Annotated in this window: 226 protein-coding genes and 2 riboswitches (1 of these 228 cut by a window edge); of the genes, 36 read left to right on the top strand and 190 right to left on the bottom strand. The window is 46.4% G+C overall.

Translation table 11 applies throughout. The annotated features are described in order from the left end of the window. On the top strand, nt 1-498 hold the end of the coding sequence (locus MHI42_RS01130; RefSeq protein ID WP_342424664.1) for an amidohydrolase family protein. The gene continues 813 nt to the left of window position 1, outside the view; the window shows 498 of its 1,311 coding nt (coding positions 814-1,311); the start codon falls outside the window, past its left edge; it ends in the stop codon at nt 496-498. A 225-nt stretch (nt 499-723) separates the two neighbouring features. On the opposite strand, the gene MHI42_RS01125 is transcribed toward MHI42_RS01130, so the two are convergent. The 5 genes from MHI42_RS01125 to MHI42_RS01105 all read right to left on the bottom strand — a co-directional run bounded on the left by MHI42_RS01125 (nt 724) and on the right by MHI42_RS01105 (nt 8,427). Next, nucleotides 724-2,925 carry a DEAD/DEAH box helicase gene (locus MHI42_RS01125; protein ID WP_342422433.1) on the bottom strand — a complete coding sequence of 734 codons (2,202 nt, stop codon included), beginning with the start codon at nt 2,923-2,925 and terminating at the stop codon, nt 724-726. Next, on the bottom strand, nt 2,922-4,241 hold the full coding sequence (locus MHI42_RS01120; RefSeq protein ID WP_342422432.1) for an ATP-binding protein: 1,320 nt from the start codon (nt 4,239-4,241) through the stop codon (nt 2,922-2,924). The genes MHI42_RS01125 and MHI42_RS01120 overlap by 4 nt, the downstream gene beginning before the upstream one ends. Nucleotides 4,242-4,249: 8 nt before the next feature. Next, complete coding sequence (locus MHI42_RS01115) at nt 4,250-5,881, bottom strand: TerB N-terminal domain-containing protein (RefSeq protein WP_342422431.1); 1,632 nt, start codon at nt 5,879-5,881, stop codon at nt 4,250-4,252. Nucleotides 5,882-6,371: 490 nt separating this feature from the next. Then, nucleotides 6,372-7,583, bottom strand: a complete 1,212-nt coding sequence (locus MHI42_RS01110; protein ID WP_039299274.1) for an MFS transporter — start codon at nt 7,581-7,583, stop codon at nt 6,372-6,374. A gap of 82 nt (nt 7,584-7,665) precedes the next feature. Beyond that, a complete protein-coding gene (locus MHI42_RS01105; RefSeq protein ID WP_342422430.1) occupies nt 7,666-8,427 on the bottom strand; it encodes a DUF1836 domain-containing protein in 762 nt (253 codons plus the stop codon). Nucleotides 8,428-8,542: 115 nt separating this feature from the next. On the opposite strand from MHI42_RS01105, the gene MHI42_RS01100 reads away from it, so the two are divergent. Continuing rightward, nucleotides 8,543-9,865, top strand: coding sequence for a hemolysin family protein (locus tag MHI42_RS01100; RefSeq protein WP_171715872.1), 1,323 nt, complete (start codon nt 8,543-8,545; stop codon nt 9,863-9,865). 110 nt (nt 9,866-9,975) lie between these two features. On the opposite strand, the gene MHI42_RS01095 is transcribed toward MHI42_RS01100, so the two are convergent. Genes MHI42_RS01095 through MHI42_RS01085 form a run of 3 tightly spaced genes read right to left on the bottom strand, consistent with a single transcriptional unit; the run spans nt 9,976 to nt 11,351 of the window. Beyond that, nucleotides 9,976-10,494 carry a GNAT family N-acetyltransferase gene (locus MHI42_RS01095; protein ID WP_342422429.1) on the bottom strand — a complete coding sequence of 173 codons (519 nt, stop codon included), beginning with the start codon at nt 10,492-10,494 and terminating at the stop codon, nt 9,976-9,978. Between the two features lie 16 nt (nt 10,495-10,510). After that, nucleotides 10,511-10,933 (bottom strand): GNAT family N-acetyltransferase, encoded by a 423-nt coding sequence (locus MHI42_RS01090; protein WP_342422428.1) that lies wholly within the window; start codon nt 10,931-10,933, stop codon nt 10,511-10,513. Between the two features lie 58 nt (nt 10,934-10,991). Next, the gene (locus MHI42_RS01085; RefSeq protein WP_342422427.1) at nt 10,992-11,351 is read right to left on the bottom strand and encodes a VOC family protein; all 360 of its coding nucleotides are present in this window, start codon (nt 11,349-11,351) and stop codon (nt 10,992-10,994) included. Nucleotides 11,352-11,501: 150 nt separating this feature from the next. Between MHI42_RS01085 and MHI42_RS01080 the strand changes: the two genes are divergently transcribed. Further along, nucleotides 11,502-12,848: a TrkH family potassium uptake protein gene (locus MHI42_RS01080; RefSeq protein WP_042236724.1), complete on the top strand. Its 1,347-nt coding sequence runs from the start codon at nt 11,502-11,504 to the stop codon at nt 12,846-12,848. A gap of 133 nt (nt 12,849-12,981) precedes the next feature. Here the strand turns inward: MHI42_RS01080 and MHI42_RS01075 are convergent, their stop codons facing one another. After that, on the bottom strand, nt 12,982-13,263 hold the full coding sequence (locus MHI42_RS01075) for a hypothetical protein (RefSeq protein ID WP_039298880.1): 282 nt from the start codon (nt 13,261-13,263) through the stop codon (nt 12,982-12,984). A gap of 166 nt (nt 13,264-13,429) precedes the next feature. Between MHI42_RS01075 and MHI42_RS01070 the strand changes: the two genes are divergently transcribed. The 3 genes from MHI42_RS01070 (at nt 13,430) to MHI42_RS01060 (ending at nt 16,553) form a co-directional block, all read left to right on the top strand. Continuing rightward, the gene (locus tag MHI42_RS01070) at nt 13,430-14,668 is read left to right on the top strand and encodes an aminopeptidase (RefSeq protein ID WP_171715874.1); all 1,239 of its coding nucleotides are present in this window, start codon (nt 13,430-13,432) and stop codon (nt 14,666-14,668) included. Nucleotides 14,669-14,721: 53 nt separating this feature from the next. Further along, a complete protein-coding gene (locus MHI42_RS01065; RefSeq protein WP_342422426.1) occupies nt 14,722-15,951 on the top strand; it encodes an aminopeptidase in 1,230 nt (409 codons plus the stop codon). Between the two features lie 428 nt (nt 15,952-16,379). Further along, nucleotides 16,380-16,553 carry a hypothetical protein gene (locus tag MHI42_RS01060; RefSeq protein WP_156118649.1) on the top strand — a complete coding sequence of 58 codons (174 nt, stop codon included), beginning with the start codon at nt 16,380-16,382 and terminating at the stop codon, nt 16,551-16,553. 179 nt (nt 16,554-16,732) lie between these two features. Here the strand turns inward: MHI42_RS01060 and MHI42_RS01055 are convergent, their stop codons facing one another. From MHI42_RS01055 to MHI42_RS01025, 7 genes are all read right to left on the bottom strand, one after another. Further along, entirely contained in the window at nt 16,733-17,425 is a 693-nt protein-coding gene (locus MHI42_RS01055; RefSeq protein WP_342422425.1) for a hypothetical protein, read from the bottom strand. Between the two features lie 24 nt (nt 17,426-17,449). Then, nucleotides 17,450-18,034, bottom strand: a complete 585-nt coding sequence (locus MHI42_RS01050) for a TetR/AcrR family transcriptional regulator (protein ID WP_042236728.1) — start codon at nt 18,032-18,034, stop codon at nt 17,450-17,452. Continuing rightward, complete coding sequence (locus MHI42_RS01045) at nt 18,027-18,755, bottom strand: MBL fold metallo-hydrolase (protein ID WP_342422424.1); 729 nt, start codon at nt 18,753-18,755, stop codon at nt 18,027-18,029. The genes MHI42_RS01050 and MHI42_RS01045 overlap by 8 nt, the downstream gene beginning before the upstream one ends. Nucleotides 18,756-19,015: 260 nt before the next feature. Next, the gene (pstB, locus tag MHI42_RS01040; protein WP_039298903.1) at nt 19,016-19,792 is read right to left on the bottom strand and encodes a phosphate ABC transporter ATP-binding protein PstB; all 777 of its coding nucleotides are present in this window, start codon (nt 19,790-19,792) and stop codon (nt 19,016-19,018) included. Between the two features lie 95 nt (nt 19,793-19,887). Continuing rightward, on the bottom strand, nt 19,888-20,784 hold the full coding sequence (gene pstA / locus MHI42_RS01035) for a phosphate ABC transporter permease PstA (protein WP_042137714.1): 897 nt from the start codon (nt 20,782-20,784) through the stop codon (nt 19,888-19,890). Next, on the bottom strand, nt 20,781-21,614 hold the full coding sequence (pstC, locus tag MHI42_RS01030) for a phosphate ABC transporter permease subunit PstC (protein WP_231637670.1): 834 nt from the start codon (nt 21,612-21,614) through the stop codon (nt 20,781-20,783). Before pstC ends, pstA begins: the two co-directional genes overlap by 4 nt. 168 nt (nt 21,615-21,782) lie before the next feature. After that, on the bottom strand, nt 21,783-22,706 hold the full coding sequence (locus MHI42_RS01025; RefSeq protein ID WP_256703775.1) for a phosphate ABC transporter substrate-binding protein: 924 nt from the start codon (nt 22,704-22,706) through the stop codon (nt 21,783-21,785). Nucleotides 22,707-22,991: 285 nt separating this feature from the next. Between MHI42_RS01025 and MHI42_RS01020 the strand changes: the two genes are divergently transcribed. Further along, complete coding sequence (locus tag MHI42_RS01020) at nt 22,992-23,921, top strand: LysR family transcriptional regulator (RefSeq protein WP_342422423.1); 930 nt, start codon at nt 22,992-22,994, stop codon at nt 23,919-23,921. Between the two features lie 464 nt (nt 23,922-24,385). Here MHI42_RS01020 and MHI42_RS01015 read toward each other — a convergent pair whose 3' ends face one another. From MHI42_RS01015 to MHI42_RS00965, 11 genes are all read right to left on the bottom strand, one after another. Next, the gene (locus tag MHI42_RS01015) at nt 24,386-25,222 is read right to left on the bottom strand and encodes a methyltransferase domain-containing protein (RefSeq protein ID WP_342422422.1); all 837 of its coding nucleotides are present in this window, start codon (nt 25,220-25,222) and stop codon (nt 24,386-24,388) included. Nucleotides 25,223-25,287: 65 nt separating this feature from the next. Then, the gene (locus tag MHI42_RS01010; protein WP_342422421.1) at nt 25,288-26,202 is read right to left on the bottom strand and encodes a DMT family transporter; all 915 of its coding nucleotides are present in this window, start codon (nt 26,200-26,202) and stop codon (nt 25,288-25,290) included. Nucleotides 26,203-26,359: 157 nt separating this feature from the next. Then, the gene (locus tag MHI42_RS01005; protein ID WP_171715884.1) at nt 26,360-27,496 is read right to left on the bottom strand and encodes a zinc-dependent alcohol dehydrogenase; all 1,137 of its coding nucleotides are present in this window, start codon (nt 27,494-27,496) and stop codon (nt 26,360-26,362) included. Between the two features lie 89 nt (nt 27,497-27,585). After that, entirely contained in the window at nt 27,586-28,404 is an 819-nt protein-coding gene (locus tag MHI42_RS01000) for a VanW family protein (RefSeq protein ID WP_342422420.1), read from the bottom strand. Next, nucleotides 28,401-28,928 (bottom strand): cysteine hydrolase family protein, encoded by a 528-nt coding sequence (locus MHI42_RS00995; protein WP_342422419.1) that lies wholly within the window; start codon nt 28,926-28,928, stop codon nt 28,401-28,403. The genes MHI42_RS01000 and MHI42_RS00995 overlap by 4 nt, the downstream gene beginning before the upstream one ends. Before the next feature lie 86 nt (nt 28,929-29,014). Beyond that, a complete protein-coding gene (locus MHI42_RS00990; protein WP_167549552.1) occupies nt 29,015-29,176 on the bottom strand; it encodes a hypothetical protein in 162 nt (53 codons plus the stop codon). A 216-nt stretch (nt 29,177-29,392) separates the two neighbouring features. Continuing rightward, entirely contained in the window at nt 29,393-30,115 is a 723-nt protein-coding gene (gene queE, locus MHI42_RS00985; protein ID WP_342422418.1) for a 7-carboxy-7-deazaguanine synthase QueE, read from the bottom strand. Beyond that, the gene (gene queD / locus MHI42_RS00980; RefSeq protein ID WP_342422417.1) at nt 30,108-30,590 is read right to left on the bottom strand and encodes a 6-carboxytetrahydropterin synthase QueD; all 483 of its coding nucleotides are present in this window, start codon (nt 30,588-30,590) and stop codon (nt 30,108-30,110) included. The genes queE and queD overlap by 8 nt, the downstream gene beginning before the upstream one ends. Continuing rightward, nucleotides 30,590-31,252, bottom strand: coding sequence for a 7-cyano-7-deazaguanine synthase QueC (queC, locus tag MHI42_RS00975; protein WP_342422416.1), 663 nt, complete (start codon nt 31,250-31,252; stop codon nt 30,590-30,592). Before queC ends, queD begins: the two co-directional genes overlap by 1 nt. Before the next feature lie 40 nt (nt 31,253-31,292). Continuing rightward, entirely contained in the window at nt 31,293-31,793 is a 501-nt protein-coding gene (gene queF, locus MHI42_RS00970; RefSeq protein ID WP_342422415.1) for a preQ(1) synthase, read from the bottom strand. 175 nt (nt 31,794-31,968) lie between these two features. Beyond that, nucleotides 31,969-32,012: riboswitch (PreQ1 riboswitch) on the bottom strand. Nucleotides 32,013-32,102: 90 nt separating this feature from the next. Further along, nucleotides 32,103-32,843 carry a ZIP family metal transporter gene (locus tag MHI42_RS00965; protein ID WP_342422414.1) on the bottom strand — a complete coding sequence of 247 codons (741 nt, stop codon included), beginning with the start codon at nt 32,841-32,843 and terminating at the stop codon, nt 32,103-32,105. A gap of 244 nt (nt 32,844-33,087) precedes the next feature. Between MHI42_RS00965 and MHI42_RS00960 the strand changes: the two genes are divergently transcribed. Further along, complete coding sequence (locus MHI42_RS00960; protein WP_171715890.1) at nt 33,088-33,423, top strand: hypothetical protein; 336 nt, start codon at nt 33,088-33,090, stop codon at nt 33,421-33,423. A gap of 137 nt (nt 33,424-33,560) precedes the next feature. Here the strand turns inward: MHI42_RS00960 and murB are convergent, their stop codons facing one another. The 17 genes from murB to MHI42_RS00875 form a co-directional block, all read right to left on the bottom strand. Next, complete coding sequence (murB, locus tag MHI42_RS00955) at nt 33,561-34,475, bottom strand: UDP-N-acetylmuramate dehydrogenase (RefSeq protein ID WP_171715891.1); 915 nt, start codon at nt 34,473-34,475, stop codon at nt 33,561-33,563. Nucleotides 34,476-34,644: 169 nt separating this feature from the next. Beyond that, nucleotides 34,645-35,454, bottom strand: a complete 810-nt coding sequence (locus tag MHI42_RS00950; RefSeq protein WP_342422413.1) for a (2Fe-2S)-binding protein — start codon at nt 35,452-35,454, stop codon at nt 34,645-34,647. A 42-nt stretch (nt 35,455-35,496) separates the two neighbouring features. Beyond that, nucleotides 35,497-36,303, bottom strand: coding sequence for an ABC transporter ATP-binding protein (locus MHI42_RS00945; protein ID WP_039298947.1), 807 nt, complete (start codon nt 36,301-36,303; stop codon nt 35,497-35,499). 57 nt (nt 36,304-36,360) lie between these two features. Then, nucleotides 36,361-37,395: an iron ABC transporter permease gene (locus tag MHI42_RS00940; RefSeq protein WP_340986812.1), complete on the bottom strand. Its 1,035-nt coding sequence runs from the start codon at nt 37,393-37,395 to the stop codon at nt 36,361-36,363. After that, complete coding sequence (locus tag MHI42_RS00935) at nt 37,395-38,453, bottom strand: iron ABC transporter permease (RefSeq protein WP_342422412.1); 1,059 nt, start codon at nt 38,451-38,453, stop codon at nt 37,395-37,397. The genes MHI42_RS00940 and MHI42_RS00935 overlap by 1 nt, the downstream gene beginning before the upstream one ends. 231 nt (nt 38,454-38,684) lie before the next feature. Next, a complete protein-coding gene (locus MHI42_RS00930) occupies nt 38,685-39,707 on the bottom strand; it encodes an iron-hydroxamate ABC transporter substrate-binding protein (RefSeq protein ID WP_342422411.1) in 1,023 nt (340 codons plus the stop codon). Nucleotides 39,708-39,905: 198 nt separating this feature from the next. After that, nucleotides 39,906-41,723 carry an APC family permease gene (locus MHI42_RS00925; RefSeq protein WP_042137741.1) on the bottom strand — a complete coding sequence of 606 codons (1,818 nt, stop codon included), beginning with the start codon at nt 41,721-41,723 and terminating at the stop codon, nt 39,906-39,908. A 128-nt stretch (nt 41,724-41,851) separates the two neighbouring features. Next, a riboswitch (cyclic di-AMP (ydaO/yuaA leader) is annotated at nt 41,852-42,011 on the bottom strand. Nucleotides 42,012-42,237: 226 nt separating this feature from the next. Continuing rightward, nucleotides 42,238-42,672 carry a disulfide oxidoreductase gene (locus tag MHI42_RS00920; RefSeq protein WP_039298958.1) on the bottom strand — a complete coding sequence of 145 codons (435 nt, stop codon included), beginning with the start codon at nt 42,670-42,672 and terminating at the stop codon, nt 42,238-42,240. After that, nucleotides 42,669-43,424 carry a DsbA family protein gene (locus tag MHI42_RS00915; protein ID WP_171715895.1) on the bottom strand — a complete coding sequence of 252 codons (756 nt, stop codon included), beginning with the start codon at nt 43,422-43,424 and terminating at the stop codon, nt 42,669-42,671. The genes MHI42_RS00920 and MHI42_RS00915 overlap by 4 nt, the downstream gene beginning before the upstream one ends. Before the next feature lie 93 nt (nt 43,425-43,517). Beyond that, complete coding sequence (locus tag MHI42_RS00910) at nt 43,518-45,437, bottom strand: ATP-binding protein (protein WP_342422410.1); 1,920 nt, start codon at nt 45,435-45,437, stop codon at nt 43,518-43,520. 201 nt (nt 45,438-45,638) lie between these two features. Then, the gene (locus MHI42_RS00905) at nt 45,639-46,955 is read right to left on the bottom strand and encodes a hemolysin family protein (RefSeq protein ID WP_171715897.1); all 1,317 of its coding nucleotides are present in this window, start codon (nt 46,953-46,955) and stop codon (nt 45,639-45,641) included. Nucleotides 46,956-47,268: 313 nt separating this feature from the next. Next, nucleotides 47,269-47,682 carry a spore coat protein GerQ gene (gene gerQ / locus MHI42_RS00900; RefSeq protein WP_246354154.1) on the bottom strand — a complete coding sequence of 138 codons (414 nt, stop codon included), beginning with the start codon at nt 47,680-47,682 and terminating at the stop codon, nt 47,269-47,271. A 188-nt stretch (nt 47,683-47,870) separates the two neighbouring features. After that, nucleotides 47,871-48,293 carry a cell wall hydrolase gene (locus MHI42_RS00895; RefSeq protein WP_042137747.1) on the bottom strand — a complete coding sequence of 141 codons (423 nt, stop codon included), beginning with the start codon at nt 48,291-48,293 and terminating at the stop codon, nt 47,871-47,873. Between the two features lie 286 nt (nt 48,294-48,579). Further along, nucleotides 48,580-48,972 (bottom strand): DUF2500 domain-containing protein, encoded by a 393-nt coding sequence (locus tag MHI42_RS00890; RefSeq protein ID WP_042137749.1) that lies wholly within the window; start codon nt 48,970-48,972, stop codon nt 48,580-48,582. A 225-nt stretch (nt 48,973-49,197) separates the two neighbouring features. Beyond that, entirely contained in the window at nt 49,198-49,374 is a 177-nt protein-coding gene (locus MHI42_RS00885) for a hypothetical protein (protein ID WP_171715899.1), read from the bottom strand. 215 nt (nt 49,375-49,589) lie between these two features. Further along, nucleotides 49,590-50,882, bottom strand: coding sequence for a YCF48-related protein (locus tag MHI42_RS00880; RefSeq protein WP_042137750.1), 1,293 nt, complete (start codon nt 50,880-50,882; stop codon nt 49,590-49,592). A gap of 28 nt (nt 50,883-50,910) precedes the next feature. Next, nucleotides 50,911-52,296, bottom strand: coding sequence for an amino acid permease (locus MHI42_RS00875; protein ID WP_171715901.1), 1,386 nt, complete (start codon nt 52,294-52,296; stop codon nt 50,911-50,913). 267 nt (nt 52,297-52,563) lie between these two features. On the opposite strand from MHI42_RS00875, the gene MHI42_RS00870 reads away from it, so the two are divergent. Then, nucleotides 52,564-53,487 carry an L-lactate dehydrogenase gene (locus tag MHI42_RS00870; RefSeq protein ID WP_342422409.1) on the top strand — a complete coding sequence of 308 codons (924 nt, stop codon included), beginning with the start codon at nt 52,564-52,566 and terminating at the stop codon, nt 53,485-53,487. Nucleotides 53,488-53,857: 370 nt separating this feature from the next. Here MHI42_RS00870 and MHI42_RS00865 read toward each other — a convergent pair whose 3' ends face one another. Then, a complete protein-coding gene (locus tag MHI42_RS00865) occupies nt 53,858-54,790 on the bottom strand; it encodes a tyrosine-type recombinase/integrase (RefSeq protein ID WP_342422407.1) in 933 nt (310 codons plus the stop codon). Continuing rightward, on the bottom strand, nt 54,787-55,701 hold the full coding sequence (locus tag MHI42_RS00860; protein ID WP_342422406.1) for a LysR family transcriptional regulator: 915 nt from the start codon (nt 55,699-55,701) through the stop codon (nt 54,787-54,789). Before MHI42_RS00860 ends, MHI42_RS00865 begins: the two co-directional genes overlap by 4 nt. A gap of 117 nt (nt 55,702-55,818) precedes the next feature. On the opposite strand from MHI42_RS00860, the gene MHI42_RS00855 reads away from it, so the two are divergent. Together MHI42_RS00855 and MHI42_RS00850 are read left to right on the top strand one after the other, a co-directional pair. Then, nucleotides 55,819-57,135, top strand: a complete 1,317-nt coding sequence (locus tag MHI42_RS00855) for an amino acid permease (protein ID WP_342422405.1) — start codon at nt 55,819-55,821, stop codon at nt 57,133-57,135. Between the two features lie 189 nt (nt 57,136-57,324). Then, nucleotides 57,325-58,275: an alpha/beta hydrolase gene (locus tag MHI42_RS00850; RefSeq protein ID WP_171715905.1), complete on the top strand. Its 951-nt coding sequence runs from the start codon at nt 57,325-57,327 to the stop codon at nt 58,273-58,275. Nucleotides 58,276-58,402: 127 nt separating this feature from the next. Here the strand turns inward: MHI42_RS00850 and MHI42_RS00845 are convergent, their stop codons facing one another. Further along, a complete protein-coding gene (locus MHI42_RS00845; protein WP_342422404.1) occupies nt 58,403-58,759 on the bottom strand; it encodes a hypothetical protein in 357 nt (118 codons plus the stop codon). Nucleotides 58,760-58,994: 235 nt separating this feature from the next. Between MHI42_RS00845 and MHI42_RS00840 the strand changes: the two genes are divergently transcribed. After that, nucleotides 58,995-60,323 (top strand): PQQ-binding-like beta-propeller repeat protein, encoded by a 1,329-nt coding sequence (locus tag MHI42_RS00840; protein WP_342422403.1) that lies wholly within the window; start codon nt 58,995-58,997, stop codon nt 60,321-60,323. Between the two features lie 12 nt (nt 60,324-60,335). On the opposite strand, the gene MHI42_RS00835 is transcribed toward MHI42_RS00840, so the two are convergent. After that, nucleotides 60,336-61,556, bottom strand: a complete 1,221-nt coding sequence (locus MHI42_RS00835; RefSeq protein WP_342422402.1) for an aminotransferase class I/II-fold pyridoxal phosphate-dependent enzyme — start codon at nt 61,554-61,556, stop codon at nt 60,336-60,338. A 353-nt stretch (nt 61,557-61,909) separates the two neighbouring features. On the opposite strand from MHI42_RS00835, the gene MHI42_RS00830 reads away from it, so the two are divergent. Then, a complete protein-coding gene (locus tag MHI42_RS00830) occupies nt 61,910-62,083 on the top strand; it encodes a hypothetical protein (protein ID WP_342422401.1) in 174 nt (57 codons plus the stop codon). A gap of 106 nt (nt 62,084-62,189) precedes the next feature. Here the strand turns inward: MHI42_RS00830 and MHI42_RS00825 are convergent, their stop codons facing one another. Beyond that, nucleotides 62,190-63,176, bottom strand: coding sequence for a cation diffusion facilitator family transporter (locus MHI42_RS00825; RefSeq protein ID WP_171715910.1), 987 nt, complete (start codon nt 63,174-63,176; stop codon nt 62,190-62,192). A gap of 142 nt (nt 63,177-63,318) precedes the next feature. After that, nucleotides 63,319-65,094: an ABC transporter substrate-binding protein gene (locus MHI42_RS00820; RefSeq protein ID WP_342422400.1), complete on the bottom strand. Its 1,776-nt coding sequence runs from the start codon at nt 65,092-65,094 to the stop codon at nt 63,319-63,321. A 142-nt stretch (nt 65,095-65,236) separates the two neighbouring features. Here MHI42_RS00820 and MHI42_RS00815 point away from each other — a divergent pair, with 142 nt between their 5' ends. Further along, nucleotides 65,237-66,478, top strand: a complete 1,242-nt coding sequence (locus MHI42_RS00815) for an MFS transporter (RefSeq protein WP_342422399.1) — start codon at nt 65,237-65,239, stop codon at nt 66,476-66,478. 180 nt (nt 66,479-66,658) lie between these two features. Here the strand turns inward: MHI42_RS00815 and MHI42_RS00810 are convergent, their stop codons facing one another. Continuing rightward, entirely contained in the window at nt 66,659-67,615 is a 957-nt protein-coding gene (locus MHI42_RS00810; RefSeq protein WP_342422398.1) for a WYL domain-containing protein, read from the bottom strand. Nucleotides 67,616-67,733: 118 nt separating this feature from the next. Here MHI42_RS00810 and MHI42_RS00805 point away from each other — a divergent pair, with 118 nt between their 5' ends. Then, nucleotides 67,734-68,669, top strand: a complete 936-nt coding sequence (locus MHI42_RS00805) for a Gfo/Idh/MocA family oxidoreductase (RefSeq protein WP_342422397.1) — start codon at nt 67,734-67,736, stop codon at nt 68,667-68,669. A gap of 379 nt (nt 68,670-69,048) precedes the next feature. Here MHI42_RS00805 and MHI42_RS00800 read toward each other — a convergent pair whose 3' ends face one another. The 66 genes from MHI42_RS00800 to MHI42_RS00475 all read right to left on the bottom strand — a co-directional run bounded on the left by MHI42_RS00800 (nt 69,049) and on the right by MHI42_RS00475 (nt 135,932). After that, nucleotides 69,049-69,534, bottom strand: a complete 486-nt coding sequence (locus tag MHI42_RS00800) for a flavodoxin domain-containing protein (protein WP_342422396.1) — start codon at nt 69,532-69,534, stop codon at nt 69,049-69,051. 41 nt (nt 69,535-69,575) lie between these two features. Then, nucleotides 69,576-70,355: a hypothetical protein gene (locus tag MHI42_RS00795; RefSeq protein WP_342422395.1), complete on the bottom strand. Its 780-nt coding sequence runs from the start codon at nt 70,353-70,355 to the stop codon at nt 69,576-69,578. A gap of 134 nt (nt 70,356-70,489) precedes the next feature. Then, nucleotides 70,490-71,119 carry a helix-turn-helix domain-containing protein gene (locus MHI42_RS00790; protein ID WP_342422394.1) on the bottom strand — a complete coding sequence of 210 codons (630 nt, stop codon included), beginning with the start codon at nt 71,117-71,119 and terminating at the stop codon, nt 70,490-70,492. A 287-nt stretch (nt 71,120-71,406) separates the two neighbouring features. After that, on the bottom strand, nt 71,407-72,498 hold the full coding sequence (locus MHI42_RS00785) for an AbrB family transcriptional regulator (protein ID WP_342422393.1): 1,092 nt from the start codon (nt 72,496-72,498) through the stop codon (nt 71,407-71,409). Between the two features lie 39 nt (nt 72,499-72,537). Further along, nucleotides 72,538-73,191 carry an MBL fold metallo-hydrolase gene (locus MHI42_RS00780; protein WP_342422392.1) on the bottom strand — a complete coding sequence of 218 codons (654 nt, stop codon included), beginning with the start codon at nt 73,189-73,191 and terminating at the stop codon, nt 72,538-72,540. 105 nt (nt 73,192-73,296) lie between these two features. Further along, entirely contained in the window at nt 73,297-73,698 is a 402-nt protein-coding gene (locus MHI42_RS00775; RefSeq protein WP_340986789.1) for an Rrf2 family transcriptional regulator, read from the bottom strand. A gap of 81 nt (nt 73,699-73,779) precedes the next feature. Continuing rightward, nucleotides 73,780-74,826 carry a hypothetical protein gene (locus MHI42_RS00770; protein WP_342422391.1) on the bottom strand — a complete coding sequence of 349 codons (1,047 nt, stop codon included), beginning with the start codon at nt 74,824-74,826 and terminating at the stop codon, nt 73,780-73,782. Nucleotides 74,827-74,932: 106 nt separating this feature from the next. Next, a complete protein-coding gene (locus tag MHI42_RS00765; RefSeq protein WP_039299018.1) occupies nt 74,933-75,442 on the bottom strand; it encodes a GNAT family N-acetyltransferase in 510 nt (169 codons plus the stop codon). 120 nt (nt 75,443-75,562) lie between these two features. Next, nucleotides 75,563-76,678, bottom strand: a complete 1,116-nt coding sequence (locus tag MHI42_RS00760; RefSeq protein WP_342422390.1) for a site-specific integrase — start codon at nt 76,676-76,678, stop codon at nt 75,563-75,565. A 114-nt stretch (nt 76,679-76,792) separates the two neighbouring features. After that, nucleotides 76,793-76,984 (bottom strand): helix-turn-helix domain-containing protein, encoded by a 192-nt coding sequence (locus MHI42_RS00755; protein ID WP_342422389.1) that lies wholly within the window; start codon nt 76,982-76,984, stop codon nt 76,793-76,795. 72 nt (nt 76,985-77,056) lie between these two features. Further along, nucleotides 77,057-77,758: a hypothetical protein gene (locus tag MHI42_RS00750; protein WP_342422388.1), complete on the bottom strand. Its 702-nt coding sequence runs from the start codon at nt 77,756-77,758 to the stop codon at nt 77,057-77,059. A gap of 31 nt (nt 77,759-77,789) precedes the next feature. Then, nucleotides 77,790-78,380, bottom strand: a complete 591-nt coding sequence (locus MHI42_RS00745; protein WP_342422387.1) for a hypothetical protein — start codon at nt 78,378-78,380, stop codon at nt 77,790-77,792. Between the two features lie 40 nt (nt 78,381-78,420). Next, nucleotides 78,421-78,618, bottom strand: a complete 198-nt coding sequence (locus MHI42_RS00740; protein ID WP_342422386.1) for a hypothetical protein — start codon at nt 78,616-78,618, stop codon at nt 78,421-78,423. A gap of 205 nt (nt 78,619-78,823) precedes the next feature. After that, nucleotides 78,824-79,159 (bottom strand): hypothetical protein, encoded by a 336-nt coding sequence (locus MHI42_RS00735; protein ID WP_342422385.1) that lies wholly within the window; start codon nt 79,157-79,159, stop codon nt 78,824-78,826. A gap of 80 nt (nt 79,160-79,239) precedes the next feature. Then, entirely contained in the window at nt 79,240-79,614 is a 375-nt protein-coding gene (locus MHI42_RS00730; RefSeq protein WP_342422384.1) for a type II toxin-antitoxin system PemK/MazF family toxin, read from the bottom strand. Between the two features lie 428 nt (nt 79,615-80,042). Beyond that, on the bottom strand, nt 80,043-80,237 hold the full coding sequence (locus MHI42_RS00725) for a hypothetical protein (RefSeq protein ID WP_342422383.1): 195 nt from the start codon (nt 80,235-80,237) through the stop codon (nt 80,043-80,045). A 27-nt stretch (nt 80,238-80,264) separates the two neighbouring features. Beyond that, complete coding sequence (locus MHI42_RS00720) at nt 80,265-80,660, bottom strand: hypothetical protein (protein ID WP_342422382.1); 396 nt, start codon at nt 80,658-80,660, stop codon at nt 80,265-80,267. Nucleotides 80,661-80,715: 55 nt separating this feature from the next. Continuing rightward, a complete protein-coding gene (locus MHI42_RS00715) occupies nt 80,716-81,537 on the bottom strand; it encodes a peptidoglycan recognition family protein (protein WP_342422381.1) in 822 nt (273 codons plus the stop codon). A gap of 83 nt (nt 81,538-81,620) precedes the next feature. Then, nucleotides 81,621-82,088: a phage holin family protein gene (locus tag MHI42_RS00710; protein WP_342422380.1), complete on the bottom strand. Its 468-nt coding sequence runs from the start codon at nt 82,086-82,088 to the stop codon at nt 81,621-81,623. A 68-nt stretch (nt 82,089-82,156) separates the two neighbouring features. Then, the gene (locus MHI42_RS00705; RefSeq protein ID WP_342422379.1) at nt 82,157-84,085 is read right to left on the bottom strand and encodes a DNRLRE domain-containing protein; all 1,929 of its coding nucleotides are present in this window, start codon (nt 84,083-84,085) and stop codon (nt 82,157-82,159) included. 37 nt (nt 84,086-84,122) lie between these two features. After that, a complete protein-coding gene (locus tag MHI42_RS00700) occupies nt 84,123-86,351 on the bottom strand; it encodes a LamG-like jellyroll fold domain-containing protein (RefSeq protein ID WP_342422378.1) in 2,229 nt (742 codons plus the stop codon). Between the two features lie 54 nt (nt 86,352-86,405). After that, entirely contained in the window at nt 86,406-87,623 is a 1,218-nt protein-coding gene (locus MHI42_RS00695; protein WP_342422377.1) for a hypothetical protein, read from the bottom strand. 109 nt (nt 87,624-87,732) lie between these two features. Beyond that, nucleotides 87,733-88,440 carry a discoidin domain-containing protein gene (locus tag MHI42_RS00690; protein WP_342422376.1) on the bottom strand — a complete coding sequence of 236 codons (708 nt, stop codon included), beginning with the start codon at nt 88,438-88,440 and terminating at the stop codon, nt 87,733-87,735. A 29-nt stretch (nt 88,441-88,469) separates the two neighbouring features. Next, nucleotides 88,470-90,362, bottom strand: a complete 1,893-nt coding sequence (locus MHI42_RS00685) for a hypothetical protein (RefSeq protein ID WP_342422375.1) — start codon at nt 90,360-90,362, stop codon at nt 88,470-88,472. Nucleotides 90,363-90,364: 2 nt separating this feature from the next. Then, nucleotides 90,365-91,909 carry a discoidin domain-containing protein gene (locus tag MHI42_RS00680; RefSeq protein ID WP_342422374.1) on the bottom strand — a complete coding sequence of 515 codons (1,545 nt, stop codon included), beginning with the start codon at nt 91,907-91,909 and terminating at the stop codon, nt 90,365-90,367. 13 nt (nt 91,910-91,922) lie between these two features. Beyond that, complete coding sequence (locus MHI42_RS00675; protein ID WP_342422373.1) at nt 91,923-92,492, bottom strand: hypothetical protein; 570 nt, start codon at nt 92,490-92,492, stop codon at nt 91,923-91,925. Nucleotides 92,493-92,505: 13 nt separating this feature from the next. Further along, nucleotides 92,506-92,856, bottom strand: a complete 351-nt coding sequence (locus MHI42_RS00670) for a hypothetical protein (RefSeq protein WP_342422372.1) — start codon at nt 92,854-92,856, stop codon at nt 92,506-92,508. An 18-nt stretch (nt 92,857-92,874) separates the two neighbouring features. Next, nucleotides 92,875-93,498 carry a hypothetical protein gene (locus tag MHI42_RS00665; protein WP_342422371.1) on the bottom strand — a complete coding sequence of 208 codons (624 nt, stop codon included), beginning with the start codon at nt 93,496-93,498 and terminating at the stop codon, nt 92,875-92,877. A gap of 407 nt (nt 93,499-93,905) precedes the next feature. Then, entirely contained in the window at nt 93,906-94,481 is a 576-nt protein-coding gene (locus tag MHI42_RS00660) for a hypothetical protein (RefSeq protein ID WP_342422370.1), read from the bottom strand. Between the two features lie 16 nt (nt 94,482-94,497). Further along, nucleotides 94,498-95,649, bottom strand: coding sequence for a hypothetical protein (locus MHI42_RS00655; RefSeq protein ID WP_342422369.1), 1,152 nt, complete (start codon nt 95,647-95,649; stop codon nt 94,498-94,500). A gap of 12 nt (nt 95,650-95,661) precedes the next feature. Continuing rightward, on the bottom strand, nt 95,662-96,303 hold the full coding sequence (locus MHI42_RS00650; RefSeq protein WP_342422368.1) for a hypothetical protein: 642 nt from the start codon (nt 96,301-96,303) through the stop codon (nt 95,662-95,664). A gap of 8 nt (nt 96,304-96,311) precedes the next feature. Further along, on the bottom strand, nt 96,312-96,947 hold the full coding sequence (locus tag MHI42_RS00645) for a hypothetical protein (RefSeq protein ID WP_342422367.1): 636 nt from the start codon (nt 96,945-96,947) through the stop codon (nt 96,312-96,314). A 17-nt stretch (nt 96,948-96,964) separates the two neighbouring features. After that, nucleotides 96,965-97,567 carry a phage tail domain-containing protein gene (locus MHI42_RS00640; protein ID WP_342424874.1) on the bottom strand — a complete coding sequence of 201 codons (603 nt, stop codon included), beginning with the start codon at nt 97,565-97,567 and terminating at the stop codon, nt 96,965-96,967. 20 nt (nt 97,568-97,587) lie between these two features. Beyond that, on the bottom strand, nt 97,588-98,043 hold the full coding sequence (locus MHI42_RS00635; protein ID WP_342422366.1) for a hypothetical protein: 456 nt from the start codon (nt 98,041-98,043) through the stop codon (nt 97,588-97,590). 103 nt (nt 98,044-98,146) lie between these two features. After that, entirely contained in the window at nt 98,147-99,523 is a 1,377-nt protein-coding gene (locus MHI42_RS00630) for a restriction endonuclease (protein WP_342422365.1), read from the bottom strand. A 239-nt stretch (nt 99,524-99,762) separates the two neighbouring features. Next, entirely contained in the window at nt 99,763-100,440 is a 678-nt protein-coding gene (locus tag MHI42_RS00625) for a stalk domain-containing protein (protein WP_342422364.1), read from the bottom strand. Between the two features lie 72 nt (nt 100,441-100,512). After that, a complete protein-coding gene (locus MHI42_RS00620; RefSeq protein WP_342422363.1) occupies nt 100,513-104,973 on the bottom strand; it encodes a phage tail spike protein in 4,461 nt (1,486 codons plus the stop codon). Nucleotides 104,974-105,025: 52 nt separating this feature from the next. Beyond that, entirely contained in the window at nt 105,026-112,153 is a 7,128-nt protein-coding gene (locus tag MHI42_RS00615) for a phage tail tape measure protein (protein WP_342422362.1), read from the bottom strand. Between the two features lie 75 nt (nt 112,154-112,228). After that, nucleotides 112,229-112,645, bottom strand: a complete 417-nt coding sequence (locus MHI42_RS00610; protein WP_342422361.1) for a hypothetical protein — start codon at nt 112,643-112,645, stop codon at nt 112,229-112,231. Between the two features lie 30 nt (nt 112,646-112,675). Further along, nucleotides 112,676-113,122 (bottom strand): hypothetical protein, encoded by a 447-nt coding sequence (locus tag MHI42_RS00605; RefSeq protein ID WP_342422360.1) that lies wholly within the window; start codon nt 113,120-113,122, stop codon nt 112,676-112,678. Next, nucleotides 113,112-113,597, bottom strand: a complete 486-nt coding sequence (locus MHI42_RS00600) for a hypothetical protein (RefSeq protein ID WP_342422359.1) — start codon at nt 113,595-113,597, stop codon at nt 113,112-113,114. Before MHI42_RS00600 ends, MHI42_RS00605 begins: the two co-directional genes overlap by 11 nt. 85 nt (nt 113,598-113,682) lie before the next feature. After that, nucleotides 113,683-114,477 carry a hypothetical protein gene (locus MHI42_RS00595; RefSeq protein ID WP_342422358.1) on the bottom strand — a complete coding sequence of 265 codons (795 nt, stop codon included), beginning with the start codon at nt 114,475-114,477 and terminating at the stop codon, nt 113,683-113,685. Between the two features lie 15 nt (nt 114,478-114,492). After that, nucleotides 114,493-115,212 carry a hypothetical protein gene (locus MHI42_RS00590; protein WP_342422357.1) on the bottom strand — a complete coding sequence of 240 codons (720 nt, stop codon included), beginning with the start codon at nt 115,210-115,212 and terminating at the stop codon, nt 114,493-114,495. Then, nucleotides 115,212-115,685 carry a hypothetical protein gene (locus tag MHI42_RS00585; RefSeq protein ID WP_342422356.1) on the bottom strand — a complete coding sequence of 158 codons (474 nt, stop codon included), beginning with the start codon at nt 115,683-115,685 and terminating at the stop codon, nt 115,212-115,214. The genes MHI42_RS00590 and MHI42_RS00585 overlap by 1 nt, the downstream gene beginning before the upstream one ends. Before the next feature lie 19 nt (nt 115,686-115,704). Next, complete coding sequence (locus MHI42_RS00580) at nt 115,705-116,871, bottom strand: hypothetical protein (RefSeq protein WP_342422355.1); 1,167 nt, start codon at nt 116,869-116,871, stop codon at nt 115,705-115,707. Beyond that, nucleotides 116,872-117,330, bottom strand: a complete 459-nt coding sequence (locus MHI42_RS00575) for a hypothetical protein (RefSeq protein ID WP_342421907.1) — start codon at nt 117,328-117,330, stop codon at nt 116,872-116,874. Between the two features lie 16 nt (nt 117,331-117,346). Then, a complete protein-coding gene (locus MHI42_RS00570; protein ID WP_342421906.1) occupies nt 117,347-117,808 on the bottom strand; it encodes a hypothetical protein in 462 nt (153 codons plus the stop codon). Between the two features lie 55 nt (nt 117,809-117,863). Beyond that, nucleotides 117,864-118,856: a hypothetical protein gene (locus tag MHI42_RS00565; RefSeq protein WP_342422354.1), complete on the bottom strand. Its 993-nt coding sequence runs from the start codon at nt 118,854-118,856 to the stop codon at nt 117,864-117,866. A gap of 32 nt (nt 118,857-118,888) precedes the next feature. Next, entirely contained in the window at nt 118,889-119,425 is a 537-nt protein-coding gene (locus tag MHI42_RS00560) for a hypothetical protein (protein WP_342422353.1), read from the bottom strand. Nucleotides 119,426-119,447: 22 nt separating this feature from the next. Continuing rightward, the gene (locus tag MHI42_RS00555; RefSeq protein ID WP_342422352.1) at nt 119,448-120,947 is read right to left on the bottom strand and encodes a hypothetical protein; all 1,500 of its coding nucleotides are present in this window, start codon (nt 120,945-120,947) and stop codon (nt 119,448-119,450) included. 32 nt (nt 120,948-120,979) lie between these two features. Continuing rightward, complete coding sequence (locus MHI42_RS00550; RefSeq protein WP_342422351.1) at nt 120,980-122,464, bottom strand: hypothetical protein; 1,485 nt, start codon at nt 122,462-122,464, stop codon at nt 120,980-120,982. A 15-nt stretch (nt 122,465-122,479) separates the two neighbouring features. Further along, nucleotides 122,480-124,102, bottom strand: a complete 1,623-nt coding sequence (locus MHI42_RS00545) for a terminase (protein WP_342422350.1) — start codon at nt 124,100-124,102, stop codon at nt 122,480-122,482. Between the two features lie 243 nt (nt 124,103-124,345). After that, entirely contained in the window at nt 124,346-125,446 is a 1,101-nt protein-coding gene (locus MHI42_RS00540; RefSeq protein ID WP_342422349.1) for a hypothetical protein, read from the bottom strand. 119 nt (nt 125,447-125,565) lie between these two features. Continuing rightward, the gene (locus MHI42_RS00535; protein WP_342422348.1) at nt 125,566-126,780 is read right to left on the bottom strand and encodes a metallophosphoesterase; all 1,215 of its coding nucleotides are present in this window, start codon (nt 126,778-126,780) and stop codon (nt 125,566-125,568) included. 3 nt (nt 126,781-126,783) lie between these two features. Beyond that, complete coding sequence (locus MHI42_RS00530; protein WP_342422347.1) at nt 126,784-126,966, bottom strand: YonK family protein; 183 nt, start codon at nt 126,964-126,966, stop codon at nt 126,784-126,786. Nucleotides 126,967-127,152: 186 nt separating this feature from the next. Beyond that, nucleotides 127,153-127,314, bottom strand: a complete 162-nt coding sequence (locus MHI42_RS00525; protein ID WP_342422346.1) for a hypothetical protein — start codon at nt 127,312-127,314, stop codon at nt 127,153-127,155. Between the two features lie 365 nt (nt 127,315-127,679). Further along, nucleotides 127,680-128,000 carry an HU family DNA-binding protein gene (locus MHI42_RS00520; protein WP_342422345.1) on the bottom strand — a complete coding sequence of 107 codons (321 nt, stop codon included), beginning with the start codon at nt 127,998-128,000 and terminating at the stop codon, nt 127,680-127,682. A 300-nt stretch (nt 128,001-128,300) separates the two neighbouring features. After that, nucleotides 128,301-128,762, bottom strand: a complete 462-nt coding sequence (locus tag MHI42_RS00515) for a hypothetical protein (protein WP_342422344.1) — start codon at nt 128,760-128,762, stop codon at nt 128,301-128,303. A gap of 127 nt (nt 128,763-128,889) precedes the next feature. Further along, nucleotides 128,890-129,849 carry a DUF3102 domain-containing protein gene (locus MHI42_RS00510; RefSeq protein ID WP_342422343.1) on the bottom strand — a complete coding sequence of 320 codons (960 nt, stop codon included), beginning with the start codon at nt 129,847-129,849 and terminating at the stop codon, nt 128,890-128,892. A gap of 81 nt (nt 129,850-129,930) precedes the next feature. Then, nucleotides 129,931-130,272 carry a hypothetical protein gene (locus tag MHI42_RS00505; RefSeq protein WP_342422342.1) on the bottom strand — a complete coding sequence of 114 codons (342 nt, stop codon included), beginning with the start codon at nt 130,270-130,272 and terminating at the stop codon, nt 129,931-129,933. 464 nt (nt 130,273-130,736) lie between these two features. Then, nucleotides 130,737-131,069, bottom strand: a complete 333-nt coding sequence (locus tag MHI42_RS00500) for an ArsR family transcriptional regulator (protein ID WP_342422341.1) — start codon at nt 131,067-131,069, stop codon at nt 130,737-130,739. Nucleotides 131,070-132,899: 1,830 nt separating this feature from the next. Next, nucleotides 132,900-133,091 carry a hypothetical protein gene (locus MHI42_RS00495; protein ID WP_342422340.1) on the bottom strand — a complete coding sequence of 64 codons (192 nt, stop codon included), beginning with the start codon at nt 133,089-133,091 and terminating at the stop codon, nt 132,900-132,902. 446 nt (nt 133,092-133,537) lie between these two features. Beyond that, on the bottom strand, nt 133,538-134,200 hold the full coding sequence (locus MHI42_RS00490; protein WP_342422339.1) for a helix-turn-helix domain-containing protein: 663 nt from the start codon (nt 134,198-134,200) through the stop codon (nt 133,538-133,540). Nucleotides 134,201-134,226: 26 nt separating this feature from the next. Beyond that, entirely contained in the window at nt 134,227-134,397 is a 171-nt protein-coding gene (locus MHI42_RS00485) for a hypothetical protein (RefSeq protein ID WP_342422338.1), read from the bottom strand. Next, nucleotides 134,394-134,930, bottom strand: coding sequence for a hypothetical protein (locus tag MHI42_RS00480; RefSeq protein WP_342422337.1), 537 nt, complete (start codon nt 134,928-134,930; stop codon nt 134,394-134,396). Before MHI42_RS00480 ends, MHI42_RS00485 begins: the two co-directional genes overlap by 4 nt. Nucleotides 134,931-135,047: 117 nt before the next feature. Then, a complete protein-coding gene (locus MHI42_RS00475; RefSeq protein WP_342422336.1) occupies nt 135,048-135,932 on the bottom strand; it encodes a hypothetical protein in 885 nt (294 codons plus the stop codon). Between the two features lie 896 nt (nt 135,933-136,828). Here MHI42_RS00475 and MHI42_RS00470 point away from each other — a divergent pair. Further along, a complete protein-coding gene (locus MHI42_RS00470) occupies nt 136,829-136,999 on the top strand; it encodes a hypothetical protein (protein ID WP_342422335.1) in 171 nt (56 codons plus the stop codon). A 461-nt stretch (nt 137,000-137,460) separates the two neighbouring features. Here MHI42_RS00470 and MHI42_RS00465 read toward each other — a convergent pair whose 3' ends face one another. Continuing rightward, the gene (locus tag MHI42_RS00465; protein WP_342422334.1) at nt 137,461-138,372 is read right to left on the bottom strand and encodes an LPD29 domain-containing protein; all 912 of its coding nucleotides are present in this window, start codon (nt 138,370-138,372) and stop codon (nt 137,461-137,463) included. Nucleotides 138,373-138,466: 94 nt separating this feature from the next. Here MHI42_RS00465 and MHI42_RS00460 point away from each other — a divergent pair, with 94 nt between their 5' ends. Beyond that, nucleotides 138,467-138,700 carry a helix-turn-helix transcriptional regulator gene (locus MHI42_RS00460; protein WP_342422333.1) on the top strand — a complete coding sequence of 78 codons (234 nt, stop codon included), beginning with the start codon at nt 138,467-138,469 and terminating at the stop codon, nt 138,698-138,700. 42 nt (nt 138,701-138,742) lie between these two features. On the opposite strand, the gene MHI42_RS00455 is transcribed toward MHI42_RS00460, so the two are convergent. The 5 genes from MHI42_RS00455 to MHI42_RS00435 all read right to left on the bottom strand — a co-directional run bounded on the left by MHI42_RS00455 (nt 138,743) and on the right by MHI42_RS00435 (nt 141,420). Beyond that, nucleotides 138,743-139,189 (bottom strand): hypothetical protein, encoded by a 447-nt coding sequence (locus MHI42_RS00455; RefSeq protein WP_342422332.1) that lies wholly within the window; start codon nt 139,187-139,189, stop codon nt 138,743-138,745. A gap of 81 nt (nt 139,190-139,270) precedes the next feature. Further along, entirely contained in the window at nt 139,271-140,320 is a 1,050-nt protein-coding gene (locus MHI42_RS00450) for a site-specific integrase (RefSeq protein ID WP_342422331.1), read from the bottom strand. Beyond that, the gene (locus tag MHI42_RS00445) at nt 140,304-140,441 is read right to left on the bottom strand and encodes a hypothetical protein (protein ID WP_342422330.1); all 138 of its coding nucleotides are present in this window, start codon (nt 140,439-140,441) and stop codon (nt 140,304-140,306) included. The genes MHI42_RS00450 and MHI42_RS00445 overlap by 17 nt, the downstream gene beginning before the upstream one ends. 70 nt (nt 140,442-140,511) lie before the next feature. Next, nucleotides 140,512-140,766: a hypothetical protein gene (locus tag MHI42_RS00440; RefSeq protein WP_342422329.1), complete on the bottom strand. Its 255-nt coding sequence runs from the start codon at nt 140,764-140,766 to the stop codon at nt 140,512-140,514. A 114-nt stretch (nt 140,767-140,880) separates the two neighbouring features. Beyond that, complete coding sequence (locus MHI42_RS00435; protein WP_342422328.1) at nt 140,881-141,420, bottom strand: hypothetical protein; 540 nt, start codon at nt 141,418-141,420, stop codon at nt 140,881-140,883. Nucleotides 141,421-141,884: 464 nt separating this feature from the next. Here MHI42_RS00435 and MHI42_RS00430 point away from each other — a divergent pair, with 464 nt between their 5' ends. Together MHI42_RS00430 and MHI42_RS00425 are read left to right on the top strand one after the other, a co-directional pair. Then, on the top strand, nt 141,885-142,094 hold the full coding sequence (locus MHI42_RS00430) for a helix-turn-helix transcriptional regulator (protein WP_342422327.1): 210 nt from the start codon (nt 141,885-141,887) through the stop codon (nt 142,092-142,094). Between the two features lie 334 nt (nt 142,095-142,428). Next, nucleotides 142,429-143,121, top strand: coding sequence for a helix-turn-helix transcriptional regulator (locus MHI42_RS00425; RefSeq protein ID WP_342422326.1), 693 nt, complete (start codon nt 142,429-142,431; stop codon nt 143,119-143,121). A 375-nt stretch (nt 143,122-143,496) separates the two neighbouring features. On the opposite strand, the gene MHI42_RS00420 is transcribed toward MHI42_RS00425, so the two are convergent. From MHI42_RS00420 to MHI42_RS00410, 3 genes are read right to left on the bottom strand one after another with little or no spacing between them, the layout of a single operon-like run. Beyond that, nucleotides 143,497-144,903 (bottom strand): HEPN domain-containing protein, encoded by a 1,407-nt coding sequence (locus MHI42_RS00420; RefSeq protein WP_342422325.1) that lies wholly within the window; start codon nt 144,901-144,903, stop codon nt 143,497-143,499. Between the two features lie 18 nt (nt 144,904-144,921). Next, entirely contained in the window at nt 144,922-145,467 is a 546-nt protein-coding gene (locus MHI42_RS00415) for a hypothetical protein (protein WP_342422324.1), read from the bottom strand. Between the two features lie 34 nt (nt 145,468-145,501). Then, nucleotides 145,502-146,002 (bottom strand): hypothetical protein, encoded by a 501-nt coding sequence (locus MHI42_RS00410; RefSeq protein ID WP_342422323.1) that lies wholly within the window; start codon nt 146,000-146,002, stop codon nt 145,502-145,504. A gap of 639 nt (nt 146,003-146,641) precedes the next feature. Between MHI42_RS00410 and xerS the strand changes: the two genes are divergently transcribed. Both xerS and MHI42_RS00400 read left to right on the top strand, forming a co-directional pair. Further along, nucleotides 146,642-147,736, top strand: coding sequence for a tyrosine recombinase XerS (xerS, locus tag MHI42_RS00405; protein WP_171716268.1), 1,095 nt, complete (start codon nt 146,642-146,644; stop codon nt 147,734-147,736). A 60-nt stretch (nt 147,737-147,796) separates the two neighbouring features. Further along, nucleotides 147,797-148,675, top strand: a complete 879-nt coding sequence (locus tag MHI42_RS00400) for a pentapeptide repeat-containing protein (RefSeq protein ID WP_342422322.1) — start codon at nt 147,797-147,799, stop codon at nt 148,673-148,675. Nucleotides 148,676-148,916: 241 nt separating this feature from the next. Here MHI42_RS00400 and MHI42_RS00395 read toward each other — a convergent pair whose 3' ends face one another. From MHI42_RS00395 to MHI42_RS00355, 9 genes are all read right to left on the bottom strand, one after another. Next, nucleotides 148,917-149,390 carry a hypothetical protein gene (locus MHI42_RS00395; RefSeq protein ID WP_342422321.1) on the bottom strand — a complete coding sequence of 158 codons (474 nt, stop codon included), beginning with the start codon at nt 149,388-149,390 and terminating at the stop codon, nt 148,917-148,919. 583 nt (nt 149,391-149,973) lie between these two features. Next, the gene (gene glp / locus MHI42_RS00390) at nt 149,974-151,266 is read right to left on the bottom strand and encodes a gephyrin-like molybdotransferase Glp (RefSeq protein ID WP_342422320.1); all 1,293 of its coding nucleotides are present in this window, start codon (nt 151,264-151,266) and stop codon (nt 149,974-149,976) included. A 211-nt stretch (nt 151,267-151,477) separates the two neighbouring features. Beyond that, on the bottom strand, nt 151,478-151,984 hold the full coding sequence (locus MHI42_RS00385; protein ID WP_039299317.1) for a DUF4178 domain-containing protein: 507 nt from the start codon (nt 151,982-151,984) through the stop codon (nt 151,478-151,480). A gap of 103 nt (nt 151,985-152,087) precedes the next feature. Further along, entirely contained in the window at nt 152,088-152,498 is a 411-nt protein-coding gene (locus MHI42_RS00380) for a DUF350 domain-containing protein (protein WP_042137790.1), read from the bottom strand. 126 nt (nt 152,499-152,624) lie between these two features. After that, nucleotides 152,625-153,293, bottom strand: coding sequence for a PspA/IM30 family protein (locus MHI42_RS00375; RefSeq protein WP_039299055.1), 669 nt, complete (start codon nt 153,291-153,293; stop codon nt 152,625-152,627). A gap of 80 nt (nt 153,294-153,373) precedes the next feature. Further along, nucleotides 153,374-153,712, bottom strand: coding sequence for a hypothetical protein (locus MHI42_RS00370; protein WP_342422319.1), 339 nt, complete (start codon nt 153,710-153,712; stop codon nt 153,374-153,376). 97 nt (nt 153,713-153,809) lie between these two features. Then, nucleotides 153,810-154,742 (bottom strand): dihydroorotate dehydrogenase, encoded by a 933-nt coding sequence (locus MHI42_RS00365; RefSeq protein WP_042137792.1) that lies wholly within the window; start codon nt 154,740-154,742, stop codon nt 153,810-153,812. Next, a complete protein-coding gene (locus MHI42_RS00360; protein ID WP_342422318.1) occupies nt 154,735-155,439 on the bottom strand; it encodes a dihydroorotate dehydrogenase electron transfer subunit in 705 nt (234 codons plus the stop codon). Before MHI42_RS00360 ends, MHI42_RS00365 begins: the two co-directional genes overlap by 8 nt. 86 nt (nt 155,440-155,525) lie before the next feature. Further along, on the bottom strand, nt 155,526-156,566 hold the full coding sequence (locus tag MHI42_RS00355; protein WP_342422317.1) for an NADH:flavin oxidoreductase/NADH oxidase: 1,041 nt from the start codon (nt 156,564-156,566) through the stop codon (nt 155,526-155,528). Between the two features lie 193 nt (nt 156,567-156,759). On the opposite strand from MHI42_RS00355, the gene MHI42_RS00350 reads away from it, so the two are divergent. Beyond that, nucleotides 156,760-157,629 (top strand): polysaccharide deacetylase family protein, encoded by an 870-nt coding sequence (locus tag MHI42_RS00350; RefSeq protein ID WP_342422316.1) that lies wholly within the window; start codon nt 156,760-156,762, stop codon nt 157,627-157,629. A gap of 157 nt (nt 157,630-157,786) precedes the next feature. Here the strand turns inward: MHI42_RS00350 and MHI42_RS00345 are convergent, their stop codons facing one another. Further along, nucleotides 157,787-158,464 (bottom strand): 3D domain-containing protein, encoded by a 678-nt coding sequence (locus MHI42_RS00345; protein WP_039299072.1) that lies wholly within the window; start codon nt 158,462-158,464, stop codon nt 157,787-157,789. A 391-nt stretch (nt 158,465-158,855) separates the two neighbouring features. Here MHI42_RS00345 and ppk1 point away from each other — a divergent pair, with 391 nt between their 5' ends. Beyond that, nucleotides 158,856-160,976 carry a polyphosphate kinase 1 gene (ppk1, locus tag MHI42_RS00340; RefSeq protein ID WP_042137801.1) on the top strand — a complete coding sequence of 707 codons (2,121 nt, stop codon included), beginning with the start codon at nt 158,856-158,858 and terminating at the stop codon, nt 160,974-160,976. On the opposite strand, the gene MHI42_RS00335 is transcribed toward ppk1, so the two are convergent. From MHI42_RS00335 to MHI42_RS00320, 4 genes are all read right to left on the bottom strand, one after another. Next, complete coding sequence (locus MHI42_RS00335; RefSeq protein ID WP_342422315.1) at nt 160,924-162,450, bottom strand: Ppx/GppA phosphatase family protein; 1,527 nt, start codon at nt 162,448-162,450, stop codon at nt 160,924-160,926. The two genes, ppk1 and MHI42_RS00335, sit on opposite strands and share 53 nt — an antisense overlap. A gap of 128 nt (nt 162,451-162,578) precedes the next feature. Continuing rightward, nucleotides 162,579-163,301 (bottom strand): amino acid ABC transporter ATP-binding protein, encoded by a 723-nt coding sequence (locus tag MHI42_RS00330; RefSeq protein WP_039299084.1) that lies wholly within the window; start codon nt 163,299-163,301, stop codon nt 162,579-162,581. Further along, nucleotides 163,288-163,947, bottom strand: a complete 660-nt coding sequence (locus MHI42_RS00325) for an amino acid ABC transporter permease (protein ID WP_342422314.1) — start codon at nt 163,945-163,947, stop codon at nt 163,288-163,290. The genes MHI42_RS00330 and MHI42_RS00325 overlap by 14 nt, the downstream gene beginning before the upstream one ends. A gap of 136 nt (nt 163,948-164,083) precedes the next feature. Then, nucleotides 164,084-164,899 carry a transporter substrate-binding domain-containing protein gene (locus tag MHI42_RS00320; RefSeq protein WP_342422313.1) on the bottom strand — a complete coding sequence of 272 codons (816 nt, stop codon included), beginning with the start codon at nt 164,897-164,899 and terminating at the stop codon, nt 164,084-164,086. A gap of 369 nt (nt 164,900-165,268) precedes the next feature. On the opposite strand from MHI42_RS00320, the gene MHI42_RS00315 reads away from it, so the two are divergent. Both MHI42_RS00315 and MHI42_RS00310 read left to right on the top strand, forming a co-directional pair. Continuing rightward, the gene (locus MHI42_RS00315; RefSeq protein ID WP_342422312.1) at nt 165,269-167,014 is read left to right on the top strand and encodes an alpha-glycosidase; all 1,746 of its coding nucleotides are present in this window, start codon (nt 165,269-165,271) and stop codon (nt 167,012-167,014) included. 161 nt (nt 167,015-167,175) lie between these two features. After that, entirely contained in the window at nt 167,176-167,463 is a 288-nt protein-coding gene (locus tag MHI42_RS00310; protein ID WP_342422311.1) for a hypothetical protein, read from the top strand. A gap of 57 nt (nt 167,464-167,520) precedes the next feature. Here MHI42_RS00310 and glgA read toward each other — a convergent pair whose 3' ends face one another. Both glgA and glgB read right to left on the bottom strand, forming a co-directional pair. After that, entirely contained in the window at nt 167,521-168,957 is a 1,437-nt protein-coding gene (gene glgA, locus MHI42_RS00305; RefSeq protein ID WP_171715932.1) for a glycogen synthase GlgA, read from the bottom strand. Nucleotides 168,958-168,987: 30 nt separating this feature from the next. Continuing rightward, on the bottom strand, nt 168,988-170,907 hold the full coding sequence (glgB, locus tag MHI42_RS00300) for a 1,4-alpha-glucan branching protein GlgB (RefSeq protein WP_342422310.1): 1,920 nt from the start codon (nt 170,905-170,907) through the stop codon (nt 168,988-168,990). A 218-nt stretch (nt 170,908-171,125) separates the two neighbouring features. Between glgB and MHI42_RS00295 the strand changes: the two genes are divergently transcribed. Continuing rightward, complete coding sequence (locus MHI42_RS00295; RefSeq protein ID WP_342422309.1) at nt 171,126-172,349, top strand: glucose-1-phosphate adenylyltransferase; 1,224 nt, start codon at nt 171,126-171,128, stop codon at nt 172,347-172,349. A 92-nt stretch (nt 172,350-172,441) separates the two neighbouring features. Here MHI42_RS00295 and MHI42_RS00290 read toward each other — a convergent pair whose 3' ends face one another. From MHI42_RS00290 to MHI42_RS00265, 6 genes are all read right to left on the bottom strand, one after another. Continuing rightward, the gene (locus MHI42_RS00290; RefSeq protein WP_342422308.1) at nt 172,442-173,527 is read right to left on the bottom strand and encodes a GNAT family N-acetyltransferase; all 1,086 of its coding nucleotides are present in this window, start codon (nt 173,525-173,527) and stop codon (nt 172,442-172,444) included. Then, nucleotides 173,524-174,930 carry a HAMP domain-containing sensor histidine kinase gene (locus MHI42_RS00285; protein WP_342424873.1) on the bottom strand — a complete coding sequence of 469 codons (1,407 nt, stop codon included), beginning with the start codon at nt 174,928-174,930 and terminating at the stop codon, nt 173,524-173,526. The genes MHI42_RS00290 and MHI42_RS00285 overlap by 4 nt, the downstream gene beginning before the upstream one ends. Beyond that, nucleotides 174,927-175,625: a response regulator transcription factor gene (locus tag MHI42_RS00280; protein WP_039299112.1), complete on the bottom strand. Its 699-nt coding sequence runs from the start codon at nt 175,623-175,625 to the stop codon at nt 174,927-174,929. The genes MHI42_RS00285 and MHI42_RS00280 overlap by 4 nt, the downstream gene beginning before the upstream one ends. Beyond that, nucleotides 175,618-176,904, bottom strand: coding sequence for a hypothetical protein (locus MHI42_RS00275; RefSeq protein ID WP_216626424.1), 1,287 nt, complete (start codon nt 176,902-176,904; stop codon nt 175,618-175,620). The genes MHI42_RS00280 and MHI42_RS00275 overlap by 8 nt, the downstream gene beginning before the upstream one ends. A 36-nt stretch (nt 176,905-176,940) precedes the next feature. After that, nucleotides 176,941-177,666: an ATP-binding cassette domain-containing protein gene (locus MHI42_RS00270; RefSeq protein ID WP_039299118.1), complete on the bottom strand. Its 726-nt coding sequence runs from the start codon at nt 177,664-177,666 to the stop codon at nt 176,941-176,943. A gap of 89 nt (nt 177,667-177,755) precedes the next feature. Continuing rightward, the gene (locus MHI42_RS00265) at nt 177,756-178,892 is read right to left on the bottom strand and encodes an MFS transporter (RefSeq protein ID WP_342424872.1); all 1,137 of its coding nucleotides are present in this window, start codon (nt 178,890-178,892) and stop codon (nt 177,756-177,758) included. 182 nt (nt 178,893-179,074) lie between these two features. Here MHI42_RS00265 and MHI42_RS00260 point away from each other — a divergent pair, with 182 nt between their 5' ends. The 3 genes from MHI42_RS00260 (at nt 179,075) to MHI42_RS00250 (ending at nt 181,697) form a co-directional block, all read left to right on the top strand. After that, nucleotides 179,075-179,992 carry a helix-turn-helix domain-containing protein gene (locus MHI42_RS00260; RefSeq protein WP_342424871.1) on the top strand — a complete coding sequence of 306 codons (918 nt, stop codon included), beginning with the start codon at nt 179,075-179,077 and terminating at the stop codon, nt 179,990-179,992. 123 nt (nt 179,993-180,115) lie between these two features. Then, complete coding sequence (locus MHI42_RS00255; RefSeq protein ID WP_042137820.1) at nt 180,116-180,868, top strand: HAD family hydrolase; 753 nt, start codon at nt 180,116-180,118, stop codon at nt 180,866-180,868. A gap of 85 nt (nt 180,869-180,953) precedes the next feature. Further along, a complete protein-coding gene (locus MHI42_RS00250; RefSeq protein ID WP_171715936.1) occupies nt 180,954-181,697 on the top strand; it encodes a DsbA family protein in 744 nt (247 codons plus the stop codon). Nucleotides 181,698-181,774: 77 nt separating this feature from the next. On the opposite strand, the gene MHI42_RS00245 is transcribed toward MHI42_RS00250, so the two are convergent. The 3 genes from MHI42_RS00245 to MHI42_RS00235 all read right to left on the bottom strand — a co-directional run bounded on the left by MHI42_RS00245 (nt 181,775) and on the right by MHI42_RS00235 (nt 186,873). After that, a complete protein-coding gene (locus tag MHI42_RS00245) occupies nt 181,775-184,042 on the bottom strand; it encodes a DNA topoisomerase 3 (protein ID WP_342422307.1) in 2,268 nt (755 codons plus the stop codon). Nucleotides 184,043-184,795: 753 nt separating this feature from the next. Next, nucleotides 184,796-186,499 (bottom strand): proline--tRNA ligase, encoded by a 1,704-nt coding sequence (locus MHI42_RS00240; protein ID WP_342422306.1) that lies wholly within the window; start codon nt 186,497-186,499, stop codon nt 184,796-184,798. 101 nt (nt 186,500-186,600) lie between these two features. After that, nucleotides 186,601-186,873, bottom strand: coding sequence for a hypothetical protein (locus tag MHI42_RS00235; protein WP_342422305.1), 273 nt, complete (start codon nt 186,871-186,873; stop codon nt 186,601-186,603). 204 nt (nt 186,874-187,077) lie between these two features. Between MHI42_RS00235 and MHI42_RS00230 the strand changes: the two genes are divergently transcribed. Further along, nucleotides 187,078-189,078, top strand: a complete 2,001-nt coding sequence (locus tag MHI42_RS00230) for a methyl-accepting chemotaxis protein (RefSeq protein WP_342422304.1) — start codon at nt 187,078-187,080, stop codon at nt 189,076-189,078. Between the two features lie 109 nt (nt 189,079-189,187). On the opposite strand, the gene MHI42_RS00225 is transcribed toward MHI42_RS00230, so the two are convergent. From MHI42_RS00225 to pdhA, 7 genes are all read right to left on the bottom strand, one after another. Continuing rightward, nucleotides 189,188-190,675 (bottom strand): glutamate synthase subunit beta, encoded by a 1,488-nt coding sequence (locus MHI42_RS00225; RefSeq protein WP_042137832.1) that lies wholly within the window; start codon nt 190,673-190,675, stop codon nt 189,188-189,190. A 236-nt stretch (nt 190,676-190,911) separates the two neighbouring features. Then, nucleotides 190,912-191,403, bottom strand: coding sequence for a dihydrofolate reductase (locus MHI42_RS00220; RefSeq protein WP_342422303.1), 492 nt, complete (start codon nt 191,401-191,403; stop codon nt 190,912-190,914). Between the two features lie 49 nt (nt 191,404-191,452). Further along, a complete protein-coding gene (gene thyA / locus MHI42_RS00215) occupies nt 191,453-192,247 on the bottom strand; it encodes a thymidylate synthase (RefSeq protein WP_039299138.1) in 795 nt (264 codons plus the stop codon). A 206-nt stretch (nt 192,248-192,453) separates the two neighbouring features. After that, entirely contained in the window at nt 192,454-193,866 is a 1,413-nt protein-coding gene (lpdA, locus tag MHI42_RS00210; protein WP_039299144.1) for a dihydrolipoyl dehydrogenase, read from the bottom strand. A 3-nt stretch (nt 193,867-193,869) separates the two neighbouring features. Next, nucleotides 193,870-195,522, bottom strand: coding sequence for a 2-oxo acid dehydrogenase subunit E2 (locus tag MHI42_RS00205; protein ID WP_342422302.1), 1,653 nt, complete (start codon nt 195,520-195,522; stop codon nt 193,870-193,872). A gap of 108 nt (nt 195,523-195,630) precedes the next feature. Continuing rightward, nucleotides 195,631-196,608, bottom strand: coding sequence for an alpha-ketoacid dehydrogenase subunit beta (locus MHI42_RS00200; RefSeq protein WP_042137842.1), 978 nt, complete (start codon nt 196,606-196,608; stop codon nt 195,631-195,633). A 15-nt stretch (nt 196,609-196,623) separates the two neighbouring features. Continuing rightward, nucleotides 196,624-197,691, bottom strand: a complete 1,068-nt coding sequence (gene pdhA, locus MHI42_RS00195) for a pyruvate dehydrogenase (acetyl-transferring) E1 component subunit alpha (protein ID WP_039299153.1) — start codon at nt 197,689-197,691, stop codon at nt 196,624-196,626. A gap of 265 nt (nt 197,692-197,956) precedes the next feature. On the opposite strand from pdhA, the gene MHI42_RS00190 reads away from it, so the two are divergent. Further along, a complete protein-coding gene (locus MHI42_RS00190; RefSeq protein WP_042137844.1) occupies nt 197,957-198,688 on the top strand; it encodes an alpha/beta hydrolase-fold protein in 732 nt (243 codons plus the stop codon). Nucleotides 198,689-198,823: 135 nt separating this feature from the next. On the opposite strand, the gene MHI42_RS00185 is transcribed toward MHI42_RS00190, so the two are convergent. Next, nucleotides 198,824-199,297 carry a low molecular weight protein-tyrosine-phosphatase gene (locus MHI42_RS00185; protein WP_342424870.1) on the bottom strand — a complete coding sequence of 158 codons (474 nt, stop codon included), beginning with the start codon at nt 199,295-199,297 and terminating at the stop codon, nt 198,824-198,826. A 168-nt stretch (nt 199,298-199,465) separates the two neighbouring features. Between MHI42_RS00185 and MHI42_RS00180 the strand changes: the two genes are divergently transcribed. Both MHI42_RS00180 and MHI42_RS00175 read left to right on the top strand, forming a co-directional pair. Then, the gene (locus tag MHI42_RS00180) at nt 199,466-200,107 is read left to right on the top strand and encodes a thiamine diphosphokinase (protein ID WP_342422301.1); all 642 of its coding nucleotides are present in this window, start codon (nt 199,466-199,468) and stop codon (nt 200,105-200,107) included. Nucleotides 200,108-200,388: 281 nt separating this feature from the next. Continuing rightward, nucleotides 200,389-200,928 carry a C40 family peptidase gene (locus MHI42_RS00175; RefSeq protein ID WP_171715943.1) on the top strand — a complete coding sequence of 180 codons (540 nt, stop codon included), beginning with the start codon at nt 200,389-200,391 and terminating at the stop codon, nt 200,926-200,928. Between the two features lie 110 nt (nt 200,929-201,038). Here MHI42_RS00175 and MHI42_RS00170 read toward each other — a convergent pair whose 3' ends face one another. The 19 genes from MHI42_RS00170 to MHI42_RS00080 form a co-directional block, all read right to left on the bottom strand. After that, on the bottom strand, nt 201,039-201,797 hold the full coding sequence (locus MHI42_RS00170; protein ID WP_342422300.1) for a response regulator transcription factor: 759 nt from the start codon (nt 201,795-201,797) through the stop codon (nt 201,039-201,041). A 129-nt stretch (nt 201,798-201,926) separates the two neighbouring features. Then, a complete protein-coding gene (locus tag MHI42_RS00165; RefSeq protein WP_342422299.1) occupies nt 201,927-202,229 on the bottom strand; it encodes a Dabb family protein in 303 nt (100 codons plus the stop codon). Between the two features lie 15 nt (nt 202,230-202,244). Then, nucleotides 202,245-203,315 carry a ThiF family adenylyltransferase gene (locus MHI42_RS00160; RefSeq protein ID WP_342422298.1) on the bottom strand — a complete coding sequence of 357 codons (1,071 nt, stop codon included), beginning with the start codon at nt 203,313-203,315 and terminating at the stop codon, nt 202,245-202,247. A 114-nt stretch (nt 203,316-203,429) separates the two neighbouring features. Beyond that, complete coding sequence (locus tag MHI42_RS00155) at nt 203,430-204,986, bottom strand: ABC-F family ATP-binding cassette domain-containing protein (RefSeq protein WP_039299166.1); 1,557 nt, start codon at nt 204,984-204,986, stop codon at nt 203,430-203,432. A 145-nt stretch (nt 204,987-205,131) separates the two neighbouring features. After that, nucleotides 205,132-206,661 carry a serine/threonine-protein kinase gene (locus MHI42_RS00150; protein ID WP_342422297.1) on the bottom strand — a complete coding sequence of 510 codons (1,530 nt, stop codon included), beginning with the start codon at nt 206,659-206,661 and terminating at the stop codon, nt 205,132-205,134. Between the two features lie 117 nt (nt 206,662-206,778). After that, nucleotides 206,779-207,846: an SAM-dependent methyltransferase gene (locus MHI42_RS00145; protein WP_342422296.1), complete on the bottom strand. Its 1,068-nt coding sequence runs from the start codon at nt 207,844-207,846 to the stop codon at nt 206,779-206,781. After that, nucleotides 207,843-208,625: an ATP-binding cassette domain-containing protein gene (locus MHI42_RS00140; protein WP_171715949.1), complete on the bottom strand. Its 783-nt coding sequence runs from the start codon at nt 208,623-208,625 to the stop codon at nt 207,843-207,845. Before MHI42_RS00140 ends, MHI42_RS00145 begins: the two co-directional genes overlap by 4 nt. Further along, nucleotides 208,625-208,948, bottom strand: coding sequence for a thioredoxin family protein (locus MHI42_RS00135; RefSeq protein WP_171715950.1), 324 nt, complete (start codon nt 208,946-208,948; stop codon nt 208,625-208,627). Before MHI42_RS00135 ends, MHI42_RS00140 begins: the two co-directional genes overlap by 1 nt. After that, nucleotides 208,945-209,286: a cyclic-phosphate processing receiver domain-containing protein gene (locus tag MHI42_RS00130; protein WP_342424869.1), complete on the bottom strand. Its 342-nt coding sequence runs from the start codon at nt 209,284-209,286 to the stop codon at nt 208,945-208,947. The genes MHI42_RS00135 and MHI42_RS00130 overlap by 4 nt, the downstream gene beginning before the upstream one ends. Then, nucleotides 209,286-210,143, bottom strand: coding sequence for a deoxyribonuclease IV (locus tag MHI42_RS00125; RefSeq protein WP_342422295.1), 858 nt, complete (start codon nt 210,141-210,143; stop codon nt 209,286-209,288). The genes MHI42_RS00130 and MHI42_RS00125 overlap by 1 nt, the downstream gene beginning before the upstream one ends. Further along, nucleotides 210,133-210,948: a DNA-formamidopyrimidine glycosylase family protein gene (locus tag MHI42_RS00120; RefSeq protein WP_039299180.1), complete on the bottom strand. Its 816-nt coding sequence runs from the start codon at nt 210,946-210,948 to the stop codon at nt 210,133-210,135. Before MHI42_RS00120 ends, MHI42_RS00125 begins: the two co-directional genes overlap by 11 nt. Before the next feature lie 45 nt (nt 210,949-210,993). Then, nucleotides 210,994-211,782: a TIGR01457 family HAD-type hydrolase gene (locus MHI42_RS00115; RefSeq protein ID WP_342422294.1), complete on the bottom strand. Its 789-nt coding sequence runs from the start codon at nt 211,780-211,782 to the stop codon at nt 210,994-210,996. A 294-nt stretch (nt 211,783-212,076) separates the two neighbouring features. Then, entirely contained in the window at nt 212,077-213,027 is a 951-nt protein-coding gene (gene rnz / locus MHI42_RS00110) for a ribonuclease Z (protein WP_342422293.1), read from the bottom strand. Between the two features lie 223 nt (nt 213,028-213,250). Beyond that, the gene (metH, locus tag MHI42_RS00105; RefSeq protein WP_342422292.1) at nt 213,251-216,688 is read right to left on the bottom strand and encodes a methionine synthase; all 3,438 of its coding nucleotides are present in this window, start codon (nt 216,686-216,688) and stop codon (nt 213,251-213,253) included. 118 nt (nt 216,689-216,806) lie between these two features. Beyond that, nucleotides 216,807-217,229: a FixH family protein gene (locus MHI42_RS00100; protein ID WP_342422291.1), complete on the bottom strand. Its 423-nt coding sequence runs from the start codon at nt 217,227-217,229 to the stop codon at nt 216,807-216,809. A 226-nt stretch (nt 217,230-217,455) separates the two neighbouring features. Beyond that, nucleotides 217,456-218,241 carry an HAD-IA family hydrolase gene (locus MHI42_RS00095; protein WP_342422290.1) on the bottom strand — a complete coding sequence of 262 codons (786 nt, stop codon included), beginning with the start codon at nt 218,239-218,241 and terminating at the stop codon, nt 217,456-217,458. 34 nt (nt 218,242-218,275) lie between these two features. Then, nucleotides 218,276-218,803 (bottom strand): hypothetical protein, encoded by a 528-nt coding sequence (locus tag MHI42_RS00090; protein ID WP_342422289.1) that lies wholly within the window; start codon nt 218,801-218,803, stop codon nt 218,276-218,278. 47 nt (nt 218,804-218,850) lie between these two features. Beyond that, entirely contained in the window at nt 218,851-219,060 is a 210-nt protein-coding gene (locus tag MHI42_RS00085; RefSeq protein ID WP_171715959.1) for a DUF896 domain-containing protein, read from the bottom strand. Between the two features lie 110 nt (nt 219,061-219,170). After that, a complete protein-coding gene (locus MHI42_RS00080) occupies nt 219,171-219,584 on the bottom strand; it encodes a LysM peptidoglycan-binding domain-containing protein (RefSeq protein ID WP_342422288.1) in 414 nt (137 codons plus the stop codon). Nucleotides 219,585-219,780: 196 nt separating this feature from the next. On the opposite strand from MHI42_RS00080, the gene lexA reads away from it, so the two are divergent. Further along, a complete protein-coding gene (gene lexA / locus MHI42_RS00075) occupies nt 219,781-220,407 on the top strand; it encodes a transcriptional repressor LexA (protein WP_039299199.1) in 627 nt (208 codons plus the stop codon). A 194-nt stretch (nt 220,408-220,601) separates the two neighbouring features. Continuing rightward, nucleotides 220,602-220,940, top strand: a complete 339-nt coding sequence (locus MHI42_RS00070; protein ID WP_039299202.1) for a L,D-transpeptidase — start codon at nt 220,602-220,604, stop codon at nt 220,938-220,940. 86 nt (nt 220,941-221,026) lie between these two features. On the opposite strand, the gene MHI42_RS00065 is transcribed toward MHI42_RS00070, so the two are convergent. The 8 genes from MHI42_RS00065 to MHI42_RS00030 form a co-directional block, all read right to left on the bottom strand. Continuing rightward, a complete protein-coding gene (locus MHI42_RS00065) occupies nt 221,027-221,584 on the bottom strand; it encodes a hypothetical protein (protein WP_171715961.1) in 558 nt (185 codons plus the stop codon). Nucleotides 221,585-221,756: 172 nt separating this feature from the next. After that, the gene (ltrA, locus tag MHI42_RS00060; RefSeq protein ID WP_342422287.1) at nt 221,757-223,082 is read right to left on the bottom strand and encodes a group II intron reverse transcriptase/maturase; all 1,326 of its coding nucleotides are present in this window, start codon (nt 223,080-223,082) and stop codon (nt 221,757-221,759) included. Nucleotides 223,083-223,779: 697 nt separating this feature from the next. Then, nucleotides 223,780-224,001, bottom strand: coding sequence for a hypothetical protein (locus tag MHI42_RS00055; RefSeq protein WP_144026006.1), 222 nt, complete (start codon nt 223,999-224,001; stop codon nt 223,780-223,782). An 80-nt stretch (nt 224,002-224,081) separates the two neighbouring features. Continuing rightward, nucleotides 224,082-224,267, bottom strand: coding sequence for a hypothetical protein (locus tag MHI42_RS00050; protein WP_039299211.1), 186 nt, complete (start codon nt 224,265-224,267; stop codon nt 224,082-224,084). Between the two features lie 53 nt (nt 224,268-224,320). After that, complete coding sequence (locus tag MHI42_RS00045) at nt 224,321-224,545, bottom strand: hypothetical protein (RefSeq protein ID WP_305954185.1); 225 nt, start codon at nt 224,543-224,545, stop codon at nt 224,321-224,323. Between the two features lie 104 nt (nt 224,546-224,649). Beyond that, on the bottom strand, nt 224,650-225,009 hold the full coding sequence (locus MHI42_RS00040) for a hypothetical protein (RefSeq protein WP_342422286.1): 360 nt from the start codon (nt 225,007-225,009) through the stop codon (nt 224,650-224,652). A 15-nt stretch (nt 225,010-225,024) separates the two neighbouring features. Then, on the bottom strand, nt 225,025-225,201 hold the full coding sequence (locus MHI42_RS00035) for a hypothetical protein (protein ID WP_171715963.1): 177 nt from the start codon (nt 225,199-225,201) through the stop codon (nt 225,025-225,027). A 740-nt stretch (nt 225,202-225,941) separates the two neighbouring features. Beyond that, on the bottom strand, nt 225,942-226,157 hold the full coding sequence (locus MHI42_RS00030; protein WP_342422285.1) for a hypothetical protein: 216 nt from the start codon (nt 226,155-226,157) through the stop codon (nt 225,942-225,944). 261 nt (nt 226,158-226,418) lie between these two features. On the opposite strand from MHI42_RS00030, the gene MHI42_RS00025 reads away from it, so the two are divergent. After that, complete coding sequence (locus MHI42_RS00025) at nt 226,419-226,763, top strand: hypothetical protein (RefSeq protein ID WP_342422284.1); 345 nt, start codon at nt 226,419-226,421, stop codon at nt 226,761-226,763. Between the two features lie 325 nt (nt 226,764-227,088). On the opposite strand, the gene MHI42_RS00020 is transcribed toward MHI42_RS00025, so the two are convergent. From MHI42_RS00020 to MHI42_RS00005, 4 genes are all read right to left on the bottom strand, one after another. After that, complete coding sequence (locus MHI42_RS00020; RefSeq protein ID WP_342422283.1) at nt 227,089-227,592, bottom strand: hypothetical protein; 504 nt, start codon at nt 227,590-227,592, stop codon at nt 227,089-227,091. A gap of 929 nt (nt 227,593-228,521) precedes the next feature. Then, on the bottom strand, nt 228,522-229,094 hold the full coding sequence (locus MHI42_RS00015) for a hypothetical protein (protein ID WP_342422282.1): 573 nt from the start codon (nt 229,092-229,094) through the stop codon (nt 228,522-228,524). Nucleotides 229,095-229,151: 57 nt separating this feature from the next. Next, complete coding sequence (locus MHI42_RS00010; RefSeq protein WP_342422281.1) at nt 229,152-229,664, bottom strand: hypothetical protein; 513 nt, start codon at nt 229,662-229,664, stop codon at nt 229,152-229,154. A 440-nt stretch (nt 229,665-230,104) separates the two neighbouring features. Further along, on the bottom strand, nt 230,105-230,620 hold the full coding sequence (locus MHI42_RS00005) for a group II intron maturase-specific domain-containing protein (protein WP_342422280.1): 516 nt from the start codon (nt 230,618-230,620) through the stop codon (nt 230,105-230,107). Between the last annotated feature and the right edge of the window lie 66 nt (nt 230,621-230,686).

The following is a 230,686-nucleotide window of genomic DNA, read 5'->3' as shown; positions in this document are numbered from 1 at the left end:
GCTTTTGTTACACCGTGCTTGGTGTTGAATTCATCTATCCTTGGAAATCCGGCATCGGAATTGGCGAATGATCCGCGTGTTCATTCCAAGTTAAGTTCGGATTGGATCGATATCTTGAACTCAAGCTTCAATACGTTTCCGCAAGGCAATATGGAGAACAGCTTTAAAAATGTGATGGACCTTCACCGTGCCGGAGTTGATATTCTGGTAGGGACGGATGTCGCGCCGGTTCCTGTTCCGAATCTTGGCGGCCTTGCTCATGGAGCCAGCGTCCATCATGAAATGCAATTGCTGGTGAAGGCCGGGTTCACTCCGATAGAAGCGCTTCAGTCAGCTACCGCAAAACCGGCCCGTTGCTTTGGTCTTAACGATCGCGGTCGTATTGCCGAAGGCGCACGCGCTGACCTTATTTTAGTAACCGGTGATCCGACAACCAACATCTCGGATACCTTGTCGATCAAATCCGTGTGGTTCAAAGGTGTGCAACAACGATATTAATCAGAGCCAATATCTCCGTACTATGTTGTCAGAGCGATTACTTATTGTAAACGAAATAATTACACGGCCGCCCTACAAACATTTAAAACATTCTGATCGTTGGGTCCATGAGTTTCATTGGAGCATCCCGTTGAAAGCAAGCATTACTTTTCGCCACTAATTATTCAAAAGAAGCAGCCGATCACGTTAGAATCGGCTGCTTCTTGTTATATATTACTATATCAATTATGCTGGCGGCTGCTTCCACTGTTTAATCACGCTGAGCAATCCCGGAACATCCAGCCCGTCGAGCGAAAAAGCTTTGCGCAGCAGATCATGCGGAATGAATTCATCGTATTTGCCGAGGTAAGGCGCCTCATCCGGTCCGAGCAGGGAAATAGCATCCGTAGCTGCGGCGGTTTCGGCAATGATCTCTTCCTCCAGCGTCTCTGCATCCGCCTTGCCGGCGACAACCATATAATAAGGTTCCATCGGCACGACGGACCGCAGACCGAGCGGTCCCTTCAGATTGTTCTTCAGCAGACGCTCCAGCGTACGGAACTGCCGGCTGCCCGCCCATGGAAGGATGAACATGGAGTCTCCTCCGGCAGGCAGGACAGAACGCGTCAAGAGTCCGCTCTCTTTGGCAAGCCTGCGGGCCCGCTCCAGTCTGGCGGCCGCGCTTGGCGCAAGATACGGATACAAGGCTGTCGATCCGAGCACTTCGCGGATCTTCGTCATGATCCGGGTGTGGACATCCCCTCCGGCTCCAAGCCATAAGGTGTCTACCTTGCCGCGTGATCCTTTGACATAAACCGCTTTGTGGCGGTTGTCGACCTCTTCCACCTTCCACAGCTTGCCGGCCAGGGTGAAGCAGTAGCCCGGCGGCGGCACTGTAGTAATTGAACCGATTTCCTCGGTGCCATTATAGACGACATGCTCTTCATCGTCTTTGAATACCGCATAGAAACGGAAGTTATTGACGATCTTCTCCCCCGCCATCCCGATCAGCAGACTGCCCTCATCCATCTTCTCAATATGGCCCATGCCCTGCATGTATTCCATGAAGGCGTCATAATCAGCGGGATCAATGCTGCGGAAGGACGGCAGGCTCAGCACCGCCTCCTTCAGATCCTCCGGCTCCGCTTCCCCCATACTCTTCAGGATGCTCATCGTCTGATGATACAGCAGCCCGACCGGCAGCTGGCGCACGACCAGCGGCTCGACCCATTTCTCGCGCACGTACAGCTCGATTACGGCAATGGCCCGCAGCAGCGTCCACGGCATCCGCGCAGGCAGCTGCGCCTCCTCGTCCTCCTCCTCGGGCGTGACGAAGATCATCTCGGAGGCGGCGTCCCCGCGCCTGCCCGAGCGGCCCAGCCGCTGCACGAAGCTCGCGCAGCTGTAAGGCGCGCCGAGCTGCAGCACCCGCTCCAGCTCGCCCAGGTCAATCCCCAGCTCCAGCGTCAGCGTCGCTGCAGCCACTGCCGGCCCCGCACCCTGGCGGAGCGCGGCCTCTGTCTCCTCGCGCAGCATAGCGGAGATGCTTCCATGATGCACATGGAAGACATCCCGCTCGCCGCGCTTAGCGGCAATTCGCCGCATCTCCAGTATCGCCTCCTCGGCGTCCGTGCGGCTGTTCGTGAAGATCAAGGCCTTCTTCACATGCGTATGGTCGTAGATGAAGCCGTAATAAGCCTGTCGCGCCCGCTCCAGGTGTTCGGCTTCTTCCTCATTCCGCGCATCCGGGAAAGAAAAGTGCTCCACGCTCAGGCGCAGCTTGCGCCCGCCCTGCGGTGCACTGACCTCCACGCTCTCCCGCGTGCCCGCCGCCAGCCACTCCGTGACGGAGGCGTAGTCGCTCAGCGTTGCGGACAGACCCACCCGCCGCGGATGACAGCCGGCCATCCGCGAGATCCGGGCCAGCTGGCTCAGCACCTGAATGCCGCGGTCCGCCCCCATGAAGGCATGCACTTCATCGATTACGATGAAGCGCAGATCATGGAATAGCGCCGGGATGGCATTCGGGCGGTTCATCAGCAGGCCTTCCAGTGATTCGGGTGTAATCTGCAGCACCCCGGAAGGGTTCTGCATCAGCTTCGTCTTATCCGCCTGCGGCACATCGCCATGCCAGTGCCAGACCGGAATATTCCCTTCGCGGAGCAAATCATTTAACCGGGTGAACTGATCATTGATCAGCGCCTTCAGCGGAGCGATATACAGAATACCTACAGATGCGGACGGACGCTCATACAGCTCCGTAAGCGCGGGGAAAAAAGCCGCCTCTGTCTTACCCGAAGCGGTCCCGGAAGCGATAAGCAGATGATGCGGCGTGTCAAACAGCACACGGCAGGCATCTACCTGAGCCTCACGCAGCGTATCCCAGCGGTTCTTGTAGATGAATTCTTTAATGAACGGAGCCAGCCGGTAGAACGGGTTATCACTCATAGGTCAAACTCCGCCAGGAATCCGTCCAGTTCATTCTGCCCGGTCTCGGCAGGCCGCGGAGTCCGCTCCCCGACCAGCTTCTCGAACGACATTTCCGGATGCTGGTTCAGCGTATGCAGCAGATCCATGAAGTCGCGCACGACCTCACGCGCGGTAAGCAGCTCCTCTGCCCCCAGCCGGTTCACAGCCTCTTCCATGAAATGCACCAGCTGCCCCTGCGTCAGTCTGGCTTCATACCCGTAGTGCAGCGCGTGAATGTCCCGCAGCTTCTGCAGCAGAATCAGAATCTCCTCATGGGAGAGCATATCCAGCGCGATGATCGGCCCGGTGAAGTTGTTCAGTCCGGCACCGGCATACCGCCCGGCTACCAGCCTGGAACGGAGTGCCTCATAGCTGAATAAGCCGCGCCGGTGGTCTTCAACGAACTGCGGCGTGCCGCCGACGAAGATCCCCAGCCGTTCTGCCTTACCCTGCATCGTATCGTTGAACATAGTCAGCAGCTTCTCATAATTGCTCTGGCGGGAGATGCTGTTCGTTATCTTGTAGAGGTTCACTCCCTCATCGATGAACAGCAGCAACCCCTTATAGCCGATGGCTCCGGTGAATTCCGCCCATAGCTTCATATAATCATACCAGTTGTCATCATCGATAATAACGCCCACACCCAGCGCCTTGCGCGCTTCCGTGCGGGTCGCGAACTCGCCGCGCAGCCAGCGCAGCGAATCCTGCTTCAGTGCGTCATCAGCCAGCTTATGCCCGTTCCAGTAAGAGGCCAGCACCTTCGCGAAGTCGAAGCCATGCACAAGCCCGCGCATCTCGGAGGCAACCGCATAGATCCGCTGCTCCACTTCTTCACCAAGCTCCAGCGCATCCGGCCCATAGCCCTTCTCTTGCATGACGGCCTGCTGCAGAGACATAATCCACTTCTGCAGCATAATCTCCAGTGCCCCGCCATCGGGACGCGTCCGGGTTGACAGATGGCTCATCAGCTCGCGGTAGGTGGCAAGCCCCTGCCCCTTCGTACCCACGAGACGCCGCTCCGGCGACAGGTCGGCATCCGCGACCACGAAGTCCCGGTCCATCGCGTAATTGCGGATAATCTGCAGCAGGAAGCTTTTGCCGCTGCCGAATTTGCCCGTAATCAGCTTGAAGGCGGCTCCGCCCTCGGCGATATTATCCATATCGCGGAGAATGGCTTCAACCTCCGGCCGGCGGCCGACGGCAATATATTCAAGACCGATACGCGGCACAACTCCCGCTGTCAGCGAGTTGACGAGCGCGGTGGTCATCCGCTTCGGTATTTTGAGTGGGTTCATTCCTGATTTCACCTCTTTATATAGTGCAGCATGGATATACATTCTTCGGTCAGCTCTTCACCGTCAATGACGAGATCCCCCAGACTATCCATAGCAAGTTCATTAATCTCATCGAACAGCAGCTCTGCCATGGTCCCGCCGCCCGCTGCCAGCCTGTTCACCTTCAGCAGGCCGTCATCCTCTGCCAGCGCAAGCAGCACATCCCGCTGCAGCAGACTCAGTTCAGAAGCGAAGAGCGTCCAGCTGTCCGCTTCGCCATCAATAATTGGCAGCGGAGAATCTGCTTGTCCTTGCACAGCAGGTTCTTCAACAATAAGGTCCAGCTGCTCTTCGTTACTTTCTCTAACCGCTGGCTCCTCTGACCTGGGACCAGCCGCAAACGCAGCACTTCCAGGTTCATCTTCATCCACTGCCTCATTATCCCAATCCGTTTCATCATCCTTCTCCAGCGCTTCCTCCACCGTGAGCAGCGAACGCACCACCTCGGAGTCATTCTTCAGCTGTTCCAGCTTCCGCTGATCAATTACAACTGCCGGACCCTTCTCCTCCTGCTCCGCCTTGCGGAATTCACGCTGCAGGAACCTGGTCACCAAGTCCTCCATGTCGGCATCAACCTTGACATCCTTGAGCCGTCCGCGATAACCCATAAGCGCCCGCAGTTTGTTCTCGGTCAGCCGGAATAAGCGTGTAATCAGGCTGCGCAGCGGCGGCGATTTGCTGATTCGTACGACAGGTATAAGAACAGAGTAGCCATAGAGTGAGATATCATATACTGCGCTGCGGAACAAATACCGCTCACGGACAACCGGCGGACCGGGCGGGAACATCGTGATCAGATTCGAGCCGTGCTTCCGCGCGACATACGTATCAATTAGAGCCACTACTTGGGGGATGTACTTTTCCGCAGCAGTTTTACCTTCGCCTGTATAGAATTTCGATTTGCTGATATCATAATCCGACATCACACTCAGCACCTCGATGCTAAGCTGCTCCGGGGCAGCAGACAGGCAGCGTACAAGCTCAAGCTCTGCCAAGTCCCCGGCAAGCCCGCGTGTACGGATAACAATCTCCGAGAGCGGGATATCCAGCTTATGCACGAATGAGAAATCTGCAATCCACCCGCTAAGGTATTGATCCAGACGTTTATACTTGTCACGGTAGGCTTCCCAGAGCAAGCCGAGCTGACGGCATCCATCCTGCGGCTCATCCCAGCCCACGCCGTTAATCAGCTCATATATATGCAGAAAAATATAGGAGAGATCGGTCTTCGGGTATCTCCCTTGCCGGACTTCATCCCGCCAGAAGAAATACCACCGGCTCTGCGCACCTGTCATATGGCCGTAAGTCGGCCAATAGCTCTTAAAGGGAACAAATAAAGCCGCAGGCTCCTTATGATCCGCAAGCTCCCGGGCCCGCTGGACAAACTGGCTTTCCGTAGTGGTTACCGGCTCCTGTGTCTCTTCCATATCCCATAACTGGAGCTGTACTGTATCATATTGGGACGTTTTCTTCTTGCCCGGACCATCCGGAGGCTTCGGTATAACCGCTTCTGCAGAACTCCGCGGCGGAATCGCCATATTCTGCTCCGTGCTCTCCCAGACCAGCTCCGTGAAATGCAGGCCCTGCCTGTCTTTAGCCATACTTACCCGCTCCATTAGTGTGCCATAATAATTTTTACCATTATACCATATGCCTTATGAGGTGATGCAGCGGTCTCCAGTCCTGTACTGAACAGCCCCCTAGACTCCCTGAATTTCCCAAGCAATAGTCAGAAACTACTTCTCCTCGCTATAAAAGATGCCAACCGCCGTTTCGGCAGGCGTAAACATATCCATGCTGGCGTATATTTCAAAAAAGACCTTGAGAGACTGGCCCCTCAAGATCCTAGATTAGAGTGTCTGTCACCGCACATTGCCGGACAATGAGAACGTTCGTTTGTGTCTTCCTTAAGAATATACTATATTCCCCCTGTGGGCTGCAATAGCGGAGGCTTCCCTCTACCGCTATGCGGGTGGTTTTTTGTATTGCGCATTTCACGCACTCAACTGGCTAAAGCCACAACAAAGGCCAGCCGGAAGCTCCGGCTGACCTTTGTTGGAGTATAACTCCTGATGATTGTTCCAATTATGCTTATAGCAGCTCTGTACCCTTCGTTTCCTTCCCCAGGAACAGCACGGCCAGCGCACCAATGATAATCGTTACGAAGAACAGCATGAAGATCGTGCTGATCGCGACCGAATTCCCCACCATCACGCCGACCAGTGTAGGTGCAATAATACCCCCGATCCGTCCGAAAGAGGTCGCAAGTCCGGCACCCGTCGAACGGATGGTAGTCGGATATAGCTCCGGTGTATAAGCATACATCCCGCCCCATGCCCCCAGGTTGAAGAAGGACAGGCAGATCCCGGCGGCCATCAGCATGCCTTCGGTCGTGGAATTCCCGAACCAGGCCGCGCTGACCGCTGTCAGCAGCAGATAGATCACGAGCACGAACTTCCGGCCGAATTTCTCGATGAAATAAGCGGCGGTGAAATATCCCGGAAGCTGGGCGAGCGTCATGATCAGCACATACTCGAAGCTTTTGACCAGACTGAAGCCCTTAAGCACCATAACTGTCGGCAGCCACAAGAACATACCGTAGTAGGAGAAAACAACCGTAAACCACAGAATCCACAGCATAATCGTCGAACGGCGGTATTCCGCAGACCAGACTGCCGTTATCCGGTTCCGCAGGGATACCGGAGCCTTCTTAATCTCGGCGAATTTCGGCGAGTCATCAATCGCCTTACGCAGGTAGAGCGCATAGAGCGCCGGGACTGCGCCAATCGCGAAGGCAATCCGCCAGCCGTAATCCGGAATAACGAAATAAGCGATCAGCGCGGACAGAATCCAGCCAAGCGCCCAGAAGCTCTCCAGCAGTACGACGGCCCGTCCTCTTTCTTTGACCGGCATGCTCTCGGACACCAGTGTCGAGGCAACCGGCAATTCACCGCCCAGCCCGAAGCCGGCAATGAAGCGCAGCACACACAGCATTACATACCCTGCGGCGAATGCTGACAGGCCGCTTGCTATCGAGAAGATCAGCAGCGTCCACAGCAATACGGATTTGCGGCCGAACCGGTCCGCGAGAATCCCGGCCGCAGCCGCTCCCACCGCCATACCCACCGAGTTAATACTGGTTAAATATCCGATCTTCTCCGGTCCCAGCGACCATTCCTTGGCCAGCGCAGCCACCACAAAAGATATCATCCCCACATCCATCGCATCGAACATCCAGCTGAGTCCTGCACTGAAGAGCAGTTTTCTTTGCTTCGGATTCTGCAGCAGCGACATTTGATTCATCATAACAAGCACCCTCTTCCCTGATTCCCGCTAAGTCTCGGAGTAAGACTAGTTTCACTTACACATTCTAGAATCGGACGGTTCAAAAATCAAGGAATAACACCGCATTGAAATATTGCCGGGCCATCGCCTGAAAATAACAGGTCTGAACCGATATGGCGGCGATCAGGAGCATATTCTGCACGGCATCCCGCTGTGATCTGGTCAGATGGCTGAGCCGCTTCATCATTCCGTCCATCGCCGATTTGAGCGCACTGTCGGATTTCAACAAATACTCTTTGGGGTTACCAGGCTGAGCCTGCCCCTGCACCGGGGAACGGGTCTTAATCTCCTCGAACAGCTCTGCATACCCGTGATACAGCTGTGCCGGCTCGACCAGGTCGTCATCATCACGCTCAGGCGCCAGGAACAGCATACGGAAGAGCTGGCGGATGCTCTCGAAATCGAGTGCAGCCTTGAGATCATCAATTATAAATAGAAGCGCAGCCTGATTAATGGAGTATTTCTTCCCTTCGCGCGGCGCCCCGAGATATTCCTTGAAGTCACGCTTTACCCAGTTCTGCATAGCCGTAACAGATAATGTGGAATACTCAATCAGACTGCCGAGCGAGGCAATTTCACCAAGGGATAACCCTTTGATGCCGCTGCCTTTGATCAATTTCTGCAGAATCGGGGGAATGTCCGTAGAGAGAAAAGCCGGCAGTGACGTCCCCTCCCGCACCTCTTCACGGTGGAATTTGGTCCAGGCTTCCTGAAGAATATGGAGCGGCTTCCGCTCCGAGTTTTCGCTTAGAGACAGTAATAGTCCGGACATCTCTATCCGGCTAAGTGTAAATGCTTCCATAGATGGCAACCCTCCACCATTTGATATTTCATTGAAAAGTTCGTACAATAGGTTCATATGAACTCATAATATGAGTATAACCTATTTTAGGGACGAAAGGGATGGTAAAGATTATATGGGTATAGGACTTAGTTTGACGCTCGTGGCAATTTTGATTATTTTAACCGCATTTTTTGTAGCAACGGAGTTTGCAGTAGTGAGATTAAGAGGAAGCCAGGTCAGCCAGATGGTACTCGACGGGAAGAAGAATGCGCTAGCGGTACAGCGGGTATCTGCTAACCTCGACGGATATCTGTCTGCTTGCCAGCTTGGAATCACCATTACTGCACTCGGGATCGGGGCGTTGGCAGAGCCTGCATTTGAGCAGCTGCTGATGCCATTGTTCGACCTTACGAACCTGAGTCACAGCGTTAGCGAGCCTATTGCTTTTGCATTGGCCTTCATTATCGCCACATTCCTGCATGTCGTTGTCGGTGAACTTGCACCGAAGACGGCCGCTATAAACATTCCGGAGAAAATCGGTCAGATTACCGCACCGCTGATTATTTGGTTCTACAGAGTATTGTACCCTTTGATTTGGATCATGAACGGTTCCGCCAACCTGCTCGTCCGTATGTTCGGAATGAAGCCGGCCAGTGAACATGGCGATGCCCACAGTGAAGACGAGATCCGCCTGATCTTGTCCGAGAGCTATGAGAGCGGCAAAATCAACAAAGCGGAATACGGTTATGTGAACCGGATCTTCACCTTTGATGAAATGCTGGCCAAAGAAATCATGGTTCCCCGGACAGATATGGTATGTCTGTTCACCGACCATTCGCTGCTGGAGAATATCGCTATTATCCGCAAGGAGCAGTATACGCGTTTCCCTGTAGCAGACGGCAGCAAAGACAATATCATCGGTATGATTAATACCAAGCAGCTGTACCTGCAATATGACAACAACCCTGATTTTGATTTCAAAAGCCTGATTCTGCCGATTCTAACCGTATCGGAAGTAACGCCGGTGAAGACGCTGCTGACCCGTATGCAGAAGGAGCGTGTGCATATCGCCCTGCTGCTGGATGAATACGGCGGAACCTCCGGCCTCATTACGATTGAAGACATCCTGGAAGAGATTGTCGGTGAGATCCGCGACGAATTCGACGGGGACGAACGCAGAAATGTAGAGATGCTGAGCGAGACCCATTATCTGTTTGACGGCAATGTGTCTCTGCTGGAGATCAAAGATCTTACAGGTCTTGATTTCCACGACGACGAAGTGACTACGATCGGCGGATGGCTGTATAGCCACCTGGAAGAACCGGTTGTCGGCAAAAGCCATGTGTATGAGCATGTCACTCTAACTGTGCGTGAGATGAACCGCCACCGTATCCGTAAGGTTGAGATCAAGATTGATCTTCCGGTCACCGAAGATTCCGCAGTACACAGCGACTAAAGCGGATAGATACGCTGCAGTAATACAGAAAGGCGCTTCCTCAGGGAAGCGCCTTTCTTGCATAATTTGGTGAGTACTAAAGTAATCACGCCTATAATTAATTCCATTAACTATATAGAGGCGGGGTTAAATATTTTACTCATATAATATTCGTCTACCCATTCCCCATCCACCAGCAGCGACTTTTTCTTCACGCCTTCAATCTCAAAACCATACCTCGTATACAGCGCAACAGCCCGCTCATTATGCTTCATTACCGTAAGCTCCAGACGCACAATGCCGCTCCGGTTCGCCCACAAGTCCATCTCGTGGAACAATGCACTGCCGATTCCCATGCCCTGATATTGCTTCAGGATACCGATGACTATATAGGCACTGTGTTTATTGCGGCTGACGCTTCCTCCCCTGACTGACAGGTATCCCGCCAGCTCACCGTCAGCTTCGGCTCCGATCAGGATAGAGGTTTGAGCATTCCCGAAGCTTGCGATCATTTCTTCCACCTGCAGAATTCCGGTCTGCCTCTCTCCGGGTGCAAGCAGCATATACGAAGTTTCCTGATCCAGCCGGTGCTGCAGACTTAAGAGTGCGGCGGCGTCTTCAGGAATCAGTTCCCTTAGTATGATATCCATTTCATTCCTCCTGCATTTAGACCGGTATGTATTTTTTGAAAAGCTTGCTTCCCTCTCTGTCGTACCCCAGACGCTCGTAGAAGCGGTGGGCATCCGTGCGGCAGCTCTTGCTGGACAGCATCACCTTAAGGGCGCCTCTGGCCGCTGCTGCCTCTTCTGCGAATTGCATCAGTGAGGCTCCTATTCCCTTGCCGCACAGCTGCGGGTCAGTTACAACCCCGAACGGGCGGTCACCGCTAAGCGCATCCATGCACAAGTGCAGATGTAACGTACCCGCTACCTCCCCGTCTTCTTCGTATACGATCAGCAGGCTGTCAGGATTACTGGCAATTTGGCTGATTCTTTGCGGCGATACTTGGATATCCGTGTGCTCCGGCAACAGAATCCGGTACAGCTTCTCTAAGCCGGAGGCATCCTCCGGTGTGGCTTCTCTTATCATTCGCAATACTCCCTGTATTATAATTAACAACATTAATTAATATAGTTAATGCGATTAATTAGTTGCTTGAACGGCAAATCATCAGCACATTCCCGTCCGGATCTTTGAAATTAAACCAGTGATCATGTTCAATATCTGTGAGAATTTCAGCTCCGGTAGCTTTGACATAATCATAGGCAGCATCAATGTCGTCGGTAAGCAGATGGAAGGAAGGCACCTTCAGCACAGCCTCGGCTGTAAAAATTCTGCTGTCGAGCACGATTCCCGGACCCTGCATCGGCACGTCATACAGATGCCCGAACAAAATTTCACCGTCAAGCGGCAGTCCAAGCAAGCTGCAATACCAGTTTTTGGACCTTTCGATATCACTAACCGGGATGAAGACAGCGCCAACCTGATTCCGTATGGGACTTGTCACAGCAAGTAGAGCCTCCTCTAAAAGTACAGTAGTAGGTGGAGCCTTTAATCATTTCGATAAAATATGTCAATTTCCTGCCTCTTTGGTGACGGGAATATAAGTTATGCTATAATCTTGTCAGATCCTATCCAGATGTCAGGAGAATGAGACTTGGCTAACCTATCCTTTGGGTATCTCAGGCTGACGCCGCCCAAAATACTATCACTGGGCTTTGTAATACTAATCGCGGCCGGCACCCTGCTTCTGTGTCTCCCTGCTGCTTCTACCGGCGGAAGAATCTCTTTCATTGATGCACTGTTCATGGCCACCTCAGCGACCTGTGTAACCGGACTCGCTGTCATTGACACAGGAACGCAGCTGACGGCTTTTGGACAGATTGTACTCCTCGTGCTTTTCCAGTTCGGCGGTCTCGGGTTCGTTACAATGGCGACGCTGATCACGCTGGTGCTGAACAAGCGGATCTCACTGAAGGAGCGTCTGCTGCTGCAGGAATCCATGAATCAGAATTCCATGCAGGGAATTGTGAAGCTGATCCGCCGGGTGCTGATCTACTCGCTGGTGATTCAGCTGACCGGGGCCATTCTTCTTGCCGCAAGATTTATGATGGACATGCCTTTTGGCAAAGCAGCGTATTACGGAGTATTCCATAGTATATCCATCTTCAACAATGCCGGTTTTGATCTGTTCGGGGATGTTCACGGGCCCTTCAGCGGTTTAACCCGCTATGTTGAAGATCCGATTGTGAATATTACCTCCATGCTGCTGATCTTCCTCGGCGGTATCGGCTTTATTGTATTATCTGATGTAATCGACTTTCCGAAACGTAAGCGGCTGACTCTCCATTCCAAGGTTGTCCTTGCCACTTCTGCTGCTCTCATTGTGATTGGCGCGGCTATTTTCTTCTGGCTGGAGCTGAATTCCACGCTGAAGCCGCTGCATGCCGGAGGTAAGATTATGGCTTCCTTCCTGCAGGCGATTACGCCACGCTCCGGTGGGGTGACGACGATCGAGATCCCGCTGCTGCGTGAATCCACGCAATTCCTGATGATTCTGCTGATGTTTATCGGAGCAGCTCCCGGCTCCACCGGCGGCGGGATTAAGATTACCACCTTTGCAATTCTGGCCAGCACAGCCTATGCCAAGCTCCGGGGCAAAGAAGATATCGTGATGTTCCGCCACCGGATCTCGAAGGAGAATGTCTACAGGGCGATTACCATGACTCTGCTGTCACTGATGCTGGTGGTCATCTCGACCATGCTGCTGTCCGTGACGGAGAGTGCGGATTTTCTGACCGTGCTGTTCGAGGCAGTCTCCGCTTTCGGTACTTCCGGTATAACAATGGGACTGACTACAGAGCTGACAACAATCGGTAAGGTGCTGGTGATCATTCTGATGTTTGTCGGCCGGACAGGACCGCTTACACTTGCTTATGCACTCAAACCGAAGAATAGTAAGGAACTCTACCGGTACCCTGAAGGCAATATTACCATCGGCTAAACTCTGCGTTACCTGTGAAATGTGAAATGCGACCCTGTGCGGCAAGATTATTCTGCCGGAACGGAGTCGCATTTTTAAATAACAGCTTGTACATAGAAAGTCTATTGTATGACAAGGCTATCCGGGATGGATCTTAGGCTTCTTCTTCCGGAATCTCCTGAGTGTCGAGTGCCGCGTCCAGCAGCTGATTGTATACATCGTCATCATTCTCCAGCAGGGCATCCACCTCAAGGAACTGCTCTTCACTTCCCGGTTCACCGGCGAAGCTCAGGCTGTAATCCCATTCGGTTCCCCGTGAACTGAAGAAAGTGATCTCATAAGGGGAGCTGTGATTCTCCAGTGTAAACACCGTTCTCCCGACAAAACTTCTATCCTCTACGCGTTTCATTTCTGCTTTGGTGATTTCTAGGTTCATACTCTTTCCTTCCTTTCATCTGATCATGCCCACAATATTCAGTATAACATTGATATGTAAGCAATTCCTTTCCTTTTGCGCTGTAATTGACTTTTTTCATCCGGCGGTTAATAATTTAGTACAATGCTTATTCCGAGCTAAAATTATGGTAATGGAGGAAATCGCAATGACTCAAACAGAGCTTCAATCCAAGCTAAGTAAATATGCTGATCTGGCTGTGCAGATCGGTGTAAATGTTCAGCCGGGGCAAATCCTGGTCGTGAACGCTCCGATTTCCGCAGCCGAGTTCGTCCACCTGATTACCGCCAAAGCATATGCCATCGGCGCAAGCCAGGTCAAGGTTAACTGGAGTGACGAGTTCATTACGCGCCAGCAGTTCGAGCATGCCGCACCGGAAGTGTTCACCAAGGCTCCAACCTGGTACGCGGGTGAAGTGACCGAATTCGCCGAGAACGGCGCTGCATTTCTGAACGTTATTGCCGAGAATCCGGACGCACTCAAAGGTATTGATCCTGAGCGGATCGCCAATTTCCAGAAGACCCGGGGAGCTGCACTTACGAAATACCGCGAAATGCAGATGTCCGATAAAGTCAGCTGGAGCATTGTAGCCATCCCGTCCCAGCCTTGGGCAGACAAGGTATTCCCTGACGTGCCTGAAGAAGAGCGCGTAGATAAACTCTGGGAGGCAATCTTCCACACCGTACGCCTGGACCGCGAAGACCCTGTAGCCGCATGGCAGGAGCATCTGGATACGCTGGAGCAGAAAGCGGATGTTCTCAATGCTAAGAAATACAAAAGCCTGCATTACATAGCACCTGGAACCGACCTTAGTATCGAGCTGCCTGAAGGCCATATTTGGGCGCAGGGCGACAGCATCAATGCTAAAGGTCATTCTTTTGTCGCCAACATGCCAACTGAAGAAGTGTTCACGGCTCCGAAGAAAACCGGCGTTAACGGTACTGTCAGAAGCACGAAGCCGCTCAGCTACGGCGGGAATATTATTGACGGCTTCTCGATTACCTTTGAACAGGGCCGGATTACCAGCGTAAGCGCCGAGCAAGGCCAGGAAGCCCTGGAATATCTGATCAGTCTCGATGAAGGCGCCAAGTACCTGGGTGAAGTCGCACTCGTGCCGCACAACTCGCCGATCTCTGATTCCAATATCCTGTATTTCAACACCTTGTTTGACGAGAATGCGTCCAACCATCTGGCGATTGGCACTGCATATGCCTTCTGCCTCGAAGGCGGCAAAGAAATGAACCAGGATGAGCTGATCGCCCATGGTCTCAATACCAGCGTAACCCATGTCGATTTCATGATCGGCTCAGCAGAGATGGATATTTATGGTATCACGGCTGACGGTACGCGTGAGCCTGTATTCCTGAAAGGCAACTGGGCATTCTAATGCCTTTTCTACTCCATATTACAAAATAGAAGATCGTGAAAGGAGCTGAAATCATGCTGGATTTCAAGCAAAAGCTCGAAAATTACGCCCTGCTCGCTGTAAAGATCGGAGTCAACATTCAGCCCGGTCAAACGCTTGTAGTCAATGCGGATATCGTCTCCGCAGAGCTGGTACGGCTCATTGTACGCCAAGCCTATGAAGCAGGAGCAAAGCTGGTAAAGGTTAATTATACCGATGAATTCGTTACACGGACACGTTATGATCTCGCTCCATCCGAGAGCTTCCTCGAGCCGCCCAAGTGGCAGGCGGATGAGCTGGAGGATCTCGCGCGTAATGGCGCTGCGTTCCTGACCATTATCTCGGCTAATCCGGATTTGCTAAACGGGGTAGAACCAAGCCGGATCTCTGATAACCAGAAGACTGCCGGCCAGGCCATGGCTCCTTACCGGGAGATGATGATGGCTAACCATGTCAGCTGGAGCGGCATCGCCTTCCCTTCTCCTTCATGGGCCGCCAAGGTATTCCCGGACGCTGCGCCTGAGCAGCAGATTGAACTGCTATGGGATGCAATCTTCAAGGCTGTACGCGCAGACCAGGAGAACCCGGTTGCAGCCTGGAGCAGCCATCTGAGCGGCCTCAAGCAGCGCTGCGATCTGCTGAACGCCAAAAAGTACCGCAAGCTTCACTACACAGCACCAGGCACCGATCTGACGATCGAGCTGCCCGAAGGCCATATCTGGTGTCAGGCCGGTGCGGTGAACAGCCGCGGCATGTCCTTCCTGGCCAACATTCCGACCGAGGAAGTATTCACGGCTCCGCTGAAGTCCGGTGCTAACGGCAAGGTCAGCAGCACCAAGCCGCTTAGCTACGGCGGCAACATCATTGACCGCTTCACCTTGACCCTGGAGAACGGCAAGGTCACAGACTTTACGGCAGAGATCGGCCAGGAGGCCTTGGCTTCCCTGCTGGCTATGGATGAAGGAGCGGCCTACTTCGGCGAAGTGGCTCTAGTGCCTTTCCACTCTCCGATCTCGGAGAGCGGCATTCTCTACTACACCACGCTGTATGACGAGAATGCTTCCTGTCACCTAGCGCTGGGTGCTGCTTATGCTTTCACGCTGCAGGACGGCATTAGTATGACGAAGGAACAGCTCGCTGAAAGAGGCATGAACCAGAGTCTGACACATGTAGACTTTATGATGGGCTCCCCGGAGATGAGCATCGACGGAATTGCCGATGACGGCTCTGTTGACCCTATCTTCCGTAACGGAGATTGGGCTTAAGCTTTTGCCTATAGATTGTAGCTTGAGGATTGTGGTTTGACGTTTGTTAATGAATTGTGGTGGCCCCGCCGTTCCCCTTATGGGAGAATGGCGGGGTCTTTTTGTATAAGAGAGCTATGGAGTTAGTGTATCGAGAATTTTCCGACTCAGATTCCGCTAAGTAACCTTGGTAGGGTGTGCTCCCATCGTACAGCTTAGAACTAGAATCGTTAGTTTCCTTCTTGTTCATTCCTCCAATAGCCCAAATTTGAAGATAAGTTCAAAGAATATTCACAATATTGTTGAATTTAATTCACAAATATGTCACAATACAATTAAGGATGGTATTTACAAGTTCCGCATCCAAAGTTACCTCGAAGCTTCTGATGCCAGAATTGCGAAGTGATGCTGGAAGTTTATGCTTACCAAACACTTAGGAGGGAATCCTGATGAAAGAATCTTTTAACCAAGAAGTGGATTCGACTGAACCGGAACGTCTGGAAGTCCAGGCCCCCAAAGACTTAAGTATCGTAGCCTCCGATGCAATCAAGTACACAGCCTATATCATGCTGCTGTTCGGGTTCTTGTACTTTCTGATTGCATACCTCGCCCCTATGCTATAAGGCAGCTTCAATATATACGTTTTCCCGTAAGCGCTTACGGCCGGTCTGTTCCTGCGGGAAATGGATTAGCCGTTTTATTTTGCAGACAGGGGTTCTAGAATCAGCCTCTCTCTAATCTGGCAACTACGGCTATACAAAAAAAGTAGTCCCCGCTAATCTCGAGGACTACCTTGATATGCTTATTTCCAGCCTAACGCTTTGAAGATCCAGGCTATCGCTTCCGGCTTCCAGCTCCCGTCCATTCTCGAACGCAGCCACGCCACCGCCTCTTCTCTCGTTCCTTCAAAAGATTCAATTCCCGCTTCATTCATCCAGTGGCCCGAGGTTTCAAAAGAGGTACTGTTCCACCCGTTCGGCTCACCGTCCACATTCAGCCGTTGCTTAACTCCGGAGATTACAATATCCAGAGTGCCCTGAAGCTCGGTTACGGCGTTGTCAAAAGCCGTTTTCTTCTCTTTGGCCTTCATATCAGCCATAGAACGGAGCTGGCGTGTCTCTATGCCTTCGTGCTCCCGGATAATCTGCAATAACGTTAGCGCTTCTCTGGTAGCAAGACCGCTGTCAAACCGCTCCTCCAGGGAACGCGGACTTCCTGCCGCCGCCAGATAAGCGGGAAGCCACTCACGGGATACCAGAACGGCTTTTTTCTTGATAAACTTTCCGTAACCGGCCAATCCTTCTCCCGGAAATCTCACCCGCCAGCCCCAGGGGTCCAGCTCGGAACCGGTATGCCAGTTCTCCGCCAGGGTCAGCCCGTTTACAGAAGGATGCCCAGGGATCAACGGGGCCAGCGGTACGATCCCCAGCTTGGCCACAACCTCAGCCATCTCCTCAAATGTTGTAATACTCTCTATGCTTTCTACACTACCCACTCATTCCGCCTCCTCGATGTAAATTCATTCAAGCTCATCTGCTCCCTCACCCATGCAGCGGATTCCGGCAATATAAGCGCGGATCAGCCGCGTAAGACTGACATTCAAGTCCAGCGGCATTCCGAAGCCGCCTTGATTCTCAAGGGCAGAGAACCCGTGCAGTATGCTGCGCAATCCCCGGACGGCGTGCAGGTTCCCTTCCTCATCCAGCCCAAAGCAGGACAGGACTTGAATAATCAGTGACAGGACCTTCCCGCCCGCAGCCTCCAGTGCGGTATCGCCCTGCTCAGGTGCTCTCAATGTTGTTTCGTACAGCCCCGGATGTTGTCTGGCAAATCCGATGTAAGCCTGACTCAGCGCATGAACGGCCTGTTCGCCCCGTGCGCCTTCCGCTGCCGCTGACATGGCGTCATAAAGCTGCTCTAGCCCATGAATCGCCAGCAGTGTCCGCAGACCCGCGAGTCCGTTAATGTGATTATACAACGACGGCGGGCGAACGCCCAGCTTGGCCGCCAGTGCGGCCAGCGTCACCTCCTGAACACCCTGTGCGTCAGCCAGCTCTGCTGCTGCCAGCACAAGAGTATGTGTGTCCAAACCGGCTCTAGCCATGTACTTTCCCTCCATTCACCAATACCTTGCCCGCCTCTGCTGCCGCATGTCTCATGGCTTCTACCGGGTGCCTCACCAGATTTCCGTGTCCTACAGCCAGCACTGAAGGGGCTAGATCAATCAGCTTATAGGCACTGCCCAGCGCCTGCTCCAGACTCCATGTTGCCATAGCCGGAAAAGGAAACAATGGTACCTTCTTGCCGGACACAGCGGTCGCCCGGAAGGTCTGGAACGCATCCCCTACAATCAGTGCGCCACTGCGCTGATCCCGGAAAGACATAGATCCCGGAGTATGCCCGGGCGTACTTATGGCCGTCAATGAACCGATGGTATCCCCTTCGTACAGCAGCACGTCAGGCTTCGTTGCTATCTTGGCAGGTACACTGCCCTTAATCGGCGTCTGAAGCTCACCTGCTCTTAGCGAGCGGTCACCGGCCAGCAGCGCCGCATCCCGTTCCGAGATATAGACCTTGGCCTCTGGAACAAGCTTCTTGAGCGCATCCAGCGCCCCGACATGATCCATATGGCCATGGGTTAGCACGATCCGGGTAAGCGGCTTCTGAAGCCTGGCGGACTGTTGTAGAATACCTTGTAAACTATATGGCATGCCTGCATCTATTAGAGTAAGCTCCTCTTCTTCTTCGACCAGATAACAGTTAACGGGAAATAAGCGCGGCAGCCAGGTTAGCTGGTGCAGATACCCTTCTTGAGTTACTCTCATAAGGACCCTCCTCGAAACTAATGTGATTAGTTAAATAATAAACTAATATGATTAGTTTTACAAGTGGCACCTGTATTTTCTACATATTGCCGGCATTTTTATTGGACCGCTTCATCATTAGCCACTGCAGCGCGGTAATTCCTAAGAAGATAACCATTATGTACATTATATATTGCATTTAGGATATAAAATAAACACCATCCGCAAGGAATGGTGCCTATGGCTTCTGTAACTATTGCAATGCCTGTAATGCCTGTCCGTCAGCCGAAACGGCCCATAATATATTCCTGGGTCATCTGGTTCTCCGGATTGCTGAAGACCTTCTCGGTCTTGTCATATTCCACAAGCGAGCCCAGATAGAAGTAGGCTGTATAATCCGAGATCCGCGCTGCCTGCTGCATGTTATGGGTAACAATTACGATCCGCAGTTCTTCCTTCAGTTCCTTAATCAGCTCCTCCACCTTGCCTGTCGATACAGGATCAAGTGCTGAAGCCGGCTCATCAAGCAGTAGGATCTGCGGGTTAACCGACAATGCCCGGGCAATACACAGACGCTGCTGCTGTCCGCCGGACAATGCCAGTGCAGAGTCCTTCAAGCGGTCTTTGACCTCATCCCACAGGGCGGCGCGGCGCAGGCTGCTCTCCACGATTTCATCCAGTGCTTTTTTGCCCTTAATTCCATGATACTTAGGACCAAAGGCAATATTGTCATAGATGGATTTGTAAAAAGGGTTCGGCTTCTGCCAGACCATGCCGATTTTTTGCCGCAGCTTAATGACATCTGTTCCGGAAGCATTGATATCTATACCGTCAATCCAGATGCTGCCCTTGGTAGTCGAGCCGGAGATATCATCATTCATCCGGTTAAGAGAACGGAGAAAGGTTGATTTCCCGCAGCCGGAAGGGCCGATCAATGCTGTTACCGTATTCTGGGCGAAGGGAAGACTAATTCCTTTAACCGCCTCATAAGTGCCATAAAAAATACTCAGATCCTCAGTTTGAAATGATTCGCGTACCACCGGTTCCGCTATGCCCATCTCTTACTCCTCCTAAAAGTTTGGTCAGCATCCGCTTTCTGAGTCTTCTACGCAAAACTCGCTTCGAAAGCGTAAACTCTGTTTGTCTTATTAGCCTAGTTCATTCTCTTGGAAGCGGTAAGCTTGCGGTAGATGAATCTGCCGAAGTAACGGGCAGCCAGGTTGAAAATTAATACGGTCAGCACCAGCACTGCCGAAGCACCTGCTGCGATCTGCAGCGCATCCGGCGCCAGACCTTCGCTGTTGACCTTCCAGATATGAACCGCCAGTGTTTCTGCCGGACGGAACGGGTTAAGCGGTGAAGAAGGACTAAGCGGATTCCAGTTGCTGAAGTCCAGACGCGGACTGCTCATGCCCGCTGTGAACATCAATGCCGCCGCTTCACCGAAGACGCGTCCGGCGGACAGGATCGTTCCCGTAATGATTGTTGGCAGAGCTACCGGGAGCAGTACCGAAGTCACAATCTTCCACTTGGATAAACCAAGCGCGAAGCCTGCTTCCTTCTGCTGCTTAGGTACCGTGCGGAAAGCCTGCTCGGTGATACGAACCATCAGCGGAAGGTTGAAGAAGGTAAGCGCGAGTGCTCCCGAGATCAGCGAGAATCCGAGATTGAAGGTATTGACGATCAATAAGAGACCGAACAGACCGACGATGATGGACGGGAAGGAAGATAATACTTCCACAACCAGACGGATGAAGTTAGTCAGTCTGCCGGGACGGGCATATTCTGCCATGAAGATCCCCGCTCCAAGTCCAAGCGGTATAGTAATAATCAGGGTCAGCACCAGCAGGAACAGGGAGTTGAAGAGCTGAGGTCCTACACCGCCTCCTGCACGGATCTTCTGTGGTGCCGATGTCAGGAAGTCCCAGCTGATATGACTCATCCCGCGGATGAGGATATATCCAAGCAGGCCAACCAGAATAGCTACGATAAGCAAAGCGAACGTTACAATGATAGCAGTGGCAATTTTGTCTGCTGTTCTCGGCTTCAAATTTTATTTCTCCTTTCGAGCATTCTAACAAGCAATACGAATACAAATGTCATCAGCATAAGCACGAGAGCCATGCTCCATAGCGCGTTGTTCTGCGGTGAACCCATCGTCGTGTTCCCCATACCCAGCGTAATAACACTGGTCAGCGTGGACGCGGATTCGAACAGCGAACGCGGCACAAAAGGTGCATTACCGATAACCATCTGTACAGCAAGTGCTTCACCGAATGCACGGGCCATCCCCAGTACCACCCCTGTCATAATAGCCGGGAAGGTCGTCGGGAGAATGACACGGGAGATCGTCTGCCAGCGAGTGGCACCGAGCGCAAAGGAGGATTCTTTCAAGTTTTGCGGCAAAGAAGCAAGCGCGTCTGCAGCCACGCTGGTAATGGTCGGCAGGATCATCACCGACAGTACTAGCGCGCCTGCAGCAACCCCGATGCCCTGTCCGGGCAATGTATTCCGCAGAAAAGGCACTATGACACTTAAGCCAACGAATCCGTATACGACAGACGGAATACCTGACAACAGCTCGATAACGGGCTGCAGCAGTTTTTTGCCCCAGCCAGGGACGATTTCAGTCATAAATAATGCGGCGCAGATGCTAAGCGGACTTGCGATAAGCGCGGCAAGCAGGGTTACCAGGAAGGAACCGGCTATAAACGGAAAAGCTCCATAAGAAGGCGTATCCGCTTCAGGCGACCACTTCGTGCCGAACAGGAAATCGGAAACCTTAACCTCACCGCTTACAAAGTTCGCAATTCCTTTAGAGGCTACAAAATAAACCATCGATACAATGATTACAATCAATAGCAGTACACAAAAGGACATATAAGCGCGTCCGATAAAATTCTCTATATGATGTTTTTCAAACCGCGTTTTCTTTGGTTTTACCCTCAAGATGCTCCCTCTTTCTAAAGTGAAAAGAGAGGCAGAAGAAATCCGCCTCTAATCACATGAAGTTCTAATGGATGATACCTGTGAATGAATCTGTAGTACTTACTTAGTTGTTACAGTTCCTGCTACATCGCGGGATACCTGCATCTGCGAAGCCGGGATGTAACCAAGCTCTACTACGTCACCTGTCTGTACTTCGTCAGTCATCATGAAGTCCAGGAATGCTTTTACTGTTTCATTCGGCTCACCGTTAGTGTACATGTGCTCGTAAGCCCATACCGGATATTTACCGGAAATTACGTTGTCTACAGAAGGTTCAACACCGTCATAGCTCAAGGTTTTAACGGAATCATCCAGGTAGGACAGAGCCAGGTAACCGATAGCTCCCGGTGTTTCGCCGATAATTTTCTTAACAGTACCGGAGGAATCCTCTTGAATAGATCCTGGCAGATCATCCGTTTTGGTGCCAAGCGCGAAGCTCTCGAAGGTTGCGCGTGTACCTGAGCTTGCAGGACGGTTGATGATCTGAATCGCCTGGTCAGCGCCGCCGACTTCGCTCCAGTTCTTGATTTTGCCAGTGAAGATGTCGACCAGCTGCTGCTTAGTCAGTGTATCTACGCCTGCATCCGGATTGCTTACTGCTGCGATAGCTACAACGGCTACCTGATGATCAACGAGTGCTGCCGCTTTCTCAGCATCAGCATCTTTCAATTTCTCTTCTGCGAATACGTCGGAGTTACCGATATCCACTTGCTTCTCAGCCACTTGTGTCAAGCCTGTTCCGCTTCCGCCGCCTTGAACCTGAATATCCACGCCTGCATTGGCATCCATGAATTTCTCTGCTGCCTGCTCTACGAGCGGCTGAAGTGCTGTGGAGCCCGAAGCCAGGATAGATCCGCTTAGTTCGGCGCCGCTGCTGTTTTGTGTATTTGTTGCAGCTGCATTGCCTCCGTTATTGGTTGCCGCATTATTTCCCCCGTTGCCACATGCCGAAAGTGCTACTACGCTTGTTAAAGCCAAAGCCATGATCCAAGATTTTCTGAATTGCATTGTTTTTTTTTCCTCCTAAAGGTTTTGTGAGTGTCTGCTTCATTGGTCTGCTTCGTACAAAACTCACTTTGGAAGCATTGTCTGTGCTCATGTCAGCTTCTCTTCTGACTCTTCTTATTCTAGAGCTCGTTCGTTATGTAAAAGTACTGAGTTTGTAAAGCGGAAGATAAAAGTTATAATAGATTTTGAATAATGCCATAGATATAATCTATATATAAGCAACAATCGTTAATTTATCGTCATCAAACCGGAGGAATCAGCATGAATCTTGTGAAATTACAAATCGTAGTCCTGATTGAAAAATATAAAAAGGTAACGGACGTAGCCGCCGAGATGGGACTTAAGCAGCCGACCGTTTCCTTCCATATGAAGAGTCTCGAGAGTGAGCTTGGCGCTTCACTGTTCCAGTTCCGGAGCGGCCGGGTGCTGCTGACCGATGCCGGACGCGCCTTGTATCAATATGCTGTGCGGATTGTATCGCTGACGGCAGAAGCTGAGCGGACAGTTAAGCAGTTTACCTCTCTGGCCTCGGGGAATCTGGAGCTTACAGCAAGCGACATCCCCGGTAATTATCTTGTGCCTAAACTGCTGTCCCAATTCACTGGCCTGCATGATGGAATTGATGTGTTCCTGTCCATACTGCCGGATGATGCTGTCAGGGAGCGTCTGCGGAGCCGGGAGATTCAGCTGGCCGTGCTGCACAGCGCGGACGGACAGGATGATTCCTTCCATACACAAGTGATTGCCAGAGATGAAACGGTGCTGGTTTTTGCGCCCGGCCATCCTTTTGCCGGAGCGCAGGAAATTACGGTAGAAACGGCAGCAAGAGAACCCTGGGTGCAGCATGAAGCCGCCTCCTTCCTGCGCGGAATCTCCGACAAGTGGACGCAGCTCAATCATGTGAAAGTGTGGAACCATGCCGTACTCGGCTCGCCGGAGGCGGTCAAACGTATGATTAGCGGCGGCGGGATGGTCGGAGTATTCTCCAAATCAGGGATTGAGGCCGAGGTGGCGGCCGGAAGTCTGGCCTATGCCCCGCTGCCGGGACTTCATCCCGGCGATGGTGCATTTGTGCTGGCCTGGCGCAAAGACTACACCCTCTCCCCGTTACAGAAGGCTTTTGCCGGAATGGCAGGTGGTGGCGGCTTACAGGAGGAGGACCAGCGCGAAGATCCGGTACCCAGTGAATAGCTGGACTTCCGGGCGGCGGATGGACGTCGTTGTAGGAATTCCCAGATCATCCGCTCTCAAGAGTATAAATCCGGTAACTTTATATAAAATCCTGCCCATAATGCAACAATTCCCTCATTATATTGACCCGAAACTAAAATTGTTGTAAAAAAGGCAGCATTTCACCTTTTCCAAGCGGCTGAGCAGGATTATTCTTGTATTTCATACAACAATCCTTCTAAACACCTGGCTATCCATACATCAAAGTTGTAAAACGTACAACACTTATGTCTACAGTGCGCTTTATTTACATTTACATAACAAAAACGGTATCCCTTAGCGCACGAACGTAACCGTGCTTCAAGAGATACCCTTTGTTTGAAACATATGACTTCTTAGGTTTCACACTATAAATTACTGCTATTCCCCGCTGAAACGGCTTTGCTTTCTTTAAAAGGACGGCAAAGCCGTTTCCACTTCGTTTATTATCTTTTTCCCGCCACCAAAGTGAAGGTCTTGGGAATCCCCTTGTCATATACATCCGACGACAGGTTGGGCTCTTCCACCAGCTCCTGAATAACAAGCCCGCTGGCCGCAGCAGCCGTTACAATCTCGCCGAGTGTCCAGCGCCGCCAATAGACTACATTAGGTCTGTCTTCCATCGCTGCTTTTTCGGAAGAAGGCATATACTTGGAATAGGACACCTGCTTCTCTTCCAGTGCCGTATCGAAATAATCACCGCTCACTTTATGCTTGCGCACCTTGGCGGTTGAACCCTTGGAGGAGATTAGCTTGGTCGTTACCGGGTGGAAATCCCGCAGTACGAACTTCCCGCCGGGTGCCAGCAGCCGGTATGCCGTAGTCATAAACGGAGCCAGGTCGGTGAAATAGTGGACAATTCCCATTTCCGCAAACACCAGGTCATACGAGCCGTCCAGCACAGCTTCAGGCAGTCCCAGCACATCTGAGACGATATAATCCAGCTTCACTCCGGCTTCCTGCGCCAGTTCAGTAGCATAACGCCCATTCGCCTCCGAGAAATCAGCAACCGTCACTTCCGCCCCCATCAGCCCCAGCGCTACTGCCTTCATGCCGTTCGAACCCATCAGGTTCATAATCTTACGGCCCTGCACATCGCCCATATAAGCATTCAGCGGGAACAGCTTCCCTGCCGGATCTTTGGCCAGCTTCTCTGCTGCCTCGGCTGGTGATCCGAACCGGCTTGTCCATGCCGCATAGGTATCCTCATTCCACAACTCTTCACTGGAAGGAGCAGCCCCGCCGTTTAGACCTGAAGGTTCGTTCTGATCTTGTTCATTCATTACATTCGTTACCCCTTTATATATGTTCTGTGAAAAAAATGTCCTCGCTCCACCGTTCTAACGCATTATGACGCATTAGGCATAGCTTCCTGAAGCTTGAGCGCCTTCCTGCGTCCGGAATACAGATAGACTCCGAGGCCGGCCATGACCAGCACGCCTCCTGCCCATTGTAAACCGCTCAGCTGTTCACCCAGCAGCAGGAAAGCAAGAATGCTCGCGCCGACAGGCTCTCCCAGAATATTCATCGATACTGTAGTCGCAGAGGCATACTGCAGCAGCCAATTAAACAGAATATGGCCGAATACGGTTGGCACCACCGCCAGCAGGACAAAGATGCCCCATTCCCGGGCCGGATAAGCGAAGAAAGGTGTACTTGTTACCAGATTGTAAACAGCAAAAACGAAGGCCGCAGAGATGAATACAATCAGGCTGTACAAATAGGAAGGCATACGCGCCACCAGCTTCTGACCGATCAGCAAATGTGCGGCTACTGCTACGGTTCCGCCAACCGACAGCATGTCACCCTTCAGGTTCTCGGCGGATAGTCCGATATCGCCCCAGCCGATAAAGACAACTCCAAAGATAGCAATAGCCATACCCAGCATAGCTGAGGCGCTGTTTCGCTCTTTATACAGTATGTACGCACCGAGCATAATGAATAACGGCTCCAGAGCCATGATCATCGTCGAGCTGGCCACTGACGTGTAATTCAATGAGCCCATCCAGAGCAGAAAATGAAGGGCCAGCATAACACCGGAAGCGCCCAGCAGCATCCAGTCTTTCAGGCGCAGCGCCCAAGCTGCTCCGCTATAGCGGCGGGCGAACGGCAGCATCAGCAGTGAGGTGAACAGCAGCCGGTACATCCCCTGAACCGACACCGGAGCAGACGACCATTTAATGAAGATAGAAGAAAAGGATATGGCCACAATTCCGATCACCATCAGCAGCGGTACGGGAACGGGCGGTTTTTTGGGATTCATACGTAGTCGCCCCTTCGTGTTTTGTAAGACTCATTATGTTAATTTAACGCAAATTGCAGAAAAAAGCAGCATTTTTCATTAAAAGAGACATAGAATCCGTCTTTCAGCGGGTTCCATGCCTCATACGAGCTATACCAATGCTGATAAGCATCTCTATCTATGGCTTAAGCACAACCTTGATGCAGTCCTCTTCCTTCTCCTGAAATACCTGGTACCCATGCTCCGCTCGGCTGATCGGCAGCCGGTGGGTGATGATATCTGTGGGATCGAACTTATTCTCCTTAATCATCTTGTAGAGCGCAGGCATATAATGAATGACCGGGGCTTGTCCCATCTTCAGCGTAATATTGCGCTCAAACAGATGACCGAGCGGGAACATATTATAGTTCAGCCCATACACCCCTACAAGCTGAATCGTACCGAACTTGCGGACCACCTCTGATGCGGTACGGAACGCCCCTAGTGAACCGCCCTGCAGCATCAAGGCTGTTTCTACCTTTTCTACAACCGTCTTCTTGGCATCGAGACCTACACAATCAATGACCACATCCGCTCCGCCGCGCGTAATCTCCTTCATGTGCTTCTCAAACTCTTTAATTTTCTCAAAATTAAAAATTTCCACGTTATTCGTCAGCTTCGCATGCTGCAGCCGGTATGGGATATGATCGACGGCAATGACCCGGGATGCGCCTTTCATCCAGGCGAATTTCTGTGTCAGCAGACCCACCGGCCCGCATCCGAGCACAATTACGGTATCTCCGGGCTTCACGCCGGCATTCTCAACCCCCCACCAGGCGGTAGGTACAATGTCCGAGAGGAACAGCAGCTTCTCGTCTTCCATTTCAGCATCCTCCGGAACGACAAAGGGGCCGAAGTTGCCGTACGGTACACGCAGCAGCTCGGCCTGCCCTCCGGCGAAGCCGCCGTAAGTATCCGAATAGCCCAGATAGCCGCCGGTATCCTTGGCTTCATTCGCGTGGTCACATTGGCTCTCCATCTCGTGCTGGCAGAAGAAGCATTGCCCGCAGGCTACATTAAAAGGAATAATGACACGGTCACCCTTCTTGACCTTGGTAACCTCCGGTCCCACATCTTCCACAATTCCCATGGGCTCATGCCCGATAATGTAATCATCATGCATGCCGGGGATTTCGCCATTATAGATATGCAGATCCGATCCGCAAATGGCGGTTGAGGTAATGCGGACAATGATATCATCCTTCTTTTCAAGCCGCGCATCAGCGACTTCCTTAACCTCGACTTTCTTCTTGCCCTGATAGGTTACTGCCTTCATGTTGAGCGTCACTCCTTCAGAAGTAAGGTATGGACATAGCAGGCTGTAAATTCACGCTACACTATGTTATAACCCCAAATCCTCCGGCTTTATCCGTGCAGCAGCGGAGAATACATCATCAGCGCATGGTTCTCGGCGACAGCCTCATCACCCGCCAGCTCTCCTGTAAGCGTAAGCACCCTGCGGCGGATAGCGTTACTTCGTACATATCCTCCCCACGGCTCCAGGCTGATCACATGGCCGTCTTCATAGACCTCATAATTGTAGAGCTGCCGGCTGTCACTACGCCACTCCCCGTGCAGATGGGTTTCATCCAGGTAAAGCTTCAGCTGGTAGGTGTACTCCGTATCATTTCTAAGCTGCAAATCCAGATAGTTATAGGAACAGGTGGCCCCGCTGCCAAAAGGCTGTGTCCGCTGCTCATCGGGAAAAACATCATAGCTGTGCCGGTGCCGTTCAGTAACCGTGAGCGGTGTATGCAGCGCCATCCAGTAGATCAGATTCGACAACTGGCAGAGACCGCCTCCCGTTCCGGACCGGAAGCCGCCATAATGCAGAACCATTCCATCCAGATAACCCTTCCTGCGGGTCGGCTTGCCGATACTCCGCCAATAGGAGAAAGTCTCGCCGGGACGGATGACGAGTCCGTCAAGCTTGGCAACAGCCAGGCGCAAATTCGTTATTTTATTATACTGCAGCTGCATATCGACATTACGCAGGCTCCGAAGCAGAGGTGTGGCATGGCTGGCCGCCTCATAAGGCAGAGCTTCCGGGCGAAGTTCCTTGGCGAGCCTGCCCCGTGCTGTGATCCATTTCCAATATCTTTTCCAGATAAAAAAGCGCTTGCCGGCAAATAATCTCAGCCTGGAGCGGCGGATGGGCTTCATTGCGGTAATTACCGGATTCATCGGAAGGTTACTTCCTGTTCCGAGCGCAGCGCAGCAATTCCGGAGCCAAGCGCATCATTATGCTGCTTCACGATTTCTTCACCTGTGAGATGGTTATCATCGAAGGTACTATGTGCATCCTTGACCAGTACGCTGGAATACCCAAGGCTATGTGCGCGTCTGCTGGTCGCATTCACACAGTAATCTGTCTGCATCCCGCAGATGACCAGCTCCGTCACTCCAAGCCGTTCAAGCTCTTCCTGAAGCCCGGTGAGATGGAAGGAATCCGGAGTTGTCTTCTCGATTACCTTCTCCCCTGCCTGCGGTGCAATGCGGCTGCTGATCTCCCAGGTAGGGATGCCCTTCACAAATTCCCCCTCTTCTTCGGTATGCTGGATGTAAATCACCGGAACCCCGGCTAAGCGGGCCTTGTCCAGCAGCGAGCTGATCCGTTCCAGAACTCCTTCTTCGTCATACAGCTTCATATCAGGATAAGCAAACATCGCCTCTTGAACATCAATGATCAGTAATGCGGTTGACATCATCAATTCCTCCCCGGACTGTTATTCTCCTGCTGCAGACTTTCTCCTGCATACCAGCACTAATACTCCCTAATATTATAACTGATAATTCACTCTGGTAGCTTATCCGAGATCACCAGGATAAAGGTAGCCAGCGGTCCCAGCAGCAATGACAGCAGAAACCAGTTTAATCCGCTCCGATTTTTCCCCTGGGCAATTCCCGCATTAATCAGTGCCAGCGTTCCCCAGCCTGCGTAGTATCCGTTCTCCATTTCAATTCCCCCTCATACATGATCATCCATCAAGTATATTACGCCTGTAATGGGTGATGCACCTCCGCTTGTTACATTAATCCTAATAATTACATTAAAAGGTATTGGGTACCGGCACCCCAAAGGAAGAGCAGGCGGACCGGGGGACTATAACACAAAGACCGGACCTCCGCATCGCAGAGGTTCGGTCTTCATTCAATATATAATGTGCAAGCCTTACTTGCCCCGCTTATTATGCCAGATGAGTGCGTGAAGCTGCGGCAGCACCCGCGCCTTGTTCATCTGCGGGTCGGCAATTACCAGATTAAACAGCCATTCCAGCCGGCCCAGCAGGCGGCCTGAAATGTCGCCTTCCTCGGTGACATTATCATTCCCCGGCTGAAGGAACAGCGGGACCTCCGGGTACCTGAAATGTACCTTCCGGGCATATTCATAATCCTCCCGGCTAAAAACAACCACCTTCAGGCTATGGGCAGCCTTTCCGTTACTGCCGACTCTAAGCATAATCTCATCCAGCTTGTCCCAATCCGTCTTCATCCCGGAGCTTGGCGGCTTGGGGCTGATCGTCAGCACATCGACATCACTGAACCAATCCTGCCAGCGGCTGCCCTGTGTCTCGATGGCCGCCTGGATACCGCGTTCGTGGAGCAGGGTGATGAATTCACCCATGGCTTCCCCGATCAGCGCCGGATTGCCTCCGGAGATGGTTACGCAATTGAAATTTTCTCCTGCCAGCTCAAGCAGCCCGGCGAGAATCTCCTGCGGCTCCATCATAGTTACTTTATCTTTCGCCGAGCCATCCCAGGTGAAGGCGGAGTCACACCAGCTGCAGCGGTAATCGCAGCCGTAGGTGCGGACGAACATCGTTTTGACGCCAATGACTGCCCCTTCCCCCTGGATGGTCGGGCCGAACATTTCAATAACAGGTATTTTACTCATGGTCGCAGCCTCCGTACCGACGATAAGACGGTCCCTCTTCCGGAATATCTGCAGCCAGCACCTCCGCCCAGGAGGTCGGAGTTTCCCACAGCTTAACCGAATAGACAGGCAGAGCAGCCCGCTTCAGCTCATAAGCGATGTATGCTGACATGTTCTCCGCCGTCGTACGGAACGACAGCAGTGCTACCTTGGAGCCTGTAGCCGTAAGTGTCTCCAGTACAGGCTCATTGCCCATGGCCAGAAAAGCATGATCCAGCCGGTCCACTACAAGCTGCTTCACGGTCGCTTTGATATCGCTGAAATCGACAACAAACCCCTCGTCCGATTTACCTTGTTCCACAGAAGGTACACCCTTCAGCACAACTTCAAGCTTGTACGTATGCCCGTGCAGATTGCTGCATTTCCCCTTGTGCCCAATCAGCTGATGGGCGGCGTCGAAGGTGAAGATTTTGCAGACAGATACTTCGCCCAGCATTATAGTCCAGCCCCCTGGCGCTCCGCCTCATATTGCTCAAGGCCGCGCTGGCGCAGCAGACATGCCGGGCAGGTGCCGCAGCCGCTGCCGATAATCCCGTTGTAGCAGGTAAGCGTCTGCTCACGGATATAGTCGAAATAGCCAAGCTCGTCGGCCATTTTCCAGGTTTCTTTTTTGTCCAGCCACATCAGCGGGGTATGAATCACGAACTCAACATCCATCGACAGATTGAGTGTGACATTCAGTGATTTCACGAACACATCCCGGCAATCCGGATATCCGCTGAAGTCCGTCTGGCAGACACCGGTGATGATATGGCTATAGCCCAGCTGTTTGGCCAGAATCGCTGCAAAGGACAGGAACAGCAGGTTCCGTCCGTCTACAAATGTACTCGGAAGCTCCTCGCCCTCCCCGGCAGCGATTTCGATATCGTCCCGGGTTAGCGCGTTCGGGGCCAGCTGATTCAGCAGTCCCAGATCGAGAATATGCTGCTTCACCCCAAACTTAGCGGCAATCTCCTTGGCAACCTCAATCTCAGCGGCGTGCCGCTGATTATAATTAAAAGTAACAACCTGAACCTCCTGGAACTGCTGCAAAGCCCATACCAGACAGGTGGTGCTGTCTTGGCCGCCGCTGAAGACGACCAGTGCTTTTTTATTCATTGTAAGTTCACTCCTCCTTATTGTTCTGTGTGCTGAGGGATTAACGGTTATCCACTTTCTCGGGATACAGGTCGTGGTTCATCAGCCGGTGCTCGGCAATGGCCTCATATTTCGTTCCCGGACGCCCCCAGTTGCAGTAAGGATCGATGGAAATGCCGCCGCGAGGCGTGAACTTGCCCCAGACCTCAATGTAGCGGGGCTCCATCAGCGAGATCAGATCATTCATAATAATGTTGACACAGTCTTCATGGAAATCCCCGTGATTGCGGAAGCTGAACAGATAGAGCTTCAGGGATTTGGATTCAACCATTTTGATATCCGGAATATACGAGATGTACATCACGCCGAAATCCGGCTGTCCGGTAACGGGACACAGGCTGGTGAACTCCGGGCAGTTGAATTTGACAAAATAATCACGGCCGGGATGCTTGTTATCGAACGCCTCCAGAATTTCCGGAGCATAGCCGAAATTATACTTCGTACCTTGATTACCCAGCAGGGTAACCTCCTGCATTTCCTCTTTCAGTCTGCCTTCTGACATGACAAAAAACCCCTCTCTTTTCCCTAGGCTCACGGCCTGAACTGGAAAGAAGAACGAGATTTCGAAAACCTGGCTCTACTAAGATGAGACACGCGCGGCATAACAAGAAATAAGTACAGGCAAATGCCCGTACTCTTTAAGCCCCCGGATATCCGGAAAGCTGCTCATGCCTGTAGCGGTCTTAGTTTTTTATAGAGGGAGTTTGCGAACCTCTCCTGCGCTTGCGCGCGCAGATTCCTTCTTTGTGCTTATGACTATACATAGGGTGCGTCTTGAACTATACCATGATTGCCGGAGGCTTGACAACCCTCACAGCTGATCCAGAATCAACGAGCACAGCAGCCCCATCGCAGCGATGAATCCCGTTAGCGGTCCACCGTCCTCATAAGCTTCTGGCATCATGCTGGAGGAGACCATCGCGATAATCCCGCCCCCGGCAAAAGAAGCAATCATCGCCTCCGTATACCCGCTTGCATGATCCATAAATGTATAGCCAGCACCTGAAGCCAGGGTGGAGATTACCAGTACGCCGAGCCAGAGCAGCATGATTTTTCTTTTGCCGTAGCCGTCCTGCTTCAGCCCGGCCGTGCTCGACAGCCCTTCCGGAATATTGCTGATAAAAATAGCGATAACCAGCAAGAGACTTACACCTTGGCCGGCAATCAGACTGGCCCCGATCATGATTGACTCAGGAATAGCATCCAGTACCGTTCCGGCAAAAATAGCCATGCCGCTCCCGCCTTTAGCTTCCGTTTTCCCTGAAGCTCTGGCTGAGCGTTTGCGGCCGGCTCCGCCTTTTCGCGAGATATACCAGTCAAACAGCGTGAACACCAGTGCTCCTGCGGTAAAACCGATGATCGTCGGGGTCAGCCCGCCGTCACTCGCGGAATCCTCCAGCAGTTCATAAGCAGCTGCTCCGATAAGTACGCCTGTCCCGAAAGCCATAATGAAGCCGATTAGCTTGTTTGGAATGGACAGGAACAGAGCGAGCAACGCCCCGAGTAATACAGCTGAGCCGGAAATGGCGCCCCACATCAATGCACCCCACATTATGCTCACCTTCCCCGTTTATGTATTGTTAATAGAAATGCATAGATGTAGTTTACACCCTAATGGGCAACGGCAAACAATGCATCTTCCGGCGTGCACCTAATCGGGATCTATTCTTTTACGCTTATATTTTTATTTATGATGTTAATCATTAATATCATTAATAAATACGATGGATTCATTTGCCCGGAAAAGGGTAACTTAGAATTATCAATCTCTTACTAACCAAAGGATGGGATCCTATATGGAACAAAACGTACAGAAGCTTATCGATTGGCTGGAGGCGCAGGAGCATCCAACCCTGGTGATCAAGAAGCAGGAGCTGGATGATCTGGATACAGTTCACTTTAATCTGGACACCGTAGACTACCGCAATGCTGAGGATGTCCTTGATGAATACCTGGGCAGTGCACTGATTCTGCGGGGAACGGGAAATACACTCAATGCAGACGGTGAGCTTGTGCCGCTTCCGCAGCCTAATTATGAGATCGCGGTCAGCGGGCTGAAGCTGAATACAGTAGCTGAGGATAATGTCGAGCTGGAGACGGACAGAGCGAAATATTCCTTAGCCTTAAGCTGAATGATCTAGTATTACAGGAAAGTTGTGCGCGTCATGTTTATTTCCCCTCTACTTGAGACACATACAGGCCATGGGTGAAACACACCCATGGCCTTACACACGTCTATTGATTCAGATACAAGAATTTATTAGCTGATTTATGCTTCTTCCCCGAGAATCTCAACTTCCGTCTCCAGCTCGACATCGAATTTATCCTTCACCGTTGAACGCACATGCTGAATCAGTCCGATGTAGTCACTGGCTGTCGCATTATCCGCATTGACGATGAATCCGGCATGCTTGCGCGATACCTCCGCTCCGCCGATGCGGGTTCCCTGCAGGCCGCTCTCCTGAATCAGCTGGCCGGCATAGCGGCCCGGCGGCCGCTTGAACACACTGCCGCAGGAAGGATATTCCAGCGGCTGTTTGGATTCGCGGAGATAGGTCAGCTCATCCATGGAGGACTTGATCGCAGCAGGATCACCCGGCTGAAGCGCAAATCTGGCCTCCAGCACAATATACTCTCCGCTGGCAAAGATACTTTTGCGGTATCCCCACTGAAGCTGGTCACCCTGCATAGTAATAAGCTGTCCGTCCTTGTCGATCACAAGTGCACTTTGCAGCACGTCCTTAACCTCACCGCCGTAAGCTCCGGCATTCATATACAGCGCCCCGCCTACCGTTCCGGGAATGCCGCAGGCGAACTCCAGACCCGTCAGCTCCTGCTCCAGCGCATACCTTGAAGCATCAATAATCTTCGCCCCGCACTGCGCGTAGAGCAGTCCGTCCCGGATGCCCATTTCCGTCATGTCGGAGGTCTGAAGCACAATACCGCGGATGCCCCCGTCCCGGATGATGACATTCGAGCCGTTTCCGAGTACAGTAAGCGGAATATCATGATCATGCGCATATGTAGATATTCTCTGAATTTCATCGTAGGTTGCCGGAGCAGCCCAAATATCCGCTTCCCCGCCCATCCGGGTATACACCAGATGCTTAAGACTCTCGTGGCGCTTCAGCGAGCCTGCTGTGACCAGCTGCTGCAGGTCCTTATATATGTTGTCGATATTCATACTTCATGCTCCTAACTCTATGAAAATGATGACCGTGATCATCTGCCTGCCTCAACTGTGCATCGCGGCAACCACAACTTTAACAACGAACAGGCTCCCTTGTCAATGACAGGAGCCTGTTTGGAAGCTGCATACAGCATTATTATGTTTCATCATTCCCTTTTATAACCTAACTCCCGGCCGCAGCACGCTCTGAACGGAATTCTTCCCTTCTTGCTGCACGTTCCTCTTCTTTCATCCGGGGGCAGGTATAACATAGACGGCCGCCTTCTGTCCGGTAATACATACAGCAGCGGTTGCGCATCTGTACAGTCTGCTCCTGGTCAACGAGCGATTCAATTCTCCGTACCTTCACATGAAACGGATTCCGGGGCATCTGGAATACTTCAGCAGGCAGTTCATCTTTCAGATAGCTGTAATCTGCTTCAATCCGCTTAAGCACTGCAGGATCGGTAATTCCGGCTGCAAAGGACTCCACATAATAATTGAATTTGGACGGCATCTGTCCCCATATCTCACCAAGTGATAAACCGCTCACCTGTGAAATACAGCGTACCAGCGGCCCGGCAGTCTCTTGATAAAAGCGGGCAAACACATCATTTCGCCACGCGTCCCTGCTCTGCTGTTCCTCAGGAGCCTGCTCAGTCTTCCACGCGTGAAGGGAGAAGGCAATCCGGCAATATCCGTCTGCCGGAATGAGATGAATCCCCAGATTCGCTAGGCTGAACTCAGGAACGAAGGAGAATCCTGTGACTGAATACTGGACAGCAAGCGCCAGATTGGACAGATAGCCGCCGAAATATGCAGCAACCGCTTTATCGTCCAGTGCTTTCATTAACGGCCCATAAGTGTCTACAAATGCCTTCATCCCCTGCTCATGCACCAGTTCAGCCGCAGCGAAGGAGTGCAGAGCTCCCTCCGGTACCGCAGGATGCAGGTCAAACTTGGTGGTGAATTCCTTAATCAATAGTTCGTTCATTGCGCTGCCCCTCTCCGCTCCACTAGCCTGTCCAGCTCGCGCTTATAGTCCAGCTGCCTTGTATGCAGCCAGCTCGTAAGGAAGGCACAGCGGCACTCCGGTACGCGGATCAGGCACAATATCGGCTTCAATGCCGAATACCTCGCGCAGAACTACCGGTGTCATTACATCAACCGGCGCCCCTTCACTGATCACATTGCCGGATTTGATCGCTACCATATGCTGTGCATAACGGGATGCATGGTTCAGATCATGTACCACCATGATAATCGTCCGGCCTTCTTCTTCATTCAGCTTCTGCAGCAGCTGCAGCACCTCCAGCTGATGGGCCATATCCAGGAATGTCGTCGGTTCGTCAAGGAACAGAATATCTGTCTGCTGCGCCAAAGCCATGGCAATCCAGGCCCGCTGACGCTGTCCGCCGGAGAGCCGGTCAATCGGACGGTCATGGAACTCCGTCATACCGGTAACTTCGATTGCATTAGCAATGATGCTGCGGTCTTCTGGCGTCATGGTGCCGAAGCCCTTCTGATGCGGGTAGCGGCCGTAACCCACAAGCTCGGATACAGTCAGACCGTCAGGCGCAGTAGGATTCTGCGGCAGAATCGCCAGCTGCTTGGCCACCTCTTTGGTGGACAGGTTATGAATGGATTTGCCGTCGAGCATGACGCTGCCGCTCTTCGGCTTCATGATGCGTGCCATCGTCTTCAGAATGGTCGATTTACCTGAGCCGTTCGCTCCAACCAGCGCTGTAATCTTCCCTGTCGGAAGTGACAGGTTCAGCCCCTTTACAATCATCGCCTCTGCGTATCCGATACTCAGCTGTTCTGTATTCAAACGTTCCGACATGATACTCACTCCTTAGAATTTTAATTTTTCATGATAATTCGCCTATGAATGCCTATGTTAAGCCTTAGATTTTGCCAAAAGATATAAAAAGTACGGGGCTCCGATGATCGCCACCACGATACCTGTAGGTATCTCTGTAGGCTGCAGAATCCAGCGCCCGATGGTGTCTGCGGTGAGCAGCAGCAGCGCGCCTATCAGAGCGGCTGCAGGCAGCATGATCTGATGACGCGGGCCCACAAGTCTGCGGGCAAGATGCGGTGCAATCAGTCCGACAAAGCCGATGCCTCCGCTGACCGAGACGCAGGCGCCTGCGAGAGCCACAGCAGCAGCCAAGAGCAGCAGACGTTCCCGCTCCAGCGGCAGCCCAAGTCCCTTGGAGGTTTCATCCCCCAGGTTCAGTACGTTAAGCACCCGGGCTTTGTAGAACGCGAACGGCAGCAGAATCAATATCCAGGGGAGCAATGCCAGCACAAAGCGCCAGTCTCCGCCCCAGATTTTGCCGGCCAGCCAGATGGCTACGAACTGATAATTCTGCGGGTCCAGTCTTAACGACAGGATCAGCTGAAAAGCGTAAATGCCGGCACCTACGGCAATTCCGATCAGGATCAGCCGTGTCGGCGAGAGTCCGTCGGCTCTCCGGTAGGAGAGAAAATAGATCAGCGTGGCCGTAAGCGCTGCACCTGCCAGCGCCAGCAGCGGAAGAACAAAGATGGGCCCCGCTGTGGTTGCCGGGACAAATGAAATGAAGATCAGCACTGCGAATCCCGCTCCGGCGTTGATCCCTAAGGTAGAGGGTTCAGCAAGAGCATTGCGCGACAAGCCTTGCAGAATAGATCCGGATACTGCGAAACCCGCCCCGATGAGCAGTGAGATCACTATACGCGGCAGCCGGAAATCAAACAGAATCAGCTTCTGCTGTTTGGTTCCTTCACCGAGCAGAGTATGTAGAACATCAAGTGGTGATAAGCGCATGAAGCCGGTATTCATACTGACAATAAAAATAATGATGATAAGTGCAGCAAGCAGCGTTAGAATACCGGCTTCTCTGGTGCGGCGCGATTTCACTGAGGGTACAGACATGGTCCTGTTCATTACAGCTCCCCCTTGCGCTTGCTGGCCAGATAGATGAAGAACGGTACGCCGAATACTGCAATCAGGGCACCTATCGGTGTTTCATAAGGCGCATTAATCATTCTCGCAGCAATATCGGCAAAGAGGATCAGCACGCTCCCGAGTACTGCCGAGCAAGGAATGATCCAGCGGTAATCCACCCCCACCAGATAACGGGTAATATGCGGAATCATTAATCCGACAAAAGCAATCGGCCCCACCGTCGAGACCGCCGCTCCGGCAAGAATGACCACAATGATCATCCCTGCGGTCTGTACCAGCCGTGTGCGCTGCCCCAGTCCTGCGGCAACATCCCTTCCCAGGCTTAACAGCGTGATGGAACGCGAGAGCACCAGCGACCCGATAAGCGCACCTGCAACCCAGGGGGACATAATCTTGAGCTGTGTCCAGTTCGCTCCGCCAATCCCGCCTGCCATCCAGAACGCAATATCCTGGGAGAGGTGATACAGAATGGCGATGCCTTGGCTGACCGCCAGCAGCATGGCACTGACCGCCGCACCCGCTAAGGTCAGGCGTAGCGGTGTCAGCCCGCTATGGGACAGCGAACCGATGCCGAAGACTAAGAGCGATGCCACAGCCGCTCCAATGAAGCAGTAGATCATGATATACATGAAAGACAGCGAAGGCGCAAAGGCGAAAGCCAATGCCAGGCCGACACCAGCTCCGGCGTTGAGTCCCAGCAGCCCCGAATCCGCCAGCGGATTCCGGGTCATCCCCTGCATGATCGCGCCGGCGACAGCAAAACATGCACCCACCAGCGCTCCAGCCAAAGCCCGGGGGATCCGCAGCTCCCGGATGACCTGATGCTGTCCCAGCTCCGGATTGAAGCGGAAGACAGCTTCCCATACAGTAGCCAGCCGGATATCTGCCGCTCCTACCGATACAGACAGCATCAGCCCGAAGATGATGGCGGCTATTCCGAGCAGCAGGATCGTAGCTGCAGCTACCGGCCGCGACTTGATGGGTTTATCCTCTGCGGCCTTAGAAGGATTGAGGTTAGAACGTGTGGATGAAACCATAAGCCGTCTCCTTAACAGGATTATTACTTGCTTATTACTTGCTTCTAATTGATTATCATTCTCATTATCGCAAATATATGAATATTGTACAAGCAGATAACGCGTAATCTATACTGAACGCCCTCATCTATCGCTCCATTTAAAAAAAGGTGCAGATCATCGTATCCGGGGATACAAGGACCTGCACACTCGCTACCGGCAAAGGCTGATCACCGGCATTTTGAACGCTGCTTATTTTACAAGACTGCTCAGAGCATCATCAATTGTTTTGGAGTTAGCTATAGGACCGCTGTACAGCCAGCTGGTTGCTCTGCCAAACTCATGAACATTCCCCGCCTTAACAGCCGGAATCCCCTTCCAGATCGCGCCATCCGTAACTTCAGCAGCATCCGCCCCGTCACTGTTCACAAGGATGATATGATCTGCAGTCAGCTCAGACAATTTCTCAAGTGAAATCGGATTCCACGTTGCTCTGGACTCAGCAGGAATTTCGGTAACCAGATTCGGAAGCTTCAGTCCAAGATCTCCATACAATACCGCTCCGCTGCTGCGGGTTTCGTCTACAATGAAGAAGCTCTTGGAGACCAGCCAGAGAATGGCAACGGACTCATCGCCGATGGCAGCAGAGATTTTGGCTTTTGCATCAGCAGCTTTTTGATCGTACGCTGTAATTGCTGCTTCAGCTTCAGGCGTTTTGTTCAACAGCTCGCCGATCTTGAGCAGCGATTTGCGCCAGTCCTTGCTGACTTCGTCGCCGAGTACATACGTTGGTGCAATTTTGTTCAGCTGGTCATACAGACCGTTCTGGACAGTACCTTCCGATTGTACAATAGTGAAGTCCGGTGCGAAGCTGGTTACAGCTTCGAGTGGAAGGTCATAGCTGATGGTTGGAATGTCCTTAAGCTCAGCTGCAAGGTAATCCTGAGTGCCGTTTGTCACGGACCATTGGGCAACCGGAGTCACGCCAAGTGCGACCAGATAGTCTTCCAGATAAGAAGCAAGCACACGCTGCGGGTTCGCAGGGACAGTGACTTTATGTCCCATGGCATCCGTTACTGTTTGCTCTACCGCTGGAGCTGTTGTTTCTGCCGGTGCAGTAGTGGCTTCTGCAGTTGCTGCAGGTGCCGTAGTTGCCGCAGCCCCGTTATTGGCTGCATTGTTATTTCCGCATGCGGATAATAACAACGTCGTGGTCATGAGTCCGGCCATAGCCAGCTTCATGCTTGTTGATCTTTGCAGGTTGAACGAAAACATTAATTACCCCTCCTGTATATACATTCATTATTGGTCAAAGGTGATTGCGGCCTTCGCCTCACATAAACTGATGATATTGATTCTCATTCTCTCTGTCAACTAAATTATCTGGTTCCATGTACACTCACCCTGCGCTTAACAAAAAACGGCTGTTCCCGCAACCTGCGGAAACAGCCGTTTTACATATAAAGGGTATGTCTATTTGTGCAAATGATACGGTACAGTTGCTATAACGATATCCTTCTGATTCATCAGATAAGAACGGATGAACAAGCTGGTCTGATTATGCAGAATCGCCTGCCACCAATGCTTCGTAACAAATTGCGGAATGAGTACAGTAATATGGTCTGTAGAAGCGGTTTTCCACTCCACCGTATCGATGAATTTCACCAGCGGGCGGATGATGCTGCGGTAACGCGAGCGGAGTACAATCAGGCGCACCCCAGGGTTCCACTCTTCCCACTTCTGTTCCATTTTGTGAATCTCTTCTTCATCGAATCCGACATATACAGCCACTACATTCTCAGTCAATGACTTCGCATAGCTGATCGAATGCAGCACCGCACGGGTAACACCGGCAACGGGAACCACTACTGTACTTCCTTTAATACAAGGTTTATCCGTCGCCGGACAAATGCGCAGCTGATCGGCAATATTCATATAATGGCGGTGAATCCGGTGGAACACGATGATTACAAGCGGCAGGAAGATGAAGGCCATCCATACACTCGAGAATTTAGTAATAATGAAGATGAGTGTTATGGTTAAGGTTGTGAGCATGCCTACTGTATTCACAGCGAATTTGCTCTGCCAGCCCTTAGGCTTAGTTCTGTACCACTGGACCATCATGCCAAGCTGTGAAAGGGTAAACGGAATGAATACCCCAACGGCGTATAATGGAATCAACCCTTCGGTATTTCCGTGAAAAGCAGCTACAAGCACAGCCGACATTACGCCGAGGAAAATAATGCCGTTGGAGAATCCCAGCCGGTCTCCGCGCACCATGAAGGCATGGGGTAAATATTTGTCCTTGGCGAACATGAAAGCCAGCAGCGGGAAGGCCGAATACGCTGTATTCGCCGCCAGGAACAAGATTACTGCAGTGATACCTTGGATGAAGAAGTACAAACCGCCGCGGCCAAAGGTAGACTCGGTAATCTGCGACACAACCGTCGCTTTCTCATCCGGCATGATGCCGTACCAATAAGCCAGAAGCGTAATCCCCGTGAACATAGCCCCGAGAATCAGACCCATCAGCATCAGCGTTTTAGCCGCATTTTTCTCAGCCGGTGCTTTGAAGTTAGGGATCGCATTGGAGACCGCTTCTACCCCGGTCAGTGCCGAACAGCCGGAGCTGAAGGCCTTAAGCAGAAGGAACATACTTACGTTCGATACCGCTGAGCCGATCTCAGGAACCTGGGCATGAGCACCGCCGGTTGCATACTTGAAGACTCCGGCGATAATCAGTACAAAGATGGAGACGACGAACAGATATACCGGAATGGCTATGAAGGAAGCTGATTCAGTAACACCCCGCAGATTGACAATCGTTAAGAGCAGAATGACAGTAACCGCTATGAGTACACTATGATTATGAAGACCCGGGAACGCTGAAGTGATCGCATCCGTTCCCGCCGAGGCGCTTACCGCCACCGTTAGAATATAATCGACCAGCAAAGAGCCACCGGCAAGCAATCCGGTATGAACCCCTAGATTGGTTTTGGCAACAATGTAGGCGCCCCCGCCCTGCGGATAAGCAAAAATGGTCTGCCGATAAGACAGGATTAAGATGGCCAGCAGGCCCAATACGGCTAATGCAATTGGCAATGAGTACCAGATAGCTGTGAAACCTGCGGCCACAAGTACGATTAGGATTTGTTCTGTTCCGTAGGCTACAGACGAGAGCGCATCAGAAGACAGGACAGCCAGTGCTTTCACCTTGGATAACTTTTCATGATCGAGTTCGTTCGACTTCATCGGACGCCCGATCAATAGTCGTTTTACCTTGCTTACCATTGTAGTAACAGTTCCTCTCTTTGTTAAGTTGAAACGGCAGTACCGCGCGCTGTTTTCATAAGTGGATTTCATAAATGCAGGCACAAAAATAAGCATACGGAAATGATCCGCATGCCTTGAGTGCATGGTCATTATCCCACTATTGCTTACGAGGTTAGCTGGCGGATTCGGGCTGTGGTAGCCCTACGGTTTTCGAGTCTGCTGACCCGCTTCCGATTCACCCCGTTGGCACTCGGCCAAGTTTGGTTCCCCCGTTTTTCCTTCCGGAAAATTCAGCGCATATTCAACTTCTCACAAGGACTAATAATAATCTACAATGCCTCTTCCGTAAAGCGTTGAAACAAATGAAAAAAGAATGAAAAACAACCAAAACAACCAAATCCATGATCCGGTATGTCTTGCTCTTTCATTCTCTTTCATTATCCCTTTATCGCGTGATTTTACAGCATTTCTGCTTAATAATTTACACTCAATTTAAGGGAAATAGTTACTCTTCATTCTGCCTGACGGCTTCTTACTCACCTGCATCCTCTTTACGCCCTGTCCATAGCAGAATTGTGATTAATGCGAACGCAATGAGTGCCAGCAGCGGGATGGTGATGAATCCGAAATAATTCAGATAATCCGTGTTACACGGCACACCAATTGTACATGGAAGCACCTTGCTGAGTGCCGGAATTTTCTGCTCCGCGTAATGATAGATCGAAATGCTTCCGCCAATCAAACTTAAGGGAAGAACATAAGGGATAATGCGCTTATCCCCCCGGTAAGTGGCGATTCCGAGCAAAATCAGCTGCGGGTACATAAATATCCGCTGAAACCAGCATAGCTTGCAGGGCTCATATTTCAGCACTTCACTGAGATACAGACTGCCTGCTACAGCAACAACCGAGACGAACCAGGCCAAGTAGAGACAATTCCGGCGGCAGAATGCAGAGAATTTATTCATTGTGCAGCCACAGCTTCCGCAGCTACCTGGATTTGAGCATCAATTTCCTCCATATTAAAAGGTTCATTCACCTTGACTCCATTGACATACAGTGATGGCGTGTTGGTTACGCCTGTGTCTGTGCCAAGCTGGATATCTCTCTCCAGTTCGCTTTCGTAGGTCTTGTCTTCAATATCCTTACGCAGCAAATCGAAGTCAATGGGCAGTTCTAATTGCTGTGCCAGACTTACCAGGAAGTCCGGGGTTGCCCACTCTACCTTTTCTTCACCCTGGTTAGCATAGATAGCATCGAAGAATTTCCAGAAGGCCTCTTGATTCTGATGGTACACGGAGAGTGCCGCAAGTGAGGCTGTTCTCGAATCCGTACCGATAAAGGCCAGGTTGACGAAGTAAAAGGCTGCTTTATCCTGATTAACATACTCCTGAACGATTTGCGGTTTAATCACTCCGGTGAACTGGGCGCAAGCCGGACATTTGTAATCGCCGAATTCAACGATTTTGACGGGTGCATCTTCTTTGCCCAGCCGTGCCATTTCACTGTAGTTGAAGTCAACGGGAGCCGCAGCAGATCCTGTAGTTGAGTCGTCCTTCGAGGCCAGCATGAATAATCCTACAAAAATAATAACAACTAAAGCCACTGTACTCACGATCAGAATTCTCGTTTTCTGCTTCTGCTGCTCCTGCTCTGCCCGGCGTTTCTCCTGCTTGCTCATCTGGGGAAGCGCGACATTGTTCTTTTTTGATTTGCTCAAAGAGAGTTCCTTTCTGTCCATAGGACTGTCGTGATAAAAGATAAGTTACTTTAAAATTATATAATTAAAGTTCTCTCCTTGGCAAACCCTACATTATACAGCTTTTGTTGCCGGAGGCACTCCGCTGTCTTCATTTTCTTGGTTGTAAATCAGCTCCGGCGATGAATCCAGCGACTGTAGCACAATTCTGAAAAAGAACTGGGTCCCGCCGCCCGGCGCCGGTTCCGCCCATATTTCTCCCTGCATAAGCTCCACCAGCTTCTTGCAAATGGCCAAACCCAGACCAGTACCGGGATATTTACGCGTGTGGGAAGCATCCACCTGGGAAAAGGATTGGAACAGCAGCTGCAGCTTATCCGGCGGAATGCCAATACCCGTATCCTGCACTTTGAATTGCAGCGTCTGAGAGGCTCCCATCAGGCCGCAGGATTCAACAGTAACTGTAACCGCTCCCGAAGGAGTGAATTTCACCGCATTGCCGATTAAATTAACCAGGATCTGACGGATCCGCGCAATGTCTCCCACGAACTTGCCGGGAAGCCCCTCTTCTACCGACAGCACAAACGACAATTGCTTGTCTCTTGTGATCACTTCGAACAGCTCCATACACTCCTGCAGCAGCACAGTCAGCTGAAACGGCTCCTGGTTCAACACGAGACCATCTGCTTCCAGGCGGGATATATCGAGAACATCACTCATTACATGAAGCAATGCCTGGCTGCTGGTACTCTGCAGCTTCAGCAGCTCCAGATGCTCGGGTTTGCTGATTTCTTCGGCCAGCAGCTGATTGATGCCGATAATTCCGTTCAGCGGCGTGCGGATTTCATGGCTCATCGTCGCCAGAAACTCGCTTTTCATCCTGGCAGCACTCTCTGCCGCATCCCGGGCCTGAATCAGTTCATGCTGGTACTGCATCAGGGCAGTGACATCCTCGGCAACGATATAGACCAGCTGTTCCTTATTATGAAGCAATGGAAATACCGTTACGCTGCAGATCATCTGCTGGCCGTCCCTGGTGATAACCTTCAGCTCCAGCTTGGAGGACTTCCCTTGGGAGGCATTGCGCACAGCTTCCTTGACCGCGGCTTCATCCCTTTCACTGTACAGGATGTTCTTGAATTCCCCCAGTTCTTCTCTTCCATATCCGGTGGTATACCGCAGGGCAGGATTGGCACTGATGATCTTCTTAAGGGCCGGATCAATACACAGCACCATATCCGGGTTATGCTCGAACAAGGCCATATAACGCTGCTCATTAAACGCTGCAAAGCGGAGCACATGCTGCCGGTCCCTATAGAGCAGGCCAAGCACAATCGTCACAATGAACAAGAAGGAACCTCCCAGAATGATGCCCAGCAGTGAATCATCCAAGAGCGGAGCGCGCCCTGTATACAAGAATGAGTCTACTACTGTGAAGGAAGCGCCGGCCATTGCAGAATAATGTATACCTGTGAACGCTCCGGTCAGAGTTAACACGAGCAGCAGTTTTTTGACACTGAACATGTTGTAGGCATTCTCCAGCCATTTCGGGTCGTAGGATGCGGTAATAACAGGGACAACCAGGGCGAACAGGATGGACAGGATAATGGAAAAGAACCCTTGTTCATACGTTGCTGAGAGCTTCATCGCCAGAATGCCGCTGAAATGCATGATCAGGATTCCGCTGCTGAACAGCATGCCGCCAAGACCCAGATAGACACGGCTGCGGGTATGGGGGTTGCCAAGCATTACGAACAGCATATAAGAAGCGGCCACAGGAATGATCAGCGAGAACACAAGCAGCAGCAGATCATACGATACCGGAACTCCCATATCCATCGCCCGCATTCCAATAAAATGCATACTCCACATCCCTGTACCCAGCACTACAGAGATAAGCAGAATATAGAGATTCCCCTTGCGGCCACGGAGAAGCCGTTCCGCCAGATCCAGGGCTGTGAAACACGATAGAAATGCTATAGCAACAGATAAGAGGACAAGCAGATCATTGTAATGATTCGGATGATGCTCCATAGCCTCTCTCCTTCCTTGATTTCACAATATTGCACTGCACCTATTTACACTACCTTACCCTTGGTGAATCCAGTCGAATCGTGGATTTTGCCTTATGGGACAAGCAGTTTTTGCCTAAGGAGAGCACTGCAAAAACCGGAGCCCCTGAATGCAAAAAAAAGCACAGCGCTGTAACAGCGCCATGCTCTTGTCTTCTTGTAATTACGCTCCGGCTTCCTCCGTCAAAAACTGCACCTTCAGCAGCTTAATCCGGGAAATCCGCTTATTGTCCGTCTCTTCTACCACGAATAAATGATTGTCAAACTCCACCGTCTGGCCTTTTTGCGGAGGATTGACCTCCAGCTTGGAATACAGCCAGCCGCCTATCGTATCGTAATCATCCGTCTCCATATGGATTCCGAGCGTATCATTGATCTCCTCAATCAGCATCAGGCCGTCGATAGAGAACTCATCCTCCCCCAGCTTCTCGATGCCGGGACGTTCCTCGTCGAACTCATCCTGAATCTCTCCGACAATCTCTTCCATAATATCCTCCAGAGTAACCATTCCCGAGGTACCGCCATACTCATCAATCAGGATAGCGATTTGGGTCTTGGCACGCTGCATGACCTTGAGGAGGCTGCTAATCTGAATCGATTCCGGTACAGTTAATATCGGACGGATCAATTCGTTATACTTGGGCGCATTATCACGGATCATATCCTTGATATGAATGAAGCCGAGAATATGGTCCTTGTCTCCGTCGCAGACCGGATAACGGGTTCTCATTCCGTCAAAGGCAATTTCAAGATTCTCGTCCGTCTCCAGATGCGTGTTAAGACAGATCATTTCCGTGCGCGGAATCATAATCTCCCTGGCCATCGTGTCGGCAAATTCGAAGATATTATCCACCAGGGTCATTTCCGTGTTGTCGATCAATCCGCTTTTGTTGCTCTCCTGCATCAGAATGCGTATTTCTTCCTCCGTATGGGCTGTAGCCAGCTCCGATGCCGGCGTCAGACGGAAGATACGCAGCAGCCCCCGTGCCAGGCCGTTAACCACCCAGATGAAGGGATACATGATCCGGTAAAAGACATTCATCGGACCTGCAGCAAGCAGAAGTACTGCCTCGGCTTTATTCACCGCAATGGTCTTCGGGGCAAGCTCGCCAAGTACAATATGCAGAACAGTGATGAACATAAACGCAATGATAAGCGAGACCACAAAAACAGTTGTTTCTCCGAAGCCGAGGTTCGTAATAACCGGCCCTACAATCGTAGCAATCGCCGGTTCTCCTAGCCAGCCTAGCGCAAGCGAGGCAAGTGTTATGCCAAGCTGACAGGCCGACAGATAACCATCCAGATTATGAACAATCTTTCTTGCTGCAGGGGCTCGCTTGCTGCCTTCCTCAATCAGTGAATCAATGCGCCCGCTGCGCACCTTCACCATCGCATACTCAACCGAAACAAAAAAACCGTTAAGCAGCACAATCAAAATAATAAGACCTACATTTAATATACCGGGTAAAGGGTCGCTCAATTTATACTCCTATCCGCCGTTTCCTGTGCGGGCGGATAGGCCCACCTCCTTCGTTTGTTCAAAATGTCAGACTGGATCATGCCAGCTGTTCCTTTCCGTATCAATTTCCCAATGCCTTCATCTCCAGTACATAAATCACGGATTATAAATAATACTTTTATTATATAAATATATTAGGTGAAACAGCAAGCATGCGTGTCCCCTCGAAAAATACAGCATATGTGCGTACGGTAGCAAAAGAAACGGCTGACCGCCTTTAAACAAAGGTGGACAGCCGTTTTTGCGTTATTCTATGGATAAATGGCCAGAAAGCTTATCGGCAGCTCCGTACAACCGCCGGATTTCCGATAACTCCCGGATATTGATAGACAAGCGGCTCTTCAAAGGTGGCATAATCGAAATTTACCATCAGCAGCACAACCCGCTGTCCGGTCGCCCGGTCGCTGATAATCAGATGGTCGCGGCCGGCAGCTTCAAGCACACCGGTATAGACCTTGGCGTTCCAGTCTTTGTTGTTCTCGTAGGTGAAGTAGAAGGTGCCGACCTTGCCAAGGTTGAGGCGGAAGATGTTCTCCACATAAGACTGTTCGAACACCGGTGCAGTTGTTGAGACCACGGTTCCGGCAGGCGTCATGGGGCTGCCGCTGGTGACCTGCGGCGGCATGCTGCTCATAGTACCCATGGTACCCATGGTGCCCATGTTTCCAATGTTCCCCTTGTTGCTCATGGCACCCATAGTATTCATCGGGCCCATGCCGTTCATGTTGTTCATATTGTTCATGTTGTTCATGTTGTTCATGTTGCTCATGCCACCTGCTGGGTTGCTGCCCATCATATAATTAACGGGACGATAGGGTTGAACGATCATTTACGAATAACCTCCTTGAATTTGAATTAGCATTCACTTAAGCGTACCTAGAATAATGACGGGCAATCCACCTGGGTCGGAGTGAAGAAGCAGTGCGCCTTGTAGCGGCCGGTGTTCTGCTGGTTATACCAGTTGGCCGGACAAGCCCCGACAGGCCGGAAGAACCACAGTGCATTTGATGCTGGCCAGGTTCTTTCCCCGGCGATAGCGCGTTTTGCCAAACGGATGTCGGCCTCCCGTGCACGCTGATAGAAGTACCCCTTCTGCGGGGCTTCAAAGCCGCCCGGGCTCTGGTACACCATATCATTCACACTGCGGATGTTGTTGAAGTCCAGACAGTTGCCGAGGATCCGGTTGACCCCGACATTACCGACCATCAGCATGCCTGACTCCCCATCCTCTTCGGCCTCGGCCCGCATCAGCCGCGCAAGCACCCTTACATCCTCCGAATTCGTTTTGATGACGGCCACGCGTTCTCCTCCTTGTAATCACTTCATTGACAGTTATGGAACAAAGCTGTAACGCCAAGCATCCGTTGTTCTTTACTGCTCGCTGTATTGTATGTGCATTCGCCTAAGTGGTGACAGTCCCCGCCCAATTTCCTGCAGTCTGCAGCAATACTTTATACCATGAAAAACCTGCCTTTGAGCCGAGGCAAGCACAACCCAAATACCCCCTTGCACCGCTGACGGTTACAAGGGGGCTGCTGAACACTTTTCAAATAAACATCACACTATCCATGAACAAGCCTGTTCACTATTCCGCTGTGGAGTAATGCGGGCGCCGCTGAAAGCCATGATATCTTGTACCCTGATATGTCAGCACCCCTCTGTCCCCTTCAGCACTCATGCCATATTCATGGCCATCCACCTTGAACTCTCTGCGGACACCATCCTCCGCTTCATACGTCAGGTAGTAGGTTGTGCTGGTGCGGCTGCTCTCATCCTGTGCCTGCTGCTGGCGGACTTCGCTGCGCTTGCTGACAATGCGGGCGGGTATGGACTGCAGGGGGGCATTATTGTTCCGGCTCCACTGAAGCAGTCCTCTGCCTGCAGACACAGCGATAATCCCCACGACTACAGCGAGGAATATCGGCAATACCGTTCCTGTAAAATCAAACATCCAGGATGGATCCGGTCCCGTTCCCATGGTCTCTTCCCCCTTGTTCCCATCTGGTTAGATTCCCTGCCCTGCAGGTCTTCTCTACATGTATATGCCTCTTCCCTTCAAGACAGCATAACAAATGTGTAACAACCCCGGCTGCTCCGAGAGAATCTTCACTTGGGGTGATGACAGCACGCCAAAAAGACCACCTAAATCCCCCTATATCCGGGAACCTAAATGGTCTTCATTATACCAAAAGAGGTGATCACATTAAGCATGTACGAGATCTAGCAATTGTCTGGTTTCGCTTGTTTCTTCCGGCAGCATACCGTTGTCCGCCCAGCAAGCTCTGCATTGTTCTTCCGTTTCACACAGGTGAGCATCGTCACAGTTGTAGCACAATTGCAGCAGGTTTCTTGTCATATAATCCGTTTCAAATGTTTTCATAATAATCTCTCCTATTCGGGATGAAAGTTTGTGAAAAAATGAACTTGTTCTCTATGTGTTAAATATATCACAGGAGTGAAAGTTTGTCATGTGATTTTTTTCACATTTTTAAAGAAAATTTTAAATAAGATTTTTCCTTATATTAAGAGGGCTTTGCGGCCTTATTATCCAAAAGAAAAGGCTGCCCGCCAATGCGGACAACCTCTTAATTACCTTTACATAACCCGCCAGCTCACTCCGCCATTCGTAGTCTGCAGCAGGATAGATCTGCGGTCCTCTTCTTTCTGGATCAGCAGCCAGCCTACATCATCCGAGATGAATTGCAGCTTCACTACTTCCGGGTATTCCAGCAGCTTGGACTGCAGTACACTGCTGGCCGGAAGTGCCGTCCAGGTCTGTCCCTGATTCATCGTCTTGTACAGCAGGTTCCCCTCTAAAGACCAGCCCGCCTGCGAACTGAGGAATTCAGGTGCCACATGCCGGTTAATTCCCGTCAACGCCGGCCGGCTGAAGCTGATAAACTTCCAGTTCTCTCCCCCGTTTGCAGTGAAATAGCCGTTGTAGGTCATGCTGGCCTCTTTTTCTTTTTGACACCCTACAGACAGCCATCCGCTTGTATGATCCGTACCGAAGAATTCAGGTTCACCGGCAATGACCCGGTCACAGCCTCCAAAGCTCTCGTTGACCAGAAATTCAGAGCCTGCCGCCCAGGTTGCTCCGCCGTCTTTGGTGACATAGATCTTAGGCAGTGCCCCGGTCTGCAGCGTTACGAATCCGCGGCTCCCGTCCTTAAATATCATTCCGGTCGTAACGCCCGGCAGGGGAATTGTATTGTTTGGCAGATTCGGATTATACTGTTCATTCTGCATGACCAAGGCCCAGGTTGCCCCGCCGTCCTGCGTAGCATACAAGGCTTTGCTCTCTTTGGTGGAGCTGGCATCCCAGGAAGTCATCAGCCATCCATGGGACGGTGAACTGAAGTAGAACGAGGACAAGGTGTTGGTGTCAGGAAAAGCAGAAACTTTCCAGGTATGTCCCCCATCTGTTGTGCGCAGCACCACGGTCTCGGTCGTGCCGAAAGAGCTTCGTATAATCCAGCCGTTGCTGGGATCGGTGAAGAAAATCTCTTTGCCATACACCGGGTTGCTCAGAAACTGCACAGTCGTAGCCGGCGAGATATTGGCCCAGGTTTTGCCGTTATCAAGGGTCATATACATGCGCAGCTCATTTTTGGTGACACCCCAGGCTATTCCCGCTGACGGGTTAAGCAGCCTGAAGTCTGTCAGCCGGGTCTGAATCTGATATTTCGGGGCATTCTCATTATCGACGTTCTTGGCATCCGGTGTGATGACCGTAATCATCTGCCCTTCTTCCGGCGCTTCCGTCGGCTGCGGGGGCTGGGAAGGCTCGGGAGCGGGAGCAGAAGAACAAGCCGAGAGAATAAGTAAGGTCAGGAGAAGCAGCAGCACCCTTCTCAGAACCTTGTAACCTGAAGCTGTGGATGACAATGCTCTCTCTCCTCTTCCCGTTAATCCGTTATTTCTTCGTATTTAAATTACTGCGTTTGTATCCGTACAGACCATAGATTAGCAGTCCTACTGCAAGCCAGATCAGGAAGCCCATCCAGGTTTCTCTTCCCAGATTATACATTAGATAACCGCAGGCTGCCGCACTAAGGAGCGGAATGAACGGAACCCAAGGAACCTTGAAGCCTCTTCTGAGATCCGTTTTCGTACGGCGGAGCACAATAACACCCAGCGAAACCACCAGGAAGGCGAATAAGGTTCCGATACTGGTCAGATTGGCCAGCCGGTCAAGCGGGACGAAGCCGGTAAGAACGGCAATCAGTCCGCCGACCATCCATGTGCTGCGCACCGGCGTATGTGTTTTGGGGCTGACCTTGGACAAGCTCTGCGGCAGCAATCCGTCACGGGAAATGGCAAACAGCAGACGGGTCTGTCCGAACAGCATTACCAGCAGCACGGTAGTCATCCCGGCAATCGCACCTACAGAGATCAGACCGGCGATCATATTCTGGTCAACGAACCGCAGGGCGAACGATACCGGATCACTTACATTGAGGTTCTGATAAGGCACGATCCCCGTAAGTACCAGGGATACAGCGATATAGAGCACGGTACAGATCGCAAGCGACGAGATAATACCGATCGGCAGATCTCGCTGCGGACGCTTTACTTCTTCGGCAGCAGTCGAAATGGCATCAAATCCGATATAGGCAAAAAATACGGTTGCCGCACCATTCACTACACCATGGAAACCAAACGGCAGGAATGGCGTCCAATTCTCCGGCTTCACATAGAATATACCGGTGACGATAAACAGCAGCACCACCGAGATTTTGATCACAACCATCACTGCATTGAAACGGGCGGTTTCCTTAACCCCGCGTGTCAGCAGGTAAGAGATCAGCAGAATAATGACAACTGCAGGTAAATTAATAATGGTTCCTTTATCTGCATTATACGCCCCTGACAAAGCGGTGGGCAAATGAATGCCGAAGCCTTCCAGCAGTCCCTGGAAATAACCGGACCACCCGCTGCTTACCGCCGCTGCGGCTACACCGTATTCTAGCACCAGATCCCATCCGAGAATCCAGGCCAGCAGTTCCCCGAAGGCGACATAGCTGTATGCATAAGCGCTGCCCGATACGGGCAGTGTGGAAGCAAATTCGGAGTAACACAGTGCGGATAACACACAGGCAAAGCCGGCGATGATGAAGGACAGCACAAGTCCCGGTCCGGCATGCTCCGCAGCAGCCACTCCCGTCATTACAAAAATTCCGGTGCCGATAATGGCCCCTACACCGAGCATGGTCAGATCCATTGCACCCAGTGTCTTGCTAAGTTTCTCCGCTCCGGTATTCTGGGGAATAGCCAGCGGTTTTTTGCGGAATAAATCCATTCTGAAATTCGCTCCTGTCAAGTGGTTGAGTGGATAATAAGAAATACATTGTTAGCATGCCCGTTTTGGGGTAATGGATTAAAAGCGGACAGCTTGAAAACACTATCCCTAGAGATTATGATGGATAAGATTGGACCGCAAGTGGAAACGGCTCTGCCTTCCTTCTATAGGACGGTACCGTTTCAGCGAGAAATATAAGGATGAATGATGGTGTTTAACTTATACACCCTTATATTTCAAAATTCGAAAGCTGGAGGAGATCTAACAATGGCCCCATTTAAGCCCAATCGTGTCGTAGTGATCGGCACCGGTGCAGTCGGAACCACGACGGCCTATACGCTGCTGCTGCGTAAGCGCATGCCCGAACTAGTACTCATCGATGTTAACCATCAGAAGGCGCTTGGTGAAGCGCTGGATATGAACCATGGCATGCCATTTGTCGGCGGTGTGAAGCTGTGGGCCGGCACCTATGAGGACTGCAAGGAAGCCGACATCATCATCGTCACTGCCGGAGCCTCCCAGAAGCCTGGTGAAACCCGGATCGACCTGCTGCGCAAGAACATCTCGATCTTCAAAGATATCATCCAAAAAATCACGAAATACAATCATCACGCTATCCTGCTGATTGCCACAAATCCGGTCGATATTCTGTCGTATGCCACCTTGAAGATCAGCGGCTTCGACCGCAGACGGGTTATCGGTTCCGGTACTGTACTGGACAGCGCCCGCTTCCGTTACCTGATTGGGCTTCATAAGGAAATCGATCCGCGCAGTATTCATGGACAAATCATCGGTGAACATGGCGATTCCGAGCTGCCGGTCTGGAGTCTCGCCAATGTCGCGGGAATTGATCTGGGCTTCGATGAAGCGGAACGTGATGAGATCTTCGAGGACACCAAGAATGCCGCCTACGAGATCATAGATGCCAAGGGCTCTACCTCCTATGCCATCGCACTGGCACTGGACCGGATTGTTGCGTCCATTCTGAACAATGAAGGCTCCGTCCTGAATGTCTCCACACTGCTGAACAACTACAACGGCGTGTCAGATGTATTCCTCGGCGCTCCGTGTGTCGTAGACCGTTCCGGCGTGCGTGAAGTACTTGATCTTCCGCTCAGTGACGAAGAACAGCTTCTGTTCCAGCAATCCGCCGATAAGCTCAAAAATGAGATTGCCAAGCTGGAGCTATAGTCTCCGCGCATGGACAAGCCTGCCGCCAACCCACAGGGGATTGGCGGCTATTTTTACTTATAGGAAGAGATTCAAGATTCAGACTCTGCTTCTTCTTCAGCCCGCCTTACCATCAGACGCGCGAAGACGCGTTAACCGATTAAAGTCAGAATTGCTGTCCAGCTTATCAATTTCTTTCATCCATGGTCTAATCGTTGTGTCTACGACTTCGAGGCTTGTCCCTCTCCGCCTTCTACCCTGAATAATAACCCCTTATCATGTTAGCAATTCACGGCGGTGTTGTCATTATAAAAATGCACATTCCATGTGATTTATGCGTTATGTTTTGAACAAAAGTTCATAGTGTGTATTGACGCTGTTAGCTCCAGGTTCACGAGTCACCGCTGCCTGTCTTATACGGCATGCCGATCTGCAGTCTGGACATAGCTTCTTCCTTCTCACGGCTCGTAATATGTGTGTACACAGTGGTCGTCTGGATCGAGGAATGGCCCAGCAGCTCCTGCACCGTGCGCAGATCCGCTCCTTTGCGCAGCAGCATGGTGGCAAAGGAGTGCCGCAGCTTATGGCTGGAGTACGGCCGGCGCTGGGACGAAGGCACATCACTCTGGAAGCGGCTGAATGTATCCGCAGCAATCCCTTGGATGCCGCGGATGGAGAGCCGGCGGCCTTTTTGCGAGATGAACATCGCCTCCTCCTTGCTGTGCCAAGGATTAAGACGGTCCGTCAGCGCCTGGTCAAGATACGGGGCAATATCCTCAGGAACCGGGACATTGCGCCATTTGCGTCCTTTGCCGAAGACACGCAGTGAACGTCTCTCTACATTATAATCACTCTGATTCAGCGTATGTACTTCCCCTACCCGCAGCCCCATATACGACATCAGCAAAAAAACAGCCAGATTGCGGCTTCTGTACTTGCCGTCTACCGCTGACAGAAACCGCTGCAGGTCTTGTTCATCCAGATAGAGGGGCTCGCGGTTTTTTTCGGTTTTGGACTTCTTGATTCCGGCGGCCGGGTTGATATTCAGCAGCTCCAGCTCCGTCAGTGCCTTGAAGAGGCAGCTTATTGAGGCATGCTTACGGTTACGTGTCGCATCACTTACCCCGCGTTCCCGCACAGAAGTCAGATAGGAGACAACCTGCAGTTTTTTAACAGTACCCAGCTCCCGCCCGTTCAGACTGCCCAGAAATTCCCGTGCATCAGCAAGATAAGATTTCTGTGTATATGCTGTGTAGCCGGCGTCCTTCATCCAGATCAGAAAGGCATCCAGCTCTTCTTCATATTCATGCTCCGGCTCATTCATGCCCCGTGCTCCTCCTCTTCCCTCCACATTACAGCATGCTTCTGCACCGTTCCAAGAAACTCACTTAACGCTGGGGATTTCCACTTTTTGCTGTGATAGGCAATTTGGGTCGCCACCCGCTGGGATTCATCATTCCAGTTCAGCCGGCCCAGCTTGCCTTCCGCCAATTCCCTGCGGACCGTAATCATCGGCAGGAATGAGATACCGAGTCCAGCCATTACGCACTGCTTGATCGCTTCAATGCTCCAGAACTCCAGATTCGGATCGGGGAATACTCCATGACTGTTCAAATGGCGCTCGAACAAAGTGCGGTAAGTGCAGCCTGTTTCGGTATGCAGAATCGTTACATTTTTAAGATGCAGCGGTTCTACTTCTTCCAATTCCAGCAGCGGGTGATCCAGTGGAGCGACCAGCGCCATTGCTTCATGGATCAGCGTGTCACAGTACATCTCCTTATACTCCGTCTCCGGTTGGAGAAGAAAGGCTAGATCAAGCTCTCCTGAGCGGACGAATTCCGTCAGCTCCCAGCAGGCTCCCGGCTTCAGCGTAATCTGCACCTGCGGATGCCGGCTACGGAATTCCTTAATAATCCCCGGGAGGCGGAAGGCCGCCAAAGATTCAGGTGCACCAATCCGCAGCGAACCGGATATTTCCGTCTCCGACCGCAGGGCGTTCTCGGCCATCGTGTGCATCTTGGAGATTTCCTGGGCATACGGCAGGAGGCGGCGGCCGGCATCGGTGAGAATGATCTTTTTGCTGATCCGGTCAAACAGGGGCTGCTCCAGTTCTGCCTCCAGCGCCTGAATCTGTGCGGTAATGCTGGACTGGGCGTAATCAAGCTTCTGGGCTGCGCGGGTAAAGCTGCCGGTCTCAACTACAACGAGAAAGGTGAACAGATGCTTAGACTCCATAGTACCTCCTTCAACCTATCGGTTATTCGAATGGATTCCATTCGATAATTCCGTTTTTCCAATGGATCTATTATCTGATACTCTATATTTAAATACAAGGAAAGCGGGACTATTTATATGAAGGAAAATAAATCATTACAACGGAATATCGGGATGCCGCAGGCTATTGCCCTGTACATAGGAGCCGTCCTCGGCTCAGGTGTGTTAATCGTACCCGGACTGGCAGCGGAGATGGCTGGACCCGCTTCGCTGCTGGCCTGGGGATTCATGACCCTGCTGATTCTCCCGCTTGCGCTGTCCATGGGTCTGCTCTCGGCCAAATTCCCTAATGCCGGCGGGGTATCCCATTTCGTCACCCTGGCCTTCGGCCCGAAGGCAGGCGCACTGGTCGGCTGGTTCTTCCTCATGTCCGTGCCGATTGGCGGTCCTGTCGCTGCACTGACCGGAGCGGGCTATATGACAGCCGCCATGGGCTGGGGCGATCCGGCCAGAATTGCCATCGCTGCAGGAATGCTGGCCATTGGCCTGATTGTCAACTGGATCGGCATGAAGGTTGCCGGTAAAGTGCAGATCGCCGTGGTTATCGCGATTGTTGCCGTGCTGGTCTTCTCATTTGCTGCGGCTCTGCCAAGAATGGAGAGTGTCCACTTCACACCGTTTGTTCCGCATGGCTGGATGAGTGTCGGGCAGGCGGCGGCGATCCTCTTCTGGTGCTTCATCGGCTGGGAGGCCGTCTCACATCTGTCTGAAGAATTCAAGGACCCGCAGCGCGCTGCGGTCAAGGGTGTGACCATCGCTGCGGTCATTGTCGGAGTCCTCTATTTCCTCTCGGCACTCGCTACAGTCGGTACGCAGAGCTATCTCCGCGGAGGAGCCGACTCTTCACTGGTCTGGATCATCAGTCAGCCACTTGGAGCCTGGGGCGGATTCATTGCCGGACTCACCGGACTCTTCATCTGTACGGCGACGATCATCGCCTACTCAAGCGCTGCATCACGCGTAGCATATGCCTTATCACGGCAGGGATATGCCCCGAAATGGATGGGCCGCTTATCAGACCGCTATCAGACACCTGTGGGAGCGATCGGCTTCCTGACCCTCTGCTTCACAGCAGTGTTATCGCTGTATGGCAGCGGCCTGCTCTCGATTACGACACTGATTAAATTTCCCAATGCCACCTTCATCCTCACCTATATTGGCGGTTGTGCTGCAGGAATCCGCCTTTTGCGGGGCAGCCGGACAGGCGTGATGATCAGCTGGATTTCTTTTGCCGCTACGGTAGCCGTGTTTCCGTTTACAGGCTGGGCGATCATGTATCCACTGCTGATTACACTGTTGTTTGTTCTGGTGGATTATTTAAGACAGGGACGTAAACGTGCAGGAAATATTCCTGTAGCTAGTGATGCTGAAGAGATTTCCCGGCGCGCACTATAAAAGCGCTTATAAGAAACAGGCTGCACTCCTCCTTATTTGAGGATGCAGCCTGTTTATCTATATATAAGCGGCGGAGTTTCCAGCCCTTGACCAGAGCTTCCGTTCGCTTTACGTTTCAGAAAAGTGTCAGATGGTTATGGATGAAGGAGAGCCTGACCTAAATCAGAACTAAGAAGGAGACTGTAAACCATGCCAGAAGACAAGAAGATTGTTCTCGAGCCTGCAGCCCAGAAATTCGCTGATGACAACTCCGAGCCTCCCTTTCTGCCCGACCTTGGGCCTGAGAAAGGCCGCGAAACGGTAAATACAGTCCAATCCAGTGAAATATTCAAGCCCGAAGCCGATATCCAGGATCTGACGGTATCCGGCGGACCTGGTGGTGAGGTGAAGGTACGAATTGTCCGTCCTATCGGCTCCGCTTCTACTTCTCTTCCAGTCATACTCTATATTCATGGAGCCGGCTGGGTATTCGGCAACAGCCATACGCATGACCGCTTAATCCGCGAGTTGGCCGTCGGTGCCGAAGCTGCCGTCGTTTTCCCGGAGTACAGCCTCTCTCCCGAAGCCAAATACCCTACAGCCATTGAAGAAATCTACGCTGTACTGGAATGGATTGCCCAAGAAGGCTCCACTTACGGGCTGGATGCGTCCAAGCTTAGCGTTGCCGGAGACAGTGTTGGCGGCAATATGACTGCGGCCATCACACTGATGGCCAAGGAACGTAGTGGCCCGGCAATCTCCAAGCAGCTGCTGTTCTATCCGGTAACCGATGCTGCCTTCGATACAGAATCATATCACCTGTTCGCCGAAGGATATTTCCTGCAGCGCACCGGCATGAAATGGTTCTGGGATCAATATACCACTGATCCGGAGGAGCGGGCACAGATTACCGCTTCCCCGCTGCGGGCCAGCCTGGAGCAGCTGAGCGGTCTGCCGGAAGCCTTAATCATCACCGGCGAAGCGGATGTGCTGCGGGATGAAGGCGAAGCCTACGCGGCCAAACTCCGCGAAGCAGGAGTGCCGGTTACGGCAGTGCGGTTCCAGGGCATCATCCACGACTTCGTGATGCTTAACGCCCTGGCAGAGACCCATGCCAAAAAAGGGGCCCTGCTGCTGGCAACGGCCTGGCTCAAGCAATAAAGATTACGTTAAAATACGAAATCACATAATGAAAACAGCGGCAGCCATGGATGATATACATCCGGAGCTGCCGCTGTTTTATTGAATCAGACTGGTTCCCAGTGGTCAAATGATGGAGATAAACGCGCTACTTCCGCTGGGAATAGAACTCCGCCGCTTTGACCAGCATGTCCTTCAGTGAGCTGAAGGAGGTAGTTTTCGTGACATGCTCGTTCAGCTGATCATGCGGCAGCGACTTCAGCTCCTCTGCTGATCCGGCAGAGAATCCCCCGCTTTGCAGAAGCTCCGTCAATGATTCGAACGGAGTGAACTGTTGCAGAAAAGAACCCGACAACAGTTGATCCAGCGGCAGCTTCTCCAGCAATTGATCGACAGGCAGCTGATCTAGCGGAAGCTTTTGCAGCAGCTCACCGACTCCGCCCTCTTTGAACGTATCCACTAATCCTTGTATTTTATCGCCAAAGCCTCCGAAATTGAATCCCATAAAGGCAACCTCCTGATAACTGTAGTTGCTCCTTATTACCCTAAATACCGCTCAGCGAATTACCTAGTTTACATAATGTTTATTATGTTACGTTATTGTTATGATTGTAGTTATGATTATGGTTATAGTTGTGGCTGTACCTACGGTTACAATATTGTCTTCCTTATTTTAGCAACCAATCCTTGCTCCCGGCGTCTTACTATTTAGTACAAGACACATCAAGGAGATGACTCAGATGCTGCCAATGAAACCCATCCTCACCAGCTTACTCGCCCTTTCCCTGCTCTCATCCCTCACCGCTCTCTCTTCAGCTGACCTCTTGCCGGGTACAGCATACGCTGCTTCCGCGAACAATGCAGTCATTGCGGTCTCCAAAGACAAGCTGCTGCCGCTGAAGTGGCAAGTAGCCACGGATGGCATGGGCATGTATGACAGCAAGCCGCCTATTATGAACGGAATTCTCTACTACTCAGACATCAACAAGACGCTCTACGCCAAAAATATAGCCTCCGGCAAAGTTCAGTGGTCCTATAAACAGGGGGCACATCCGCAAATCGTCACGAATAACTCCGTATTCTTCATCGACAATCAGGAACAGCTCGTCAAAGTGTCCGCTGCCACCGGAAAGCTGATCTGGAAGGTTAAGGTGTCGGAGCGGCCTATAGAGATTGGGGCACAGGCCCGCCTGATTAACGGAAAAGTCTATTTTGCCAATGAGTACGGCGTTGTCGCGGCCTATAACCCGGTTACAGGAAAGAGAATATGGGAGAACAAGGATATTCCTATGTATGCAGGGACCATCTATGGAGAATATTCAGGTGTGTTTGTCGTTTCCAGCACGGTCGATAACATCCGCACCCAATTCTACGGCCTTGATCCGGCTACCGGGAAGCGGCTGTGGAGAATTGAGGGGTTATATAGTTATGTAACTTATCAGAATGGACAACTATTACTCCGTGAGCAGGCAAAGACTGCAGCGGGGAATACGGCAACGGCCGTGCCGGGTTACCAGCTGACTCTGGTACAGCTGAATCCCGCTACAGGCAAGATCTCCGGCCGGGAAAACTATAATCTGCTGGACGACATCTCCAGATTGGGGAGTGCTGCTACCTCCATCCAGAACTCTTATGTTTATACGGCAGACGGCAATCTCGACCAGGATGGATATACTCTTACGCGCTTTAAGCGTGGAGCGGATACCAATACGGCCCCCACAAGCTATGCTAGCTTCGGCAAATGGCTGGCCGGTCCCGCGGACGGAATGGCCTTCTTCCAGCATGAGACACAGATTAGCGGAATCAATATTGCGAACGGCAATGTCGTTGCGTTCGATCATCCGGCAGACAAGGTGGAGCACCTGCAGCACGTTGGCAAGGCTGTATTCGCCATTTACAAGAATGGCTATATCTCGATCAACCATTCCGATACCGGCGCACTGCTGGGGATGATCAACAGCGGTTCAAAGTATCCATACTTCGGCAATATAACCATCGATCATGGAACCGCACTGATTCCTACTGAACACCATATCTTAGCCGTTGCCCTGCCACAAGAATATCAGTAACATACGCGAAGTTTAAACATTCGTACGCAGAAACTCCCCTATCCTCCGGGCGGCTTCCAGAAGCCGCTCTTCATCCTCAACCAGCGCTATTCTGACGAAACCCTCTCCCTGACTCCCAAAAGCACTTCCGGGAATTACCGCTACCCCGGTCTTCAGTAGCAGTTCATGAGCGAAGCTCTGTGATCTTCCGGCTTCACCGTTCACTCCATAGTTCTCCGGCAGCCTCGCCCAGATAAACATCGTTGCTTCCGGCAATGGCACACTCCAGCCTTCATGTGCCAAGGCTTCCACAAAAACATTCCTGCGGCATTCATACAGCGCAGCCACTCCCTGCTCCGGTCCGGTAGTCATCGCCTGCTCCAGCGCTGCGACTGCCGCTTCCTGGATGGGATCGAAGACACCGTAATCCACATTGCTCTTCAGCTCCCGCAGCGCTCCGACGGCCTGAGCATTGCCCGTCATGAAGCCGATGCGGCAGCCGGCCATATTGAAGCTTTTGGAGAAGGAATGAAATTCAACCGCCGTATCCAGCGCTCCAGGGACCTGAAGGATACTGACGGGCCGGTAGCCATCGAAGCCCATCTCCGAATAGGCCAGGTCATGAATGATCAGCACGTCCCATTTAAGAGCAAGCTCCACTAACCGCTCCATATAAGCCAGATCTACCGTGACAGATATCGGATTGCCGGGAAAGCTGAGTAATATAAATACCGCTTCACGCCATACCTCATCAGGGATGCTCTCCAGATCGGGCCGGAACGCATTCTCTTCCAGCAGCGGCAGCGGCCAGGCTCTAACGCCGGCTATAGCCAGTGATCCTGAATAGATCGGATAGCCGGGGTCCGGCACAATCGCCAGATCCCCAGGATTGCAGACCGCGAGTGCGAGATGTGCCAGTCCGTCCTGCGAACCCATCAGGGCTACGATTTCTTCATCCGAATCAACTTCAGCATCGAAACGCCACTTCATCCATTTGGCCGCTTGCTTGCGGAACGCATCGCTTCCTTTGGAAGCCGGATACGAATAACTGTCCTCCCGCAGCACTGCTTCGCTTAAGGCATGACGGATTTCAGACAGAGGCGCCCGGTCCGGACTGCCAATCCCGAGATCAATGACCTCCAGTCCGGATTTTCGTGCTTCCTCCTTCCAGGCGGCCACCTCAGCAAAAATTGACGACCCCAGATGAGACAGCTTGTCCGATCTCCATTTATGTTTCGGGCTGCTATGTATCAATACAATACCTCCAGCATTTGTTTTCCAATTATTATAGCATGCGTTCAGAGCGCAGAAACCATGAAAGCCTGAGCAAATTTCGAGAATGGGATTATATTACATTAATATATTATTATTCTACTAAATTGACTCTATTTGAGCTGATCACTAGTGCCAGAACTCATATAAAAGTCTCTCAGAACCGAAACAGCGTATAATTTATGTTATACGCTGTTTTTTCGGGGCATATTTCGGCCAATTTAGCTCCTTTTTCAACGGACGCCCTTTCCCTTCAAATGATTTCAGCTCCGGCAGAACCGTAGGTTCCCTCTGGGCATAGGATAGGGGTATACATTACAAAGGTGGGACGTATCATGGCCAAAAACAAGCGCGGCAAAGCACTCTGGCGCACCCCTTCCAGAGCAAGAGGTACCTGCCCGATCTGCGGGAGCACACGTATCAAGCTGTTGTACTTCGGCAAAAGTCTGGCGGGCGATAAGCTCACCGTCTGCAAGAAATGTGACGGCAAGCAGCAGGCAGCGGTCTGAGGTAATCCCCGCTTCGCCTGCACAAAGAAACGGCCTGCTTGTCCCCTAGGGGCAGCAGCCGTTTCTTCAAGTTAACCCTCTCTCCTGTTCCAGCTTAAGCAGAGACTCATTGCAGCTCATGCTGCGGTACCCAGTTCTGAATTCCATTATCCTCGAGTATGCCGAGCGTCACATCCGAAATATGCGGGTCTGCAAGCAGCTTGTCCCTTACCTTGAACTTAATGTCGTCGGCATCGGCAAGCGTCAATCCCCGTTTCAGCTCGATGAGTCCTTCGACGTGGTAATAACGTCCCTCTTGCAGAATCCGCATCTGATAAATATCCGTCACCCACGGGTCATCAAAAATAATCTTTGCCACCCGCTCCTCAATCTCCGGCGGTGCAGCCACACCGATCAACCCGACCATGTTGTCGTAGCCTACACGGAAGGCCACCCCGATCATCATGAAGGCAATCAGAATACTGCTCACACCATCCAGCAGCTTGAAGTTTGTAAAAGCGGTAACCAGAATGGCAATCATGGCGAGCAGCCCGCCGCTGGTTGCGACCAGATCCTCATAGTAGACAAGCCGGGTAGGCGGGGCGGCTCTTTTTACATTTTTGAGGGAAGCCGTGAACTTGCCCAGCCCCTTGGCCTCAACCCTTGATTCATGCAGCACCTCGTTCATCGCCTTCACCCAGACGAACCCGTCTGCCGCGATCGACAGCACAAGTACCAGCACATTGATCCAGTAGCCTTGCGAATCCGTAGCCGGATGCTTCAGCAGATGGAAGCCTTCATGCATTGTCTCGTACGCCATGATGGTCACGACAATTACGGCCACCATACAGAATAGATTAATCACCCGGCCGAAACCGTCCGGGAAGCGGCGTGTCGGTTTTTTCTCAGCCAGCACACTGCCTGTAAATACAAACATCTGATTCACGGCATCGGCAATCGAATGCATCATTGTGGCAAACATTGAACCGCTGCCTGTCAGTGCAAAAGCGATTCCCTTAACGATGGCAATCCCTGTATTGCCGATAGCAGCCGAGCCTGAGGATTTATTGCCCTTTTTGATTAAGCTTCTTATGCTTTCGTTTGTCTGCTCCATTATCCGGCAGCCTCCTTAAGCTCATATACCGAAATCCGGCAAACGCCTGCGCAGCTGATTTCGTACGGCTCCCGCCGTGGTCTATGTATCTATATACCCCATGCGGCAATTTTCTATCAGCTGCGGTGAGTTGGAGGTCGAATTACTGGAATCCCGATTTAACCCATAGCTTCGAAATATCCAGAAATCCGAAAGAGCCGGTCTGCAGTCCGAACAGGTTTTGGCTAAGCTGCGCTTTTTTGTTCATATGGCAGCCATAGAGCACCCAGCAGTTGTCGCGCAATTGGTCTTCCGCCAGATCCAGCAGCTCCGCCCGCTCTTCAGCAGGCAGACGGGAGAAATGCTCCAGTACCCGCTGCAGCTTTGATTTCTGACGATCCAGCAGCAGATCATGCAGATAGTTCGACTCATTGCGGAAATAATTGATCATCCCCCACTGCCAGTCATCCTCCAGCACCTCTTCGGCAATCAGCAAGTCAGCATAGCCCATGATATCTGCGAGATCGTATTCGGTCAAAGGATGCAGCTGGAGCTTAAGTCCGATCCTCCCGCCGCGTTCCTGCAGCCATAAAGCCTCCTCCTGATCCTCCTTCCGGCTCCGGTAGGCAATCGTCAGCACTTCTCCCCCATAGCCGCCAGCCTGAAGCAGCGCTTTTGCTTCCTCAAGCAATGGCTCTCTGAACTCCTGCTGATTACTCTTCCAGGGCAAAAAGCTATCCGCCGGCATAATCCGGTTGCCCCCGAGTTCCCGGATCATGGCCGGCTGATTGTACAATATCCGTAACGCTTGCCGTACAGCCTGCTGATGGTGAAGTCCTTCTCTTCTAAAGTTAAACAGGATATAGCGGCAACCCAAGGCCGGGTAATCAATGCTATGGCCCTGCTCATCCCCGGCAGGAAGCGGGTTGTGCCCGGCATCCGTAAGCTGATACTGGCGGACACTCGATCCCAAATGCGGTAAATACCAGATTTCTACCCGGTCCAGCAGCGGGCGGATTCCGTAATAGAGGTCATATGCGCCTAGCACCAGTACATCCTCATTCAGATCCAGTACCTGATATGGCCCCGTCCCTACCGGATTAGCGGCGAAATCCACATCATAAGGCAGAATAGACATATAGATTGAACTGAACAGATGCAGAAAAAAGGTATTGGGCTGCACGAGGTCAAACCGGATACGATAATCACTTTCCAGCTCGACATGACAGATATCCTTAAAATGGCTGATCGCCGGACTATTCAGATCGGTCAGACGCTGCAAAGTCTCTTTGACATCCCGTGAAATCATCCCTCGTCCGTGATGAAACCTTACCCCCTTACGCAAATAGAACAGATAACTTGTACTGTCCGGATTGGCCTCCCAAGTATGCGCCAGCCCAGGCAGAAAGCTGCCATTCTCTGCATCATAGGTAATTAATGTACTGCAAATATGCCCCAACAAATAGGTTTCAAAAGCTGTGTACACCATCGCCGGGTCCAGCTTCTCCATCGGGCGGTTACGGGAAATCCGCAGCACCTCCTGCCCGGATGTGGAGTCCGGCTCACTCCAGAAGCCCATTTGTTTGTCGAGTACTGCCAGCAGACGTTCCTTAAGCGGCTCGTTCACCTGATATTGGCTAATTAACTCGATCGCCGGTTTAATCCGGCCTTTATGGACCATGTCCTGAAACTTCTCCTCCAGCACCTCGTCCACACTGCGCAGGAACGTCAGCTGCGAATAATTCCCTCTGCCTCTGCCGGGTATCCATGTGATCAATTGCTGTTCCTCAAGCTTCCGCAGAATAAACTTTACATTGCGCGGCGTGCAGCACAGGATGCCGGTTAGTTGCTCAATAGTGACCGGAATGGGCTGCTGTACAATAAAAGCCGGGTCTAAAGCTGCGGCCAAACAGAGATAATTCATGCTGCTATTGTCCATATATCCAGGCTCCTTTAAAGGTGAAAAGTCACATGAAATCCTTACACTTTTATTTCATCCTTTTATCTATACAATTATACTTAATACAGCATCAAGAAGCATTCGCCAAATTCAATCACCCGATTAGGAGACATCTGATTCTATGAAACAGCATCTGCGGCACATTCATCCTCTGGCTTGGACCATTATCATCGGAACGATGTTTGGCCGGCTGGTCACCTCCATGAGTATCCCTTTTCTATCGATTTACCTGACACAAGTCCTGGGCGCTACTGCCACCCAAACAGGATTTACGGTAGCCGTCAGCTCTCTGGCGGGTGTTCTGATCAGCTTCTACGGCGGTTACATATCTGACGTGATCGGCCGCAAAATCGTTATGCTGGTCTCCGTGTTCGGCTGGGCCTGCGTATTCTTCGGCTTCTCAGCCGCGCAGCATTTATGGGTCTTTTTCCTCGTCAATACGCTAAATGGGCTATGCCGTGCAGTATTCGAACCGACCTCGCGGGCTTTACTCTCGGATATTACACCTCCGGATCACAAGCTGCTGGTCTTCAATCTGCGGTATGCAGCGGTGAATCTGGGGGTTGTCTTCGGGCCGATCATTGGCCTGCAGCTGGGCTCAGCCAAATCCACATTCCCGTTCATGATCGCCGGTATCGTCTACATCGCCTATGGACTTGTACTGTTCCTGCAATTCTCTGTACACCGTGCCAACCTGCCGGTTCACGGCGAAGCCCGGACACCGAAGCTGCTTGAAGCGCTGTCTACCACCGGAAGGGATAAGGTCTTCCTGCCCGTTCTGCTCGGTACAATCTTCTGCGTGCTGGGATATGGGCACTTCAGTTCAACACTGGCGCAATATCTGGCGAACAACCCCCACTTCAGTAATGGCAGACAGCTCTTCTCCTACATGCTGTCTCTGAATGCGATAACGGTGCTGATTGTGCAGTATCCGATCGTCCGCACAGCGAGTAAATTCCCGCCAATCATTCCTCTAATCCTGGGAAATAGCTGCGTCGCTCTCAGTCTGCTGCTGTTCGGTATGCCTGGCGGAGTCGCTCTGTTGATGTTCAGTGTTGTCTTATTCACGATCGGGGAAGTACTGCTCTTCACAATGATGGATATGCTCATAGACCGGATTGCACGTCCGGAGTGGAAAGGTACTTATTTCGGTACGATCGGCTTCAATAATCTCGGCAATGTAATGGCCCCAATTCTGGGAGGCCTGCTGCTTGATCAATTCGGCACGGCGAATGGTCCGGCCGTATTCGTGCCGCTGGCTTTGACAACGGCTCTTGGCCTTCCTTTCCTGATTACGGCACACAAAAGGCTCCGGAGCAGAGAGCTTGCCGAAGCTGGCGATAAGGATAACATAAGTGCCTAAGACATTAATAATCCCCAGACTTGGCTGAGAAGCTTAGGTCTGGGGATTATTTTGTTTACCTGGCTTTATAACAATAACACGCTGCCATAAATTCACTCTCGAGCTATTGCTTAACAACCACTTGTCTTCAATTAGTTAACATAATATTAATTATGTTACCCTATTTCAACAATATCAATCTTAACAATACATTTTATTCCATATACGCACCTGACTGCTAATGTATTCCCGAAGCTCTGCCGGTTCCATAATTTCAGCTTGGACAAGCAAGGGCAGCACTTTCTCACACGCAGTCTCATAGTCGTACATATTCGCAGTGATGATCTGGAATTCACCCTCTGGTTCCATATTCATAACTTCTAACCTCTTACTGATCCCCTGATTATGCACAGGCATGCGGATGACTACGGGGTAGATTTCCCGTGCTTTGCTGGCATTAATGAAGGCAAGCTCTCCTACTTTCCAGTATTCCTGCAGGGAGAAGTGTTCTGGGATAGTATAGGTCCCCTCTATTAACGACACCGCGGCAAACCGCTCGCATTTAAACGTACGAACAGCCTCTGCTCCCTCGCAATAAGCGGCCAGATACCATCCGCCCTGCTTGACAACAAGTCCATAGGGATGCAGCTTCCGGCAGGAGAGCTCTCCATTCACTTTGCGGTACTTCGTCTCAATTCGTCTGCCTCGCCACACCGCAGTGCGCAGCGTCTCCAGATATGGCACTGCCGCCCGATCACTCCACCACGGTGTATCATCGAACAGAAAACGGCTCTGCGCGGTACGGATATCCTCCTGATAAGGAGCGGGCAAGCTTGCTTCGAGCTTCAGCAGAGCATTTTGGAGCAGAAGACCGGTCTCACCCGAACCGCCTGCAGGCATCCCCATTCCTGTCAAAAACAGATGAACCACCTCTTCGCCATGCAGCCGCCTCAGATTCACCGTATAGCCCTCCATCAATGAAATTCCGCCGTTCGGCCCGGTTGTTGTAACGAGAGGAATGCCCGATTCAGCCAGGACATCAATATCTCTGTAAATGGAGCGGACGGACGTTTCGAGGGCCTCTGCCAGAGCAGCCGCCTTCATCCTGCCCCTGGATTCAACCAATAAAAGAATTGCAATCAAGCGGTGCAGCCGCATCCTATCCCTCCAGTTTCTACATTTCAATGACGCATCATTTCACAACTCTATTCTTGCCACTCTGTTGTCAACAATAGGACGTTATGATGAATGTATCAAATCTAAGGAGCTGCTGTAAATGAATATTGGCATATTGGGAACAGGTTTTGGAGCCTATCATGCATCGATCTTGAAGCAACTGGAGTCTACAGACCGTGTGGTCGTCTTCGGACGAAATGAAGCCAAGCTGCTGAAGCTGAAGGAAGAGCTTGGGGTAGAGATCACGTTGTCTATAGAAGATATAATGTCTGATCCCGGGCTGGATGTAATAGATATCTGTCTGCCTTCTGCGCTTCATAAGACTTATGCTGTGGAGGCACTGAGACGCGGGAAGCATGTATTTTGCGAAACGCCGGTTGCTCTGGAGCCGGAAGATGCACGGGAGATGCTCATGGCTGAACAGCAATATGGCCGGAGAATTCTGGTCAATCAATTCATCAAATTCGATTATGCCTATGAGTACTTATATAAGGCAGTTCAAGATCTTACATACGGCAAATTGCTGCAGGTCACCTTGCGCCGGGAAACGGCACCGCTATGGGGGGACCTGGGCCTCTCCAAAATCGCAGCTAATCTGATGATTCATGATCTGGATTTCATCGAATGGCTGCTGGGTTCACCTGCACCTTCTGCGGTCTGGGGTACCTCTGGAGCTAAAGACGGTCAAGCATTGGTGCATGCTTCCTTCCTTCAACCTGAGGTGAGCGCACAGCTGATTGTCTCTTCGCAGATGCCGGAGACTTATCCTTTTACCGTCGGTTATGAAGCTTATTTCGATCAGGCGAAGCTGGTGTTCCACGAGATCGGTTATGCGAACGGGGATATAGAGGCCAGCTTAACCGCATATACGTCTATAGGCAAAGAGAGTATTCCATTGCCCCCTAACAATCCATATGAAAAAAGCTTACGCCATGCACTCCAATGTCTGCAGGACGGTACGGACTCCATCCTCTCTCTGCAGCATGCGCTGAAGTCCCTGGAAATGGCATCAAAATTGACGGAAGAGCTCCGTTAATTAATCGCAATAAATACTGTTGATTTCTGTAGCTGGTAGTGGTATTTCAATCCTTTTTCTATCTGTTTGTGGATAGGTACGTATTGTATTTGGAAGTGAGTGAGGTAGCTAAGTGGAGTAATTGGGGAAGCTTTTTCTATTATGAATTTTTCATATGTTGAAATAGTATAATATATAGTGGGGCGGTCTGTTATCTTTAGAGATAAACATAGATTGTTAGTTAACATAACCTTAATTATGTTACCCTAAATAGAGTTGAATGCTATATCTTCCCAAAATCAATGCAGCGGCAGCTCTTTGCACAGGATCAATTCCCTTAGCTGCCGCTCTTTTACAGAAACTGTATCATTCCAGCCCCTGCCGTTGGCTTGTAGCCAATCTAACTCACTGTCATTGCACGCGCGAATCCTTCGAGCTTATTCATCGATAATCCAGCTCCAGCTTCATCCCCTTTCCCCTTGACCATCCGCAGAACCCATTTGTCCAGTGCTGAAATTCTCTCCGGATAAATCTCATCGCCCAGGATCTCCTTGGCAAGTGCCTTCTTGTACAGAACCTCCGGATAAGCTTGCTGAAGCTCCTGCTCCGCTTTCTCCCCGGTCATCCCTGCACAGATGAACAACCCGAGCCGCTTACCCGACAGCTCCTGTACATTTTTGGAAGTGAATGCCGCCATTTCTTTACGGATTGTACCGTAGTAGATGGAACCGCCCAGAATCACCGTGTCATAGGCAGCCAGCGCCGGTACTTTGGCATCCTTTAGATTCACAGTCTCAGCCTCACCAAGCCTTGATTTCAACAGAAATGCCGCTTTCTCGGTACATCCATACTTGCCTGCATATAGAATCAGTGTTCTATTACTCATATTATCCGCCGCTCCTTATCTATGGTAAATGGGTTTGAAGACTATCCCGGTTCCTGTACATTGCTCAATACAAGGTATAAACAAACAATAGCACCTATATTAAACGCAGGAAACGCTATCAGCTCTACCGTGGATACACTTACTCCCGCCCTCAGCATCCCAATGATCATGGCAGTGATGGAGGTTAGCAGGGCCGCAGCTTTTACTATGACTACAGAAGCAAGCAGATAACCATAAGGCCGTCTGCGAATGAGCAGTACTCCGGTAATTGAAGATAGCGGAACAACAATGGCTAAATCGAGTGCCTGAATCACTAATGTGCTGTAATGCTCCAACCCTTCGGGTGCTGTCCCTTGGCGATAAGAACCAGCGAGCCTGCCCAGCCATAACAACATGATCATTAATGAGGTGAAAAGCAGGAATAAACCTATGCTTTGTGCCGGTAAACTTGGTCTGAAGAAACGTTCAACCTTCTCCTTCTCTAATGACAGCAGAGTCAGAATAAATGCAAATAAGCTGGATGAGAACAATATTACATAGATTAGAAACAGGTTATTGTACATAGACAGGAAGCTGTAGGACGCATAAGTATACGTAAAATATCCCAAGGCTCCAGCTAACAGCAGCCGCCCTCTGACCCGCCCTCTGAAGCTCATAACCAGTGAAACGAGCAGCAAGGGAACCCCCAGTACCAGTGTAACTCCATCCTGGGCTTTGGCCTGGGCAACGACGGAAATTGAATCATTTTTATAGATTCCGCTACCATATAATTCGACCTTCTCACCCCGGATTGAGGTAAAGGATTCAGAACTCCCTTTCACCCCCCGTCCGTGACCTGACAGTAATCCGTACCCCGACGCGACTATCGCAAGGATAATAATTAATCCCGTTAAAATGCCAACTGATCGTCTATACCCCATCGCCTTCTACCCCTTAGCCGAATAATCTTAAAAACTTATTCCCTACTCCCTGCAATAAGCAGCATTGCCTTGACATGCCGGGTAATCAGCGCCTCCTTCTGCTCCTCCGGCAGATTCTTCTCGACGCTCAGCCTCATGATCAGTCCAAATGCCGCACTCCAAATCACTTGGGCAGTAAGTTCAATTTCCTCCTCTTGGCGGGCTGCCATCCCTCTGAATTGGCGTAGAGCCCTGCAGAGCATGCTGATTGCATTACGCTCCATTGCAGCTCCTTTATGCAGTACTGCAGTATGGTTAAGTACAGCAGGCGAATCATTAAGCATCACATTCCGGTACTGCGACCCTTCCGCGGTGGTCATCCGGATAAACTGTGACAGCGACTGGCTTAAGTTATCCTCAGCCGATACTTCACTCCGCGCAGTGTCTGATTCGGCTGTTAGCCCGCCCATCAATTCTCTGTACCCCTGCTGAAGAAGCTGCTCCACTATATCCTCTTTTCCCTGAAAATAGTGATAAATGATCCCGGCGGAATACTCCATCCGTTCAGCAATCTTGCGGATAGACAGCTGCTCAATCCCCTTCTCGGCCACTAGTTCACCAGCCGTTGTCAGAATCAAATTACGCATCGCTTCACGTTCCTGCTCTTGTCTCTCTTCTTTGCCCATGATTGTAAGACTCCTTTAACAAGGCGTTATTTAATTTAACACTGTAATGTTTTTTAACACTGTTCAAAACAAATTATATGCACCGGGATACCTTAAATGATGTGACTATTTTTACATTTTGAGAAATTCCCCAATTGCACGAGCAGAAAAAGCCCGGGACAGCCCCCGGAGGGCATCCCAAGCTTTGCTTTAAGTTCACTTTTAAGTTCTCTTTTAGGCTCTCTTTTCACTTCAATTCCGCTTTAGCTGACCAAACGCAGGAGTTAGTTAACATAATCTTTTTTATGTTAACTAACTCCTGCTGTCTTGCGTTTTTTCTCCCGGAAGATCAATTTAAACAACGGCGGAACTGCAAAAAAGATGAAAAACGTCCGGAATAACTGATAGCCCGCCACCGTTGGCAAATCCGCCCCTACCTCATGCGCGATCAGACTCATCTGATCCATCCCTCCGGGAGCAAGACTGAGCAGCGCGGTTGCTGATGATACCGAATCCAGATAAGCGAACAGCAGACTGAGGCCATACGCTCCGGCAATCAGCACTGCCCCGCTGCCTACAGCCAGCGATAGAGTCAGCAGTTTATTGTTCAGCTTACGCGGATCGAGCAGCAGTCCGACATATACCCCAATCATCAGCTGCGCGGCATTGATCAGAACATCCGGAAGCGCTGGCCCCTGAAGACCGCTGATCTGCAGAATTGCCGTAATAATAGCCGGACCGAGGAGATACGCGGTGGGAAATTTAATCTTTTGGCCTACAATTCCGCATACCGTACAAGCGACGCCAAAATAAAAGATATTCGGGAATAGCCCTCCCCACCCGGCCGCAAATTCAACCAGAAGAGGTGTATTCTCTCCCCCGCCAGCGTGGCTGGCAAACAAGGGACTGTAGATCAGCAGCGGCACACAGATAATAATCATCATCAGCCGGACCACCTGAATGACGGTTACAACCGTAAGATTGATATCCTTCGACTCTTCGGCCAGCACCAGCATCTGAGTTAAGCCGCCGGGGATACTTCCCAGTAGGATGGTCTTGTAGTTGGTCCCCGACACCTTAGATACAATTACCGCAATTCCGGCGCAGAACAGCAGCAGAAGCGTAGTCATAAGCAGCATAGAGGGCAGCTGATAAGCTATTTGATTCAGTGCTGAACCGGTCAACGAGAGACCAATCGTATAGCCGACGATAATCATCCCGGTATTCCGTATTTGTCCGGGCCAGATATATACTTGCTTACGCAGATTGGAACCGGTCAGCACAGCGATCATAGGGCCGAGCAGCCAAGGTAGCGGCAGATGCATTAGCATAAAGATCCCCCCGCCAGCCAAAGCGGTAATCAGGGTCATCAGAACATATAGCGGTTTACGCCGAGTCACAGATAGGGTTGACATCAACAATCCTCTTTTCCAGCCCATTCAGCTTGGTTCATATTGGAGAGTATAGATGTGATTCAGTCCGGCAAGGGTCTCACCAGTAATCACCAGCTCTTTTACATCGTTAACAGGCCGGCCTGCAGCCTGCAAGAACTTATCCGCTTTGGCAAAATAAAACCGGCCGAGCAGTCCCAGCGCTTTGGTGCTGTAATGCATAGGAATGGCAACCGCCGGCTGCAACTGCTTCACCACTGCCGCTGCTCCAGTACCATCCAGCGTCATTCTTCCGCCGACAGGAATCATCAACACATCAACCTCCCCTATCTGCTCCACTTGCTCCGGGGTCAGAATATGGCCGAGGTCACCGGCATGACAAATCCGCAGTCCGTCGACGGTGAAGACAAAGACCGTATTGCTGCCTTTTTTGGCCCCTTCAACATTATCATGATAAGTGGGCACCCCATGAATCTCCACTCCTTTTACACTGAAATGCCCTGGGTTATTAATTAGTTCGTAGTCGCCCTCAGCGATATGAACCTGATTGTGATCCTTATGATCATGGGTGACTGCCAGTATATCCGCCCTAACCCGGGGCATCCGGTAGCCTAGGAATTTCCCGTACGGATCAATCAGAATTACCGTGCCCTGCTCAGATGTGAGCTGAAATGCGGAGTGTCCAAACCAGTGTATTCTCATTTAATCTCCTCCATAATTGAATAGTGCTATTTAATTGTGCATTTATTTGCACATTTTAAATCAAAAAAAGCATGTGTTTGGAGAACGGCCACGGAATCTCAGCCGTCACTCCACCAAATCAGCAACCGTATACGATTTCAACACATGCTCAACCTGGAAACGGATATCCGTCATAATCTGATCGAAGGACTGGCGGACCTTCTGTCCAAACAAATGATTGCCGGTAGTGTCCAGCATGCCGTCCAGCATAGGTACATCATCATGCATGGACAGGTATACCTCTGCCAGGGTAATATCTCCGGGTTGTTTAGCCAGCATATAGCCTCCGCCCCGGCCTTGACGTACCTCAATATAACCGGCTTCAGTAAGCCGGGACAGGATCTTGCGCAGCGCTGTCGGCTCGCAGCGGATCTGTTCAGCAATCTCCCTGCTTGAGTACTGTTCCTTAGATGAAGCGAGCACGACTAACGCCTGCAATCCATACCCAAATCGTTTGAGCTCTGCCATAGGAAGTAGTGACTCCTTCACTGCTACTAATATGTGCAAATCATAGCACACTTAATATCTGCATACAACCTTATTAACCGGCTAATCAATACTAGCTATCTTCCATTCACCTTGCTTGTTTTTGAGCAGAGAGATTTCATTAGCTCCATCAACAATATATCCCTCTGAAGTCATCCGGGTATAGCTGACGATGAAGGCAGCCCGTTTGGCCCCTTCCATAGGAATGCCCCGGACGGTCAATTCGGAGAAATGATAGACATTCTTATGATCCAGAAAAAACTGCAGAGCTTCATTAAGCTGCGGTGAGTACAGAGTAGAGTCGAATTTCTCCTTATCCCCTGCCGCCCAGGCTTCAAGACAGTCCATCGTTTCCTGCAGCGCCTGCTTTTTCCCGGGATCACTTCCTACATCCGGCGCTGTTAAGAACACACCCGGAGTGATGGGCGGTTGCTTCTTCATATATTCAATATCTCTAAGCATATCAATGAACACAGGAAGCAAAGTTGTACGTTGTTCATCCTGAACATGGATTTCCGCCCTGTAAGCCTGATTTTTCGCCGTGAATTTGAATGCTTCGGCCGTCTGGCTTCCTTTCACTGTGCTTTCTTCTACTTTGCTTCCGAGGTATTCCTTATATTTCAGCAGCACCAGATCATTGCCTGGCCCAAATTCTCCATCACCAGCTGCCGTATCCGTTCCATCAAGTTTAATTAAAGTAATATAATTCTGTTTATCCGGTGTGCCCCAGGCAGTCCTTCCATCCTGTTCAAACCGCACCATCGTTTCAGGCATGAACAGCCCCAGTGGTAATGTCTGATCTGCGGAGAACGCTGCTTGGACAACCTCTCCCTTAATCTCATATCCTCTGCCGCTCTCGCTGTAATCCGGTACTGCCGGAATCAGCGCGACTGATTTGACCGCAGGCGGTTCTGTTTGGATTACTGCCGGGGTAGCATGGGCTGGAGATGGAGTAACGGATACTGCAGCTGTTGCAGCTGTCGTTGCGGACGGCTGTGCCATCCCCCCGGCACCGGACGAATTAATCTCTGCCCCGTTGCCGCAGCCTGAGCTGAACGCTAATACAACTGTAATGCAGCCCGCTCCGAATACACTCTTACGCGTGGACATTTGTGATCACCTCAGTTACCAGACGCTGGAAGCGCCCTAAAGTTGCGCGTCATTCAGGTAAGTGTATGTGATGAGCGGCGGGAGTCACTCATGTTCCGGCCCGCATTTATTTCTTAATTCTATTAGTATTTAATGTGCTGAAGTATTGGCTGGGATTGCCTTGCCGGGAGTTGAACCTCTCCTGGAACTCCCCTCCTGTATAAGAACCGATCACCCGGTGCCAGAAGTTACGCGCAGGTGTATTCGCACGGATCTGCGAGACCTTCCAGTCGCCGGGGAACATATCAAACAGCCGGTGTGCAGCCCAGGTTCCTACGCCGCTGCGGCGGTATTTCTGCATCACAAAAAACTCTGTCATATAGAACTGTCCCTCCGGATCACGCAGTAGCCGGTCTACAAGCGCAAAGCCGGCGATATTGCCGTCCACCGTGAATAAGTAGGCAAATTTGTTTAGACCGCTGTTCCAGTAGGCCTCCAGCCCGGGATAAGACGGAAACAATCCGTCACGGTCCACCTGCAGCTCCAGGTACCGCGTAAAATCATACAAATAGAACTGCATTAATCTGCTTATAATCTGCTTCTGCTCTTTAGGAACCAGCTCGATTCCAAGTTCCATCAGGTTCACCTCTGCCGTTTTCGTTTACTTCACATCATATTCCAATGATAAATCCCTTTATTATCAAGGGTTTTCTAACCTTTCTTAGCTCAAAATCACAAATGGGTCACAATTTTCTACTTAAAGACTCAATACTCTGTCTAATGTGTCCGCAACTTCCTGTTGCATTGACGGGATCACATGACTATAAGTATCCAAAGTTATGCCAACCTTAGAATGTCCCATTCGTTCTGAAATGATCTTAACATTTACGTTTTCCATTATAAGAATTGTTGCATGAGTATGACGAAGGTCATGAAAACGTATGTGAGGCAAATCAGCCTTTATTAAATCCTTTTTATATGAGGTAGTTAAATTATCTGGATAGATATTCTTTCCATTTTTATAATTAAAAATAACTAAATCCATATCAATAAATCTTGAACCTAGTCGTAATTTTGTTTCCAAATACTCCTTACGTTGCTCTTTTAATATATCTATCAGTGCATTTGGTAAAGATACTTTACGAACACCTGACGAAGTTTTAGCACCTTGCTTAATAGTCTTTCCAAAATTAACTAATGTTTGATTAATTGCAAGCTCTCTTTTCTCGAAGTCGATATCTTGCCATCTTAACGCACATATCTCACCTTTACGAAGACCACAATAAAGCGCTAAAGCATAAGCACAGTAAAATCTAAAGCCCTTTGTAATTTTTAGAAACTGTTTAGTTTCTTCAAGGGTCCAAATGTTCATTTCAAGTTTCACATATTTAGGCAATGTAATTTTTCGCATTGGGTTATCTTGAATGATTTTATAAAGCATTGCTTTGTCCAGTGCCTTTTTTATGATAGTAGCTATTCTGTCAATAGTATTTCTTGCATATCCCGCTTCGTGCATACCAGTAACGAACTTTTGGCATTGCATAGGTGTAAGTTTCTGTAATCTGATGTTCCCTAATTTGGGCTTAATGTGATTTTTAAATGACAAATAATTGCTATAATAAGTAGTCTCATTGACCTGTAATATTCTATCAGTCTTAAACCAATCTTCAAAAAAGGTAGCAACACTAAGTGTATTTGGAGATGAGTATTGCCCTGACTTAACCTCATTTTTTAATTCAAGCATTCTATCATTTGCTTCTCGCTTAGATTTAAACCCCTTTCTCCTTATTTGTTTTCTTTCTCCAGATTCATCGTAATAATCAAATATAAATTTCCAAGTTTTAGTTTTCTCATCGTATTTAGGAACTGCCATTCAAACACTCTCCCGTTCAAATAGAATGGGAGTCAAAGCATGTGACTGATATTATTATATCACATAGTTCGGCTCCCATATAATGTTAATCATATGTATTATTAATACTTTTAATCATTTTCCTTCTTTGAGCCATCTATCAAAAACCTCTTCATGAACTAAGTATCTTCTACCTATTTTAATAGCATGAAACTCTTTTCGCTTAATGATCATGTATGCACTGTCACGGCCAATCCCCATCTTGCTCATAATATCCTTAATACCAATCATGACCTTGTCTGAATGCTTTTCTTTAATTATGCTCAATTCCTTTCGCTCTAAATTCAGGCATATGTTTTTGCACTTTCTGTACTATATGTATTCGTTCCAATCACTAACTCAATTCCCCCTTATATCATAATTGCAAGGTTTATTATTAAGCATTTGCAACAAATTATAGTACACAGCAACAGCAGCACCATACTTTTTAGTTTTTAAAACAACACTTTTATTTGCCTTATTTGTCGCCGTATAGGTATCTAATACCACTTTATATTTTTTGCCCGATTCATCCAGGCATGTATAAGATGTCAACAACAAGGTAGCATCCTCTGCTAATCCCTGTAATACTTCCTCGTCTTCATTCTTCAAAGTTTGCATTAATTCATTAATTTTACTTTGTAGCTTATTCAAATATTGTTCTTTTCGAGTTTCGCTCAGCTTCATATTTAGCTCCTGTCTTCGTTTAATTTTCATGATAAATCTAAAGTATTGATCATACGATTTTTCCTTCAATGTGTACAAATAGTGTAGTGCATAGCCAACCGACATGGGCCAACCATAGTCATACCTCTTAAAGTAAACTTCTGATTTTAAAGTAAGGGCATCAAGCATGACACATTCGTAGTCTGTGAATCCATCCTCAGCCAAATACTCGATCCACTCAGTCAATCCAGTTGCTCGTACACAGCTTGGTTGATAATGCATCACAAGCCACTCTACACCGTCTACACCGTGCGATAGTTTATCAGTTATGATCTTATTTTTGAGGTCATAATTAGCACTAACCTGTCTCTTCCATTCCGCTATGCTTATAATCAAATCAGTTCACCTTTTTATTTTTATTTTGCAATTAAACCAATTTATGTCGCTCTTTGATTTCTTCGGCAATGGCGGCATATGTATCTTTACTTACCTCTCGTTCTGGACTAGCTCCCGTTCTTTCGTATAGATATTTCATTAACCGATCTTGCTGCCCATGTTCCCAGATAAAATCAAACATAGCTTCATATCCTTCAGCGTAGAACTTTACTGCATGTTCTAATGCTGCTTTTTCGTTGTCAGTTTCTCTTCTCTGTTTTGACCGTTTATGATTCTTCAGTTTTTCCCTAAACTTTTTCTCACTCTCGGTCATCTCAATATCTTCAAGTTTACTTGTTGCGTACTTAGCAAAAGCAAGGTATTTTTCCTCCGTGTCGAATTCTACAACAGTAGGACGGATAGGTTTAATTGGTGTTGCTTTCACCTTGCCACAACTTCTTTCATTAATAACTTCAGCCCAATATTCTGGACCCATGTGTTGCGCCCAGATCAAATCTGCCACTATCCATTCATCTGTTTCATTACAAAATGCTTTCTCTGTTGCTTCAACTGGGATAAATCCATATGTATCAATTAACGACTGAGCAATAGCTCGCTTAAATCTTTGTTGCTCTATACTCATGAATCTTTCCTTTCTTCATGAAATCAGTCTTTTATCAACTTCACTTAATTTTTTTAAACAAATCCTTAACGTACCAATTGATACCCTTATGTGCCAAAACCGGATTATCGATGAAATCAACATGCCTTACTATAATATCTGCTAATTGTGTTACTGATACTGTTATACCTTTGTCATTCATATGAAATTCTAATGCTTCAGCAATAGCATTTCGTATTAAATCTTGGCTTTCAGTCATCTGCTTTACTTCCTTTATCTTAGTTAGTGCAACAATATACATTTTTTCTCTGGTTCATCTTCAAACCAACACTCAAGATCAGACGGCGAATTGGGATTGAGTGTTCCATAATCATTTTTATGTCTTAGGAGGTAGAAAGGTTTATTTTTCAATTCATCGGGGAACTTTTTTAGCTGCATTAAATATTTTATTTTGTCCTTCACTATTATTGAACCTTCCATTCTTGTATGAAAAAATAATATTCATAATCCCAATAATTATAATCTTCGTATCCATATTTTTTTGCTAATTTATGTACTAGTTCCTGTTTAAAAATATCAGCGTTTGTCTCTGATGAAAATACACCCATTAGCGTTTCATGAGTATCATCCGTTTGCTCATATACTAAGTAAACTTTGTCTTGTTTTAGCCCATCCTCAATCTTATCAAAGTACTCAATCAACTTTTTTGTGTTCTCATTACTCTTCTCTGTGGGCTTATGCTGCAACGATTCAGTTACTTGTTTAGTATCCTCGCCATATAATGATGGTGTTGCTGCCATCTGAGTCTTACTTATTCTTTTCACCTCCTAGTTAGAATCATAACATTAAACGAATATCATTGTATATATTTATTTTTAGTTTAATAACCATAAGCTGCAACATATGCATTAAATAATTCCCCGTCATACTTTTCTGGTAAGTCAAACAACTTGTATTTGAGATCTTCTTTTTTATCTAATGGAAACAATTGCTCAAACATAATAGTACTATCCTTTATAAATCCATTGTTTTCAGCAGTTATATGTACATGTGTGGGCATTTTTCGTTTTGTTGTACTGCTTGTAATTGGAGCAACTTGAATTATTGACGATTTTGAGCAACCTACATTATTAGTTGTAATTAGCACTGGTCGCACTCCACTCTGCTTTGAACCTTTTTTCGGGCCAAGATCAGCTAACCAGACTTCATTTTTGCGAACTTTTTTAGTCTCGAAACTATTAAAAATAAGTGTCATATAATCTCACTCTCCCTATTTTTTTACTCAATTAGTTGCCTCTTATGAGATTTATTATACACATAAATTTAATTTTACGCAATATATAATTATTTTTAGTTTTATTATTTGTCAATACTATTTGAATGGTAGCGAATATTCATTAAATATGTGACTTTTCTCTCTTGAAAAACAAAAAAAAGCCCATAACATTTTCAATATTATTATATATTGTAATGTTCATGGGCTTTTTTTACTGTCTTCTAGGTATTGAAGGACTTTCAAGTATCATCTTTCTGATTCTTTCGTTAGCAGGATTAGGATTGTGGAGTAAATCGAAAAACAGTTTAGCTTTCTCAGGTGTGTCTAGACTAATTTCTGCATTTTTTAGAATGTTTGGATCCAAATTACTCACTCCTCATCAAAGATATAACAATCTTATCTCGGTATTACGCATATGTAATCGTATTGTCAATCGCTCTAATCTTTGCGTATCCATTAGGAAGCAATTCTTCTATGTAATTATTTCGCAAATCAATACTCCCAGCTTTTTTCAAACGTTCAAGCATTGGAATGTCGAGGAATGGGTTCGCCAATCTCTGTCTGGTTAACGGTTCAACACACATTTTGACAGTATGTTTCATATGAAATCTCCCCTTCAATATCAATATTCACTTAACTTTCTCTGCAAATTCAATTCCTTGTTCAATAATAATTTTGATCAATTCAATCTCTTGAACACTGGGAACCACTCCAAATTTTTCACAGACACTCTTAATCATTTTTAGGGAAAGTACAATTTTATCATCTTTTGAAAGTGTGCCATTAGCATATGTATTTACGTAGTCAATCACCTCATCTGCCAAATTCAAAACAAAATTAGCTTTGTCTTTGTACATGTCAGCAATAGGAAGGATGTCTATAACCAATCGTTCAATATTGCTCAAACTCATGATCTGTTCAATCTGTTTACTTGTGAGCAAACTTTTACGTTGAAGCCAGGGAATAATAAAAAAGCCTGCTACAATGAGCAGGGTGCAGCCAGCGATTATGTATAAGTCATTCAAGGTAATTCCTCCATTAATTTAATTGATAGAATGCAGTTTTTGCTGGTGAATCAATTCAACTTACATACAATTTCTTATTAATGTTGTCCCAAGTTGCTTTGATCAGACCTTTTTCTTTTAGGTCGTCTACACAAACATAATTCTTATTGTCTTTCATAAACCCGTCAAGTAAGGTGTTATCTTTGGTATGTACAATTTTAACTTTATCCACTTGTTCATCATCCTTTGAGATTGTTTGTGAGGAAGGCGGAGCAGGTACTATTGGCTTGCTCAATCGTTCTAATTCAGCCTTAATTGCTGGGATAAATCCTTTATTAGCTGCAGCAATCGTATTACCATCTTCGAACCATGCATTTCCTGGGCATGTCTTTTTAGATTTTCCTGGAATATAATCTGACAATCTTTTTCCGTTTACATCATACCACGCATGATAAACAATATGATCTGTATCTACTGGAATGTTGAATTTCTTCGCAAGGCAAGCATACAGATGAACAATTGTTTTCTTCTGTTCATCTGTCATGATGTCGCCATTCTTATCAAAGTTGCCAATATTCTCGATACACATATTTGCCGTATTAAAACCACCAATTCCAGCAGGAGTTTTATTCAAGTCTCGATCAAGACTGATGGCAATCTTACCGTTCTCAAATGTTGTAATATTCTGACCTGTAGCACTCCAACCATTTGTAATCATATGATAATCCCGCATGCCCTCAAGGCACTTGAACTCATCTTGATGTTTACGTGTTGTGTAGTTTGGAGAAGCAGTGTGATGTACCTGTAGATACTTGATTGTACGATTCACATTCTGCTTATCCAGCCAATCTTTAAATTCATCTCTTTCCAATAAAAGAAAATTTCTTTGTTGTCTCATTTTTAAATATTCTCCTTTCTAATCCTTCATGCTATAATCCAAATGAGACGAGATTTTTGGGGATACTCTAGCCGGGTAGAACATTAATTCTCGTCTTTTTGCTGTTCTGTTTTGTCTTCTTGATTTGCTATAGCCCGTTCCTGAAATATAGTGAACACCTTAGTGAATACTGGAGGAATTTTTAAATCGAGTCTGCCATAGTTTTCAGTAATACTAACTCCCTCATTGGCTAACCAAAAACATATCGTTCCATTCATAACAAATGTCATACCTAGCGCTAGATCAATGCGGTGTCCTAAAAACACCATGAGGAGCATCATACCTTTTTTAATCAAACCCCAGAAGCCAACGCTGCTTTTTAGGCCTTCACCTGTTTTCACACTAGCAGCACAACCCGACAAATAATCGATTACAAACGCCAACAACAAGATTTCCAACAAGCCACTCCAACCTCCAAATGCGTAAGATACTATTGTTCCAACGATGCCTGAAGCTGCATAGAGGAAGGTGTAGTCTCTATTGGCTAATAGTTTTAAATTTAAATCATTCACTTTACACTCTCCGAAATCAAAATAAAAAAGAGGGGATGATAAACCCCCTCTTTCATCAACTCTTCTTATTAAAATAGTATTACAAAATTACGATTCCCCTGCCCTCGAACACTTATATAGCTGTTCAAGTCTGCCACATTTCTTTTCTTAATTAGTATCTCAGCAATAAGTTCATTTTCTCCGACTACTCTTGGAGAAAGATACCCAAATAACTCTGGACGATTAACACTTATCTCACTATCGATTTGATTGACAGCTTTGACCATTAAATAACCGGAAATTTCATTGATTTTCTTTACATCGATTAATCCATCCAGATATTCTTTATCCTTTACGTACATTTCACCGTCTACCTCAGAGGTATACGTAACCGTTAGAACTGCACTTAAATCTGGATGTGAATACCCAAATGTTGAAGGTAGGTCTTCATAATAAGGAACCTCAATGGAACTATCTAGATACTCATTGCCAATTGCCCTAATGGTTATCGTTCCCTTTAAGTCAGGATGAGAATATCCAAGGGTAGAGTCTACGTCAAACTTATCGGGAACCTGGATTATACCATCCATGTCGATTTGATCTATGGCCCTTACAGTCAATAATCCCGCCATATCTCTTATCGATATGCTGAGTGTTGAATCCATAAATGATTCATACTCGGTTCGTACCGTCAACTCAGAATCCAGATAATTATTGGCTCTGGTGTGATCGGATACGGTCAGTGCTGAAGCTAAATCAGGTTTAGAGATTGCGAATAGAGAATTTATATCTTCCGTCATAGGCTTTGCAATAGTGATCAAACTTGCCAATGATATTTTAGGATCAATAGTTAATAAGGAGTCTATATCTGGTTTACTTGAACTAACATTTGACTCAACTTCCGTCATACTATGTACAGCTACAGTCAGTGTGGCATCGATTTCTGTATGTTCACGTTTCTGGATCGTTAAAAATGAAAAGAGTTCTGGTTTTGAGATTGGTATCTTAGATGGAATGTCACTGTACAAGTAATCTGCTTGTCTATGTACATATAGATATGATTCTAAATTATATATTCCCACATCACTATCAACTGTCAACACACCAGAAATGTCATAGTTTTTTTTACCATAAACGAAGATACTTGATTCCATCTCAGAACGACCAATACTATAAACTTGGGAGGTTACATATTTGATGATTAATTGTGGTGATCGGTCAGATTCCCTGGTGAGGAATGTCAATCTGTTGTCGTCCGTAGTTGAGAGGATCAAACCATAGTTCTCCAACGTCCCTGATTGCCAACGTAACGCCGTTTCCATAATATCAAACTCAACATATCGATCAATGGTATTGATGGTGTATGAGTCATGCAGTAACTCTACAGAGTGTGGCTTATTAGCATCGGTGATTCCCAGTTCACGCCAGATCGTATTGGGTTGATGCAATGCAAGGTCGCTGTCTAAGGGGAAACTGGCATAATACAGTCTCAACTTTGCACTTTCAATGAATTTCAAATCAGGAATTGAATTTTGAAAATCTGCAAATTGCACAAAGGCACCAAATTCTTCGTCTGGGCTTTTTCCGGTTAACATACTACGTGTATCACCGTAGTTTATGGTTCTTAAATCATCTCTGCTTCGTGTGGTTGCGTCAGCTACAGGGGAGAGAGTAACTTCTACTCTCGGAGCCTCGAATAATTCAAATCCACCGAACATTTGATTATGGGGTTTAACCTCTATGTATGATTCCAAGAAATTCACAGCTATGGCTTCGATGCCACCTTGAATCTCTGTGTTCCCACGATACATCACATCTATCGAGGCATTGATATCATGATGCTTTTCAACCTTAATACCAATGACTGATCTTAAGTCATCACCGCTATGTTGTTTAATGACAAGATTGGCTTCGATGTCCTCATCGTTTGTACGATATAAAATAAAACTGCCATCCATCTTATTGGATAGTCTATTTTTTATGGTGATAACACTACTAATATCATTTACTTCATCCACTTACACACTTCCTCTATCTCATTGTATTGAGATCTTGTTAAACTGGATCTGCTTTTGCTCTAATTTCAAACTGTCCGTTGGCTGCTGTTGGTGCAGTTGCTTGAGTGACTATACGGACATAAAACTCAAATTCATCTTCTGCGTCAAAAAACATATTAAACAGGAGCGGATCTTCAGAAGCGAACGGGAAGTTTGAACGGGATAACTCAATGAATACACCTGGAGGCAACTTTTCCTTCACAATTTCTAAGATAAGATTCTGCACTTTAACACCCAACTGATTCTTAACGATAACTTTTTGTTCAAGGGTGGTCTGTCCCGCAAAGAGGGTTCCAAATTCAAGTCGTTTTAATATCTCTCCGAATGAATTCGAATAAAAATTCCCCGATTCGTCCTTAAACATAATACCGGAGTATGTCCCAATAAATGTTGTTTGCCAAGAATCAACTTGACCCCAATAATCTTTAAATTCAACCTTGAGCACATTTTCTTGCCCAAAGAGTACATCTTTTTCAGATAAATTAAGTTGAATGTTTTGTGGGGAGGGCAATAGGGGAGAGAAATCACCGAAATTTGGATAATAGTAATTCCCATTAAGTATAACTCTGTATTGGACTCTGCCTGTATCCGCATCGTTTAATTCTCCAACCAGCTTATTGCCTTGGAGTTGGAGTTGAATCGTAGCTGTCGTATTTAATAGATAAAAAGCAACATCGCTAAACTTAACATCTTGAGTAGGGGAGCTTGAAATCATTTTCAAATAATCCAATTGAGCTACTTCTCCGCTACGATGAATACTGTTATCAAGATAATATCCGATTCGCTTAAGTCCAACTAGCGCACTTTCAGGTATAGAGTTAATCGTTTCAAGTGTCATGCCATTCTTTTTGATATTACTTTTATTCAATATATCAATAGCACTCCACTTGCCGAATTTATACACCTTCCATGTTGCTCCAGAATCAAATGATGTAATGAACTTTAATGTTCCTTCAACTGTTTGAGTAATTTTACTGGCAACAAGTGATTTAATTGATCCATACGTTGTAATATCGACTGGGGAGGTAATAAGTTGCTCAAATGGTAAAGCTTCATATGCTAATGTGGGTTCGCTGCCTACTGCAATATCCTGACTGTCCGTCCAAGTAACAACTTCAAAATCTCCATTGATCTCATCCAGCGGAGTATAATTTGCTGTCACTGTTAAGTTAGCGTATGTTTTAGTCGTGTCATCAGTGTAATATAGAACATCTACTGTATCACCAAGTTCATCGTATAAACTAAATGGTTCAGTCTCCATTGTAATTACTGATTCCGTTTGTGCAGGATTATCAGTATATTCAATAACCTTGATGGTTTTATTTTCCCATTCTTCTGCAAGAGTAAAGGGAGTGGTTTCGATATTGAATTGTGCTTCTGAAGCAGTGCCATCATCTGCAAAATGAAACAATTCAATTATCCCTGACAAACTACTCCAAGCGCCTTCTGGAATAGATGACAATTTCTCAGCGCTCATCCCGTATGACATATAATCTGCATCTGTAACTGTAGCTGCTATAACTTCCCAGAATGTGGTGTATCTTTTATATAGTCCATTATGGAAGATGAGACTTCGATTTCTAACGGGTTGAATGACATCATTATAGATTTCAAGCTCATCAATTAATCCACTATAGTAATAATAGAAAGATGTATTATTTGTTCTTCCTAATGTCATAAAAACCGAATGTGGAGTTGTATCTAGAACTGGATAGGTAGCCATAGAATCAGGAGTTTCCATATTATCCACATATAATTTTGCAGCATTTGTATTCGTGGTTCCATCCCATGTAAATAGAATATCATGCCACTTTCCATCGTTTATGAGCACCTTAGAGATAATATCCACTCTTAGGTTTACAGTGCTTCCGTGGTAGTAAATTAAAATTAATCTCCCATTTTCTACACCGAAAAAGAACCCATAGGCAGGTGGGTTTGAGCTTGTTGCTGCCGGAACCCCAGTATTTAGAAATGTTCCTCCTGTAGTTTGTGTAGTCTTAACTTTAAATCTAATGCTCTTTTTCCCCCTAGGAAGCACTGTGTCCTGAAACTGAACTATTCCATTCCCTACGAAATTCAATGCGTTGCCACTAACACCAGATGTTCTTGTAACATTCGTCTGTGTTCCTATTAATGAACCTTTACTATCAGTAATATTCCCCGACAATTCATCCATCTTAAACCAAGCGACTCCACATCGAGCCATATTATCTTGTGTATTCGGCATTTAGAACTTCACTCCTTTCTATTTCCAACTCAATAATCAATCATTTATGAGTTATTATGTGATTGTTACTTTTTTGATTGGTACATTAGTGGTGTCAATCGATCTCTTAAAGACTCTTCCTGATCCAATATGTTCACTCGAAGTTTTGAGGTAACCTCTGATTAGCATTTGTTTATTTAGTTCAATCTCGAATTTATTAGATAATCCAAGGTCGAGAAAAGTATTTTCAGTAATACTTTCTAAATAGATAAGGGTTGTAGGGACGGATTTAGTTACCTCTTCAAACAGTTCAATCTCTCCTAATCCAATTTGAGTCGCATGACCACTATTCTTTGTACAATTAAATTGATAGTATTGATATGCGAGTTCATTATTAAATGAATACGTTCTAGATTCTTTTTTAGACAGAAAAGGACTTCCCTTAACCGTATCCAAAATTGTCCATACGATTCCATCATTAGACGCCTCAAACGCCCATTCAGATGCATTCGTTAAAAGTAGATTATCTGCGCTGCTAACGCGATAAGCTTTAATTATTTTGGGGGAGGGAATCTTTATTCTAAGATATCCTGTCAATATGTTGCTACTGGTCAACCAACCGTAGCTCTCAGAATCGTCAAATGCCTTCCACGCAACATAATTCCCATTATTTAAATCACTATTTGTACTTACCACGTAACCTGTAGGAGTTGTGTTCGAAGTCATTGTAGCAGTAACGTCAGCGCTATAAACTACTGGGGTGCCTGATTTAATGGAGTAATAGTTTCCTTCTGATGATATCAAGAATTTTTTCGTATACGATGTGAAAGTTTGTTCGGTATATTCATTGACAATTGTTTTTTTTGACAAAATTACAGTACCGCTATCTTTTGTGGCTAATACTCCATCCTGAAATAGCGTTACATACTTCGCAACACCACCAAGAGTAGAATCTCTGCCTGTGAAATTCAAAACAACAATAGTCGGAGCTTCTGTGCACGTTACACTAATTCTAACAAAATGCCCATCTGATGGAGTGACAGTTGATGCACTAGTACTATATAAAAAAGCTGTCGAAGTTGCAGCGGAATATGTCTTATTTCCATCGTTCAGCCCTTCCTTCCCGAAGAGTGTACCTTGATTCCAATAATAAGGTACAGCGCCAACTCTAGAATCAAAGGCATCAACAATGGTGTAATTAATCTTACCAATCTTATTATAGAGTTCTAACTCATTTAGCCTTACACAGTTTCCGCTATAGCAGCCTTCGAGTTGAATCGTATAAGTTGCCATAAATTCATACACATCCTTCCTTTTATACTAAATAAAACACATCTTCAATTGAGATCGAAGATGTGTTTCGAATTTGAGGATTCTATTTTCCTTATACAATATAAAGTCTCTAATTTAGCGTTATTTTGTTAATTTGACGCTTTGACATTTCAATAGCATGCTCATATGTTTTTCCTGTATTTAATACACTTGAGGTCGCCACCAAATGTTTTTTTTCATTGAAAACAGGACTGAAGTCGAGTGAGTCCAAGCCATAGCGAATATACCTATCCTCATCAGCCACATCAAGTTCAATTACCTGTGTGGTTGGTTTTGTATTAGTTGATATAAATTTATCCCCTTTTGACAATAACAATTTATCATTCGTTAAAAATACAAGAAAATCAATTTCAGCTATGTTCATACTGTAAGCTCCAGAAGTGAATTTCACTCTATAATACCTGTATTTATTAGTGTTATTTATCTCAAACTGCAAAGTTCCTTTATCAACCCATGTTTGTGCTGCTCTTATATCTAATTTTACTTGTTCGCCAGTAAACAATCCTGAAACACTGGCCTCCAAATCAAAGCCAGTTGGAGCCTGAACAGCTGGAGAATTGGTCGTAATAGAATACTTCGAAACTTTTACTTCTTTCCCAAAATCCACTTTAAACCATGAATTTGCTGGCAGACTATTTGCTTGCCATGCTGTTGAAGGGTTCTTATCAAGAGCATAATACACAAGCCCTGAAGCAACCTGCTCATTTGCTTGTACTGCAAAGGGCGCTGGAGCTGCCGCGCTAGTCATGACAGGAAGTAAACTACTATAATATCCCACAATAACACTCCTTTCTAATTTATATTTTTTTACACCTTTATGTTCGTAATCTCAAACAAATTCTTCAAATCCACACTCTTTTTGTACACCTTTCCACTTCCCAATACCAAACCAGATGCACCATTGTCATTCATAACACTAATAAACGTTGTTGATTTTCTATCCAGTTCAGATAAATCGCTTATACCGACACTCTTAAAAGTGTCAACTGAGGGGAGAGCTGTTGATATTGTCTGCCATGATAGGGTGTCTTCATTCCATTTGATGTATTCATCCTCAAACTTTATAAAGGATCTTTCAGCTTTTATCTTTTCAATAATAAGTACTGGTCGGAAGCCCTTTACGGTTGTGGCTGTATTTGTAGGGTTGCTGCCATGGATGGAGATATTGCTCGTAAACCCTCGAACAACTCTACTTGCCGGAGTCCCGGATATTGTCGTAGAAGTCCAAGTATTAGTGCCAACATTCCAATTCCAAATGTTGTTGTCTCCAGCAGCAATTGTATCGTTTAGTGTTGAGTTCACAATATATTTATCCCACTCATTATCTTTGTCTGTCGACGTGACTCCACCTGAAAGGATCCGAATTGTAGTTATATATTTTTTACTACTTAGACTTGTTATAGGTACACCACAAGCACTTGTTATGCCCGAAGCGTTTAGCGTATCCCATGAAATAGAAATCTGGATGTTTCTATCTGCAACTAAAGTTTTCTTTTCATTTGAATCTTCACACACAATCCAATAGAAATCTCCATTGGGAGTAACTGAACTTGCGACAGGAATGAGGTCGGACGTTTTTTCTCCAAGATTGCTAAACTCACCTACAGCATCAGACTGTGCGGCATAGTGAGTGCGAATCGCTTTCCCTACCACAAGGTCATTTATATCTTCTACGATTTCTATATATCCGAGATATTCAATGACTCTGTTTCTATTTAGATTATAAATGGTTACCGTTCCAGTGCCGCCAGCGCCCCCATCTCCTGATTCGGAACCTCTGGTGCCTGTTCCTCTTGCCCCACCACCCACAGTGATTTGCCCAAGAGCAAAAGTGTCTTTAACAAATATGTTAATCGAGCCGCCGCCAGAGCCGCCGCCACCAGCACGATATCCATTCCCTCCCGCTGACCCCAAAGATGATATCGTTCCAGCGTTGGTAAATCGATCAGCATAGATAATTAACAATCCACCAGTTCCAGCTGCTCCTGCAACACCTCCATTATAGCCAGCGCCTCCGGGATTTCCTGCCCCACCGCCAGCATTATGACTATAATTCGATGTTGAAAACCCAGCTCCACCAGCCCCACCGTTTAATACGCCGTCTCCGCCTTTTGAATTATTACTTCCGCCCCCTCCAGAGCCGCCAGAGTATGATGTTCCAGCTGCTCCAGTTCCACCCGCAATACCTCTGCCTGCACCTGGGCCACCACTGCCTGTTTGTCTTCCTATACCATTATTCCCTGCCGCTGCAGATGTGTGACCGGAAGTTTCGCTGCCTTGCGTAGCCTGAGTTTTTGCAATGGCTCCAACGGCAGGAATAAACTCGAATTGATTTGATGGGCTTTTATATAAATAAATATCTTGCCCAGCTGCATTGGCACCGCGAGCAGTCATTGAGATCGTTCCGTTATTAATCAGATTTCCAGAGACAAATATGGTCATACCTTTCTTTCGAACTTGCGGTGTGACTGTTGTCGCCGCCCCTATAATTAGGTTCCTTTTATAATTCAACACTAGCATTCTTGTGTCTGCGGTTGTGTTGCCTACTGTTGGAGAGGTTGTATATTCAACGTCTGAGGTAAAATTGTACATCTCAATATCTATCGGAACACCATTAACATCAAGCGTATGATCTCCATCTGAAATCGACTCATTCAAAAGATAATCATGTATCGTTGTTCTACCCGTGTAGATAGCCATAATTACACCTCCTTATATTCTAGAACTGGCCGGAATCCATAATCGACTCCCGAATAGGAGCTTGCAGGAATTGTTGAAGCTATCCCATTTATTCTTCCTCTTCCAACTCTAAGTGTTGCAGCACCTCTTGCTAGAATAGGAGTATCCTGTGTCCATGTACAAAGAGTTTGAACGTGATGAAATACATCGTCTAACGGTTTACTTGATTGAATTTTACCCACAGGAAAATTAACGATGTATTTATCCCATTCATTATCAGGCGGGAACACACCAAGCCCTACGTCACTTGCTGATGCGACAACATTGTTTGTATTTTCATATAGCTCAATCTCATCGAAATTAAGTTCACTTCCGCCATTATTGGCAGTGACATTTATCTTATAGTAAATATAGGCTGTGTTATTTGCTATATTATAAGTTTTTGTCTCGCCTGAAGCCCAAGTAATCCCTGAATGTGTATCAAGCACTGTCCAGTTCGAGTTATCGTTTGACCCTTCAAAGGTCCATGCTTGAGCTGAACGAGTAATTCCTTCTGGAGCTGCTAAGGTCGAGATGGCATATCCTATTATTTTTCTTGCATTCGTAAATTGATATTTAAGCCATCCTACTTTTATGTTTGCCACAGAACTCCAATAACCACCTGTTGGATATCGAGTGAAGTTAACAGCACGCCACGCCTCATATCCAGCGCCCCATTCGCTACTTGTACTTACTGTCCCTATAGCACTTACATACGTAGAGTGAGATACTGATATCACCGAGGCTCTTTTGGCATAAGCAACTCCACCAGTGAGAGAACGGAAGATTCCGACCATATCCATCAATTTAAACTCCCCGATACTCACAGGGGCATCACCATTATTATTCGAGAAGATTTGCAGTCTGAATTTTAAATAACTAAGTTTAGTTGAAAATGAAAATGTTTTCGTGACACCTATCGTCCAATTTGTAATACCGAGTCGCTTGTCTATTACAACCCACTGAACACCATCCCAAGCCTCCAAATTAAAATCTTTGGGAGACTGTGCCGCTCGTCCCGCCATATCGTTTGCAGGAGTTATCGAGTACGCTGTTATTAATTTGGGAGTTGGAAATTCATAGCTTAAGGTGTGCGGTAACGAGGCCGTTCCTGTCGCCCATAACGTGCTGACAGACCCATCAAATGCTTTCCAAGCGTCATTAGCTGCTGCATATATATTACTTGCGCTTGCAACACCGATAGGAGTGGCATTAGAAGTCATTACGGGAATAAGATTTCCGCTATCCCAAGGTACTCCCTGAATTAGTTTATTGGTGTTAAATGAATCCCAACTCCCTGTATTTTGCGTAACTCTATCCGCAATCAACAATCCTCTCGCTACCTTTATCATATAAAAGTAATAATTCGCAAAGCTATTTGCGTAAGGAATTCCAGTCGTTGGTAATTCTGTTGTTCCATTGTTAAACAGCCATGGGCCACCATTAAGTGACCCAACTTTGATATAATCTCCGACTTTCATTTCACTGACAGTTGTTCGAAGCTGCCCTGTAGTTGCTGGAGCCGCCATATACACATCCCCCCTATTCCAAGAAACTTAATTTATCTATTTTTTTGTATGTCGATTTAGGAATATTACCAGTCATCATTTTCCCTTCACCAGTCCACGTTGTATCAAGAACATATTTATTTGCATATAACTTTTTGAGTTCGAGAACGCCGTTTGATGAATTGATGTAGGTATTATTGTATTTACCGTTTACATCAAACCCATCAATGGTGAAAGTTACGTTACTATTAATAGGCGTGATAACGATTTTCACACGAGCATAATAACCTACTGGAGTGATAATAGTTCCCGTTGAAAGATCGACTGCTTCCCAATCCGTCCAGGTATAACTATCTTGAGAGGACTGAGTGTATATCGTATAAGTCCCTGTTCCCGTAAGAGTTTTAGCAACATACTTAAAATGAGTTACTTTGTCTGCTATGCGGATTACTTCGGAGATCCAGTATCCTTCGGGGGGGAATATTGGTATTCCCGAATCAGCTTTTGCTATCTCAACCAATTGGAGCTTTCCATTCAAAAACTCCGTATTATTATGCGTTCCAAGACTGAGATCGAGGGGAATTCCTATTTCTTGTGTTGCCATTTATCTCACACCCTTAAATTGAGTTGAAGAAAGCATCATAAAAGGAACCACTGATTTCTTCAATCTCTGAATCATCACTAAGCCTAAATACCAATGAATTATATTTGATATCTTTATGATTTCCGCCCAAGAAGACTTCAATGGGGTAACTATTGGTTTGTATTACTGTTTTTATAGCATCAACCAATTCTGATTCCCCTCTGGCATATGAAGAAGCGTATGTGCCAACAGGGATTGAAAACGTGTACTCATGAGAACCCGATAAAACAGTAATTTCATTGTTAGATGTGGTGACTATAGTTGTATCACCGATGGCTTTGTTGCCCCAAACGCGCTTATAATTGTCTGTATAAAAGTTTTCCACTACGTATCATTCCTTTGATTAAATTAATTCCCAGTTATAAATACCAGCTTGATTTTTGAGTAGGGGGGCATGGAGTTTATTTGCTACTAAACCATTGATCCTAAATACAAGTTCTCCATTCAGATCTTTATCCACGGATATTTTTATTTCTAGATAAGGTGGAATATTTTTATCTTGTGGAATATGCAGTAGGTTTTTGAAGTTAATATTTACGTCTGACAAATCCATTGCCTTTTTGTAGCCTACGACATGAGCCACAATATTATTTCTGATTCTACCACTTGCGGTTTTTGATAAAAGCTTTCCGTCACCAACAGCATCCTTGTATTGAATAATGTCATTATATAAAATTGTCCGACCTGTTAATGGATACTCAATACCATCCGCAATGTAAGACACTTGAATTCGATTTTTATTAATATTGAAGATTCCATTAGCAACATCAAAATAGATTTGCGATCCCATACCAATTAGACCGAAACGAATTAGTTTATTTTTGTCGATTCGGTAATAATCATTTTTTATTCTGGTATCAAATTCGTATTCTGCGAGGCATGAACCGTCCATATAATCCGCGATCCAGATGAAATTTTGTCCTTGTGGAACCGGGGAGAAGCGATATTGATTGTTTCCTAGAATCATAAATGACCTCCACATTGTATTGTTGAGAAATAAAAAAGAGACACTGAAAAGTGCCTCTTTAACCTTAACTATAGAAATGTCGTGCTTTTCTTAAACGTATCTGTAACTGCCTAAGTACCGTTCCTTTCGGAATACTTTAACACTCATAACATCTGAGTCGGAGTAGAGCGCACCATTATCCCAATAGGATATTCTTATTACGCTCGTTGAAGGTCTCTCTTAGAAAGAGATTTCCCTGCTACGATTTCCCATTAAACAGTCCTTAGCACCATCTTACTAAGCTTGGCTTTTATTTCAGCATAGACCATATTCTCATTTTTTTCTGTCTTTCGACCACGTTCACGCTCACCGTTGCCAGTCACGTTGTAGTATGAGAATCTTTAGGGGGTTCCAGCAATTTAAAGAATTTACGCCACATCGTTACCGATATAGGGGGCCATATTGTTAACCCGAATTTTAAACGCTTGCTGACCACTTTTTGCCTCCAGAGGTACGTCAGCCTGAAGAGTGACTGTTACATAGTTACCAGCAGCATCAGCTGGAACACCATTGTTTTTAACACCTAAAATCTCCTTTGTTCCAGGTTTAAGTGGAGTAGCGTACGTTGCACCTGTATTATCTTTTTTAGTCGTGCCTGTTGTGCCGATTGGTTTTGTAAAATCCTTACCAATACGTGAGGACTCTTGTGCAAGATCGGTTTCTCCAAGCGAATCGACCTGTGCATGGAACCAGTTATTTTTAACAACTTCAATTTCTGATCCTACAGTGTTACCAAGACCACCGGACATATCACGAGTTGTGATTGTACAGTCCTCCATTTTTGAAACATCCGTTGTTCCTCCGCCAGCACCATCGAATCTATTATTCCAAATGTTGAACGTATATGGTGTACTTACATCATCCGCATCGATGACACCAAAGTTGAAGGGCGTAGTAACGGGTGCAGAATGTGTTGCGTTCATCCAAGTTATTACAGGATTCATATATTTTTATCTCCTTCTATATTCTGATTTTTAAGCTAATCGTAATGTTGTAGATGCCTAACCCTTGAGTGTTCATATTAATCCTGAATATGTCTCCAGCGCCTATAACCGTATTTTTGAATGTAACGAGTTTATCATCTAAATTTGCATTCGGCTCAAAGCGTAATCTCCGGTTCGTAACTTCAGCCCAATCCTTTAAATTCCTTGTACGCTCCAGGCTAATCTCCGTAACCATTTCTCCAGCAATCTCACAATATCCATTCATTTCAATGAGTTGACCCGCAAAAGGAAAGGGAATGAAATTTTCAATGACACCCTGAACCGCATCGGGGAGGGAAAACGTAATGATTCGATCTTTTAGGGTATCGGGGTATGATTTCAATTTAAGATGTTCAGCAACTGACATTAATCCATCTTTAAATTCATTGACAATTTGTAAATTTGATCCGAACACGTCAATCTCAATCCATTGGTTGCCATCGTAACGATATCGCTTCCCATCCTTATAGGTTTGTACCGTCCAGCCAACCAAAGGAAAGGGATATGTATTTCTTACATCGGTTAATGTAGCTACAGGCTCCTTAAACACGAGTCTTGTTGTTTGATAAGCATCCAGCGCTAAATTCGTAGCTCTATCGGCTTCCTCTGTCGCTTTATAGGCCAAGTCTGTAGCTGCTTTAGAATCTACAATGACCCGTTTTGTCTGGTTCATTAGATCTTCAATATTCTCAATGATCACTTTATTCTCATTGATTTTGTCTTGTACTTGGTCGATATAGTCTTGAAGCGTAGAAACAACATCTGGATTACGATGTATCATTGCGTAGATTCTGCTTGCAGGGTAAAGGATTAATCCAGTCGCCTTATATCTACATAGTGGAGCAGTACCTTCCAAAGCACTGTTTACCTGGACGACTCCGACCGAGTAATGAACCAAAAATTCATTGGTGGCTAGGAATGGACGGTTTTCATATATCTCCTGATCGATTTCAGTCATTCCAGCAATTTGAACTCTGTCTGTACGTGAAGGGATTTCAAGCAGAGTGATCTTACCATTGATAACTGGAAGGACATCTGCCCGATCAATATAGGGGTCATCTGGTTTTCCAGTGCGTCTGATAATTGTTAATGGATCATTGTATTCTAGATATGTATTTAATTCAGCCAAGTGTTCACCTCCTTACTGGATACGTTTAAATTGATAACGGAACTTAATTTTTGCATTACCGGATATCTTCAAAACATTCTTTCCAACTGGAAAACTTAAATAGTTATCATTGAAGTCCTTATAACGATAAACCACAGGATTGCTCGTTTGAATATCCTGATTTTCGTTATTCACATAAAGCAATTCCTGGTCAACGAGGTTAGTGAATTTAAATGTTTCATTGTTATGAGAAGTATTAATGATTGAAAAATCTCCATGACCTAATTTAGTAATCCATATCTCGGGTTCACAGTTGCGATTTCCTTTATTTTCGAAAATCATTACAGGCTCAAACGTCAAGGTGAAGTCATTTTGTATGGTTGGGAGACTCGAATGATTCGAAGATTCAATGATGATACGAATGACTATTTTTAAATTGTACATATATGTTGCTTCATTTATATCTGGAATGTTGCCTCCATTAATGCAATTCCGCCATTCTGTCCAGTTGATTCCATCATATGAAGTTCTAGTTTGAACAGTTATTCTTGCTTCCCCTGAAACCGATTGATTCCAAATGATATTGCTAATGGCTCCGTCAACATTTAAAGGGATTGGTATCGGATCAGAAACATAAACCCCTTTTAAATTACATAGATAATTCCAACTTGTCATGAGATCACCTATTCAATCTTCCCAAATGGTTTAAATAGGGCGGCTGGGCCACTCTCTTTCCATTTTGCAATCCGGTAACTCCTCCAGGTTACGTTACCGTCTATAACTGTTGCACCATCAACTTGAGGCCATGTGGGTTCGAGATTTGAGGATTCACCTGCCTGGATACACAAATACCAGCGTCCATTATCGATGGTAGGGAGAGCAATATCATTCAGGTTGTATAGATGTGAGGATAGGCGAATGTTTGCACCTCTGGTATCGTTGACTTGCCCATTATCAGATACGGGATAAATAGGTTCCGTCCAACCGGAGTGGCCTGTTTGAATAACAGTGTAAAAATGCCCATTATCTCTTTCTGGAACCACAACAGACCCAACAGAATATAATTTTAATTTTTCCCAGACTGGAGCACATGTTCCTGTACGGATATTCGTCCAACCTACATAACCCGAACTTAAGGAATAGTTGTTCCAGAATCGCTTTGTGGCATTGAAATTCCCTGATAATGGAGGAGACGAAGCATACTCTTCAGATAAATCATCTATTTTTTGAAAATTAGTAGAGAGATCATTGATAGTCGTTTCAATTTCATCGGTAATGCTTGGCTTTTTCAGTCCAATCTTAGTTGTAGTTGTCGCCATTCATTCAACTCCTTTCTTTATAAATCAGACCATTTAGTTCCAGATGGATAAAGACTCCACTTTGGTCGGGATGGATTAAGTGTTAATTTCCCATTACTATCAACGATAAGGGAGGATTGTTTCTCTCCAGTATTAAAATCAAGATTCTTAATTTCAGCATAAGATTTGTCCCAGATGTATTCTCTGCTTGTCATAATCGGAGAATAGGAGTAAGGAGAATCGCACCTAACATTTAATTTAATATAACCTTGTTTAAGACAATTATGGACGAGAGTAGAATCTTCAATAAACATTGCGTAGAAAATACGTTCTGGATCAACCCCGATATCATTTGAAAAGTATAGCTCTTGGTAATATTCGGGCGAGGTAAGCCATTCGGCAACTTCACTAATTTTTCTGGTGTCCCAAGTATCCATAAATGCAAAGTTAACTGAGAATTTAAGTGGATCTCTTTTGACACGTTGGAAATAGGGTTTATCTCTTCCTTTTATAGTTTCCTCAATGATTTCGGCAGAAGGTGCAAAGGATTCTTCTTGCATTCCGCCATCCAGGTTAACATTGTATATACCGTAGTCAATTGATCTTTTCCCATTGAATGAGAAAAAGAGGGAGTCACGTATTGTTATTTAAACCACCTTCTTTACAAATTAATAAGACTGCTACCATCTTGAATTGTCGTGGTACTGCCTAGACATGTCTCAACCTGTGATCCTACAATCGCAACCAATTTTCCATTTACCTTAACATTCTTACTGTTATCTCCTTGAATTGTTCCTTGACCACTGCCTGAAGTTGGTGAAGTTGCCTCATATCTTCTGGTTGAGGTATTGCCGGGAATAGCTGGTGAGGCTACCCAAGTTTCATTCGTAATATCTCCCGATACCGCTACGCTTTTACCATTTACTTTCATTTTTTGGGTAGAATGAACTGTTCCTGTTATTTTTGCTCCTGTTGTGCTAGAACTGGAGTAATACCAATATCCACTGGAAAATTCATCTCCGTTTTGCCATCGATATATATCATAGCTAACATATCCACTTACGGTCGTCTCGGCAATATTTGAACCGTCGATAGCAACATTTGCGATTTTCAACATCTCCTTTAAAAAGCAAAATAAAAAACCCTTATAAACAAAGGGCTTTATGGCATCGAAAAGTCACTTCTGATAGAAAAGTGACTTTAGGCGGCTTCTTCTTTAACTATTTAAAATAATTTTCTATTTTTTCTTTAAGAATAGTTCTATCCCATAACACGATACCATTAGAATTAGCTAATTCCTGAGCGGATTCAGTGAAGTAATTATTTGTTACTACTATCCCTTTTGAAAGATTGTAATGTTTTATTCCTGCAACAATCTCTTGTACTGCTTTATTTGTAATTGAATTTGAGTAGCATTTAGCCTGTATGCCAATCTTAATCATATTCTTTTCAGCGACCACATCAACGCCTTGATCACCAGAGCCTTTGGTAACATAAGTTGAATATCCCATTTTTGCAAATAAAGACGATATAAAATGTTCGAATTCATGACCGTTCATTAGATCGATATCATCAATAGCAATACTAGATTTCATTGTGTGGGTATTGAGTAGCAGTGAACGGAAATTGTTTAATTTCACTTGATCTTTGGCTAGAGAGATTTCAGAGCAAACTCTATGGTACATTTCTAAAAAATTCAGGTTCGTTTTTGGAAATTTATCAATACAATAATAAGATAAGAGTGATGCATTTGCCATTGAATCAGGGTTTATAGTATCGATTTGCACGTATACATTTACACATTCACCAATACTATTACAATTTATAAAATAGTCTCCATAATCTTGAATGAGTATATTAGAGAAATAGACTACTGATAGCTCTTTAAGTATTGTCCACGTTATAAAAATACATTCCTCAAATGAAACATTAATATTCGCACTAACAATTCTAATTAACATTGAAAATTCGTTTTCAAAGAAACTTTCTGCTTCATAGAATGCGTCACCATATGATACATTGTGCGATTCACTATGAATCAGATTTGTTCCAAACTTTGTTTCAATCCTAATTTTTTTTTCGAAAGCGCGAAAATAATCGATATCTAGAAAGTATTTATAGTCACATATGTTCAAGAAATTACTTATGATTTGATAAGAATCCACATCCGCTTTTAATGTTTCAATACCATTAACAACCGACGTTTCGAAAATCGCGACCAAATTAGAAAATTTTCTATTGAGGGCATTAATATGTTCTTCAATGATCGGTATTTGATCTTCAATTAAAACAGCTTTGCCATTTACTCTAGAGCGATAAAAATTGACCATAAAACTACCAATTAAACTTCCGTCATTCTTTGAAATAGTCAGATGAGTATACTCTGTATTATGTTCAACAACACTCACCTTATATGTATACTCCGGCTCTAAGATAGTTTCATATGTTTTATTATCTATTAAGTCTAAAATAGTATACCTATAGCCTTCTAATAATAATTCACCATGAGAATAGGAATGAGTATGTTTATCCTTATAATATTTCACTTTCCCAACATAAGTGCTTAACAAATCTGAATTATCCCAATCAGTATTCATGTATACCTCCAAATATGTATTAGTAATATATTACCATCCCAATATTTAGTGGTCTATACGTTTTATGAGTTCCTGAAATACTATATTCTTAATTTAGATGACAGTTTATCCACTATCCCCTCCATTCATGCTAATAGAGAATTCGAATAATAGGAATATTAAATAACACTAAAAGCCAACACAATTATGCTGGCTTTTAGTGGGGATTGGATTTGGTTAGAAGCACACAATCAAGTCAGTTATAGTATACCAACTGTATCAATATAGAATGAGAACGATTCGGAACCTACCTCAACATGAAACAATATATTGTGTGTTCCGACAGGGACAGAGCCTTTTGAAATAATTCCTTTTGTTGTAGAATTCCCGTCGATTTCTCTTGGAAACTTCTCTTTGCCTACAAGGCTTACATCTCCAACGGCTTTGTAAGCAAAGTTATCAACACGGTAGTTACTACCCATTACCGTATCGTAACTAACTGTTGTTCTTTGTGCATTATTGTTTACAATCTGAAGCTCTATATCAGTAGAGATTTCTCCGGCGCTGACCTTGTCCACACTTACTGAATATCCATTTTTCTCAATAGTAATAGGCAATTTTTTAAACTCAATAACATTTTGTTCAATACTAGAACTTGAATTAGATACTGGCTCGGATGATGCAGTTATATTATTTAACATTACGCTCCCCTTTGTGTAGTCAACAGTATAACCAGTAATTGTTCCCACATCTCTTACTGGTAAATATGTAGATCCATTAATTAATACAGGGGTTTTACTCAATTTCGCCTCTCTTCCATTCACAATAATTTTAAGGTTAGAGGAAGTTGCAGTTAACGTGTCTGCGGCAAAAGAGACACCCGAAAAGAAAATTGCTCCACATAAGAAAGCAGAAATAATTTTAATTTTATCGTTCATTATTATCCTCCACAATTTCACTTTAGCTTAATTTTATTATTAATTGGGAGATTTTACAATGGGTATGTCGAATCATGCAAAATTGTATTGTGGTGCATTCATGTTAATAGCTTCAGATGCTTTTAAGTTGATTGATCCGGTTATATCCGCAGCTAATCCATTTGCTGTTAAGCGTACCTCTCCTGATGTGGGATGGAACATTTTAATACTTGTTCCATCAGTATTTATATTAAAACTAACACCACTTGAATGCTTGATATCTAAAGTCCCGTTTTCAGACAGAAGCGTAATTGAAGCGTCATTAAATACTAAGGATCTTTCTTTTTGGTTAGAATCACCAGAGTAATATGAAACCCCCAAATTACCTTCTTGTTTTTCGATAAGGCCTTTTCCAGCCTTTGCGCCAGCTCCAGTGCCTTGTCCCAATGTAATTACAGGATAAGCTGCCTCTCCTTCTCCTTTAAATTCTATAGAAAGTTTCTTAATAGAATCCATTGGATATGCATATGCAGGCCATGGAGTAACTTCATTTGTCATTTGTCCACTTTTTGACGAATCAATCCAGTACATGGGTGTTCCATCAGGAAGTGTCTTCTGCACTCCCGCTCCACTTACCCGCCCAGTGAGCCAACTTGCTGAGTTTCCTTGAATCTCTATGTAGTTAGTCCAACCATTAATTACCGAATTTGTGAGAGTAGATAATTTGTTGGCTATTAGATTGCTTATAAATCCAAAATCAGACGATAAGAATGTAGCTGCTATCATTTCAGCATTTAATGCTGCAATTCCTATGACATTCCACCGATTTAGCCATAAAGTTCTACTCTCTGCATCCATCAATAGCCCATCATTTGAATCTCCAAATGCGTTCGTAGTTACTTTAAGATTCTCAGTAATCATTTTTTTAGTTCGAAGTATTCCGTTTGCATCTACAAAGAAAACTTTCTCGCCATTACTTTCAATACTAATTCCTTCGGTTGCGTTGAACATAGCTTTAACAACGTTGTCTGAACGTGTAACCACTATCCCCGAAATAGCATCAATAACCACACGATTATAGGCCACCCCAAGTTGTAAACTACTCCACTTCACAGCATCAGTTATCTCATTAATGATTCTCTGAGCTTGATCATAATAGCTTTGAAACTTGTTTTTGAAATCATCGCGGTTAATATCTGTAGTTGCACTCATATCAGCAAGTAGAGGAATTACATAAGCAGCAAGTTCGTTAAACGAAGAAGTGAATGGTGGAATGTCAATCAAGACCGTTTGATGATTGTCTCTTTGAGAGGTTTTATACTGGTTTGCTTGTTGAAGTAATTTAACATACTCAGTTTGAATTGTTTGCCATTCCTGAAGAAGACTTAACTTTTCAATCGAAGTTAGTTTATTATCAGTGATAATATTAGTAAAACGCCCAATGTTTAAGTAACTGGAATCAATATCAAGGAATACATCATTGAGGTCATTAACAATTGTTAGTTTTTTGGCAATTAACTCTTCAACCATAAGCCGACTTGTTGTTGCATCAATAAAGAACTTCTTAACCCATTGACCATTAATCTGCTTTTCTATACTAATACCTTCGGTTGCATTCAGGCGAGTGCGATACATTTCATCCGAGCGAGTCACAGTAACACCGTTAAGGGCATCCAGGATGACACCGTTATAGAGGGAACCTAGTTGCAAGCTACTGTACTTTATTGAGTCATTAATTCCTTGAACAATTGCAACTACTTGGTCATAGTAAGTTTTGAACTTCTGAATAAACCCATCACGATCAATTGTAGAGGTCTCAGTCATATTACTAAGCAATGGCTCTAGATAAGCAATCAATGCATTGTAGGAGGCTGTAAAAGGAGGGATGTTAATTCTAATCGTATCATCACGAGTAGTCTTCTTGTACTGTTCTGCTTGGTCAAACAATTTAGCATACTCAGAAATAATTCTAGTTCGCTCACCTAATACCTGTAACTTTTCAATAGCAGTTAGTTTGCCATCGGTAATGATATTATCGAATTTACCGATATTCATTTCTTTGGTGTAACTGTCTAACAACAACTCATTCTGGTCAGATATGATCTTTAATCTCTTAGCTGTGATATCTTGACCGAATATATTTCCGTCTGTGTCTAAATGTAATTTATCATCAAAAGAGTATCCATTCCAGCGTTGAATCTTAAACCCATCTTCACTGTTTGCTATCACTTTGTTGATGAGAGTGGAATTTGCGTCGTTACCGTTATAACGATTAATAATCATACCAAACTTATCAGGATTCTCTTCATAAAGACCCAACATCATAGCAACGCGACCATAGCGATCTTTTATTGTTGTTTTTGGACCTTCCATCAGCCAAATACCTGCTGCATCGCCTACTATCACTCTTTGTGAGAGGATGATTTTGCCATACAAGGTTTCTGCAATAATACCATCAGCTGTGAGAGCAGTTTCATACCGAAGTCCACCACTTTTTGTGATACCAATTGAACCTGCTGTCAGGCGGATGAAGCGTAACATATCATTCGGATCTGTAATTGTTATTCCCCGATTGTCAGTCGTTACAGTGTTATTGATACTCATATTGATCTGATTCGTAACTTTATCCCAGAACTCATCAAACAACAAGCTCATATCTGATATATCTGTAACTGATTTAAGCCAGTCCTTCTTATTTGCATCAATGGTAGTAGACGAATTGCTACTCTTCTTCATAAACTCATTCATTTTTGATGCGGCACTACCATCATTTCTAACATTAGAAAGAGTTATGGATATCTTTTCGCCTTCAAAATCATAATTAATCTCAATAATCTTTGCCTTAACATTGACCCCTATACGCTCATATTTAATAGATACATAGTCACCCTTATTAAGCTTGTCCCACTTAGATTGTTCTTCTAAAACACTCAAAAAGTAAACTAAGTCAATTTCCATCGACATTTGAGGGACTTTTACTTCTGCAAAATTCTCTTCGCCATATTTAAGTAGATCTTCTGCGTCAATACAATTGCTATTCTCATAAGTCTCAATCTTTACAAAACGCTGCAGTTCAATTAGTTGATCTGGTGTGAAATTATTTGAGCTGGAGAGGAGGGACTGTAAACTAGCTATTTGAGCTAAAATAGTGTTCAAATAACCTGTTTGTTCAGTGATTTCATTTTTCTTTCCATCAATCTGCATCTGTTTATTGTTTGGGCAGTAACGGTCAATTATAGCAGTATCGTTCGATGAAGTATCATACTCTGACTCATTGATTGCTGTAACTTGCATAGCTACATTAGCTGATCCATTACCAGCAATCAAAACGCTCGATGTAGTCAATCCACTCACTTTACCAAGCAATGTCCAAGTATTAGAAAATACAGTTTTTAACGCTCCATTAAGGGATACTTGGACATTAGTTGCATTCGAAACTTTAGCCATAACTGCGTATGGGTACATTGTCTGTAGGTCGAAGTTGATTGTTTTTGATGAACCATTGTAAGAAACCGATTCAAAAAACATTGTCGGTTTATTATTGTTACCCAATTGATAATTGTCAACGATGTTGTATATCAATTTTAACTGGTTTTGAAGATCAACTAACTCAGATTGCTTAGTTGAAAGTGTAGTAACATATCCATCACGAGCGGTCTTAAGAATTGAGAATTGGTCTTTATTTGCCTTAACAAGTTCCTGGTAATCCAATATAGCATGACAAAGAGAGTCTGACATCGAATAACTATGTTCAATGACATTTTTATCTTCATCTCTATGAAATGGATACATAAAGTAGCTATAGTCCTCAAGGTAATCCTTACCCGTTGGATGAATAGAGTTTATTATCAATCCGTCTTTACCTTTGAGATGTAGCCTAGTAACAAGCTCGTTGGTATCAGATTTTTTATCAAAACTCTTAAGTAAGCTTTCATATGAAAACGTAAGTCCCATATCTGCACCGAATAACTCGGGCTTCTTTAGGTTCACAGTCTGTAGGTTGGTGTCAAACTGAACAATGGCATTGTATGTATCGGCAACATCGTAAATACTGCCGAGTAATTTATTATCCAAAAATTCAAAACTGCGTTTGGATAACTCGAAATCGGGATCAACATCACCAACAGTCCAGGTTGTTTCATTAAGCATTTCTGTTAATGCAGTTTTTGCACCCTTAGACTCTGCTTTGTAACCCTTCAGTACACGCTGTGCCAATTCAAACTCTAAGCCCAAGAGGGTGAGTTGTTTGTAACTTGAGTCATCATTCATAATTTCGTTGATAGTGGTAATTACATACCATTCTGATGTTTTTCCGAAGACTAACCTAATGAGGTAGTTTTCTTTAATCATATCAACATGTTTATTGAATGTTAGTACGTGATTTTCATCTATAAAGTAGGGGATGCTTAAAGTTAGTTCGCTTGTTTCATTAATAGGATCGCTTAAGCTGTCCTTATATGCTTCACTTAATTTTCCGATTATTTGTTTATCAGGTTTTGCAAGAAAATAGTTAGGCTTATATGGTTTTTTAGTGTAATCTATATCTCCTAACATATTACCTCCATATAATAAAGGACTGTCTACAATGACAGCCCTTGATACTTATTTACCATCCACTTTTTGTTTTTCTTTTCCATAAATCTTCGATGGCATCTGTTACAATTTTTGCACCTTGTTTATCTCCATTAATATTTTCAACATTAATGCTTAAATTATTCTCAACAGCATGAGGTTGAAGTGGAGATTTAAAAATCTGTGACACATTGAAATTGGAGAGCATACTACTGAGATTATTCATAACGTTCCCCGCAATCTCTTTAAAGAAGTCACGAGGCTTATCAATAATCCCCTCGCCCTTTTTTAATACTGCTGGAATCTCTTCGTTTTGAAGCAAACTCTTCGTTGTGGTCCCTTTTTCACCAACAATTCCACCTGTATGAAATTTAGTAAGTTTACTCAACTCAGCATAGGAACCATCCTGGAATCCATACTGTTTACGATATTCTTCATTTATCGCACGAAGCCTCTCGATTTCTGTCTGCTTATTCTTGTAATCAGAGGAATCTTTAAGCAAATTCTTCATTTCAATCTGCATTTGCTCTGCTTTTTGCTTATTGGATAGGTATTCATCCCAAGCAACATTACGTTTATTCATTGAATCAACAGGAGTTGCATTATTAGGAGCTTCAACTACAGGACTTACTGTACCATTAGAGTTATCAGTATTATCAGATGTAGGGAAGTTGTTTGCATAGTCTTTATCAAGTCCAAGAGAGTATTTTAAATTGCTTGCAATCTTTGATGCATAAACGCCTGAATTTTTCTCCAGTTCTTTGAAAAATGTGTCATAAGCAGCCTGAACAATACTTAACTCATTCTGAACCTTGACAGTATCTTCGCTCATGAGATTTTGCTTCATGTTATAGAAATACTGTTCGTCATTTAGAAGGCCATCGTAGTAGTCATCGTTAAGCTTTTTATTGGCTTCGATACCTTTGAGAGTCGCTTTATTCTTATCGTCTTCAAGCTTCTTCTCCTTGTCGATGGCATTTTTACGGTCTTCAAGCTGATCAGACAATCCTTCTTTTCGAATTGTGATTTCTCTGTCGCGTTGGAGTTTAGTGATCTCTTCAGCTTTAGCATCGATCTCTTTTTGTAAATCAGCACGTTTCGACTTTGCTTCAAGTGAATCATCGAGTGAAAGAGAGCTAAACTTACTGTCCAATTCAGATTTTTCTTTCTGAAGTTTGGCTAACTGATCAGTGTAATCCTCTTCAGCAACCTCTCTATCCAGACTTTTGGATTGAGCATTGATTGTCTCTTCAAACTTAGACATTTCTTCATCCAGATTATCCATTCTGGTTTCATGTCTAGCATCTTCTGCTTCTTTTTCCTTGTCATAAGCCGCATCACGAAGTTTCTGCTGTTCTTGAAGCATTTTTTTATACTTCTCTATTACGTTGTCAGCATATGTCTCACGAATTTCTTTAACTGCATCTGCATAGTCAAGAAGGCTAAGTGTTAATTCCTGAACTTGTTTCTTATATTCCTCTCTAACCGATGCAGATAACTCTTCGTTCTGAGACTGCTTTTCAGCATAGTCTTTGAGTTTCTTAGTGGCAGCTATTAATTCATTATTTAATGAAATCTGCTTCTTAAGTTCATCATTATATTCCTTAGTCCCTTCCTTGAACCCCTTAATAGTAGCTTTAGATAAATCTATTTTTTGGCTGAGATCATCAATCTCTTTTGTTAGAGGAGTTCCCTTAGAGGCAATTAGTTCAGCATTGAGGTCTTTAATATCGGCGGTATAATCCTTTAGGTTAAGTTCATCCAGAACAGCTTTGAATTCTTTTTTGGTAGCAGCGTCTAAATTTTCACTCATCATCAAATTTTCAAGCGAAGTAATTAAATCATCGTTTTCTTTCTTCTGCTTCTTCTTGAGTTCAATTTGATTGTTTAGCTCTTTGTTATACTCTAACGAACCCTCAGCAAATTGGGTCATCTTATTTTGAGATTGCTGTATAAGATTATCTAAATCATCAATCCGCTTTTTGGATGCATCGATACCAATATTCAAATTATCAACAAGAGTCTGATACTTTTCAGATTGAATATCGGCACGTTCAGTCTGAAGCTGCTTGATTAATTTGTCGTACTCGTCCGATTCAATTCCATATTCCTTGATAGCCTTTTGTAAGTCTAAAGCTTCTTGATTTTTAATCGACTGAGTGCCAGTCTTTAGATTTATCTGTACATCATTTTCTTTCTTAAACTCTACGCTAGTTGGATCAAGTTTCTCTTGTCGCTTCTGAGAAGCAGCAATTAATCGTTCTTGTTCTTCAACCGCATTATCTGCTAGATATTTTATCTCTTCAAGATATTGCACCTGACTGTCATAAATCTCATTCTGCTTTGTAATAATATCTTGTTCATTTTGTTCGGCGGCCTTTTCAATCTCACTAGTCGTAGCACCAGTGGTCTTTGTGGTTTTATTGCCGTTTTTGCTGGTTGTAACACCAGAAGAAGAACCAGATATGGAAGATGAACTGTCAACACGTCGAGCACCCTGATACTTATCTGCCCAATATGAGCTGTTCATATCTGATTCTTTTAGGCCACTGTCACCCATTTGAACAAATTTACCATTACCTGTGTAAATACCAACGTGGGAATTATCCTTGCCTGTAGTGTTAAAGAATACTAGGTCGCCAGCTTGTAAATCCGCCTTTTGAACTGCCACACCTTGCTTAGCCTGCTCGGCAGCGGAACGGGGAAGAGTAGTATTGAGAAATTCTTTAAACATTTCCTGAACAAACTGAGAACAGTCTGATGTAGCACCTTGAACAAATTCTTCATATGTACCTTTGAATTTACCCGAAACTTGCTCATATTTAAATTTACCTTCACTGGCAAGACCAAGAGCATTGGTTAACATATTATCTATGGAAGCAGAACCTGAATTAACGGAAGAAGAAGGGACGTTTGACCCCTCTGATGTTTTAACAGTAGTTTGTACTTTAGTTGAAACAAGCTGTGCAGGATCTTTGGAGCCTTTTTCAAGCAAAGCCAACTCTTGTTTTTTTAATTCAATTGTCTTTTTTAGTGATTCTTGGTATTCTTTAGAACTTTGTCGCATTCTTCTACGCTTATTTTCTTCTTCATCCTGGAGCTTCTGAACGTTTTTAAGCTGTTTTTGAAGTTCAGTCAGAATTTCAATCGTATCAGAATAAGAATCATTGAGTTTGTCGTTCTCTTTTCCTGTTTTTGTTGTATCAGTTTTAAAATCATTAAGAGTATTAGACAGAATGCCATATTTAGCTTGCAGTTCAGTCAGTATCTTTTGAGATTCTTGTAAAGCCTTGATTCCCAACTTCTCGGCATTCAAATCATCGGAAGAATTAACACTTAAAAGCGCCATTTTTGCATTCATTTCATCAGTGATAGCTTCAATACGCTTTTTTGTCTCATCAATGAGAGTTTTTGTTTTATCCATCTCATTCTGGATAACTACATTTTTCTCTTCTTTGGTTGCCTTAATAAAAGTATAAATGGCATCTTTGCTTAGTCCAGTGACCTTGATGAAATCAGTATATTTCTCACTAACTTCTTGTATAGTCTTAGAGGATAAATATCCATTCTCAGTCAGTTCGTTTTGTGCTTTATTCAATAGATCAATATCATCTTTAGCTGCAGAAACAGATTTTGCAAATTCCATCATCTGATCATCGGACCCATTTAAACCGCTTTGCAGGGCTTTCATAGCATCGGTTAATGAAAGAACTTGTTTTTCTGAGTTCTCCGATTCTTCACCTAAACCTTCAACGCCATCATTAATACCTTGAAAATTCAGTGCACTAATAGATGTCTGAAGAATTTGGAATTGATCTTTAGTTAACCCCGCACTTCCAGCGAACTTTTCTAGTGCAGCAATTGCATCATTAAGACTAGTTATTTTTGTGTTTTGAAAAATTGTAAATACTTCATTTTTATATTGTTCAAGAACCTTTAAATCATCAACATCTGTAGTTGCCATGATCGAAGCAAAACCATCGGCAAGCACTCGGGTCGATGCTTTAACTTCTGTTCCTCCAGCCTCAATGGTATCAGCATAAGCAGAAAACTGAGCCTTAAATGCCTGTTCTCTTTTGCTAACTGCTTTATCAAATTCTAAGCCAGAACTGTCAACTAATTTCTTAGCATCGATAATTGCTTGCGCTATAGATTCACTTATGGTAGCTAGTCCAGAAGTATCATAATCAGAAGGATTGATGCCAAGCTGGTAGGGAGCAAATTCACCAAGTTGACCCTTATCATTTTTGATTACTTCTTTATTTGCAATTGACTTCTCAAGGTTTTTTTGCATAGTGGTTAAATATTCCACTTCTGCTTGAGCGGCATCCCTGGCAGATTGTTCTTTTTGTATATCTGTATTGATTTTTGTCTTGTTGGCTTTATATTCATCCAGAGCTTTCTGCTGCTCTATTGCTGCTTCTTCTTTTAGCTTGTTAATTCTTTCTTGAATAGCAGCAGTATTTGCTTGTACAGCATCTGTCTGATCTTCAACTGTCTTCATGGTAACACCATGTTTTGAAGCCAAATCCGATTCAACACTTGCCAATCTTATTTTTTCTTCAGTTGTTTTACTGGTTTTATTAGCCAAGGAATCATATTCATTAGAGAGATCCTGTAATTCTTTCAGATTACCAGTTTTATCTTTCAATTTATCGAGGCTGGTTCCAGTTTCGTCTACAACTTCTGAGGTTTTGGAGAAGTGTCCTATTATCTTCTCAAGAATAAATCCTAGCCCAACGAGAACTGCTCCGACACCAGTACTTATTAACATACTTTTTAGACTTATTCCTGCTATTTTTGCTGATGCAGACAATCCCATTAACCCAAGTTTTGTGCCATTCGCAGCCTGTGTAATTCCAAACAGTCCCGCAAGAGTAGACATTAGATTAGCGGCAAATAATTTGAAACCAGTGCTCAAAAGCATTAGTCCGGCGTAAGAAACACCAAAAATCACTGGAAGTGCACCAAATGTATCAACAGTTGACGTTAATACGCTGCCAAATCCAGAGATAACGGATGTTAGAACAACGATAGAATCGGATATAAGCGCATCACCAACTGACAGAGAAAGGGTATCCCATGCCGTTTTCATTTTTTGAATTCTTGCCTCAAGAGACTGCATATATTTTTCGTTTTCTGTTACTGCTGAACCCTGAGAATGCAAAGCTGTTTCGGTCGCATTAATTGAAATTTGATAATTTTGCATAAGGGCAAGAAATCTGGAAAGTTGAAAGCGACCAGCAAGACCAACTGCTGTATTCTGTTGTTGTTCTTTTGATAATGAACCCCATTTTTTTGATAGTTCATCAAGAATAACTGGAGCATCTTTTGTGGCTCCATTTAGATCTCTCATGGCAATCCCAACATTAGCAAGGATGCTTTCTGACTTTTCCATTGTTGTAAGACGAGAATAGATGGTTTTAAGTGCGTTACCAACCACAGACCCACTTTCTCGTGTTGCAGTAGTGATAGCGGTAGTATCTCCGATTAATCTTTCCATAGAAACACCAAAGGTTTTTGCGGCAGAGCCTGCTTTTGTAATACTTAGAGCTATGTTCTGGCTGGAAATTGCGAAGTTGTTATCAACCTCGTTGATTTTATTCGCAACTTCAATACTCTTATTTGCCTCTACATTGAATACCGTCATTGCCGCCGTTAGCGTATCTATAGCTTCATCAGGAGTTAGATCAGAAATATTTTGAAATAATGTAGCGGTTTTAGCTAATTCTAAAGTTTGATTCTCATCAAAACCCATTCTAGCAAAGCCAATCGCATTTTCATTTACTTCTTTAATGCTTCTTCCTAACTCATTGGCTAAATCAATACTTCTTGTAAGCATACTATCAAAGTCAGAATCGTCATCCATTACTCGTTTTAGTTGAGTCATTTGTGAGTCTACTTCAATAATTGTTTGAGTCATTTCTTTGAAAGCATTTATTGCACCATAAAAAAAACTGCCTACGCCAGCATACATCAACATATTAGAGAAAGTTTGCTTGAGTTTATCACCTAGACCTTGAGCATGACTAGAAACTCTTTGGGCTTCAGAACCCATTTTTGAAATCTGATCCGTGAGTTGTTTCGCGGTTACTTTATAATTTTTACTTGTAACATCGAGTTGCTGTAATTGAGTGAGTAATCCTCTAAGTTTAACCGTTTCATCCGTAGAGAAGTGTCTATTTGCTAATAGATTATTGACCTGCGTCTCGGCACGGAGTTGAGTAGAAGCAAGAGAGGCAACTTCTTTTTCTTGTGTTCTTTGTCTGGCTGACAGTTTATTAATAGCTTCAATACGGTTATTAATACCTGCTAATTCGCTATCGGTTAATTTTTTCCCACTACTCTTGACGGCATTCAAGTTAGCAAGGACTTTATCATATTGGCGATTTAAAAATTCAAGTCTGCTTGCATCCGCCACTCCAGTTGCACTATTAGTAGCACTTTTACCAGCATAAGCAGAATTCATTAATGATTGAGTCTGCTTCTGATTCTTGGCAATCATATCATTGTTAATCTTTAAAGCCTGATAGTGTGCTTTATCCAATGCCTCAGATTGCTTGTTGGAAGCCTGAAGGTTCTTCCAGTCTAATTCTCTATTCTTTTGAAGTGCTAGATAATGAACTTTCTCCATTGCTTCGATTCTGGCTTTTTCAGTCTTCAGGGCATTGTAATGGTCTCTATCAAGAGCTTCAATGGCTTTATAATCTTTGAGTTGATTTTTCGTATACTCAAATTGAACAGTATTATCGGCATTCACTTTTTGAATTTTCTTATCGTTATTTAGATTATTTCCAAGAACAGAAGTGGTGGTTCCCTTACTGTTCGTCTTTTCTCGTTCAACTTGCCACTTTTTCTCTGCCTGAATTGCCTCGTTTGTAGCTTTGGTTTGTTCTTGAATAGACTGGGTTGTATTCTTAAAGCTATTGTTAATATTCATATTAGCTGTTGATTGAAGCTGAAGTTGAGATGTAATGGTGCTCAGGTTCTTGGACAGAGAAGCTAAATTTGATACGAATGACTTATCAATGTTTACTTTAAGATCGAGTTTTTGTAGTGATGGGTGTTTTGCTAATCCTTTAATATTATCATTAATTGATTTCAAGCTAAGGCCAGGATTTAACTTGGCACTTATGAGTATTGCTAATGGGTTATTTGCCATCTTATTTAAATCACTTCTTTCTTGTATTTATTGATCTGTAAATAAAAAAAAGAAGAGATTTAAATCCCTTCTTAATCATTCTTTGTATGTAATTTGTTCGACGATTTCAGCTAGAGAATCATAAATAAGTGCCTCATCTCCTGCAAACTCAGAAGGCCCACGATAAAGTACTGATTCTTTAATAGAGAGTAGCATCTTCTTATTTTCTTCATTCTGTTCAATGTAGACATCTTCAGTACTCAATTCCCTAATTTCTTTCAACCGTTCCTCGTTATTTTCAAATGTCATTTTATTATTTTCAATGATTGGTTTTCCATCGTTATCTTTGACAGCATAAACATTGTTGATTTCATTCATTTCATCTACAAAATCATTATATTTATTTATTAAAATTTTCTCAAACCGCGCTTTCATTCTTGTGTCGGGACGATCCAATTTTAAAGGATGTATATAATTAATAAACGACTCAAGTTCATATTTTTTCATTTTCATAGATTATACTCTCCCTTGTTCTAAAACTTATTATTGAACATCTAATCCTTGTCTCTTTAAACCATTCGCTATGGCATGTTCAACACTACCATCATTCCGCAGCTTATCCCTGGTAACCTCCGTAAATGGCCTACCTTTATTCGTATAGGGAAACTTCCACTCAGGATTGTAACCAACTCCTGTTTCAACAACTACTCCAACATTACGACCGTTATCCATACGATGAGATTCAATTGACACTGTATTTTTATCAACCATGCCAACTAAGATATTTGCATCACCAATTAATCCTCCTGTACCCTCGCCTGTTTCACCATCGCGTTGATACATGACTGGATCATATTTGTCATACACCTCGGATTGAATATTCTCTTTAAGTTTTGCTCTTGCAACCCCACTACCAACATCGTTTTCTAGTGACTTTGCAATCTGTTCATTCAAGTATTTTTCTAAATCTTTCATACTTTTAAAATCCATCTTCTTCAGAATCCTTTGAAGAAGTGAGTGCTTCTTTAAGTGCTGCTTCACCTAAAAACTTACCAGTCTCAGTACTAACTTTATTCAATTTGTCGTATACCTTTTGCTTCTCAACCACATCAAACTGTTCCAAGACTGCATCCATGATTCCACAATTATAAAGAGCATCAGCAATTTCTATATTCTCTTGTAAGTCCTCAGATGTCTTAGGAATCATAGGGACATTACTAAATTCACGAAGCATAAACAGATTAAGTAAGCCAATAGAGCCAATAACCAGTTCATTATCTAATTGTTCAGTTCTGCTGATACGTTCAAGAATAGTGATATATTCCATTACAATACGGTTAATAACTGTCTCTTTAAATTTCACGTTAATATCAACTTCATCGTTGTCTTCCAGGATATAGATTTTTCGTTTCTTATCCATTTCTCTATTGAGTTTATTAATCTTTGCTACTGACAACTTTGCCAATTAAATCTCTCCCTTTTAGTTAGTAAAAAATGCGGTCAGGAATATTGACCCAACCGCATCTCATATTTATTTAAGTGACTTAGACTTAAGCAAAATCTGCTTCATCGAAAATGTACATGGTGTACAAATCTTTCGAACCTGGAACCGCTAATGCTTCCATAGCAATATCTTGTACTGCTGGATCGCCATCAGGGGCCATAGCCATACTCCAATTATCCTCAATCTTTGCAGATGGAATGGTGATTTGAGCAGCGTAATCCTTTTTGGTCAGAATATCGCGTACAAGAACATCTAACACCAACTCATAAGAGCCAGCAAATTTATCAGTTTGCGCTTTAATTTGCTTGGTTTCAGCGCCAGCCATAGTCTTATAGTAGACGATAACCTTTTCTCCGTTAGTGACATCACCTGTGGCAAATGTAAGTGTTTTTCCTGTCACGCTGTACTCGCCTGTCGCTGGAGTAGCCGATTTAAATTCAAAGCTTTTTCCAATTGTTCCATCGGGCAAATATTTATTTACACTAATTAGAGCACCAGTTGCAGCTGGTGTATGCTCCAGTGTCACAGTTCCACCAGTTACAGTCAACACATTATCTACTGTAACTGGTGTAGCGGCTGTAACTACTTCAGTACCGAGCATCATAGCGATGATTTCATTGGTGAAATGTGCATCTTGCAATGTGAATTTTGCTGCTCGATTACCCGAAAAACCCACGACCTTCGGGTTCCCGCTACCCCCTTGGGTATAGACCGTGTCAGATGTATTCTCCAAACCAGATTGCTTCAGAGTATCTAGCCGTGCTTTCAGTTTCTTTGTAACCTGATCAAAGAATGATGCCGTAGCAACATCCCGAATTGCCCAACGATTTGTAACTGCCATTAATAAATTCCTCCGTTATGTAATTATTTTTGTCCAAGTATTTTCTTGAATTTTTATTTTTGTTGAATCGACTTTACCTGAATAGATTCCATTCATAATGTTGTTGTAGTGGTCGATATTTTCCAATCTGTAATACCCATCGTAAAACTGATAAATCGTCAGATCGGAAATGTTCAAGATATTGATATTGGGGGACTTCCAAGAGAGACCCGAAATTAAACTATGTAGATTACTAACTGGCTTCTTCTGTGGCTTTTTTGCTCTATCCCCCATAATCTTATCTATGAATTCTTTTGCTTTAGAATTGGCAGGATTGAATTCTTCTTTGTCTGAAGTATCTGGAACTTTGTTGGCACATTTGATTACCTTTTGAATATCAGAAAAATTCTCAGAACAAATAAAAAAATCACCAACTTTAAATCGTGGCGACTCGTCCAATACCTCTAAAATTATCTCATCTCTAAACATCAATCTTGAAGCCATTTCGATTGCGTCTTTGAAAGCTTCATCATGGATATAAAAATAGGTAAATAAATCAAAATTAGATTCCTTTAGGTCTTTTAAATCGGGGAATCTACTCTTATTAAAGAGTAGAGATGATAGAGCATGATTATATTTATCGTAACCCACAGATACAATATCCTTTAGGAGAGGAGAATAGATATTGATACCACTTAGGCTAACTGGTTGACCGAGTAAAAGTTTAAGCTCAATACTTTCTTCAATTTCAAACATCAATTAAAGTCCACTGGTCTATAGGTTAAGGCATATCCTTGAAACTTCTCATTGATCACATACTCATTCAACGAATTAAAGCTCAATTCACCAAGGCCTATCCCTCGTTGTGAATTCATTAACTCCTCGACTTTACTCAAAACATAATCCATTCGTGTGTATCCATAGTCTGTCTTAAAGTTATCTCGATGTGTAAACATGTAAATGCCAAGAATCCCATTTTTATAACTGTTGCCAGATGGCCTATAGTCTGTACAAGAGATGGTTATGTATGTCTTAGATTCATTGGTTGTTTCGGGGATAAAACGATGAGGAAAAATGTTCTCATACATCAATTCATCAGTGTATTCTATATCTGGTTGCTCAAGGAAATCTGTATTAGTGTAGGCAATAGCCTTGCACAATTCTTGATCACTGAGCAGCCTGCTTATCACCGTATTCTTATAGTCAGTTATCTCATTGAGAAATGACATGGCTTCACCTCACTAACATTTAATACAAAGGTTTAATTCTAATTCTTTTATTTGTTGTTGAAAATCCATTCTGCCCTGCTACGTGTAATTTTACATAACCGACTGTTGAAGCAGCTACAAGTGTGCATGTGTTAGCAGTTATATCATGAATACTTAGAGTAGCTAATTTTGTTGAAGATACGTCATCGTCGCTTGTTAATGTAAATGTACTCTCATCTGAATATTCAACTCCATTACGATAAAACTTCGCTGAATACACCTGACTTCTGCTTACCTTCATTTCTTCAGGTCCAACAATCTCACAAGAATATGTATGTAAAATCTCTTCTGTAACATTAATCTCAATACTTATTGAGACGCTTTTAAACTTAACTGTCACTACGGCTGTTCCTATCTTTAAAGGAGTAATTAGCCCATTTACATCGACATTCAATATCTCTTTGTCATTAACTAAGAATTCCATTGAGGGTGATGGAACGAGGATATTTTTGTTGGTTACAGTAACATTCAATTGTAGCGTTTGATCAATACTGATTGCTAAGGACTGTCCATTACCAATGGATATTTTATAGTCTGAAATGTGGTCAACATAATCTGCAATCTCCAATTCCAAATTATCTTTAGCAGTATTAATCTGATCCTCTTCAAAGGTTACAATGCTAATATTTTTAATGGATATATTATCTATTGCTGTAATCTTCCATGCTCGTGAATCAAAGATAAATCTTTGGTCTCTTTCAAATAACCTTGTATCATCATCACAACTTACAAGTAGTGTTCGACGCTCATTTCCAATGGATAAGATTCTGCCCTCACTGACACCAAAGTTAGTCGATGGATCAGATTTAAATGTAAAGTAGCGTTTATTGATTTCACCTTGAGGATCTACCCATTTGAGTGAACCATTACATCTACGCAGCACACCTCTAGAATAGATATCTGCCATATTATCCGTCACAATGTTTATCCACTTCTCATTTTGCCAATCAATGATGTCACCATTTTTTAATTTGAAATCAATCACTGTTATTGCTTTTTGGTCTTTAGTATCACTGTCATCAACGATCTGAGCAGCGATCTCTGTGTCTTCATTAACAATAACTATAGAGTTCAAACTTACTCGGCTCAATGAATTAAATTCTTTGAAAGTGTTAATTCTCTTTTTGTATCCATCAAAGTAGTCCATTTAGTCACCCTTGCTTAGACCACTATAGTCAGGCTTATAATAACTTGAGCCAGTCTGTCTATACGAATATTTTGTCTTTAATGTAGTCACTTTCTTTTGAACTCTTTCTTGATTTTTATACAGAGCGTCGAGATGGTTTGCTTGCGATGTGTACTGAAAATCTTTATTCGAGAAGCGTTGTTTTACAAGTTCAACATTATTAATCTGTCTCTCAATCCAACGTTCAACCATAAGGAACGACAAAATCTCTATTTCGTCGATTCCAAGATCTCTATTAAATAATAGTGCATCATCGTCTTTATCTCTGATATCAACCTTTGGATAATCGAATTCGACAATAGATGAATTAAGAAGAGAAGTTAAGTCTCCTCCTAATTCCTCATCGGTATAAGATTCATATGTATAGTCAGTAATTTTACCCAAAAACGAATGGAATACTTTGGAATATGGAGTACTCATAACTTCTCACTTCCTCTTATTTGGCATCCTCTTTCAATTCCTTAATTGCCGAAAGTACATCTACACCACTGTATTTTTCGATAACATCCATCTTATCCAAATCACTAATCTTTTGTTTAATAGCTTCAGCAGCAACCTTTTCAAGAACAGCGTTATTGGAATCAGAAAGGATCGTTTCAATCTCCACGCTTGATTTACCAAGGAGTTCGGTAATGCCTTTTGCATCTAACATTTGCCCAGGACTCACTGGCAGACCCAGCTCTTCACGAATAGAGGACTCTTTAATAAGCAATTCCTCATTTAAAAGTGTATAGCCGCCCGTAATATTCACCAATTCCTTCAAAATATCTAGATCAACTGACTTCTTTGCGCCAACCTTGTCCCATAGATATTTCTTATCATCAAGAATAAAAGAAACCCGTCCCATGCTGTTATTCCAGACATCCACTTTAAATTCACCTGTATTTTTTCTAGCCAATTTAATTCTCTCCTTTTTTTGAATAGTACCCTAAGTTAAACTTAGGGCATCATGATTAAGACAGACCAGTAAGTCGGTACATCGCAAAGTAATTTGTAGACAATACGGCTGTACCTACCTTTTTATATGCACTGAATTCTTTCGATCCATCCGCATTCTTCACTTCATCAACGATGGTCTGCCCTTCAAGTACTACTTTAACAATCTTATCTTCCGGTGCAGAACCCACTGGAACGACAACAGCATATTGTGGATCGAAGATTTTGGTCGTATTTGCACTATCCGCAAAAGACTGAGGAAGAACGATTACATCCGCACCTAGGAATCGACCAATATACCCCTGGTTACGCATATCCTGACGATCAGCATCACCAATAAACTTAGCATCAGGTACGATGTTTGCAGCAAATTCTGGCGTACAGATGATGGCAGCTTTATCACCATAAGCAGTAACCGTGGTAATCAACTTAGACATTTCAGCGCTGTCAAACGTTGCAGAAACAGCCTTATTGCTAGCTGGAAGCTTAGAATAACTTGCAATCAGTGCAGCCTGAATCTCTTTATAGATCTCCGACTCAATCCCATCAATAATGAGATTAATCAGATCCGTCCAATCCATCTGACCATCCAAGAACTGTTCAAACTCTACGTATCCTGCACCACCCAGAGCATGTGTAGCGACTTCAACAAAGTCTTGATCCAAGCGAACACGTTGCAGTACTCCGCCAAGACCAATACGCGTAATGAATCGTTTTACATTGTTCCGACCCTTTTTAAGACGGAAACGTGGGCGCTCTCCCTGTGTATAAGACTTAACCTGAGCAAAGTATCCAATAGCAGCTTCAATCTTTTTCGGAGCTACTTCATCGATTACTTCTTGTACCAGCTCAAAAATATCAAGTTGATTACGACGATACGTATTATAATCAGGAGCCAGCTCACGGAATTTATCCCGCAGAGCACCTTCCATATCAGACAACGAAAAATTAGTTGCGGGTACTTCTTTTTTATATACGGCAACCGCCATTTGTTTAAGTGAAAAATCCATTATTTACATTCCTCCATGATTATGTTTAGTGATTAGGCTTTTGTGACAACCCATTTGATACCATTTTCGCCATTTGGCAAAACTACACCTTCAACCGCTTTCAACTCAACCGCTGCAGTAGGGGTTGTAGCTGCTTTAACATCAATAAAACCATTAGTTGCAGCCACACCAAATACAGCAGTGGGCGAAATTGCAGCTACAAGTGCAGTATAATTGGCATATACGGTGTCATCGTATTGGAACGTATTTGTTTCGAATACATCTCCAACATTGAGTTTATCTACGCGAGGGAGAAATTCTCCTGGCTTCGCAGCAAAATGCTTACGGCCTTTATTCTCATAGTCCTTTTCGACAGAAGCATGTAGACCCACCAATGCTGTTACCGCAGTTGGTTTCTTAATCTTTTTACCTACATGGTCAACCACAAGCAACATGCCATTCTCAGCAGGGGTCGCTGCAAAATCTGTTGCATCCAACTCATATTGTGTATAAATCTGACCTGTTTTTACTGCTGCTACTTTATTCAGTTCTACAACTCCGTAAACGGAGGTTCCTTTTACAATCGCCATTTATTAATAGCCTCCAATATATTTATTTTTGTTTTGATTTATATTGCTCTACGTAACTTGCCCATTCAGGTAGGTTAGAAGGTGCAGGTGCATCAATTGTACTCAACGAGTAAATCAGATTTGGTTGTTGATTGTTCGTTGAGAAGTTAAGACCCTTCTTGCCTACCAATGCAAACAACTGTAATTCAAGTTCATCTTTGGTGAATTGATCAAGTTTACCTTTAAATGTATCCAATTCTTCTTGGGTAAGCTGTGTAAAACTGTCGATCATTTTAGACTTATCTTCATTTTCTCTGATAGCCCTGTAATTACGCAATTCTTCAAGTTCACCATTGTGATCTTCTGCTGGTGTTTTCGCTTGTTCAACATTAAAATCATTTCTTTCAATAGAAACAAAAGTTGTTGAAAGCTCAACTTCCTCTTCATTTTCCATATCTTGAGGAATAAATTTCACACGTTTTTTTGATGCAAAATCAATGGTAACAAAATCACCTACCATCGAATAATTGAGACCCACTGGAGTATAACCATTTTGTACATCTTCTGCATACACTCTTGTATCGTCATGATCGATGTACCAGTATCCTTTAACGGAATCCCCCCATCTATCCTTAAACATTTCAGTGCTTAGTGCTTTCTTAATTTCTTGCTGCATCTGAATAGCTGTAAGACTAAATGTTTCTGGCACAGTAGTTTGCTCATTTTGGGTTTTAAGTTCTGATAACTCATTCAGTTTAGATTTCAGTTCATCAAATGAGTAGGAATCAAGGTTCTCTTTGATCTCTGCAATATCTTCGCCCAAAAGATTGGTAAACTGGTTCATTAGTTCTAGCTTTTCGTCCACTTTTTCGCCTCCTTTTTGTTTAGTAAACTCACTATAATAGGTATTAAATTCTTGCAACATATCACTATAGTTAGCTGTATTCTTAATCTCGCTATACTTCTCCAGGATCGAGCCTTTCATTGCTGGTGTAACATCATCTCCTAACAAGCAAAGGCCATCAAACTGAAATTGGGTAAAATTAAATACCCCCTCTTTTGTGAAAGAGCCTTTTATGGATGCTGGAAATAATTCCATCGAGTGATTCTTAATTAAATCTCGCTCAATAATCTCTGTTGCTTCAGGAAATTTCCTCCAGAATAATACTTCTGAAGTTAGAAATTCACGTTCAACACCATCATCACACAGTTTCATTTCAAACTTAGCATGATTCGATTCAGGAACAATACCATATGCTCGTCCTATGTATTCTATCTGGACACCATCTTTATTGATGACTATTCTTTGTTCATGTCCGCGAAAATCAGACTCATTCATTGCATTCTTTTGAATGAAACCAAGCACAGGTGTATTAGCTAAAGATGGAATTGCTTCTTGGATAACCTGTCTATCAAAGTTAGTATTGTTAAGGTTTTTACCCGTATGACAAATCCAGATCTTCCCCTTAAGAAATCTTGCATCCTCAATATTTTCGATTTCCTCAAAGTAGATCGGGAGACTTGTATTTATCTTTAATTCCAAATATTCTTCACCCCCTCTCAAAGCCACAAGTATTATTTAGCTCGGTTTGCATTGGCATCCGTTTCCCTTGTTTTGCGTCCTTTATCAGACAGGTCTTTATCATCAGATTTAGGTCTTCCCTTCGTGCCTTCGCTACCTTGAGTATGTGTGGATTGGAGAGGGTTTAATTGCTCATCTAGTTTCAGATAATTATTTTCAAAATTAATCAAATTCATGAAGGTTGATTGCTTCACTCCCATTGCAGCCAAAGGCATTAACTTGGAGTAACCAAGGGTAGCGCCTTCCTTATATAAATCGAACATTTCCTTCCGGTTAAAGATGGTTATCTTGGGAAAAAGAATTTCGAACTGATACGACCTACTTTTAAACAACGTCTTGAATTTATTGTCTCGCCATCTTTTAAATTGACTCAACAGGGGATAGACAGAACTTTCGTCAATTTTAACGGAGTATGATAAACCAATACTTCCGCCATCAGTACCCGAACTAAAGAGAATTTTTGAAGTGTTGGCCGATTCATAAACATTGTTCGTTGCTCGATCAATATTATCCTTAACAGTCGATCCTCTTTCTTGGAGGTTGACTGCCTCGATATCCAATGGACTAGTTAATACATCAATTCCCTCTTGCGTAATCATCTTCTTTGCATTGGCATGGAGTGCCTTACCTTCTTCAAGTTGAAGGAGAGGAAGCCCAGAATCCTTATCTATAGGAAGCTTCTGCACAATTAACTTATACAAGTTCAATTTACTTTGAGACTTATCTAATTCCTTATACTCTTTCAAATCAACCAAATCTAAAAACACATCAGATAATAAAGGTTTTGGGGTGTCGGTAAACTTATGACATCTTGCAAAGGTTGGATCTAATGGAATCCATTCTTTTGTCTTTCCATTTTTATAGTCGAGGTAGTAATCGAGGAATTCACGGGGGAACATTTCAAACAATTTCAGTTTCAATTCAGTATCTCTATACATATCAAAAAATCTGAGGTCGAACTCAACACCGTAAGTTCCATTCACTTTATATTTTGATCTACAATATTGTGGAGGTAACTGCTGTATTGACACAATATTATCTACTTGTCTCTCGTATCCGTAAAATACACCATCAAGTAGTGTAATAAAAGTGATAAAGCGTTCTGCTTCTTCGATATAACTGTTGTCCGTATAATCCATTATGTATTGATAATCACGCTCGAACCTATCCGAAGTTAACACATCGCTCTTTTTAACTTTGGGAACGATTAAATAATCAAATGTGAGAATGTTAGATAAGTATTGGACTAACCCCCGATATTGACCTGAGGCCAAGAAAAAGTAATTTGATACTTCCCTTAATTTATCTACATTATTACTCTCTATATAAGAGTTGATTTGTTCCTTGGTGTACTTAGCTCTATATGATTGATTCTTATATGATAAGGCATAAACACCTTCGGAGAGCTTATCATATTGGATCATTTCTCGTTCATAAGCAGGATTAGAAAATTTAGTATCTTCTGTTATTTCACTCACCTCCAATCATGATAATTAGTTATGGAACATGTATTTTGTGATATCTACTTTGGCCTTTGGTTTATTGGTTACAAGTTCACGACGCACCTTCTGTAAATACCATCCAAGCATTGCAAGGCAATACGCCCTGTCGTCATGCATCTTCCCCTCTTTTTCGGTGGAGAGGTCATAGCGATAGTTTCCATTGGTTCCTTTGTGACGATATATATTTACGAGTTCTTCCTTCGACAAGTCGATATTTCGAAGTGCAAGTTGCTGATCGAAATCCAGTTTAGCTTTCACATATTGTATTTCTGTTTCAACTTTATTGTTTCCGTCCTCATCTTCAACCACGACTTCTTTTCCCGTTTCCTTTGGAACCATAATATAATCTTTGCCATCGTATTCAGCGGTAAACGAAATCAAGTCAAGATTCAACATCTCTAACAAAGCATCGTACATTTCACGCTTATATTTTTGTGGACTCATCAATTTTAATTTATCAACCGCATTTGGAAATCTAGAAATGTACTCATGATTCTCTTGTTTATCAATCAAACCCTTATGCTTACTACCATCCACATCGTCCCAGTCATCCATAAAATAATCTGCATAGGTCGTCCCGTGTCCACCTGCACCCGCATCAATCAGGAGACATTCAATATTCTCGTAATCGGCTTGCTGTTTACCATTGTAATCAAGCAGCATTTTTTTCAATGCAGCCATCTGTTCAGGTGTACGCATCGGCGTTTTCTTTTTCTTTCCAAGATCTACAAAGCTTACACCGTTTACGATTTCCATTCTTGGGCCTATACCTTCATCATGGATAATTTCTGCGACCAAACATACAGAGTTATCATAATGATGTGCAGGGTCATATGCAAAAACAAATTGTCTCTTTTCAGAGGCACTATTATGAATGACAGGCAATCGACTCTGCGAGTTCCGTATGACTCCAGCTCTTTTAAAGACTTGATTATCTCCACCGTCTACCGAGAACTTGTTATAGAACTCTCTTAGTGCCTTCTCTTTGTTCTTTCTCATTTCTGCGTCAATGGTATCTCTTTCTATAAGAGGAACTGGATATAACTTGCCGTTAAACATAGGACGAATCATAACTTCGCAGTTAATATCGCAAACGAAATAATCCTTATTTCCGAGTAACATTTGTTTAGAGTAATCTCTATATAGTGAATAGAAGTAACTTTCTGTACTGGATGCAGAAGAAATAAACAGTCGTTGGTTCGGTACTTGTTTGGGTAAGGTGTCTACATTAATGTCCCCACCCATTCGGAAAGACGAGTTCTGCAATAGAAACGGTGTAGTGGCTACCACATAATCTTCCTCCGTCCAACCGCTCTCATCATACACGTTAAGCGCACTTCTTTTGCCTCGGTTGTTATTTATATCTCCGCTTAAGCTTGTTACAGCACTACCGTTGTAGAGCTTATAATTAAAGCCCGACTGAGCATGAGTGAATCCATCTGTATTAGCTGCAGACTTGACTAGTTCGCCCATAAAGAAATCAGTTAGTCCAGTAAAGCTGTTAATCTCATTCTTAGCAATCTTCTCTATCTTCATAAAGGTATCCTGGCTTTGAGCCGATACGTTACTGAGTATGTATGTATTGTGTCCGTGAAACAAAATACCTTTTGCCATAATTAATGGAGCACTTAGGGTACTTTTCCCGCCATTCCGGGTAATCACCCACACATTATAGGGTTTCAGCCAAGTGTTCATAAATGCATATTTTTGTGCGTCTAGAAATTCAATTCCAAAGAACCGCTCACAAAACTTCACTGGAGATTTACTAACGTCCCCATTGAATGATTTCAGCTAATTTAAGATACCCTTCTAGCTTTCGCTGTGAAATCTGATTCTGAGATTGCTTCATTATGATATTCATGAGGATGCATCACCTCCATCTGAGTAAACCTTGAGTGCAATTTTTAATTTTCTATTTTCTTCTTCCAGAGTTATGACTTTTCCATCCAGTTTCTGTATCATTTGTTTTTGCTCGCTAATCATCTCAGCATAATCATTCTCGTCTAACATTAATTGGTCCAGAATGCTCCGATGGCTAATGTCCGCAATCTGTTTCATGGCTTCAGCGGTTTCAAGATTAAATACATTCACAGAGGCTTCATCCAAACCAATTTCATTCAGTTTCTTTACGATTCCGTTTAGAGTATTGCCACCTTTACTCTTATTATTGTTGTGATTAACAGATAGTCCATTGTCTTTGGCGAGTGCAGTTATTGCTGTAAGTAAGCCCTTCTTTGCATCCATTAAAGACTTAATGCTACCTGTATTCTGAGTAAGGCTGTCAATGTCCGCTGTCAATTTTGAAATGGCCCTATCGATTTTGTCAATTTGTCCAAAGGTTTTAACAATTGAAATGACAACGGGAAGCTTGTAGCTGTCTTCAAGTGTGCCTTCATCGAGAAAATCTACTAATTTGTTGTATAATCCCTTTTTGTCGATATCAGATTCAGACTCAAATGGATCATATCCAATCATTCTTAATACATCCGCTTTGTTTTGTTCATCCTGATCTGAAAAAATGATTTCTTCGCCAGGATTAACCTTCTCTACTTGAGGAGAGGAGAGGTTGTTGCCTAGAGAGTTATCTCCATCATTCCAACCTGAATTTTTATGATTCAATTGTATATTTTTGAGATATTTTCCGAAATAGTCTGATATACCGTCTCTATTACATTCCTCAACATTTAACGTCCATACTTCAGATAAAAAGGGACGATCCATCGTGCGAAGCACATCTTTTACTGTCTGTAAGTCGCCATAATCTATCTGTTGTTTTATACAGAGTTTACAAGCACTGGTTCTGCCATCGGCATCAAGCTTATGATTGGATTTGTAGAAGCCTGAATTGGGTTCATTAACGTTCTTGCTCTTTCCACAACTTGTACATGGCTTCTTTGCACTAACGGGTTTAACCATTCCGCTTATAATTTTGCTCTTGCTTCCTGTAACTCTAGCCATACGCTCTCCCTCCTTTACTCTTTATTTTATTTTTGTGATGTAGGCCGGAAAAGGAGAGAGAAACCTTCCTACACCAGAAAAATAAAACAAAAGAGAGAACGAATCATCGTTCCCTTTGCCTACAATTTAATGTTATATGTAACGGTTCTGCCTCTGTCTTCTTCAATGATCATTACCTTTGCACCCGCATTAGAAGTCTTTTTCAACTTCAGTGAGTAGTCATCAATTCCAATAATCGAATCCGTCTGTATGTACTCTACATTGCGATTACCATTCATTGCGATTGTCTTCTCATGGTAATGATGTAAATGACCAGAGAGTAGCATATGAATAGGTTTGTTATACGTCAGCATGTAATCCTTAATACTATTCTCAAGATTTCTCTCGTTCTCGCCGTGGACTCCGAGTACCTTTGTTCCCAGGATATCTACATACATAAATTCATTACAGTTGTTTACCGAAATATTCTTATTGTCTTTGAGATTTGCTTCAATAAGTTTCGTAATCCACTTCTGAGCATTCTCATGTGGGAACTCATCACGTTTACCGGATAGCATTCTCATTTGATCATGATTTCCGAAGATGGAGTAGTAATCAATGTAACAATACTTAGACAGCTCATTTAGCCATTGGCTCATAAATTCTGCAAAGTAAATAGCTGAATCAGTCACCCCAAGCTTTAAACTCATTAGTTGACTCATTCTTAGAATTCCATCTACGCTATCTCCGAGGTTAGGGAGGGTCACATGATTAATCTTTTGCTCATCATTGATAACCACAAACTCCTCAAGTAGCTTCCACATACGTTTCTCCATAATTTCAGGAGAATATTCGTTCAGGATTTCTCCTTCCCATCCACGTAGACAGAACTCAACTCCGGTATGCATATCTGCAATAGGCATTAGGAAATCACGTTTAGCATTGTTTTTCTTTATATGTATTTGAGGAATAACAATAGTTGGTCGTTTCTCTACAGCTTCAATAATCTTCTCTTCAAGCAATTCTGCTCTGGATTGTTCGCGTAATTGCTTATTATATTCATTCTTCTCTGTCTGCAGTTTAATGCGTTCTTTACGTTGCTCTACAGTAGCATCTCGAACTTCTTGAACAACTTCATTATTTGCATACTTAGCCAAAATAATCGGCTTCAACTCAACGTAACTGTTATATCGCTTACGCCATCTGGATTCAGAGTATTCATCATCACATTCATCATTCAATAACTTTGCAGCTTGAGTCCATGTAAGGTCATATGTAGCTAGATTCTCACCCAGACGTAGCAAAAAATCGTCAATAGTTTCTGACGAATCACGTTTAATATTATTCAATTCCATATATTATTCCTTAGGTTGGACTGGCAAATCTTCTTTAATACTAATTGAGATATGCTTTCCGTCATAGAATTTCAATTCATCGAGCAGATCATAAGTAGCGATACCGTTCTTATCTTCCTCAGTAATCTCCATAACCTCAGTATTGAGCAAACCTTTAAATTGAATCGAGTTATTACGTTTAGCCATATGTATGTATATCTCCTTTATATTGGGTTGGTGTGCTACAATGTGCCACGAATTCTGCAGATCGGTCTAGATCAAGGCTACACCGTGCCACACTCCATATTTAATTGTCCTACAATTAATCCAAATTAATGAACATTGATAAAAATCAATTTAACCTGATGTATTTGTCATACATTTAATAACATTTCACTTCTGCTCACTACCCACTACAGCCTGTTTGCGTTTCTTGTTTTTCACACTTTTTCCGTATTTCTCGTCCTCGTGGGCAAGAGCGTCCATAGCTTCATCCCAGTACTCATGTGAGCTATACGATACATATTTATTCAGCATTTGTTGTGAATTTTTCATATGATTTGTTTTTCACCTATTTCTATCATCCTTTATATGTTTTTGAACAATATAAAAGGACAGTGTTTTTAACTCACCATCCTCCATATTGCCTCCGTCATAAAAGGTTGCCTATCACATCATAGGCTGTTTCCGTATTAAATTGTTCTCCTGCCTCATTACAGGAATTTTGGGTTTACTATTACCCTGTAGAGCGATGGATCAATATCCACACCGCATAAAACAAACAAGTAGTTATTTGCTTTATGCGATTCCCATTATGTAGTGTAATGGGTCGCGTAGTTTGTAGTTAGTTATTTTATACGTTGTGATTAGGAGAGTATATGATACCCTCACATAATTCTTGGTTACTTGTAATATACTATTTACTTGATAACTCTTTTAAGTGCTGCTGAAGGTTTGAATGCAGCAACTTTAGTCGCTTCAATTTGAATAGTTGCCTGTGCTTTGGCGATTTCTGGATCAACACCTTGATCCTTGAGTTCTTTAAGCATCTTCAGGTTTACTCCAGAACGAGCAGAACGAACACGAACTTCAAATGCTCCAAACCCAGCAATATTCACCTTATTTTCAGATACTAACGCTTCTACGATAGCCTCAAATAATGCCTCTGTAGTTTGAGCTACAATCTTTTTATCTAATCCTGTTTTGCTAACTGCATTCGATATCAAATCTTGCTTATTCATAATTCAATCTTCCTTTTATGTTTGTTATTTTTATTATCTATATTTTTTATTAGCCATATAGAATAAGGGTTTGTAGGCTTGCTAAGCAATTCTAGTTTCCGTCGTTTCGATTACATTTCTATACCTAATACAGGCCATGCCCCTCCCCCTATCACATGTCTACCTTCGCACCTCTTAAAAACATCCCAAGCATAGGGGGCTTTTCTTATACTTTTTATAAAAAGTGTGGCGTTTTTGGCGAAAAACGGGCAAAAATTGATGTTTCCCTCCGGTTAGGGAGGGAGTTTTATTGAATTTCAATTATTGAATTCGTCCATTTGAACTTTCTTCCATATCAATTTGACCATTAATCAGCTTTTCAATGTCCAATTTTTCTTGCAATACTGGTTCTTTAAAATTGAACTTCTTTACCAAATACAATTTTCCACTTCTAAGATAATGGTAGTCTACGCTTGAAAGAGATTTTATGTATTCTTTAGCTTGCTCAAATTTAATCCGTTGTGTGTGAGAATATGGCCCCTTATGTCCATTAACATTTCGTTTATATATTGTGTACAGACCTCTGTTAACCTTCGTCCATTTTTTATAATACTCATCACCTTGTTTTCTACTTGGAGATATAGAAGGATGAAGCAGCTTAGTAATCTCCGTGGTTTTTTCCCCAATGAGTTTTGAGATTTCATCAGATTCCCAATCCTCAAGATTTTCCTTCACCACCATTGATTCATACTTATCAATAACTAGGTTTGCAACCTTAAACACAATCTTTTCAGAACGTTATGTTTTGATTACATTATTTTTAGTTTCTTCAGTAAGGTGGGCCATACGATTAACTAACTCAAGTTGACTTTCCAGCATAGTTCTCATAGATTCCAAATTATTATATTCTTTATTCATTAATACTCTCCTCTATTTGTTTGATTTCAATAATATTATTATAATTTTGATGTTTTGGGGTGCTTTCAGATAAGTACTCTTTTAGATTCTCAACAAACTTCTCTAAAGATTTTGTTGATTCAATTAGTTCTCTTCTTACATAACTATCTGCATACGCCATTGCACCTTGAAGATATAACGGGGGTGCAGTCTCATTGATAAACTTCTGGATTTTCAATTGTAAGTCAAACATACTAACGTGTGTTTTAGATTGCATAATCTCTTGTTTTCGCTTAGTTTCAAGCAATTCAAATTCCGATGAAGATATGTATTCTTCTAACCTGGATTTTTCACTGTCAATTTCACCAATGAGCTTTTGTAATGCTTCTTCGTTTGATTTTGTTTTATCATATTTACTTCTCAAATCCTCTAGTTCATTCTTGATTCGTTCTGGAACAACTTCTTTAACTACTTGTTTAGTTTGTGGCGGCAGAGATTTTAATGATTCAATGGTGTCGTGCAGTGCTATGTTGCTGTCTTCAAGTTCTTTCACCTCCTTTTCTTTGTCTTTAAGTGCTTTTTTCACCTCTCGCAACTCGCGAACAGTCATTTCATCTATTGATTTAGATTCGCCTGTTGATGGGATAGTGTGATTCTGATCAATAAATTCTGAACGGTCAATTGATTCAGGCAAAGAGAGCATTTCGAATATTTTACTTGATGGCAAATCGTGCGATGTCGCACCATTTCCGAATTGTTCGAAAGCTTGCATCATTCGCTTGGCACTCGTTGCCTCTAAGCCAATGCTTTCTAGCCATTCAATCCATTGTCCATGCACCAGATTATTCTCTTTTACATATTTCAACCGCTTGCCAATCTCAAATATGGATTGTCCTGCAATTTGCTTATAACTGTTAATCTCTGCTGTAATAACATTTAGATCATTTGACAATAGAACTATTTGTTTGTTCAATTATTATCTCTCCTTGTTAATACACTAATCACTCTGGGATATCGTTATCTCCCATTGTTTGCTCCTATGTATCCCAGTATTTTAGTTAGCTCTTTTAATCTTTTTGGAATACTCTTCATATTCTTTTTTATTTTTGTCATAGTGGAATTTATAAATTTCTGTCATACCATCAGCTTCAACGTATTCATCAAGCAGTTGAGCAAACTTTACTGCACTTGGATCTTCAGCGAGAGAAATCATTCCATCAGGCTCCATACTATCTTGAAAAAAGGAATAAAGATCATAAGAGTGGTCATTCATTTCAATCCAAGTCCATAGCAACTCGTAAAAATCTTTCATTTCATCATATGAAAGAGTGTTAGGGTTAGAGATTTCTTTTGTTCTTGTTCTCTCTTTATTTCTTTTAAAATTCTCAAGTTGCAATACTATTTATCTATTCTCCTTTAATTCTCTTTTTATTATTTATTATTATACTTATCTTCATACTGATTAAGCAAAGTATCTCCATCGTATTGTTTTAACGTGTTAAAAAATATGTCTATAAACAAATCTACATGCTCACTATATGACTCATTAGATAACGGAAATTGTGAATCTGGTTTAGTATTGTCACGAATATATTTATACAGGTTGTATAAATGATCTTGGTCATGAATCCATCCCCACAGCAACTCGTAAAACCCCTTAACCTCTTCAATTTTGAATTGTTCTGGTTTGTTTAATCTTTTAATAACTAAACCTCCTTTTTATATCTATAGTATAATAGTTATTTTTATTTTATTTTTTTCATTTATCCTCGTAGAGTATGGGGCAATATTTGTAATACTCTACGAGGATCGTTGACTTAACATTTCTACATTTTCACAACCACGAATACTCTATGTATTTTATTCGTTGTTATCAGCATATTTACGGTTATGTTCTCCGATTAACCGACTTATATGCTTGATAAACTCCATTGTTCCTTTAGTTCTTTCTTTTAAATCTTCGTCATCAGCTAGATATATTACATTTTCTATAGCTCCTCCTTTTCGCACAGTATCAGATACTCGCAGAATGCCTAAATCGAATAGTGTTTTAGAATGACGGTACAATGTTGATTTCGGAATGTCTAGCTTTTCCATCAACTCATACTGAGTACTTTTTCGACCATCACTTAAAACCTCAATAATTCTAATCTTCGTTGGATTTAATACTGCTTCTAACAGCTGATCTTCCATTTGGTAATATTCCCCTTTATAATTCAGCCCCGGGAAAGAGAATAACACATGCAGGAATACTTTTCCATCTTTTTTTTAAAAAAACATGGATTTATTGGTTTATATTTTTGAAAAATTTTGCATTTGATCACAAAATGCTTCTTTTGATGTCATCATCTTATCATCTCCTTTTGATTGTTATTGGGTACGCATTTAATATAGCATCAAACAATATTTTTGTATATAGTTATTTTTATTTTAATATCTTTTTCTTCTCAGAGGGCTTAAGTTAGGCCCTCTCAACACTTGAGGTCGTGGATGACTTCTCCCCCATATGGGGGAAAAGATTCGGATATACCATTTTGGGAGATCTGGGATCCTACATCGATATTTAACTCGCCATCAACATCATCAACCAACTCAAAATTGAGTTCGTCAACTCGCTCCGAGAAATCTCGGAGCAAATCCGTTATCCTTTAAAAGGATATCGAACCGTAAATATTACCTGTTGTTAACTCTGACTCGCTTTGGGGAACCCCAAAGCAAAAACTCATATTGAAGTTTTGCTATTTAGCTCCTCTGCTATTTTCGGAGGACCTCCTCCTTACTTATTTGGGGAACCCCGATAAAGGTGCGTCAAATTTACCGCTCCTTACTATTTCGCGATTTCACGATAAAGGGTATTAGACAAATCTGTCCATAACCTTCAGCTTCAACCGCCTTGAAATTCGTACAGGTTAAGGAACCACCGGGGACCACCCTGCAGTCCTTATATATCAAGGGTTTACATCAAATTAGTCATCAAAAACCCTTGATTTAGGGACCAGTCGGGAACCTGTACGGAATTACCGTATCACTCCGCAACTTTGCGGAGTCAGAGGATGTATGTTCAACATCCCCCCCGGAAGTAACTGTTGGTTACTTCCGGAAAATTTCCGGTGGCTTAATTAGGAGTCCTAACTTGGAGCTTCATCCACGGGGAACGAAATTTCGTTCTCCCTATCGACCATACCGATAGCCTCGATTCAATCGACATCATAAGGAGGGTTAAATTTTCATCCTCCTGCCCCCCAAATATGAGGGGCAGAGCTATAACCGATATCAACTTGAAATTTCAAGGACAGGTAATCGAATGGGAAACTTTTCGCACTCGGTTCAGTTACCGTCAAGTTGAAGGAGAGCTGAATAGGTGTGCTTAAAAATAAACAGTCCTATGATATTGGGTGTCGTCAAATTGACGATTGGCTCAATCTGCACAAAATTGTGCGCATTGACGATAAGGGTAACATCAATTTGATGCCAGCATTAACCGTGTCAGTTGGTGACACGTGTCACCTTAGATTAGTTACCTTCTATCTGATTGCTGCTTAACCTAGGATAAAATGGCCTAGGTAGTTACTGTTGAGTTGACGCTGTGTCAACCCTACGGAAAATTTCCGGTAGCTATTGAGTGGTGGTCAGTTTGACCACTACTGACTAACGATTCGTTATTGAGTTTATTCATTAACAGTTAATAGTGTGGCGACATCGCCACTCAATACAATGTGACCAACTAGGCAAAACGAAAGACGACTTTCCATTTGGATTCCTCGGACAAAATGCCGACCATTTTAAATGAGATCATAACCATTCATCTACATTGACGGCACGAGCCGTTACATTAACAGTTAATGGGAATGTGCCGATCAATATGGGCAACCGATTGCCCATTTGGTTAATATTGATTAGCTTCCCCTCATATTTTTGGGGGGTAGATCAAGAGGGGATAATCCCCACTTGACTATTTAACGTAGTGTGAAACCAATGGCAAAACTTCAATTAAGGTTATGGTTTGCGATTTCGCAAAGCGAGTCAATGTGGGATTTTTTGACTATATTCAACTTCTTCAGTTTTTACACAATTCGTTATGCTATAGTTCTCCCGGCCAAAATCATCATAAGCAAACTCCTCATCATTGCAGGTGTGCAGCTCATACACCTTATTCTGAGTGAAACCGCAATTAATATCAAACGCAAAACCTACAACTTTAACAAATTTACTCATTAATACTACCTCCGATTTATGTATTTAATTATAGTTATTTTTCGTTTGTTTATTGCTATGAATTAATTGATTATACTTTTCCCCCTCCAACTACATTAGATAGTTAGATGAGGTTAAGATTATAAATAGATTAATAAGAGAAATGATACTTAGAATTGATGTGAGATAATGAGATAATAGTCAACAATTCATAACCATACATTAACCTTGTTCCAGATGCCTTTGATCTTTTGGTTTTGATCTTGACCTCATTACTTAGCGAAGCGTTTCAAGTTTCAAACAAGAGGCGTGAGCCAGTTGTAAATACTTAATCTAAACATCTATAAGATCTAAAAGATTTAAAGATAACTTACTAGGGTAAAAAAATGGCCGCCATTTCTTTACTCAGACTCTTCCCATTTTTTACTTAGACTATGCCCAAACTTTACTGAGACTACGCACATTTTTTACTTAGAGCTTTTTTTGTATAATCTCTCGAAATTCTCATGCCTAACTACATAGTGGTTATTGAATTTTTTAAAATCATACTTGTCGTTCTGGTCATACTGATCATGGTGTTCTAGTTTATGCTGAGTTACGTCCAGGAGTTTCTTTTTCTCCAAGGATCGGTGCAGCTTAATAACTGTTGGTTTCGATATCCCTAACTCATTAGCTATTGTTTCTTCCTTGCAAAAGCAAAATTTCCTGTTCGTGTTGTTGATGTATGATTGTATGTAATATAGAAACCTAAATTCTGGAGGTGTAATTAGTTTATTTTTCATAATATTGAACAGCAGTATTGGCATTTCAGTGAAAAACTCATCTTCTTTTCTGATCTTGATGTTAAACTTTCTCTCGTTTAAGCATACTGTTATTGGTTTGTGTGGACTCCGCTTTCCAATCTCATTTAAAAGATAGCCCTGATTATAAAGATTAAGAAACACTTTGTTTATTACTTTGTCACTGAGTCCCGTAGAGCGCCTTACTTCATCAGAGTTAATATCATGCGTATATTTATTTTTATGATTGAACACTGATAATTGAAAAAATGCAATCATCACAAAGTCATTTGACGTAATGCCTGGATTGCGTACTGTACTGTTAAGAATGTTTATTGTTGACTTGCTCATGATAGAAATTCCCTTCTAGAAATTAATTATTGCTTAGAGAACTGTCTGACTGCTTCGTGAAGTTCAGGTACATTCTCAAACTGCCAGAACTGGTCATGACTTACTGTATGTAATCCAGTTGTGATGAATTCAAAGTCGTGTTCATAGCGTAGATATTTCATTAAAGCTTTGTCGTATACATAGAAGAAACGGTTCATTGATTAACTCCCTCCTCTTTAATCTCTTCAGCTATTAGTTTCAATACTCTTTCTATATCAGCTATAGGTTCATTTGTAATCTTACTCAATTCATCCATCGACATATTGTCGGAGTCTTTTACTCGTACAATAAATAACATTCTCCCTGCTAAGTGTCCATGTGCTTTATATACTTTTAGATAATCTGCTATAGGTACAAGCACGCCTGACTTTTCAGAGAAGTTGTTAGTCTTAGGATTTAGCATCAACTTTGTACCCACGCCAATTTTATATTCGGGTGGTTCAGATAGATAGTTATATTCAAATAGATTATGTAAAGCGTTTTTAATATTCCTAACATTACTATTGTTTAAATTAACAATACTCTGCAATCTGTACAATGTATTGGCACAATAATTATCAAAATGTATTTCGCTTTCAATCCTCAATCCATTTAAGCGATGTAGAATTGAAAACTCCATGGAGGTCAAGCGATTATCTAGAATAATGCTCTTTGGCACATAAACTGGTGGTTCATTTTTAATATTAATCATTTCCTTTCATTAAGATAAGTATAGTGTACACCTTGTTTATTTAATTGTATATAGTTATTTTTAGTTTATTAAAGAAGAAATACTTTTTCCTCCATCTTCTTACGAACCTTCTGCCCCTTAGCAGCGCTCCCTATTCATCACTTGGTAAAACAGATCTATTGTTTCCCGATTCAAAAACAATGGACTGTACCATTTTTCCGACCCATCTAAAGCATATCCTCCATTTAGCCCAACTGCTAAATTCATCAATCCATCACGTTCAGTCGAAAACTTTGCTATCCAAGCTCCTCCGCTCGCTCCAGGAGCGAAAGGATTTCCAATCATTTCAACAACGTTATCTTGAACAGTTCCCTTGGTGCCATCTACGGCATACATCTTCTCTCCTTTTTCATAATTTGAAGGATACCCAATTGCTCGGAAAGCATTATGTGGATTGCCAACTTGTAAACCTATCCAATCATTAAACGGCCGATTCGTAAATGCAAAGGCATAATCATATGATCTACGGGCACTTTCTGTGCTGCCGACATATTTATCAAGAGTTGATACTCTAGAGATTGGAAAATCATCATTGTTTCCATCGTTATATCCACGGCTGAACAAGAGGTTTGTGTAGTAATTACCAGTCACAGAATCCCGAACACAATGTGCAGCAGTCAACAATATACTACAGTGACCAACAAACTGTGCTGATCCAACTCTATCCTCTGTTGTTCCATCTGTCTTAACTTTAGTTAAAAAGAATTTCCCTCCAACATGATATGGAAATTGTGTCACATCGGCCTTAAAAGGAGTGCCGTAAATAATTGTAGTTGGGTTAGCATTAGAAGTATTGCTTGGAATGATAATTTGGGCTGCTTCATCCAGATAATTGCGAACGCTCTTGTCATCAATCTCATTAAATTTATATTTTGGTGGTGTTAGAGGAACAGCATTTTGTTTTCTTTCTGGAGTCCAATATTCTACAGTCTTCTGGACTTCAACGTCTGAAAAGTTTAACATTTCGATTCACTCCATATTCAAATTTATGAATAGTATGCTCATTACTTTGATGGTCATACATATGGCAAGAAGAAGTATAAGATTAACAATCAACAATAAAACATCGATAATTATCTAAAAATGATTAATATCGCTTTACTCCATACAGAATAAGGGTTTAGGTGTAATTTGGGGATAGATTGTGGATGATTCAGGTGGTTGACGTGGAACTGGATAAGGAGAAAAGTGTAGATAATATAAGGGAAAATTAAGAGGAATGAGATAATAAAAACGATAATATTGAGGTGAAAATATCAGGAAGACTTACGGTAGAAGTAACAACGATATAAGATGAATATACACTTATATAAGTTGAGTGTGGAGATACATGTGCTAGCAGACCATTATGTAAATAAATACCATTTATTGATGTAAAATAGCCCCCTATGTAGGCAACTAAATAGCGCATAAGTATGATTAGAAGCTATTTAGATAGTATTTCTTCAGGCTGTATCATAAATAGACAGTCCATTATATTTGTTTAAATTTTTCAATAGTTTAAGTATTTTTATTTTTTGTTTGTATACTCATCCAATAAACTAATTAGACAATCATCTAATATCGAACGTTAACGATTAACAGCGAAACAAAGACTTATAACTATAAGTTATCATTACATAATTATTGATAGCTTTCATTTATCCAATCTATTCAATTTACTATCACCTATTCATCACCATTACTTGTCATTTGATAACTATTATTCTTTCATCTTTACCCTGCTACTCTCACCTATCTCCTTTCATACCCATTCACATTTCATTCACATTCACCAACAACAATACTAAATATAATAATAAATATTTACTTTATGCACGTTATCGGTTATAATAAGAATATAGAAAAGAGGTGATAACATGCTAGAAGAAATCAAAACCTACGCTTCATTCATTCCCATTATCCTTGCAGTCGTCAAATTCATCTTAGATGAAAAGAGACTCAGGGAAAAGAAACGCAAAGACAACATGGCTACATACACAAAAGAAAATGGTGCTTACCCTCCACGAAAGGATAAACACCGACGGTAAAAAAGAAAGGGAGCGCTAATACAGGCTCTCTATTCCTCATTTACATGATACTATTGAGAGTAAGATTATTCAAGTAAAGGAGTGTTCAGAATGGCTCAGAATGGATTGTATGCCTTGATTATATTGGCTTCTATAACCATGCTGCTTACCATGCAAACAAGCACATGGGCAATTGTTGCGCTTATAGCTGCCATTGTAATTAGTGTTGTAGGCATACTTAGAAACATACAGAGAAAGTCATAAACATAGCCTAGTAATAGCTAGGGGCTGAAGCCCATAGATAAGAGAATGGAACTCATCATGCCTCTTGTTTAGTTCTGTTTTAATAGCTCAAATGAATCTTTACCATCCTTTTCCATAGCTACAGCTATACACCACCTAAACAATGTATCTATCTCTATTCCCATATCTAATTGTATTTGCGTATCCTCTGTGCCTGCTAACATTTGTATAGCTATTAACTATTGCTTTTCTTCTGCCGTTAACTTTGGTTCATTGTTGGCGGCTTTATTTGCTTTATAATCAGCGAATGAATACACATTATTGATTACTGGTGATTGCTCCAATGTGCGCAAATCTGAGCATACTAGGTTAGTTGATTCTAGAGTTGACAGTGTCAAGTCTTCCGTTCGCTTTTGTTCTTCTGGTTCTGGTGCATCATGTCCCAGACCTTCAACCGCAATATCATTAAACGTATCAACCAACGTCTGAGCATAGCTTAAACGGTCTGTAGTATTCTTTGCCCACCATTTACCACCATTATATTTAGACCATTTGAATCCTAAATCTCTGACAGCTTGAAGCACATTTTCCGATGGTTTATATGTGAATCGGATTTCAATTCCGTCCTTTTCTTCATTGATTGTAAGTGTTGCATGATTATTTGATTCACAGTCGGTTGAATCGACCGTAAGACTATATGTATTTTCATTATTTTCACTTTCGTTTCCAATCTCATTTTGTTCATTCCACATTTGTTCGCAAATTTCTTCAAATGCACGATTATAGTAATAATGGTTGTTCAAGTCATTTTCATTCATCTTGCTTTCTATTTCTGCACGAAACTCAGGAGTATAGTCAATATTAGCAGACACATACATGTTACCGCCCGAAAGAATCTCACCAGTGTATTCACAACGTCTAACGCTGCTGTATTGGCTTGTAATGGCTTCAACTGCTTTACGTGTAGGCAGATTAGTCCAAGAAATATCAACGCTTGAACCCATGCTAAAGCGTGATGAACGAACACTAAACTTTACACCTGGAAATGCTACCTTTAATGCTGCTCTGATTTCCTTTGCTGCTTGTACGCAATCTGACATTTGCATCGTCTCCCTTTGGGTTAGTGTGTGTTCCTTAACTCTTGTATTCATAATACCATAGTCACTAGTCACTTGCAACTAGTTTCTTGATGCTTTTCTTTTTTTATCTTATAATATAGTTATCTTATAAAGGAGGTTAATTCCTATGATTGTAAATGTTACTCCACGCCTTAATGAGCTTTTAATTGAAAAAGGCTATAAAAGCCAAAAAGCCTTTGCTGAAAAGTTTGGGTTTTCTCAAAAGACCATTAATTCTTTTGATGGAAGTAAGCAGCATAGAACCATTTTGTTATTCAGCATAGCCGAAGCACTGGGAGTTCAGGTACATGAGCTATTTATCATAGAAAGATCTGACGAGAACGACAAAAAGGACTCCTAAACAATAGGGAGTCCTTTATTTTAGATGTATTTACTTTAAAATTTACGCCCAAGCATATTTATTTACTCCAATATCACGTTTAACTTGATCTTGAAAATATTCTTCAAATTCTACAAATTGTTCATACACTTCTGGATTGATTCCTTTTGTTAGATTTTTGGATTCAGTAATAAATCTCTTTAGCTTTCTAAATTGATTCTCTTCAACAATAAAACCTCTTAGAATCTCTTCGCGCATTCTCCAAATTTCAATGTGTTCCAGCAGGCTACTAGTTGCTTTGTTATTGATATCAAGAATTGTTTTATAAAAGAAAGTTGTAAATTGCCCAATTTTCAAGAAATACAATTTTTCATTATACTCTCCAGATTCAAACGAATAAATCGCATCAATGTTGGTTGGTATAGATTTATTCATTTCTTCGTGTAGTTCCTCTACAGTGATACCTTGTAACTCTCTATAACGTTTTGCTTCGATTCCGATTGATTTCATTTGTATTTTCTCCTTTTTGTTATATGTATTATTAGTTTTAAATAATAAATAAACTAAACATAATTATAATTAAAATCATTGTCAATTATTTATTTGTCTTTGCATCGTCAAAATGAAACCTTCGCTTTGAGTAAAAATTAAATTTAGTAGTTCCTCTTTACTCATACTCTCGAATAATGCCTTATCAATCTCCTCACCCATCTTTAAACCAGCCATATTACTATAATTCTTGTTTTTATGCATATAGCGATTAAGTGCTCCATATCCACTATGACCAAGTTGATCTCGCACCTCTTCAATACCGCCGCCAGTCTCAATTATGTATCCAGCAGCAGAATTTCGGAAACTATGGAAGACTATATTTCTTTCTTCGCAAATTCCCATTTCTTGTTTTAGGGATTGCAGCATGTCTCTTATTCCCTGGTCGGATAGGTGAAAAATTTTATTATCATTGTATCTTGCATAGTATTTTAGTTTTGTAATTGCTATTAAATCATTATACAACTCGACAGAAATGGGTTTCTCGTGCTTCTTATTTCCTTTTCCCACAACATGTGCAATATAGCAGTTACTCTCTGAATTAAACTTGAAGTTTGTAAGCTGGAGGGAGAGTAAGGAGCTTTTACGGAAACTAGTCTTATACGCTAATCTAATTAGTGCAGCCTTTTCAAAGCCTTTTTTTTGTTTTAAGACAAGCTGCGCCATTATCTCAGCCTCTTGCCAGTCCAACTCTCCGTATTTTTCGCCATCATCGGGCAGCATATCTAACTTGACATCTTCGGCACGTACATTGTTATCCTTATCTCGGCTAAGAAACTCATACAGACTAATTACAGCAGAAGTGTATTGATTAATTGTGGAATTAGTGTAAAGTGGTTCACCTGTCTCGTCTGTTAGACCTTTCAAGTGGAGTTGATACTGTACCATTTTTTTATTTGTTATCTGCAAGTCGGTTACAACTAGTTGGTTAAGGAGTTTCCCACAATGCCACATAAAAAATCTACGTATAGCTCTGCCGTAACTTTCCTTTGTACGCTCACTTTTTAATGCTAATTTTTCAAGAAAAATATTGATATCTTCCTCGACTGTGCTAGAACTAAATCCTACGACATTGTTAACTGCTGCCTGCATCTTTGTTTTCCCTCCGTAAACTGTAAATTTTAATTAACACTTCTTTAGATTCTTTACCATAGCCATATTCCTTGACTGCCTTCCTGTAATCTTCCCACAAATCTTTAATGATTTGATTCATTGTTGATTCCCCTTTACAAAATAAATGCAGTTGCATACAGCCATTATTGCTTTACTGATATATTTATTTTTTATTCTTTAAAGAATGCAAACAACTTATCAACTAAATCGTCAATCTTTTTCACAGTTCGCATACCCCAGGCAGGAGCAAATACTCTAAGTATGTCACTAGTTAATGATTCAAGATAATTGCTAATAGTTTTTTCAATCGCATCAATAGCAGTCTGAAGCTCAGGCTTAAACTCTTTTGTGTGTTCTAACAAGGATACAAATAGCAATGTAGATAAATTATTTTCTTTAAAATACTTGTCCACAGCGCTACGCATCTCAATTTATTTACTTTTAGTCCATAGCTCCTTTTCTTCAATGGGAAAGTCCAGCCATTCACTTACCCATTTATCATATTGCGTATCCAATATAAATATCACCTTCTTTCGTTGTTATGCGTAACTCAGAGTTAAGATACGGAATAATGAGTTCGGATTTTTAAGCCTGAGTTCAAAAATTTGAGCCAGTGTTAATTTAGTCTGGTAAAACAAGTCCATCATTGATTGATTGAATGGTTCGAGAAACAGACATTGCAAGGCATCTTTGATATCCATTTGCTCTAGGTGGCTGAAATTGTTATATGTATAGTGGTGCGTTCCGATTTGCTTAGAAATTTCTAAAACCTTGAATGGGAACATTCTCATCCATGGATATAATTGCTTTTCTCTTACCTGTTGGACAAGATTAATGCGATCCTCTTCAGTTTTAAGGAAATGATTTAATTCATACTTAATGGCAATAGCTTTCTTAATGGCCTTCTCTTCAAACCCCACCTTACTCATAACATCTTCAATGCTGAGTTGCTGTTCAGGCTGGCTAATTTCACTTGACATGTTTTTGATCCCCTTATTATTGATATGGATAATACCTTCAAATACCTTTGTAGCACTCAAATCCGTAGAATATCTGTTGCTTTTTGTTAGTTTGATCATTTATATCTCTCCTCTTATAGGTAATCTGTTGTAATAAATCGGGACTTACGAAGCAACATGTGTATTAATATAGTAAATTATGACTATTAACGCCATTTAGTAATTTCCAAAATGGATTTATATAACATATGTCACCATTTTGGAATATTGTCGTTTTTTGGCATGAACGATGTCGAATTATGACGTACTTTGATTATTGCATTATCAGTGTTGATTATTGGTTGTTATACGAACTCATTAACTTGTACTAATTATGGATACACAGGAAGCGTTGCACCCTCTTTCTTATGCATTAATTTTACACCAAAGCGAATATTTTTTCGTCTTGTTGGATATAATCATAATCGATTCCGAGTAACCTGTCAAGATTAAAGCGTAATTATTTCCGCTTTAGTGGAAATATCTCTTCTTAGATGTATTTCCACCTTAAATATGATATTATTTTTAAAGGAAGGAGAATGTTGATGATCTCATTTGACCCACTTCAGATTACATTAATTAAAAAGAAGATATCAAAAATGGATTTTGTAAAGATGGTTGATATCTCTCCCACAACCGCCTCAAAGATGTGGAAGGGCGAATATGTTGCTATGAGTGTTATTGATAATATTTGTAACACTCTTGAGGTTCCAATAACCGATGTTATTGAACATATACCTGACAATGCCAATTAAAGTACATATGACAGCAACGACTAAAAAGTATTTGTTTATTATTGTATCACCTCTCTCCATTATCAAAGTTTGATAATCAGCGATTTTGGGGATGATTTTAAGAGTCGCTGAATTTAAAATTTTCCCGTTATAGTACCTTTAGCAAAGTGATTGCAATAAGTAAATATGGTTTGCTACGGAGACAAGCAATTGTCTCTTATTTAATTATTGAAGATATATTGTTTACAGGAATTTACGGATTGTTTTATTACGTAAACAACTGTATATTGGTAATATAATCTACTTATCCAACGTTGTCAACAATTATAAACAATATGTTTACAGGAGAATACAAATGGATATTACTAATGAACAGAAGTTTGGAGAATATATAAAAGAATTACGAGAAGAAAAGGGTTATTCCTTGCGAGATGTGGCGGATCTATGTAGCTTTAGTGCTGCTCATCTTAGTAATCTTGAGCGCGGAAAAAATACAAGTGGGAGAACTGTCAAAGCAACCCCGCAAGTCATCATGGAATTAAGCAAAGTTTACGGGTGCTCCTACTCTGTTTTGATGGAGAAAGCGGGTTATGGCGAAGTCAATTATATCTATAACTCTCAGGCCGCAAAATTTTTATTTTCAGAAAATGAAGAGGATTTACCTACTGTTGAACTAATTGGCGAAAGGATTCAGAGGTTAATGCTTGATAGAGGATTAACAGTCAAGGATTTATCTGCACACATATCATATTTTGAATATAGATCTAATGAATTTTCAGTAATAAAATATGATGAAGACTTTATAAATAATGTTTTAAACAATATTAGTGATCCTCCAGGTAAGTTTATTGTAGCTGCCGCTGACTTTTTTCGGGTAAGTTGCGATTGGCTGTTAACTGGAAAAGAATACGCTTCTTTTCGCGATTCATCCAGAGAAATTACTCGGTTGCTCAATGAAGCTAAAGATCATCTTTCAAAGGTAAAAGAAGTTTACGAGCATGAATTGCTACGACCAAAAGAAAACGAAAAAGAGACGCACAGTGACTAATAATCACCAGTGCGTCTTTTTTATTACCATTTCATATGATTCAAGTCGGGCATGAGTGGATTGAACTTATCTGTAATGCCCTTTAGCCAGCCTGTAAGACATTTGCGAAGCCACTGAAGTCTCCCCCACTACTGAACCCCTTGTAAACATAAAGACCAAACAGGACTATTGAAAAAATAGCAGATGCGCTCAACATTAAAGATCTACCCGTCCTTCTCCAGTTTGAAGATGATTTTTCAAACGAATAGTACATACTGCAATACCATTCACAGCTTACATAACGCGTTGTAATTAATGACTAATTGTCCGAAGTTCAAATATGCAGACACAAAGAAAAAGCCCTCGAGAGAGTCTCAGGGCTTCTAATCCTCTTACTCAGACGAACAAATCCTTCCTATTATTCAAATACCCTATCCAATTTTTATTGGAGTTTAAAACCGACCAGAGGAGATCATCCGAAATACCTATCTGTCTAAGTATTATATTTAACATTATTAATTTCAAGCTCTCATTAATACTCATAAACTGATGAGAAGAAAACAATTTTTCGCTTTCTTCTCCAAAATGGGTATTGTAATCTCGATTTATCCGAACAATATCAGCATATCCACTAACTTTTAATCCCATAAGCACCAAATCTTTAATTTTAGGATCTAATGATTTAATGATTTCTTGAATTCTCCTTTGGAAGCCAAATTCATTTGCGTACTTCAATGTTGCCGCCAGTTTATTGTATAAGTCTCCTGTTGCTTCTTCCTTTATAGACAGTAACATTGTACTCTTTATCTGCTCATACAAATCTTCATCAACATATTTATTGTTATCCAAGTAACTGTCCCGATGTGCACTTTCAAGAGCTTTACTATATGCCAAGAATTTATCTTCGAGAAACATGTACTTGTCATTCACAATGTTATTAACATAAATCAAGGTACTTGATGTAATTTTCAATGTAAACCAATTATTTAATATATTCTCGATCTCATCTTTAATCAATGTCAAAGGGATAACAAACCCTTTGCGTGGATGAATTTTAGTTTTCTCGTAATCATTATATGAAATAGGATAATATCTAATATGCTGTTCGATCGTTGAATACTCAACGTATTCCATGAATATATTGGTATCTGTAAGAATAGTTAGCAAATCCTTAAGTTTCTTGGCAACAATCTCATACCATTCTAAAGTTTGGGATTGTTTCGGCGTTATGGTAACAATATTTTTGTAAGATAGTTGCTGGTATGAGAAATTCTCACCTAAATTTTCAAATCGATAGTTGAAAGAAATTTCAGCTTCTAATTCTCTTATCCATGATTTAACTATCTCAACGCTCCCAATAGATAATGACATTCCACTCTCAAGGGGCTTAAAATCAATCGGTGAAAAATTTACCCATTCATTAAGATTAGAAAATTCAAACGAAAGTTCTGATAATATAATATCTCCAAGCGTCTGATAACGTTCTCCAATTATTAACTTTGTGAAACTCAGTTTTAGAATACTATGTGGATTACTATTTCCAACACCATATTTTATGTCTTGATTGAGAGGAAATCCGTCAAACAGAGTAACTGCTCCCTCAAGGCAGTTCCCGTGAAGTACAGCTAATCTTTGCGGATCATTCCTAACTTTAAAAATATTTACTTCTTCATCATTTAGTTCTAATAATATCTCATTGACCCTAAACTTTAGTACCCCTGCAACTTTATTTTCTTCCTCTCCAGGAATCCACCATACTCCTGGAAATTCAAAAGAATCATAAATTTTAGGATAATTGCTCAACTTAACATCGCCTCTTTTCTAAAGATCATCTAAAAACTCTTTGTCAAAATTCTCTTTTGTTGTTTTATTGATAATGACCCAAGGGCTATCTTTATCAACAGTTAACCTTGAAGCGGAAATAAGCCAACCTTTATTAAAAGTGTTCTCAGTAAAGTCAGATGCACGTTTAAAGAACACTGTGACAAAACTCTCGAGATCAACCACGACATATTCTTGTATACCTTCAAGTAGATAATTCTTAGCTTCTCTTTTAGAGTCAAATCTTAGAGCTTTAATTATCCCTTCTGTATTTATAAATCGTTCAAGCATAAAATCCAGAATTCTCTCTGTCATATTTCTGTCAAACTCTATTGCTATAATTCCAGATGCAAAACATGATATAAAAATTTCACGGATTAGAAATGTCTCACTAATTAGCTTTTTCTGATTAACAAACCGATTAAACTTTGCTCCACGTTTAGGACGCTTTCTATATCCAAACGCTTGCCAAGTCCAATCATCTAATACCATTTTTGCAGATATACCAGTCAATTCGCCTACAAACTCTTTTACACTTTGAGTCATTGTTATCATTCCCTGTAAGGTATTGTTAATAAAATCACCTTTTAAAAAGAGTTTTCCAAAATGACCTTCTGTTTGTTCTCTCGGCTATGTACTCAACTCCTGCAAGGGTACATACTCTTTGAAAATAGAGAGGATCGTCATCATCAAAGCCATAAACTGTTTCAATAAACTCTTGAACATCCTCAATCATATTTATATTGACTATCCCCTGCAGGAATTCACTATATTCTTTAGAATTCACATATTCATCGTATTCCCCAGACTTATACAACTGTATAGATTTATTGATTTGATTCGCTCTGTTATCCTCAATAAACGAACCGATTCCGCTGAGTGAGACAATCAACGCATCCATAATCTTATCATTGATGATTTTATATCTAATAAGATAAGCAATGTATATCTTATTCGCTTTAATGATTGTTTCTTTATCACATGGAAGAAGAGACATCCTTCTAGCCATTTCACCCTCTTTTCCAGAAGATAGAGCTGCTCCATATGCGTTAACAATTTTCTCTGCTTGTTCTAGTTTCATATGCTCCCCCAATCTAAATGGATCGAAAAGCAGAACAATTACTTTGTCGTTATACGTAATATAGTAATATTTTACCACGGAAGATAGTATGTCAGCATCTAATATTTGGTTGCTATGGATGTTGATTAAACGCGAAAAGGCACATGCATCTGTTGTGGGCAGACGTACATGTACCTTTTAAAAGTATCTATTCTAATCGTTGATTATTGATTAATTCATTTATCATCTTTCTGATGCATTTTTTTAGATTCGAAAAGTCACAAAAAACTAATTAGAAAACTGATAAAACAAGCAATAAAGCCAGCATAGTCACATGCTTTGACTCGATTTACAAATCACAAATAGGTCACAAAAAGCAGTCAAAACAGCGTTTTTCCAGTCATTAATCAGTAAAAGTCAGTAAATAGAATTTCATCACAAACCCTTTAACAGTAAGCTTTCTCAGTGTTTTCAAGGACTTTTCAAGAATTTAAAATTACCTTATATGAAATTTACTTCACATCATATAACTTTGTTACATCAGGAGCAAGGGCACTGCCTTTCCCGGAAGCAGATTCAAGCCATAAAATGCTAAAAACATGTTAAGATAGAATGACAGCCCTATCGGGCTTCCGGCAAACTATAAAGAAGGTGATTCCTATCAGTATTCAAAAAAACACCGACCGGAAAAACCTCGACCAGCGTCTGCCGCAGATGCCCTGGTTCGTGCAGCAGTTCATCGATTATAAGCGTCCGGATCTGTCCCCCTCCACGCTGCTGGAGTATATCCGTGATTATGAATCCTTTTTCGGCTGGCTGCGCGGTGAAGGTCTATCCGCAGCTGCGAGCAATACTGAAATTACGCTGCTCGATCTGGAGACCCTGCATATGGACAGCATCGTCGGCTACCGCCTGCATCTGACTACCCGGGCTGAGAGTGCGAATACACGTGTTACCGTGTCCCGCAAGCTGTCCGCGCTGCGCTCCCTTTTCCACTACTTAAGCCAGATTGCGGAGGATGAGAACTTTTATCCGCTGCTTAAGCGTAATATTATGGCCAAGGTGGAGATCAAACGGATTCACAAACCGAAGGATACGGCCGCCAAGCTGAAGGGCAAAATTCTGGAGGATGAGGAGCTGCTGGAATTCGTAGGCTACATCTACGAGGGTTATGGCAAAGATGTAGAAGCCAACAAGCAGGCTTATTATTCTTTTCAGCTGAACCGTGAACGGGATGCCTGTATTGCCAGTCTGATTCTGAACTCCGGCCTGCGCGTATCCGAGGTAGTCAATCTCAATGTGGATGATCTGGATGTGAACAACAAGCTGCTCTATGTCTTCCGCAAGGGTCATAATGACGAAACCTTCAAGACTCCGGTCTATTTCCGCGAGCAGGCCAAGGACGATCTCAGCTTGTATCTCAGCCTCCGCCAGTCCAGATATAAGACTCCCAAACGGGAAAAAGCGCTCTTCATCACCCTGCCAAATGGCAGCACTGAGGGCAAACGGATGACCAAGCGGGCGATTCAAGAAATGATTATCAAATACGCCAAGCGGTTCGGCAAACCTTATCTGACTGTACACAAGCTGCGGCACTCCTTCGCAACCGACTATTATCTGCAAAATGATATTTACAGGACAAAAGAACAGCTCGGACATGCTTCAACTGAAACGACCGAAATCTATGCCCATCTCACGGACAAAACAATGTCAGAAGCTATTGAGCGCCGTCTGGAGAGTGAATCTTCCCAATAGTCTGACATTTGCGGAATGCTCAGGGCAGAGTCTCATTAATTATGTGGAGGTATTATTCCTTTGATTGAAAATTATTTAAATTGGACTGAAACTCAGGACACTGGACTGCTTGAGCTGCACTCTGACTGCCTGGACTGCTTCGGCCTGTGCTGCGCGGCGCTCCCTTTTGCCGCTTCGTCCGACTTCGCTATTGATAAGAATGCCGGACAGCCCTGCCCCAATCTGCGGGATGACTTCCGCTGCGGAATTCACACGGAACTGCGGGAGAAAGGCTTCCGGGGCTGCACAGTGTATGACTGCTTCGGAGCCGGGCAGAAGGTCTCTAATCTGACCTATGGAGGCCGTGACTGGCAGCAGGCCCCTGAAACCGCCGGGCAGATGTTCGAGGTCTTCCTGGTGATGCGCCAGCTTCATGAGCTGCTCTGGTATCTGCGGGAGGCGATAGCATTCCCCGGCGCTGATATTCTGCATGATTCTCTTATGCTGATGATAGAACGAACCTTGAACCTGACTACACTCAGCCCAGAAGAACTCCTGACGCTAGATGTGCCAGTTCAGCGCGCTGAAGTCAACGAACTGCTGCTGCGCGCCAGCGAATTGGCACGCAATGCCGCGCGGGCGCAGCTGGAACCCGCTCCCAAGCGGCAGAAAAACTACGGCCGCGGGGCTGATCTGATCGGCGCCAAGCTGCGTATGGCCGATCTCCGCTGTGTCAGCTTACGCGGCGCATATCTCATCGCCGCTGACCTCAGCGGTGCAGATCTGCGGCATGCCGACCTGATTGGCGCTGACCTCCGCGACACGAATCTGAGCGGCGCCGATCTGCGGGATAGCCTCTTTCTTACCCAAGCGCAGCTGCAAGCCGCTAAGGGAGATTCGGCTACCAAGCTGCCGGGATCGCTTACGCATCCTGAGCACTGGTCAGTGAACAAAGGTTGAGACTAAGTTAGGTTGCTCTACTGTTTTATATAGCAACAGGTGGCTAGTTACTGGCGTATTTGTGTGTTGATTGAGGTTTTCAGACTGTCTGCTCCATATCTTCGGATACAAGCGCATTTGTTCACCTGATTCTCCTTTTTTCAGCCGCATGCGAATGATCATGGGTATCCATATGCCTGATTCGGGCTTTACGCGACATAGCAGCGGTTTGAAGCGTACTTCTGCTTCTGAGCTTAGACTATCAAGAAACCCGGATCGTAGTTGATCCGGGTTTCTTTTTGATTTTCATTAAGTATTCTGAGAACTTAGGGCTTTCCCTTGTAACCCGTTTTTCGGGATGCGCATTATGAAAATAGGAGCACGATGGGATGATCCTGCTGGCAGGTTGCTCTAACTTTTTTCGATTTTCTATTGTGAATTTTTCATATGTTGTAATATTAGAATTAGCCCCGTTGCTGCCCATAGCAAAATTAAAAATATTCACATCAATTTTAGCCTTCACCACAGTAAGTATTGGACCTTTTGGTCTGTTGGGGCAAGATTTTACGTTTTCAACCCGTGACGTGTGAGGAAGACTGATTACTTTGCCAAATCTTGCACAAAATACAACAATCCCCTTATGATTCCGGCTATAATCGAGAATTGTTGTACAAAATGCATCAATTCTCCTCCCCCAAGCCGTTGAGCGAACCAATTCTTGTATTTCATACAACAATCTCTCTGAACACCCCGATATCTTGGGGTCCGAGTTGCATTACGTACAACATTTAAGCCGCTACGATATGAATCTTAAGCAAACTTAAGCATCATCCCATGCACTACAGCATCTCATGCACTACCAGTAAGTCACTTTTCTATTATGAATTTTTCATATGGTGAAAATATTAAATAAAATATAAAACCAAACATCAAACGATAGTAAGACATTAAGCGATAGTAACATCAAGCAATAATAAAACATCAAACGATAATAAGACATCAAACGTTAAAATACATTAAGTGCCTACGTTTTATCAGCACTCATAAGTTGTTCAACCCCAGTATTCCCTTTACATTTTCTCACAAAATGACATACTCAGCATGACCATACGCTTGTCCATGCTGATGAGCACCCATCTATGAGGTTTCGCCCAGGTTCGGTTTCGCGCGTCCGCGTCCGGGTTCGGGTCCGGGTTCAGGTTCGCGCGTCCGGGTTCGCGCCCGAGCTCTACTTGCTCTACTTGCTTCTGCACAGTTCCTTAACCTTTCCTTTCAAAGCTGATATCCGCTTCTGTTGAGGTTCCCGTCTCCCCCACTATTCACCCCCGGATCTCCCCCGGCAGCTTAAGTACGGTTACCTTATCCCCGGAATTCATCTGCCCGCTATCCGGCGGAATGACGATGAGGCAATCGCTGTCTTTGATCGTAACCGTCACGGAGGATTCGTCAACGCCGGCTGGATATGCATAGAGAACGCCCTCCCGGATCTCCAGCCGGGCCCGGACATACCGGGTGAAGGAGTTTACCCGCTTATAATCCACGCCAAGCGCAGCAGTCCATTCCGGCAAAAAAGGCTGCGCCGCCCCCTGCATCAACCCGATGACAGGCCGGGCGAACAGCTGGAACCCTACAAAGCAGGCTCCCGGGTTGCCTGATAAGGCCAGCAGAATAGTCCCTCCACGTACTGCTGCGGTTGTAACGCTGCCCGGTCGCATGGTTACTTTGTTAAACAGCATTTCGCCGCTTTGCTCGCGGATCAGATCACCCATAATGTCATAATCTCCGACGGACACACCTCCAGTAGTAATTACAAGATCATAGCTCTCCAGTGCCATCTGGACTTTACTCCGGGCAAGCTCCAGATCATCAACAATCGCACCAAGCATTACGGGTTCTCCGCCTGCCTCCCGTACAAGCGCCTCCAGCATAGGAGAGTTGCTGTTGCGGATTTTGCCTGGAGCCAGCGGCTCGTCCACCTCAAGCAGTTCAGTCCCGGTGGCGAAGATTGCTACCTTAGGTTTGCGATGTACGGGAACATTCGCGACACCCAGCGCAGCCAGTGCAGCGATATCACCGGCACCGATTATTTTCCCCTCAGGCAGCACCAGTTCTCCTGTCCCCAGCTCCAGGCCGCGCGGCGTAATATGAAGACCCGCCGCTTGCGGCTTGCGAACGCCCACATAAGTAACACCATCTTCCATCCGGCTCTCTGTGGCTTCCAACATAATTACAGTGTCCGCTCCATCCGCAACCTGCGCTCCGGTCATGATCCGCGCAGCAGTCCCCGTCGTAATCTCTCTTGACGCTACTGCGCCGCAGGGAATAACATCTACCACCTCAAGCCACACCACGCTGTTATCGCCAGCCGATGCTGTATTTGCTGCGATAACTGCAAAGCCGTCCATACTTGAGCGGTCAAATGCCGGAAAGGGATGCGGTGCATGAACAGACTGGGCCAGATAGCGCCCGCAGCTTTGATTCAAAGGAACCTCTTCATCCGTAAGGGGGATTGCATATGCTGTCAGCCGAACCTGAGCCTCTGTCACCTGAAGCGCCGAGCGCTGAAATTTATCATTGGTATATTCCTTGTTATGGTTCTCTGGGTTAGCCATGGAAGTAGTCCATCCTCCTTGTTAAGTTGGCAGTTTCCTGCATCTGCTGAGCTACGCCCATTTTAACATGCGGCACTACAAAGGGAAATTCAGCTCCGGGCTGGCTCGCACGCAAAAAGGGACGCACACGGCCTGTAACAGGCAGTTGCATCCCTTAATCTCCATACGCTTCAGTTGTTAACAGACTGATCTCTTCTGCTCCATGTTAACCTTAAGACGCGCGAATCACTCTGACATCAGCCGGAATGACAGTTTCACCTTCATAAAGCATGAACCGGCCATTCTGCCATTCCACGCGCAGCAGCCGCGAATCATCCGACTGGTACTGCCAGACATGCTGCTCTCCGCCATTCATGTAAGGAGTCTGGCCTGTGACTGCTGCATACCCCTCGTATTCTTCCTCCAGATAAAAGGTACAATCATCCAGCTCCAAGGTAGCCGGTACCTCGGAAGGGCTATCCAGACGCCCGTCGATCGGATGATATAATCTGTATTGCAGCTGTTCCCGTTCTTCAATATACAGATAGGAAATCTGGCTTCCGTCGCGAAGCGTCAATACAGCAGCATTGCGGCCGCTGGTCTTCGTCCGGCCCGTTACTTCGTAAGTTACCAAAGATACTTCGCAAATATCTCCGGGAGACAGGTCGAGCATGCTTTTGGGCGCAGCGGGCGCCTCCGGCTTCGAGAACATATTACCGATCCTTTTCCATAAACCCAAAGCCATCAATCCTCCTAAAAGTTTTGTCAGGATACACTACATCGATTTTTCTTCGCAAAACTCGCTTCGAAAGCATCCGCTTAGTTGTGTCAGAGTAAGTATGTTATCCACGAATAAATGCAGCAATAATTAAAGCCCCGATTACATGCAAAGAGCCTGCAAGCAGACCGTAGCCGACTTTGCCCAGCTGAGTGCCATGGTCGAGATCAAGCTTGCCCACCCTGCCCAGCAGCAGCTCGGCTGATTTTTCCAGAACGAACAACAGTACAAAAGATACAATAGAGACAACAAGCGCTTCCCCAAGCCGGCTAGCCGCAGCAATGGATGACGATAAAATATAGCCCTGAGCCCCCAGCTTCAGCACAAAGCGCGTAGTGACTGCCATATTGCCTGCTTTGAGTTCTTCCAAATCATCATAACGGGTAAACAGCGAATCCACGAACATCAGCACACACAGCAGTACTGCGCCGCTGACCGTCCACACTACCATGGACACCAGGGTATGGAAATCCATTGCTTTAGCCCCCGCTTGTTCAGATTACCTTCCAGGTAAGACAAAGATAAGGCGAAGGAGAAACCGCTAGTTCTGTCTCCCCTTCGCCTGTGGACAACCGCCTGAACTCCGGCTTATGCCAATATATTATTGTTTGTCGTACTGCTTCATCAATGCAGCCAGCTCATCCTCAACCGCCTGGTCTTTACCCAGCTTCTCGAATTCATCATCCAGCGATTTGTTGCCGGAGCTCATCTCGTTGCTGGCTTCTGCCTGCGCTTCTGCCTGAAGCATCTTGTCTTCCATCCGTTTGAGACCGGCGGAAGCCGAATCGGAGCTGAATCCGCTCATGGCTTTGTTGATTTCAGTCTGCGCCTTCGCTGCGTTGTAACGGGCAACAAGGGTCTCACGTTTGTTCTTCATCTGTGTAAGCTGTTTGCGCATTTCTTCGAGCTTGCCGCGGAGATTGTCCGCTGAAGCCTTGTTCTGGTCGAAGCTGGTCTTGTACTCTACGAGCTTGGCTTCAGCCGATTTCTTCTCTTCCAATGCACGGCGGGCCAGATCTGCATTACCGGCTTGTGCGGCAGCGTGTGCCTGCTGGTTACGCTTGTTCACCAGTGCTTCCTGCTCTTCGTACAGTTGCTTGAACTTCTTCTCAATAGCGATCTGGGCAGCTACCGCTTTCTCCGCATCTTCCAGATCCTCGGTCATATCACGAATGTATTGGTCGGTCATTTTGACCGGGTCTTCCGCTTTATCAATAATCGCATTCACATTGGACATGGTCAGATCACGCAATCTTTTAAATATAGACATGGTTCATTCCTCCAAAATAAAAGTTAGTTGCTCATTTGGTATCTTTTACGCAGGGAGTGCCACTATCGTTTCAAAAATTGTTAAACCTTCTGCAATAAATATTGGTCCACTTTGGTATTCACAATATTTACGACTTCCATAATGCCCTCTTTGGTCAGATTGTCATAATGAATTCCCATTACAACAGTGACTGTCCGGTTCAGCGCTGCTGCTGCCCGGAGTGCAACCGATTCGCTGATCGTATGCTCTTTATGATGCGGGACCGCTGAAGTCATGACCCTGGCAGTGTCACCATCCATATAAGCGGTGCTTGCCGCACCGATATGACGGACACCTCCGGTAATTAGCAGCAGCAGGTCACGGCCAACCGTGATTTCAGACAGCTCAATGTCATCAGGATGCGGCTGATCGGATGTCATAACAGAATTCCCCCTACCCATTATATTAACCATGGCAAGTGAAGATCTCTCAGGCTGTGCAAAAAAGTTATGCAGAATCGCAGGATCAGCCTTCCAGCTATACAATACCGCGGATTTCATCCAGCGAGCTGATATTCTCTTCAGCCATAAACTGCTGCAGTTCTTCGACAAGCGTACTGCCGGCCCGTAAATTCATGAAGTTGTACGTTCCTACTTGAATGACGGCTGCCCCGGCCATAATGAATTCAATAATATCGGTAGCTGAGGTGATGCCGCCCATCCCGATAACCGGAATGGATACTCGTTTGGATACCTGATGCACCATCCGCAAGGCTACAGGCTTAATGGCAGGTCCAGACAGACCGGCATACAGATTATTAAATACACTGCGGCGGCGGCGCACATCAATCTTCATTCCTGAGATCGTATTGATCAGTGAGACGGCATCCGCTCCCTCAGCCTCACACATCTCAGCCATCTCTGCGATATCCTCGGCGTTCGGCGACAGCTTCACGGCCAGCGGAAGACGGGTTGCTGCTCTAACTGCCCGGACAACCTCAAGCGCTGCCGGAGTCTTCACGCCGAAGGCGATGCCGCCTTCCTTCACATTCGGACAAGAGATGTTCAGCTCGATCATATCCACTGCCGGTTTGCCTGTAAGCAGGCGGGCATCCGCATCGCGCTGGATCAGCTCGGCGCCGAGCACGTAATCAGCCAGCGTGTTGCCGCCCAGATTCACGATACGCGCCGTGTCCAGTGTCTCCCAATATGGGAGCTCCTTGGCCAGGAAGGCTTCCACTCCCGGATTCTCAAGTCCTACACTGTTCAGCATGCCCGAAGCTGTCTCATACACGCGTACACCGGGATTTCCCGCTTTGGCATGGAGCGTCAGCCCTTTGCCGGAGATTCCGCCAAGCAGGGACACATCATAGAGCTTGCCATATTCACGGCCGAAGCCAAACGTGCCCGAAGCCATAACAATCGGGTTCTTGAAATGAACACCGGCAATAGTAGCAGTTGTATTAATCATGGAACAGCACCTCCCCAGCCAGGAAGACGGGGCCGTCCGCGCAGGCCTTCCGTTGTCCATCCTTGCAGGATACACTGCAGACGAGACAGGCACCGATGCCGCAGGCCATGCGGTTCTCCAGCGACAGATATACGTCAGGACGCTTGCCGGCTGTTTCCGCAGCTATGCCCTTGAGCTGTGCCGCCTTCAGCATGGGATGGGGACCGCAGACAAATATGTGATCATAGGCCGTGAAATCCACGCTGTCTAGAATGTGGCCACCCACATCGACGGTTAGCTCGGCAGCAAGCGGACGGAAGGCTTCGGTACGAAAAGGTTCCCGGCTGAAGCCGAGGTAGATGTCACTCTCCGGAAGCTCCTTGGCGCAGTAATAGAGCGGAGCAATTCCAATGCCCCCGCCTACTAACGCGACCTTACCTTCCACATGCGGGAAGCCGGTGCCGAATGGCCCTTCGAGTTCAAGCTTGTCTCCCGGCTTCAGTCCGGCAAGAATCTCCGTGCCTTCCCCTACTACGTGATACAAAAAATCAACACCGCTGTCATTCACCTGATGTATGCTAAGCGGTCTGGACAGCAGCGGATAGGCTCCCCATGCCCGCAGCATGTAGAATTGACCCATCGCACCGCCGTTACCTCCTTCAACCACCAGGTGGTATACTCCGTCTCCAAGCCGCTCGTTACTTATCACCGTCGCCACGTTATCAAGCTCCTTCAAATTTAATCTTATTAACCATGCCTTAGAAGGAGCTTAAAATCTGTGACATACTTCACAATCACAGCCTTCTATTTCTTGTTCCAAATCCCGCGCATATAAGGTTTAGGCAAATTGTCCTGATGTACCCCTCCGAGCGCTCCTTCCGCATGCAAAGCCCAGTACGGATCACTAAGCATCCCCCGGCCGACAGCCACAAGTTCGGCCCTCGCTTCGGTAATTACCGCCTGGGCCTCCCCGTAGGATTCCAGACGGCCGACAGCTATCACCGGTACCTGCAATCCGCTGCGTATGTACTCTGCAAGCTCTACCTGATATGCCGGTCCTGCATTAGGACCTCCATTAGAGCCGATCGGGCCTTCCCCGCCGGATGATACATGGAACATGTCTACTCCTGCAGCTTTGTAGCGGCGGCAGAACTCCAGCGCGTAAGCTTCATTATATCCGCCTTCTACATATTCCTTAGCGGAAACTCTCATTAGAAGCGGCATCTCCGCCGGCAGCACTTCACGCACCGCCTCCACTACCTGCTCACCGAACAGCGCGGGATCGCTGCCGTACTCGTCATCCCTGACATTGGATAGCGGGGAATGGAACTGGTGGATCAGGTACCCGTGGGCTCCATGCAGCTCAACGGTATCAAATCCGGCCTCGACCGCCCGGCGTGCAGCATCCCGGTATGCCCCGATCATCTCTGCAATCCCGTCCCGCGTCAGCGCACGGGGCGTTTGGGAATGTGCATCAAACGGGATCGCTGAAGGCGCAACCGGGGGATTGGCATCCACCGCCTTACGGCCGGCATGTCCGAGCTGGATGGCGATTTTGGCACCCTGGGCATGAACAGCCTCTGTTATCCGCTTAAACGCCGCAATCTGTCCGTCCTCCCAGATCCCCGTATCCTGATTGGTAATTCTTCCATCCGGATGAATCCCGCTCATCTCTACGATGATAAATCCGGTACCGCCGACAGCGCGGCTGACATAATGCACAAAGTGCCAGTCCGTCGGAATCCCATCCTGCTTCTCAACTGCGTATTGGCACATCGGCGGCATAACCACCCGGTTCTTCAAAGTGAGGGCCTTCAATTCATAAGGTGCAAACAAATCTGTCATTCTTGTCTCCATCCTTCCCGTTTCTCTCATCATTTGGCGGGCTTACCCCCGTATTCATTAAGTATACACGTATTTACGGACAGGTTAAATCTTTAGGTGATTCACATGCTGACAGCATAAATTCGCAAAGGCTGGGAATAACAACCCTTGTATTTCAAAATATCCAGCTGTGTGATCAGAGGAGGCGTAACCCATGAAGTTGGCAAGAATCCGCCGCGTTTTGCTCCTTATCTTCATAATAATAGTGATCCTGCCCAGCATCTTCCCGATTGCTGCGTCTGCTTCTGTATCCGCTCCAGCCTCCGCCGGGCCGAATGTCTCTATGGAAGAAGATCCTGCTGTTCCAGCCGGCTCCACCGCCTCCACCGCCTCCCAGTCTTCAGCCCGGCGCCACAAAAGAAATAAAGGACTTTCTCTAAGCCAGCTGCTGCGCAAATATCCGGATACGATCAAGACCCAGGGTCCGCGGCGCAAGATCATTGCCCTGACCTTTGACGATGTGCCTGATCCGCGCTTTACTCCGCAGCTGCTGGATGTACTCCATAAATATAATGTCAAGGCCACCTTTTTCGTGGTCGGCAGCCGTGCCGAGAAACATCCCGGTCTGGTTGCGCGGATCATCCGGGAAGGCCATGCGATCGGCAACCACTCCTACAATCATCCCGAATTCGGCAAGCTGGGGATGAATGAATTCCGCACCCAGATTATCCGTACCGAGAATATTATCCAGGCTCTTGCGGGCTACAAACCGCGGCTGATCCGTCCCCCGTACGGTGACATCAGTGAGCAGCAGCTGAAATGGGCCAGAGCCCACGGCTACAAGCTGGTGAACTGGAACGTCGACTCCCTGGACTGGAGAGGCTTATCCAAGACCCAGGTGCGGAACAACATCCTCTCCAGGGCCGGAAAAGGCGCAATTATACTCCAGCACGGCGGCGGCGGCCGGGGCAGCAATCTGCAGGGTACCATACAGGCGCTTCCGGAAGTCATCAGCATTATGCGCAAACGCGGGTATAGCTTCGTGACTGTTCCGCAAATGTTCGAAGTCAGCAAAAGCAAATGAACCGGCTGATGCACCGGTGAGCCAGTATATCAAATAGAAGCCGAGGGATAAATTATAGCTTGAAACCTTTTATAAATTAAAAAAGGAAACAAAACCTGCCGGAGAACGGCCGGGTTTTGTTTCCTTTGGTAAATGGTGCAGCTATACATTTATCGGGTTATTGAATAATATACAACTGTACATATTGATAGCCGAAATCGGCTACAAAGCTCTGGCTGCCGGGAATGAAGATGTCAATCCGGTTGCCCTTGATCGCGCTCCCCATGTCAGTGGCGGTCGCCAGGAATGCCTGCTTCGGGAGACCCGGATGAGAATATCCGGTAACGAGAACCTTGGTACCCAGCGGAATGACACTAGGGTCGACTGCAATCGTTCCCAGCTTAAGCGCATTACCGAAATAATCAACCGCTCCCCATTTACCATTCTCACTGGCAGCAGAGGAATAGGCCGAAGCCTTTACCTGTATGGATTTGGCATAAGTATAAGCTTTGCCCCAGGCTTGAACGGTGTTTGATGCAGGCTCCACACTCAGTGCTGACAAGTCTGCGTTAGTTACAACTGCGGCGGCTGCCGATTCTGTGACTGCTACCGTTTTGGCCTGAACAGTGCCGGGAATGGCAAGCTTAAGACCCGGATAGATGTTGCTTGCAGAAATCTGCGGATTTGCGCTCATGAGTTCTTCTACGCTGATGTCATAATGATTGGACAGCGTATAAAAGGTAGTTGCTTCTCCAGCGATATGTACGCTGTCAGCTTGAACAGGGGCGGCTTGGAGCAATGTGCCGAGTCCCAGTACAGCAGCCAGGGCTGTGATGGCTCCGAACTTGATTTTCATTAAATAGCCTCCTTCATTAGTGGGCGTCCAGGATATAACGGATACGCTCCGCCAGTGACGCCAAGATAACGCTGGACCTATGTACTTTTTTGTTGCCAGGTCTCTGGAATTGCGGTGCTTTGTAAACTAACAGTTATGAATATATCACAACTTTGTAACCAATGGCTATGTTTTTGTTACGTTTGGAAATATTTTGCCTATATACAGCGTTTTCATCGGGTTAATTATTACATATTCTTAATATTTATCGTTAGAATTATCGTGGTTCCAGCAATCTTTTTTAAGTTTTCGCGAAAATTTTACACAGTTTTAACATTTCTCCCTTTGGCAAATAGTAGAATGATAGAATACGATAGATAATGTAGAGACTGAAGCATAACTTGGAGGGTCAATGAACGTGAATGCAGAAGAGAAAAAAAACAACCACACCAGTCCCGCAACAGCCTATCTGAACCGCGATTTGAGCTGGATTGAATTCAACCGCCGTGTCCTTGCCGAAGCACAGGATCCGGAGAACCCGCTTATGGAGCGGGCCAAATTCCTGGCGATTGTGTCCAGCAATCTGGATGAATTCATCAGTGTACGGGTAGCGGGCATACAGGATCAGATCCGGGCGGGTTATACCAAAAAGGATTTCACCGGCTACACCCCTTCCGGCCTGTACAAGCGTCTGATCAAACGGGTCACCAAAATCATCGCCGACCAATACCGTACCTTCAAGGACATTTCCCGGAGTCTGCACAAGGAAGGGATCGTGTTCGTTGATTACAAGGACCTCACGCATGCCCAGGAGCAATCCATTGAACAATATTACCGTGATATCATCTATCCAGTCTTAACGCCGATGGCCGTGGATCAGAGCCGTCCGTTTCCGCTTGTGCACAGCCAGTTCATCTATCTGGCAGTAGTGCTGACACGCAAGAACAGCCAGGAAGAAGAGCCTTATTTCGCAATCCTGCAGATTCCGTCGAATCTGCCGCGCTGTATCCCGCTGCCCCACCGCTCCAACAGTAAGAAACGGCAGTTTGTCTTCATTGAAGATGTGATCCGCCAGCATATCCAGACCTTGTTCAGCGGGTATGATCCTGTAGCTGTCAGTGAATTCCGCCTGACCCGCAATTCCGATCTGACCATTGATGAGGAAGGCGCAGAGGATCTGCTGGAGGAGATTGAGAAAGAGCTGCGCAAACGCCGCCGCGGCGTCCCTGCCCGTCTTGAAGTACAGAAGGGGATTCACCCTTATGCCCTGGAGCAGCTGCAGGCCGAATTCGAGCTTGAGGATTTCGTGTTTGAAATTGAGGGGCCGCTAGATCTCAGCTTCCTGCGGGGGTTCGCCGGCAGCGTCAAGGGCTTCAGCTACCTGCATCATGCACCGATCGAGCCGCTCTATCCGGCGGAATTCGAGGAGAATGAGGACTTCTTCGAGGTACTTGGCGAACGTGATGTGCTGGTCTATCATCCGTATGAATCCTTCGATGCTATGACGGACTTCATCATTCAGGCTTCCGAAGATGAGCAGGTTATGGCGATCAAAATGACCCTGTACCGGGTCAGCGGGAACTCCCCGCTGATCACCGCCCTGGCCAATGCCGCCGAATCAGGTAAGCAGGTTACGGTAGTTGTGGAGCTGAAAGCCAGATTTGATGAGGAACGCAACATTGCCTGGGCGCGTAAGCTGGAGCAATCCGGCTGCCACGTGGTCTATGGCCTTGTCGGTCTCAAAACCCATGCCAAGGTCACGCTGATTGTCCGTCAGGAAGGCCCTGAGCTGCGCCGTTATGTGCATGTAGGGACTGGTAACTATAATGACAGCACGGCCAAGGCGTATACAGACCTTAGCCTGTTCACCGCCAATCATGAGATCGGCCTGGATGCCTCGGAGCTGTTCAACCAGATGACCGGTTATTCTGCCAACTATAACTGGAACTCCTTCATAGTGGCACCGACCAATATGAGCCTGTCGCTCCAGAAGCTGATCCTGCGCGAAGCAGAACATGCTGCTGCCGGCAGACCGGCACGGATCATCGCCAAGATGAACTCCCTGTCCAATCAGGAGGTCATCGACAACCTGTACAGCGCAGCACAGGCCGGTGTATCGATTGATTTGATTGTACGCGGTGTCTGCTGTCTGCGTCCGGGCATTGAAGGATTAAGCGAACGGATTACAGTCCGCAGTATTGTCGACCGTTTCCTGGAGCATTCACGCATCTATTATTTCGAGAACGGCGGCAAACCGGAGGTCTATCTGTCCAGTGCGGACTGGATGACCCGGAACCTGACGCGGCGGATCGAACTGATGTGTCCGGTGAAGGACAGCAGCATCCGCAAGCAGATCGTCAAAATACTGGACCTGTCGCTGATGGATAATGTGAAATCCAGCTTCCTGCAGCCTAACGGTTATTACGAACGGGCGGACGACAAAAAGGCCCCGTTCCGGAGCCAGTTCGCTGCTATGAATGTTACCCGCTGGAAGGGAAGCCGAGCTTTACCTTCACCGACCAAGCATTCCTGAAGGCTTTGAGCGCATTCTCAATGTCCTCCAGCCCGATAAGAACTTGTCCGCCCTGCAGCTCCAGATCCAGCGTATTGTTATGCAGCCGGGTATTGACCCCGCTGACAATGCCGATCTCGGTGCTGTCCAGGGCAATGCTTAACTGCACCAGCGTACCCAGCTTATGAATCCACTCTTCGTCGGAAGCCAGCAAAATGTCCTTATGCATCTGGGACAATTTCTGCTTCCGGCTTTTGGTGCTGTAGGAAGCAATGTACGCACTTAGAATCAGCTGCCGGTGGGTCAGGCCGCGGATCGGGGAATTCATCAGCCAGTAGCGGGTATGCCGCTTGGACTGATAATAATTAATGTTGGAGCCGGTACGGTGCAGCATAATCGCCACGTAGATCAGCATCTCATGCTCCTCCCGGTCACCTTCCCTCTCAAAAGCCCCCAGCAGGCCGAGCGCCAGCTTATAGATATGATCCAGATGCCGCTTGGAGGTACGGATATCAAAGCGGATAATGGTATCCAGGCTGTACTCCAGCGCGCTGTCACGGACCGGCTGCTCCGGCTTCAGCAGATCATGCAGCATACCCTCACGCAAGCCTTCCCCGCTAATTACAGCACGGCTGGCCCCGATATAATGGTACACCGTATGGAAAATAACCAGACCGGACACGATGATATCTCCCCGGCTTTTCGATAAACCATCCAGATCCTTGCGCTTCTCATATGGAGTCGCTGGCAATGTCTCCATGAACTTCTCTATGGTCTCCCCTTCCAGCACGTAGCCATGGGAGTTCGGCAGCGAATATTCCCGGTTCTTCTGGTCCAGCTTGCCGAGTGAACGCAGCGTTCCGCCGAGTCCATATAACGGAAGCCCGTTGCCCGTAGTGAGCCAATCATGCTCTACCAGCCTGCCGGTAACGTATAGCTGCAGCTTACGGACCTGATCAGCGTTCCAGTTGCCGCCCTGGCTGAACATCAGGTTCGTATTGACTGCACCGAACGGGAAAGAGATGCTGTGCTGATAACGCCGTCCGCGGAACAAGGTGACCTCCGTGCTTCCGCCTCCGATGTCAATGACGAAGCCGTCCTGAATATCAAAGGCATTGATGACCCCGAGAAATCCGAAATAAGCCTCCTGATGCCCGCTGATTACTTCAATCCGGATGGATGACGCTTCAGACAGATAGCTTATAATCTCGGCGGAGTTGGCTGCGTTGCGGATTGCGGCGGTAGCTCCTGCGCGGATATTATCCACTTCGAAATCATCACAAATCTCTTTGAACTGGTGGAGGACAGGAATAATCGTATCCATATCCTTCTTCTCCAGTCTGCCTTCCTTGGTAATTTTCTCACTTAGACGGGCAGAGTATTTGCATTCCTTAATAATTTTGTAGCCGCCTGCCTGCGTCGTATCATAAATTACAAGCCGTATGGAGTTGGAACCAATATCAATAATGCCTATCCGGCAAAGATCATCTCTCATCTGTATGTACTCCCTTTCAAGTAGATTGATCATTTGTATACTATATCACCCATTTCACGCTCCGCCAAAATTTAATTCCCTCACAAAAACGGCCGCTGAAGGAATTTTCAGCGGCCGTTCCAGGAATTTTATAAAACTTTGCTCAAGAAATCACGGGTACGGGCGTGTTTGGGATTGCCGAACACCTCTGCCGGGGTCCCCTGCTCTACGATAACCCCGCCATCCATGAACAGGATCCGGTCGCCGACTTCACGGGCAAAGCCCATTTCATGCGTCACAATGACCATCGTCATACCGTCTACTGCCAGCTGTTTCATAACCTCCAGCACCTCACCGACCATCTCCGGGTCAAGCGCCGAGGTAGGCTCATCGAACAGCATCACATGCGGCTGCATCGCCAGCGCCCGGGCAATCGCGATCCGCTGCTTCTGTCCGCCGGAGAGCTGGGCCGGATACGCATCCCGCTTGTCCTCAAGGCCGACGGTGCGGAGCAGCTCCGTGGCGATTTTTTCCGCTTCGGAAGCTTGCTGTTTCCGCACCTTCAAGGGCGCGAGCATAATGTTCTGCAGCACAGACTTATGCGGGAACAGATTGAACTGCTGGAACACCATCCCCATTTTCTCGCGGGTTACGTTGATATCATGCTTTTTGGCTGTAATCGATTGTCCTTCAAACGAAATCTCACCGCCGGTTGGCTGCTCCAGCAGGTTCAGACAACGCAGGAAGGTGCTTTTGCCCGAGCCGCTGGGACCGATCACTACAACAACCTCGCCCTTGTGAATATTCAGATCAATCCCCTTGAGGATCTCCAGCTTGCCAAAGCTCTTCTGCAGGTTCTTAACCTCGATCATCCGTATTCAGCCTCCGTTCCAGAATGCCCAGCAGCTTGGATAACGTGAAGGTCAGCACAAAATACATGGCGGCAATCACGATCAGCGGGCTAAGTCCTTCATAGGTGATCGAAGTAATGGATCTGGCTTCAAACAGCAGATCAGCCACCCCAATCATCGATACAATGGAAGACTCTTTAATAATGGTAATAAATTCATTTCCGATCGCGGGCAGCACATTCTTCAGCGCCTGCGGCAGAATGATGTAACGCATGGTCATCCCCTGCTTCATCCCGAGCGAGCGTGCCGCTTCCGTCTGACCGCGGTCCACCCCTTGAATTCCGGCACGGAAAATCTCCGCCAGATAAGCCGAGCTGTTAATCGTTAGCGTAATCGCACCCGACTGGATCGGGGACAGCGAAATACCGAACTCCGGCAGGCCATAGTGGATCAGAAACAGCTGCACCAGCATTGGCGTCCCGCGCAGAAACTCCACCCAGGCGGTGGCGATAAAGCGCAGAATTCTCCATTTGGACATCCGCAGCAGCGAAACCGCGATACCCAGCACGAAGCCGAAGAATACGCCCATCACCGCGAGCAGCAGTGTGTACTTCAGACCGGATAGGAAAAAATTGCGGTAATCATAAGCAAGTTCAAATACACTCATTGCCTTTCAATCCTCCTGTTCTCAAAAAAATAGAAAACAGCGGATCACCGCCATTTTCTGCAAAGTAGAGCATTGTCCCGCAGCAGGCTGCGGGTTGTACTTAATTCAGGGCTAACCGTGTGCACGGGTCCGCGTTCTATTTGCTCTCAGCAAGCTCGCTTGCTGCCGCTACATACTCATCAATCTTGCCTTCCGAGTTCAGGCGGGTCAATGTCTTATTCACTTGGTCCAGCAATTCTGTGTTGTCCTTCTTCACACCGATTACATAGCCGTCATCTTCAACTTCCGGTTTGGCATCGGTAATCGCGAGTCCCTTAACATTCTTCACAAAGGACTTGGCAACAGGTCCTTCCATAATAGCAGCTTCTACGCGGTTCGACTGCAGCTGAAGTACGATTTCAGAGATTTTGCCGAGAGAGGTCAGCTGTGCGCCTTCAATGCCTTTGGCGATATCTTCCTGGATCGAACCGGTCTGAACGCCCAGCTTGATCCCCTTCAAGGAATCCATCGTTGCATATTTATCTTTATCCGCTTCACGCACAACGACAGCCTGCTCCGCCTTGTAGTAGATATCGGACAAGCCCACAGCTTCAGCACGTTCTGGTGTCGGACTGAGTCCGGAGATCACCATATCTACTCTTCCGCTCGACAGTTCGTTCAGCAGGGAATCAAACGGCAGATCCTTAATCTCAAGCTTCGCACCCATATCAGCAGCGATATCCTTGGCAATCTCAATATCGAAACCTACGATGGTATCCTGGCCGTCCACCATTTTGTGGAATTCATACGGAGGGAAATCCGCGCTGGTTCCCAGAATCAGCGTCTTGGCTTCAGTTCCCGTATTGGTATTTCCGCTTGCTGCGGTATTATTCTCGTTGTTATTAGAGCCGCATCCGGCCAGCAGTCCCGCTGCCAGCAGCAGTCCCATTGAAAGTTTACCCCATTTGTTCATTTGTCTGTCTCCCCTATTCTCTTTATGTTCATTTCTCTAAGTAGTCCCATTGACCGATTTATTATAAATCACTCCGCATGAATATGCAAAGACAAATTTGTGACAAAGCCTGTTAAATTCATGAATTAATTGCAGGCTGTTGGCCGGGTCTGCTATTCCCCCATTTTGCACATCCTATGAAAAGAGGTATATACTATTTACTATCTCCATTTGCCGCCGGAATAACCGGGCTGGTTCAGATGCCGCTGTAGGCGTTATTTAACGTATAAGGTGAATAGGCTCACAAAACTTAGGCGTATGCTTTCGAAGCGAGTTTTGCGTAGCGTAATCGGGAAGCAGTTGCTCACAAAACTTTTAGGAGGTGAAGTCATGCTGCTGGAAGCGATGTACCATGTTCCCCGCGATAAATGGGCTTATGCCTACGATGCCACAACCATACATCTGCGGGTGCGTACCAAACGTGATGATGTGGACTACGTAGTTGCGCTTACTGGCGACAAGTACGATTGGCAGCATACCTCTTACGACATCATAATGGAAAAAGCTGCCTCCGACGATAAATTCGACTACTGGGAAGCGGCAGTCCGTCCCAAATACAAGCGCCTCAGCTATACTTTTCGCGTCAGCAAGGGTTCGGAGACGGTGTATCTGCTCGACAACGGCATCCGGACTGAATGTCCGCAGCCGCCCAACCACTTCTATGAGTTTCCTTATATACACGGAATTGACTTATTCAAAGTACCCACCTGGGCCAAGGATGCGGTGTTCTATCAGATCATGACCGAGCGGTTCGCGAACGGCAATCCTTTGAATGATCCGGAAGGCACAGAACCGTGGGGCGGCAAACCGAAGCTCGATAATTTCTTTGGCGGTGACCTCCAAGGTGTGCTGGATCATCTGGATGATCTGCAGGAGCTGGGTATTAATGCCGTCTACTTCACGCCGCTGTTCGTCTCCCCCTCCAACCATAAATACGACATCGTGGATTATAAAAAAGTCGACCCGCATTTCGGCGATAATGAGCTGCTGAAGAAGGTCGTAGAAGAATGCCACAAACGCGGCATCCGGGTCATGCTGGACGCCGTATTCAACCACTGCAGCGACAAATTCCCGCCCTTCCAGGATGTTCTGGAAAAAGGCGAATTCTCCGTCTACCGCGACTGGTTCCATATGAATTCTTTTCCGGCTGAGATTGTTGAAGGTATCCCCACGTACGATACATTCGGCTTCTATAGCAATATGCCGAAGTTCAACACCGCCAATCATGAAGTGAAGTCCTACCTGCTGGAAGTTGCAGAGTACTGGATCAAGGAGATCCGGGTAGATGGCTGGCGGCTGGATGTGGCGAATGAGGTCGATCATCACTTCTGGCGTGATTTCCGCAAAGTGGTCAAAGCCGCAAACCCGGATGCCTATATTGTCGGCGAAGTATGGAGTGATTCCTTAACCTGGCTGCTCGGTGACCAGTTTGATTCGGTAATGAACTACCCCTTCTCGGGGGCGGTGCTGGAATTCTTCAACGGCGGGATGGACGGCATCACCTTCGGCCACCGGATCGGCAGCCTGCTCATGCGTTATCCGCAGCAGACGAACGAGGTTGTCTTCAATCTGCTCGGCAGCCATGATACCCCCCGCCTGCTCACCGTTCTAGGGGAAGACAAACGCAAATTGAAGCTGACTGTCGTCTTCCTGTTCACGTTCATGGGCACTCCCTGCATCTATTACGGGGACGAAATCGGCCTGACCGGGGGTGAAGATCCGGACTGCCGCAAATGTATGGAATGGGATGAAACGAAGCAGGACCGTGAGCTGTATGATTTCTACCGGATGATGATCGCACTGCGCAAGGAACATAAGGCGCTCCGGGAAGGCCGCTTCCGGATTCTCCAGGCCTGTGAGAATGACCCGTGCATCGTCTATGAGCGGGCAGATGAGCGGATCCATTTCACCGTCTGGATGAACAATTCGCTGCAGCCCCGCACGCTCAGCCACCCGATGGAAACCGATGACTGGCTGGATGCGCTGACAGGAGAAGATGTGGTTCCGGAGGGCGGGATGATGAATGTTGCGCTTGATCCGTATGGGTACCGGATATTGTACCGGAATTTAAGCTGAGGTAACTAACAGATAACTGTAAACAATAAAAGGTGGTGTCCCAGAAGCTGAGAATCGGCTGCCTGGAGCATCACCTTTTTTGACTCGGTTAGATAGAGAATCTCATATGGGTGATAGATATTCTGTAGTACACTTATAGCAACAATAACAGGGGGGATATTATGATTGAACGTGAGCAAGTCATTGAAAAGTATTTCCAGTCTTGGATTCATAAAAACAATTCAATATTAAGCCAAATCTTCGACCCAAACATCACCTATACAGAATGTTACGGACCTGAATATCACGGATTAGCCACAATAACAAAATGGTTTGACGACTGGAATATACGAGGTACGGTTTTGAGCTGGAAGACCAAACAATTTATTCACCAGAGCAGCATGACTGCAGTGGAATGGTACTTCGAATGTGAGTATGAGTCAGTATTATTATCCCTATACATAATTTAAAAAGGCATTCCTCCCATCACCATGATCGGGGAATGCCTTTTCTATACAATAGTCCTTCTACTCCGTAACTTTATCCGAAATCTTGTTATAAATATCAATATACTGCTGCGCGGATACATTCCAGCTGTAATCACCCGTGAATGCGTTTTTCGCTACTTTTTTCCAGTGCTCCGGCTTGTGGTAGAACGATACGGCCCGGCGGAGCGTGTGCATCATATCATGGGCATTATAGTCCTTGAAGGTGAAGCCGTTGCCCTCTCCGGTCTCCTCGTTGTACGCATGAACGGTATCGTTAAGTCCGCCGGTCTCACGCACTACAGGAATACTGCCATAACGCAAAGCCAGCAGCTGGCTGATGCCGCAAGGCTCGAATTTGGACGGCATCAGGAACAGGTCGCTGGCCGCATATATTTTGCGGGACAAGGCATCATTGAACAGAATCTGTGAAGACAGCTTGGTCGGATAACGCCACTGTGCCTCGCGGAACCAGCGTTCGTAGACCTCATCACCGGTGCCCAGCAGGACAAACTGAATATCGTCATAGTAGAGCAGCTCATCGAGAACCCGGGTCAGCAGATCCAGTCCTTTGGAATCCACGAGACGGGTAACCATAGCTACCATTGGAATATAAGGAGCTACAGGCAAGCCGAGTTCCTGCTGGAGTCCCAGCTTATTCTCAGCTTTCTTGACCAGATTGGAACGGTAACGGGTGAAAATAGACGGATCACTGGCCGGATTGTAGCTCTTGGTATCAATCCCGTTGACAATCCCGCTTAGTGCATCTGAACGCGATGTCAGCAGGCCGTCCAGGCCATATCCATAATAAGGTGTACGGATTTCATCGGCATAGGTAGGACTAACCGTGGTCACATGATCACTGTAGACAATTCCGCCCTTCATATAGTTCACGTTCCCGTAATATTCTACGCCAGGGAAATAGCTGTCGCCGAGACCGAGCAGCTCGCCCAGTACCGAATACGGGAATACCCCCTGGTACAGGAGATTATGTATGGTGAACACCGTACGCATCTCACTGTAGAACGGGTTGTGACGGTAGTGCGCCTGCAGCAGCAGCGGAATTACCGCGGCATGCCAGTCATGGCAATGCAGGACATCAGGCTGGAAGTTAATCGCAGGCAGGCATTCAAGCACAGCGCGGTTATAGAAAGCGAAACGTTCGCCGTCATCCATATACCCATAGATGCCGTCACGTCCGAAGTAATACTCATTATCGATAAAGTATACAGGAACTCCCTCAAAGACAATCCGTTCAATCCCGCAATATTGATTGCGCCAGCCGATCGGCACCTCAAGGACAGCGACATGCTCCATCTGGGAGGAATACTTCTCTGCGATCCCCTTGTATTTGGGCAGGATTACCCGAACATCTACTCCGGCAGCCTTAAGCGCCTTCGGCAGGGCACCGATTACGTCGGCTAACCCGCCTGTTTTGATAAATGGATGGGCTTCAGCTGCAGCAAATAGAACTTTCATCCAGATTTCCCCCTTATAGATATGAATAGTTTATTTAATCGTTTTGCGTCCGGATTTCTTGAGCACCAGGAATCCAAGCGGCGGAAGGGTCAGCTCCAGGCTGTTCAGCTGGTTATGCCATTCCTTCTTCTCACTCTTAACAGGTTCATTATGAAGACCAGAACCGCCGTATTCGCGGGTCTCCGAGCTGAATATCTCTTCATAGGTCCCCGGACGCGGGACACCGATCCGGTAATTACGCCGTTCCACCGGCTGGAAATTGATAATAATCAGCAAGGTATCCACAGGCCTCTTCCCTCTGCGGATGTAGGAGGCAACACTCTGGCCGCTGTCATCGGCGTCAATCCATTGATAGCCCTCCATGTCATGGTCGAGCTCCCACAGCGCTTTTTCCGTAAGATAGAGCTTATTCAGGGCAGCCGTGTAAGCGAGCATCCGGCGGTGGGCCTCATAATCCAGCAGCAGCCAGTCGAGCTGATCCTGATCCTTCCATTCGATGAATTGACCAAACTCACCGCCCATGAACAACAGCTTTTTGCCCGGATGACTAATCTGGTAACCGAGCAATGCCCGCAGACCGGCGAACTTCTGCTCGTATGAGCCGGGCATTTTGTTCAGCAGCGACTTCTTGCCGTGTACCACTTCATCATGGGACAGAGGCAATGTATAGTTCTCGGCGTAGGCATAGACGATCGGGAAGGTCAACAAATTATGATGGTAGGGCCGCGCCCCGAAATCATGTTCTATGTAACCAAGAGTGTCATTCATCCAGCCCATGTTCCATTTGTAATTAAACCCGAGCCCCCCTTCATGAACAGGTGAGGTTACGCCAGGCCAGGCACTGGATTCTTCGGCCATCATCAGAGCCTTCGGATAATACCGGAAAATCGCCGTATTCAACTGCTGGATGAACGCGATCGCTTCCAGATTCTCAAGGCCCCCGTGCTTGTTCTTTGTGTACTGATGGTGCTGCTTCTCGAAATCAAGCCGCAGCATACTGGTTACGGCATCCACACGCATACCGTCAATATGATACATCTCAAACCAAAAAAGCGCATTAGAAATCAGGAACGATATGATCTCCGGTTTGCTGAAATCAAAGGATAGTGTGCCCCAGCCCGGCTTCTCGGCCAGCATCGGATCGGCGTATTCATACAGCGGCGAACCGTCAAACATTCTCAGGCCGTGGGCATCCTTGGCAAAATGGGCCGGAACCCAATCGAGGATAACCCCAATGCCGGCTTGATGCAACTGATCAATAAGGTACATCAGATCCTGCGGTTCGCCGAAGCGGCTGGTGGCCGCAAAATAACCGGTTCCCTGATACCCCCAGGACAAATCATACGGGTGCTCAGCAAGCGGCATAAACTCCACATGAGTGTAACTCATCTCCGTCAGATACGGGATCAGCAGGCTGCTCATCTCTCTATAAGTATAGAGTTCTCCATTGTCCTTCTGGCGCCAGGTCCCGAAGTGCATTTCATAAATGTTCATTGGCGCATTGTACGGTGCTTTGCTCTTACGGCGCCACGCGGCGTCGCCCCATTGGTAACCATCCAGATTCGCCACAACGGAAGCGGTGGCCGGACGTACCTCAGCTTTGAACGCGTAAGGATCAGCCTTGAGGAAGCTTGTTCCATCTGCACCATGAATCCTGTATTTGTAAAAAGTTCCCGGCTCTATACCCGGAAAAAAACGACTCCAAAATCCTGAATCGGGTATCTTATATAACGAGTCGGAGTCCAATGTTCCATCCCAGCCATTATGATCACCAGCCAGTCCTACATATGCCGCATGAGGAGCCCACACGGTAAAGCGAATGCCGGCTTGCCCTTCTTCCACGGCAATGTGCGCGCCAAGCATCGTATAGCTGCGATAATTCGTGCCCTCATGGAACAGATAAATATCTTCAGATGACGGGAGGTTTACTGTTTTTGGTATTTCGGCCAAATCATCACCACCTTAGTATATAGGATGCACCTATTACATTACCCCAATATGTGCCGTTTGAAAATGAATTTTGCAGGCGAATTCAATGATTTCTGAATAAAGAAAATTATTAATGTAATTTTTCTTGAAGCACAGCAATATAATTCACCTATGTCGTTTCAAGCGCTTGCCGGCAGGTTATATTACAAGCATTGACAAAAAAATGGGAGGGATAACAAATGAGTAAAAAAGATTGTATCGCCATGCTCCTGGCTGGCGGGGAAGGCCGCAGATTAGCCCCCTTGACCTCCAGTATGGCTAAGCCTGCAGTCCCTTTCGGAGGACAGTATAGAATCATTGATTTTCCACTCAGCAATTGTGTAAATTCCAAGATCGACACTATTGGAGTACTGACACAATACGAAGCCGATTCCTTGCATCAGCATATTGGGGAAGGCGAACCTTGGGGACTGCACAGCCGCAGCGATAAAGGCGTGAAGCTGCTTCCTTCAGGGGTTGAAGGCAGAGACAGCTATTCAGGTACAGCCGATGCCATTTATAAGAACATAGAATACATTGACAGCCAGAATCCGGAGCATGTGCTTATCCTGTCTGCAGATCATATCTATCATATGGATTACCGTAAAATGCTGGATTACCATGTAGGCAAAGCAGCCAAAGCCACCATTTCGGTCATGGAAGTGCCTTGGGATGAAGCCAGCCGGTTCGGTGTGATGAATGTTAATGATGATCTCCAGATCTCTGAATTTGCCGAAAAGCCAAAGGTTCCGAAAAGCAACCTCGCTTCCATGGGAATTTATATGTTTGAATGGGAGTATCTGAAAGGTTATTTGCTGCGGGATGCCGCTAATTCGGAATCCGGCCATGACTTCGGCAAGGATGTCATTCCGTCCATGCTGGATGCCAACGACCTATTGTTCGCCTACCGCTTTGACGGGTATTGGAGAGATGTAGGTACGGTTGACAGCCTCTGGGAGGCACATATGGATCTGCTGCAGTCCGAGAATGGCTTCAAGCTCGACAACTCCCGCTGGCCGATGTACAGCCGGGCTTACCGTACGAAGCTGGCTGCTTATAAACCACGGGTTCAGGCACCGCCAACAGATTGCCTGATGCACGAAACCTGCACGTTGGAAGGCAGTCTCCAGCGTTCCGTTATCTTCGGCGGTGTAGAGATCGGCAAGCTAAGCAAGATCAAGCAGAGTGTAATTATGCCTGGCGTCCGCATCGGCCGCAGTGTTCTGATTGAGAATGCGATTATCGGTGAGGGAGCAGTCATCAAAGACGGCGCTGTGATTAAAGGCAGCGCGGACAACATCGTGGTTGTCGGCCCGCATGAGATTGTAGCAGCCAAGCCAATCATCCGTACCCAGCCTTCCCGTCTGCTTCAGGAGGTCTACGAGAAGACCGGCCGTCTGCGCGCGGAAGGGATGCCTTCATAATCTTTTATCAGCCTTAAGGGCTGCTACATAAAAGGGATACAGCTAAGGTCTATCCGACCTTCTGCTGTATCCCTTTTGTAGGTTTTTCCTATTCATTTGCCGTAGGGGCGGTTTGCCCTCCACTCCCTGTCCAATATGCCCATCTCGATGCAATCGGCATAGCGCCCGCCGAATGTAGCGGCCTCACGGGAAATCCCCTCCCGTGTAAATCCGGCTGTCTCGTAGGTTTTCTGTGCCGCCGTGTTGAAATCGAAGACTCCAAGGGATATCCGGTGGAGCCGCAACCCCTCGAAGCCGATACGCAGGACTTCACGAACCATCTGCAGTCCGATTCCCCGCCCTTGGCTCCCGGGGTCGACGACGACCCTGCTTATTCTGGCCGAACCGTTCTCACGGTCGATTCCGGATAAGCTAATATGTCCAACCGCTTGTCCGGTAGCTCTCAGCACCGCACAATAGACCAGCAGACCAGACTCTGCCGGATGATTGGCTCCGTCCAGATAACGCTCAAGCTGCCGGTCATCCAGCGGGTAGGACAACGATGGACCTGCCCACTTCTTCAAATACTCCGGGGAAACACTCCATTCCTTCATTAAAGCGTAATCAGCTTCCCCCATATACCGGAGAATTACGCTGCCCGGATCGCCGGTCTCCGCTTCATACTCATACAGATTAACCAACCGGCCTGCTCCGACATCCCGGGTACCCATATAGTGAAATCCCAGGCTCTGATAGTAACGGTTAAGCTTAATATTATGGGCTACTGTATCCAGCCTGAGACCCGCACAACCCCGTTCCTCCGCTCTTCGTAACGCAAAGCGGATCATCTGGCCGCCAAGCCCCATGCCGCGGTGGGATTTGGCTACAGCGAGCCGGTGCAGATAGGCGTAGGATTCGTCATTACGGTCTCCCCAGTACTGGATATCGCTGAACTGCAGGGTGAACATCCCGGCAAGAGCTGCTCCCTCCATGGCCAGATAAACCTCTCTGCTGCTCAAATAATCCTCCACATCGCGGATGCTGAATTGCCCCGGCGTCCACTGGTTGATTCCTTTGCTCTCCATCCAGCCTGCCGCTTCACGGAGGAGCTTCAGAATATCCGCTGAATGTTCACGTCCGCCGCGGATCATCTCGGGCCTTTGTTCTGAAGAAGATTCCCCTGATTCCTGTGTATTCATGCCTTCTCCTCCTGCACATCATCAAGCGGCAAAATAACGGTAACCTGAGTACCCTTGCCAAGCTCGCTGTCCATTTCCAGCTTGCCGTTATGAAGCTCTACAATCTGCTGGGAGATCGCAAGGCCAAGGCCGGTTCCGCCGTTGAGCGCATCGACCTGGAAGAACCGGTCCCGCACTCTGGACAGATGCGCTTCGCTGATGCCGATCCCGCTATCCCTTACGGTTACGGCCATCTCCGTATTCGACAGGCGTTCAGCGGACAGGACGATACTGGAATCCTCTGGCGAGAACTTCACAGCATTGTCGACCAGATTGAGGAATACCTGCTTCAGCCGGTTCGCATCGCCTCTTATGAAGATAGTCTCTTCGCATTCCAGCAGCAGGTGAATCCGCTTCTTCTCGGCCTTAGCCCAGATATTCAGCAGCGTCTCCTGCAGCAGCACCTTGATATCCACCTGGGCAATCGACAGCTTCATTTCGTTCTGCTGCAGCTTGGAGAAGTCCAGAATCTCTTCCACCAGCCCGATCAGCCGGTCGCTCTCCTTGGAGATGATGCCCATGCCCAGCTTGGTTTCCTCGGGATCGTAGCCGCCTGAGATGAGTGTCTCACTCCAGCCCTTGATGCTGGTCAGCGGTGTCCGCAGCTCATGGGAGATCGAAGAAATGAAATCATCCTTAATCTGATTACTGCGGACAATCTCCTCTGCCATATAATTGAGCGTTGAAGCCAGTTCGGCGATTTCGTACCGGTAATCCCCCTTGATGCGGGTGGTGAACTTCCCCTTGGCCATCTGCGCCGACACAGCCGTGATATTGTTGAGCGGCCGCACAATGGAATTCGCGAGACCGAAGCTGAATAAGACCACGATCGACATAACCGCCGCCCCGATGCCAATGGAGAGCAGCGTCAGATTCAGCAGATCCTTGTTGACCCCCTCCATGGAGGTCAGGTAACGCAAGATGTAAGTTTCATGCGAGTTGATCTGCACCATCTTGGAGACGGCCATTACACTCTCATTCGTCCCGGCCTGCCGGCCCACCCAGCGCCCGACACTGCCGCCCACAGCCTCGGGAACATCACTGGTGGTGATGGTCCGGTCCGGCTGAAATCCGGTGGAACTGGTAATGATATCTCCATTCAATGTCAGAACTTCCAGTTCGGTATACTCCAGATTGAAGAAGTCGAGCAGGTTCAGCAGCTGATTCGGTGATCGTTCCGCTGAGAATTCATATTTTACGAAAGTCTCCCCCGCACTGATATGAGTGGTGATTTTGCTGTAGATGCTGTCGTAATAATACGTCCGGATCGCCAGCAGAAAAATAGTCTCCACGAGGAGAAGCGCCACAAAGACTACAAGAATATAGTGCAGTACGATCTGTCTGCGCATCCCCTTCTTAATCATTGTACCTGACCTTTCCATTTGTAGCCGTGCCCCCACACCGTCTGCAGGAATTCTGGCTCTGACGGATTATTTTCGATTTTCTGGCGCAGGCGGCGTATATTCACGTCAACGATTTTGGGATCACCCATGTACTCCTTACCCCACACATGATCGAGCAGGGAGTCGCGGCTGAGCGGCGTATTCTCCTTCTCAAGGAAGAATTGCACCAGCGAAAATTCGGTAGGCGTAAGCTCAATCGCTTCACCGCTCTTCTTGAACTGCTTCGAGATCAGATCCAGTGTAAACGGACCCGAGTGAAATGAGACTTTGGCCGACTGCTCACGGTGAACATTGACCCGGCGCAGCAGGGACTGGATACGGGCAATCAGCTCGGTTGGACTAAACGGCTTGCTGACATGATCATCCGCACCCACAGACAGTGCATATACCTTATCCTGCTCCTGAACTTTGGCTGTCAGAAAAATAATGCCGAGCCGCTCGTTAGTTTCTCTAATGCGTCTGCAGACCTCAAAGCCGTCGATGCCGGGCACCATGACATCCAGCAGGGCAATATCAATATCCGGAACCGTTGTCAGCTTATGCAGGGCCTCATTGCCGTCAGCGGCTTCGAGCACTTCAAACCCGTTGCGTTTAAGATTGATCACAATAAAACTGCGGATGGATTCTTCATCCTCCAGAATCAGTACTTTACTCATCGATTCCCTTCCTCTCTATAGAAGATTTGACTCTTCCGTTCTCTCCCCCGATGGTGTTTTGCTCCAGTTCCCCGCGGTAGCCGATCATTTTGTCCAGATCACGCCCCAGAAGCTTCCAGCCGGAGTTCTTTACCCTATCCCATTCTGCCGGTGAGAAGAACGATACCTCAGCTACAGTCTCCCCGGTGTCGAGCATAATGAATTTAAGCGATTTGTCCTGGACAGACTTGGTATCCACAGTGACATTCTCATGCCATTCCGGAGAAAAATTAATGGTAAACCGGTCCGAAGGATCATTATACAACTGAGTACTAAAGGTCAAGCCGTCTTTTCCGTCCCATTTGTAATAAGAATTGAAATACGGTATGGTCTCAGGGTCGAAATACTCCCAGCCCGAGGGGGGCTCCAGCATTCCGATCTCAATAATTCCATCCAGGTCAATATCCTCACTGACAATCTTCCGGTCCTTGAAGGTCCGTACATCCCCCGGAATGGCTACGCGCAGCTTGTTATTCTCCATAACAACAATTGTTGTATAGGCAGAGCGCGAATCCACAGCAGAATCCAGAACTATACCTTCTTTGTTCTCCGCCACTTTTCCTGAGACAATATTGTAATAATTATCGAAATAGGGGTCCAGATTATCCAATTCGTCAAGCACCTTGAAGCTGTCGTTGTATTGGTAGGTAGTTATTGTGGCGAATTCATTGCGTTTGAAATACACGACTGTAATGTCGGCAATCCCGTCCTCGTTCAAATCATCCAGTATATATTTGGTGTAAGGCTTCGTCAGTATTTCTTCCAGCTCTCCGCCGGAATAACTGTAGACCACCATGCCCTTTTCTTCCCCGCGCGAATAGCCGGTAACAATATCAAGCTTCCCGTCACCCGTCACATCCCTAAGATCAACCGAATCCAGCATCGTTCCGTCACCGTCAAAAACAAGCTTCTTGACCCAGGTGTCCTCATGCTTCTCCAGAATCATCCCGTGGATCACTACAGCTTCATTCTTCGTCTGGTAGAAGACAAGCGTCTCCATAATCCCGTCTTTGTCCAGATCCTCGGTAAAAATAGAACTGTCATCATCATTGGCCGGACGGATCAGCGTTGCATCGAGCGGCTTCAGTGAGGAATTAATCGCTGTCATCAGCGAAGCTTTGTCAGCGGACAGCTGCGGCACCTTCATCTGGGAAACAGGATCGCTGATGAAGGTACAGCCGGACATTACAAACAGGGACAAAGAGGCTGCTGTAAGCCTTCCGAGTAACCGTTTATTCAACTTCATCACTCTCTCCTTATTGCACACCTTGCCGCTTCACAGATGCAGCCGCTCCTGTGAGGTCAGCCGGCGCCCCTTCACATCATGTTTGATTCTTCCGTCTTCCAGTACCCATAACCGGCTGGCGAAACGTTCCGCCAGTTCAATCGGCAGTACAGTAATCACGGTTAATCCAGTTTCCTTGCACAGCTTACGGAGCGTTTCAAGCACATTCTCCGCAGTCTTGGGGTCCAGACCGGTAACAGGTTCATCGGCAAGTATAACCTTAGCACCGTGAACCAATGCGCGGGCGATGGCCACACGCTGACGTTCACCGCCGCTGAGGTGGCTCGTCTTCATCTTTGCTTTGTCCAGCAGACCCAGCAGATCAAGCTGGTCCATCGCTCCCATATAATCATCAGAGCGGACCATTCCTGTAGCCATCCGCCACAGAGGTGTCTGTGAGGCTTGTCCGATCAGCACGTTCTTCAGTGCCGTACGGTTCGGATTCAGCTCCGCATTCTGCTCCAGATAGGCCCATTCGCGGCGGATTTTGCGTTTGCCGGCAAAAGGGCTCTTCATGATGTCCCTGCCGTCCACCCGGAAATTCCCTCTATCCCATTTCTCGCGCAGCGCCAGGCATTTCAGAAGTGTCGATTTCCCGCTTCCGCTGGCTCCCAGAATAACCACAAATTCACCCGGTTCTAATTGAAATCCGATATCCTGCAGAACTGGTGCTTTATCTTCCCCGACCGCTTTGGCCAAATGTTCAACTGTAATCATAGTTCAGCCTCTCCTGTCTTCAACTCTACTCTATAGTGTACTCTGAAAGCGGGATCAAATTCCATGCGAGCATTCGTTCTTATCTTACCTCAAATTATCTTCCGTGGCGAGAATAATAAGCCTGTCAGTCCGAAGAGAATATATAAACCACCCATTACTGCAAATACACTGCCACCCCATCCGAATTGCAGCAGCAGCCCGCCGACACCGGGTCCGGCGATACTTCCGAGGCTATAATGGAAGGAAGACACAACATTCGCCGCCGGAAGCAGATGGCGCGGCAGGATATCTGCGGCATAGCTTAGGCCAAGGGAGAAGAAGGAGCCTACCAGGCCTCCGGCAATCATCAGGAGCAGCAGATTCAGCAGAAAATGCTCTCCGGCCAGCGGAAGCAGTGTGAAGGCAAGGCCTCCGCCTACTCCCGAAGCAATCAGGATGGCTCTGCGGCCATAGCGGTCGCTCCATATGCCAAGCGGCAGCTGCAGCAGCAGGCCGCCAATGCCGGCAAACGGCAGTAGCGTAGCGATCTGATCCGTACTGAAGCCGATCCGCAGTCCGTAGACAGGGAAGTTACTGTTCAGGCTCGCTTCCATATATCCGTATAGCAGTGCCGGGATCAGTGCGTACCAGGCCAGCCTGTAGCTTCGTCCGAACCGTTTGGCCTGACCTTCACTATGGTCTATCGGGTCCTGACGGGAATCCGGCAGTTTGACCGCAACGAGCAGCAGGACAAGCACGAACAGTCCGGCAGTAATCAGAAACGGCGCGGACGGGCCGAAACGCAGCAGGATGATGCCCAGCGGTCCCAGGCTGAAGCCCAGTCCGTAGGACATTCCATACAGGGACAGATTGCGGCCGCGGTGCTCGGCGGGTGACATCAGCAGTACCCATAGCTGAGCGGCGTAGTTAATGGCTGAATCACCTATGCCTACCAGCAGCCGGAGCACGAACCAGACCTTGACCCCGGGAAGCAGCGGGAACAGGAGCAGTGTCACCAGCACCAGACTGAGGCCTGCGGCAATGAGCTTCTTGAAGCCGATGGCGCCAAGTACCCGCTCTGCAATCAGGGTCATTGCGAAGGATCCTACGTATAGCGCTGCGGCATTTAATCCGTTCAGTGAGGAGGATACACCCTTTTGCTCGAGCAGAATGGATAATACCGGCAGCAGCATCCCCTGGCTAAGTCCTGCCAATATAATTACGGTAATCAAAATCATATAATTCATTTTGCTGCTGTGCTCAAGCGGTATAGATTTGGAATCGGACACGAATAAATCCTCCTATGTAATTCAGCGGTGATCAAAACTGCCGTCAGAGCGGCAAACACCGAACATTATAGTGGACAACCCTCTTCAAAACAAGAGATAATATATAGAAGTGACGGATTTTCTGGAGGTGACCCGGCTTGATGAAGTATGAACTCGAAATTGATGTATCACCCGTATATGAACTGCTGGACAGTTTTATGCTATATGTGACGAAGAAATGGATTTCCAATCTGGAGATCGGCACCGATTGGGTTCGGGATGTAGACGGCCGGTTCCCGCCGATGCAGCTGGCCGCGCTGAAGCAGGCTGCCGAGTGGCCTTTTGACGACTATGATGTGCTCTATGCCTGGGCTTACAGCCGGGGGGAAGCTTCCAAAGTACTGCAGTTCCTGAATGAGCTTGAAGCCTCTACCGTTGAGGATTGCCTGGTGCGGACCGCCCCCTTCTTCCACAACTTCACACTTGAAGAATGTGCCCGGATCAAGAACGGTTATACCCCGCTGCTGCGGATGTGGTATGAGCATTATTTCCGTCATGTGGAACACACAATCCTGCCGCTCCTGATTGAAGACGCATCCGAGAAAAAAATGCTTGAGAGCAAAATGGACATGGTGCCGCTGATCGAATATGCCTCGGGCGGTGTTGTTATTGAAGATATTCCTGAGCTGAAGACCATTGTGCTGCTTCCTACGGTACATAACCGGCCGATCAATACTTATTGCTTCTATAAGAATCTGATGCTTGTACAATATCCGGTCGATGTACCCTCCGAGAATGAAGAGGAGCCGCCTACCGTGCTGCTCCGGTTAACCCAGGCCCTCTCCGACCCGACCCGGCTGAGACTGCTCCGCTTTGTGGCGGGTGAGCCCAAGACCCTGTGGGAAATGCAATCCGAGCTGAACCAGTCGCGGGAGATGCTGATGCATCATCTGCTCAGTCTGCGGGTCGCCGGACTGCTGCGCGTACATCTGCGCGGTGAAGGCACTGAACGCTACAGCATACGGCCGGATGGCGCAGCTGAACTTCAGATGTTTCTGGAGTCCTATATTCGTATATAATAATTGTACATTTACAGCAGAGGCGTATTTACTTACACAACCAGGCGGATGCTTCAGGAGCAGGTTTTGTTCGAAGCGCACATCATAGAAGGATTCCTCACAAAACATTTAGGAGTGAGCAGTATGAAATATTTGACACAACAAGTAATCTTCGATCTGGACGACACCCTGGTGCACTGCAACAAATATTTTGACCTCATTCTAGGCCGGTATTTCGAGCTTATGTCGGACTGGTTCAGTGATTACGGACCAACCATGAGCGAGTTCCGCACCAAGCAGGTAGAAATCGATGTAGAAACAGTCAGCACCAGCGGACTGGCCAGCGATAATTTCCCGAAATCCCTGATTGCCACATACCGATATTTCGCCGCCAAATTTAACCGCAAGACCGATCCGTTTGAGGAGCAGCAGCTGATGAAGCTCGGCCTGAGCGTATATGATCAGGAGGTTGAAGCCTACCCGGGTATGGTGGAAACCCTTGATACCTTGAAGCAGGATGGTCATTCCCTGTACCTATACACCGGCGGAGATGATTCCATCCAGCAGCGCAAAATCGCCCAAATGAAGCTGGACGCCTACTTCGATGACCGGATCTACATCCGCCAGCATAAGAATGTGGAGGCGCTTGAGAATATCCTGACCACTTACAATTTCGACCGCAAAATAACCTGGATGATCGGCAACTCCCTGCGGACGGACGTGCTTCCCGCGCTGACTGCCGGCATTAACAGCATCTATCTGAAGCAGCAGAATGAGTGGCTCTACAACCTGATTGAGCTTCAGCGTGAAATGCAGCAGTCGGTCATGACCATTTCAGCAATTCATGAGGTACCGCCGGTGATCCGTTCGGCTGCCCTGCGCAAGCATCACGGGTAACTGGTGTTACAAATGACATATGCAGCCTGCTGCGGGTATTATTATACTATTTGAGTAGATTTTCATCCCGCGCAGGAGGTAGGCAATGAACAAACCTATGAAATCTAAGAATTCCAAGAATTCCACGGGTAACAAACGTCTGCTCCCCATGTTGCTTGCAGTCATTGTGGTTCTTTTGGTGGTTTTACTGTTCTTCATCACTACAGGCAGCAAATCATCCGGTTCAGCCGAACTAGAGGGCCTGCCCAATTACACAGATGTGAAGGGAACAATCGTTGTTGACGGGCTGAAATATGAGAAACAGCCTCATCTGGGCAAGGAAGATGCTAAGGTGAAGGTCATTGAGTTTGCCGATTTCAAATGTCCAGCCTGCAAAAAATGGACCGCAACCTATCTGGATACGTTCATCAATGATTACGTGGATACCGGAAAAGCACAGTTCTACTTCATGAACTTTGCCTTCATTGACCGGGACTCCTATCTTGCCGCCAGTGCAGGTGAAGCCATATACAAGCAGAGCAATGAGAAGTTCTGGGAATATGTCCACAAGCTCTATGCCAATCAGGGGGATGAGAGCAAGATCTGGGCTACGCAGAAGTTCATCCTGAAATTCGTTAAGGATAACATCGAAGGCATCGATTACGGACAGTTCGAGCAGGACGTCAAGAACCATACTTATATGTTCGATGTAAAAGAAGACTTCAAGATCGCCGGCGCTTACGGTGTAAACGGCACGCCCAAGTTCATGGTGAACGGCGTTCTGCTGCCGGACTCCTCTTATGAAGGCTTAAGCGCTGCAATTGACAGCGCGCTGCAAGGAGCTAAGTAACTTCACAGCCTATAAAAGCATATAGAAAAGCGCCCCGGCCGGGAAAAACTGGCCGGGGCGCTTTTTTCATTAATGAATTATTCCACAGCCAGCTGTCCTGTATCCATGTTGGTCAGCACCAGCTTGCCTTCCAGCGGAGAGCCGTCTTCGGCAGCCAGCTTCAGCTTGCCGGTCTTGCCCTTCTCGATCAATGCTTTCACCTGGGCGTCGGTGAGCGTGCGGCCGTGATTTTCTTTCCAGATCACGAATTTGCAGCCTTCCTTGTAATGGGAGCAGCCGTAGCCCTTGCGGCCCATGAAGATCATCCCGCCGCAGCCGGGACGCGGGCAGCTGCCGATTATCTTCGGCCCGGAATCATCTGCTTTCGCGGCAGCCGGCTCGCTGCGTTTTCTTGCCACAGCCGGTTTGTCGGCGGCTTTGCGGTCCGCAGCTTTGCGCGGCGCAGCTCCCGCACTGCGTCCTTTGGCTCCGGCGTTCAGCGAAGGGGTTTCGCCTTCGAAGGAGGTTTTGGCTGCACGGGACTGCACCCGGACCTTGTCCACGATCATGGAGGCGAAACGTTTGACGTTCTCCATGAATTGGCCGTCCGCGGCTGTGCCGCGGGCAATCTCATTCAGGCGGCGCTCCCATTGGCCGGTCATTTCCGGCGAAGTCAGCAGCTCGACGCCCGCACCGCGGATCAGCTCAATCGCCGTCCGGCCCTTTTGGGTGATGGCGATTTTTTTACCCTGCATCTCCACGTAGCCGACATTCTTCAGCCGCTCAATGGTTGCTGCCCGTGTCGCCGGAGTGCCGAGCCCCGAATCCTTCATGGCATCGCGGAGCTCCTCATCCTCAATCTGCTTGCCTGCGCTTTCCATCGCCTTGAGCAAAGTCCCTTCCGTGTAATGCTTCGGCGGCTGGGTATCCTTCTCCTTAACGATGGCGTCACTGCAGACAACCTCATCCGTTGTTGAGATCGAGAACGGCTCGTTCACCTCAACCTCCTCGTCCTCCTCATCCTCCTTGCCTTTGCCCTTGGCCGGTTTGGACTTGTCCTTCTTCTGGTCTCCGTAAATCACCTTCCAGCCCAGGCTGAGCAGCTCCTTGACGGTGGTTTTGAACTTCTCATTCTCCACTTCGGTGATTACAGTATGCACCTTGTATTCAGCAGCCGGATAGAACTGGGAGAGGAACCGGCGGACGACCAGGTCGTACAGCTTGGCCTCATCCGCGCTCAGTCCGTTCGCCTTGCGGTTCGTCGGCAGAATGGCATGGTGATCCTCAACCTTGGACGGGTTACAGATAAACTTATTGCCTTTATGGACCAGGTTGCGGTTGGCACCCTTCACCCATTCATCGTACTGCGTACCTTGCAGCGCCGACAGCGTCTTGTGCATCTCCGGGATGTTCTGCTCCGTCACATAGTTGGAGTTAGTACGCGGATAAGAAATCACTTTGTGTTTTTCATAGAGCGCCTGGGCAATATCCAGCGTTTTTTTGGCCGAAAATGCATATTTCCCGTTCGCCTCACGCTGCAGCAGCGTCAAATCATACAGCTTGTTCGGATATTCCTTGGTTTCCTTAACCTCATACGATTCAATTCTGGCAGGCTTGCCCTTCACTTTGGCTGCAAGCGCTTCTGCCTTGGCACCGTCAGTGAGCCGGTCCCCCTGCCACATTCCCTTGTAGTTCAGTTCGTTCTGGCTGAAATGCCCCTCCACCTCAAAAAACTTCAGCGAGGAGAACGCCTCAATTGTCTTCTGGCGGTCATAAATCAGCGCAAGCACGGGGGTCTGCACCCGACCTACAGACAGCAGCACATTGTGCTTGGTCGTAAACGCCCGCGAACCGTTCATCCCGATCAGCCAATCCGCTTCACTGCGTGCCCTTGCCGCCTTGGTCAGATTCTCGTATTCCGATCCGTCCTTCAGCTCCTGGAACCCTTTGCGGATCGTTTCCGGTGTCAGGTCAGATATCCACAGCCGCTTGACCGGCTGGCTGAGCTCCAGATGGCGCTGGATTAGCGAGAAAATATGCTGCCCTTCGCGCCCGGCATCACAGGAATTGACCAGCAGGTCGCTGCGCTTCGCCAGCTCTCCGATCACCTTCAGCTGATCCAGTGTGCGCGCATTCGGCACCAGCTTGAACTGCTCCGGAATGATCGGCAGATCATTAATGTTCCACTTTTTATATTTGTTGTCGTAAGCTTCCGGCTCCGCCAGGCCAATCAGATGCCCGATCGCCCAGGTGATAATGTACTGCTCCCCTTCCAGATAGGAACGGTAATTTTTGGCCTTCGGTTCTATTGCGGCGGCGATATTCCGCCCCATGTCCGGTTTTTCCGCAATAATGAGTGTCTTCAAAAATAATCGCTCCTTACCCATGGTTCTTCCAAAATACGTCCAGTAGTCTATTATAGCATTACTTCACCACTTTTTAACGTATTGACTTGAAGACTGAGTTCAGACTCGCGGAATTAGCGGTTATAGCTCACAGGTTGAGTCCCAGTTCAATAAATATTTTCTCATTCCAATAGATACATCTAAATATGTCATTTCGCACTATTTATTCGCGGCTGCTGGGTATTCATTTTTTGCCGGAGGAATTCTATGAAGAAATAAATATATATCAGGGTGTTATATCTTCATTGGCTTATATGCTGATCTGGTTGCCTTACTTACTCATATCTAAAAGAGTGAAAAACACATTTGCGTAAAAGACGCAGTTTTTGTTACGGGTAATCAAACGGAGTTATTTATAATGTTGTACGTTGTGCAGCTCTGATTCGTAAATACCCAGACGTGCAGGCGGATTGTTGTACAAAATACAAGAATTGTTCCGATTAGACACATAATGCCTGAGAATTGCTGCATTCCATACAACATTTTTACATTGTGGCCGATTTTATGAGGGAAATGTTGTATTTCGTGCAGGATTTTATATCAAAGGATACCGATAAAGAATATTACTTTGAAAATGCCCATCCGCTTATGGAAGAACTGCCTGCTGCGTTTCGGAGTACAGAGGTAGATGTTTATATTGGATAGATACAGCAGGCCGATTAGGTTCCATTGAAACCTTAATCGGCCTTTGTACCATGTCCCGCTCAAGTAACCTTAGATCCCGCTCACCCGCGCCACAGCCTCACTGATATCAATCACTTCTTTGGTCCCGGCTCGGCGGTCCATATATTCGACCTTCTGCTCTGCTGCCCCCTTGCCCACGACCAGAGCAACCGGAATACCGATCAGCCCGGAATCCTTGAACTTGACCCCGGCCCGCTCATCCCGGTCATCCAGCAGCGTCTCAATGCCGATGGCGGTGAGCTGTGCGTACAAGGCTTCAGCAACCTCACGCTGGCCCTCATCCTTCACGGACATCAGCAGAATGTGAACCGTATAAGGAGCTATGGCCGCCGGCCAGATCAGCCCCTGGTCATCATGATTCTGCTCTGCGACTGATGACAGGAGCCGCGAAATTCCGATACCATAGCAGCCCATCACCATAGGCTGGCTCCGCCCGGCCGTATCTAAGAAGGTCGCACCAAGCTTCTCACTATAGACTGTGCCGAGCTTGAAGACATGCCCTACCTCAATCCCCTGATGAAACACCAGCTTCCCTTCGCCACACTCCGGACAGATATCACCTGCAGCAGCGTTGCGGAAATCCCCAACATGCGCAAGCGTGAAATCGCGGCCAGGTACTACGCCACGCAGATGGTAATCTTTTTCCCCGGCACCCGTGACCGCCTCTGTCATGACGGCAACGGCTGCGTCAACCAGGATGGTCAAAGACAATCCTGCCGGACCGACAAAGCCGCTCTCAACTCCGGCCGCCGCCTGCACACTATCATACTCAGCCAATGCGATTTCACCGCAGCCCAGATACTTCTTTACCTTCAGTTCATTGACCTCATGATCTCCCCGCACCAGCACGGCAAAGGACCGGCCGCCGCCGGTGTAGATCAGCGTCTTGATAATATCCTGCGGTTTGATCCGGCTCTCCTGCTCCAGCTGCTGGATCGTCTTCTGATTAGGCGTGTGGAACTTTACAGGTACAGGGATGCCGCTGTAATCCCGCTCCTCGAATGCTGCTCCGCCGCGTACTTCAGCCTGCTCCAGATTTGCGGCATAATCGCAAATGGAGCAGACCGCAACCGTATCCTCCCCAATCTCTGACAAAGCCATAAATTCGTGATTCTGGCCTTTTCCGCCGATCGCTCCGGCATTGGCCTGCACTGCCCGGTAGGTCAGACCGCAGCGGTTAAATATCCGCCCGTAGGCATTGTACATCTGCTCATAGTTCATATCGAGACCTTCCCAGCCTGTGTCAAAAGAGTAGGCATCCTTCATAAGGAACTCCCTGCCCCGCAGCAGCCCTGAACGCGGACGGCGTTCATCACGGAACTTCGTCTGAATCTGATACACGGTAAGCGGAAGCCTCCTGTATGAGCTAATCTCATCCCTTACAAGAGTCGTCACTACCTCTTCATGGGTAGGTCCCAGCACAAATTCCCGTTCATGACGGTCCTGCAGCTTCATAAGCTCCTTACCGTACACATCATATCGGTCCGATTCTTTCCAGAGCTCTGCGGGCTGCAGAGAAGGCATAAGCAGCTCTTGCGCTCCGGAGGCATCCATCTCTTCCCTGACAATATTCTCAATCTTGCGGAGTACCCTCCGCCCCAGCGGCATATATGTATACACTCCTGCCGCCAGCTGGCGGATATATCCGGCGCGCAGCAGCAGCTGGTGGCTCATCGTTTCTGCTTCAGCAGGGGCTTCGCGGAGAGTTGTGACAAATAGATTGGTTTGGCGCATAGTGATCAGCCTCTTTCTTTCGATAAATATTTTTAGTGCCCAGCTTAATAACTCCAAAAGGACGCAAAAAAGACGCATCCGTCAGGGACGAATGCGTCGTGTTACCACCCTGGTTCAACCGCCATACAGAGCCTGGCGATCCTCAAATCCGGATAACGGCCGGGGCCGGCAGCATTATGCATATCGCCATAAGCTGCAGCTTCCAAGGCAGGGTATGCTTCACGCGCACTTGAGGGACCTTTCAGCCGGTGAATCCCCTCTCTGTTCTGGCGGGTACGGAAACATAGATCCTTGGTCAACGCTTTGTACACTATAAATATTGTACTTAATCTATACGATATTTCGGCAACCGTCAAGTCCTGACTGATAAACATCTAATGGATAAACCACCACTTTTTGTTAAATGTATCCCCTTTCATATAGATTGAAGCGAAGTGCAATTAAATATTTTTTCCAGACGTCTTCAGATATGAAAAAACTGTGTCGATAAACCGAATATATGAGTAGAGTTATTCAAAGAAACGGCTACATTCACATATAAAAGCCGATTTCCATGTATCCGAGGGGGAACCATTCCAATGTCCAAATCCGTCAACCGTTCTAAACGAAAATCCAAGTCAGGGTCGCTGCAAAGAAAAATGATGATCCTATTCAGTATTATGCTGGTGATCCCCATCCTGCTCGTAAGTACTTTCTCCTATTTCAGTGCAAACAAGCAATTGAAGATCAAAATGCAGGATGCCACACATTCCAGTGTGGATCTGGTCGCAAGTACAATCAACGAATATGTTTCAGCCGCAATGCGAAATGTAGATTTGCTAAGCCAGCAGATTAATTCTTCCGATATTGATGCAAATTCACCGGAAACGCGTACGCTGATTGAATTGTTCATGAAGGCGCATCCCGAGCTGGAGATCCTAACGGTGGGCAATAATCAGGGTGCCTGGATGAAAGCCCCCGATCCCGGGAAGCAGGAATATGATCCGCGCACCAGAGACTGGTATAAAGCAACCCTGCTGAATCCCGGTAAAATCACAATCATCGATCCTTTTGTCTCAGCAACAACCGGCAACTATACGCTCTTTATCTCGGAAACGCTGAAGGATGGCCAGGGTGCGATTACAACCAGCCTCAACCTGAAAGCCTTAAGTGAGAAAATCAACAAGACCACGCCAGGGGAAACAGGCTATTTTTATATTGTTGACCGGAATCATAAGTTCGTCTCTCATCCCGTAAAAGCTGCAGGTGATGATGTAGCAGACTATGTCGTGGAGATGCTGGTTAATGAAAGCGGAGATCTCGACTATACAAATCCGGATTCAGGCATGGATATGCGGGGTTACTATACAACCGATGCCAATACCGGATTCAAGATTGTCGGCATTCTTCCGACCCAGGAATTCTCTGATTCGACGCAGCCAATTATTAATACAGGAGCAATTGTACTGGCCTTGTCTCTGATCGTCAGCATGACCTTATTGTTCCTGATTATCCGCTCCATCACGAATCCGATCCGCAGTCTGAACCGTTCCGCGCAGCGGGTGAGCGAAGGGTATCTGAACGAACAGATTCACATTAACCGGTCGGACGAAATCGGCCAGCTGGCGGAGAATTATAATCTGATGGTAGGTTCTCTGCGCGGTATCGTTTCTGATATTTCAGACACTTCGGCACAGCTTGCCTCTTCAAGCCAGCAGCTTACAGCCACGACTGAGGAGAACTCCAAAGCTACTGCTTATGTGACCGGACTCGTGCAGGAATCTTCAGAAGGTGCTGAAACGCAGACTTCAGCGATGGCCGAGACCTCGCGTGCGATGGAGGAAATGTCTTCAGGTATCCAAAAAATCGCTGAAGCTGCAGCCACCATTGTAGATTCTTCAGCCAATACAGAAGCTGACGTGCTTAGCGGCAGCCTCAAGATCGAACAGGTCAGCCGGCAGATGGATGCCATCCGTACCTCCACCCACCACTCTTCGGAGCTGATCGGCCAATTAAACGGCCTGAACACCGAAGTCTCGGCTATGAGCAGCGCGATTACGGCCATTGCCGTACAGACAAACCTGTTGTCGCTGAACGCCGGAATCGAAGCCGCACGGGCCGGAGAACATGGCAGAGGATTCGCTGTAGTTGCCACTGAGGTACGGAAGCTGGCGGATCAATCGAAGAATACCGCCGGAGATATCCAGGATACCCTGCTGCAGATGACCCGGCTGATTGATCAGACCTATGAAGCCATCCGGCATACGGTTGCAGCAGATGTAGATTTGGGCATTCAGGTTACTGCCGAAGCTAAGGAAGCATTTATCAGTATTGAGCACTCCACGACCAAAATCAACAGCCAGCTGCATGACATCTCGGCCATTACCGAGCAAATGTCTGCCGGTGCGCAGGAGGTTGCTGCTTCTGTTCATGAAATTTCCGGCATCTCGCGTTCGACTTCAGATGCATTCCAGAGCGTAACAGCGGCTACCGAGCAGCAGCTTGCCTCCATGGAGGAAATCTCCTCCTCCTCCACCGAGCTGTCCAAGATGGCCGCAGCCCTGCAGCTTAAGATCGAACGCTTCAAGCTGGAGGACTAGTTCACGTGGATTACAGTCTTATAGCAGCACACAAAAAACCGTCACTCAGCAAATGCTGGGATGACGGCTTTTTTGTGCATTTTATTATATTATTAAGGCGTCTTATTATCTAGACGAGTACGGTAGAACCCATCAGATATCTATCAACTTCACGTGCCGCTTCACGGCCTTCGTTGATCGCCCAGACCACCAGACTCTGACCACGGCGCATATCTCCGGCTGCGAATACTTTATCCACATTGGTGTTGAACTTACCGTAACGGGCCTTTACATTACTGCGGCGGTCCGTATCCAGCTTGAGCTCTTCAATAATATCCTGCTCCGGTCCGTCGAAGCCGATCGCGATCAGCGCAAGCTGAGCGGGATAGACAGCCTCAGTTCCCGGAACCGGCTGGTAAATCTTCCGTCCGGTCTCATCCACCATACGGCGGATTTGCACGGTGTGCAGCTCCTTGAGGTTGCCTTCTTCATCGCCTACAAACTTCGTAGTCATGATGGAGAATTCACGCGGATCTTCACCGAAGACCGCCTTGGCTTCCTGCTGGGCATAATCCAGCGTATAGACATTAGGGAATTGCGGCCATGGGTTAGCGATCGGATCGCGCTCCAGCGGCGCCTTGTCATGCGTACCGAACTGTGTAATGCTGCTACAACCGTGACGCAATGAGGTAGCCACGCAGTCGGAACCCGTGTCCCCGCCGCCAAGTACGATAACATCCTTGCCGGCAGCCGATACATAGTTACCATCCTCCAGATTGGAATTCAGATAGCTCTTAATCGTACCGTTAAGGTAATCCATAGCGTACATTACGCCATTCAGCTCATTGCCTTCTACATTGAAGCGTCTGGCTTTGGTCGCTCCGCCGCAGAGTACAACGGCATCATATTCATCCACCAGCTGCTGTGCAGGAATATCCTTGCCGATTTCTGTATTCACTACGAACTGGATACCTTCCGCTGCCAGCAGATCCACACGGCGCTGCACGACACGTTTGTCCAGCTTCATGGTAGGGATGCCATACATCAGGAGGCCGCCGATGCGGTCGCTGCGTTCAAAGACCGTCACAGTATGGCCAGCTTTGTTCAGCTGAGCTGCTGCCGCCAGACCTGCCGGTCCGGAGCCGACAATGGCAACCCGTTTGCCTGTGCGTTTCTCCGGAGGGTTCGGTACCACCCAACCCTCTTCAAAGCCTTTGTCTACAATTGCCAGCTCAATGGTCTTAATGGTGACAGGCTGGCCAATCAGGCCGACGGTACATGAACCCTCACAGGGTGCAGGACAGATGCTGCCCGTAAATTCCGGGAAATTATTCGTCTTATGCAGACGTTCCAGCGCTTCCTTCCACAATCCCCGGTAGACAAGATTATTCCATTCCGGAATAAGATTATGCACCGGACAGCCCGAGGTACCGCCGCTCATATCTATGCCGGTATGGCAATAAGGTGTTCCACAATCCATACAGCGGGCACCCTGGGTCCGAAGCTCGTCCTCGGTCAGATGCTCATGGAACTCTTCCCAATCCTTGATGCGCTGCTCGGGATCCCGGTCCCCTGGGAGCTGGCGCTTATACTCCATAAATCCAGTAGGTGTAGACATATTTACGTTTCCCCCATCCGTTCTCTTCGTGTTGATGTATAGTACACTATAACATACCTGCGGCAGAAATATATCTAATGCAGCGTAGGTGATGAACCTGCATATTTTATACTACCTAGTGAAATATCATTTCTAATTTTAATTATAGTAGCATTCAATACTTTCACACTGTAATGGACTAATCTGCTGATTATTTGTACTATTTCACATCTTGTGTCAGAGAAAACGCTTTTTCGTTACTCCCTGTGTTCATATACAAAAAAACGGTAATCATAAGGATTCTGTTCATTGCGAATCCCCTGTGTACTTGAGATTTCGTTCCAGTGGCTCCAGTTGACGTCCGGAAACTTCGTATCGCCCGCAATATCCGCGTAAATCCGCGTGACCAGCAGCTTATCTGCATGAGGCAGCATCAGGCTGTAGATCTCAGTTCCGCCGATCACCATCAGCTCATCCTCTTTACGGCCTTCTGCCAGGGCTTCTTCCAAAGAGTGTATAACCTCCGCACCTTCCGGCGCAAAGCTGTGGTCCCGGGTCAGAATAAGGCTGGTGCGGCCTTTAAGCGGCTTCCCGCCGAGAGAGTCCCATGTTTTACGGCCCATCAGCATTCTTTTTCCGAGAGTCTCTGCTTTGAAATAAGCGAAATCCAGCGGCAAATGCCAGGGCATATCGTTATTCTTACCAATCACACCATTCGAAGCCATCGCCCAAATCATGGTGATACTCATATTCATGCCCTCTTTTCCATGAAATCATAGATTAGGTTTCCGGACAGGGTTATATAGCAACCGGCGCTTTGATCCCCGGATGATGGACATAGTCGGTAAACTCGAAATCCTCAAACGTATAATCAAAAATACTGTCAGGCACCCGGCGGATATTCAGCTTCGGCAATGCGTAAGGCTCCCGCGCGAGCTGTGTGGCCACTTGCTCCATATGATTTGTATATATGTGCACATCGCCGCCTGACCAGATAAATTCGCCGACCTCAAGCCCCGTCTGCTGGGCCACCATATGGGTGAGCAGCGCGTAGCTGGCAATGTTAAAAGGAAGCCCCAGGAACGTGTCCACAGAACGCATGGTAAGCATACAGGAGAGCTTCCCGCCCGCTACATAGAACTGAAACACAAAATGGCATGGCGGTAGCTTCATCTGCTCAATCTCGCCTACATTCCAGGCACTGACGATATGACGGCGCGAATCCGGATTATGCTTAATCGACTCAATAACATTCGCAATCTGATCGATATGACGTCCGTCCTTGCTCTCCCAGGCCCGCCACTGCGAACCGTATACCGGTCCCAACTCACCGTTCTCATCCGCCCATTCATCCCAGATGGAGACTCCATTCTCCTTCAGATAAGAAGTATTGGTATCCCCTTTGAGGAACCAGAGCAGCTCATGCACCACCGATTTCAGATGGATGCGTTTGGTGGTCATCAGCGGAAATCCCTTCGACAGATCGAAGCGGAGCTGACGCCCGAATACAGACAAAGTGCCTGTGCCGGTCCGGTCGCCTTTGGCTGTACCGTTGTCCAGTATATCCTGCAATAAATCCAAGTAATTACGCAAGCAGTATCGCACCCCACTCTCTTTTTTTCTTATACCAGTTTACCATGAGCTGACCGTCCTTGTAACTTACTAAACTGTAGAAAAAACGCAAAATCCGACTCCGTTCACACAAGATCTGCCCTATCCAAAAAAAGGATGTTCCCTAACCATTCAACATGGCTTTGGAAACATCCTCTTATGATCTTACCCGTGCAGGCGTAAGGGTATTATTTAATCACGTGAATCGGGTGTCCTTCTACCAGCTCAGCCGCTTCCATGACGATTTCGCCTAGGGTTGGATGCGCGTGGATCGTCAGGGCGATATCTTCGAGCGTAGCGCCCATTTCAATGGCCAGACCCAGCTCAGCGATCAGGTTGGAAGCTTCGATACCGACGATTTGCGCGCCGAGCACCTGATTATTGTCGCTCTTAGCCACAATCTTGATGAAGCCTTCCGGAGCATTCAGGGAAACGGCACGGCCGTTGCCTGCGAACGGGAATTTGCCGCTCTTCACAGCATAGCCCTTGTCCTTCGCTTCTTTCTCAGTCAGACCTACGCTGGAGCATTCAGGATCTGTGAACACTACTGCAGGCATAACTTTGTAGTCAACAACCGATTTGTGACCGGAGATGGCTTCAGCAGCAATTTTACCTTCGTAAGAAGCCTTATGTGCCAGAGCAAGACCGGGAACGATGTCGCCGATGGCAAAGATGTTAGGAATATTAGTGCGTCCCTGGTGGTCGACTTTGACCAGACCGCGTTCGTCCAGCTCAACACCGATCAGATCCAGACCCAGTTCACCGTCAGTGTTAGGACGACGTCCTACAGTTACCAGCAGGTAATCGGCAGTCACTTCTTTGGACTCGCCGCCCACGGAGTACTTCACGGTTACTTCCTTGTCGTTCTGAACAGCACTTTCAGCTTTGGCGTTAGTCACAATTTCAATACCGGTCTTCGCCATGTTCTTGGCAACCAGACGGGTCATGTCTTTGTCAAAGCCAGGCAGAACAGTGTCCAGACCTTCAATGATTGTTACTTTGGTGCCGAATTTGGAATACATCTGGCCAAGCTCTGCTCCGATATAGCCGCCGCCGATAACAATCATGCTCTTCGGAATTTCCGGCAGATCAAGCGCTTCAGTCGAGGACAGAATACGTCCGCCGAACGGGAAAGGCTTCAGTTCAATCGGACGGGAGCCCGTTGCGATGATGCAGTTATTGAATTTGTAGCGCGGGGATTCATGATCATTGAACAAACGGGCTTCGTTTGTGCTGATGAACATAGCTTCACCGCTGAATACTTCAATTTTGTTGCCTTTCATCAGGCTGGTTACCCCTGAAGTCATTCTTTTGACAACGCCGTTTTTGAACTCCTGGGTTTTGGCCCAGTCCACTTTGACGTTCTCGGCAGTAACACCGAATACTTCGCCGTGCTGAGCAGCCTCGAATTGATGAGCTGCCGAGATCAGCGCCTTGGAAGGAATACAGCCGCGGTTCAAGCACACGCCGCCGAGTTCCGATTTATCTACAATGATTACCTTTTGGCCGAGCTGGGCGGCACGGATTGCCGCCACATACCCGCCGGGACCTGCACCAATTACCAATGTGTCGATTTCGATTGAAGCGTCTCCGACTACCATTTATTACACCTCCATAACTAACATATCAGGATTTGCAAGCAGGGTCTTAATGTAATTCATGAAGTTCTGAGCGGTTGCACCATCGATAATACGGTGGTCAAAGCTCAGGGACAGGGCCATAACCGGAGCAGCGACGATTTCGCCATTCTTAACAACCGGCTTCTCAGTGATGCGTCCTGTACCCAGAATCGCAACTTCAGGGAAGTTGATAATTGGGGTGAAGAACATACCGCCTGCGGAACCGATGTTGCTGATCGAGATGGTGCTGCCTTTCATTTCATTCGGAGCCAGTTTGCCGTCGCGTCCGCGGACTGCCAGATCTGTAATCGCGCTTGCGATCATCCAGATGCTCTTGCGGTCAGCGTCTTTGATTACAGGAACGATCAGACCGTTGTCTGTATCTGTAGCGATACCGATGTTGTAGTATTTCTTGTAGACAATTTCGTTCGTTGCTTCATCAATCATAGCGTTAAGCGCAGGGAATTGACGGGAAGCTGCAACGAGTGCCTTCACGATGAACGGAAGGTAAGTTACCTTCACGCCTTTCTTCTCCGCTACAGGCTTCATGCGGGCGCGGAAGGCTACAAGCTCAGTAACATCCACTTCGTCCATAATGGTAACATGCGGAGCTGTGTATGCCGATTTAACCATAGCATTGGCAATGGCTTTACGGATACCCTTGAATGGTACGCGTTCTTCTTCAAGGTTTGCATTGCCGGAAGCTGCCGGTGCAGCTGCTGCCTTAGCTTTTGGAGCTTCTGTTGCTGCTGCAGGTGCAGATGCCGCCGCCGGAGCCGATGCCGCAGGTGCTGCTGATCCGCCCTTCAGGAAGGATTCCACATCTTCAAGTGTGATCTTGCCGTTCTTGCCGGAGCCATTTACCTGAGAGATGTCAACACTCTTGTCACGGGCAAATTTGCGTACGCTTGGGGTTGCCAGCACTTCACGGTTAGGAGCCGGAGCTGCTGCCGCTGCTGCCGGAGCCTGGGAAGGAGCTGCTGCCTGCGCACCAGACGCTTCTGCATGGCCGCCTTCCTGCTGAGGAACATCACCTTCTGCAGCAATGATGGCCACTACTTCGCCTACACGGCATACTTGACCGTCTTTGGTGAACACTTCTACCACTGTACCGTTGACAGGAGAAGGAACTTCAACTACAGCCTTATCATTCTGAACTTCCATAATGATATCATCATCGGTGATTTTGTCGCCGACCTTGATATGCATCTTGATGATTTCCCCTTCATGCAGGCCTTCGCCGAGTTCAGGGAACTTATATTCAAAGTTGCTGGTTCCGCCTGTTGCAGGGCTGCTGGCTGCCGGAGATGATGTTGTATCTGCTCCGCCCTTAGCTGCATCTGCTTCCTGGGAAGCCTGTTCTGCAGGATGGCCGCCTTCCTGTTCAGGAACTTCGCCTTCTGCATCAATAATTGCCACAACTTCACCTACACGGCATACCTGGCCGTCTTTGGTAAAGACTTCAAGCACTGTGCCGTTAACCGGACAAGGAACCTCTACTACTGCCTTGTCATTCTGAACTTCCATTACGATATCGTCATCGGTTACTTTGTCGCCGGCTTTGATATGCATTTTGATAATTTCGCCTTCATGCAGACCTTCGCCCAGCTCAGGGAACCGGTACTCAAATTTTGCCACCTTGATAACCTCCTAAAAGTTATGTTTGCATACGCTTAGTTTGTAAGCAGTACAATGTATTGCAGAAACGGGTGCCGCCCTTTTGCAAGGACGGCAAGGTCATTTCTCTTAGAATTCCATTACTTTCTTGACTGCCGCAATGACACGCGCCGGTGTAGGAATCCAGGAATCCTCGATTTGTGCGAACGGGAAGATTGTATCAGGGCCAGCTACACGAAGCACAGGAGCTTCAAGATGCAGCAGAGCTTTTTCATTAATTTGAGCAATCACTTCTGCAGCTACGCCGGAGCTCTTTTGTGCTTCTTGGACTACAATGGCACGGTTGGTCTTCTTAATAGAAGCAACAATCGTATCGATATCAATCGGGCTAACCGTACGCAAGTCGATAATTTCGGCTTTGATGCCGTCTTTTTCGAGCTGATCGGCCGCTTTGGTAGCAGTATGTACCATCAGGCCGTAAGTGATGATTGAGACATCAGTTCCTTCGCGTACTACATTAGCTTTACCCAATTCAACGGTGTATTCACCTTCAGGCACTTCTGCACGGAAAGCATGGTACAGGTTCAAGTGCTCCATGAAGAATACAGGGTCATTGTCGCGGATCGAAGCGATCAGCAGTCCCTTGGCATCGTATGGATTGGAAGGAATAACAACCTTGATACCCGGGCTCTGGGCAATCAGGCCTTCCAGGGAATCGGTATGAAGTTCGGCTGCTTTTACGCCGCCGCCGAATGGAGTGCGGAAGACTACAGGAGCATTATATCTGCCCCCGGAACGCCAGCGCAGGCGGGCAGCCTGAATGACGATTTGATCAAGTGCTTCGAAGATGAAGCCTACGAACTGGATTTCGGCAATCGGGCGGAAACCCTGTACGCCGAGACCGAAAGCCAAACCTCCGATTGCGGATTCAGCCAGCGGAGTATCGAAGACACGCTCCTCGCCAAATTCCTTTTGCAGCCCTTCCGTTACACGGAACACGCCGCCTACATTACCAACATCCTCTCCGAAGATAAGAACATTGGGGTCACGAGTCAGTTCAACGCGCATTGCGTCACGAATTGCTTCTTTCATATTCATCTGTGCCATTGCCTGATATCCCCCTTATTCAAAATCGGCTTTTTGTTCTTCAAGATGTTTCGGAGTTACCTCGAACATGCTGTCGATCAAGCCGGGAATGGTCATTTTTTCGGTCTGTTCTGCTTTTTTAATCTGCTCGTTCACAGTTGCTTTCGCTTCTTCTCTTACGCGCAGAGTGTCTTCTTCGGTCCAAAGGCCTTTTTTCTCCAGGTACTTGGCAAGACGGGCAATCGGATCTTTCTCATTCCATTGTCCTTCTTCTTCCTTGGAGCGGTATTTACTGGCGTCATCGGACAGGGAATGTGGACGGAAACGGTAAGTTACGGCTTCAATCAATGTCGCGCCTTCGCCTTTACGGGCACGTTCAGCAGCCTGCTGAACAGCGGAGATTACCGCGAACACGTCCATACCATCGATCTTGATTCCCGGAATACCTGCTGCAACCGCTTTGTGGGCGATCGATTTAGCTGCCGTCTGCTTCGCGAACGGAGTTGTAATCGCATAGCCGTTGTTCTGAACAAAGAAGATGACAGGAAGTTTGAAGACACCTGCATAGTTGAGGCCTTCATAGAAGTCACCTTCGGATGAACCGCCGTCACCTGTATAAGTAATAGCTACATTAGCTTGTTTCTTCAATTTGAAGCCCATTGCAATACCGGTAGCATGCAGGATCTGTGCCCCGATAATGATCTGCGGCATAAGTACATTTACGCCTTCAGGAATCTGTCCGCCGTGTTGATGTCCGCGGGAATACAGGAAAGCCTGATATAATGGAAGTCCATGCCATACCAGCTGTGGAATATCGCGGTAGCCCGGGCAGACGAAATCTTCCTTCTGCAAAGCGAACTCGCTGCCGATCATCGTAGCTTCCTGACCGGATACCGGTGCATAGAAGCCGAGACGGCCTTGACGGCCCAGGTTGACGGCACGGTCATCCCAAGTACGGGTAAATACCATACGGTACATAATTTCTTTCAGTTGGTCATCCGTAAGATCAGGCATCATTTCCTTGTTGATAACTTCTCCATCCGGGGAAAGTACCGAAAGGGCTTCAACGTCCTCTGTATACACTTCATAAGGAACTCTAGTCATTATCTTCACCTCAATAAAAAAATTTGAATATCAGTGGTCTCTGTTATAGAATTATTATACACCTGTTGTAGCTGTTTCGTCAAAGAAATACGCATAAAATTTATGTTTCCATAAATTTTGTATGTATAACAGGCTTTGGAATATCCTATAACAGATAGAAGGATATTATTCAAGTAAATGATATATCCCACATTTGCCGCTTGGGTAATTTTAACGTAACACTTAGTCTAATGCAAAATCCGACACGAAAGGTGACGATTGGACAATGAGCGAACCTGTTTTTCTGAAACGTACAATAGTGAAACAAACACTGTGGAGCGAGCACCTGCAGGAGGAACGCAAGCTGCGCATTTATCTTCCTCCCGGTTATAACGAAGTCCTCAGTTATCCGGTGGTCTACTGCCAGGACGGGGAAGAATTCTTCAACTTCGGCCGGATCGCCACGCTTGCCGGGCAGCTGATTCTGGAGCAGGATGTGGATCCCTTCATTATAGTGGGTGTTGAAGTGAACGTAGCTGTCCGCACCGAAGAGTACGCTCCATTTGGCAGCCGCTTCAAGCAGTACCTTGCATGCTTCGCCGAAGAGATTATTCCCTTCATTGAACATAATTATCCTGTACGGCGTACGCCGGAAGAACGAATCATCGCCGGCGATTCCCTGGGCGGCAGTGTCTCCCTGCATCTTGCCCTGGCTTATCCGGCCTTATTCAACCGTGTGCTCAGCCTCTCCGGCGCCTATTACCCCGAAACCCGGCAGCAGCTGGAACAGGAAGATGATCTCTCGTGGCTTCAGATCAATATGGTCGTCGGTCTGCAGGAGCGAGACTACAAGACTGATACCGGAATCTACGATTTCGTAGAAATGAACAGGGAAACCAAAGCGATGCTGGAGTCAAGGGGAGCCACCGTATCCTACCGTGAGAAAGACGGCCGCCATCTCTGGGGATTCTGGCAAAAAGAGCTACCGGAATCATTACTCTATTTCTTCAACCGCTGAAACAGCTTTTAAGGCCTAAAAAGTGAACATCTTCCGAACTTATGTATGTTGTGCAGGTGAGTGCGCTTTCAGTACAGGGCGGGCATACGGTGCCCGTCCTTAAATGTAAGGACGGCAACCGGCCTAGCTGCGGATCTATGCCTGCTCCAGCTTCTCGGTAATAATACGTTCCAGCAGCACTTCACAGCCGGCATTCACCAGATCATATACCTGTTCGAAATTTCCGGTAAAATACGGGTCCGGCACTTCACGAAGCTCCTCGTTCGGCAGCAGATCCATGAAGAACAACAGCTCCGACTTCTCGCCTCCGGGAATTTTGCGAACATTGTCCCCATTGGACTTGTCCATGCAGATTATATATTGAAATTTCTCAAAATCTTCGCCGCTCACCAGCCGGGCTGTCATGTGCTCATAGCTGATTCCATGCAGATCCAGAATCCCTCTTGTTCCCTCATGCGGCATCTTGCCGATATGCCAGTCTCCGGTTCCGGCTGAATCTACAGTGATTTGACTGGACAAATGCCGCTGCTCTATTTTGTGGCGCAGAACTGCTTCAGCCATCGGAGAACGGCAAATATTGCCCAGACATACGAATAACACGTTTACGATCTCTCTCACCTCCCGTGACCATTTATGCCTTCCAATCCGCAGATAATTCCTGCAGCGAAATGCATCTGTCTTCATTTTAGCGTTATGGCAGCAATTGTACAACTTTTCAAACTGCATTATACTGTTCAGGGTGACTAACTTAATAGCCACAACAAGGAGGGGATCATATTGCCATCTGGGCGTGTTGTCATATATGCAGGCGGTGAGCTATCACCGGATGGTTTGCACCTATTAGATGAAGAAGATTTTATTATCGGAGCGGACCGGGGGGCTCTTTTCCTGATTGATCACGGATACACACCTGATATTGCCGTCGGAGATTTCGATTCCGTTTCCCCCGAAGCGCTGCTGCTGATCCAGGCGGGAAGCAAGGAAACCATTAGCTGCGATCCGGTCAACAAGGACCTGACGGACAGTGAAATGGCGCTGGATCTTGCCCTGAATACACAGCCTGAGTCCATTCTCCTTATGGGTGTAACCGGAACCCGTATGGACCATACACTGGCCAGTATCCAGATGATGACCCGGGCACTGCAGCGTCAGGTCGCCTGTTCTATCATGGATGCGAATAACTATATTACGCTGACCGGCTCGCATGCTGTAGTCGAGGAACGCGGGTATACCTATGTCTCTCTACTGCCTTTGACACCGGAGGTTACGGGAATCACGCTGCAGGGTTTTCAATATCCGCTGGAGAATGCCACCCTTAAGCTAGGCCAGTCTCTGGCCGTAAGTAATGTGCTAACAGCCGCTAGCGGAACGGTTGCCATTGAGAGCGGACTCCTGCTAATTATCCAGAGTAAGGACTAATTACATAGGTTTTTAGAGACATCACTGTAACCTTTGTTTCAAAAATGTAAAGCCGGGAATCTCCTTACACAGTAAGGGTTTCCCGGCTTTTTTATACAACTGCGTAGGCTAAATATTAATATTTTGTAACTTTTAATGAGATTTTAATAAAACGCTTACAACGTAGACCCAGCCTGCATTTGAAGCCTCTGCTCCATAATTTAGGAAATAGATAACCTGCTATACTACGAATCAGAGAAAGAAACTAGAAAGATAAACACAAACCTGGGAGGTATTACTACATGAATAAGCAACAATGGTTTAAGCAAGCAATTGCTATTGGAATGTGCACAACAATCGGGCTCGGCACCCTAATGGCTACCGGAGCAGGCACAGCCCCTGCTGCTGCCGCATCCGTATCCTCTTCCGCTGTCACAGCAGAATCCGTATCCGCATCTTCAACCGGCTCAAGTATTGTCAGCTTCGGCAAAAAATATCTGGGTACGCGCTACCAGTTCGGTGCATCCACTTCTACTACAAGATACTTTGACTGCTCTTCATTTACTCAATATATTTTCAAGAAATATGGCGTTAACCTGCCGCGTACTTCCGTAGCCCAATCCAAAGTCGGATCATCCGTGAGCAAGGCCAATCTGCGTGTCGGCGATTTGGTGTTCTTCTCCAGCGGAAGCCGGGCAACAGGCAAGAATGTAACGCATGTAGCAGTCTATGCAGGCAACGGCAAGATTCTCCACACCTACGGTTCACCTGGAGTAACGATTTCAGATCTGAATTCGGGCAACTGGAAAAAAACCTACCTGAAAGCACGCCGCGTACTGTAGACGCATCTGATCAGCTCTCTCTTATTAAATATTAAACGTGCTTCATTCACGATTTGTTGCAAGTCCATAGCACGGTTCTCAAAAAAGCCGGAGAGTCAGTTAAGTATTCCCTAACCTGTGACACCGCTCTCCGGCGCCCGCAGTACATATCCGGTTCCGCGTACCGTATGTATCAGTTTATTCCGGTGGCCCTTGTCTATCTTCATACGGATATGCCGGATGTAGACATCCACCACATTAGTGTCAGCGTGAAAATGATACCCCCATACCTGCTGTAAAATCTCGTCTCTTGGACAAATTTCACCCAAATTAACGGCAAGATAGTACAGCAGGTCGAATTCCTTGGGGGTCATCTTCAGCTCTATTCCGTCCCGGCTGACCTGCCGGCGGCTGGGATCGAGCAATAAGCCATCCACCTTAAGCAGCGAAGCCGCTCCTCTGCGGCGTCCGGTAAGCTTCAATAGATTGAGCACCCTGCATTTGAACTCACCGGTATGTACAGGCCCCGCCATATATTCATTGCCCCCTGCATCAAAAGCTGATACAGCTGCCGGACCACGCGCCTTTTCATCCCCTCCGGATATCACCATTACCGGCAGAACCATCCCCCCTTCCCGCATTTCTGACACTACCCTCCAGCCTGACCAGCCTGCGGGTTCACCCAGCTCTGCGAGCAGCAGCACTGGTTCTTGACCAGACAGCAGCAAGCGAAGATTCTCTACATCTCCGCTTGTTGCTGTCTTCATACCCAGCTCACGGATTGCGGCATCAAGCTCCGCACGACCCTCTTCCCGTTTCTTGCGTTCCGCCTCAGATTCCCGCACCTCCGGCGCCGGACCGGGCGCATACCAGGCAATGATTTCATTCACAATGAAGTCCCCCACCTTCCACCTTTGCACCGGCTGTACCGGCGCAGATGAAGCTTAGAGTTCCCGTAAAGCAAAGAGACCATTCCCTGGAATGGTCTCTTTGCTTTACTTTGCTTAGGCTACGGACGATTAATTCACGAAGTCAATCTCCTGGAAATCGGCTACCTCTACCTCCCAGCGTTTGGCAACAAATGCCTGATGCTCGGGATGGCTATTATAGGCATCATAAGCCGCCTGGTCTTCGAACTCCATCGAGAAGCCATACTTGAAGTCACATTTCACACTGACCTGGCGCAGCACCTCGAAATTCTTCACTACCGGAATGGCGCTGAGGATCTCCGCTCCGTCCCGCAGGAAGGCAGCAGTCTCCGCAGAGTCCGGGGCATGCTTCAATGTAAAAATAGCCATATGCCTGATTGTTCCGTTCTTCATCCTATCCCTCCTTCGTTATCCGAAATACCGGTGATAGAAGCTGCGTGCCGCAGCAATATCACTGGTTCCATGAATCAATGCCCTCCCGTCGGCAAACACAACCATACGGTAAGGCTCCTCTGTAAAGGAGACCAGATACGGATTGCTCTCTACCTTGCCGCTATTCAGCCTGGAGAGGCGGGCGGCAGTCTCCTGCAGATTGAGGCTCCGGCGCTGCGCCGGGCGGATCTGCACCGTATCCCGGCCGCAGAGCACATCACTGCGTTCTGTGTTAGCTGCCGACAGATACGGATAGACCGGATGTTCACCGCAGGATGGACAGTCTACCTTTTTCGCCGCCTTGACGCCAATCTCCTGCTGCTCGCTCTGCCAGATATCGAATGTCAGCAGCTTGCCGCGCAGCTTCTCTTTGTAACCGCCGAGCAGCTTCAGCGCCTCAGCCGTTCCATTCGCCGTAACCATCTGCACAGCTTGCGGCAGAATGCCGGCCGTATCACAGGTATCCCCGCCCAGCGGGATAGTACCCAGCAGACAATTCAGACAGGGCGTTTCACCCGGCAGGATGGTGTATGTAATTCCGTAGCTTCCGACACAGGCGCCATAGATCCAGGGAATGCCGTGTTTTTGCGCCAGGTCATTCATGATCAGCCGGGTGTCGAAGTTATCCGTCCCGTCCATAATCAGATCCACCCCCGGAACCAGGCTCTCCATCTCCTCTGCACGCACATCCAGCACATGGGCTTCAAGCACGATTTCCGAGTTAATCTCCATGAGTCTGGATTTGGCCGCAGCCGCTTTGGGCATCCGCAGACGGGCATCCTCTTCCGTATACAGCTGCTGACGCTGCAGATTGCTCCACTCTACATAATCACGGTCCACAAGGATGAGCCGGCCTACCCCGCAGCGCGCCAAAGTCTCGGCAATCCCTGTACCCAGTGCGCCCATTCCTACTATCAGCACACTTGAACGCGCCAGTCCCTGCTGACCCGCAGCCCCGAACGGAGTAAAGCGGACCTGTCTTGAATACCTTCCGTCCCGTCCCGCCGCTGATGCCGGAGCCAGTTTGTCATTGTCATTAGGACCCATTCCTGAACAGCCCCCTTTATCCAATAGAAAATGTTTATTCCATTTATCACTCTATATTATGAAAATCCGGGAAACAGCGCCTTGCAGCGCTCCTCCCCGGACGTTGTAATTCATCTATACAGTCTGAGCAGACCACTGCTCCACATTCCATACCTTCGTTACCCAGTCCTCGTAGAATTCCGGTTCATGGGAGACAAGCAGAATCGTCCCTTTGTATTCCTGCAGCGCCCGTTTGAGCTCTGCCTTGGCAACAATATCAAGGTGATTCGTAGGCTCATCGAACAGAATCCAGTTGCTCTCACGCATCAGCAGCTTACACAGACGTACTTTGGCCTGCTCGCCACCACTCAGCATGCTAAGCGGACGGGTAATATGTTCATTCTTCAGCCCGCAGCGTGCCAGATGGCCACGTACTTCATTCTGGGTGAGACTTGAGAATTCATTCCATACATCTTCAATCGGGGTAATATTCTCCGCCTTCATTTCCTGCTGGAAATACGCTGAACTCAGGTAATCCCCCAGATAGGTTTTGCCGCTGTAGGTCGGGATTACGCCTAGAATCGTTTTGAGCAGCGTGGATTTGCCGACACCATTGTACCCGACAATAGCAATCTTCTCTCCGCGTTCAATCATCATATTCAGCTTGCTTGGCAGCAGCGGACGATCATAACCAATCTCGAAGTCAACGCCTTCGAACACGGTCTTCCCGCTGGCCCGGCTCTCTTTGAACTGGAAGGTCGGCTTCATCGCCTCTTCCGGACGGTCAATCCGTTCCAGACGCCCAAGCTGCTTCTCACGGCTCTTGGCCCGGCCCGATGTGGAAGCCCGCGCTTTATTGCGCTGGATGAAGTCTTCCTGCTTTTTGATGAAATCCTGCTGCTTCTCATAGGCATCAATGTGCTGGGCCTTGTTCATACCCGCCATTTCCAGGAACTTCTCGTAGTTGGCCGTATAGCGGGTCAGCTTCGAGAACTCCAGATGATAGATCACATCCACGATTTTATTCATAAATTCCGTATCATGGGAGATCAGCATGAAGGCATACGGATAATTTTTCAGATAATTGGTCAGCCAGTCAATATGCTCCACATCGAGATAGTTGGTAGGCTCATCGAGCAGCAGCACATTCGGTTTCTCCAGCAGCAGCTTCGCCAGCAGAACCTTGGTCCGCTGCCCCCCGCTCAGGCTGGTTACGTCCCGGTCCAGACCGATTGCCGACAGGCCGAGGCCGCCCGCCATATCCTCCACCTTCACATCAATCATATAAAAATCGCCGATGTCCAGCTGTTCCTGAATCGTGCCCATCTGATCCAGCAGCAATTCCAGCTCTTCGGGAGTGGCGTCGCCCATTTTATCAGTGATGGCCAGCATTTCAGCCTCCAGCTCCAGCAGCGGCAGGAAGGCATCTTTAAGCACATCGCGTACCGTTTTGCCCGCCGTAAGCTGGGTGTGCTGATCAAGATAGCCGTAACGGACACGCGGAGTCCACTCTAATTTGCCGCTGTCCTTCAACAATTTACCGGTCAAAATATTCATCAGCGTCGACTTGCCCACGCCGTTAGCTCCAACAATTCCTACATGCTCTCCATCCAGCAGGCGGAAAGATACATCCTTGAACAATACCCGGTCCCCAAAGTTGTGGGAAACGTCTTCTACAGTAAGTAAACTCATAAATTCTCCGCAAGCTCCTGTCTATATTATAAATATTACGAAACGGGTTAAGCACATACATCACTCCATTCTAGCACACCTATGTCCTGCGCCGAAATAGAAAATAAGCCTAATTCCTGCAAAACACGCAGAAAAAGTAGTGATTTCAACGTTTTTTCTGAAATATTCCACTGTTTTTTGCAGAAAACCGTTTGTCCGTTCCCAGTCCAAGCATCTCTCCAACCGCTTGACCCAGCTTCCCTTTGGGCTGAAAAGGGTCCTGCTGAAGCGGCAGGCTGCACACATTGGCCTGTCCCAAAGCAGAAGCCAGAAGGGCTGCCGCTGAACTGCCGGCCAGCGGCAGACAGATCCGCCAGTCCGGCTGAGGGGTGAGCCCGCTGCGGCGCAGCCAGTGCAGCGTATCCTCCAGCCGCCAGTCCGCACCGGAGGCCACCAGCACCGGCCTGCCGCTGGCCGTGAAGGCTGCCAGGGCCCCTTCGTAACCGCCTGTCCCCAGATCCAGAACCACGAAGGAATACGACTCCCCCGTCCGCTGAGGTAGTCCGTCAGCAGGCGCAAGCTTCCAGAAATCTACGTTGTTCCAGGTAAAGGGATGCTCCGGCAGCACTCCACCATGGATGGCACTTCTTTCAGCCACTTCTGCCATTCCTTTAATACGATTAAATACTTGCGCATCAGGAGCGCATTCCACCCAGGCGGTGTGGCCAGTCCGCGACAAATAATGGCTCACAGCCAGTGAAGTATGCGTTGTCCCCAGTCCCGGAGCTACGCCAAGCACAGCCACTACTATAGTCTGCCGGGACGGCAGCCTAACAGAAGCAGCCTGCAAATCCGGCTTAAGCTCCGGCGCCGTCAGCTCTGCGGATTCGGCTTCAAGCGGTTCAAGCGCTGACAGCACCTCCTGGGCACTGCCGTACCGCTCCTCCGGATGATGACGCAGTAGGCGCCGGATTACCGGAATTAACCGGTCCGGAATGCTGCCGTGCAGCCTCCGTTCCATTCCCGGCTGCCAGCTGCTGAATTGTCCGCCGGAAGCCATGTACAGCAGCAGCGCACCCAGCCCGTACAGGTCAGACAGCGGACTGCTCTGTGCACTGCCATATTGCTCCGGGGCAGCGAAGCCGGCGGTTCCCAGCTTCTCCGTATCTTCATCAGATCCGGTTCTCAGCTTACGAGCAATACCGAAATCAATCAGCCGCAGCTCATGAGGCCCGGTCAGCATAATATTGGAGGGCTTCAGGTCACGGTAGACGATCGGCGGATGATGACTGTGCAGGTATTGCAGGACCTCCAGCAGCTGCCTGGCATAGCTGATAATCCGCCCTCCCGTAAGGGCTGCCGGATGCTCAATCATGGATTGATGAAGGGTTACCCCTTCAATGTAATCCATCACCAGATAACTATAGCCGTCACGGTCCGGCGGGAAGAAATCGCCAACCCTGGGCAGCTTAGGATGATTCAGTGAGATCAGCAGCTCTGCTTCTGCCTGGATAGCTCCAATTCGATGCCCGCCCCCTTCCCGTATCACACTTTCCTTAACCGCCCATACCTTTCCCGGCAGCCGCAAATCTTCTGCCAGATATACACGGCTCATTCCTCCTGCACCGATAAGTCCGGTAATAGAGTAACGTCCTCCAAGGATTTGTCCGGTTGTCAGCTTGCCCGTTACATTCATCTTTTTTCCTCCTTATTGTCACACAAAAAAGGGAAAGCATCCGCCGTCAGCACCTGGTACCGGCATGAAGCCGGCGGTGCAAATAGCGGGATGCTTTCCCTTTATCCATGAACCTAATTAATATTTAATCATATAAAGTGTAATTTCATCGCGGTTGTGGAACAGCTGCTTCGCACGCTGAATCTGCATCCGTTCACCTTCGAACATGGCAATAATTTCTTTGATCATCGCCAGCGGCTTCTTATGCATCAGCTTCACCGTGACAATGGCTGTACCGCCCGGGGTCAGACTATGGAGCAGTCCGGTAACCAGCTTCGCCATCAGCTTGGGACTCCAGCTCATATCGCAGACCAGCAGATCAAATTCATTCTCGCGGAATTTGACCTCCCCGGCATTTTTACGCAGAATCTTGAGTCCGGGATAATTACGCAGCGATTCATGCATCAGGGCCGGATCCACAGCGGTTACCTTAAGGCCGCGTTCCAGCAGGAACGAGGTCCAGCCGCCCGGGGAAGCGCCGATATCCACCGCATTCTTGAAGCTGTAGAACGGAATGGCGAATTCCTTCTCCGCCTCCATCAGCTTGAACTTAGCCCGTGAGATCTGCCCGTCCTCCTTGCGGAAGCGGATCATCCCGCCGTTCCAGCTGGAGAGATTCTCTTCCGGCCGGGATACACCGGCATACAGGGCTTCTCCATCTGCATATACGGACACCACCCATGCCGGATCCTGCACGGTGAATTCTGCACCCAGACTGTCAAGCCTTCCCTGCAGCCACTCCCGCAGCTCTCCCGGGCTGTCCTCCCAGAAGGACGTGCTTCCCTTGCGCACATGCAGCGAGACCTTCTCGCCCTCGAGCTCTGTCCGCCGGCTTAAGTATGCGGCCAGCCTGTCCATAGCAGACATATCGCCTGTGTCCTGGAACTGCACCGGCTGGATATGCCGCAGGAAGATCGGCAGGTTATGTGCCAGCATCCGCGATACCTCTTCAGGCTCTGCCTCCAGCGTTGCCAGGAACACTTCACCCGGCAGCAGCAATGTACTTTTCACCGCTCCGAACAAGCGGCGCAGCTCCTCTTGTGCATAGGGAGCAAAGCCGTGATTCGCGGTGCAGATGTATCTTGAAATTATTTTCTCATCAGGAGCCAGGTTTGGCTCGAGGGGTTCTTGCGTAAAATCATTCAAATCGATGTGCCTCCAGGTCTTATTTTTATCCAGGGACGGCCGCTATCCCATTCAACATCAACAGGTATATCGAAAGTGTCCATCAGCATTTCCCTAGTCAGCACTTCTTCCTTGGGACCGGCTCCCGCCAGCTTCCCGTCACGGATAAGCGCTACATGGGTGAAGAGCGGTACAATCTCCTCTACATGATGCGTTACGTACACTACAGCCACATTGCGCTGCTTCAATTTGTCGATCTCGGCCAGCATCTTCTCACGCTCGTAGAGATCAAGGCCGGCGCAAGGCTCGTCCATGATCAGCAGCTTGGGCTCGGCTATCAGGCAGCGCGCCAGCATCGCTTTCTTGCGTTCCCCCTGGGACAGGGTACCAAACGGATGGTACGCCAGTTCGCTGAGATTCATATCGTCCAGCAGCTTCAGCGCCTGATCCTGCACACTTTGCGGGATTGCCTGATAAAAGCGCAAATAGGCATAAGCGCCAGTTGCGACGACTTCCCATACGGGATCGCTGAGCGAGAGCTTTTCCATCAGGGACGGACCAATATAGCCGATTTCCTTGCGCACCTCGCGTACATCACACTGGCCGAATTTGTAGCCCAGCACTTCAACGGAACCCTTGCTTGGAAAAAGGTAACCAGTCATCATTTCCAGCAAGGTGGTTTTACCGGAGCCGTTACGCCCAAGAATTACCCAGTTCTCGCCTTGCTTCATTTCCAGAGATACATCATCAAGAATCAGGCTTTGTTCCCTGCGCAGGGAAAGATGTTGTAAAGATATCATTATGAGGTCACTCTCCTTATGTAATCCAGTACCCGTTCTACCGAGCCCATTGAATAAAAGATTTCCGGTTCAGCGCGGCGGTCCGCCGGCACTACCATCAGTGCAGGCACACTGGATATACGGTACGTGTTTACAAGTCCGGGCAGCATATTTACGTTGCCCTCAGCAATCAGAAGTCCGGGCGGCAGCAGATGCTGCGCAACCTCCAGCATACGACGTGCGGCCTTGCAGGTCCCGCACAGCGGGGTATACAAGAACACTACAAGAGGTTCTCCCGGCCTTCCGAGCAGCTCCATCAGTTCTTCCTGATTCATATCCTTCATCCTGCCGCCGCTCCTGCAGCAATTTCCTGCAGCCTCTCCAGCCCAAGCGGGCCATTGTGCAGCTGTGTGCCGGCAGGCACGGCCGGATACAAGATTTCGTACATTTCCTTGCGCCCCTCAAGGCTGGAGGTGTGCAGATAGATTTCCCGCGGGAATAATCCTTCGAGCACCATCCTTTTGGCCACTTCACCGCCGCAGAAATCCTCCGGGCCCATATCATAATCAAGCGACAAAATATCAACCGGGCCGCTGCGCAGCATCAGCATACACTCTCCGGTGGTTCTGGCCAGTGCAAAACCGGAAGGCCGTCTTCTCATATCGTCCATATATATATTCATCACGATTCATCCTCCGCTTCAAACCAAGGCCTGACTAGAGCAATTTCCGCCCTGTGAGTGCCGTCAGGCCCTTTTTCCGTTTCCATCGCAATCGCTGCCACCTTGCGCAGGGGAACAGAGGTCAGCAGCTCCCGCAGCGCCTTCAAGCCAATATGGCCTTGGCCGATCTGAGCATGTCTGTCCCGCCGGGAGCCGCAGGGGAACAGGGAGTCGTTCAGATGTACGGCAGCAAGATGCGGCCAGTAGCCGAGTGCTTCTCCCCTCTGCAGCAGCTCATCCGTATGCTGCGGATTCCAAATCCCTGATGCAAAGGCATGACAGGTATCGAAGCAGAAGCCGATTTTCTCCGGATAGCGGCTCAGTTCACGGACTTTGACCAGCTCTTCCAACGTCATGCCTTCATGGCCGTGATTGCCTGCCATGTTCTCGATCAGCAGCTTTGTCTGGCCTTCCCATCCTGACAGGGTGTCATTTATACATTGTATAATATTTTGATAGCCTTGTAATGGCTCCATTCCGGCAAAATGGCCAAAATGCACCACAATGCCCAGGGATCCGCAAGCCTCGGCGATCTCCAGATCATTGCGCAGCGAAGCAGCCATAACGGCTCTGCCTGCGGAATCTGCGGCCAGATTGGTCGGATAAGGGGTATGGGCAATGGAGACCATTCCCTGTTCCCGGCAATAACCGGCACAGCTATGCGCATCCCGGTAGTCAACCGGCTTAAGCTTCAGACTGCGCGGATTCTTCGGAAAATATTGAAAACATGACGCACCGCTCTCCCTGGCGGACCGGGCAGCCTGCCCGTATCCGCCGCGTATGCTGACATGTGCCCCTATACCGGGATTAAGCGTCATGCTGACAATCCGGGCAATAAAATACCTTGCGTCCGGACTGCTCTGTCTTGATAATCGTTCCCCCGCCGCGCAGGCAGGGTTCGCCGCCGCGGTCATACACTTTACAAGCATCGTTGTAAGAACCGGTAACCGTATCTCCGGTCATGAACGGCATTTCCATATAACCGCCAATCTCGGTTGCCTCCGTCAATACCTTGCGCACACTGTCATACAGCCGGGTTACTGCCTCCGGTGACAGATTCTGAACGAGCGTAGACGGCAGAAGTCTTGCTTCAAAGGCAATCTCGTCGGCATAACAATTGCCGATTCCAGCCATAACATGCTGGTTGACCAGCAGACTCTTCAGCGCACCGCGGCGTCCTTTGAGCAGTCCGGCGAAGCGTTCAGCCGTCATCCTCCGGTCCAGCAGCTCCGGTCCAAGCTTACCCATTGCCGCTTCACTTTCCTTAACAGACAGGAGATGCAGATACCCCAGGCGCAGGCCCATGAAATAAAGGATATGCTCTCCAAAAGCCAGTTCAACCTGCGTAGTCCGGTCCGGACGCTCTTCCTCTGTCCCATAGAACAAAAGTCCGCCCAGCATCAGATGAAGCAGCAGTCTTCTGCCGTCATGCAGATGGAAAAGGATATGCTTGGCACGGCGCTCTACGAACACAACACGCGCCCCAACCAGACCGTTCACGAAATCCGCGGTCTCCATATTGATTGTTTTTTCTCTGTTAACGGTTACCCCCGTAATTGGAACATTTATTAAATGCTGGCTCAGCAGCTTTCTGTAATTCTCCATTTCCGGCAATTCCGGCATATTGTCATCTTCCCTTCCAGGTTGGTAAAAGGCATACCTTTGTCATTATACACCGAGCAGTACCATTAGTTCAGCTAAATCAGCACAAATTTCATCCGGCTTAACTCCCGTAACAGTCTGGTAGTGCTCCAGATTATCGCGTGTGGTCAGACCCGTCAGCACCAGTATCGTGCGGCACCCTGCATTTACACCGGCAGAAATGTCTGTACGCATGTTATCTCCGACTACAACCGCTTCCTCAGGTGTGATCCCCAGCAATGTTGTCGCATAGGTAATCAGATGGGATTCCGGTTTGCCGATTACTACAGGTGACACTCCGCTGGCTGCTTCAATTGCAGCTCCAAGGGTTCCGGCGCCGGGCATCACCCCGTCATCGGAGGGGAGCATCAGGTCCGGGTTGGTCAGCACAAACCTGGCTCCTTCCCGGATCCAGCGCGAGGCCCGGGCCAGCGATTCATATGTAAAAGAACGGTCGATGCCCTGGACAACATATTGCGGATTCTCCGTGACCAGGGTCAACCCCGCTTCGGCGCAGGCCTGCACCAGTCCCTCTTCTCCAAGTATCGCCACGGTTGCTTCCGGTGATTCCTCAGCAATGTAGCGTGCCGCAGCAAGCGATGAGGTGCAGACCTCTTCCGGATTCGCGTCAATTCCCATCCCGCGCAGATGAGCAGCAACACTTGCCGCTGTGCGTGAAGAGTTATTCGTGACAAACAGGAACGGTACAGCCGCTCTACGCAGCGCTGTTATCAACCGATCTGCATCCGGAATCATCCGGCCGCCGTGATACAAGGTTCCGTCCAGATCAATTAACAAACCACCTATATTGTTCATAATACCCCCTGTTTGAGTCCCGTTTATTCAATTCATCGCATTAATTGTTAATTCTATAAAATATCTTCGCAATTTTCTAACCCTTTCCCGCTATAGCCCACTGTTATTGAGTTTTTTGATGGTATCCTAACTTATCCGCTACTCCGTTTCGCCAATTTCTCTACTGCTTCGTACGCTTAAAGCTCTCCAACTATTTAAAATTTAACATACTTCGTCGAACGATAGCGAACCGCAGTACCGGCAGGCTTTTTATGGCACAGCCCTGTCATTTCCTGCGCTTTCCCGGAAAATAATTCATTCCCCGGGGGCATTTCCCGCCGCTCTCCGGTGGACCGGGAAGGTGCAGAATTCCTCCGCCAGCAGTGTATTCGGGAAGATGGCCTGCGCCTCTTCCAGGAGTGGAATCAGCTCCTCCTGTGAGCTGTACCGCGAGCTGAAGTGGGTCAGCAGCAGTTCACGCCCGCCTGCCTCACGTGCCAGCTCCGCGGCTTGCCGGGCTGTACTGTGATGATACTGATAGGCCATATCGGCCAGGTCATGAGCAAAGGTAGCCTCATGAATGATCAGATCAGCATCCTGTGCCAGCGGCAGTGTTCCCTCGCAAGGACGGGTATCGCCCAGAATAGTAACAATGCGGCCGCGTTTCGGCGCATGGATCACATCCGCTGCCCGGATTACAGTCCCGTCTTCAGTTGTGATATCTTGGCCTCTCTTCAGCTTGCCATACAGCGGCCCGGGCTTCAGCCCGTAACTCTTAAGCAGCTCTGCATCGAGGTTGCCCGGACTGTCTTTCTCCGTTACCCGGTACCCATAGCTGTCAATTCTATGCTCCAGCAGTCCCGCCTCAACCTTGAACGTGTCATCCTCAAACACAAGCCCGCCGCTGTGCTCGATAATCTCAAGCTTGTAGGGGATTCGCGACTGGCTTGCAGACAGTGAAATATCCAGATAAGCTTTGATCCCCGGGGGTCCATACACTGTAAGCGGTGATGTACCGCCCTGATATCCGCGGCTCGACAGCAGCCCCGGAAGGCCGAACAAGTGGTCACCATGCAAATGGGTGATAAACAGCTTTTCCAGCTTGCCCAGCCGCAGCGGTGAACGGAGAACCTGATGCTGTGTCCCTTCTCCACAATCGAACATCCAGAACGTGCGCCGTTCTTCAAGCAGCCTGAGGGCGATTGAGGTTACATTCCGCTGCAGTGTCGGTACCCCGGCATTTGTTCCCAAGAAATAAATTTCCATTATGCCCCTCCTCTCTTCTCTCGTACTTCTCACCTTATTTTTATCATGCCGGTTCTTATGAAAAGAATTCTACTCTGTTTTGGCGCTGAAAGCATCTTTCAAGCGGAATCGGCTGGATACGATACATATAAATTCTTATATTTCCAGCAAAAAACCTCCCGGTGACGGGAGGTTCCGCTATGACGGGCACAGCCCTTCTGACAGGTGATGATCAATCAGGCAGTTACAGCTTCTCCACATTGAAATACTGTGCTTCAGGATGTGCAAATACCATAGCCGATACCGAAGCCTCCGGCTCCATCATGAAGCCTTCGGTAAGGTGAACTCCGATATCCTCCGGAGACAGCAGCTTGAATAACGGCCCTTGATCCTCCAGATCCGGGCAAGCCGGGTAGCCAAAGGATACACGGATTCCCTGATAACGCGCCCCGTGTCTCTGCTTCATCGTCATATCCGCCGGATCCGGGAACCCCCAGGTATCCCGCATCATATGGTGAACGCGTTCAGCCAGGCCTTCTGCCACCTCCAGCGCTACTGCCTGCAGGGCATGGGAACGGAGATAATCTCCCCGGTCCTTAAGCTCCGTGGACAATTCACGTACACCATGGCCGGCGGTCACGACCAGGAACCCGACGTAATCCATAACCCCGCTGTCCGCCGGCTTCAGGAAGTCGGCGAGGCAGAGATACGGCTCAACGTTCTGCCGCGGGAAGGTGAAGGTATGCAGCACATTGGCAGGATTCTGCGGGTCATAGATCAGGATATCATTCCCGCTCGACTGGGCCGGGAAGAACTGATACATGGCATGTGGAACAATGGTACCTTCCAGCATCGCCTGATGCAGAATATCGTCTACGGTTTCTTTCAATTCCACTGTACGCGCATCTCCCGCTGCCAGCTGCGCTTCCACGGAACCACGCAGCCCCAGATGATGACCGAGCAGCATCTGCATGTTCACATAAGGAATAATATGTCCAAGCGGATAATTGCGCAGGACATGACGCTCCAGATCCGGCGGGGTAAACACAGGGGCATCGGCTGAAATTTTGGAGCGGACGGCACGCGTCAGCTCGGGAAGCGGCTGCGGAGGAGCTACAGCAACGGCAGCCTCTGCCTCTTGGCGTACCTCTTCCTCAATCTTGCCCCGCTCAAGCGGATTCATCAGCCGGTTGGCGATATCCAGGCCGTCCATGGCATCCTTGGCGTATAGGACCAGGCCGTCATATTCAGGGCGGATACGGGTCTTGGTGAACTTGCGGGTTAATGCCGCACCGCCGACCATAATCGGCACATCGATACCGGCAGCGCGCAGATCCTGCGCCGTCAGGACCATCTGCTGCGCCGACTTCACCAGGAGGCCGGATAATCCGATGGCGTCAGCTTTTTCCTTGCGGAAGGCTTCAATTATATTCTCTGGCGGAACCTTTATCCCCAGATTGACGATCTCGTAACCATTATTGGAGAGGATAATCTCCACAAGGTTTTTACCGATATCATGTACATCGCCCTTAACGGTTGCGAGCATAATTCTTCCTTTAACCGAGGTCTCATCTTTCTTCATAAACTGTTCCAGATGACCGACCGAGGCCTTCATCACTTCAGCGCTTTGCAGCACTTCGGCGACAATCAATTCATTGTTGTTGAACAATCTGCCGACTTCCGACATCCCCGCCATCAGCGGACCATTAATAATCTCAAGCGGACCGGATAACTTCAGTGCTTCGTCCAGGTCTGGAATGAGCCCTTCCTTGGTTCCCTCAACGACATACGAGGCGAGACGTTCTTCCAGCGAGAGATTGGAGATCTTCTCCTTCTTCTCGACCTTCTTCTCCCGGAAAGCCGCTACGAACGCAGACAAAGTATCGTCATTCGTATTATAAATCAGCTGTTCGGCAAGCTTGCGTTCTTCTTCCGGAATGGAGGCATAACGCTCCACCTTTTCGGTATTCACAATCGCATAATCCAGCCCGGCTTTGGTGCACTCATAGAGAAATACCGAGTTCAGCACTTCACGACCCGCTTCCGGCAGTCCAAACGATACATTGCTTATGCCCAGAATCGTATGAACGGAAGGCAAAGCTTCCTTGATCAGGCGGATACCGTCAATCGTCTCTTTTGCAGAACCGATATATTGCTCGTCCCCAGTTCCGACAGGGAATACAAGGGTATCAAAGATCAGATCTTCAGCGGCTAGCCCGTATTTGTTCACCAGCAGATCGTATGAACGTCTGGCAACCTCCAGCTTGTCCTTAGCCAGGATCGCCTGCCCGGTTTCATCAATTGTGCCCACAACGATCGCAGCACCGTATTTATGAATCAGCGGAGTCACAAGCTCGAATTTCTCTTCACCATCTTCAAGGTTAATGGAGTTAATAATCGCCTTCCCCTGGCAATATTGCAGGGCCAGATCAATCACCTTCGGATCGGTGGTATCGATCATCAGAGGGACTTTGACTTTCTTCACTACCAGCTCGAGGAAGCGTTTGATATCCTCCGTCTCATCACGGTCAGGGTCCTGCACGCAGACGTCAATGACCTGCGCTCCGCTCTTCACCTGTGCGCGGGCAATCTCTGAAGCTTCCTCATATTTGCCTTCAACGATCAGCCGCTTGAACTTCCGCGATCCCAGCACGTTGGTCCGTTCACCGACCATGTAAGGACGGTTATCGCTCTCAATGTACACAGGCTCTATGCCGGAGAGTGCCGGCGGATGAATGCCATCCAGTCCGCGCGGCGGATATGCCGACAGGGCTTCGGCCATCGCCCGGATATGATCAGGGGTTGTGCCACAGCAGCCTCCGGCAATGTTCAGCCAGCCCTTCTCGGCGAAGCCGGCCAGCTTACGGGCAAGTGAATCCGGAGATTCATGGTAGTTGCCGTTCTCGTCCGGAAGCCCGGCATTCGGATAGCAGCTTACCGCTGCTGAAGAAATGGCCGACAGCGAACGGATATGATCGCGCATGAATTCCGGTCCGGTCGCACAGTTTAATCCGACAGAGATCGGCTTAAGATGCTCCAGCGAAATGTAGAAGGCCTCGATGTTCTGCCCCGCAAGCGTAGTCCCCATCGGTTCAATGGTACCCGAGATCATCACCGGCAGTGTAATTCCGCTTGTCTCGAAGGCATTGTGGATACCTATACTTCCGGCCTTCACATTCAGCGTGTCCTGGGAAGTCTCCAGCAGCAGGGCATCTACTTTGCCGTCAATCAACGCGACTGCCTGCTCTTCATAGCTGTCCACCAGCTCCTGGAACGTGACTCCCCCTGTTACGGAGAGCGTCTTCGTGGTCGGCCCCATGGCCCCTATTACGTACCGCGGGCGATCAGGTGTATCATATTTATCTGCAGCATTGCGCGCAAGTCTGGCAGCCTCCAGGTTAATCTCCCGGGCCCGCTGCGGGATATCATATTCTGCAAGCACCACTGAGGTGGCGCCGAATGTGTTAGTCTCAATCAGATCCGCACCGGCTTCCAGGTATTTCTCATGAATATCCTGAATCACCTCCGGCCGGGTAAGCACCAGCATTTCATTACAGCCATCCAGCTCTTCCCCGCCGAAATCCTCGCCGGTAAGCGGCACCTGTTGAATCATTGTGCCCATGGCTCCGTCTAGTATTAATATGCGTTGCTGCAAGCTTTCTGCAAGTGTGAATTTGGCCACTTTCAATCCCCCCAGTAAAACATTAGAGTAAGTTTAGCAGAATAAAGGGAATTCGGAAAGCCTTCCTTTCCACCCTGCATTATTTGTATTGACAGTATAGCTACAGCTCACAAACTCATTATGGCTGTACCGTGAGTTCTTTAGACGGCATAGAGTGCTGTGTCCGGGCAGTCACATGGGAAGTGACCGTATAGCTGCCGGCTTGCTCAAATGTACGTTCACTTATATAAGCTCCCTCTCCGTCACTTGCCCCTTTCAGCTGAGTGCTCTTGCCTGGCTCTGCATTATCTACAATTTCGAAGATCACTTCTTTGGCGTCCTCAACAACTTCTCCGTCCTGACTAATGACAGCTTTAAAAATCACCTTGTCGTTAACGGATACTTCTTCCGGACTCCAGCTTAGCTCTACCTTGATGGGCACCATTGAGGAATCAGCAGCTGCATGCATATACATATCCTCTTCATCATTCCCTGAACAGCCGGCAAGCGTCATACCCATGACAATGCAAATGAGACCTCTAAGTAACTTTGGCTTAATCATCTGGAGCCCTCCCGGTTCATCGATAGATTCATCTTCATGTTAACAGCGAAAGTCAGATTGCTTTCTTCCTTATTATACACATTTTATTCAACTTGTCGGAAATAAGCTTCGTTAACCGCCCTATCACATGAGAATAGTCATATACATGAACTACATTCGTCCAGATCCTTGCAGGGATATCAAAAAAGCCAATATCCTATAAGGATACCGGCTTCATCTAATTCAGTTATAGGGAGTGTACCAATGGCAGAAGCTCCGAAAGATGGCTGATCTGATAATCCGGAGTAATGTCCGGGTCAGGGGTCTTGGCCGTCCGGTTGATCCAGACCGTCGTTAGACCTGCAGCCAAACCTCCGAGAATATCAGTCGTAAGCTTATCTCCGACCATGACCCCCTGCTCAGGCGTAATATCCAGCAGTCCGAGGGCATGCTCGAAGATTGTCTTGTCCGGTTTCCCTTTACCGAAGCTTCCAGAAATGACAATATGGTCAAAATACGGAATAAGCTCAGGTACACCATCAAGCTTCTCCTGCTGGAGTGCAGGACAGCCATTCGTCAACAGCAGCAGCTTCACCTTGCCGCGCAGCTCATCCAGCACCTGAAGCGTCTCTTCATATATATAAGGACGGCTGCGGCGCTCAGCGGCGAACTTGGCCGCGAGGCGTGCCGCCAGCGCTTCATCGTCCACTCCAAGAGAGGCAAGTCCGCGGCGCCAGGATTCGGTGCGGTAGGCCGGAGCAAGCTGTTCCAGCTGCCGGAATTCCGGCTGGTCTCCAGCTGTGAAGTTAGCCCATAGTGCCTCAAAAGGATTAATCCCGATCAGCTTCGTGAACGGAAAAGTCTCGTAAGACTCATAAAGCGCACGCGCTTCTCTGCGCACCGCCTGTTCAAGCTCCTGCGGATCAACAGAATCCCCTGCAGCCTCAGAGGCGTAGCGGAATGCTTCTTCCACACTTCGATCATCCCATAGCAGTGTATCGTCAAGGTCAAATAGTACGGCGGTAATCGGCATTTCGTTCTCCCACTCCCTATGCTGGTCTATCTTACTATTCGTGCACTACTTCAATGTTGTTGTTCTTGCCGAATTGTTCCAGGCGTGCAGCCATAGCGGCGGTATCATACCGGTTGATTAGCTTGGAGAAAATCCACTGCTTGCGCTTGCCTTTATACTTAATGGTAACTACACTGCGCGACAAGGTAATCTTCTCGATTTCAGCTGCTGGCAAAAAGCGTTCACGGTTGTATTTAATAGTAGACAGACGGGCGCGTTCCACCTTAAGGAACGGACGGCGGAAGAATAGCAGCGCGGCAAGCAGGAAGTACAGCACTACCCCCAGCCAGTTAGCCAGTATTCCGCTTCCTTTCGCTTCATCAATGGAACCGACTACCCAGAACATAATGCCAAGCAACAGCAATACGACAGGGAATACAATATTCCGGCCTTTGAAAATATCGGTGCTCTTTGCAGCAGCTTTAGAGTTCGTTGCATATATCGTCTCTTTTCCCTGCTTCTTTCTTTGCTGATTGATTTGCTTGGTGTTGCGTTGAACCATTCTTTCCCAAGAACGGGCCATGTTAGTTCCCCCTAGTCATCCTGTATTATCTATGAAAAGGCCGCAGACTAAGCTTTCTGTCCGTTGTTGCCTTCTTCATGCTCCGGATTATCCACAATCTCAATGGTATCAAGCTGGGCCCGGAAATTGCTGCGGATATTGCCCAGATAAATCTCGCGGAGTTTGGCGCGTTCTGCCAATTCTTCCTCATTCAGGCCGCTTTCCTTATGTTTGCGTGCCAATTCATTGATGCGTGCGACCAATTCGTCAATATTCAATACTTTCCCCTCCCCTATAAATTCATTCTAACTTTGCCATGAGAAAAAGAGCTTGTCAAGGTCTACCCCCTGAAAGCTCTCTTAGTCGAACACCAGTATGCTTCTATCGGTTAATATACCGGCACAGACAGTATATCTCCTGCCTTAATTCCGCTGTCCTTCAGACCATTTGACTTCTTGATCCCTTCTATATATACAGCAGTCCTCATGTCATCCGGTTTATTCTTGAGGGCAATGCTCCACAAGGTGTCTCCGCGTTCAACTACGATCCGTTTCTCAGGCTTCATTAAAGTGACAGAACCAGCGAACACATTACCGACTACTGTAAATCCGGAAATCGTGAGTAATAGTATCAGAGATATCTTGATGAAGCTGACCTGGCGGAATATTGAAGTAAGTACAGACAGCAGGCGAAGGGTCTTGTCTCTGAATTGTGCCAATAGATTATGGGGTAATGGATTACCGGGAGCGGACACCTTGATATCCTCATTGTAGATACTATTGTAGGTACTGTATTTTAACATAAATATCGTCCTCCAAACACTTGTTCTTACTTTCAAAAATAATATAACACGAACATGTGTTTTGATCAATAGTTTTTTCGAACAACTGTTCCCTTTATTTTTTGGGCTATAATTCTCACAATTTAGAACTTATGTTTGTACGAACGGCAGTTCTATGTTATAATTTTCCCAAACATAGTATATGGGGTTGATTCCGATGTCAAAGATTTCGAGTCGCCAGCTGGCGATCCTGGAATTTATACGTAACGAAGTCCGCAGCAAGGGTTATCCTCCGTCCGTTCGGGAAATTGGTGAAGCTGTTGGCCTGGCCTCCAGTTCTACAGTGCACGGTCATCTGGACCGGCTTGAGAAGAAAGGCCTGATCCGGCGCGATCCTACGAAACCGCGTGCAATTGAATTGCTCGGACAGGAAGATTCAGAGAATGTACATCAATTCGTCCAGACGGTTACCCGTATCCCTGTAATTGGCAAGGTTACTGCTGGTGTTCCTATTACCGCTACAGAGAATATTGAGGATTACTTCCCGCTTCCTACTCATTACGTAGGGGATAACAAGGTATTCATGCTTTCTGTACTCGGCGACAGCATGGTTGATGCCGGTATTATGAACGGCGATTATGTTATTGTCCGCCAACAGCAAACCGCAGATAATGGTGACATCGTTGTTGCGATGACCGAAGAAGATGAAGCAACCGTTAAGACCTTTTACAAAGAACGTGATCATATCCGGCTGCAGCCGGAGAACCCGGCTTACGAGCCTCTCCGCCTTAACCGCGTTACTATTTTGGGCAGAGTCATTGGATTATTCCGCGATATTCATTAATCTTTCTCCTCCATAATCAGGCTGCTCCGCATCACGCGAAGCAGCCTTTTTCCTCTTTAGATCCTGTTACGCTTGCCCAAAATGCCAAAAAACCAACACAGGAACATTTGTTCCTGTGTTGGTTTTTTGGCATTTTTTACTCCGAACCGCTTTAGCTATCCGCACATATCCTGTTACAAAGGAGTGCTGATCCCATGCCCAACTATCGAATTATTGTCGACCTTTCACAGCGCATGCTTTATCTGCTTGATAATGACACCGTAACCAGGGGATTTCCTGTCGGCATTGGCCGAATGCTGACCGTCTCGCCGGTAGGCGAGTACACGATCATTAACAAGCAACCCAACCCGGGCGGACCGTTCGGAGCCTTCTGGATGGGCCTGTCCAAGCCGCATTATGGAATTCACGGAACCAATGACCCTTCTTCCATCGGCCATATGGTATCCCACGGCTGTATCCGCATGTATAACCAGGACGTGGTCGCGTTGGCTGCCATCATTCCCATTGGCACCCGTGTAACCATCAGGGAGTAGCCGCAGTCATGCAGCCGCCTATAAATCCCAATATTGAACACAAGAACCCCTCTGACGGGTTTACGCCAAAGGGGTTCTTTACAGCATTATTGCACAGTTTGCTCATAACCAAGCTCGTCCAGAATACTTTCAGCCAGACTCCACTGTTCCGCAGGTGAGTCTTTGCTTTTTTTGGCATAGACCAATGCACTCTTGGTAACTTTCTCGATCAGCCTGCGTCCCTGTTCTTTAGTGATGGACACTTCCATCCCGGAGCGGCCCACCACCTCAGACAGACAAAAGAACGCAATCCGCATCGCGTAATTGTCTCTGCTGAGGAAATAGAACAGATGAGGCACATTCTTGAGCAGACGGTCAACCCAGTTCGTAATCTCCCGTACCTGATAGACTTCCCGGCGATCCTGCTCATACCCATTGAATATAATTATGATTTTGCCCCGTAGTCGCTTCTTCTCATATTTCTTAAATTCACGCAAATAGCTCTCGAGCCGCCCCTTCTCCACATCTTCTCTGGAGACATTCAGCACGGTGGTTCCGGCTGCATCCCATTTAGAACTTTCTTCCATCACCGGATCTGCGTTAACCAACAGTGTACTATCTTGTAATTCCGGCAGTCCCAAACGCTGGCGTAATTGATCGTCCATTCTTCACACCTTCCTGTATCAAGCTCTTGTGCAGCTTGTTCTCCTCATCGTTCAATTATACTCCGGCCTTTCCACACTCTCAATCGCAAGTAAATCGAGTAGGCCCATGCGCAATTGCATGGGCCTCTCACAGATCCGTACGTGCGGGTCATCGCATACGGCTCCTCCGTGCTTATCCCCTCTGGGGATGAAGTTCTTTGTACAGGTCGAGCAATGAGCAGAGACCTATTTCTTGAAACCAACTGTTCGGCAATGCATAGTGTGCGTGGTAGCCACTGGAATTTCTCCATGCTATCATTCGAAGCTGTGGGAGCGGCTTCCTGTATCCCCTGCGTCGTAATTCTCGGTGCAGTTTACCGATTTTCCGCCAACTTCTAAGTTGCACCGCCCTCAACCTTCGTCGAATCCAGCTATCCACTGCCCGGAAGAAGTAGAAATCCTGTCCATGCCCGTAATAGTTGCCCCAGCCACGCAGGTATCCATTCAGCTTCTTCTTTACCAGTTCCTCCACACTCACCGTCTGGTTTCGTCGCGTAATCTCTTTCACCCGTTCTTTGAATTTCCGTTTCGCTTTATCGGATGGGAACATCCTTGAACCCCGGATAAACTCATACCCTAGAAAGACAAACGCCTCTTCCATATTGTTCACGATTTTAGTTTTCTCTGGGTGTATCTGTAGTCCCAGTTCCCTTTCCAGAAACTGCACCACTCCACGGAGCACCCTCTCTGCTCCTTTTTGCGACTTACAGCAAATGACGAAATCGTCCGCATACCGCGTTATCCGGTGCCCTCGTTCCGTCATTTGCTTGTCTAGCGGATGGAGGTAGATGTTCGCTAGCAATGGGCTTATCACCCCGCCTTGGGGGGTGCCTTGCTCATTCAGCTGAAAACTACCGTTTTCCATCACCCCAGCTTGCAGAAATCGTCCAATAAGTTCGAGAACACTACGATCCACAACTTCTTCGCTTACCTCTTGAATTAGCTTCTCGTGCGGAATCTTATCGAAGTACGCTTTCAGGTCCGCATCAATCACGTATACGTACCCCTCCGTTAGATCTTTGCGGATCTTCTCTAACGCCATATGGGCACTTCTTCCCGGTCTAAAGCCATAACTACAGTCCAAAAATTTCTCTTCAAAAATGGGTTCCAGGATACGCTTCACTGCCGCTTGCACGACTCGGTCTTCTACGGTAGGTATGCCTAGAGGTCTTAACGTGCCGTCCGCTTTCGGGATGTAGACCCTCTTTACCGGCTTTGGCCGGTATGTCTTGTTTCGCAGTGCGTGCTGAAGGGCTTGTACATGGCTCTCCAACTCAGACTCGTATGCCTTTACAGTCACTTTGTCTACGCCTGCGGCCCCCTTATTGCGTTTCACCTCTCGAAAGGCTTCCTCCAAGTTTGATACTGCCCAGATCTTGTCGATGAGGCTGTACCATCTGCGCTTCTTGCCACCTTCTCCTTCACGGAAATGCCTGACGGTTTTCGTCTTTTCCTCCATGCCTTATCTACTTCCCTTCTAACACCCAGCGGATTAGCCCTGTGGGCAGTATTCCGAGTGCATGGTTGGTCTTCCCCCAGACGGTCTACCCTTATGTTCGACCCCGGTTCTACGCGCTTCGTGGCTCCCCGGCTTCTGCCTGGTACATGGCAGTTTTTTTTACAGCACTTCTCTTTCACGGTTTCGGGCTTCGCACCAGGTCACTGCCTTTTCAGGTCAGCGCCTGTACCGGCGACACTGCGCCGATTCACTTGCCTTTGCGGCCTTTCCGGCAAGCTTCTTCACTACTATCCCTACGTCTGACTTCTTACCCCCCGTTATTTCGTTCTTGACCTCACGATCTTGAACGAAAGTTACCGCTTCGCGGAGAGGATAAGATCTCCTTGGGTCACGTCATCGCACTTTCCCCCGAATCCAGTCCTCTTAACCTACAAAGCTACGGATGGTATGGGACGTTCCTTTCTTTTGCAAGGTTGTCCTGCTCTGCCGGCCAACTTGGTTTTGCCGCCTGTTCCGGGGTTTGCCTTCTCATCCTCCGCACCCTTCCTCACGGACAGAGCACTATGAGTCAGCTATGTACTTCCGCCATCTCGCGGTGTACTCGGGACTCTCACCCGTTAGTACGATGCGCTGCCAAGCGCACAAAAGACATCCCGGAAGGATGTCTTTGAGTGGATTCATATCCTTTGCCTACTGACTACAACACGCTGCGCAACAACCGGATAGCAATAGTGTTTAAACGAATCGCTTCACGGATGGATGCTCTTGCAGCCAGCAATTCTCTTCTGGCACGTGAACCGCTTGGAAATCTGCGCAGGTTCTCATTAATTTCCTCAAGTCTTTCCAGCAGGATTGCTCTTTGTGCGAGCAGTGCATTAATTGCTCTGCGGATTCTGTTTCGTTCTCTTTGCGTCATCATTACACCTCTTCTACGTTTTATAGTATAAGAAATGCAAAGATTGGCTTCGGAGACTGTGTGATTTGGCAGTAATATTATAATTAGCTTTCTTTGACCTTGATGGAGATAATATTTACAGGATTAAGATACTTGCCTCCTGCCGGAATCCAGCCTGTCAACCCACCGGATGTCAGATAGGTTCTGGCTTCTGCCGCCGATTCAAACACAGATTCTAGCTCTTCAATTTGCCCATTCACATACTGAAGCTCAAAAATAACTTTACTCACTTGCGACCACCTCCTCAGCTACTAATTCGTTACCCCGAAGCGTTTTCCTGCTTTTACTTCTTGGGCAGCCTTACCCGGAACTCAAATTCGTCACGTCTATAGGTCATTCCGGCCAGCAATACATACTCCGGCGTCCATTTCTGTACAGGTCCGGCGTAATCAGCTATAACATGAGGTTTACCCTCGATCAGCTGAACGACATAGACCTTCACCTGGGCAAGTGCCGCCGCGAATATATCAGCATCACTTGAAAGAACTTTATACGCAGTATTCAACATCTTTCCTCCTCAGTGCACAAGCAAGAATGATAAGGATTCATAGAGCACACAAATCAGTTTAATTATACCGGGTTCTGGAACAAAATGTATACCCTATTTAGAGTTTAGAGCTTGATGAAAATGATTTTAAACAGCCCAAGGTATTTGCGCTTCGCCTTAATATCCCCGATAAATGTCTTACCGTCTTGAATATCAGGTATGCTAAAGGTGGAGAACAGAATGTAATTTTCTCTGATGGTAAATGACTCCACCAGCGGTTGAGCGACCAGATCTGTAATCCCTCCGGCAAATTCTACACCCAGCGTTCCCTCCAGATGATTCACTGCGTATTCTCCAAAGTCCTCTTTGCCCGGATTCATGACGGCTAGTAAAACTAGTACTACTATAATTACAAAAGACAGTTTTGCCGCTGTTTTCTTGCGGACTTTGTGTTCTGGCTGCGTTGCATCATATCGCGGGTTCATGCTTATTCCCTCCAGCTAGAATATTTCTTGAATCGCGAACACTAACGGACTCACAATAAACCTGCAGATTATAACCAGCACATCAACCGGCCCGCTTATCCCCACATCCATTCCGCTCCAGTCCGGACTACCTGCTACCGGTGAATCCAGCCCATATTGCTCTATAATCCGTTCCCTGGTTTCAGTTGACATACCATTCCCTTCTGCAGCTCCAGCCTGAGAACAAATTAGCGTTAATAATAGGATCATTGCAATGATACTTACATATTTATTTCTCATTTCATACCCCTATGTATCATATTTATTAACAAGGAAATACCGGCACCGCAACGACCACGGCCAGTATCAGCTCTGTAACAGCCATAGATCCCAAGCCCAAACCATCTAAACACATGCTTCACTTCAGCCTTGCTTTAGTCATAAAAGCGATCACCATTGTAAGCTACCTGCAAAAGGTTCCTTTAGTGTGTATATGATCCAGTATATAGGACATGGTACATTATGTAAAATAAACCATCCGGCAAACCATTGGGATGTAAATAAAATAACCCGTCAGCCATTATTCCGGCGAGTCGCTTTAAATTTAATAACTCTATTAAATATATATTATCCTAAATAATAATTTTGTATTTTATGTGTATTTTGTAAATAAAGGGTTGAATTATTTTCTCATATATTTATAATAATTACCAGATATATGAAGGGAGACAACAAGAGATTGTCCACTAGAGATATTCTTCCCCTCATGTCTTACATTGAAATTGACCGTAGATTATATCCGCGACCTATTCACACTTTAAGACAGAGATCGACCAGAAACCCTAAAAGCATTTCTCGTATTCTTAATTCGTTATATGAGAGCAATTACATCACCGTGGGTGATTTGATGAAAGCTTCATTGGCTGAATTGCGTTGCTTAAGGAATTTTGGCGTCACGGGGCAAATGATTGTCGTCGAGTTGTTAGAGGCCCACACCAAACAGTTGTCTGAGATTTCCCGCTAAGGACCTTTTTAAAGGTTCTTTTTTTATTATCTCTTTTCTCCTGCTTAATCCGAGCTGTTCCCGCAACAATTAATCCTATGATCATTAGCACGATGCCTTTTCTATTTTTAAATAATGCTCTTAAGTTATTTTCATTCCGCTTCATTGCATTACTTCCTAATCAAAGTCGAGCAGCTTCCTGATAACATCCTTCTTCCCTATTTAAATGAAGCAAGAAAAGCAAACAGAATCCCTTCACAGTTCAAAGGCGGAAAGTGGCCCTTCGGCCAGAAGATGAGACTCATTTATATACATTCTTACATAATACCGTATTTCAAATCATCCTTAATACTCATATACATTATTATCCATTAGGGGTATTGTTTTTCATGTAACTAAATACTTTTTTTGGGAGGATTATCTATTTATGAAAAGGAAATTGCTTGTTGGACTTTTAACTATTGCCGCATGTTTTACGGTAGGATCGACATCTTTGGCTGCTGAAGCTCCATCTTCTACTCTTAGCTCTTTAACTTCAATTTCTCCAAATGCTGTAATAAAACCAATTGACGAGACTCAGGCTATTGTTAGAATGCAAGTAGGCGAAACTATATGGTTGACTGGCTATAATTTTTGGTATATTAATTATGACGGATCTATTGAAATAATACCGGCTGAAGGAAAGTTTACTGCCTTACATCCAGGAACCAGTACTGTCGCAGCTGACTTTGGGAATGGTATTACATTTTATTATATTATCTTAGTTAACTAAGTCTTGACGATGCTCAAGAAATGATCATTCTGTCATCCAAACCGACAAATTTATTAATTCAAAAAATAACCCGTCAGGCATAAGCCCGGCGGGTTATTTTATGTATGCTCTGAATTTAACAAAAAACACGGCTTTTCGAATAATTCCTATACATGAATGAACCATCCTTCTTCCCGCTCCCCTCTATTTCTAAAAGTATGTAATAAAAAGACGCCCAAATCGCTCCAAGACCAAACTTAAAACACCCTTAAAGCAGTTTAATGTGATAAATGAATTTTTAATAGAAATGCACCTCAAAAAATTTCGAGGTGCATCCATGTTAGATTTAAAAACTAATGTTGTAATGAGCAAAATTCAGATGATACTGTGTCATTGCAGAGAAGTTAGGATTGTCTACGACCACATATATTGTTGCTCCAGGCGGAAGCAAAACATTGCTAAACGATTGCGCTTCAGCAGTTCCTGCCTTTCCTGTGTAAAGTGGGCCCAGTTCAGCGAGACCATTATTGTAATTAATAATTATACCCGCTCTTGAAGGACCGTTACCACTAAATCCTCCCACATGAACACCAATTCTTTTGAGATTTGTTGTTGTATTTGTCCACTTAAACCAATCTTGATCGGTAGCACTTTGGATGAACAGATCATATATCGCACCACCGTATTCATTCGGTGTAATGGTAAGTGCATTATCTCTGCTATCACCAATTCCAACAACGTAAGGAGTGATTTCGGCTGCTGAAATATTTTCTTCAGCAAATGCGGAAGCCGATGGAATCATTATTACAGCTGAGATAAGAAGAACAGAAAGAAACTTTTTAATTTTCACAATTCTTCCGCCTTTCCAACTATTGTTAACCGGCCGATTACACTTAAATAACACATCTTTCCCTTTTGTTATTACATAGTCCATAAGTTGTCAATTATTATAATATTCTACCGATATTTTATGTCTATTGTTGTTGAATTATGAATAAAACATTCCCTTCCTGTCATGCGGATTTTTACATGCATATTAATGTAGGGACAAAGCCTCGTTATTTAACATCCTTTTATACTGGTCGCGAAGAGTGGATCAATACGGTGAGCTTTATATGCACTGAGTAGGAAAAGTCCCCTGGCCTATAAACACAAAAAAAACCGGCGCCTAGAGCGCCAAGGGCTGCTATATCCTAGTAAAGTGTCATGTACTGATCTCTTTCCCATTCGTGAACCTGGGTGCGATTTACAGTTGGAATTTTCCAGATCAATCTGAACGCCGCTGAATACACGGTAAGAAAGGCTTGTAGGAACGTTACCTTTTTGAAATACACCGCCTTCCTTCCATATATATTTGGGCATTTTGTGGGCAGTGTTGTGGGCGTTTTACTAGCTTGAAAAAGAGCCGTCTAGGATAGTGGTTAGCGGGAGTGTTTTATGTATGCTCTATTCAAAACGGACGAAATAGGAACCGGACAGCTTAATGATTTCGGAGTGTAGCCTTCTACGATGCCACCATAATCCATTAGGCGGCCGATTGGGTCCGAATATCTTCCCTGTACCAGACAGATACCTTGGATTGAGTCAGCGCTGCCGTTAAAAAGTCAATGTCACTCTGCCGGACTTTGTATATACTATTCCTGCTCTCTTTTTCTCTTCTTTCGATATTTATAAATCCAGTAAAACAATATCAACACCAACAATATTAAAAAGAATCCGATCCACAAGGCTGCTGGATGCCAAATCAAAAAAAATGTATCTCTATATTGATAATTTTCATTATTCATAAATACAGAATAATTCATTTGGAACATTATGTATATGTGGGTAAGCAAAGTTTTCAGGAATGTTAAGAAATACCCCACCATTATTCACCATTATTGGTGAGGTACTGCTTTTAAATAGAAAACAAAAACGATTTGTGCTGTGGCGATAGACGTTTGAACAATTTACTCCACACGGTTGTCCTCCCCTATCCTCATCATTTCCGCTATTGGCGGAATGATCTACCTTTAATCGCTGCAGCACTTCAAAGGTTGGCTGCGTAAAAGCTGCCCGTTCTTTGTCCAGGATATCCTGCAGGCGGTCATTGTCCTCCAGGGCATGATCCAGCATCTTACGCGGAACCAACTCGCCTTTTGCGACTGCCCGCCACTGAATATAAGCAAATATGATAAACAAGAACAGTAATACAACCGACAGCCCATACTTTTCAACCAGTGGCAGCAGCTCTTGTATTGTTGATACCTCTGTGCCCATCCCCCCGCTCCCCTTTCCTCTCTTTGATGTAAAAGCCCCCCGGATCGACTCCGAGGGCAAAATAAAAACGCCTTCGTGGGCGCTCTGATCCATTCCTTATTCTAAAAAACAAGCACCTCTTAAATTCAAGAGGCGCTTGCACTATAACCGTTAAAAAGTGTAGGCTGCAAAATTAAGATGGTACGAAGGAGGTGTTGTGAAATTAGGTGCATCAACTACTAAGTATACTGTGGCTCCAGGTGGGACAAAAATATTTCCCAAGACTTGAGTGTTTGTAGTGTTTGCCTTATCAGAATAATACAAATCAGTCTCACCGAAACCGTTGTTATAATTGATTTTGAAGCCCGCTCTGATAGGACCATTTCCACTATAGCCACCTATATTAGCAGCAACCCTCCTAAAACTTGAAGATGTATTGGTCCACTTAAACCAATCTTTCTCGGAAGCGTCTTGTATAAAAAGGTCATAAATAACACCACCGGTGGCCACATCAACCCCATTACTTAGCACAAGCGATATTGCAGATGCCTGAGAATCACCAATACCTATGAGAAATGGTGTTACCTCAGCGGCATTTGCATTAGATTCTGCAAAGGCTGATGCCGAAGGTATCATAAGAACAGCTGAGACAAGAAGTACAGATAGAATCTTTTTAAGTTTCAATGATCTTCCGCCTTTCGATAATTTCGTTAATCGGCCGATTACAAAGTTAATATTATCCTTTTATATGTTTATTTTCCATGGTTCATTAGAATCCATTTTTTATCACAAATATGTAAGGTATTGTTAATTTAAAATGCCGAAATATGACTATTTTTGAAATATACTGTCATTTCGTTTACAACCTCTGTAAATAGCTACATGAAATCTATCCTCGAATAATTCCCACTATTTATTTGTGGGCATTTTGTGGACACCGTTAATTTAAGCAACCCCCACCACCCTAACGCCCACACAGTAGGGTAAGACGAGGGATTACTCCCTCGGACTCCCCGTCAAACCGTGCATGCAGATTTCCCGCACACGGCTTTCCTTCGTCAGTTCCCCATCTTCAGGAGTGAGTTTCCTTCATCCATCGCCGGATTGCCTATTTCACTCCTGAATTAGGAACGCGTGGTGAGTAAGCTTGTTAGAAATACCATTCCCGCTGCTTCCAGTTCCTTATTTGGAATCAACCGGTTTGACACCGTAGATTTCTTTTTGCGCCTGAAGGCTCGCACCCTCATCCGCGTCCATTTATCCAGACGTTCAAACTTTTTCTTTACATCTCCTATCCCAAAATAGTTTCCAAATCCTCGGATGATTTCGTTTAGCTTCTTGAGCATTCCCTCCAGGTTGGTTCCTTGCTGCCTTCGGGTCGCGTTTCGGATTTGTTCCTTATATTTCTTCATTTTCGCTTCCGGCAAGCTCACATAGTTCCTCCTGAAGTCAAATCCCAGAAAACGAAATCCTTCTTTAAAATCCACCACTTTGGTTTTCTCCGGGTGCATCCGCAGCCCTAGGTCCTCTTCCAGGATCTTCTTTGCTGCCAGATATGCCTCTTTTGCCTTCTCCTTACTCTTGCATAGGATCACAGCATCGTCTGCATATCTGACAACGGCAAATCCCTGCTCCTTCATTCCCCAGTCAAACGTATTCAGATAGATATTTGCCAGCAGCGGCGAGATAACCCCGCCCTGTGGAGA

Source organism: Paenibacillus sp. FSL E2-0178, assembly GCF_038593005.1.
GTDB classification, from domain to species: domain Bacteria; phylum Bacillota; class Bacilli; order Paenibacillales; family Paenibacillaceae; genus Paenibacillus_AQ; species Paenibacillus_AQ phytohabitans.
Note: the sequence above shows the minus strand (reverse complement) of the source record. Positions and strands in the feature narration are given on the sequence as shown.

What these genes read in the sequence shown, in the direction of transcription:
- MHI42_RS01125 (WP_342422433.1), bottom strand. Translation starts at nt 2,925, where the DNA reads ATGAGTGATAACCCGTTCTACCGGCTGGCTCCGTTCATTAAAGAATTC.
- MHI42_RS01120 (WP_342422432.1), bottom strand. Translation starts at nt 4,241, where the DNA reads ATGAACCCACTCAAAATACCGAAGCGGATGACCACCGCGCTCGTCAAC.
- MHI42_RS01115 (WP_342422431.1), bottom strand. Translation starts at nt 5,881, where the DNA reads ATGGCTAAAGACAGGCAGGGCCTGCATTTCACGGAGCTGGTCTGGGAG.
- MHI42_RS01110 (WP_039299274.1), bottom strand. Translation starts at nt 7,583, where the DNA reads ATGAATCAAATGTCGCTGCTGCAGAATCCGAAGCAAAGAAAACTGCTC.
- MHI42_RS01105 (WP_342422430.1), bottom strand. Translation starts at nt 8,427, where the DNA reads ATGGAAGCATTTACACTTAGCCGGATAGAGATGTCCGGACTATTACTG.
- MHI42_RS01100 (WP_171715872.1), top strand. Translation starts at nt 8,543, where the DNA reads ATGGGTATAGGACTTAGTTTGACGCTCGTGGCAATTTTGATTATTTTA.
- MHI42_RS01095 (WP_342422429.1), bottom strand. Translation starts at nt 10,494, where the DNA reads ATGGATATCATACTAAGGGAACTGATTCCTGAAGACGCCGCCGCACTC.
- MHI42_RS01090 (WP_342422428.1), bottom strand. Translation starts at nt 10,933, where the DNA reads ATGATAAGAGAAGCCACACCGGAGGATGCCTCCGGCTTAGAGAAGCTG.
- MHI42_RS01075 (WP_039298880.1), bottom strand. Translation starts at nt 13,263, where the DNA reads ATGAACCTAGAAATCACCAAAGCAGAAATGAAACGCGTAGAGGATAGA.
- MHI42_RS01070 (WP_171715874.1), top strand. Translation starts at nt 13,430, where the DNA reads ATGACTCAAACAGAGCTTCAATCCAAGCTAAGTAAATATGCTGATCTG.
- MHI42_RS01065 (WP_342422426.1), top strand. Translation starts at nt 14,722, where the DNA reads ATGCTGGATTTCAAGCAAAAGCTCGAAAATTACGCCCTGCTCGCTGTA.
- MHI42_RS01060 (WP_156118649.1), top strand. Translation starts at nt 16,380, where the DNA reads ATGAAAGAATCTTTTAACCAAGAAGTGGATTCGACTGAACCGGAACGT.
- MHI42_RS01050 (WP_042236728.1), bottom strand. Translation starts at nt 18,034, where the DNA reads ATGGCTAGAGCCGGTTTGGACACACATACTCTTGTGCTGGCAGCAGCA.
- MHI42_RS01045 (WP_342422424.1), bottom strand. Translation starts at nt 18,755, where the DNA reads ATGAGAGTAACTCAAGAAGGGTATCTGCACCAGCTAACCTGGCTGCCG.
- pstB (WP_039298903.1), bottom strand. Translation starts at nt 19,792, where the DNA reads ATGGGCATAGCGGAACCGGTGGTACGCGAATCATTTCAAACTGAGGAT.
- pstC (WP_231637670.1), bottom strand. Translation starts at nt 21,614, where the DNA reads ATGTCCTTTTGTGTACTGCTATTGATTGTAATCATTGTATCGATGGTT.
- MHI42_RS01025 (WP_256703775.1), bottom strand. Translation starts at nt 22,706, where the DNA reads ATGGCTTTGGCTTTAACAAGCGTAGTAGCACTTTCGGCATGTGGCAAC.
- MHI42_RS01020 (WP_342422423.1), top strand. Translation starts at nt 22,992, where the DNA reads ATGAATCTTGTGAAATTACAAATCGTAGTCCTGATTGAAAAATATAAA.
- MHI42_RS01015 (WP_342422422.1), bottom strand. Translation starts at nt 25,222, where the DNA reads ATGAATGAACAAGATCAGAACGAACCTTCAGGTCTAAACGGCGGGGCT.
- MHI42_RS01010 (WP_342422421.1), bottom strand. Translation starts at nt 26,202, where the DNA reads ATGAATCCCAAAAAACCGCCCGTTCCCGTACCGCTGCTGATGGTGATC.
- MHI42_RS01005 (WP_171715884.1), bottom strand. Translation starts at nt 27,496, where the DNA reads ATGAAGGCAGTAACCTATCAGGGCAAGAAGAAAGTCGAGGTTAAGGAA.
- MHI42_RS01000 (WP_342422420.1), bottom strand. Translation starts at nt 28,404, where the DNA reads ATGAATCCGGTAATTACCGCAATGAAGCCCATCCGCCGCTCCAGGCTG.
- MHI42_RS00995 (WP_342422419.1), bottom strand. Translation starts at nt 28,928, where the DNA reads ATGATGTCAACCGCATTACTGATCATTGATGTTCAAGAGGCGATGTTT.
- MHI42_RS00990 (WP_167549552.1), bottom strand. Translation starts at nt 29,176, where the DNA reads ATGGAGAACGGATACTACGCAGGCTGGGGAACGCTGGCACTGATTAAT.
- queE (WP_342422418.1), bottom strand. Translation starts at nt 30,115, where the DNA reads ATGAGTAAAATACCTGTTATTGAAATGTTCGGCCCGACCATCCAGGGG.
- queD (WP_342422417.1), bottom strand. Translation starts at nt 30,590, where the DNA reads ATGCTGGGCGAAGTATCTGTCTGCAAAATCTTCACCTTCGACGCCGCC.
- queC (WP_342422416.1), bottom strand. Translation starts at nt 31,252, where the DNA reads ATGAATAAAAAAGCACTGGTCGTCTTCAGCGGCGGCCAAGACAGCACC.
- queF (WP_342422415.1), bottom strand. Translation starts at nt 31,793, where the DNA reads ATGTCAGAAGGCAGACTGAAAGAGGAAATGCAGGAGGTTACCCTGCTG.
- MHI42_RS00965 (WP_342422414.1), bottom strand. Translation starts at nt 32,843, where the DNA reads ATGTGGGGTGCATTGATGTGGGGCGCCATTTCCGGCTCAGCTGTATTA.
- MHI42_RS00960 (WP_171715890.1), top strand. Translation starts at nt 33,088, where the DNA reads ATGGAACAAAACGTACAGAAGCTTATCGATTGGCTGGAGGCGCAGGAG.
- murB (WP_171715891.1), bottom strand. Translation starts at nt 34,475, where the DNA reads ATGAATATCGACAACATATATAAGGACCTGCAGCAGCTGGTCACAGCA.
- MHI42_RS00950 (WP_342422413.1), bottom strand. Translation starts at nt 35,454, where the DNA reads ATGAACGAACTATTGATTAAGGAATTCACCACCAAGTTTGACCTGCAT.
- MHI42_RS00945 (WP_039298947.1), bottom strand. Translation starts at nt 36,303, where the DNA reads ATGTCGGAACGTTTGAATACAGAACAGCTGAGTATCGGATACGCAGAG.
- MHI42_RS00940 (WP_340986812.1), bottom strand. Translation starts at nt 37,395, where the DNA reads ATGAACAGGACCATGTCTGTACCCTCAGTGAAATCGCGCCGCACCAGA.
- MHI42_RS00935 (WP_342422412.1), bottom strand. Translation starts at nt 38,453, where the DNA reads ATGGTTTCATCCACACGTTCTAACCTCAATCCTTCTAAGGCCGCAGAG.
- MHI42_RS00930 (WP_342422411.1), bottom strand. Translation starts at nt 39,707, where the DNA reads ATGTTTTCGTTCAACCTGCAAAGATCAACAAGCATGAAGCTGGCTATG.
- MHI42_RS00925 (WP_042137741.1), bottom strand. Translation starts at nt 41,723, where the DNA reads ATGGTAAGCAAGGTAAAACGACTATTGATCGGGCGTCCGATGAAGTCG.
- MHI42_RS00920 (WP_039298958.1), bottom strand. Translation starts at nt 42,672, where the DNA reads ATGAATAAATTCTCTGCATTCTGCCGCCGGAATTGTCTCTACTTGGCC.
- MHI42_RS00910 (WP_342422410.1), bottom strand. Translation starts at nt 45,437, where the DNA reads ATGGAGCATCATCCGAATCATTACAATGATCTGCTTGTCCTCTTATCT.
- gerQ (WP_246354154.1), bottom strand. Translation starts at nt 47,682, where the DNA reads ATGAGCAACAAGGGGAACATTGGAAACATGGGCACCATGGGTACCATG.
- MHI42_RS00890 (WP_042137749.1), bottom strand. Translation starts at nt 48,972, where the DNA reads ATGGGAACGGGACCGGATCCATCCTGGATGTTTGATTTTACAGGAACG.
- MHI42_RS00885 (WP_171715899.1), bottom strand. Translation starts at nt 49,374, where the DNA reads ATGAAAACATTTGAAACGGATTATATGACAAGAAACCTGCTGCAATTG.
- MHI42_RS00875 (WP_171715901.1), bottom strand. Translation starts at nt 52,296, where the DNA reads ATGGATTTATTCCGCAAAAAACCGCTGGCTATTCCCCAGAATACCGGA.
- MHI42_RS00870 (WP_342422409.1), top strand. Translation starts at nt 52,564, where the DNA reads ATGGCCCCATTTAAGCCCAATCGTGTCGTAGTGATCGGCACCGGTGCA.
- MHI42_RS00865 (WP_342422407.1), bottom strand. Translation starts at nt 54,790, where the DNA reads ATGAATGAGCCGGAGCATGAATATGAAGAAGAGCTGGATGCCTTTCTG.
- MHI42_RS00860 (WP_342422406.1), bottom strand. Translation starts at nt 55,701, where the DNA reads ATGGAGTCTAAGCATCTGTTCACCTTTCTCGTTGTAGTTGAGACCGGC.
- MHI42_RS00855 (WP_342422405.1), top strand. Translation starts at nt 55,819, where the DNA reads ATGAAGGAAAATAAATCATTACAACGGAATATCGGGATGCCGCAGGCT.
- MHI42_RS00850 (WP_171715905.1), top strand. Translation starts at nt 57,325, where the DNA reads ATGCCAGAAGACAAGAAGATTGTTCTCGAGCCTGCAGCCCAGAAATTC.
- MHI42_RS00845 (WP_342422404.1), bottom strand. Translation starts at nt 58,759, where the DNA reads ATGGGATTCAATTTCGGAGGCTTTGGCGATAAAATACAAGGATTAGTG.
- MHI42_RS00840 (WP_342422403.1), top strand. Translation starts at nt 58,995, where the DNA reads ATGCTGCCAATGAAACCCATCCTCACCAGCTTACTCGCCCTTTCCCTG.
- MHI42_RS00830 (WP_342422401.1), top strand. Translation starts at nt 61,910, where the DNA reads ATGGCCAAAAACAAGCGCGGCAAAGCACTCTGGCGCACCCCTTCCAGA.
- MHI42_RS00825 (WP_171715910.1), bottom strand. Translation starts at nt 63,176, where the DNA reads ATGGAGCAGACAAACGAAAGCATAAGAAGCTTAATCAAAAAGGGCAAT.
- MHI42_RS00820 (WP_342422400.1), bottom strand. Translation starts at nt 65,094, where the DNA reads ATGGACAATAGCAGCATGAATTATCTCTGTTTGGCCGCAGCTTTAGAC.
- MHI42_RS00815 (WP_342422399.1), top strand. Translation starts at nt 65,237, where the DNA reads ATGAAACAGCATCTGCGGCACATTCATCCTCTGGCTTGGACCATTATC.
- MHI42_RS00810 (WP_342422398.1), bottom strand. Translation starts at nt 67,615, where the DNA reads ATGCGGCTGCACCGCTTGATTGCAATTCTTTTATTGGTTGAATCCAGG.
- MHI42_RS00805 (WP_342422397.1), top strand. Translation starts at nt 67,734, where the DNA reads ATGAATATTGGCATATTGGGAACAGGTTTTGGAGCCTATCATGCATCG.
- MHI42_RS00800 (WP_342422396.1), bottom strand. Translation starts at nt 69,534, where the DNA reads ATGAGTAATAGAACACTGATTCTATATGCAGGCAAGTATGGATGTACC.
- MHI42_RS00790 (WP_342422394.1), bottom strand. Translation starts at nt 71,119, where the DNA reads ATGGGCAAAGAAGAGAGACAAGAGCAGGAACGTGAAGCGATGCGTAAT.
- MHI42_RS00780 (WP_342422392.1), bottom strand. Translation starts at nt 73,191, where the DNA reads ATGAGAATACACTGGTTTGGACACTCCGCATTTCAGCTCACATCTGAG.
- MHI42_RS00775 (WP_340986789.1), bottom strand. Translation starts at nt 73,698, where the DNA reads ATGGCAGAGCTCAAACGATTTGGGTATGGATTGCAGGCGTTAGTCGTG.
- MHI42_RS00770 (WP_342422391.1), bottom strand. Translation starts at nt 74,826, where the DNA reads ATGTCCACGCGTAAGAGTGTATTCGGAGCGGGCTGCATTACAGTTGTA.
- MHI42_RS00765 (WP_039299018.1), bottom strand. Translation starts at nt 75,442, where the DNA reads ATGGAACTTGGAATCGAGCTGGTTCCTAAAGAGCAGAAGCAGATTATA.
- MHI42_RS00760 (WP_342422390.1), bottom strand. Translation starts at nt 76,678, where the DNA reads ATGGCAGTTCCTAAATACGATGAGAAAACTAAAACTTGGAAATTTATA.
- MHI42_RS00745 (WP_342422387.1), bottom strand. Translation starts at nt 78,380, where the DNA reads ATGAGTATAGAGCAACAAAGATTTAAGCGAGCTATTGCTCAGTCGTTA.
- MHI42_RS00740 (WP_342422386.1), bottom strand. Translation starts at nt 78,618, where the DNA reads ATGACTGAAAGCCAAGATTTAATACGAAATGCTATTGCTGAAGCATTA.
- MHI42_RS00735 (WP_342422385.1), bottom strand. Translation starts at nt 79,159, where the DNA reads ATGGCAGCAACACCATCATTATATGGCGAGGATACTAAACAAGTAACT.
- MHI42_RS00730 (WP_342422384.1), bottom strand. Translation starts at nt 79,614, where the DNA reads ATGACACTTATTTTTAATAGTTTCGAGACTAAAAAAGTTCGCAAAAAT.
- MHI42_RS00725 (WP_342422383.1), bottom strand. Translation starts at nt 80,237, where the DNA reads ATGAAACATACTGTCAAAATGTGTGTTGAACCGTTAACCAGACAGAGA.
- MHI42_RS00715 (WP_342422381.1), bottom strand. Translation starts at nt 81,537, where the DNA reads ATGAGACAACAAAGAAATTTTCTTTTATTGGAAAGAGATGAATTTAAA.
- MHI42_RS00700 (WP_342422378.1), bottom strand. Translation starts at nt 86,351, where the DNA reads ATGCCGAATACACAAGATAATATGGCTCGATGTGGAGTCGCTTGGTTT.
- MHI42_RS00695 (WP_342422377.1), bottom strand. Translation starts at nt 87,623, where the DNA reads ATGGCAACTTATACGATTCAACTCGAAGGCTGCTATAGCGGAAACTGT.
- MHI42_RS00685 (WP_342422375.1), bottom strand. Translation starts at nt 90,362, where the DNA reads ATGGCTATCTACACGGGTAGAACAACGATACATGATTATCTTTTGAAT.
- MHI42_RS00680 (WP_342422374.1), bottom strand. Translation starts at nt 91,909, where the DNA reads ATGGCGGCTCCAGCAACTACAGGGCAGCTTCGAACAACTGTCAGTGAA.
- MHI42_RS00675 (WP_342422373.1), bottom strand. Translation starts at nt 92,492, where the DNA reads ATGGCAACACAAGAAATAGGAATTCCCCTCGATCTCAGTCTTGGAACG.
- MHI42_RS00665 (WP_342422371.1), bottom strand. Translation starts at nt 93,498, where the DNA reads ATGATTCTAGGAAACAATCAATATCGCTTCTCCCCGGTTCCACAAGGA.
- MHI42_RS00660 (WP_342422370.1), bottom strand. Translation starts at nt 94,481, where the DNA reads ATGAATCCTGTAATAACTTGGATGAACGCAACACATTCTGCACCCGTT.
- MHI42_RS00650 (WP_342422368.1), bottom strand. Translation starts at nt 96,303, where the DNA reads ATGACAAGTTGGAATTATCTATGTAATTTAAAAGGGGTTTATGTTTCT.
- MHI42_RS00645 (WP_342422367.1), bottom strand. Translation starts at nt 96,947, where the DNA reads ATGGCGACAACTACAACTAAGATTGGACTGAAAAAGCCAAGCATTACC.
- MHI42_RS00635 (WP_342422366.1), bottom strand. Translation starts at nt 98,043, where the DNA reads ATGTTGAAAATCGCAAATGTTGCTATCGACGGTTCAAATATTGCCGAG.
- MHI42_RS00630 (WP_342422365.1), bottom strand. Translation starts at nt 99,523, where the DNA reads ATGAATACTGATTGGGATAATTCAGATTTGTTAAGCACTTATGTTGGG.
- MHI42_RS00625 (WP_342422364.1), bottom strand. Translation starts at nt 100,440, where the DNA reads ATGAACGATAAAATTAAAATTATTTCTGCTTTCTTATGTGGAGCAATT.
- MHI42_RS00620 (WP_342422363.1), bottom strand. Translation starts at nt 104,973, where the DNA reads ATGTTAGGAGATATAGATTACACTAAAAAACCATATAAGCCTAACTAT.
- MHI42_RS00615 (WP_342422362.1), bottom strand. Translation starts at nt 112,153, where the DNA reads ATGGCAAATAACCCATTAGCAATACTCATAAGTGCCAAGTTAAATCCT.
- MHI42_RS00610 (WP_342422361.1), bottom strand. Translation starts at nt 112,645, where the DNA reads ATGAAAATGAAAAAATATGAACTTGAGTCGTTTATTAATTATATACAT.
- MHI42_RS00605 (WP_342422360.1), bottom strand. Translation starts at nt 113,122, where the DNA reads ATGGATTTTAAAAGTATGAAAGATTTAGAAAAATACTTGAATGAACAG.
- MHI42_RS00595 (WP_342422358.1), bottom strand. Translation starts at nt 114,477, where the DNA reads ATGGCAGTTACAAATCGTTGGGCAATTCGGGATGTTGCTACGGCATCA.
- MHI42_RS00590 (WP_342422357.1), bottom strand. Translation starts at nt 115,212, where the DNA reads ATGTTTGAAATTGAAGAAAGTATTGAGCTTAAACTTTTACTCGGTCAA.
- MHI42_RS00585 (WP_342422356.1), bottom strand. Translation starts at nt 115,685, where the DNA reads ATGTCATTTCTCAATGAGATAACTGACTATAAGAATACGGTGATAAGC.
- MHI42_RS00580 (WP_342422355.1), bottom strand. Translation starts at nt 116,871, where the DNA reads ATGGACTACTTTGATGGATACAAAAAGAGAATTAACACTTTCAAAGAA.
- MHI42_RS00575 (WP_342421907.1), bottom strand. Translation starts at nt 117,330, where the DNA reads ATGAGTACTCCATATTCCAAAGTATTCCATTCGTTTTTGGGTAAAATT.
- MHI42_RS00565 (WP_342422354.1), bottom strand. Translation starts at nt 118,856, where the DNA reads ATGGATTTTTCACTTAAACAAATGGCGGTTGCCGTATATAAAAAAGAA.
- MHI42_RS00560 (WP_342422353.1), bottom strand. Translation starts at nt 119,425, where the DNA reads ATGGCGATTGTAAAAGGAACCTCCGTTTACGGAGTTGTAGAACTGAAT.
- MHI42_RS00545 (WP_342422350.1), bottom strand. Translation starts at nt 124,102, where the DNA reads ATGGCAAAAGGTATTTTGTTTCACGGACACAATACATACATACTCAGT.
- MHI42_RS00540 (WP_342422349.1), bottom strand. Translation starts at nt 125,446, where the DNA reads ATGGCTAGAGTTACAGGAAGCAAGAGCAAAATTATAAGCGGAATGGTT.
- MHI42_RS00535 (WP_342422348.1), bottom strand. Translation starts at nt 126,780, where the DNA reads ATGGAATTGAATAATATTAAACGTGATTCGTCAGAAACTATTGACGAT.
- MHI42_RS00530 (WP_342422347.1), bottom strand. Translation starts at nt 126,966, where the DNA reads ATGGCTAAACGTAATAACTCGATTCAATTTAAAGGTTTGCTCAATACT.
- MHI42_RS00525 (WP_342422346.1), bottom strand. Translation starts at nt 127,314, where the DNA reads ATGAAAAATTCACAACAAATGCTGAATAAATATGTATCGTATAGCTCA.
- MHI42_RS00520 (WP_342422345.1), bottom strand. Translation starts at nt 128,000, where the DNA reads ATGAATAAGCAAGATTTGATATCGAATGCAGTTAGCAAAACAGGATTA.
- MHI42_RS00500 (WP_342422341.1), bottom strand. Translation starts at nt 131,069, where the DNA reads ATGGAAGATCAGCTGTTAGAAGCAGTATTAAATCCAACGAAGATTAGA.
- MHI42_RS00495 (WP_342422340.1), bottom strand. Translation starts at nt 133,091, where the DNA reads ATGAGTAAATTTGTTAAAGTTGTAGGTTTTGCGTTTGATATTAATTGC.
- MHI42_RS00490 (WP_342422339.1), bottom strand. Translation starts at nt 134,200, where the DNA reads ATGAGCAAGTCAACAATAAACATTCTTAACAGTACAGTACGCAATCCA.
- MHI42_RS00485 (WP_342422338.1), bottom strand. Translation starts at nt 134,397, where the DNA reads ATGAACCGTTTCTTCTATGTATACGACAAAGCTTTAATGAAATATCTA.
- MHI42_RS00480 (WP_342422337.1), bottom strand. Translation starts at nt 134,930, where the DNA reads ATGATTAATATTAAAAATGAACCACCAGTTTATGTGCCAAAGAGCATT.
- MHI42_RS00475 (WP_342422336.1), bottom strand. Translation starts at nt 135,932, where the DNA reads ATGTTAAACTTTTCAGACGTTGAAGTCCAGAAGACTGTAGAATATTGG.
- MHI42_RS00470 (WP_342422335.1), top strand. Translation starts at nt 136,829, where the DNA reads ATGCTAGAAGAAATCAAAACCTACGCTTCATTCATTCCCATTATCCTT.
- MHI42_RS00465 (WP_342422334.1), bottom strand. Translation starts at nt 138,372, where the DNA reads ATGAATACAAGAGTTAAGGAACACACACTAACCCAAAGGGAGACGATG.
- MHI42_RS00460 (WP_342422333.1), top strand. Translation starts at nt 138,467, where the DNA reads ATGATTGTAAATGTTACTCCACGCCTTAATGAGCTTTTAATTGAAAAA.
- MHI42_RS00455 (WP_342422332.1), bottom strand. Translation starts at nt 139,189, where the DNA reads ATGAAATCAATCGGAATCGAAGCAAAACGTTATAGAGAGTTACAAGGT.
- MHI42_RS00450 (WP_342422331.1), bottom strand. Translation starts at nt 140,320, where the DNA reads ATGCAGGCAGCAGTTAACAATGTCGTAGGATTTAGTTCTAGCACAGTC.
- MHI42_RS00445 (WP_342422330.1), bottom strand. Translation starts at nt 140,441, where the DNA reads ATGAATCAAATCATTAAAGATTTGTGGGAAGATTACAGGAAGGCAGTC.
- MHI42_RS00440 (WP_342422329.1), bottom strand. Translation starts at nt 140,766, where the DNA reads ATGCGTAGCGCTGTGGACAAGTATTTTAAAGAAAATAATTTATCTACA.
- MHI42_RS00435 (WP_342422328.1), bottom strand. Translation starts at nt 141,420, where the DNA reads ATGATCAAACTAACAAAAAGCAACAGATATTCTACGGATTTGAGTGCT.
- MHI42_RS00430 (WP_342422327.1), top strand. Translation starts at nt 141,885, where the DNA reads ATGATCTCATTTGACCCACTTCAGATTACATTAATTAAAAAGAAGATA.
- MHI42_RS00425 (WP_342422326.1), top strand. Translation starts at nt 142,429, where the DNA reads ATGGATATTACTAATGAACAGAAGTTTGGAGAATATATAAAAGAATTA.
- MHI42_RS00415 (WP_342422324.1), bottom strand. Translation starts at nt 145,467, where the DNA reads ATGACTCAAAGTGTAAAAGAGTTTGTAGGCGAATTGACTGGTATATCT.
- MHI42_RS00410 (WP_342422323.1), bottom strand. Translation starts at nt 146,002, where the DNA reads ATGAAACTAGAACAAGCAGAGAAAATTGTTAACGCATATGGAGCAGCT.
- glp (WP_342422320.1), bottom strand. Translation starts at nt 151,266, where the DNA reads ATGGCTAACCCAGAGAACCATAACAAGGAATATACCAATGATAAATTT.
- MHI42_RS00380 (WP_042137790.1), bottom strand. Translation starts at nt 152,498, where the DNA reads ATGGATTTCCATACCCTGGTGTCCATGGTAGTGTGGACGGTCAGCGGC.
- MHI42_RS00375 (WP_039299055.1), bottom strand. Translation starts at nt 153,293, where the DNA reads ATGTCTATATTTAAAAGATTGCGTGATCTGACCATGTCCAATGTGAAT.
- MHI42_RS00370 (WP_342422319.1), bottom strand. Translation starts at nt 153,712, where the DNA reads ATGACATCCGATCAGCCGCATCCTGATGACATTGAGCTGTCTGAAATC.
- MHI42_RS00365 (WP_042137792.1), bottom strand. Translation starts at nt 154,742, where the DNA reads ATGATTAATACAACTGCTACTATTGCCGGTGTTCATTTCAAGAACCCG.
- MHI42_RS00355 (WP_342422317.1), bottom strand. Translation starts at nt 156,566, where the DNA reads ATGACAGATTTGTTTGCACCTTATGAATTGAAGGCCCTCACTTTGAAG.
- MHI42_RS00350 (WP_342422316.1), top strand. Translation starts at nt 156,760, where the DNA reads ATGAAGTTGGCAAGAATCCGCCGCGTTTTGCTCCTTATCTTCATAATA.
- MHI42_RS00345 (WP_039299072.1), bottom strand. Translation starts at nt 158,464, where the DNA reads ATGAAAATCAAGTTCGGAGCCATCACAGCCCTGGCTGCTGTACTGGGA.
- ppk1 (WP_042137801.1), top strand. Translation starts at nt 158,856, where the DNA reads ATGAACGTGAATGCAGAAGAGAAAAAAAACAACCACACCAGTCCCGCA.
- MHI42_RS00335 (WP_342422315.1), bottom strand. Translation starts at nt 162,450, where the DNA reads ATGAGAGATGATCTTTGCCGGATAGGCATTATTGATATTGGTTCCAAC.
- MHI42_RS00330 (WP_039299084.1), bottom strand. Translation starts at nt 163,301, where the DNA reads ATGATCGAGGTTAAGAACCTGCAGAAGAGCTTTGGCAAGCTGGAGATC.
- MHI42_RS00325 (WP_342422314.1), bottom strand. Translation starts at nt 163,947, where the DNA reads ATGAGTGTATTTGAACTTGCTTATGATTACCGCAATTTTTTCCTATCC.
- MHI42_RS00320 (WP_342422313.1), bottom strand. Translation starts at nt 164,899, where the DNA reads ATGAACAAATGGGGTAAACTTTCAATGGGACTGCTGCTGGCAGCGGGA.
- MHI42_RS00315 (WP_342422312.1), top strand. Translation starts at nt 165,269, where the DNA reads ATGCTGCTGGAAGCGATGTACCATGTTCCCCGCGATAAATGGGCTTAT.
- MHI42_RS00310 (WP_342422311.1), top strand. Translation starts at nt 167,176, where the DNA reads ATGATTGAACGTGAGCAAGTCATTGAAAAGTATTTCCAGTCTTGGATT.
- glgA (WP_171715932.1), bottom strand. Translation starts at nt 168,957, where the DNA reads ATGAAAGTTCTATTTGCTGCAGCTGAAGCCCATCCATTTATCAAAACA.
- MHI42_RS00295 (WP_342422309.1), top strand. Translation starts at nt 171,126, where the DNA reads ATGAGTAAAAAAGATTGTATCGCCATGCTCCTGGCTGGCGGGGAAGGC.
- MHI42_RS00290 (WP_342422308.1), bottom strand. Translation starts at nt 173,527, where the DNA reads ATGAATACACAGGAATCAGGGGAATCTTCTTCAGAACAAAGGCCCGAG.
- MHI42_RS00285 (WP_342424873.1), bottom strand. Translation starts at nt 174,930, where the DNA reads ATGATTAAGAAGGGGATGCGCAGACAGATCGTACTGCACTATATTCTT.
- MHI42_RS00280 (WP_039299112.1), bottom strand. Translation starts at nt 175,625, where the DNA reads ATGAGTAAAGTACTGATTCTGGAGGATGAAGAATCCATCCGCAGTTTT.
- MHI42_RS00270 (WP_039299118.1), bottom strand. Translation starts at nt 177,666, where the DNA reads ATGATTACAGTTGAACATTTGGCCAAAGCGGTCGGGGAAGATAAAGCA.
- MHI42_RS00265 (WP_342424872.1), bottom strand. Translation starts at nt 178,892, where the DNA reads ATGAATTATATGATTTTGATTACCGTAATTATATTGGCAGGACTTAGC.
- MHI42_RS00260 (WP_342424871.1), top strand. Translation starts at nt 179,075, where the DNA reads ATGAAGTATGAACTCGAAATTGATGTATCACCCGTATATGAACTGCTG.
- MHI42_RS00255 (WP_042137820.1), top strand. Translation starts at nt 180,116, where the DNA reads ATGAAATATTTGACACAACAAGTAATCTTCGATCTGGACGACACCCTG.
- MHI42_RS00250 (WP_171715936.1), top strand. Translation starts at nt 180,954, where the DNA reads ATGAACAAACCTATGAAATCTAAGAATTCCAAGAATTCCACGGGTAAC.
- MHI42_RS00240 (WP_342422306.1), bottom strand. Translation starts at nt 186,499, where the DNA reads ATGCGCCAAACCAATCTATTTGTCACAACTCTCCGCGAAGCCCCTGCT.
- MHI42_RS00235 (WP_342422305.1), bottom strand. Translation starts at nt 186,873, where the DNA reads ATGTTTATCAGTCAGGACTTGACGGTTGCCGAAATATCGTATAGATTA.
- MHI42_RS00230 (WP_342422304.1), top strand. Translation starts at nt 187,078, where the DNA reads ATGTCCAAATCCGTCAACCGTTCTAAACGAAAATCCAAGTCAGGGTCG.
- MHI42_RS00225 (WP_042137832.1), bottom strand. Translation starts at nt 190,675, where the DNA reads ATGTCTACACCTACTGGATTTATGGAGTATAAGCGCCAGCTCCCAGGG.
- MHI42_RS00220 (WP_342422303.1), bottom strand. Translation starts at nt 191,403, where the DNA reads ATGAGTATCACCATGATTTGGGCGATGGCTTCGAATGGTGTGATTGGT.
- lpdA (WP_039299144.1), bottom strand. Translation starts at nt 193,866, where the DNA reads ATGGTAGTCGGAGACGCTTCAATCGAAATCGACACATTGGTAATTGGT.
- MHI42_RS00200 (WP_042137842.1), bottom strand. Translation starts at nt 196,608, where the DNA reads ATGGCACAGATGAATATGAAAGAAGCAATTCGTGACGCAATGCGCGTT.
- pdhA (WP_039299153.1), bottom strand. Translation starts at nt 197,691, where the DNA reads ATGACTAGAGTTCCTTATGAAGTGTATACAGAGGACGTTGAAGCCCTT.
- MHI42_RS00190 (WP_042137844.1), top strand. Translation starts at nt 197,957, where the DNA reads ATGAGCGAACCTGTTTTTCTGAAACGTACAATAGTGAAACAAACACTG.
- MHI42_RS00175 (WP_171715943.1), top strand. Translation starts at nt 200,389, where the DNA reads ATGAATAAGCAACAATGGTTTAAGCAAGCAATTGCTATTGGAATGTGC.
- MHI42_RS00165 (WP_342422299.1), bottom strand. Translation starts at nt 202,229, where the DNA reads ATGAAGAACGGAACAATCAGGCATATGGCTATTTTTACATTGAAGCAT.
- MHI42_RS00160 (WP_342422298.1), bottom strand. Translation starts at nt 203,315, where the DNA reads ATGGGTCCTAATGACAATGACAAACTGGCTCCGGCATCAGCGGCGGGA.
- MHI42_RS00155 (WP_039299166.1), bottom strand. Translation starts at nt 204,986, where the DNA reads ATGAGTTTACTTACTGTAGAAGACGTTTCCCACAACTTTGGGGACCGG.
- MHI42_RS00150 (WP_342422297.1), bottom strand. Translation starts at nt 206,661, where the DNA reads ATGAATGTAACGGGCAAGCTGACAACCGGACAAATCCTTGGAGGACGT.
- MHI42_RS00140 (WP_171715949.1), bottom strand. Translation starts at nt 208,625, where the DNA reads ATGATATCTTTACAACATCTTTCCCTGCGCAGGGAACAAAGCCTGATT.
- MHI42_RS00135 (WP_171715950.1), bottom strand. Translation starts at nt 208,948, where the DNA reads ATGAAGGATATGAATCAGGAAGAACTGATGGAGCTGCTCGGAAGGCCG.
- MHI42_RS00130 (WP_342424869.1), bottom strand. Translation starts at nt 209,286, where the DNA reads ATGAATATATATATGGACGATATGAGAAGACGGCCTTCCGGTTTTGCA.
- MHI42_RS00125 (WP_342422295.1), bottom strand. Translation starts at nt 210,143, where the DNA reads ATGACGCTTAATCCCGGTATAGGGGCACATGTCAGCATACGCGGCGGA.
- MHI42_RS00120 (WP_039299180.1), bottom strand. Translation starts at nt 210,948, where the DNA reads ATGCCGGAATTGCCGGAAATGGAGAATTACAGAAAGCTGCTGAGCCAG.
- MHI42_RS00115 (WP_342422294.1), bottom strand. Translation starts at nt 211,782, where the DNA reads ATGAACAATATAGGTGGTTTGTTAATTGATCTGGACGGAACCTTGTAT.
- rnz (WP_342422293.1), bottom strand. Translation starts at nt 213,027, where the DNA reads ATGGAAATTTATTTCTTGGGAACAAATGCCGGGGTACCGACACTGCAG.
- MHI42_RS00100 (WP_342422291.1), bottom strand. Translation starts at nt 217,229, where the DNA reads ATGATTAAGCCAAAGTTACTTAGAGGTCTCATTTGCATTGTCATGGGT.
- MHI42_RS00095 (WP_342422290.1), bottom strand. Translation starts at nt 218,241, where the DNA reads ATGCCGATTACCGCCGTACTATTTGACCTTGACGATACACTGCTATGG.
- MHI42_RS00090 (WP_342422289.1), bottom strand. Translation starts at nt 218,803, where the DNA reads ATGGCCCGTTCTTGGGAAAGAATGGTTCAACGCAACACCAAGCAAATC.
- MHI42_RS00080 (WP_342422288.1), bottom strand. Translation starts at nt 219,584, where the DNA reads ATGTTAAAATACAGTACCTACAATAGTATCTACAATGAGGATATCAAG.
- lexA (WP_039299199.1), top strand. Translation starts at nt 219,781, where the DNA reads ATGTCAAAGATTTCGAGTCGCCAGCTGGCGATCCTGGAATTTATACGT.
- MHI42_RS00070 (WP_039299202.1), top strand. Translation starts at nt 220,602, where the DNA reads ATGCCCAACTATCGAATTATTGTCGACCTTTCACAGCGCATGCTTTAT.
- MHI42_RS00065 (WP_171715961.1), bottom strand. Translation starts at nt 221,584, where the DNA reads ATGGACGATCAATTACGCCAGCGTTTGGGACTGCCGGAATTACAAGAT.
- ltrA (WP_342422287.1), bottom strand. Translation starts at nt 223,082, where the DNA reads ATGGAGGAAAAGACGAAAACCGTCAGGCATTTCCGTGAAGGAGAAGGT.
- MHI42_RS00055 (WP_144026006.1), bottom strand. Translation starts at nt 224,001, where the DNA reads ATGATGACGCAAAGAGAACGAAACAGAATCCGCAGAGCAATTAATGCA.
- MHI42_RS00045 (WP_305954185.1), bottom strand. Translation starts at nt 224,545, where the DNA reads ATGTTGAATACTGCGTATAAAGTTCTTTCAAGTGATGCTGATATATTC.
- MHI42_RS00040 (WP_342422286.1), bottom strand. Translation starts at nt 225,009, where the DNA reads ATGAACCCGCGATATGATGCAACGCAGCCAGAACACAAAGTCCGCAAG.
- MHI42_RS00035 (WP_171715963.1), bottom strand. Translation starts at nt 225,201, where the DNA reads ATGTCAACTGAAACCAGGGAACGGATTATAGAGCAATATGGGCTGGAT.
- MHI42_RS00030 (WP_342422285.1), bottom strand. Translation starts at nt 226,157, where the DNA reads ATGAAGCGGAATGAAAATAACTTAAGAGCATTATTTAAAAATAGAAAA.
- MHI42_RS00025 (WP_342422284.1), top strand. Translation starts at nt 226,419, where the DNA reads ATGAAAAGGAAATTGCTTGTTGGACTTTTAACTATTGCCGCATGTTTT.
- MHI42_RS00015 (WP_342422282.1), bottom strand. Translation starts at nt 229,094, where the DNA reads ATGGATCAGAGCGCCCACGAAGGCGTTTTTATTTTGCCCTCGGAGTCG.
- MHI42_RS00005 (WP_342422280.1), bottom strand. Translation starts at nt 230,620, where the DNA reads ATGAAGGAGCAGGGATTTGCCGTTGTCAGATATGCAGACGATGCTGTG.